Below are 227,253 nucleotides of genomic sequence, written 5' to 3' on the forward strand. Positions count from 1 at the left end.
TTTGACTGCGACGGCGCTCAGGTCCGGGCACATCACCGTCACCTGGCGACCGTGGTGCACATCCGCGGCGTGATCGACGACGCCAACGTGGACCGGATCAGCCACCACATTCGGCGTTTCACCCTCGGCGAAAACCCGGTGGTGCTCGACGTCGCCGATGTCTCCCAATTTGCTGAGGCCGGCATCTCGCTGCTGTACGCCTTCGACGCCGATTGTCGCGCCGCCGAGGTCGAGTGGACGCTGGTCGCCAGCTCGGCGGTCACCGCGGTGCTCGACGACACCGGTCACGACGCCAGCTTCCCGATCATGCGCTCGGTTCACGAGGTGCTGCGGGATCGGGCCGACGCCATCGCGGTCCGCCGCCGGATGGCGTTGCCGCTGGTCAAGAAGACGTCGTAGCGGCCGAACGGGCGCGCCGCAGCCGGGTGATCCCGACCACGGCCAACACCCCGGCACTCGTCAACAACACCAGTGTGAGCAGCAGCAGCTGCGGGTCGTACACCACCGACGTGGTGAACGGCTGCCCGTCGGCGATGGGCGCGACGGCCACGCTGTGATGCGAGCGCACCCAGCTCACCGCCGACCCGGCCAGCGCGGCGACGGCCAGGACGAGTTCGACGACCGCGCGGGAGCCGGCGATCATTGCGCCGTCCCGGCGTCGTCGTCGGGGTCGCGGTCCAGCACGTCCGTGCGGCTCGGTTCCACCCGCTCCTGCACCAGCGGGGTCAGCGCGGCGCGCAGCTGGCGATGACGGCGTGCCCACGCCTGGGCGGTGCGGCCGTTGGTCAGCTTGAGGCCGATGCCGATCCGCCCGCGCGGCACCCCGACCAGCTCGCCCAGCGCCCGCGCCGACTGCCAGCGCGCCAGCTCCTTGCCGGAGGCCTCGTTGTTTTCGGCCTCCGGGTACACCTTGACGATTTCGCGCACCAGGATCGTCTCGGTGCCCTGGCGCAACGCCTCCTCGGTGAGCTCGACCGAGACGTGGATGCGCGCCGCCTTCACCTGCAACCCCACGAACGCCGACACCAGCACCAAAAAGATCGCGGGCACCACCAGCGACACCTTGGCGCCGCTCCAGATTTCGATCAGCACCATGGCCGCCGCGGACGCCGGCCCGCAGGCCACCCACCACCAGCTGGCCCCCGGCTCGCAGAACAACCGCTTCGGCTGGACGTCGTCCCCGGTCGTGTCTGATGTCAACGCAAGCCCCGTCTCACGACAGCCACCCTGCCGCATCCGCGGCCCAATAGCTCAGAACGATATCGGCTCCGGCGCGTCGGATGCTGGTCAGCGACTCCAGCGCCGCGGCGCGCTCGTCGATCCAATTGTTCGCGGCCGCAGCACAAATCATCGCGTACTCCCCCGACACCTGGTAGGCGGCCACCGGGACCGGCGAGACCTCCGCCGCGGCGGCCACCACGTCCAGATAGCTCATCGCCGGCTTGACCATCACGATGTCGGCGCCCTCGTCCAGGTCCAGCCGGATCTCGCGCAGCGCCTCGCGGGAGTTGCCGGTCTCCTGCTGATAGGTGCGCCGATCCCCGGACAGGCTGGAGCTGACCGCCTCCCGGAACGGGCCGTAGAACGCCGAGGCGAACTTGGCGGCGTAGGCCAGGATCACCACGTCGGTGAAGCCGGCGGCGTCCAGTCCGTCGCGAATCGCGCCCACCTGACCGTCCATCATCCCGCTCGGCCCCACCACGTGGGCGCCCGACTCCGCTTGCGCCACAGCGAGATTCACGTAGCGCGCCACGGTGGCGTCGTTGTCCACCCGGCCCCGGTCATCCAGCACACCGCAGTGCCCGTGGTCGGTGAACTCGTCCAGGCAGGTGTCGGCCATCAGCACGGTGGCATCGCCGAGGTCCTTGGCCAGATCGCGCAGCGCGACGTTGAGGATGCCGTCGGGGTCGGTGCCGGCCGAACCGATCGGGTCCTTCTCCTCGTCGCGCGGCACACCGAACAGCATCAGACCGCCCACCCCGGCGGCGACGGCGCTGGCGGCGGCGGCGCGCAGCGAGTCGCGGGTGTGCTGCACCACCTTCGGCATCGAGGCGATCGGACGCGGTTCGTCGATACCGTCTGCGACGAACATCGGCAGCACCAAATGCCTTGGCTCCAAGGAGGTTTGGGCCACCAGGCGGCGCAGCGCCGGGGTCGAGCGAAGCCGGCGCGGACGCTGCCGCGGGTAAGCCATGAGACGCTAGCGCCTGCGGCTCTTCTTGCGCGGCGGTGGCAGCGCCCCCTCGGCGCGCAACCGCGCGGCGTGTTCGGCCAGAGCGTCGACCAGCGGGCCCACCGCCGCGGTCTCGGGCTGGACATCCACCCGCAGGCCGAACTCGGCGGCGGTCTCGGCGGTCTTGGGACCGATGCAGGCGATGATCGTCCGGGCGTGCGGCTTGCCGGCGATGCCGACTAGGTTGCGCACCGTGGAGCTGGACGTGAAGCACACCGCGTCGAAGCCGCCGGTCTTGATCATCTCCCGGGTCTCCGCCGGCGGCGGCGCGGCCCGCACCGTCCGGTAGGCGGTGACATCCTCGATCTCCCAACCCCGTTCGCGCAGCCCCTCGGCCAGCGTCTCGGTGGCGATGTCGGCCCGCGGCAACAGCACTCGGTTCACCGGGTCGAAAACGCTGTCGTAGAGCGGGAAGTCGTCGAGCAGACCCAGCGAGGACTGCTCGCCGGCCGGCACCAGCTCGGGGCTGATCCCGAACGCCCGCACCCGGTCGGCGGTCGACTCGCCCACACAGGCGATCTTCACCCCGGAGAACGCGCGCGCGTCCAGACCGAACTCGCCGAACTTCTCCCACACCGCGCGCACCGCGTTGGTGGAGGTGAACACCACCCACTGGAAGCGGCCGTCGACCAATCCCTTGACGGCACGCTCCATCTGCGCGGGGCTGCGCGGCGGCTCGACGGCGATGGTCGGCACCTCGATCGGCAGCGCGCCGTACGACGTCAGCCGCTCGCTCATCTCGCCGGCCTGGTCCTTGGTGCGGGGCACCAGCACGGTCCAGCCGTACAGGGCGCGGCTCTCCCACCAGTTCAGCTTGGCCCGGGCGCTCACCGTCTTGCCGATGGTCACCACCAGCGGACCGGTCAGCGGGCCGGCGGGGTCGGTGCCGCCCAGCACCGCCGAGTCGGTCAGCCCCTGCAGCGTGGTCTCGATGGAGCGCTGCTGGCAGGTGGTGCCGTGCGCGGTGACCACGCACGGGGTGTTCTCGGCCAGTTCGTGTTCGATCAGGGTACGCGCCGCGTCGGCCAGGTGCGACGCGGTGGCCTGCAGGATCAGCGGGCCGGGCGCGGCGGCCAGCGCCTCCCAGTCCACGTCACCGCGCACGTCGGCCATGGTGTGCGAGGAGCCCAGCGGCAGGCCCGCGTAGGTCGGGACGGCGTTGGTGGGCGCCAGCCCGGGCACGATCTCGATGTGCAGGTGGCTGCGGGCGATGGCGTTGACCTCGGTGATGACGGCGTCGACGGTCAGCGGGTCACCGGCCACCAGCCGCACCACGTCGACACCGGTGCGCGCCTCGGCGGTCAGCGTCTTGGCCACCTCGGCCGGATCACCCAGCGCCGGGCGGATGTCGGGACCACCGGAGATCACCGCCGGCTGCGCCTGCCCCTGCTCGGAGCCAGCGCCCTCGCCGTTGGGCGCCGGCTCGGCCGGCGCCGGACCGGACACCGGCGGCAGGTCCTTGCCGATCAGCGCCAGCACCGGCTCAGGCACGTCGGGGTCGGTGAACACCAGCGCGGCGTTCGCCAGCACCGCCGCGGCCCGGGCCGTCAACAGTCCCGGGTCACCCGGGCCGGAGCCCACGTACGTGATGCGGCCGGGTGTCGGCTTACGCCCTCGCGTCGTCATTGTCGCTCCCAGGTAACTCGCACTTAATTTCCTCGCGCCGGGTCGTGCCGCGCTCCGCTCATCAACTCGCGCGCGCCCAGCTCGAACAGCTCGGCGGCGACCGAAAGCCCCAGCTCTCGGGCCCGACCGGGAGTGCCGATGCCGGACGCGCGGATCACGTCGGACCCGTCCAGCGCCGCCACGCAACCGCGCAGCGACAGCTCTTCGAAGATCCGGCCGTCCTCATCGATGGACTCGACCACTTCGGCGATCGCGCCCACCGGTGCGGAGCAACCGGCCTCCAGTTCGGCCAGCAGGGCTCGCTCCGCGGTGACCGACGCGCGCGTGTCGGCATCGTCCAGCTCCGCCAGCACCGCGGCCAACCGGCTGTCCCCGGCGCGGCATTCGACGGCGAGCGCGCCCTGTGCCGGTGCCGGCAACATCTGCACCGGCTCGAGCGTCTCGGTGACATCCCCGAGGCGACCCAGCCGGGCCAGACCCGCCCGGGCTACCACGATCGCGTCCAGATCACCACTGCTAACCCTGTTCAACCTGGTATCTAGGTTGCCTCGTAGGGGGCGGATTTCCAAACCGAGACCCAATGCTCTAAGCTGCGCGGCCCGCCGCGGCGACGAGGTGCCCACCAGCGAACCGGGTGGCAACTCCCCGAGCACCAGGCCGTCGCGGGCCACCACCGCGTCCCGTGGGTCGTTGCGGGCGGGGATGGCGGCCACAGCAAACCGTGGATCGTCGGCGGTCGGCAGGTCCTTGTGGGAGTGCACGGCGGCGTCCACCCGGCCCTCCTCGATGGCCTCGCGCAGGGCGGTGGTGAACACTCCCACCCCGAGCGACTCGATGGGCCCCGACGACCGGTCCCCCGCGGTGGTGATGGTGACCAGTTCCGCCGGGTGCCCGCGGGCGATCAGGGCGTCCCTGACGCCCCCGGCCTGGGTGGTGGCCAGCAGGCTGCCCCGGGTTCCTATCCGGATCACATTCGCCAATCGGCTACTCGGTGGGTTGTTGCGGCGCGCCCGCGTCGAATCCGGTTGCTATGACCGGCAATTCGCCCGCGGCGACGGCGTCGACGGCGGTCTGGTCGAGTTCGAAGAGCTCACGCAACGCCTCGGCGTAGCTGTCCCCGCCGGGGGCGCTGGCGAGCTGTTTGATCCGCACCGTCGGGGCGTGCAGCAGCTTGTCCACCACCCGACGCACGGTGCGGGCCACCTCTTCACGGTGGGCGCTGTCGAGGCCGGGCAGCCGGTTGTCCAGCCGCAGCAGCTCGGCCTCGACGACGTCGGCCGCGCGCTGGCGCAGCGCCGTCACCGTCGGCGTGACCTCGGCCATCCGCTGCCCGGCCAGGTAGGCGGCGACTTCGGTGGCCACGATGGTGCGGGCGGCGTCGACGTCGGCGGCCGCGGCGTGCGCCGAGGGCTCGTGCTGCACGCGGTCCACGTCGACCACCCAGACGCCGGGCAGCCCGGCCACCGCCGGGTCGACGTCGCGCGGCATGCCCAGATCGCAGATCACCAGGGGGTGGGCGGTCTCGTCGGCGGCCGAGCGGCCGGCGGCGGCCAGCGCGTGGTGCACGTCGGCCAGCGAGACCACCGGGCTGACCGCGCCGGTGCAGCTGACCACGACGTCGGCCCCGGCCAGCGCATCGGCCAGGTGCTCCAGCGGCAGCGCGTCGGCCCGCACCCCGGTTTCGCGGATCTTGCGGACCAGCCGTTGGGCCCGCGACAGCGACCGGTTGAGCACGTGGACCTGCCCGATGCCGGCGCGGGACAGGTGCGCGGCGGCCAGGGCGCCCATCGCTCCGGCGCCGACCAGGACGGCGGTCTTGCCGGCCAGCCCGCCCAGCCGGCGGTCGGCCATGTCCAGGGCGACCGACACCACCGAGGCGCCGGCGGCGTCGATGGCGGTCTCGGAGTGCACCCGCTTGCCCACCGACAGCGCGCGCTGGGCCAGTTCGTGCAGCACCCGGCCCACGGTGCGGTTGGTTTCGGCGGTGGCGTACGCGCGGCGGACCTGGCCGAGCACCTGCTGCTCGCCGATCACCGCCGAGTCCAGGCCGCTGGCCACCGCGAACAGGTGCTCGACGGCGGCCTCGCTGTACCGGACGTAGGCGTATTTGGTGAGGTCGGACATCGACATCCCGGAGTGGTCCGACAGCACCTGCCCGATCACGGCCAACCCGCCGTGGAACGCGTCCACCACCGCGTAGACCTCGACCCGGTTGCATGTCGACAGCACCATCGCCTCGGTCACCAGCGGGGACTGCAACACCCGGTCGACGATCTTGCCGTGATCGGATTCGTCGATACTGAGTTGTTCCAGGACGGAGACCGGCGCACTACGGTGCGAAACCCCGAAGAGCAAGACGCTCACGGCAGCATCACCTGGCCAGCTCCCTTGCTTCCTCCAGTAACTGAACTGCTGTCCACGGTAAACGTTTATCAGCTGGGCTACCAAATAATCGTTTGGCAGCCGGCCCGAGCTCAGCGGGCGAGATCGGCGCGCAGCCGTGGCTCGTCGATGTCCCAGTAGCTGTGTTCGCGACCGTCGAGCAGGATCACCGGCAACCGGTCGCCGAATTCGGCGCGCAGCCCCGGATTGTCCGCCGCCGCGGCGGCGTCGACGTCGGTCGTCGACAGCTCGAAGCCCAATTCCGCGGCGAGTTCGACCAGCCGGGCGTGGATGCGCTCGCAGATGGTGCACCCGTCCCGGGTGAGCAGCTCCACCTGCGGCCGCGGGGTGGCTGACGTCATGGCGACCAGTGTCGCATCGGTGACTTGTGGGGCGGGTTACCAGGGATTATGTTCCGGCTATGAGCGACAACACGGTGCGGGTCGACCCTGTGGTGATGCAGGGCGCCGCCGCGTCGCTCAGCGGTGCGGCCGAGCATCTTTCGGCACAGCTGGGCCAGCTCGACGACCAGGTCGGTCAGATGCTGGGCGGGTGGCAGGGCGCGTCGGGCAGCGCGTACGCCGCGGCGTGGGAGCTGTGGCATCGCGGCGCTCGCGAAGTGCAGCTCGGGTTGGCGATGCTGGCCCGCCTGGTCGGCCAGGCCGGCGAGGCCTATGCGAGCAACGAGGCCGGCGCCGCCCAGGCCGAACGGGCGGTGCGCGGTGGCTGAGGCGTTCCGGGTGGACCCGGCGGCGCTGGCCGACGCGGTGCAACGGATGGCCGAATTCCAGCGCTACGCCGAGGACATGATCGCCGAAATCGATTCTCGCGTAACGCGTTTGCACCAGACGTGGACCGGTGAGGGCGCCGCGGCGCATGCCGAGGCGCATCAGCATTGGGTGCGCGGCGAGGCGATGATGCGCGAGGCGCTGGCGCAGCTCGGCAAGGCGGCCTCGACCGCGCACGGCAACTACACCGGGGCGATGTCGAAGAATCTCGGCATGTGGTCGTGACCCGATGGCGCCGCTGGCGTGTGATCCCACCGCCCTAGACCACGCCGGCGCCACCGTGGTGGCCGCCGGTGAGTCGTTGGGTTCGGTGATCTCGACCTTGACGGCGGCGCTGGCCGGCACCTCCGGGATGGCCGGTGACGATCCGGTGGGCGCCGCGCTGGGCCGCCGCTACGACGGCGCGGCGGCCAAGTTGATCCAGGCGATGGCCGACACGCGGAATGGGTTGTGCAGCATCGGCGATGGGGTGCGGATGTCGGCGCACAACTACGCGGTGGCCGAGGCGATGTCGGACCTGGCGGGCCGGGCCTCCGCCCTGCCGGCACCCCAGGTGACCGGGCCGTTGACGGTCGGGGCGCCGCCGTCGGCGGTGGGTCACGGCAGCGGCGCCCCGGCCGGCTGGGGCTGGGTGGCCCCGTCTATCGGGATGATCTGGCCCACCGGCGATTCGGCGAAATTGCGGGCCGCCGCGGCGGCCTGGGCCACCGCCGGTGCCAACTTCATGGCCGCCGAGACCGCGGCCGGCGGCGGAACGATGGCAGCCATTGGCGCACAACAGATTCCGGAGGGCGCCGCGATCAACAAGGCGCTGGCCGACGCCTCCAGCGCCACGGCCGACGTGGCGCGGCAATGCCAGACGATCGCCGCGCAGCTCAACAGCTATGCGGCCAAGGTCGACCAGGTGCACGCGGCGATCCTGGATCTGTTGTCGCGCATCTGCGATCCGCTGACCGGGATCAAAGAGGTCTGGGATCTGCTGACCGACGAAGACGAAGACGAAGACGAGATCAAGAAGATCGCCGACGACATTCGCACGGTGGTCGACAACTTCGGCCGGGAGGCCGACACGCTGGGCGGCCAGATCGAGGCCACGGTGTCCGCGGTTGCCGCGGCCACAGAGAACATGAGCCATTGGGCCGGTAAGGAGTGGGACCACTTCTTGCACGGGACGCCGGTCGGCAGGGCGCTCAACCAGGTGGGCCAGGCCTTCAAAGGCGTCGGTGAGGAAGGCTGGGGATTTCTCAAAGGGCTGTACGAGGTCAGTCCCAACCGGATGCTGCTGGATCCCGTGGGTTACGGCAAAACCATGGCCGGCATGGTTGAAGGGGCCGGGACGCTCGTCGGCCTGGGGCCCGACGGCGTGCCGGGAGCGTTCGACGCGTGGAAGGCGCTGGGCAAGGACGTCACGCACTGGGACGAGTGGGGCTCGAATCCGGCCGAGGCCCTCGGGAAGTCCACTTTCGACGTGGCGACGTTGGCCTTGCCCGGCGGGCCGCTGTCCAAGCTGGGCAAATTCGGGCACAGCGCCGCCGATGCGCTGAAAGGGCTGAAGAAACCGCCCGGGGTTCCCAAGCCTCCGGAGGTCAAGCCCCCGGCCGCGCCCAAAGCGCCGGACTCGGGCCAGCCGGCGCCTTCGGGGAAGCCGGGGCCGGTCGCGCCCTCGGGGAAGCCGGCGCCCGGGCCGGCCGACGGTCCGCTGCCGCACAGCCCGACCGAGTCCAAGCCGCCGGCTGGCGGGACACCTCCGGCCGCTGAGCCGCCCAAGCCGACCGCCGCACCGCACAGCGGCGAACCGAAACCCATTGCGACGCCGCCGGAATCGGTCGGCAAACCAGTGACGCCCGCGCCGGCCGAGGGCGCGCCAGCTCAACCGCACGAGCCGGTGTCCGCGCGAGTACCGCCCACTGTGCCGGCGGCGGACACGCCCGCTCCTTCGGCACCCGCAGCTTCGATGTCGGCGGCATCGGGTCCTCCGATGCCGCCGACACCATCTTTGCCGGAGCCGGCGTCTCTTCCTTCTGGCCCCTCGGGCGATTTGCCCGCCGAAACCCCGCCCACTGCCGGGATACCCCACAGCGGGGAGCCGAGCGCTCCATCATCGGTACCGCCGCATTTTCCTGACACACCAACGCACGGCCTCGGAGACGGTGGTGCGCATGGTCCGCCCGAAAGTGATCCGAAAAACGCAAACGGCCATGGACCGCACGACGCGAGCCTGGACAGCGGCTCCGACCACCATTTGCCCCTTCACCCGCTTGACTCGGATGATTTAGCTGCACTGGCCCACTACACTGGACCCGGATACCAAGAACTGAATTTCGCCCTAAGGGAAGGCGCGTTGGACGTATCTCAACAGGCACGTGTTGACGCTCTACAGAAAGCGTTGGAGAAACTCCCGGTGTACGAAGGCGCCGTGGTGCGGGGTACGAATCTGCCCGCCGATGTGCTCGAACAGTACCGGCCTGGCGAAGTAATTACCGAAGCCGCTTTTACCAGCACCTCAACCGACCATACCGTAGCTCAATCATCTGCTTTCGCTGGAAACACCGAATTCAGGATCTGGTCGACTACGGGACGAGATGTTTCATCAGTGTCGATGTATCCTGATGAGAAGGAGATATTATTTCCAGCCGGGTCAAAATTCTATGTTGTAAGCAAGACAGTAGACCCGCAGACAGGTAGGACGATTATCGAAATGATCGAACGCTGACTAGCTAGTCCCTCGCACCTGCTAAATCATGATGGGAGTTCTAAATGAGCAGAAAGATTGCGGGTAAGACTTTCTCGACTCCGGAAGAAGCTGGTGTTACCGCGCCAACGGAGGAAGAATTGGCACGCGCAAGGAAGGGATTCGACGAATTTCAGGCTAAAGTCGATGCCGTGGCTCCTGAAGACCGCAAAGCAAAGATCTCGCCTAAATTCTGGGATGACATCTCTGGCACCGAGTACGATCCCAAAAAGAAAGCTTAGTCTGGCTGTCTGCTCGAGCGCGATATGAGGAGTAACGGCGCCATTATCATCGGTTCGGCTATAGGGCCTCTATTATGGCGGTTATCGACTCTGCCAATGCGGTCGATTTAACTCGGGAGAAATCGTTCAGGTCGCGGACTCAGCAGCCAATTAACACATCGCAGACGACCGCGGGTGAGCCTCCTTGTCTCCGTCGGCTGCGACAGAGCTGGGTCGTCCAACACGAACTGGGCAGTCCAATGCCGTCCCTTTGCCGAGCGTGAAGTTAGTTTCACGCTGGGCGCCGAGCGTGAAACTAACTTCACGCTCGCGGGGGCGACGGGCGACGGGCGACGGGCGACGGGCGACGGGCGACGGGGAGAACGGGGAGCCCGCTCGGCCGCCGAACCGTCAACGCCCCCACGCCGTCTGCCCGATAGGGTTGGATATCGGGCACCCGCTGGGTCGCCAGGCAGCACAGCGATCTAGGAGGTTCGGCGATGACTTCCTCTGACCCGGTCAACGCAGACCCCACCGGTCACGTTGACTTGGAGTCGCTGGCCGCTGACGCCAGCGCCGCCCGCGCGATCGAGGGCATGCAGGAAGCCGCTGCCACCCAGGAGGACCGCCCGCAACCCCCGATCGACCTGACCGCCGCCGCCTTCTTCGACGTCGACAACACGCTGGTGCAGGGCTCCTCGGCGGTGCACTTCGGCCGCGGGCTGGCCACCCGCAACTACTTCACCTATCGCGACGTCCTCGGATTCATCTACGCGCAAGCCAAATTCCAGGTGCTCGGCAAGGAGAACAGCAACGACGTCGCAGCGGGCCGGCGCAAGGCGCTCGCCTTCATCGAGGGGCGGTCGGTCGAGCAGCTGGTGGCCCTCGGCGAGGAGATCTACGACGAGATCATCGCCGACAAGATCTGGCCGGGCACCCGCGAGCTCACCCAGATGCACCTCGACGCCGGACAGCAGGTGTGGCTGATCACCGCCACGCCCTACGAACTCGCGGCCACCATCGCGCGACGGCTCGGCCTGACCGGCGCGCTGGGCACGGTGGCCGAATCGGTCGACGGCGTGTTCACGGGGCGGCTGGTCGGCGACATCCTGCACGGCACCGGCAAGGCACACGCGGTGCGCTCGCTGGCGATTCGCGAGGGGCTCAACCTGAAACGCTGCACCGCCTACTCCGACAGCTACAACGATGTGCCGATGCTGTCGCTGGTGGGCACCGCGGTGGCCATCAACCCCGACGCCCGGCTGCGCGCCCTGGCCCGCGAACGCGGATGGGAGATTCGCGATTTCCGCACCGCCCGCAAGGCGGCCCGGATCGGGGTGCCGTCGGCGCTGGCGCTGGGCGCCGCCGGTGGTGCGCTGGCCGCTCTGGCCTCCAGACGGCAATCGCGCTGATAAGCTGCGCCGCGCAGACATTTTTGAGCGGAGAGCACAGCGGCATGACAGTCCCCAAAGAAGCCGAAGGACTTATCGGCAGCCATTACCGGGCACCCGACTACTTCGAGGTCGGTCGCGAGAAGATCCGCGAGTTCGCGCTCGCGGTCAAAGACGACCACCCCGCGCACTTCGACGAGAGTGAATCCGCCGCAGCTGGGTACCCCGACATGGTGGCGCCCCTCACGTTCCTCGCGATCGCAGGTCGCCGCGTGCAGCTGGAGATCTTCACCAAGTTCAGCATCCCCATCAACATCGCCAGGGTCATCCACCGCGACCAGAAGTTCAAGTTCCATCGCCCGATCCTGGCCCACGACAGGCTGTATTTCGACACCTATCTAGACTCGGTGATCGAGTCCCACGGCACCGTGCTCGCGGAGATCCGCAGCGAAGTGACCGATGCCGATGGAAAGCCGATTGTCACCAGCGTCGTCACGATGCTGGGGGAGGCCGCACACCAAGAGGCCGACGCGGCAGCGACCGCCGCGGCAGTTGCATCCATATCAGCAGGAAAGTTAGGGGCGATATAGATGACGTCACAGGGGGAAACACAGCTCAAACCGCCCGTCGAGGCGGTCCGATCCCACTACGACAAGTCGAACGAGTTCTTCAAACTCTGGCTTGACCCGTCGATGACCTACAGCTGCGGCTACTGGGAAGAGGGCGCCAAGACGCTGGAAGAGGCCCAGTACGCCAAGCGCAAGCTCGCGCTGGACAAGCTGAACCTCGAGCCGGGAATGACGCTGCTCGACATCGGCTGCGGCTGGGGTTCCACCATGCGCCACGCCGTGGAAGAGTACGACGTCGACGTCATCGGCCTGACGCTCAGCGAGAACCAGTACGCCCATTGCGTGGCGGAATTCGACAAGATGGACAGCCCCCGCCGCAAAGAGGTGCGGATCCAGGGGTGGGAGGAATTCCCCGACGAGCCGATCGACCGCATCGTGTCGCTGGGCGCGTTCGAGCACTTCGCCGACGGCGCCGGTGACGCCGGGTACGAGCGCTACGCCACCTTCTTCAAGAAGTACTACGACCTGCTGCCCGACGACGGCCGCATGCTGCTGCACTCGATCGTGGTGCCGACCCGCGAAGAGGGCAACGCGATGGGCTTGAAGGTGAACATGACCCTGCTGCGGTTCATCAGCTTCATCCTCAAGGAGATCTACCCGGGCGGGAAGCTGCCGCAGGTCAACCTGGTGGACAAGTACGCGACCGACGCGGGTTTCAAGATCGAGCGGCACCACTTCATCGGAAAGAACTACGTCCCGACGCTGACCGCCTGGGGCGACGCGCTCGAGGCGCACAAGGAAGAGGCGATCGCCCTCAAGGGTCAGGAGACCTACGACATCTACCTCAAGTACTTGCGGGGCTGCGCCGAGCTGTTCCGCGACGGCTACACCAACGTCTGCCAGTTCACCATGGTCAAGTAGGCCGGCCAGCGTCGAGTTGTTGGGCCGAAAAACGGCTTAATCGCCCAACAACTCGACGTTCGGCGGGCAAGCCGACGTTCGGCGGGCAAGCCGAAGAACTCAGCCGAAGAAGATGTTGCGGCGGCCGGCCAGCAGCCGGTACAGCGTCTGCTGGATGGTCTCGCGCACCTGGTCGGTCAGCTCGAAGGTGACCATCGGGTCGTCGGCGTCGGAGGCCGCGTAGTCGCCGGTGTAGATCGGCTCACCGAACGCGATGTGCCACTTCGACGGCAGCGGCACCAACCCCATCGGCCCGGCCAACGGGAAGAGCGGCGTGACCGGGAAGTAGGGCAGCCCGAACAGCCGGGCCAGCAGCTTGACGTCGGTCAGCATCGGGTAGATCTCCTCGGACCCGATGATCGAGCACGGGATGATCGGCGCCTTGGTCCGCAACGCGGCGGTGACGAACCCGCCGCGGCCGAACCGCTGCAGCCGGTAGCGGTCCTCGAACCGCTTGCCCAGCCCCTTGTAGCCCTCCGGGAACACGGCGGTCAGCTCGCCGGCGGCCAGCAGCCGGTGCGCGTCGGTGGTGCAGGCCATGGTGTGCCCGGCCTTACGGGCCGCCTCGCCCACCACCGGCAGGTCGAACACCATGTCGGCGGCCAGCAGCCGCAGGTCCCGGTGCGCGGGGTGCTCGTCGTGCACGGCCACCGACAGCATCAGCCCGTCGAACGGCAACACCCCGGCGTGATTGGCCACCACCAGCGCGGCGCCCTCGGCGGGCAGGTTCTCGATGCCGCTCACCTCGACCCGGAACCAGGACCGGAAGAAGACCCGCAGCAGGGGCCGCACGATCGCGCTGTTGAAATGCGGGTCAAAGCCGAACTCGTCGACGCTGTAGTCACCGGTGAGGCGCTGACGCAGGAACCCGGCGACCGCGGCGACCCGCTGCGCCAGCTCGTTGAGCGGCGCCTCCGGCGACGACGCGCCGGCCGCGCGGCGGTGATCATCGATCTCGCGGACCACCGCGGCGATCTGCTCGGCGGATGCGCGGCCGCTGGGATCGGACAGCAGCGAAGGATGCTGGCGAGCTGACTCGGCCCGTTGATCGGCTCTCCGACGCGCCGCTACCCGACCCCGATTCGTGTGCAGTGGAATGACATTCGCTCTGGTTTCACCCGCCACGATACCTACCTGACCCCACCCCACGGAATTGGATTTCGGCTACCCCAGCGCTGGGCCAGGGCTATGGCGCGACTCTCCAGGGAGCGTACCCGATCTGGATCGATTATGGGAGTCAGGCCGCGGCCGCGAACGTAGTCGTCGAAGGCCTCCGCGGTCGTCCATTTCGGCTGGTAGCCAAGCTCTGAACGCATCCGGCTGGTGTCCATCACGCGGCCGTAGCTCAAATAATCGAACTGATCGCGACTGATCTCGTTGTAGCGGTTGGCGCGCCGCAACGAGTCCAGCGCCCAGACGCCGAAACCCGGTACCGGCAAAGGAATCCGGCCGGCCCGCCGGATCGCCTGCGAGAGCATGATGATGCCGTCGGCGCCGATGTTGAAGGTGCCGGCCTTGCCGGCCATCGCCGCGCGCTCCAGCGCGCCCAGCGCGTCCTGCTCATGCAGCAGCTGCAACCGCGCGTCCCGGCCGAGAATGGTCGGCACCAACGGGCCGGCCAGATAGCGCGACAGGGTGGTGTCCATCGCCGGGCCGATCATGTTGGCCAGCCGCAGGATCGTGACCGCGATGTCGGGCCGGCGCCGCCCCAGACCGCGCGCATAGGCTTCGATGTCGAGGCTGTCCTTGGCGAAGCCGGCCCGGAACGGCCGGCGGCTGGTGCTGTCCTCGGTGAACATCACCGGGTCGTGCGCACTGGAGCCGTACACCTCCGACGTCGACTTGAGCACCACCCGGCGCACCGACGGCGCCTTCTGGCAGGCGGCGAACAGCTGCATCGCGCCCATCACGTTGATCTCTTTGAGCGCCGCGGTGCCGCCGGACCGGGGCGCGTACGACGCGGCCGCCGCGTGCACCACGGTGTCGACGTCGCCGTTGCGAATCACCTTGGCTATGAAGGGATTACGGATGTCGGCGCGGACGAATTCGGCGCGACCCATCCGGCGCAGCATGTCCTTGCTCGGGGCGATCGCGTCCACCGTTATGACCCCTTTGATCATCGGGTTCTGCGCCAGGCGAGCGGTCAGGTAGCCGCCGAGAAACCGGCAGGCGCCGGTGACCAACACGATCTTGGGGTAATGCACCGTGTTGCCGGCGGTGTCGTCCGGTCCGGAATTGTGCCCATTCGACGGATCCACCCGAACAGCCTAACGGCCGGGCGGGGCGGCGGCACCGGGCCGCCGACGGAGTTACTTGCCGAGTTTTCTGCGCTGCACCCGGGTGCGACGCAGCAGCTTGCGGTGCTTCTTCTTCGACATACGCTTGCGCCGCTTCTTGATTACTGAACCCATAACTCCGCTATCTGACCGTGGCCTGCTTCAAAGATTGGACCCGGACACTTTACCCGGCCGGATGCATCGAACACCAAACCGGAGTCGGGTGACCGCGCCCGCGCAGGACCGGTGCCGCCGCGCCGTCGTCGGGCTCAGCCGGCGTCGAAGTAGGACGTCTCCAGCATGTCGTGGACGGCCTTGGCGTGCACCCGGAACGACCGCCCCACCCGCACCGCGGGCAGTTCGCCGTTGTGCACCAACCGGTAGACCGTCATCTTGGAGACCCGCATCAACGCGGCCACCTCGGCGACGGTGAGAAATTGCGTCCTGCCCTGCTGGCCGTCGCCGGAACCGGCGTCCCGTGCCTTACCTGCAGAATCTCGCGCTGATGGCCCGTTCGTAGACGTCATCGCAACCCAATCGTGTCAGGCACGCGCATGCCAGCGGCTTCCCCTCCGCTGGCACCGACACGCGCTTACACAAGGAGAATAGCGGGACTAATGGGGTTACTGGTACTGGTGGGGGACAATCAGTTCAAAATTCTTGGATTACTCCGATGTAATTCTTAGCTGCTCAGAGCGTATTTTGGCGGCCTGGACGGCGGCGTCGACGGCCGCCCGCAGGCCCCCCCGCTCCAGCTCGCGCAGGCCGGCCGCGGTGGTGCCGCCCGGGGAGGTCACCGTGGCCCGCAGCTGGGTGGCGGTGGCGTCCACCCGCATCCCGGGCGTCTCCGCCTCGCCCAGTCGCCGATCGGCGTCCATCCGCTCCAGCAGCATCGCCGCCGAGCCGGCCATGGTCTGGGCGGTCAGGTCGGCCGCCACCTCGCGGCTCAGGCCCGCGGCCACCCCGGCGTCCACCAGGGCCTCCACCAGCAGGAAGAAATACGCCGGCCCGGAGCCGGACAGGGCGGTGACGGCGTCCATCTGGCTCTCCGGCACGCTCAGCACGCCCCCGACCGAGTCGAACAGCGCCGAGACGCCCTCGAGCTGCGGGGCGGTGACGAAGCGGCCCTTGGCCAGTGCGGTGACCCCGGCGCCGACCAGCGCGGCCGCGTTCGGCATGGCCCGCACCACCGGTGTCCCGGCCGGCAGCCGGGATTCGAAGTAGCCGATGGTGACCCCGGCGGCGACCGTGACGAACACCTGCTCGGCGGTGTCGCTCTCGGCCTGGCCGGCGGCGCGGGCGATCTCGGACATCACCGACTCGACGTCGGCCGGTTTCACCGCGACCACGACGAACGACGCGTTTTCCACCGCATCGGCCACCGAGGTCATCAGCACCGAGTAGGTGTCGGCCAGATATTTGGCGCGCTCGGGAACCCGCTCGACCACCACCAGGTCCTTGACCTGCCGGCCCGCCCGCAGCAGACCCGACAGCAGGGCCTCCCCGATGCTGCCGCCACCGATGATCGCGATTCTTGCCATGCCGGACAGCATCGCAGACACCGCCGGCTAAGGAGCGGCAGGGACCAGGGCCAGCTGGCGGGCCTGCACCACCAGGCGGCCCAAGCTGTCGACGACGGTGTGGTCCTCGTCGAACCAGTCGTGCCCGATCTCGGTGCAGGTCGCGATGATGCGCAGCCAGCCGTCGGCCGGCAGGCCCCGCAGAAACGCGGTGAGCTGGATCGTCGGCGCCCAGCCAGTGCGGTCCACGGCGAAGGTGACCGGCGCCGACAGGTCGCCGCACATCAGCGCGAACAGCGCATCCGGCGCCACCCCGCGGGGGCGTGCCCACATCTGGATCACCGGCGGTCGCCCGTCGGCGGAGGGCTGCATCGTCGACAACACCGGCCGCACGTCGCACCCCTCGCCCAGGTGCACCAGGCCGGCCAGCGGATGCCCGGGCCCGATCGGTTCGATGTCGTCGGGCGGTTCGGGCGGCATCAGAGCCGGCACCGGGTTGGCCGACAGCAGCGGCTTGGCGCTTGCCGCCGACCCGTCGGCCGGAAAGTGCTCCGGCTCACCGAGATTGACGACGGCGTGCACGGCGGTCCGCTCACCCTGGGTGAGCTCGACGTCGACCACGCTGATCCGCCGGCCGCGCTTGCGGATCGACGTCACCAATCGCATCGGCCCCGGATCGGGCGCCCACAGGAAGCTGGCCGACACCGCCACGGGCTGCTGCCCCGATTCCGGCCCGCCGGCGCAGGCGGTGCGGGCGGCGTTGGCGCACAGCGCCAGCATCGCGCCGCCGTGCACCTTGGGACCGATGGTCCAGCGCTTGTCGAGCTCGCCGTCGTAGACGCCGGACCCGGCCTCCCGCAACGTCATTGCGGTGGTATATAACGCGTTCATGAGCTCGGGAGGTCTCCTGGGTGGTCAGCGCAGCAGATGGGTGCGGGCAAACTGTAGCGATTCGGCGAGCATGGCCTCTCGCTCGGTGGCGCTGCGCGCGCTGGACGTCGACACCTCGAGGATGACGTGGCCGGCGAAATGGCCGGCGGCCAGCATCTGGCACACCTCGGCGGTGGGCTGGGTGCCGCGGCCGGGCACCAGATGTTCGTCGGCGGGCAGCCCGTTGCCGTCGCACAGGTGCAGGTGCACCAGTCCGTTGCCCATCCGCCGCGCCATGTCCAGCGAATCGGTGCCGGCCGTCGCGGTGTGGGACAGGTCCAGCGTGTAGTGGGCGTGGTGGCCGTCCAGCGGGTCGTAGGACGGCGCGAACGCCGAGATCGCCGGGCCGGGGCCGCCGCCGCGGCGGCGCATGCGTTCCAGCGACTGGCCCGCTCCGAAAAACCGGTCCGCCCGGAACGGGAACATGTTCTCCACCGCGATCATCACGTCGCTGGCCGCCTCCAGCGTCGCGACCTGCTCGGTGAACCCCTCGGCGTACCGCCGCTGCCAGCGGAACGGCGGATGCACGACGACGGTCTGCGCGCCCAGTTGTTCGGCGGCGCGCACGCTGCGGTCCAGCTTGGGGATCGGGTTGGCGCCCCACACCCGCTGCGAGATCAGCAGGCACGGCGCGTGCACGGACAGCACCGGCACCCGATAGCGCCGGGACAGCTTCTTGACGGCCGCGATGTCCTGGCTGACCGACTCGGCCCACACCATCAGCTCCACCCCGTCGTAGCCGAGCCGGGCCGCGTATTCGAACGCGGCCTCGGCCCGCAACGGATACACCGAAGCCGTGGACAGGCCGACTTTGATGGCAGGGCGCACTGTCTGTCGGTGCCGCTAGCCCGACTGCAACGACAGCGCCAAGGGCCCCAGGGTGATCAACGCACCCACCGCGACCGCGATCAACGTGCTGGCGATGTCCTCGGTCTTGCGCACCACCCGCACCCCGACCACCAGGCCGAGGATGACCAGCACCGAGAGCACCAGGGCCACGATGCTGTTCCAGCGCCAAAGCTGGTCGAAGGCCACGAACAGCCCGGCGCCGAACGCGACGGCCAGAATCGATTGCAGCACAACCACACTGCCGCGCCAGATCGCCTCGAGCCTGCCGGGCGCCGGGTGTGCCGCCTCGGCGTCCTCGTCCTCGAGGTGCGCCGCGTCGAGGTCCTCGTCGGTCAGCGTCGCAGCATCCGCGTGGTCGTCGTCGAGACCCTCGTCGAGGTCGTCGTCGAGCGCCGAATCCGATTGCAGATACGAGCGCACGTACGCGGAGTCCTCCAACGCCGGTTCGGCCTCGCGCACCTCGGAGTCCATCACGTCCACCGGAATGTCGGCGTAGTGGTCCATCGGGTCGGGGCTCATGTCCTCGGCGCCCGAGGATCGCCGGCCGGTGCCGTTGGCGGACGGGCCCGGCTCGGGCAGCGGCCGCGGGTAGGCGCTGCGCTCGGGGCCGGGGGCGCGCTTGGGCTGCGGCGGCGACTTGGGCCAGCGCGGCTCGGGCTCGGACCAGTAGGGGGTCTTGGGCTGGTCCTCGGCTACCGGTTCGGCGGGTTCGGCCACGGGTTGGGCGGGTGCGGCCGTGTCGACGGTGTCGGTGGCGCCGGGGTGGTCGTCGGGCTCGTCGTCACGGATGACCGGGATCTCGCCGGTGAGCTCGGCCACGGTCACCGCGTCGCTGTCGCCGCGCCGCCGGCGACGCCGCCGGGTGACCGCCGGGGCGCCGATGGTTCCGTTTCTGGCCAGCAATTCGGCAACCGAGATCGGCCGAGTGCCCGGGCTCTCGGTCTCGGAATGCGGTCCGGTCATGGTTTGTCGCCTCTCGATCGGTTCTGATTCCGATCAACTACCTGACCTCCAGCATTACGCACGGACGGCTCCATGAGGGCCGTTCCGTCGGCTTCGCTGTCGAGTTTGCGCAAGATGAGACCTTCCCGTAACGCCCACGGGCAGATATCCACCGATTCGATCGACAGCGCTCGCATGCTCGCCTCCGCCACCAGAGCGCCCGCCACGATCTGCGGCGCCCGCTCGGCGCTCACTCCTTCCAGTTCGGCCCGGTCAGCGGTCGTCATCCTAGAGATGAAAGATATGAGTTGCCTGAGGCCGTTTGCTGTCAGCGTCCTTTTGACCCGCGGTCCGGCGCCCGACGGCGCCGCCCCGGTGAGCCGCGCCAGCGAGCGAAACGTCTTCGACGTCGCCACCGTGAGGTCCGGGGTTCCGGCCTCCAGGATGTTTTCGCTGGCCTCGGCGAGCTCGGCGTCCAGCCAGTCCCGCAGCATCGCCACCCGGCGCCGGCCGGGCGGATCGTCGGGCAGCCATTCGCGGGTCAGCCGGCCCGCGCCCAGCGGCAGCGACAACGCCACCTCGGGCTCCTCGTCCAGGCCGCTGGACATCTCCAGCGAGCCGCCGCCGATGTCGAGGTTGATGATCCGGCCCGCGCTCCACCCGTACCAGCGGCGCACCGCCAGGAACGTCAGCCGGGACTCGTCGACCCCGGTCAGCACCCGCAGCTCGACGCCGGTCTCCTTGCGGACCCGGTTCAGCACTTCCTCGGAGTTGCCCGCCTCCCGCACCGCCGAGGTGGCGAACGCCATCAGCTCCTCGCAGCCCGAACTGTCGGCGATCTTGGCGAATTCGTCGATGGTCGAGATCAGCTTCTCGGCGCCGCGCTTGGTGATCTTGCCGGCGCTGTCGGTGGCCTCGGCCAGCCGCAGGGTGGCTTTCGTCGAACTCATCGGGGTCGGATGGCCGCCCCGGTGGGCATCGACCACCAGCAGATGCACCGTGTTGCTACCCACGTCGAGCACGCCCAATCGCACGCCAACAACCTAACGGTGCCCCGATCGCCCCGCGTCGCGCGACCCGGTCAATCGCCGTGATCAGAGCCATACCGGGCCCGAGTGTCAGCGGCTCGGCGAGACCGCATCTTCGTCTAACGTGGACGACGTGGCGAATTCGCACCCCCAACCGGGACAACCCGGACAAGAGGTCGAGCTGGATTTCGCCCGCGAATGGGTGGAGTTCTACGACCCCGACAACCCCGAGCACCTGATCGCCGCCGACCTGACCTGGTTGCTGTCGCGGTGGACGTGCGTGTTCGGCACGCCGGCCTGCCAGGGCACCGTGGCGGGCCGCCCCGACGACGGGTGCTGCTCGCACGGGGCGTTCCTGTCCGACGACGACGACCGCGCCCGGCTGGACGACGCGGTCAAACAGCTGACCGACGACGACTGGCAATTCCGGGAAAAAGGCTTGGGCCGCAAGGGTTATCTGGAGCTCGACGAGCACGACGGCCAGCCGCAGTACCGCACCCGCAAGCACAAGGACGCCTGCATCTTCCTGAACCGGCCGGGTTTCGCCGGAGGTGTCGGGTGCGCGCTGCACAGCAAGGCGCTCAAGCTCGGCGTGCCGCCGCTGACCATGAAGCCCGACGTCTGCTGGCAGTTGCCGATCCGGCGCAGCCAGGAGTGGGTGACCCGGCCCGACGGCACCGAGATCCTCAAGACCTGGGTCACCGAATACGACCGCCGCGGTTGGGGTTCCGGCGGCGCGGACCTGCATTGGTACTGCACCGGCGACCCGGCCGCTCACGTCGGCGCCACCCAGGTGTGGGAAAGCCTGGCCGACGAGCTCACCGAGCTGCTGGGCGCCAAGGCGTACGCGGAGTTGGCCGCAATGTGCAAGCGGCGCAGCAAGTTAGGGCTCATCGCGGTGCACCCGGCGACCCGCATCGCCGAGTAGCCGCTCAGGACGCCTTGTCTGTCAGCTGGCCATGCCGGCGAAGAACGCGCCGGTAATGAGGCCGATGATCATTGCCATGAGCACCTGCCCGAGCGCCGCGGCCACAAACGTGGTGCTGACGCCCGCTATGAAGAGCATCAGGAGCAGACTTACCCATAGCCGGTGAGCGGTGATCGACGCCCCCGAGGCTGGAGACGGACCGGCGATCGCTGCCCGGTTCTGCCTTCGGATCATTGACTGCCTCCTCCATCCATGAGTCAGCCACAAACATACACCGGTAGTGAGCTGAATCACAGCGAGGTCTGATGTTGCCACACTGCGCCCGATCACGGCGGTAAGCGCAGGCCATAGTGTTTTCGACGACGTCGAACGGGTGACGTGGAGGTAGAACTTTGGCGTTCTCACCGGGCCACTTCGCCCAGCCGTAGCCGGCGTCGGTGATGCCCGCCGCACCCGTTGGCGGGGTGGCCGCCCGTTATGAGGTAGGTTTTTGACGGTCGCATCGGGGAACTCGGGTTCCGCCGCGGCGAGCGACATGGCAACTCGACTGCCATGGGTCTTGAATGGAAGAAGCGAAAAGGGCAGGGGGCGCGCCGTGGTTTACCGGCTGGTGAAGCGCTTCTGGATCCCACTGGTTCTTGTGGTCGTGGTCGCGCTCGGCGCCTATGCCATCCTGCGTATTCACGGGTCCGGAGGACCGCGAGCGCCGAAGCCGGCGGAGGGGTCTGGGATTACCGCCAACTTCAACCCGAAGCACATCACGTACGAGATCACCGGTTCCGGTGGCACCGCGAACCTCAACTACCTCGACGAGAACGGTCAACCCCATCTCGTCGAAAACACGCCGCTGCCTTGGTCATTCACGATCGTGACGACGCTGCCGTCGATGTCGGCCAACATCATGGCTCAGGGTGACCGAAACGTCAGCGACCTGCGCTGCCGGGTCACGGTCGACGGCAACGTGCGCGACGACCGGAGGAGCACCGACTTGGTCAAACCGTTCATCTACTGCTTGGTGAAATCCGTATGAGCATCCAGCACTCGACTCCCCATCGCCCGTTCTTGGGACGGATGGTCCGGATCTTCTCGCTGCCGATCATCGTGTTCTGGGCACTCGTGGCGGTCGGCCTGGGCATCCTGGTCCCCTCCCTCGACGAGGTCGCGGCAAGCCGGTCGGTACCGATGAGTCCGACCGGTGCGCCGTCCTACCAAGCGATGCTGAACATCGGCAAGGTCTTTCAGCAGTACGACTCGGATTCTTCGGCGATGGTCGTGCTCGAGGGGAAGGACAAGCTCGGCGACTCCGCGCACAAGTTCTACGACGAGATCGTCGCCAAGCTGAAGGCCGATCACCAGCATGTGCAGAACGTTCAGGACTTCTGGAGTGATCCGCTAACCGCGGCGGGCTCGCAGAGTGTGGACGGCAAGTCCGCGTACGTGCAGATCTTCCTCAACGGCTCGCAGGGCACCAGTGAGAGCCACGAGTCGGTGGCCGCTGTTCGTCACATCGTCGCTTCGGTGCCAGCGCCTCCAGGTATCAAGGCCCACGTCGCCGGCAACAGCGTGCTCAACGCCGACACTCAGGTCGCCGGGCATCAAAGCATGGCGACGATGGAGCTCGTGTCGGTAGCCGTCATCATCGTGATGCTGCTCGCCATCTACCGGTCGGTCGTGACGATGCTGGTGTCCATGGTCATCATCGGGCTGGAACTCTTTGCCGCGCAAGGCATTACCGCCGCAGCGGGTTACCTGCACATCATCGGTCTGACCCCGTACGCGGTGAGCATGGTGACCATGCTGGCCCTGGCTGCCGGAACAGATTACGTGATCTTCCTGCTCGGCCGATATCAAGAGGAAAGATCGAAGGGCCTCGATCGCGAAGAAGCGTTCTACGTGGCCTACCACGGTGTCTCGCACGTCATCCTGGGTTCGGGCTTGACGATTGCCGGTGCCACGATGTGCCTGAGCTTCACCACACTGCCGTACTTCAACACCATGGGTTTGCCATGCGCGATTTCGGTCTTGGTGATCATCGCCGCGGCGCTGACGCTGGCACCGGCGATTCTCACCGTGGGGTCCAAATTCGGTTTGCTCGACGCCAAACGCGACCTCTCGGCACGGGGTTGGCGCAAGGTCGGCACCACTGTCGTTCGGTGGCCGATCCCGATCATCTTTGTGACCGCCATGGTCGCCGTCATCGGTTTCATCAGCCTGCTGACCTATGTGCCGCAATACAACGACCAAAAGTTCACCCCCGCCAACATGCCGGCCAACCTCGCGATGGGCGTCGCGGAACGCCACTTTTCCCAGGCTCGGATGAACCCGGAATTGTTGATGCTGGAGGCCGATCACGACCTGCGAAACCCCGCCGACATGCTCGTCATCGACCGGGTCGCCAAAAACGTGGCACACATGCGGGGCATCGACCGGGTCCAGACACTGACCCGCCCACTGGGTTCGCCGATCGAGCACAGTTCGATCCCGTTCATGCTCGGTGCGCAAAACGCCGGCACCCTGCAGAGCGCCAAGTTCAACAACGACAACTCGGCGCAAATGCTCGAGCAGGCGGACGAGATGAGCAGGACGATCGCCAACATGGAACGCATGTACGCCATCACCAAGGAGATGACTGAGACCACACACAGCATGGTCGACCGCACCCACGAGATGGTGGCCACCACCAATGAATTGCGCAACAACATCGCCGATTTCGAGGATTTCTTCCGGCCGATGCGCAGCTACTTCTATTGGGAGAAGCACTGCTATGACATCCCGATCTGCTGGTCACTGCGCTCCATCTTCGACACCATCGACGGGATCGACGCACTCGCCGACCAAATACAAGGCCTCACCACCGATTTGGATCGTTTGGATCATTTGCTGCCGCAGATGTTGCCGGTGCTGCAGAACACCATCAGCTCGATGGCAAAGATGCGCGACTTCATGATCGCCACCCACAGCACCATGGCCGGCACCCAGGCCCAGCAGCAGGAACTGGCCAAAGGCGCAACCGAGATCGGCCTGTACTTCGACCAGGCCAAGAACGACGACTTTTTCTACCTGCCACCGGATGTGTTCCAGAACCCCGATTTCAAACGTGGCCTCAAGATGTTCGTCTCGCCCGACGGCAAAGCGATCCGCTACATCATCACCCACCAGGGCGACCCGGCCTCCACCGAAGGCATCGCACACGTCCGCGACCTGAAAGGTGTCGTCGCGGACGCCGTCAAAAACACGCCACTGTCCAATGCCAAGGTTTCGCTTGCCGGCACCGCATCGATGTACTCCGACATGCAGGACGGCATCAAGACCGACCTGATGATCGCTGTCATCGCTTCGATGATCCTGATCTTCGCGATCATGTTGGTGATCACGCGCAGTCTGGTTGCGGCACTGGTGATCGTTGGCACCGTGGCCGCATCGCTGGGCACCGCGTGCGGGCTGTCCGTGCTGTTGTGGCAGGACATCCTGGGCTTAGGCGTGCAATGGATCGTGATCCCGCTGTCCATAGTGATCCTGCTGGCGGTGGGCTCGGACTACAACCTGCTCGTGGTCTCGCGCCTCAGAGAGGAGATCCACGCGGGACTCCATACCGGCATCATCCGCGGCATGGGAGCAACCGGACGAGTCGTCACCGCGGCCGGGATGGTGTTCGCGTTCACCATGATGTCAATGATCGTCAGCGACCTGCGCGTCATCGGCCAACTGGGCATGACCATCGGCATCGGCCTGATCGTCGACACGCTGATCGTGCGGGCGTTCATGACCCCATCGATCGCTGCGGCACTGGGCCGCTGGTTCTGGTGGCCGATGAACACCTTCAAAATCGTGCAGAGGATCCGCCCCGGGCACGATTCCGACGACAGCACCGCGCCAATCCCACGGCTCTCAACCCCATGAGTGCAACCCGAACGTCTGGCCGGCCGTCGACACCACCGTCAACGGCCGGTCGACCCGGGTGTATGGCCGAATCCCAGTCCAAACTCCGCCAACGCACCAACGGGCGCCTGGACCGCTCACGTGATCCCGCAATCCTCAACGCGGCCTTGGAAATTTTGGCCGAACATGGCTACGACGCCACCAACATGAACGCCATCGCCGCACGGGCCGGTGTCGGTAAAGCCGCCATCTATCGCCGCTGGTCATCCAAGACGGCACTACTCACCGATGCGTTGGTCTATTGGCGGCCGGATCTGTTGGACGACGACCCGCCCAATACCGGCAGCCTATCGGGTGATCTGCAGGCCCTCGTCGCGCGCGTGGCCCACCACGACGACGGCCTCATCTCCAATGAGCTAATCCTGCGCGTCGCGTTGGAGGCCGCTCACGATCCCGATCTGGCTTGCGCGCTCGACGATTTGATTCTCTTCAAGGGCCGCCGCGTGATGCCGGCCATTTTCGCCCAGGCCGCCGACCGCGACGAGATACCCCGCGACCGCGATTGGTTACTGGTCGCCGACGTGATCGTGGCGATGGGCCTGCTGCGGGCCGTGGGCGGACAGACCTTCGACGCCGATTTCGTCCGGCAGGTCATCGATACGCTGGTGCTACCGGCGGTCACCTACCCCTCGGGTGCTGCCAGGCCCGATCGCCGATAACTCGCGCCGGGATGGTTGTCGGGCATCGCGGCCGTCCCGAACCGTGGCCGAAAGGCGTTGGTGGTCAAGCGATTCAGCCATCGCGCGTCAACGACGATGAGCGGACCGTCTTCGACATCGACGGTCCGCCCCCGGCACGCCCGTCGGGCTAGTTAGCCTTCCAGCTTGTAGCCCAGCCCGCGCACGGTCACCAGGTGCACCGGGTTGGCCGGGTCGGCTTCGATCTTGGAGCGCAGCCGCTTGACGTGCACGTCGAGCGTCTTGGTGTCGCCGACGTAGTCGGCGCCCCACACCCGGTCGATCAGCTGGCCGCGGGTCAGCACCCGGCCACTGTTGCGCATCAGATACTCGAGCAGGTCGAATTCCTTGAGCGGCAACGTGATCGTGTCACCGTTGACCGAGACGACGTGGCGTTCGACGTCCATCCGCACCGGGCCGGATTCGAGCACGCCGTCGCTGATCTCGGAGTCGTCGTCACCGCCGCGGCGCAGCACCGCCCGGATCCGCGCGATCAGCTCCCGCGCCGAATACGGCTTGGTCACATAGTCATCGGCGCCGAGCTCGAGGCCGACGACCTTGTCGATCTCGCTGTCCCGGGCGGTCACCATGATCACCGGCACGCTGGACCGCGCGCGCAGCTGCTTGCAGACGTCGGTGCCCGACATTCCGGGCAGCATCAGGTCGAGCAGCACGATGTCGGCGCCGCCCCGGTCGAACTCGGCCAGCGCGGCCGACCCGTCGGTCACCACGGTGGCCTCGAAACCCTCCTTGCGGAGCAAGAAGGCCAGCGGGTCGGCCAGCGACTCCTCGTCCTCGACAATCAGCACACTGGTCATCGGCGCGATTCCTCCTCATCGCTACGCTCTGCATCGTCATACGCGCGGGTCATCGGCGCGATTCCTCCTCATCGCTACGCTCTGCATCGTCATACGCGCGGGTCATCGGCTTAGTTCTTCCTCTCGTTGGGAACGGTTGGGCCGCACCTCACGACCCTGCAGTTGCTCGGATTCGCCGTCGCTCCGATGCGACGGCGCCGCCGGAATGGACAGGGTGAACGTCGATCCGGTGCCCGGCTTGCTCCACACCCCGATGGTGCCGTTGTGATTGGCCGCGACGTGCTTGACGATGGCCAGGCCAAGGCCGCTGCCGCCGGTGGCGCGTGAGCGCGCCTTGTCTCCCCGGAAGAACCGCTCGAAAACCCGCTCCTGGTCTTCCAGCGCGATGCCGATGCCGCGGTCGGTGACGGCGATCTCGATGTTGTCGCCGCGGCGGCGACGGCTGATCGACACCGGCGAGCCCGGCGGCGAATAGGCGATGGCATTGGACACCAGGTTGGCCAACGCGGTGACCAACAGCGTCTCGTCGCCCAGCACCCGCAAACCGCTGGGGGCGTCGGTCCGGACCTCGATGTTGGCGTTGTCGGCCGCCACCTTGTGGCGCGAAATCGCTTCGTTCACAACACTATCCACGTCGACCTCGGTGACGTTGGTCAACCGCTCGGCGCCCTGCAGCCGGGACAGCTCGATCAGCTCGGCAACCATGTCGCCCAGCCGGTTGGCCTCGACCAGCACCTTCTCGGCGAACCGGCGCACGGTCTCGGAGTCGTCGGCCGACGCCAGCAGCGCCTCGGCGAGCAGCGCCATGGCCCCCACCGGCGTCTTGAGCTCGTGGCTGACGTTGGCCACGAAGTCGCGCCGGGTCGCCTCCATCCGGGCATAGTCGGACTGGTCGTGGGCGAACACCACGGCGAACCGGCGGTCTTCCTCGCTGAGCAACCGCGCCTGCCCGTGCACCGACAGGCCGGACCGGCCCCCGGACCGTTTTGCCGGCCGCAGGTCGAATTCCACGTCGACACCGGTCAGCGCCTGCTGCGCGGCCTCCCAGGCCTGGTCATCGAGCTGGCGGTCGCGCACCAGGCCCAGCTCCTTGGCCCGGTCGTTGAGGTAGACGACGTCGCGGTGGGCGTCCACCACCGCCGCGCCCAGCGGCATCAGCGCCACGATGCGTTCCAGCATCTGCGCGACGGTGATCCCGGTCCATTCGGTGCTGATCCGCTGGCGGCGCTGCGCCGCCCGCGGGGACAACCGGGTCCCGACCGCCACACCTGCGGCCAGTGCCAGCACGGACAAGACCCCGGCCAGCAACAGTGCCGAGAACACAGTCACATAGCAAATCCTACAAATCTTCCTGAACGCTGCCCTAGCGGAACGAGGCCAAAATCGGACAAGTCACGCCTTGCGTAACAGGTGTTCTGCTTCCGTTCACGCGCTGTTTGGGAAATGGGGCTTTCGGCTGCACCCCTGGGCAGCCTCCCGGCGGGCTTCGACGCCTCAGCCGCGCCCCTGGCTGGCAACCGCGGCGGCGCCGGCGGCGGCCGCCTCGGGGTCGAGGTAGGTGCCGCCGGGGACCAGCGGCCGCAGCCGGGCGTCCAAGTCGTAGCGCAGCGGGATGCCGGTCGGGATGTTCAGCCCCACGACGTCGTCGTCGGACATCTGATCGAGGTGCTTGACCAGGGCGCGCAGCGAGTTGCCGTGCGCGACGATCAGCACCGTCTTGCCGCTGCGCAGGTCCGGGACGATGACGTCGGTGAAGTACGGCAGGAACCGGACGACCACGTCGGCCAGGCACTCGGTCAGCGGCCCGCCGCCGATGTCGGCGTAGCGCGGATCGGCGTCCTGGCTGTAGGTGCTGCCCCGCTCGATCGGCGGCGGCGGCGTGTCATAGCTGCGTCGCCAGGCCATGAACTGCTCCTCGCCGTAGCGCGCCTTCGTCTCGGCCTTGTCCAGGCCCTGCAGCGCCCCGTAGTGGCGTTCGTTGAGCCGCCAGCTGCGCCGCACCGGGATCCACAGCCGGTCCGCGGCATCGAGGGCCAGATGCGCGGTGGTGATCGCGCGGCGCAGCAGCGACGTGTAGAGCACGTCGGGCAGCAGGCCCTGCTCGGCCAGCAGCTCGCCGCTGCGCACCGCCTCGGCGCGGCCCTTGTCGGTCAGCCCGACGTCCACCCAACCGGTGAACAGGTTCAGCGAGTTCCATTCGCTTTCGCCGTGGCGCAGCAGTACCAGCGTGGCAGTCTCACCCATGCCGGTTAGTCTCTCACGCACCCGAAAAGCGCTGCCGGGCGTGGCCACCCGGGCTAACCCTCGTCGTCGTCGATCAGATGAGCAAAGGCCTGCAGGTTCTTCAGCGACTCGCCGCGCGACACCCGCCACTCCCACTCTTTCTGGATCGACGAGCGAAAACCCAACTCCAGCAACGTGTTGAAGTCCGAGTCCACCGCTTCGAGCACCTGCCCGAGCACCCGGTCGATCTCGTCGCCGCTGACCGACGCCAGCGACATGCGGCCCACCAGGTAGATGTCGCCGACGTTGTCCAGGGTGTAGGCCACGCCGTAGAGGCGGCGGTTGCGTTTGAGCAGGAACCGGTACACGCCCTCGTGGTTCTCGTCCGGTTTGCGGCACACGAACGCCTCGACCCGCACCGAGTGCTCGCCGACGCTCAGGATGGTGTTGGTCTTGAGCTTGCGCTCGCCGGGCAGTTCCACCACCAGGCCCGACGGACCGCCATGCGCCCCAGCGTGTTTCGAGTAGGTCAGGCCGCTGGCCTGCAGCGTGTCCTCGATCACCCGCTCGACGGTGGCGCTCATGCGCCCACCCCCCGGCGCTCGGTCGTGTACTCGCGGATCGCGCGCCGGTAGCTGGCCAGCAGCGCGTCGGTGGTGTGGTCCCAGGAGAAGGTGGCGGCGTGCGCGGCCGCCGCGCGGCTCATCGCCGCGGCCGCCGGGGCGGGCGCGCGCAGCAGCCCGGCCAGCGCGTCGGCCCAGTGGTCGACGTCGTGCCCGGCCACCAGGGTGCCGGTGACGCCGTCGCGCACGGCCACCGGCAGCCCGCCGACCGCGGCCGCCGCCACCGGGGTGCCGCACGCCTGCGCCTCCAGCGCCACCAGGCCGAAGGACTCCGAATAGCTCGGCACCGCAACAAGATTGGCCGCCTGGAACAGAGTGGCCAGGTTCGGGCGGGACTGCGGGGGCAGGAACGTGACCCGCGCGGAGATGCCGAGTTCGTCGGCCAGCAGGGCCAATCCGTCCGGCGAGGCCAGGCCGGTGCCCGACGGCCCGCCGGCCACCACGATGCGCACCCCGGGCAGTTTCGCAGCGGCACGCAACACGATGTCGGGGGCCTTCAGCGGCTGGATGCGGCCGACGAACGCCACGATGTCCTCGTCGAGCGGCAGCCCCAGCGCGGCCCGGGCGGCGCGACGGTCGCCGGGCCGGAACACGTCGAGGTCCACCCCGGGATGCACGACGTCAATCCTGGCCGGGTCGGCGTGGTGGATCGAAATCAGTTGCCGCGCTTCGTCGTCGGTGTTGACGATCAGCCGGTCGGCCTCGTCGACCACCTGCTGCTCGCCCACCGTGCGCAGCGGCGGCTCGGGCGAATCCCCTTGCGCCAGCGCGGCATTCTTCACCGCGGCCAGGGTGTGCGCGGTGTGCACCAGCGGCACCGCCCAGCGGTCGCGCGCCAGCCAGCCGACCTGCCCGGACAGCCAGTAGTGCGAGTGCACGATGTCGTAGTAACCCGGCTCGTGCGACGCTTCGGCGCGCAGCACCCCGGCCGCGAACGCGCACAGCTGGGTGGGCAGATCGTATTTGTCCAGGCCCTCGAACGGCCCGGCCACCACGTTGCGCACCACCACGCCGGGCACCACCCGCTGCACCGGCGGGTCGGCCGAGGCGGTCGCCCGGGTGAAGATCTCCACCTCGATGCCGCGGCGTGCCAGGTGCAGGGCGGTCTGCAGCACGTAGACGTTCATGCCGCCCGCGTCGCCGGTGCCGGGCTGGGCCAGTGGCGAGGTGTGGACCGCCAGCACGGCGACCCGGCGCGGCTCATTCAGCCGGAAGACGTCATCGTGCCGCACTCTGTCATCTTTACAGGATGGTTCGCCGCCGGGCCCAAGTGCGCAGCACACGGCGGCGTCGGGTCAGGCCGACGACTCGTCCCGCGCGACCTCGCGCAGCCGGGCGTCCAGCGCCCCGGCCCGCCGCATCGCGCTCAACGGATCGGCGTACAGCCCGCTCAGCGACACCGTTCCGGCGCCGGCCTCCTGCACCCGGTTGCCGAAGGCGGTGAGCCGGATGTCGCGCGGCCCCAGCACCGAGCGCGCCGCGAACGCCGCCTCCACCTGCTCCATCGCCTCGGGGTACTCGGTGAAGGCCTGCCCGCCGACCACCAGCTCGTCGGGGTTGAGCATGTCGCGCAGCAGCGCCACCGCCTCGCCCAGCACGCGGCCCCGCTCCGCGAGCAGCTCCCTGGCCTGCTCGTTGCCGGCCCGGGCCACCCGCAGCAGGTCGGCGATCCCGGCGGCGGATCCGCTGGCCCGGTTCGCCGGGGCGAACGGCAGGATGCGCAGCTGGCGGGCGACGGCCACCACCGCCTCGTCGCTGACGGTCGATTCCAGCTGCCCGGTGCCGCCGAGCAGCTCGGAGTGCGCCGGCAGGGTCGCAATGGTGCCCGGGCCGCTGGTCGGCACGTGCACCCGCCCGCCGATCACCAGCGCATAGCCGACCGTCTCGCGGGCGTACACGTACAGGCTGGTCGGCGAGCTGGGCAGGAACCGGCGCATGCCCAGCAGCAGCTCGGCCCCGGCCATGGCGTCCACGTGGGAGGCCACCGACACGGGCAAGCCCAGCGCGTCGGCCAGCACCTGGCCGACCGGCGCCTGCCGCCAGCCCAGCCGCGGGTGGTCCACCTGGCCGGTGGCGCTGTCGACGGTGCCGCCGATCGCGACGCCGATCCACAGCGGCCGCCGGCGGTGCCAGCGTCGCAGGTAGCGGCGGGCGCTGTCGGCCAAGGACGCCAGCGCGGGCCCGGCCGGGTTGCGCGGCGTGGGCGTCTCGACCGTGTCCAGGGTGCGGCCGAACAGGTCGGTGGCCACGATGCTGGTGGTCCGCGCGCCGATGTGGATGCCCAGCGTCACGAACGGCTCGTGGTTGACCTCCACCGGCACCCGCGGGCGCCCGATGGCGCCGGAGACCGCCAGGTCGGCGCGCTCGCGCAGCAGGCCGGCCTCCAGCAGCGCGATGACCTGACGGTTGACCGTGGCGATGCTCAGCGAGGTGACGTTGGCAATGACGTCACGGCCGACGGGTCCACGCAGCCGGACGGCCCGGAAGACGGAGGCCGCCGCGGATTCGGGGATGTGCAGTGCCGGCGGCACGATCTGCCGGCGCACCGCGCGGTGGGGCTTGGGGCCGGGCGCGTGGCCCACGGCGCGACCGGGCGAATGATGGGGATGGGTGAGGGTATTCGTGCGCACGAGCGTCCTTTGTCCGAATTTTGCTGGCCGTCTTGGCCACACCTGGCATGGGGTCAGGAGCGGCAAAGTGCGCAGCAACAACACGCACCCGCCGCGCACAGACACGCGGCGGTGGTGATGTTGGACAGAGCGCTGAGGTGCACACGCAAAATTTAGCACGTTCACTAAGGTTGTTTCGATGGTTGGAACTGGCAGGAATGAACGCGTCGCGGTGGTCACCGGGGCCAGCTCGGGAATCGGCGAGGCAACCGCCCGAACCCTGGCTGCACAGGGCTTTCACGTCGTCGCCGTGGCGCGGCGGGCCAAGCGGATCCACGCCCTGGCCAACGAGATCGGCGGTACCGCCATTGTGGCCGATGTCACAGACGACGCCGCGGTGGCGGCGCTGGCGAGCAAATTGAGCCGGGTCGACGTGCTGGTCAACAACGCCGGCGGGGCTCGCGGCCTGGAACCGGTCGCTGAGGCCGACCTCGAGCACTGGCGGTGGATGTGGGAGACCAACGTGATCGGCACGCTGCGGGTCACCCGCGCGCTGCTGCCCAAGCTGGTCGATTCCGGCGACGGACTGATCGTCACCGTGACTTCCGTTGCGGCACTTGAGGTTTACGACGGCGGCGCCGGCTACACGGCTGCCAAGCACGGGCAGGGGGCGTTGCACCGCACGCTGCGCGGCGAGCTGCTGGGCAAGCCGGTGCGGCTGACCGAGATCGCCCCGGGCGCAGTGGAAACCGAGTTCTCGCTGGTGCGCTTCGACGGCGACCAACAACGCGCCGACGCCGTCTACACCGGCATCACCCCGCTGGTGGCGGCCGACGTGGCCGAGGTGATCGGGTTCGTCGCGTCACGACCAGCGCACGTCAACCTGGATCTGATCGTGATGAAGCCGCGCGATCAGGCGTCGGCCAGCCGGTTCAACCGCCGGGGGTAGCCGGGCCGGTGCTGGCCGGCGTGGTCGTCGACGTGGTCGGCGTGCCCGACAGGGTGGGCGCGTTGGACGGCGTGACCGGCGCGGTCACCGGGATCTGGGTCGACGGCGGGTGCGCGGTGGGCGGCGGCAACGCCGACATGGCCACCCAGGTGTCCCAGTCCACCGCCCAGTCCCAGATGTCGCCGTCGGCGTAGGACAGCTGGATGGAGCTGCCGGTCACCTCCACCGGGTCGCCGTAGATCGCCGACTGGTAGTACTGCTCGGCGTCGCTGGTGGACAGGTTGATGCAGCCGTTGGTGACGTTGGTGTTGCCCTGCGCGCCGGCGCTGGCCGGGTTGGCGTGGATGAACTCGCCGTTGTTGGAGATCCGCACCGCCCAGCGTTCGTGCACGTGGCTGTAGCCGGCCGCCGGGTTGGACATGTAGAAGTCGGCGTACTTCTCGCTGACCACGTGGATGCCGTTGCGGGTGACGTTGCGGGCCTTGTCGGCCTCGCCGTAGCTGCACGGGAAGTCCATGATGACGCCCTCGTCGCGGATCACCTGGATGCGGTGCGAGGACACCTCGGCCTTGACGATCTGGCGCCGGCCGATGTTGATGTTCAGCGAGATGTCCTCGGCGCCGTAGGCGCCGTCGCCGAACGGCAGGCCGTACAGCTTGGCCTGCACGTTGACGGTGGTGCCGGCGGGGTAGTACTCGCGGGTGCGCCAGTGCGCCCGGGCGCCCTGCGCCTCGTCCGGCAGCCAGGCCCAGCTGCCCTCCACGGGCGGGTTGGTGGTGACGGTGAGCGCCTTCTCGACCGCGGCCTTGTCGCTGATCGGCGCGTCGAACTGCAGGATGATCGGCGCCGCGATCCCGACGGTCTGGCCGTCGGCCAGCTGGAACGCCCCGCTGATCTTCTTGCTGGGCGACACGGTGCTGAACTTGCCCGCCACGGCGACGGTCTTGCCGTCGTGCCCGACGGCCGAGCCGCTCCACGTGTAGGTCTGGTCGTAGCCGAGCGGCTCCGTGGTGGTGTAGACGGTGCGGTCGGAGTTGAAGGTGCCCGCGACGGCCTTGCCGGACGAGTTCGACAGCGTGACGTGCTGGAACCACCCGTCGCTCACCTCGACGCTGACCGGCGCGGTGGGCACCACGTTCTGGGCCGCGTCGGCGGGCTGGTACTTCAGCCGCAGCGCCGGCTGCTCCTTCTTCTCGGCCTCCTTGGCGGTGCCACCACCGCAGGCGGCCAGCACGCCGGGGGCCAGCGCACCGATCCCGAGGGTCGCCAAAGCCACGCGCCGGTTGAACGGCCGCGGGGCGCTGGACGGGGTCACGAAAATCAAAGATACCGGGGAAAATCGGGCAACCCTGCCGCGACAAATCGGGCGCCGGGCGCGCGTCGGCAAATTTTGCCGCTACAGCCTGCAACCGAGCAGGACGGGCTCGGGCACCAGTGTGATGCCAAACACAGACCGCACCCCGTCCCGGATGGTCCGGGCCAGGGCGATCACGTCGTCGCTGCGGGCCGTGCCGCGGTTGGTCAGCGCCAACGCGTGCTTGGTGGACAGCCGGCAGGGCGCTTCCGGGCCGCCCGGGTCCGGGACCGGATAGCCCTTGCCGAAACCCGCCCGCTCCACCAGCCAGCCGGCGGCCAGCTTGACCCCGCCCGGGGCCGGATAGTGCGGCACCGGCCCGTCAACGGACCCGGCCAGCCGCTCGTAGACGTCGGGGGCCACCACCGGGTTGGTGAAGAACGACCCCACGCTCCAGGTGTCGTGGTCGGCGGCGTCGAGCACCATGCCCTTGCGCGCCCGCAGCGCCAGCACTGCCTCGCGGACCGCGCGCGGGTCGGCGCGCTCGCCGACGGGCACCTTCAACTCGGCGGCCAGCTCGCCGTAGCGCACCGGCGCGCTGCGCCCCGACGCATCGAGCGCGAACTCGACTTCCAGTACCACGGAAGGGATTTCGAGCCCGTCGTCGGCGCGCCGTTTGAACACGCTGGTGCGGTAACCGAATTCCAGCTCGGTGCCGGGCACCCAGCGCACCTGCCCGCTGCCGCGGTCCAGCACCCTGACCCGGGTGAGGGTGTCGGAGACCTCGGCGCCGTACGCCCCGACGTTTTGGATCGGGGTGGCCCCGGCCGAGCCCGGGATGCCGGAAAGGCATTCCAGCCCGCCCAGGCCGTGCTCGATGGCGGTGAGCACGACGTCGTCCCACACCGCCCCCGCCTGGGCGCGCACCAGGTTGCCCTCGACGGTGATTCCGTCGTTGGCCAGCCGCACCGCGGTCAGGTCACTCAGCGCGTCGGAGATCACCAGGTTCGAGCCGCCGGCGAACACCAGCACCGGATCACGTTGTCCGGCAAGCCTTTCGGTGTCCAGCCGGCGCAACGTGGCGATCAACTGTTCGCTGCTGGCACAGGTGATCAGCCGGCGCGCGGTGGGTCCGACCCGCAGCGTGGTCAGCGGCGCCAGCGGCGCCGCGTCGGCCACTGACGCGCCGGCGAACGCCGCACCGGCACCGCTGGATTTCATGGCCCGTAACGGTAGCCTGACCTGCTATGCCGCGCTCATTCGACTTGTCGGCCCACTACGACGGCAGCGTTGACGAGGTGCACCGGGCCTTCACCGATGCCGATTACTGGCGGGCCAGGCTGGCCAGCTCCGGCGTCGACGTGGCGACGCTGGAGTCGATGCGCGTCGGCGGACAGTCCGGTGACGAGGACGTCGTGGAGGTCGTCACGCTGCAGGTGATCCGCAGCGACAAGTTGCCGGGCATGGTCACCCAGCTGCACAGCGGCGATCTGTGTATCCGCCGCGAGGAGACGTGGGGGCCGGTGACGGGCGGCACCGCCACCGGGTCGGTCGTGGGCTCGATCGTGGACGCCCCGGTGAATCTGGCCGGCGACGCCGTGCTGGAGCCCGCCGAGGACACCGGCGGCGCCCGGTTGACCTTCCGGGCCACGGTCCAGGTGCGGGTGCCGATCATCGGCGGCAAGCTGGAGAACTTCATCGGCGCGCGCCTGGCCGAGCTGATTGCCGCCGAGCAGCGCTTCACCACCGAGTGGATCGCCCAAACCGCCTGAGCTCGCGCCTAAGCAGGATCGCCCGACTCCTCCTCGCGCCGCCGCGGCGGCACGCATCGTCGCCGGGCCTAAGCTGGATCGCCCGACTCCTCCTCACGCCGCCGCGGCGGCGCGCATCGTCGCCGGGCCTAAGCTGGCGCTCATGCGAATCGCGCTGGCGCAGATCCTCAGCGGCACCGACCCCGCGGCGAACCTGGCGCTGGTCGGCGAATACACCCGCCGGGCCGCCGGGGCGGGCGCGCGGCTGGTGGTATTCCCCGAGGCCACCATGTGCCGGTTCGGTGTGCCGCTGGCGCCGATCGCCGAGCCGGTCGACGGCCCCTGGGCCGACGGGGTGCGCCGCATCGCGACCGAGGCGAACGTCACCGTCATCGCCGGCATGTTCACCCCGTCCGGCGACGGCCGCGTGAAAAACACACTGCTCGTGGCCAATTCGGACGACCAGGCGGTCACCCACTACGACAAGATCCACCTCTACGACGCATTCGGCTTCACCGAATCGCGCACCGTCGCGCCGGGCCGCGAGCCGGTGGTGGTCGGCGTCGACGGGGTGCGGGTCGGGTTGAGCGTCTGCTACGACATCCGGTTCCCCGAGCTCTACACCGAGCTGGCCCGCCGCGGCGCCCAGCTGATCGCGGTCTGCGCGTCCTGGGGCGCGGGGCCCGGCAAACTCGACCAGTGGACCCTGCTGGCCCGCGCCCGCGCGCTGGACTCGATGAGCTACATCGCCGCGGCCGGTCAGGCCGACCCCGGCGGCAGCCTGTCCGCGTCGGGGGCGCCGACCGGGGTGGGCGGCAGTCTGGTCGCCTCACCGCTGGGTGAGGTGGTCGCGTCGGCCGGCGCGCAGCCGCAGCTGGTGCTGGCCGACATCGACGTCGACCGGGTCGCGCAGGCCCGCAAGACTATCGCGGCGCTCAGCAACCGCTCGGACTTTGCTCAGGTTGGTAGGGCAGAATCGGTCGGGTGACGAACCCACAAGGACCCCCGAAGCAGGACCCGTCGACGTGGGGCCGTCCCGCCAACCAGGGACCCTACGGCCAGCCTCCGACGGAACGGCCGACCGAGCGGATCAACACCGGCGGCCCAGGTCAGGCGCCCGGTCAGGTGCCGCCACCGCCGCCGGCGCCCGCTCCCCCGCCCCCCGGCCAGACCGAGCGATTCGGCACGCCGCGGCCCCAGATGCAGCAGCCCGGCTACCCGCCGCCGCCCACCCCGCCCGCCGGGCCCACCGAGCGGCTGGCCACCGCGCCGAACCCCGACAACGGGCCGGCGAAAAAGAAGCGCCGGTTCCTGCGTGACCCGGTCTCGGTGCTGTTGATCTTCATCATCGTGTTCGCCCTGATCATCGCCGGGTTCATCGGGGCGGAGCTGTACGTGCGGCACGTCGCCGACACCAAGGTCGCCCAGGCGGTGGCCTGCGAGGTCAAGGACCAGGCCACCGCGTCCTTCGGCGTGACACCGCTGATGCTGTGGCAGCAGGCGACCAAGCACTACACCAACATCTCGGTGCAGACCGCCGGCAACAACATCCGCGACGCCAAGGGCATGAAGCTCTCGATCAATATCAATGACGTCCGGCTCAAGGACAACGGCAACTCGAAGGGCACCATCGGCGCATTGGACGCCACTATCGACTGGACCACCGACGGCATCAAGCAGTCGGTGCAGAACGCCATCCCGGTGCTGGGCCCGTTCGTCACCAACACGGTGACCACCCATCCCGCCGACGGCACCATCGAGCTGAAGGGCATGTTGGACAACATCACCGCCAAGCCGGTGATCTCGGGCACCGGGTTGCAACTGCAGATCGTCAGCTTCAACGCGCTGGGCTTCACCATGCCCAAGGAGTCGGTGCAGTCGACGCTGGACGACTTCACCTCGAACCTGACGAAGAACTACCCGCTGGGCATTCACGCGGACAGCGTGCAGGTCACCGACAAGGGTGTGACCAGCCACTTCTCCACCCGCAACGCCGCCATCCCGACCGGCAACAACAACGACCCCTGCTTCGCCAACCTCTGACGCCGTCGGTCCTCAGCCCAGCCCGTCGAGCACGGCCCGGGTGCCCGACAATCCCAGCCGGGTGGCGCCGGCATCCAGCATCGCCAGCGCGTCGGCGGCGGTGCGGATGCCGCCGCTGGCCTTCACCCCCAGCCGGCCCCCGACGGCCTCGGCCATCAGGGCGACCGCCCGCACGGATGCGCCGCCGGTCGGGTGGAATCCGGTCGACGTCTTGACGAAGTCGGCGCCGGCGTCCTCGGCGGCGCGGCACACCCGGACCAGGGTGTGCTCGTCGGCCAGCGCCAGCAGCGCTGACGACTCCACGATCACCTTGAGCACGGCGCCGCCGACGGCGCCGCGCACCGCCGCGATGTCGGCGCGCACCCCGTCGAGGTCACCGGCCAGCGCCGCGCCGACGTCGATGACCATGTCGATCTCGGCGGCACCGGAGGCCACCGCCAGCGCGGCCTCGTGGGCCTTGACGGCCGGCACATGCTTGCCCGACGGGAATCCCGCCACGCTGGCCACCCGCACGCCGGCACCGGCCTGCACGGCGACGGGAACCATCGGCGGCGAGACGCACACCGCGTAGACGCCCAGCTCGGCCGCCTCGGTGACCAGGGCGGCGACGTCGGCGGCGGTGGCTTCGGGCTTGAGCAGGGTGTGGTCGACGAATGCCGCCAGCTGGGCGCGGGTGGGGGTCATCCGAAGGATTCTTCCGGACCGCCGGGATTGCAGCCGGAGGCGACCATCTCCGCGTCGTCGACGACGGGGCGCCACGGCTCCAGGTTCCAGCTGACCTTGCCGGGCCGGCCCAGCTCGGCGAACTGCCAGTGGCACAGGAACTGCGCGCGCATCCCGGCGGTGTCGGCGTCCGGGGCCAGGGCGAGCACCTCGGCCCAGGCCTCGTCGGCCATCGCCATCGACCCGGGCGTCTTGGCGGCGGTGCGCCCGGCGGGCGTCGGGAAGACCCGCAGGCTGCTTCGGCCCTGCCATTGCGCCCACTCGGTGTGGTCGATGAACGGCGGGTCGGCCGTCCCGGCGCCGGGGTCCGGCACGGCGGCGGGCGCTATCGGCCAGCACAGCGCCAGCAGCAGCGCGGCCGGCGCGGCCAGCGGAACCCGCATCCCGCTAGCGCGACTTGCCCTGTATTTCCAGGAGTTTGGGCCGCACATCGACCAGATACACCCCGGCCGCACAGGCGGCGATCGCCATGCCCAGCACGCCGAACACGTAGCCCAGCACCGACGTCAAAGCCACCGCCCCGCCCAGGATCAGCAACCACACCGGCTTGGTCAGCTTGTCGGCGGCGGTATAGGCGTCGGGGCGCTGCAGCGCGGCATGCACGAAGGCGTAGATCGCCGTGACCAGGACGGCGATCTGCAAGACCAGCATGACGGTACCCACGAGGTGGTTCACGCCTCAAGCGTAGGCGGGCGGCGTCCAAAACGTCGACTCCGAGTCACCCGAAGGCAACTCGGAGTCGAGCGTCGTGGGAACTGCGGTGCTACTTCTGGGTGACCTTCTTGGCCGCGGCCTTCTTGGCCGGCGCCTTCTTGGCGGGGGCCTTCTTGGCCGGCGCCTTCTTGGCGGGGGCCTTGGCGATGGCCTTCTGGGCCTTCTTGCCGGCGGCCTCCGCCTTGCCCGGCAGCTCGATGCCCACCAGCTTGGCGGCGCGCTCACCGACCGCGCGGGTCTGCGACGCGACGGTGCCCAGCGCCTCCTGGGTCAGCTCGACGGCCTGGTCCACGTAGCCCTCGGCGCGCGCGGAGGCGTCCTCGAAGGCGGTCTGGCTGCGCAGCCGCTGCAGGGCCGCCTCGCCGCGCTCGACCAGCTCGTTGTACCGGTTGGTCGCCGCCTCCAGGTAGCCCTCGGCCGCCTTGCGCAGCTCCTCGGTGGTGAACTTGTCGCGCAGCTCGGTGAACTGCTCGGGCAGGTCCTCCTGGAACTTGGTCAGCCGGGCGCGGCGCTCCTCGACCCGGGTGCGGGTCTCGGCGCGGGTCTCCTCGGCCCGCTCACGCAGGTTCGCGATCAGGTCGTTGACCGTGGCCAGGGCCAGGTCGGCCGCGCCCAGGGCCGCGAGCAGCGGGGCTCGCAAGTCGTCGATGTTCGGGTTTTCCGCCATGGTTGTTCCTTTCATGGTTTCTGCTCTGTGTGTTTGTCAGGTGTCTGGTCGGGAAATTAGGTGCAAACGTCTCCTTCGCAACTGGGGCCGCGCGGAGCGTCGGTCGTTCGTCATGCAGTTGGGCTGGAACCGCCAGATCCCTACTGTGGGGTAACCCCCGCGGCCGGTCGTCTATACATCACTGACCCGCCGGCGACGGACTGATCACTCGCTGTCGGGCTGGGTCGGACACTCCTCATGGGTGGCTTCGTTTTGCTGGGTGAACGATGCGTAGATGTCGAGCAGGATCTGCTTTTGGCGCTCGGTGATCGCGGTGTCGGTGACGATCGCGTCCCGCACCTGACTTTTGTCGCTGGGCTCGAGGATCCCGGCGCGCACATAGAGAACCTCGGCGGAAACCCGGAGGGCCTTCGCGATCTGGTTCAGGACGTCGGCCGATGGCTTGCGCAGTCCACGCTCCACCTGGCTGAGATAGGGATTGCTGACCCCGGACTTCTCGGCGAGTTGCCGCACCGACACCTGCGCGAGTTCACGCTGGCTGCGGATGAAGCTGCCGATGTCGGAGGCCATGTCGGAGGCAGCGTTGGACACCTTGGCGGAGAGCTTCTCCTCGGGTGCCACGGCGTGCTCCTGGTCGGACGGTCGGTCTGGACGGCCCTCAGACTACTACAAGTGCTTGCTATTGCAAGCACTTGTTAGCACTGCTAGAAAAGCAGCTGCGCGACGGCGTAGATGACCAGACCGGCCAGCGAGCCGACCACCGTTCCGTTGATCCGGATGAACTGCAGGTCACGGCCGACGTGCAGCTCGATGCGCCGGCTGGCCTCTTCGGCGTCCCAGCGCTCGATGGTGTCGGTGATGATCGCTGTGATTTCCACCCCATACTGCGAGACCAGGTGCTGGGCGGCCCGAACCAGCCAGTTGTCGACCTTGTCGCGCAGGTCGGCGTCGTCGCGCAACGACTCCCCGATGCGCACCACGGTGTCGGCGATGCGGCTGCGCAGCGCGCTGGACGGGTCGTCCACGCCCTCGAGCACCAGCCGTTTCAGCGTCTTCCAGGCCGTCGCGGCGGCATTGGCGATCTCGTCGCGCGCCATCAGCTGCTCCTTGATGGCGTCGGCGCGGGCGATGGTGTCCGGGTCGTGCTGCAGGTCGTCGGCGAATTCGAACAGGAAGCGGGTCGCCGACCGGCGCAGTTCGTGGTCGGGGTTGCGGCGCACCTTGTCGGTGAAGTCCATCAGCTCGCGGTGGATGCGATCGCCCACCAGGTGGTCGATGAAGCGCGGCGACCAGGTCGGCGAGTCGCGCTCGACCACCCGCTGGATGACCTCGCCGGCGTTCAGCGACCACTGGAAGGCGCGGTCGGCCAGCAGCTGGATCAGCGCCTCCTGCCGGTTCTCGGCCAGCAGCGTCGCCAGCACCCGGCCCACCGGCGGACCCCACTGCGGTTCGGCGATGCGGCGCACGATCATCCGGTCGATCACCTGCTGGACGTCTTCGTCGCGCAGCAGCTCCACCAGCACCCGCAGCACCGTGGCCGTCTCGCCGGCCACCCGTTCGGCGTGCGCGGCTTCCGACAGCCACTTACCCAGCCGGCCGGACACCTGCGCGTCGCGCAGCTTGGTCTCCACCACCTCCGGCGATAGGAAGTTCTCCCGCACGAAGGTGCCCAGGCCCTCCCCCAGCTGGTCCTTCTTGCGCTTGATGATGGCGGTGTGCGGGATCGGGATGCCCAGCGGATGGCGGAACAGCGCCGTCACCGCGAACCAGTCCGCCAGCGCGCCCACCATCCCGGCCTCCGCGGCCGCGCCGACATAACCGACCCAGGCGCCCACGCCGGGCTGCGCCTGCGCCCATCGGCAGGCCAAAAACAGGCCGGTGGCACCGATCAGGAAACTCAGCGCCACCGCCTTCATCCGGCGCAGCGCCACCCGCCGCTGCGCGTCGGCCTGCGGATCGGCGCCGGCGAAGGATTCGGCGAACGAGGTGCGGCCCGAGGCTCTGTGTGCCACCACTCCATCATCTATCTTTCCCGCCGATTGGTGTGACGACACCGCGCGCGACGGTCGTCCACGCCCGGGCCAAGACCGCGAACCGGCCGGTCCACGCCGTAGTATCGAGGGCGTCTAGGGAATGGGATTTCGGCGATAGTGGCAGAGCAAATCACGGCTGCGAGCGTCAAAATGGACGGGCGCAAGCGGCGCTGGCATCAGCACAAAGTGGACCGTCGCAACGAACTGGTCGACGGCACGATCGACGCGATTCGCCGGCTCGGCGGCGCGCTGAGCATGGACGAGATCGCCGCCGAGATCGGGGTCTCCAAGACGGTGCTCTACCGCTACTTCGTGGACAAGAACGACCTCACGACCGCCGTGATGATGCGGTTCACCCAGACCACGCTGATTCCCAACATGGCCGCCGCGCTCACCTCCGGCCTGGACGGCTTCGACCTGACCCGCGAGGTCATCCGGGTCTACGTAGAGACCGTGGCCAACGAACCCGAGCCGTACCGGTTCGTGATGTCCAACAGCTCGGCCAGCAAGAGCAAGGTCATCGCCGACTCCGAGCGCATCATCGCGCGCATGCTCGCGGTGCTGATGCGCCGGCGCATGCAGCACGCCGGAATGGACACCGGCGGCGTGGAACCGTGGGCGTACCTGATCGTCGGCGGTGTGCAACTGGCCACCCACTCCTGGATGTCGTACCCGCGGATGAGCCGCGACGAGCTGATCGACTACCTGACGATGCTGAGCTGGAACGCGCTCAAGGGGATCGTGGAAGTCGGCGGGTCGCTGGAGAAGTTCCGCGAAGAGCCGCACCCGTCGCCCATCGTGCCGCCGCGGGAAGCGGCGCTCTGACGCCCCGGCACCGGCCCGGGCAGGGCGACTTCACCCGCCCCAGCGACTACCATGCAGGACAGCGTTGGGGGACGAAGCGGGGTGGTTGCGTGGCTGCCCACCCCCGCCATCTCATATAGAAAGGCTCGTGTCGACATGTCCGTGCAGCTCACGCCGCATTTTGGAAACGTGCAGGCCCACTACGACTTGTCCGACGACTTCTTCCGCCTGTTCCTGGACCCCACTCAGACCTACAGCTGCGCGTACTTCGAGCGCGACGACATGACCCTGGAAGAGGCCCAGATCGCCAAGATCGACCTGGCGCTGGGCAAGTTGAAGCTCGAGCCGGGAATGACGTTGCTGGACATCGGGTGTGGCTGGGGCGCCACCATGCGGCGGGCCATCGAGAAGTATGACGTCAACGTGGTGGGCCTGACACTGTCGGAGAACCAGGCCGAGCACGTGCAGAAGACCTTCGACGCGATGGACACCCCGCGCACCCGGCGGGTGCTGCTGGAGGGCTGGGAGAAGTTCCACGAGCCCGTGGACCGCATCGTCTCGATCGGCGCGTTCGAGCACTTCGGCCGGCAACGCTACGGCCGCTTCTTCAGGATGGCCTACGACGTGCTGCCGCCCGGCGGAATCATGTTGCTGCACACCATCGTTCGGCCCTCCTTCAAAGACGCCCGGGCCAAGGGCATGAAGCTGACCCACGAGATCGTCGAGTTCTCCCGGTTCATCCTGGCCGAGATCTTCCCCGGCGGCTGGCTGCCCACACCGCAGACCGTCGGCGAATACGGCGTGACGGCGGGCTTCGACCTGACCCGGGTGCAGTCGCTGCAGCTGCACTACGCCCGGACGCTGGACCTGTGGGCGCAGGCGCTCGAGGCCAATCGCGAGCAGGCCATCGCCATCCAGTCCCAAGAGGTCTACGACCGGTACATGAAGTATTTGACCGGCTGCGCCAAGCTGTTCCGGGAGGGCTACACCGACGTCAACCAGTTCACCATGGAGAAGAAGTAGCCGTCCTGCCCGACCCGCCTACTTGACCAGCGTGAATTGCCCCACGTTGCTGATGCCCTTGCGGAAGAAGTTCTCGCACCCGGTCAGGTAGTGCATGTAGCGGTCGTAGACCGCTTGCGACTGGATGGCGATGGCCTTGTCCTTGTTGGCCTCCAGGTTCGCCGCCCAGATGTTGAGGGTCCGCGCGTAGTGCTCGCGCAGCAGCTGCACCCGCTCCACCGAAAAGCCCGCCGCCTCACCGAATTTGAAAATGTCCTCCTGCGCCGGCAACTGGCCGCCCGGGAAAATTTCCTGGCCGATGAACCGCATGAACCGTAAATCGCTCATCGTGATCGAAACGCCGCGCTCGTGCTGCTGTTTCTGGGTGTAGGTCAAGATGGTGTGCAAAAGCATCCGGCCGTCGTCGGGCAGGATGTCGTAGGCGCGGTCGAAAAATGCGGAATAGCGCTCCATTTTGAACGCCTCGAAGGCGCCGATGGTGACGATCCGGTCGACCTTGTCGTCGAACTCTTCCCAGCCCTGCAGCCGCACCTCGATGTTGCGGTCCGTCGGAAATCCGGCCAGCAGCTTCTTGCTGTATTCGAATTGGTTGCGGCTCAACGTGATTCCGATGACGTTGACGTCATACTTCTCCAGGGCCCGCTTCAGTGCGCCGCCCCAGCCACACCCGATGTCCAGCAGCGTCATCCCGGGCTCGAGGTTCAGCTTGCCCAGCGCCAGGTCGAACTTCGCGGTTTGCGCTTCTTCGAGCGTCATGTCGTCGCGTTCGAAGAAGGCGCACGTGTAGGCCATGGTCGGATCGAGAAATAACGCAAAGAATTCGTCGGAGACGTCGTAGATGGACTGCGATTCCTCGTAATACGGTTCCAAGCCCGTCATGCGCGGCACAAACCTTTCATCTTATTGAACGCGAGCATAGTAACCGACCTGATCACGCGCGGCCGCGCGGGCGCCGGTCAATACCTGTCAATACGTGTAGAAACCCTGGCCCGTCTTCTTGCCGAGCCGGCCGGCCTCCACCATGCGCAGCAACAGCGGCGGGGCGCCGTACTGCGGCTCCTTGAACTCCTCGAACATCTTGTCCGCGATCAGCTTCAGGGTGTCCAGGCCCACCAGGTCGGAAAGCCGCAGCGGGCCCATCGGATGCGACAGCCCGGCCACCACGGCCTTGTCCACGTCCTCGACGGTGGCGAAGCCGGCCTCCACCATCCGGATCGCCGACAGCAGGTAGGGCACCAGCAGCGCGTTGACCACGAAGCCGGACCGGTCGCTGCAGCGCACCACCTGCTTGCCCAGCACCGCGCTGGCGAACTCCTCGGTGCGCGCGGCGGCGGCCTCGTCGGTGACCAGCGTGCTGACCAGCTCGACCAGCGGCAGCACCGGCACGGGATTGAAGAAGTGCAGCCCCAGCACCCGTTGCGGGTTCTTGGTCGCCGCGGCGAGCTTCATGATCGGGATGCTGGAGGTGTTGGAGGCCAACACCGCATCGGGGTCGGTGACCACCCGGTCGAGTTCGGCGAAGACCTGGGCCTTGACGGCGTCGTCCTCGATGATGGCCTCGATGACCAGTTGGCGATCGGCGAGGTCTTTCAGGTCGGTGGTGAAGGTGAGCTTGCTCAGCGCGCGGTCACGCTCCCGCTCGGTGACCTTGCCGGCGCTCACGCCCCGCTCCAGCGACTTCACGATGCGGTTGCGTCCCGCCGTGATGAGGGCCTCGGTGGTCTCGAACACCGTCACGTCGACGTCGGCGCGGACCGAGACCTCGGCGATGCCGGATCCCATCTGGCCGGCCCCGACCACTCCTACTCGCTGAATCGCTGCGTCACTCACTGTTCTCCGCCAATCGTCTTGTCGTGCACCGCACCTTACACGCCGCGAGCAGACGCAAAGGCACCGCTTTTGCTGTGCAAAAGGGTGCCTTTGCGTCTGCTCGGCAGCACTAACTCAGTGGCTCAAGCCGTCGGTTCCACTTCCTCCTCGCGGCTGACGCCGCTCGTCGTCAGTGGCTCGAGCCGTCGGTTCCACTTCCTCCTCGCGGCTGACGCCGCTCGTCGTCAGTGGCTCAAGCCCTCGGTTCCACCTCGTCTTCGCGGGCAAGCCCGCTCAGCCTCAGTGGAACTGGCCCTCTTCGGTGGAGCCGGTCAGCGCGGTGGTCGACGACGTCGGGTCGACCGTGGTGGCGATCCGGTCGAAGTAACCGGCGCCCACCTCGCGCTGGTGCTTGGTGGCGGTGTAACCGCGCTCCTCGGCGGCGAACTCGCGCTCCTGCAGCTCGACGTAGGCGGTCATCTGGTTGCGGGCGTAGCCGTAGGCCAGATCGAACATCGAGTAGTTCAGCGCGTGGAAGCCGGCCAGCGTGATGAACTGGAACTTGAATCCCATTGCGGCAAGCTCCTTTTGGAACTTCGCGATGGTGGCGTCGTCGAGGTGCTTCTTCCAGTTGAACGACGGCGAGCAGTTGTAGGCCAGCATCTGGTCGGGGAACTCGGCCTTGACGCCCTCGGCGAACTTGGCGGCCAGCTCCAGGTCGGGCGTGCCGGTCTCCATCCAGATCAGGTCGGAGTACGGCGCGTAGGCCTTGGCCCGGGCGATGCAGGGCTCGAGGCCGTTGCGGACCCGGTAGAAGCCCTCCTTGGTGCGCTCGCCGGTGATGAACGGCTGGTCGCGCTCGTCGACGTCGGAGGTGATCAGCGTGGCCGCCTCGGCGTCGGTGCGGGCGATGACGACGGTCGGCACGTCGCACACGTCGGCGGCCAGCCGGGCCGAGGTCAGCGTGCGGATGTGCTGCTGGGTCGGGATCAGCACCTTGCCACCCAGGTGGCCGCACTTCTTCTCCGAAGCCAGCTGGTCCTCCCAGTGCGAGCCCGCCACACCGGCGGCGATCATCGCCTTCTGCAGCTCGAAGACGTTGAGCGCACCACCGAAGCCGGCCTCGCCGTCGGCGACGATCGGCGCCAGCCAGTTCTTCACCGAGGTGTCGCCCTCGACCTTGGCGATCTGGTCCGCGCGCAGCAGCGCGTTGTTGATCCGGCGCACCACGGTCGGCACCGAGTTGGCGGGGTACAGGCTCTGGTCGGGGTAGGTGTGACCGGACAGGTTGGCGTCACCGGCGACCTGCCAGCCCGACAGGTAGATGGCCTTCAGGCCGGCGCGCACCTGCTGCACGGCCATGTTGCCGGTCAGGGCGCCCAGCGCGTTGATGTACTCCAGGTCGTGCAGCTGCTCCCACAGCACCTCCGCGCCCCGGCGGGCCAGGGTGTTCTCCTCGACGACGGTGCCCTGCAGGGCGACGACGTCCTCGGCGGTGTAGGTGCGGGTGACATCCTTCCAGCGCGGGTTGGTGTCCCAGTCCTTCTGGATCTCCTCGGCGCTCTTGGGGGTGCCAACGACAGACATGGGCATGCTCCTTCACGATCTTCACTACGGAATTGCTGGATGCCTCACCGGCGGTAGCTAGCGGCTCAACTTCACTGGTGTGCTAACTCGAAGATGGCACAGCCGATAACGCCCGGTCCAGCCGTTTCAGTTGCCAATTTCAGCAACGAGACCGAGCGATTTTGCGAAGTTTGCTAAGTCGGTAACGAACTTAACCGTTTCAGAAGCTACCCGTCAGTAACCCCAAAGCCGCAGGTCACGCCGCAAATTAACCCGGACGCTTGTACTGTTAGCGAGCAAAGATCGCGGCGACGGCTTTGGCCTCGTCGCCGACGGCGTATGTGAGCGTTGTAACAGTGCGATCGGCCAGCTCGGGACCGAATTGATCGGTGGATCCGGCGGGGTGGACGTGGGAGATGATCTCCAATTTGTCGCCCAGGGCCACCGGCGCCTCGTGTTCGATGGTGACGCGCAACGGCGTCCGCATCAGCTCGGTGTGCGACGCCAGGTAGTCCTCGACGACGCTCCAGTACACGGAGTTGTTCATGTGGTCGAACAGGTCGATGTCGGTGACCCGGACCGGGAACTCGTGGATCTCGACCGCGTCGTCGCGGCTGGCAGGCTTCAGGTAGGGCTTCCAGCGCAGCCGGTCCACCGAGGTCGTCTTGTGCAGGCCGGCCAGGAAGTCGTCGGCGATCCGCGACGGCATCTGGGTTTCCCGGTTGATGTTGATCCAGAACGCCTCGGACTCGATAAGGCCGCCCTTGCGGCCGTCGATGCGGACCCGCATCTCGCACCACCGGTTCGAGGTCCCCGAGCACCACCGACGCAGCCGCAGCATGTCGTTGAACTCGATCGGCCGGATCAGGTCCAGCATGGTGCGCCGGACGATCCACAGCGGGTGGGTCTCCTCGAAACCCATCTCCCGCAGCTGGTCCTGGCCGATGTCCTGAATGTGGCGGGCCGCGGCGTCCAGCCGCAGCCGCCCGGTGCGGTCGATGTCGCCGACCCGCAGCGGCCATTCGCGATCGAAAACGTCGGGGTGACCGTCGGGCACCGGCATCATTTGTTTGTCCAGGCTCACGGTGTCGCTCCCCGTTTCCTCCTCGTCGGTGCCCCCAGGCTAAGGCCTGCGGCCCCGCTCGAATCATGCCAACGACGTGCGCCGAACACCAATCGCGACGCGGCCATCGCGGCTGCCAACTCTGCGAACCAGGGCTTCACAGGCCCGGTAACCTGGGTGGAGTGTCCAAGACGTTCGTCGGCTCACGCGTTCGCCAGCTGCGTCACGAACGCGGGTTTTCCCAGGCCGCGCTGGCCCAGATGCTGGAGATCTCGCCGAGCTACCTCAACCAGATCGAGCATGACGTCCGACCGCTGACGGTGGCGGTGCTGCTGCGCATCACCGAGGTGTTCGGGGTGGACGCCACCTTCTTCTCCTCGCAGGACGACACCCGGCTGGTGGCCGAGCTGCGCGAGGTCACCATGGACCGGGACCTGGACATCGACGTCGACCCCACCGAGGTCGCCGAGATGGTCAGCGCCCATCCCGGTCTGGCCCGCGCGGTGGTCAACCTGCACCGGCGGTACCGGATCACCACCGCGCAGCTGGCGGCCGCCACCGAGGAGCGGTTCTTCGACGGCAGCGGCACCGGGTCGATCACCATGCCGCACGAGGAGGTCCGCGACTACTTCTACCAGCGGCAGAACTATCTGCACGAGCTGGACACCGCCGCCGAGGACCTCACCATCAAGATGCGCCTGCACCACGGGGATCTGGCCCGGGAGCTGACCCGCCGGCTCACCGAGGTGCACGGCGTGCACATCAACCGGCGCATCGATCTGGGCGACACCGTGCTGCACCGCTACGACCCCGAGACCAAGACGCTGGAGATCAGCAATCACCTGTCGTGGGGGCAGCAGGTGTTCAAGATGGCCGCCGAACTGGCCTACCTGGAGTTCGGCGACCTGATCGACAGCCTGGTGGCGCAGGGAAAGTTCACCAGCGAGGAGTCGCACAAACTGGCCCGGCTCGGGCTGGCCAACTACTTCGCCGCCGCGGCGGTGCTGCCGTATCGCCAATTCCACGACGTCGCCGAGAATTTCCGCTACGACGTCGAGCGGCTGTCGTCGTTCTACTCGGTCAGCTACGAGACCATCGCGCACCGCCTGTCGACCCTGCAGCGGCCGTCGATGCGCGGGGTGCCGTTCTCCTTCATCCGGGTGGACCGGGCCGGCAACATGTCAAAACGCCAGTCCGCCACGGGTTTTCACTTCTCCTCCAGCGGCGGTACCTGCCCGCTGTGGAACGTCTACGAGACGTTCGCCAACCCGGGCAAGATCCTGGTGCAGATCGCCCAGATGCCCGACGGCCGCAACTACATGTGGGTGGCCCGCACCGTGGAGCGGCGCGCGGCCCGGTATGGTCAGCCCGGTAAGACCTTCGCGATCGGCCTGGGCTGCGAGCTGCGCCATGCGCACCGGCTGGTCTATTCGGAGGGACTCGACGTCTCGGGGGGCCCAGGAACAGTGGCGACACCGATCGGCGCGGGCTGCCGGGTCTGCGAACGCGACAACTGCCCGCAGCGCGCCTTCCCCGCGCTCGGCCGCGCCCTCGACCTCGACGAGCACCGCAGCACGGTGTCTCCCTACCTGGTGAAGCAGCCGTGACCGCGCCCCGCATCCCGGCCGGGCGGTTTCGCCAACTGGGACCGATCAATTGGGTGATCGCGAAGCTGGGCGCGCGCACCGTCGGCGCGCCGGAGATGCACCTGTTCACCACGCTGGGTCAACGCCGGCTGCTGTTTTGGACCTGGCTGGCCTACGGGGGCCGGCTGCTGCGCGGCAAACTGCCCACCGCCGACACCGAGCTGGTGATCCTGCGCGTCGCGCACCTGCGCGGCTGCGAATACGAGCTGCAGCACCATCGCCGGATGGCGCGGACGGCCGGTCTGGACCCGGATCTGCAGGCCGCGATCTTCGCCTGGCCGCAGCGACTCGAACCGGTGCAGGCCCGCCTGACCGTGCGTCAGCAGGCGCTGCTGGCGGCGACCGACGAGTTCGTCAACGACCGGACCGTCAGCGAGGCCACCTGGCGGCAGCTGGCGGAGCACCTGGACCGCCGGCAGCTGATCGAATTCTGCCTGCTGGCAAGCCAATACGACGGGCTGGCGGCCACCATGTCGGCACTGGCGATTCCGCTGGACCACCCCGAGGGGTCATGAGTAGGTGTCATAGGTAGACGTCGGCCAGGACGGCCAGCGTCAGCAGCACGGGAAGCACCGGCAGCGCGAAGGCGAAGGCGGCCCGCGGCTGGCTGCCGCGCCGGCGCTGCCAGGCGCCCCACACCGCCGCGGCGCCGCCCAGCACCACCGACGCCACCAACACGAGCGGCCCCCACTGGCCCACCGTGGCGTTGTCCCCGTTCGAAATGGCAAGCAGCCAAAGGACATAACCGGTCGCCAGGCCACCGAGGGCGGCAGCGATGGTCTGGGGCGTCAGCGTGCGCAGCATCGTCGAGGGCTCAGAAGTTGATCATGTGCCCGGTCAGGCCGTGGAAGCATTCCTGCAGCGCCTCGGACATGGTCGGGTGGGTGTGCACGTTGCGGGCCAGCTCGGTGGCCGTCAGGTCCCACTTCTGCGCCAGGGTGAGCTCCGGCAGCAGCTCGGAGACGTCGTGGCCGACCAGGTGCCCGCCCAGCAGCTCACCGTATTTCGCGTCGGCGATCAGCTTGACGAACCCGCTGGGGTCGCCCACGCCGTGCGCCTTGCCGTTCGCGGTGAACGGGAACTTGGCCACCACCACGTCGTGCCCCTCGTCGCGGGCCTGCTGTTCGGTGAGCCCGAAGCTGGCGACGTTGGGCTGGCAGAAGGTGGCGCGCGGCATCATCCGGTAGTCGCCGAGCGCCAAAGTCTCTGCGCCGGCGATGGTTTCGGCGGCCACCACGCCTTGGGCCTCTGCGACGTGGGCCAGCTGCAGCTTGCCGGTGACGTCGCCGATGGCGTAGATGTGCTCGATGTTGGTGCGCATGTAGTCGGTGATGCCGATGGCCTTGCGGTCGGTCAGCGCGACCCCGGCCGCCTCCAGGCCGTAGCCCTCGACGTTGGGCGCAAAACCGATGGCCTGCAACACCTTTGCGGCCTTGAGTTCCTGGCTGTTGCCGTCCTTGCTGACCACCACCGTCACTTGCGAGCCGTCATCGGAGATGGATTCGACCTTGGTGCCGGTGAGGATCTTGACGCCCAGCTTCTTGAACTGCTTCTCGATCTCCTTGGACACGTCGGCGTCCTCGTTGGGCAGCGCGCGCGGCAGGAACTCGACGATGGTCACCTCGACGCCGTAGTTGTGCAGCACGTAGCCGAACTCCATGCCGATGGCGCCGGCGCCGGCGATGATGATCGACTCGGGCAACTCCCGGGACAGAATCTGTTCCTCGTAGGTGACCACGTTGGCCGACAGCGACGTGCCCGGAACCAGCCGGGTGCTGCTGCCGGTGGCGATGATCGCGTTGTCGAACGTGACCGTCTCGGTCCCGCCGTCGTTGAGCTCGACCGCCAGCGTGTGCGGGTCGGTGAACCGGCCGTAGCCGTGGATCTCGGTGATCTTGTTCTTCTTCATCAGGAAGTGCACGCCGGCGACGCGGCCCTCGGCCACCTTGCGGCTGCGGTCGAAGGCGGCGCCGTAGTCGAAGGTCGCCTCGCCGTTGATGCCGAACGTCTTGGCCTCTTTGGTGAAGATGTGGGCGAGTTCGGCGTTGCGCAGCAGCGCCTTGGACGGAATGCAGCCGACGTTGAGGCAGACGCCGCCCCAGTATTTCGGTTCGACGATGGCGGTGCTCAGCCCCAGCTGCGCGGCGCGGATGGCTGCCACATATCCGCCGGGACCGGCCCCGAGGACGACGACGTCATAGTGAGAAGTCACGTGCCCACCCTAGTGGGCGCCGGCTGGCAGCGGACAACGCCGTGAGTCGCGCCGCTCCCAACGCGCCGAGCGGTGGCCTCGAATCACGTCAGTACGGAACGACGCCCACCAGACAGTGCCCCACCCGCGCGCAGTAGTAATAGCCGTACAGCGGCGCCGCGGCCGCCAGCGCGGCGAACGGCCCGGACAGCACTGCCACCGCAAGCGCCGAAATCAGCGGCCTGGCCTCGACCATCGCCAGCATGACGCCGCCGACGACGCACACCACCACGAACACCAGCACCGCGAACAGCGCCGGGGTTTTGTCGATCGAGTGGTACCACCAGGAGAACAGGCCCAGCCCGACCACCGCCGACGCGGCCCACACCGCGAGCAGCACCAGGACCAACTTCCACCACTTGACGTAGAAGTAGCGGCCGGGCACGGCGACCGGCGGCACCGGGCCGGCGAACCCGGCCGGCTCCGGTTCGGGCTCCGGCTCCGGCCCCCGCTCGGCCGCGGGCTCGGCCGCCTCGGTGTCGTCGTCCTCGGCGTCATCGTCGAAGTCCGGCGCCCACGACTGGGTGCCGGTGTCGGCGGCGTCGTCGTCATCGGAGAAGTCGGGCACGAACGCCTCCGTGCCCGGGCTCGAGGCGTCCTTGTCGTCAGCCACCGGCGGTCACCCGCAATGCGACGAGCACCCCGAACCAGCCGGGCGCCACCGCCAGCACGAACGCACCCAGGGTGGTGACCCAGCGCCGCCCGGAGAACAGGATCAGGGCCAGGCCGATCACGCTGGGGATGCCGACCACCGCCGCGACCGCCAGGTCCGGGCGAACGCGGGCGTGCACGGCGACGGTGAACGCCACGCCGGCCAACAGCCCGACCGCGCTTCCGATCAGCATGGCGCCGGCCAGCACCCAGGGACGCGGAAAAGGAATCACCGTCTCGACTGTACTGCGGTGACCGGCGTCAAGGGCAGGTCCTGCAGGCCGCGTCGGCCACCACCGCGCCGCGCGCCGCGGGCCGTTCACCGTGCTGGTAGTCCGCGCCGGTGATGATCGGCGCGGCGGCCACGGCCGCCTGTTCGGCCGCGCTGAAAACCCTGCCGCGGGACAGGAACCGGACGCCGTCGGGGGCCTCCAGGCTGAACCCGCCGCCGCGGCCCGGCACCACGTCGATGACCAGCTGGGTGTGCTTGTCGCGGTAGTGCGCCGCGTACTGCGGGCCCGAGATCCATACCGGCACCCCATCAGCGCCGACGTCGAGCACACCGAGCAGCACGTCGCGATCGCCGACCAGGAAGTCGCCCACCGGATAGCACATCGGCGACGACCCGTCGCAGCAGCCGCCGGACTGGTGGAACATCACCGGGCCGTGCTGCCGCTGCAGCCGGGCCAGCACCTCGGCGGCCGCGGCGGTGATGACGACTCCGGACGGGGGCCGCGGCTCCATCTAAAAGAAGCCCTGCGCCTTGTTGCTGTAGGACACCAGCATGTTCTTGGTCTGCTGGTAGTGGTCGAGCATCATCTTGTGGTTCTCCCGGCCGATGCCGGACTGCTTGTAGCCGCCGAACGCCGCGTGCGCCGGATAGGCGTGATAGCAGTTCACCCACACCCGGCCGGCCTGGATGTCGCGGCCGGCGCGATAGGCGGTGTTGCCGTCTCGGGACCACACGCCCGCGCCCAGCCCGTACAGGGTGTCGTTGGCGATGGAGATGGCGTCGTCGTAATCGGTGAACGACGTCACCGCCACCACCGGCCCGAAGATCTCCTCCTGGAAGATGCGCATCTTGTTGTTGCCGGCGAAGATGGTGGGCTGCATGTAGAAGCCGCCGGACAGGTCGCCGCCCAGTTCGGCGCGTTCCCCGCCGGTGATGATCGTGGCGCCTTCGTCCTTGCCGATTGCGATGTAGGACAACACCTTTTCCAGCTGATCGTTGGACGCCTGCGAGCCCAGCATGGTCTCGGAATCCAGCGGGTCGCCCTGGCGGACCGCCTTGGTGCGGATCGCGGCCAGCTCCAGGAACTCGTCGTAGATGTCGGCCTGGATCAGGCTGCGCGACGGGCAGGTGCACACCTCGCCCTGGTTGAGGGCGAACATGGTGAAGCCCTCGAGCGCCTTGTCCTGGTAGTCGTCGGCCTTGGCCATCACGTCGGAGAAGAAGATGTTGGGGCTCTTGCCGCCGAGCTCCAGGGTGACCGGGATCAGGTTCTGGCTGGCGTACTGCATGATCAGCCGCCCGGTGGTGGTCTCGCCGGTGAAGGCGATCTTGGCGATTCGGTTGCTCGACGCCAGCGGCTTGCCGGCCTCGGCGCCGAATCCGTTGACCACGTTGACGACTCCGGGCGGCAGCAGGTCGCCGATCAGCGACATCAGGTAGAGCACCGAAACCGGGGTCTGCTCCGCGGGTTTGAGCACGACGGCGTTGCCGGCCGCCAGCGCGGGCGCCAATTTCCAGGCACCCATCAGGATCGGGAAGTTCCACGGGATGATCTGCCCGACCACGCCGAGCGGCTCGTGGAAGTGGTAGGCCACGGTGTCGTCGTCGATCTGGCTCAGCGAGCCCTCCTGCGCGCGCAGCGCCCCGGCGAAGTACCGGAAATGGTCGGCCGCCAACGGGATGTCGGCGGCCAGCGCCTCGCGGATCGGCTTGCCGTTGTCCCACACCTCGGCCACCGCGAGGGATTCCAGGTTCTCCTCGATGCGGTCGGCGATCTTGTTCAGGATCGCGGCCCGCTCCGGCGGCGCGGTCTTGCCCCACGCCGGCGCCGCGGCGTGGGCGGCGTCGAGCGCCTTGTCGACGTCGGCCTCATCCGAGCGGGCCACCTCGCAGAACGTCTGGCCGGTGACCGGTGTCGGGTTCTCGAAGTAGCGCCCGCGCGCCGGTGCAACCCACTGCCCCCCGATGAAGTTGTCGTAGCGGGATTCGTACGACATCAACGCCCCGGCCGAACCCGGACGTGCGAAGACAGTCATCTGCTCTCACTCCTCGTTCACCTGTGTAATACACCTCACACTACCGCCGCGACCACAATGGCTGGCATGACGTCGCACGCCCGCACCGATGCCGCCGCCGAGCACGACCCCTACCTGTGGCTCGAGGACATCACCGGCGAGCAGGCGCTGGATTGGGTGCGCGCCCGCAACGAGCCGACGCTGGCCCGCTTCCGCGACGCCGAGTTCGAGCGGATGCGCGTCGAGGCGCTCGAGGTGCTCGACACCGACGCCCGCATCCCGTACGTGGTCCGCCGCGGCGAGCACCTCTACAACTTCTGGCGCGACGCTGACAACCCGCGCGGGCTGTGGCGGCGCACCACGCTGGACAGTTACCGCACCGACGCGCCCGAGTGGGAGGTGCTGATCGACGTCGACGAGCTGGGCCGCGCCGACGGCGAGAAATGGGTGTGGGCCGGCGCCGCCGTCATCCACCCCGAATACACCCGCGCGCTGATCAGCTTGTCCCGCGGCGGCTCGGACGCCTGCATCGTGCGTGAATTCGACATGCAGACAAAGCAATTCGTCGATGACGGGTTCGCGCTCGCCGAGGCCAAGTCGCAGCTCAGCTGGGAGGACCCCGACACCGTGCTGGTCGGCACGGACTTCGGCCCCGGCACCCTCACCGAGTCCGGCTATCCGCGGGTGGTCAAGCGGTGGCGCCGGGGCACGCCGCTGGACGAGGCGCAGACGGTGTTCGAGGGCGCCCGCTCCGACGTGAACGTGGTGGCCAGCGTCAGCCGCATCCCCGGCTTCGAGCGCACCCTGATCGGCCGGGCGCTGGACTTCTGGAACGAAGAGGTCTACGAGCTGCGGGGCGGCCAGCTCGTCCGCATCGACACCCCGACCGACGCCAGTGTGAGCCTGCACCGCCAGTGGCTGCTGGTCGAGTTGCGCAGCGACTGGACGCTGGGCACCCGCACCTACGCCGCGGGCTCGCTGCTGGCCGCCGACTACGAGGAATTCCTTTCCGGCGCACGGGATTTCCGCGTCGTCTTCGAACCCGACGAGCACACCGCGCTCAACCACTACGCGTGGACCGAAGACCGGCTGCTGATGGTGACCCTGGTCGACGTGGCCAGCCGCGTCGAGATCGTCAGGCCCGGTGACTGGCGGCGCGAGCAGCTGGCCGGGATCCCGGCCGCGACCAACACCGTCGTCGTCTCCGCGGACGACACCGGCGACGAATTCTTCCTGGACTCCAGCGGATTCGACTCACCGTCGCGGCTGATGCGGGGCACCGACGACGGGCGACTCGAGCAGCTCAAGACTGCCCCGGCCTTCTTCGATGCCGAAAACATCAGCGTGGCACAGTATTTCGTCGACTCCACCGACGGCACACCGATCCCCTACTTCGTGGTGCGGCCGACCGGCCCGGCGGCCGACCGGCCCGGGCCCACCCTGCTCTACGGCTACGGCGGCTTCGAGTCCTCGAACACCCCCGGCTACAGCGGGGTGCTGGGCCGGCTGTGGCTGGCCCGCGGCGGCACCTACGTGCTGGCCAACATCCGCGGCGGCGGCGAGTACGGCCCCGGCTGGCACACCCAGGCGATCCGCGAGGGCCGGCACAAGGTGCACGAGGACTTCGCCGCTGTGGCAACCGATTTGGTGGACCGCGGCATCACGACGGTCGCCCAACTCGGGGCCCAGGGCGGCAGCAACGGCGGACTGCTGATGGGCATCATGTTGACCAAGTATCCGGAGAAGTTCGGCGCGCTGGTGTGCAGCGTGCCGCTGCTGGACATGAAGCGCTACCACCTGCTGCTGGCCGGCGCCTCCTGGGTGGCCGAATACGGCGACCCGGACAACCCGGACGACTGGGCGTTCATCTCCGAATACTCGCCGTACCAGAATATTTCGGCGACGCGCCGGTACCCGCCGGTGCTGATCACCACCTCCACCCGCGACGACCGGGTGCACCCGGGGCATGCCCGCAAGATGGCGGCCGCGCTGGAGGCCGCCGGCCACCGGGTGTACTACTACGAGAACATCGAGGGCGGTCATGCCGGGGCGGCGGACAACGAGCAGGTGGCGTTCAAGTCGGCGCTGACCTATTCGTTCCTGTGGCAGACGCTCGGCCGGCCCTAAGATCGTCGACGTGTCGGCGCAACGGATCGAACTCACCCTGCTGGCGACCGGACTGATCTTCATCCTGGTTTCGGCGGCGCAGGCGCGCTACCGGTTCATCAACGACCGGCGGGCCGGCCGGCGCTTCTACTGGGCGACATCGGTGATCGGCATCGTCTGCTTCGCGTTCGGGACCGGCCGGCTGTGGCCCAACGGCGTCCTGGCGGTGGCGATCTTCGCGGCCGTGGTGGCCTTCTCGGCCTACCTCACCACCCCGTACCTGAAGATCAACGGCCGCATCTATGCGTCTTCGCCGGAAAACCGCGAGCCCGATCCCTAAGTTAGGGCCATGCCCTCCGACTTCGAAACGCTGCTGTACACCACGGCCGGTCCGGTCGCCACGATCACGCTGAACCGCCCGGACCAGCTCAACACCATCGTGCCGCCGATGCCCGACGAGATCGAGGCCGCCGTTGGGCGGGCCGAGCGCGACCCGGCCATCAAGGTCATCGTGCTGCGCGGAGCGGGCCGGGCCTTCTCCGGCGGCTACGACTTCGGCGGCGGTTTTCAGCACTGGGGCGAGGCCATGATGACCGACGGCCGCTGGGACCCGGGCAAGGATTTCGCGATGGTCAGCGCCCGCGAGACCGGCCCGACCCAGAAATTCATGGCCATCTGGCGGGCCTCCAAACCGGTGATCGCGCAGGTGCACGGCTGGTGTGTGGGCGGGGCCAGCGACTACGCGCTGTGCGCGGACCTGGTCATCGCCAGCGAGGACGCCGTGATCGGCACGCCCTACAGCAGGATGTGGGGGGCGTATCTGACCGGGATGTGGCTCTACCGGCTGAGCCTGGCCAAGGCGAAGTGGCATGCGCTGACGGGACGGCCGCTGACCGGCGTGCAGGCCGCCGAGATCGAGCTGATCAACGAGGCGGTGCCGTTCGAGCGGCTGGAGGCGCGGGTCGCCGAGGTCGCCGCCGAGCTGGCGCGCATCCCGCTGTCGCAGCTGCAGGCGCAGAAGCTGATCGTCAACCAGGCCTACGAGAACATGGGGCTGGCGTCCACCCAGACGCTGGGCGGCATCCTCGACGGGCTGATGCGCAACACCCCCGACGCGCTGGAGTTCATCAAGATCGCCGAGACGCGGGGGGTGCGGGCCGCCGTCGAGCGCCGCGACGGCCCGTTCGGCGACTACAGCCAGGCCCCGCCGGAGCTGCGGCCCGATCCGAGCCACGTCATCGTCCCTGATCGCGATGGATAGTGAGATGCACTAGCGATCACGCTGGCGGTGACCTGGGAACTGTTCGCGCCGGGCCGAGAAGTGCTACCGTAACGTCTATGTCTCGGCTGAGTAGAGGCCTGCGTGCAGGCGCCGCGTTCGTTGCCCTGGGTGTCACCGCTGCGATCTTCCCGTCGACCGCGGTGGCCGACTCGACGGAGGACTTCCCGATCCCCCGCCGGATGATCAACACCACGTGCGACGCCGAGCAGATCCTGGCGGCCACGCGGGACACCAGCCCGGTGTACTACCAGCGCTACATGATCGACTTCAACAACCACCCCAACGTCCAGCAGGCGACCATCGACAAGGCGCACTGGTTCTACGCGTTGTCGCCGCAGGACCGCCGGAACTACTCCGAGAACTTCTATGCGCCCCAGGCCGATCCGCTGTGGGAGGCCTGGCCCAACCACATGAAGATCTTCTGGAACAACAAGGGCGTGGTGGCCAAGGCCACCGACATCTGCAACCAGTACCCGCCCGGCGACATGTCGGTGTGGAACTGGTCGTAATCGCTTAGCCCGATTCCTTAGCCCCTCAGCGAGGCTGGACCACGCCGCCCGGCGGGTGCTCGTCGACGTCGGCGAGGATCAGCTCGCGCACGGCCCGACGCGGTCCGTAGGGCCGCAGCATGGTGCTGGCCGGGCGTGGACGCACGTGCTGCGGCCACCAGAACCAGCGCCCGAGCAGGGTGGCCAGTGACGGCGTCATGAACGACCGCACGATCAGGGTGTCAAACAGCAGGCCCAGCGCGATCGTCGTACCCACCTGGGCCATCACCAGCAGCGGGCTGAACATGAACGTGGCCATGGTGGCGGCGAACACCAGACCGGCGGAGGTCACCACCGAGCCCGAACCGGCCATCGCGCGGATCGTCCCGGTCTTGAGCCCGGCGTGGATCTCCTCCTTGAACCGCGAGATCAACAGCAGGTTGTAGTCCGAGCCGACCGCCAGCAGCAGGATGACCGCCATCGCCAGCACCATCCAGTGCAACTTCAGGCCCAGGAGGTACTGCCACAGCAGCACCGAGAGGCCGAACGAGGCGCCCAGCGACAGCAACACCGTACCGACGATCACGAAGGCCGCCACGACGCTGCGGGTGATCACCAGCATGATGATGAAAATCAGTGTGGCCGCGGCGATTCCGGCGATCAACAGGTCGATGTTGGAGCCGTCGTGCATGTCCTTGTACGTCGCGGCGGTGCCGCCGAGGTAGACCTTGGCGCCCTCCCAGGGGGTGCCCTTGATCGCCTCGTGCACGGCCTGCTTGATCGGTTCGATGTGCCTGATGCCCTCGGGACTGGCCGGGTCGCCTTCGTGGGAGATGATCAGCCGGACCGCGCGCCCGTCGGGCGAGATGAAATTTTTCAGGCCTCGCGCGAAGTCCGGGCTCTTGAACGCCTCCGGCGGAAGGTAGAACGTGTCGTCGTTCTTCGCCTTGTCGAAGGCATCGCCCTGGGCGGTGGCGTTGTCGGCCTGCGCTTTGGCCTGGTCGTTGAGGCCCTGGGTGATCGCGTAGTTCGACATGATGGTGTCGAGGTTGCGCTGCTGACTCTCGATCTGCGGCGGGATCAGCGCCACCAGCTTCGGCTGAATCCTGTCCAGCTTGTCCAGGTTCGCGCTGAGGTTCACGATGTTCTCGGCCACTTGGTCGATGCCGTCGAGCGCGTTGAAGACCGACCGCAGCGCCCAGCAGACCGGGATGTCGTAACAGTGCTTCTCCCAATAGAAGTAGCTGCGGATCGGCCGGAGGAAGTCGTCGAAGTTGGCGATGTCGTCGCGCAACCTCTCGGTGATCTGCACGGTTTCCTTGGTGAGCCTGGTGGTTTCGTGGGTGGTGTTGCTCAGGTCCTGGGTGACCTGCATCTGCTCATGCAGCGTCGCCATCGTCTTGCGCAGCTCGTCTGCCTGCTTGAGTAGATTGTTCGCCTGCTCCTCCTGGTAGTGCTGGGTCTGCAGCCGCCCCGCGGCCTGCGCACCCATCTGAAAACCCAGCGTGCTGTGGTCGAGCGGCGTGCCCAACGGCCGGGTGATGGTCTGCACCCGGCCGATCCCGGGGATGTGGAAGACCGCCTTGGCGACTTTGTCCAGGACGATGAAGTCGGCCGGGTTGCGCAGGTCGTGATCGGTCTCGATCATCAACAGCTCGGGATTGAGCCGAGCCTGGTCGAAATGCCGGTCCGCGGCGGCATAACCGACATTGGCCGGGGTGTCCGCCGGCAGGAAGTGGCGGTTGTCGTAGTCCGTCTTGTAACCGGGCAGGGCGAGCAGACCGACCAGTGCGACCGCGATCGTCACCGCCAGAACCGGCGCGGGCCAGCGGACGACCGCGGTGCCCATCCGGCGCCAGCCCCGGGTCTGCAGCGTGCGCTTCGGATCCATCAGCTTGAAGAACGAGGCGACCGTCAGCATCGCCGGAGCCAGCGTCAACGCCGCCAACACCGCGACCAGCATGCCGACCGCACACGGCACCCCCAGCGACTGGAAGTACGGCAGTCGGCAGAAGCTCAGGCAATACATCGCGCCGGCGATGGTCAGGCCGGATCCGAGCACCACATGCGCGGTGCTGTGGAACATGGTGTAGAACGCCTGCTCGCGGGTTTCGCCCAGCCCACGCGCCTCGTGATAGCGCCCGACCACGAAGATCGCGTAGTCCGTCCCGGCGGCGATCGCCATCAGCACCAGCATGTTGTTGGCGAAGGTCGACAGCCCCATCACGCCGTAGTTGCCGAGCGTCGCGACGACACCGCGGGCCGCCGCCAGCTCGATGAACACCATGCCCAGCATGACCGCGACGGTGATGATCGACCGGTAGACGACTAGCAGCATCACGATGATCACCACGAAGGTGATGAGGGTGACGACCGCGACGCCCTTCTCACCCGCGTGGGACTGGTCGGCGAACAGCGGACCCGCGCCGGTGACATACGCCTTGATTCCCGGCGGCGCGGGCACCGAGTCCACGATCTTGCGCACCGCCAGGGCAGACTCGTTCGCCAGGCCGCCGCCCATGTTGCCGGCGAGGTACACCTGGACGTAGGCGGCCTTCTGGTCGTGGCTCTGGGAACCCGCCGCCGTCAGCGGATCGCTCCAGAAATCCTGGACGTGCTGCACGTGTTTCTTGTCCTGCTCGACGCGCCTGACGATCTCGTCGTAATAGCGGTGCGCCTCGGCCCCGAGGGGCTTGTCGCCCTCCAGCAGGATCATGGCCGAGTTGTCGGAGTTGAACTCCTTGAACGTCGCTCCGACCTTCATCATCGACTGGAAGGAGGCCGCGTCGGTCGGGCTCATCGACACCGAGTGGGTTTTGGCGACCACCTCCAGCTGCGGGGCCACCGTGTTGGTGATGAACACGATGCCCAACCACACCAGGACGATCGGCAGGGCCAGCCGATGGATCATCCGCGGCAGGAACGGCGGGATCAGCGGCTGATCGACGCGCGGCGCAGCCTCGACCGGCTCGCTCATGCGGACTTGTCCAGGCAGTAGACGAACGCGTTCACGGTCTGGTTGGGATCCGAGCGATTCGGGGTCTTGATGACGTCACCGCTGCCGTCGTGCTTGTTCACCACGAACTGGCAGGCGATCCAGCTGCCGTCTCCTTGCGCCACCAGGTTTGCCGGGATGCCGGGTTTCGTTGAACTCAATACTTTGCTCCAGGGCAAGGGCACGTTGAGTGCCTGCTGCGGATGGGAGTTTTCGTCGAGATAGTTGATGGTTGCCGTGCTGCCCGGCGGGCCCCAGACCTGAAGCGTGATGGTCTTGGCGTTGAACTCGTCGAGCACCTCCCCCGAGGTGCCGCCGCCGAACGACCCGGGGTGCACACCGAAGATGCCGTGCAACCGGTAGACGACGAACCCCGACAGCGCGACGACGGCCGCGATCGTCAGCACCAGCCAGAAACGGCCCAGAAACCCCTTCTTCCTGGCGCGCTGCCGGGCGGTCTCGCCGCCCTCGCGGCCCGCGGAGTCCTGCTTGTTCAACGGCTCGGTCCTTGGCTCGGTCGTCGTCATGGGCGCGCCCCCCTTTCTGCGATCATGCCGATTGCGGGATGAGGCCGATGCACGTGGCGGTCAACAGCCGGGTCAGCGCGGAGGCGAAGTCCAGATTCCATTCCGGCGGAACGACTTCCGGCTCCTCTGCGTAGGCGTCGGTGAGCCGTTCCGGGGGGTTGGCCACCTGCCACAGCGTGGCCGCCAGCGAGTAGGCGGCCAGCAGGATGTCCAGCGACCCCGAGCGCCCGAGTTCGGGCAGCGCCCGCTGGATGGAGTCGGCGAGGGACAGCGTGGCGGCGGTGCTGATCCGCTTGACCTCGACCACGCGTTCGGCGTCCACCTCGTGTTCCAGGTGCAGGTGCAGGTTGGCCAGCAGGTCGCAGAACAGCGGATCGTCGGCCAGGGCGTCGGCCAGCGTCTCGGCGATCCGCGACGGCGTCGCGGCGCCGGGCTGGGCGAGCTTGTCCGACACCGTGTTCGACCACCGCACCCAGCCCTCGGCGGACAGGTGCAGCAGGACCTCCTTGTGCGAGGTGAAGTAGCGGCGCACCGCCGAGTAGTGGATCCCGGCGCGGCGGGCGACGGCGGTCAGCGTGACCGACGCGACGCCCGTCTCCAGCGCCAGCGAACGGGCCGCCTCCACGAGGGCCTCCGCACGTTGGCGCTTCTTCTCCTCGGTGCGGGCGCGCTGGAATGTTAGTTGCGCCACCGGCCGAGCGTAACGCACATTATGTGATTTGTATAACGCACGTGGCGTGATTTGTCGTTGGCCACTGAGCCCCGCCGCGACGCGTCAAGCTGGACGGGTGCAGACCATCGCCCTGATCGGGTTCCTCGGCGGCCTGATCACCGGGATCTCGCCGTGCATCCTGCCGGTGCTGCCGGTGATACTGCTGTCCGGCATGGACGGCGACCGGCGCGGCGTGGGCTCCGCGGCGCGGCCCTACCTGGTGATCGCGGGCCTGGTGTGCAGCTTCAGCGTGGCCACGCTGATCGGCTCGGCGCTGCTGACGGCGCTGCACCTGCCCCAGGATGCGATCCGGTGGACCGCCCTGGTGGTGCTGACCGCCATCGGGCTGGGACTGATCTTCCCGCCGCTGCAGCAACTGATCGAGCGACCGTTCGCCTACCTGCCGCAGCGCCAAAGTCGGCCCGGCGCAGACGGTTTCGGCCTGGGCCTGACGTTGGGCGCGCTGTACGTGCCGTGCGCCGGACCGGTGCTTGCCGCGATCGTGGTGGCCGGCGGCACCTCCTCGATCGGCCCCGGCGCGCTGGTGTTGACCGCGACGTTCGCCGCCGGAAACGCGCTGCCGCTGCTGGCCTTCGCGCTGGCCGGCCGGCGCGTCGCCCAGCGGGTCGCGGCGTTCCGCCGCCGGCAGCGGGCGATACAGGTCGCCGGCGGGATCGCGATGATCGTGCTGGCCGTCGCGCTGGTGTTCAACCTGCCCGCGATGCTGCAGCGCGCCGTCCCGGACTACACCACCGCGATGCAGAACCGGTTGGGCGCCAACGACCTTCAGCGCAGTCTGAGCCCCCCCGGGCCGCCGCCGACCCAGGGCGGCGCGCTGCAGCTGAGCCCGGGCGACGTCACCGGCGGCGGGGCGCTGTCCGACTGTTCCGACGGGTTGGCGGAGCTGCAGCGGTGCGGGCCGGCGCCCGCGCTCACCGGGATCACCGGGTGGCTCAACACCCCGGACGGCAAACCGCTCGACCCGGCGGCGGTGCGCGGCAAGGTGATCCTGATCGACTTCTGGGCCTACTCGTGCATCAACTGCCAGCGCGCCATCCCGCACGTAATCGATTGGTACGACCGGTATCACGACAGCGGATTCCTGGTCATCGGGGTGCACACCCCGGAATACGCCTTCGAACGGGTCCCGGGCAACGTGGCCAGCGGCGCGGCCGACCTGCACATCGGCTATCCGATCGCCCTGGACAACGACTACGCGACGTGGAACAACTACCAGAACCTGTACTGGCCGGCCGAGTACCTGATCGACGCGACCGGGCAGGTGCGGCACACCAAGTTCGGCGAAGGCGACTACGACGGCACCGAACGGCTGATCCGCGAACTGCTCGCCGCCGCCCATCCCGGCGCGCGGCTACCCGCCCCGGCGAACACCGCCGACACCACACCGCAGTCCAGGCTCACCCCGGAGACCTACCTGGGCGTGGGCAAGGCCGGAAACTACGGCGGCACCGGCGATTACCGGTCGGGCACCGCGACGCTGAGCTATCCGGCCACCCTGGGCGAGGACAGGTTCGCGCTGCGCGGGCGCTGGACGCTGGACGACCAGGGCGCCACCGCGGCCGGCGACGACTGCGCGGTCCGGCTGAACTACACCGCCAAAGACGTCTACGCCGTCGTCGGCGGCACCGGCACCCTGACCGTGACCCGGGACGGAACGACCACCACGACGCCGATCGGCGGGGCGCCCACCCTGCACCGGATCGTCGCCGACGACTCCGCGCACCGCGACCAGCTGGACATGCGCGTCAGCCCAGGGCTGCAGGTCTTCTCGTTCACCTTCGGCTAGCCGCACCGGCCAGGCCGCCCAGCACCGCCACCAGCACGCCCAGCCCCGCCAGCGCCGCCCCGGCCAGCAGCGTGGCGTTGAGCCATTGGTGCACACCGGATTCGGCGTGCGCGACCATCACCTCGGCGATGCGGCGGACGTTGCCGGTGGTGTGGTTGAGCGCGTCGTTGACGTAGCGGCCGGCCGCCTCCAGGCCGGCCCATCCGGCCGCGCCGACCAGCAGCGCCGCGACGCCCAGGCTGCTGAGCGCCTTGCCGCGGCGCCGGGCGGCGGCCAGCGTCAGCAGCGCGCCCACCCCGCACAGCGCCGCCGACCCCAGGCTCAGCCACGGCCCCCAGCGCGTCAGCCCGCTGAGCCGGCCCTGCCGAGGCACCGAAACGGTAAGCGGCACAGTCAGTTTCGCCGGGACCGCGACGTTGTGCCGGCGCAGCAGCGGCCGGATCGAGGGGTCGTCGAGCATCGGGGCCACATCGACCGCCCACTGGTCGCCGCCCGCGCCGGACCCGTCGAACAGCCAGGCGTGCGCGGCGCGGTTGGCCTGGGCGAACAACGGCGGAAACGCCGGCCCCGCGGTGAACGCGGCAGCGGCGTCGTGCACCTGCGTACCGTCCACCGGGTAGCGGCCGCCGCCGTGCTCGGCGATCAAAGCCATTGCCCGCGTGGTGAGTTCGGCTGCCATGGCGGATTGCAGGGCCGGGTCGGCGGCGGCCCGGCGGGCCAGCGCGGCATAGCCGTCGGCGTCGACGACGTGCAGCTGCACCCATCCCGCCGGCACCGCCACCGCCAGGGCCAGCGTGGCGATCAGCCACCCCAGCACGACGCCCGCGAATCGCACGGCCGCGAATCTACTGAATTCCCCGCACGTATGCGGCCTGCCCGAGGTGCTGGGCGCAGTCGTCGATGATGCTCACCAGCCGCGCGCTGGCCGTCACCGGCGGGTCCCAGTTGGTGTCCACGACGCGGCTCAGCTCCCCGGCGGTCACCCCGCCGATGTATTCGCAGGTGAGCTCGTGCACCGCGTGGTAGTAGCCGGACAGCAGGTCGGCGGGCGCCCGCACCTTGGCGACGTCCTCGGGCGTATGCCCGTAGCCGGTGTCGTTGCGCGGCAGGTCCAGCCCGAACCGGTCCACCCAGCCGTCGCGGGTCCACACCTGCTCCACCCCGGCGATGTCGGCCAGCTGGATGTCCTGCACCCGGGCGCTGTGCCAGATCAGCCAGGCGATGCTGTTGGCGTCGGGGGTCGGGCGGTAGCCCGACACCTCGTCGGTCAACCCGTCGGTGAGTTCGTCGACGTGTTCGATCAGCCGGGTGAACGCGTCGCGCAGCAGCTCTCGGGTAACGGCGTCGCTGTCAGCTCGCATAAGGCCGACCCTACGCGCCGTGCCAGACCGCCTCGACGTTGTTGCCGTCGGGGTCGCGCACGAACGCACCGAAATAGCCGGGGTGGTATTCGGGCCACAGCCGCGGCGGGTGCAGCACCTCGGCGCCCAGCTCGACGGCCGCCCGGTGGAAGGCACGCACCGCGTCCTCGTCGGCGGCCTCGAAGGCCAGGTGCACCTCCCGGTTGGGGCCCGCGGGCGCGTCCGAGATCCAGAAGGTCGGTTTGCCCGCCCGGCCGTAGCCGATGGCTGGCCCCACATCCAGCTGCCGGGAGAAACCCAGGGTGCCCAGCACGGCGTCGTAAAACCGCTGAGATTCCGCGTAGTTGGCGCAGTTGATTCCCACGTGATCGATCACGGAACAGATCCTGGCACGACCGGCGGGAACGGTCGTAGATTGTTTGAATGACTTACGACCTCATCATCCGTAATGGCAGCATCGTCGACGGGCTGGGGGGTGAGCCGTACGTCGGCGACGTGGCGGTGCGCGACGGCGTGATCGCGGCGGTCGGTGCGGTGAACGGGGCCACCGCGAACCGCGAGATCGACGCCACCGGGCGGCTGGTCACGCCGGGCTTCGTGGACCTGCACACCCACTACGACGGCCAGGCCGTCTGGTCGGAGCGGCTGACCCCGTCCTCGGCGCACGGGGTGACCACGGTGGTGATGGGCAACTGCGGCGTCGGCTTCGCCCCGTGCCGCCAGTCCGACCACGACGTGCTGGTCGACGTGATGGCCGGTGTCGAGGACATCCCCGGCGTCGTGATGACCGACGGCCTGCCGTGGACGTGGGAGACGTTCCCCGAATACCTGGACACCCTCGAGGCCGGCAAGCGTGACATCGACGTGGCCGCCTATCTGCCGCATTCGCCGCTGCGGGTGTACGTGATGGGTCAGCGCGGCGCCGACCGGGAGCCGGCCACCGCGGAGGACCTGGCGAAGATGCGGGCGCTGGCCAAGGAGGCGGTCGAGGTGGGCGCACTGGGTTTCGCCTCGTCGCGGCTGACCATCCACAAGACCGAAAGTGGTTCTCCCATCCCGAGTTACGACGCCGCCCGGGAGGAGATCGAGCAGATCGCCCGGGGTGTGGTGGACGGCGGCGGCGGCCTGCTGCAGTTCGTTCCCGACATCCCGGCCGGCGGCTACCAGCCGGTGCTGCAGACGGTGTTCGACGTCGCCGAGGACGTCGGCCTGCCGCTCACCTTCACCCTCGTCGTCGCCAACTCCGGTGACCCGACGTGGCCGGACGCCATCACGATGATCGAGAAGGCCAACGCGGCGGGCGGCGACATCACCGCGCAGCTGTTGCCGCGCCCGATCGGGTTGATCATCGGATTGCAGTTGAGCGCAAACCCATTCGTGCTCTACCCCAGCTACCGCGAGATCGCGCACCTGCCGCTGGCCGAGCGGGTCGCACAGATGCGCAAGCCCGAGGTGCGGGCCCGCATCCTGGCCGACAAGCCCGGCGAGGGCCACCCGATCCTGTACGTGGCCCAGATGTGGGACTGGATCTACCCGCTCGGCGACAACCCCGATTACGAGCCCGACCCGTCGACGTCCATCGCGGCCCGGGCCCGCGCCCGCGGCGTGGATCCGATGGAGGAGGCCTACGACCGGCTGCTCGACGACGACGGCCGGGCCATGCTGCTGGTGGCGACCAGCAACCTGCAGGGCAACTCGCTGGACACCGTCGGGGAGCTGCTGCACCGCGACGATGTGGTGCTGGGTCTGGGCGACGGCGGCGCGCACTACGGGATGATCTGCGACGCCAGCTACTCGACCTACTTCCTGACGCACTGGGCGCGCGACCGAAAGTCGGGGCGGTTCAGCGTGGCCGACGCGGTGCGCCGGCTCACCTCGGTGCCCGCGCGGGTGGCCGGGCTGGGCGACCGCGGCCGCATCGCGGTGGGCTACAAGGCCGACCTCAACGTCATCGACCACGCCGCGCTGCGGCTGCACAAGCCGGTGATCAGTCACGACCTGCCGGCGGGCGGGCGGCGCCTGGACCAGACCGCCGACGGCTACGTCGCCACCATCGTGTCCGGGGAGATCATCGCCGAGAACGGGGTGCCCACCGCCGCGCGTCCGGGCAAGTTGGTGCGCGGTCGCCGGCCCGGCCCGGCACCCTTGCGATAACGCCCCAAAAGTGGCATATACCAGCTAAGTTGGGTCCGTGACGAACCCGCATTTTGCGTGGTTGCCGCCAGAAGTCAACTCGGCACTAATTTATTCCGGTCCTGGTCCCGGGCCGCTGCTTGCTGCCGCGGCGGCGTGGGACGGCCTGGCCGAGGAGCTGGCGTCGTCGGCACAGTCGTTTTCTTCGGTCACGTCGGATCTGGCCAGCGGGTCGTGGCAGGGCGCGTCGTCGGCGGCCATGATGACCGTCGCCAACCAATACGTGAGCTGGCTGTCCGCGGCCGCCGCGCAGGCCGAGGAGGTGTCGCACCAGGCCTCGGCCATCGCGACGGCGTTCGAGGTGGCCCTGGCGGCCACCGTGCAGCCCGCCGTGGTGGCCGCCAACCGGGCGTTGGTGCAGGCGCTGGCCGCCACCAACTGGCTGGGCCAGAACACGCCGGCCATCGCCGACATCGAGGCCGCCTACGAGCAGATGTGGGCCTCGGACGTGGCGGCGATGTTCGGCTACCACGCCGACGCCTCGGCGGCCGTGGCGAAGTTGCCGCCGTGGAATGAGGTGTTGCAGAACCTCGGGTTCTCCAATGCCAGCACCGCCGTCACCCGCCCGGCCGGCTCGGGCGCCGTGGCCCGCGGCTACACCTCGCGCATCGCGGGGTTTCTCGCGCCGCGCGCGCCGCAGTGACGCCGCGCGCGCCTATCGTGGAACATCATGCGCAGCAAGAAGAAGGTCGATCTGCAGGCGCTGGCCGACGCGCTGGCCGACTACCCGTATGCCTACCTGATCACGGTCGACGACGACTACCGCGCGCACACCGTGACGGTCGAACCGGTGCTGCGTGAGTCGATCCTGGACGTCGGGTTGATCGGTGGCCGCACTCAGCAGAACCTGGCCCGGCGCCGCGACGTCACCGTGCTGTGGCCGCCGACCGAGCCGGGCGGCTACTCGCTGATCGTCGACGGCACGGCGCAGGTGAGCGAGGCCGGCGACGCGGTTCGGCTGGCGGTGGCGCCCACCCGCGCGCTGTTGCACCGCGACGCCGACTCGGCCGACGCCGCCAAGGGCTGTCTGCATGACTGCGTGGTGTTCTCGCTGCCGGCCTAGACGGTATGGGGGTCTGGGGCCTCACTCACATGTGAACGTGGGTTGATCAGCGCAAAAAACGCTCCGTGGTTGCCAACGCCTCGATCGCGCGTGAGCTGGCCGGATAGTGCTGGTCGCTGGCTGTGCTCGACGATTGAACACCCCACAAATGTCTGGATGAGTCAGCAGGTGTCGGCAAGCGTCTTGGAGTGACCCGCGTCGCCGCTATGAGCAATCACGTTGCACCACAACGGGATAACGCTCACCCTACGGGCGCCGAGCGTGGGCCTTACGCACGGGAACTCGCTCGCGGTCGACCGTAGGCCCCACGCTCGGCGAGCTTGGCCGTGACGCGCTCGACGATCACCTGCGGCCGCGACAACATCGCCGCGCTGACTCTGATCACGGCCCAGCCGGCCGCCTCGAGCAACGCGATTCGCTCGATGTCCCAGGCCCGCTGAGAGGGATCGTCCCAGTGCTGGATCCCGTCGTACTCGACGGCGACCTTCCACTCCCGCCACCCCATGTCCACCCGAACGCGCAGCTCTCGCAGCTCGATCTGCGTCTGCGGCTTCGGCAGTCCGGCCCGCACCAGCAGCACCCGCAACCTGGTCTCCTGCGGAGACTCCGCACCGCCGTCGGCCAGCTCCAGCGAGGCGCGCAGCCGCCGAATGCCGCGGGCGCCCCGGTGCCGGTCGGCCACAGCGACGACGTCGGCGGGCTTGATACCCGTCGCGTTGAGTAACGCGTCGAGGATCGGCAGCGCCTTGGCGGCGGGCAGGCCGCAACCGATGTCGAACGCCGTCCGGGCGGCGGTCGTCACCCGCATTCCGGACACGGTGTCCGCCTCGTCATCGGCCAGCGTGTAGCTGCGCACGAGGATGCCGCGCTGACCGTGCCGATCCGCGCGCACGATTTCGGCGGGCGCGGCCGCATCGAGCCACTTGGTGCCATGGATCGCCGCGGCGGACAAACCGGCCAGTGTCGCACCGGTCGACAGCCACGCCGCGCGCGCCTTGCCGGCCGGCGTCAGCTCGGCGTCTTTCGCGATGTAGACGTCGCGGAACACCTTGCGATACCGCGTTCGCAGTTGACTGCGGGTCACCGCGCCGCGGTGCAGGGCGTCGCTGCCCAGAAACGGGGACATGCCGGCATATTCGCCGCCGCACACGCGCGGCGGGTGCGCCGAGCGTGGGGGCTGTGCACGAATTCCGGGGTGTGGACGAACGTAGCCCCCACGCTCGGCGCGGTAAACCAGGCCCGACGCGGGCACGAAAAAGCCCGGCCCACTCGAGATTTCGAGGGACCGGGCTTTTCCGTAACGGACTCAGAAGTCCATGCCGCCCATGCCGCCGGTCGGGTCGCCCGCGGGAGCGGCCGCCTTCTCCGGCTTGTCGGCGACGACCGCCTCGGTGGTTAGGAACAGCCCCGCGATGGACGCCGCGTTCTGCAGCGCCGAGCGGGTCACCTTCACCGGGTCGGCAACGCCGGCCTTGAGCAGGTCCTCGTACTCACCGGTGGCGGCGTTGAGGCCGGTACCGGCGGGCGAGTTGCGGACCTTCTCGGCCACCACGCCGGGCTCCAGGCCACCGTTGAAGGCGATCTGCTTCAGCGGAGCCTCGAGGGCCACCCGGACGATGTTGGCGCCGGTCGCCTCGTCGCCCTCGAGCTTCAGCTCGTCGAGCGCCGGGATCGCGTGCAGCAGGGCCACGCCACCGCCGGCGACGATGCCCTCTTCCACGGCCGCCTTGGCGTTGCGGACCGCGTCCTCGATGCGGTGCTTGCGCTCCTTGAGCTCGACCTCGGTCGCGGCGCCGGCCTTGATGACCGCCACGCCGCCGGCCAGCTTGGCCAGCCGCTCCTGCAGCTTCTCGCGGTCGTAGTCGGAGTCGCTGTTCTCGATCTCGGTGCGGATCTGGGCCACCCGGCCGGCGATGGCGTCGGAGTCACCGGCGCCCTCGACGATGGTGGTCTCGTCCTTGGTGACGACGACCTTGCGGGCCTTACCGAGCAGCGAGATGTCGGCGCTCTCCAGCGACAGGCCGACCTCTTCGCTGATGACCTGGCCGCCGGTGAGGATGGCCATGTCCTGCAGCATCGCCTTGCGGCGGTCGCCGAAGCCGGGCGCCTTGACGGCCACCGACTTGAAGGTGCCGCGGATCTTGTTGACGACCAGGGTGGACAGGGCCTCGCCCTCGACGTCCTCGGCGATGATCAGCAGCGGCTTGCCGGCCTGGATGACCTTCTCCAGCAGCGGCAGCAGGTCCTTGACGGTCGAGACCTTGGAGCTGACCAGCAGGATGAACGGGTCCTCGAGGACGGCTTCCTGACGCTCGGCGTCGGTGACGAAGTAGCCCGAGATGTAACCCTTGTCGAACCGCATACCCTCGGTGAGCTCGAGCTGCAGGCCGAAGGTGTTGGACTCCTCGACGGTGATGACGCCCTCGTTGCCGACCTTGTCCATCGCCTCGGCGATCAGGTCGCCGATCGACTGGTCGCCCGCGGAGATGGCCGCGGTGGCAGCGATCTGGTCCTTGGTCTCGACCTCCTTGGCCGACTTGAGCAGGGTCTCGGTGACCTTCTCGACGGCCTTCTCGATGCCGCGCTTGAGACCCAGCGGGTTGGCGCCGGCCGCGACGTTGCGCAGGCCCTCGCGGACCAACGCCTGGGCGAGCACCGTGGCCGTCGTCGTGCCGTCACCGGCGACGTCGTCGGTCTTCTTGGCGACTTCCTTGACCAGCTCGGCGCCGATCTTCTCGTACGGGTCCTCCAGCTCGATCTCCTTGGCGATGGACACACCATCGTTGGTGATCGTGGGGGCACCCCACTTCTTCTCCAGGACGACGTTGCGACCCTTGGGGCCCAACGTGACCTTTACCGCGTCGGCGAGGGCGTTGAGCCCCCGCTCGAGGCCGCGACGGGCCTCTTCGTCGTACGCAATTGTCTTGGCCATTGCGAAGTGATTCCTCCGGATTGGGGATGACACGTCCTGGCCGGGTGCAGTGCCCGCGACGGACGACCAGGCTGCTGCCGTCGGGCGACGACAGAGCCGAGCCTCACCGTCCCGACCTAGCACTCACTGGTCGCGAGTGCCAAGTCATTCTTAGCACTCGCCCATGCCGAGTGCAAGAACAGGTCGGGGCGCAACTAGGGCAGGTCGAGCAGCTGCTCGTAGAAGCCGCCGAAACCGCGCCGGCGGTCCACCAGATGGATCTCCAGGATCCAGTGGCAGGTGCGGCCGCGGGGATCGGTGCGGCGCATCGGCTTGTCCGATCCGGGCATGATGTACCACTCGATGCCCGGCCCGGCGATCTTCTTGTGCGCGAACTCTCCGATCAGATGCCCGGCGATGTGGCTGCCCCACTCGAAACCCTCGGCCCGCGCCACCGCGACGACGGCGTCGAACAGCTCGGCCCCGGTGACGTCGGGGTGGCCGGCGAAGTGGTCCCGCCCGGCCTGCCACACCCGCGGCAGCGCATCGCGAACGGCCTTCTTGTGCGGGTCGTCGCCGAGCAGGAAGGTACGCCCGAAGTCGGCCTCCCACTCCTCGAAGACCGGCCCCAGGTCGAGGAAGACGATGTCGTCGGCGGCGATCGTGCGGTCCGGCGGGCGTTCCTGGAACGGCTGCAGGGTGTTGGGGCCGGCCCGCACGATCCGCCGGTGCCAGTGCTGGCGCACCCCGAACATCGCCCCGGCCAGGTCGTGGATCTCGTCCGAGAGCTGCCGTTCGGCCACTCCCGGGCGGATCATGCCGCGCCGCTCGATCTCGTCGAACAGCTGCGCCGCCTTGTCCTGGGCGTCCAGCAGCCGTCGCACCCGCACGTCCTCGGAGGCCTCCACCTTGGCGATGCTAACTGGCAGGCTGGACCTCATGTCCCTCGTCGTGCCGCCCTATCCGCCCGCCCGCTACACGAAAGACCAGCCGGAGACCAGCGCCTGGCTCAAGCGGGCCGACGAACCGCCCGACTACCAGACCGCCGGCGTCAAGTACCACTACCTGGCCAACCAGCACGACACCGCCGGCGACTACGGGTTGTACCGGGTCGACATCGCCCCGGCCGGCGGCGGGCCCGGGCCGCATTTCCACCGCGCCATGTCCGAGGCGTTCTTCGTGCTCTCCGGCACGATGAAGCTCTACGACGGCACCGAGTGGACCGACGGGCACCAGGGCGACTTCCTTTACGTCCCGCCCGGCGGGGTGCACGGCTTCCGCAACGAGGCCGACGACCCCGCGTCGATCCTGATGTTGTTCGCGCCCGGCGCGCCGCGCGAGGCCTACTTCGAAGGCTTCGCCGCGCTGGCCGACATGACCGACGAGGAACGCCGGGAATGGTTCGCCCGGCACGACAACTTCTGGGTTCAATAGCGCGTCCCGGTCGGTGAGTATGTTGTGGGCCATGGCTCCCCACGACAAACGGCACCGCGACTGGTCGGAGGCCGACGTCGGTGATCAGAGCGGCCGCGTCGTCGTCATCACCGGCGCCAACACCGGCATCGGCTACGAGACGGCCGCCGTGCTGGCCCACCGCGGCGCCCACGTCGTGCTCGCGGTCCGCGACCTGGAGAAGGGCAACGCGGCGCTGTCGCGGATCGTGGCCGCCAGCCCGAACGCCGACGTCACGCTGCAGCAGCTGGACCTGGCCTCGCTGGCCTCGGTGCGTTCTGCCGCCGAGGCGCTGCGCGCGGCCTACCCGCGCATCGACCTGCTGATCAACAACGCCGGCGTGATGTGGACGCCCAAGCAGGTCACCGAGGACGGTTTCGAATTGCAGTTCGGCACCAACCATCTGGGGCACTTCGCGCTGACCGGGTTGCTGCTCGATCACCTGCTGGGAGTGCGGGATTCGCGGGTGGTGACGGTCAGCAGCCTCGGCCACCGGCTGCGCGCGGCCATCCACTTCGACGACCTGCACTGGGAGCGCCGCTACGACCGGGTCGCCGCCTACGGCCAGTCCAAGCTGGCCAACCTGCTGTTCACCTACGAGCTGCAGCGCCGGCTGGCGGCCGCCCCGGACGCGAAGACCATCGCGGTCGCCGCGCACCCCGGCGGCTCCAACACCGAGCTGGCCCGCCACCTGCCCGGCATCTTCCGGCCGGTGCAGGCGGTGCTGGGGCCGGTGCTGTTCCAGAGCCCGGCGATGGGCGCGCTGCCGACGCTGCGGGCCGCCACCGATCCGGCCGTGCAGGGCGCGCAGTACTACGGTCCGGACGGCTTCCTCGAGCAGCGCGGGCGCCCGAAGCTGGTCGAGTCCAGCGCCCAGTCGCACGACGAGCAGTTGCAGCGCCGGCTGTGGGCCGTGTCCGAAGAACTCACCGGCGTCCACTTCCCGGTCTGACGTCCATAGCCGCGATGCGCTCCGTCGCCGAACACCAGCGGGTGGTGGCCGGGCTGATCCGCGCCCGGCCGCCGGTCGCGGTGCCGCTGGCGCAGGCCCAGGGCCTGGTGCTGGCCGAGGACGTGGTGGCGGGGCTGGCGCTGCCGGTGTTCGACAACTCCGCGATGGACGGCTACGCGGTGCGCGCCGAGGACATCGCGGGCGCCACCCCCGAGCGGCCGGTCGTGCTGCCGGTCGCCGAGGACATTCCGGCCGGGCGCACCGACGAGCTGACGCTGCAGCCGGGCACCGCGCACCGGATCATGACGGGCGCGCCGGTGCCGGCCGGGGCGACGGCCGTCGTGCCGGTGGAGGACACCGACGGCGGCGTGGACGTGGTGTCGATCCGGGCGCCGCGCGAACCCGGCAAGCACATCCGCCGCGCCGGCGAGGACGTCTCCCCCGGCACCACCGTGTTGCGCCGCGGGCAGGTGGTGACGCCGGCGGTGCTCGGGCTGGCCGCGGCGCTGGGCATCGCCGAGCTGTCGGTGATCCCGCGGCAGCGGGTGCTGGTCATCTCGACGGGATCGGAGCTGGTGGCCCCGGGCGCCGCGCTGCGGCCGGGGCAGATCTACGAGTCCAACTCGATCATGCTGGCCGGGGCCGTGCGCGACGCCGGCGCGGAGCTGGTGGCCGTCACGACCGCCGAGGACGAGGTGGCACAGTTCAGTTCGATCATCGACCGGTATGCGGCCGGCACCGACCTGATCATCACCAGCGGCGGCGTCAGCGCCGGCGCCTACGAGGTGGTCAAGGACGCCTTCGGGCGCGAGGGTGATCAGGGCGTGGAGTTCGTCAAGGTGGCCATGCAGCCGGGCATGCCGCAGGGCGTGGGACGGGTGGCCGGGGCGACCATCGTCACGCTGCCCGGCAATCCGGTCAGCGCGCTGGTGTCCTTCGAGGTGTTCATCCGCCCGGCGCTGCGCGCCGCGATGGGCCTGCCCGATCCCGAACGCCCGCACCGGTCGGCGGTGCTCGCCGAGTCGCTCACCTCGCCGCGCGGCAAACGCCAATTCCGCCGCGCGGTGCTCGACGACGACGCCGGCACCGTCGTCAGCTACGGCCCGCCGGCCTCGCATCACCTGCGCTGGCTGGCGTCGGCGAACGGGCTGCTGGACATCCCCGAAGACGTCGTCGAGGTGCCCGAGGGGACCACCCTCGAGGTGTGGGATCTGCGCTAGCCCGATTCAGCCGGCGGGCGCTCGATGGAATTCGTCGGCGGTGTCGAAGGCCGGCGTGTAGCGGATGGCGACGGCGACGATCGTCATCATCACCGGGATGGTGACCAGCGCCCCCGACAGGCCCACCCACTCGGACAGGTGGCCGATCAGCGGCGGGCCCAGCAGATAGCCCAGCCAGCCGGTGGCGGCCACGATCGCGATCGCCGATCCGGCGCCGCGGGCGCCGTAGGCCGCGCTGAACGCGGTGGGCACCAGCAGCGCGACGCCGACGCCCAGCGCGGCGAACCCGAGCACCCCGGCGGCCGCGTCGGCGGTTGCCAGCGTCACGCTCATGCCCGCCACGGCCAGCACCGCCAGCGCCGGCAGCAACCGGCGGCTGGGCAGCCGCGCGTGTAGCCGGCCGGCGGCGAACCGGGTGACGACCATGGTCAGGGTGTAGGCCGCGTAGCTCGCCGCGGCCACGCTCGGGCCGGCGCCGACGACGTCGCGCAGGTAGGTGGCCGACCAGTCGGTGGCCGCTCCCTCGCACAGGAACGACGCGAACGACACGGCCGCCAGGATCGCCACCGCCGGCGTCACCCGCCGGCCCGCGGCCGGTTCCGGCGGCGCGGCCACGGAATCGGCCGCGTCCGGCAGCAGGCGTCGGGTCAGCATTACCACCACGAGGAGCACGACCGCCCCGAGCACCGTCAGCTGAGCGGTCAGGCCGATGCCGGCGCCGACGCAGGCCGCCCCGATCAGCGCCCCGGCCAGGGTGCCCAGGCTCCACATCCCGTGGAAGCGCGCCATCATCGGGGCCCCGGCGCGCCGTTCGACCGTGCCGGCCTGGGTGTTCATCGCGACGTCCAGCGCGCCCTGGAACATCCCCCACAACGCCAGCGCCGCGAACAGCGCCGGCCCGGACCGGGCCAGCCCCACCGTCGTCCCGGCCGCCGCGTAGCCGGCGACGGTGACCGGGATCAGCCGGTGGCTCCCCCAGCGCGGCAGCGCCCAGTGGCCGGCCAGCGTGGCCAGCACCGAGCCCAGCGGAGCGCCGAACAACGCCGTGCCCAGCGCGGCGTCGTCCAGGCCGAGTCCGGCTTTGACCTGCGGAATGTGGGCGGCCCACGACGCGAACAGCAGGCCGTGAGCAACGAACACCGCGGTGACACCGCGTTTGGCCCGACTCAGCATCTCGACGGTGAACGTTCCCTTCGCGGGCGGCGACGAATCCGTCACCGGCTCCGTAAGATGGCCGCGTGGCACGACGCCCCCGCACCATCGGCCCCTCGGCTTCCGACCCCGGTTTCAGCCCCCAGCATGCGCTGGAGTTGGTGCGCTCCGCCATCCCGCCGGTGCATCCGGCCGGCCGGCCGTTCGTCGGCGCCGGGCTGGCGCTGGCGCTGGCCGGGCGCCGGCACCGCTGGCTGCGCCGGGCGGGCCTGCTGGCGGCGGGGGCGTGCGCGGGATTCTTCCGGCACCCGCCCCGGGTGCCGCCCACCCGGCCCGGCGCGATCGTCGCGCCCGCCGACGGCGAGATCTGCGTGATCGACGTCGCCACCCCGCCCGCCGAATTGAGCATGGGCGACGTGGCGCTGCCGCGGGTCAGCATTTTCCTGTCGCTGCTGGACGCCCACGTGCAGCGGGCCCCGGTCAGCGGCGAGGTGATCGACGTGCAGCACCGGCCGGGCCGGTTCGGGTCGGCCGACCTGGCGGCCGCGAGCACCGAGAACGAACGCACCAGCCTGCGCATCCGCACCCCCGGCGGCGCGGAGGTGGTCGCGGTCCAGGTCGCCGGGCTGCTGGCGCGGCGCATCATCTGCGACGCGCACGTCGGCGACAAGCTGTCGATCGGCGACACCTACGGCCTGATCCGCTTCGGCTCCCGGCTGGACACCTACCTGCCGGCGGGCGCACAGCCGCTGGTGACCGTCGGCCAACGCGCCATCGCCGGCGAGACCGTGCTGGCCGAGCTGCCATGATCAGCAAGCCGCGCGGCCGCCGGGCAGTCAATCTGCAGATCCTGCCCAGCGCGATGACGGTGCTCTCGGTGTGCGCGGGGCTGACCTCGATCCGGTTCGCCCTCGAGCACCAGCCCAAGGCCGCGATGGCGCTGATCGCGGCGGCCGCGATCCTGGACGGGCTGGACGGCCGGGTGGCGCGGATCCTGGACGCTCAGTCCCGGATGGGCGAGGAGATCGACTCGCTGGCCGACGCGGTGAACTTCGGGGTGACCCCGGCGATCGTGCTCTACGTGACGCTGCTGACCACGTCGCCGGCCGGGTGGGTGGCGATCCTGCTCTACGCGGTGTGCGTGGTGTTGCGGCTGGCCCGGTTCAACGCGCTGCTGGACGACGGCAGCCAGCCCGCCTACACCCACGAGTTCTTCGTCGGCATGCCGGCGCCGGCCGGCGCGGTGTCGATGATCGGCCTGATCGGACTCAAGCTGCAGTTCGGCGACGGCTGGTGGACGTCCCCGCTGTTTTTGTGCATCTGGATCACCGGGACGTCGATCCTGATGGTCAGCAAGATCCCGATGCGCAAGATGCACGCGGTGGCGGTGCCGCCGAGTTGGGCGGCGCCGCTGCTGGCGGTGCTGGCGATCTGCGCGGCGGCGGCGGTGCTGGCGCCCTACGTGCTGATCTGGGTGATCATCGTCGCCTACCTGTGCCACGTGCCGTTCGCGGTGCGCAACCAGCGCTGGCTGGCCGCGCACCCCGAGGCGTGGGACGAGGCGCCCAAGCAGCGCCGCGCCGCCCGGCGGGCGATCCGCCGGGCACAGCCCAACCGCCGGTCGGTGACGCGGCTGGGCCTGCGCAAGCCGGGCAGGCGCGTGCCGTGACCGGTTCCGGCTCGGCGCGTCAACTCACGCTGACCGCCCGGCTGAACACCTCGGCCGTCGACTCCCGTCGCGGCGTCGTCCGCCTGCACCCGAGTGCCGTTGCGGCCCTTGGCATTCGGGAGTGGGACGCGGTGTCGCTGATCGGTTCGCGCACCACCGCGGCGGTGGCCGGCCTGGCCGGCCCCGAAATACCCTCCGGCACCGTGTTGCTCGACGACGTGACGCTGTCCAACGCCGGCCTGCGCGACGGGACCGCCGTGGTGGTCAGCCCGGTCACCGTGTACGGCGCGCGGTCGGTGACCCTGTCCGGCTCGCCGCTGACCACCCGGTCGGTGTCACCGGTCACGCTGCGTCAGGCGCTGCTGGGCAAGGTGCTCACCGTCGGCGACGCGGTGTCGCTGCTGCCCCGCGACCTCGGGCCCGGCACCTCGACGTCCGAGGCGACCCGCGCGCTGGCCGCCGCGGTAGGCATCAGCTGGACCTCCGAGCTGCTGACCGTCACCGGCGTCGACCCGGACGGGCCGGTCAGCGTGCAACCCAACTCGCTGGTCGGCTGGGGCGCCCGGGCGGCGCCCGCGGCGGCGTCGCGGGTCTCGGTCGAGGTGGCCCGCCCGCAGACGGTGGTCGAGGAGCTCAAGGGCTGCCAGCCGCAGGCCGCCAAGCTGGTCGAATGGCTCAAGCTCGCGCTGGACGAGCCGCACCTGCTCAAGACCCTGGGCGCGGCCACCTTCCTGGGCGTGCTGGTGACCGGCCCGGCCGGGGTGGGCAAGGTGACGCTGGTGCGCGCGGTGTGCGGGGATCGCCGGCTGGTCACGCTGGACGGCCCGGAGGTCGGCGCGCTGGGCGCCGACGACCGGCTCAAGGCGGTGGCCTCGGCCGTGCAAACGGTCCGCGACGGCGGCGGCGTGCTGCTGATCACCGACGTCGACGCCCTGCTACCGGCCACCGCCGAGCCGGTGGCCTCATTGATCCTCGCCGAGCTGCGCGGCGCGGTGGCCAGCGAGGGTGTCGCCCTGATCGCCACCTCGGCGCGCCCCGACCAGCTCGACGCCCGGCTGCGCGCGCCGGACCTGTGCGACCGGGAGCTGAGCCTGCCGCTGCCCGACGCCGCCACCCGCAAGGCCCTGCTGGAGTCGCTGCTGCGCAACGTGCCCACCGATGGCCTCGATTTGGATGAAATTGCTTCTCGCACACCGGGTTTCGTCGTCGCCGACCTGGCCGCGCTGATCCGCGAGGCGGCGCTGCGGGCGGCGTCGCGGGCCAGCTCCGACGGCCGTCCCCCCGCGCTGCACCAGGAGGACCTCACCGGCGCGCTGAGCGTGATCAGGCCGCTGTCCCGCTCGGCCGCCGAAGAGGTCAGCGTCGGGGACATCACCCTCGACGACGTCGGTGACATGGCGCAGGCCCGGCAGGCGCTCACCGAGGCGGTGTTGTGGCCGCTGCAGCATCCGGACACGTTCGCCCGGCTGGGTGTGCAGCCGCCGCGCGGGGTGCTGCTGTACGGGCCGCCCGGCTGCGGCAAGACCTTCGTGGTGCGCGCGCTGGCCAGCACCGGCCAGCTGTCGGTGCACGCCGTCAAGGGCTCCGAGCTGATGGACAAGTGGGTGGGCAGCTCGGAAAAGGCGGTGCGCGAACTGTTTCGGCGAGCCCGCGATTCGGCGCCCGCGCTGATCTTTCTCGACGAGGTGGACGCGCTGGCGCCGCGGCGCGGGCAGAGCTTCGACTCCGGGGTGACCGACCGGGTGGTGGCCGCGCTGCTGACCGAGCTGGACGGCGTCGACCCGCTGCGCGACGTCGTGGTGCTGGGCGCCACCAACCGGCCCGACCTCATCGACCCCGCGCTGCTGCGGCCGGGCCGGCTGGAGCGGCTGGTGTTCGTGGAGCCGCCCGACGCCGCGGCGCGGCGCGAAATCCTGCGCACCGCGGGCAAATCGATTCCGCTGAGCGCTGACGTCGACCTCGACGAGCTGGCCGCCGGCCTGGACGGCTACAGCGCCGCCGACTGCGTGGCGCTGCTGCGCGAGGCCGCGCTGACGGCCATGCGCCGGTCCATCGACGCCACCGACGTGACGGCCGCCGACCTCGCCGCGGCTAGCGAAAACGTCCGTCCCTCTTTGGATCCCGCGCAGGTCGCGTCGCTACGGGCGTTCGCCGAAGCTCCGTAGCACGGCCCGGGCCGACGCGGCCACGTCGGTTTCCAGCCAGGACGGCATCGGGTCGTCGTGCGCGTGACGGCGCACCACGGCGTACGGCAGGTCGGCGACGGCGCGGGCGACGGCGTCGACCGATCGCGGCCGGGCGTTCCCGTACAGGTGCCGGGCCAACTGCGCTAGCCGTTGGGTCAGCGGGGCGTTCATCGCGGCCAGCGTCTGCCGGAACGCCGCGTCGGGCTCGCCGTCGAGCAGGTCGCCCGGGCGGATCGTCAGCAGCAGCCGGGCGTCGTCGGGCAGGGCGCGGGCGAAGCCGACCGCGGCCACGGCCATCGCCACCGCGGTGTCCTCCGGGGTGTCGCCGTCGGCGGCCAGCGCCCGGGCCTGGAAGCGCTCCAGCGCCCGCAGCCACGCCGCGGTCAGGATGCCGTCGCGGTTGCCGAACCGGTGATACAGCGTGCCCGCCGGCGCGCCACTGGCTTTCGCGATCGCGGCCACGCTGGCCGCGCGCGGCCCGCCGTCGAGCACCAGGGCCCGCGCGGCGTCGAGGATCACATCGGTTTCATGCTTCCGCGGAGGCGCCATGATCTAGTACATTCCTTCTATATGGAACGATTACCCTATATCGATGAGCATGCCATAACCATCGAGGCCAACCGCGGCGACACGTGGGCGGCGCTGCTGCGGGTGCTGTGCCGCGACCCGCACGACCCGTCGACCGTGCCGCTGGGCTTCGCCCTGGACGAGGCCCGGCCGCCGGTGCGGTTCGCGCTGAAGGGCCGCCACCCGTTCGCGGTGTACCGGTGGGTGTTCGAGCTGGACGCGCTCGACGGCCCGGCACGCACCCGGCTGCGGGCGGCCACCTGGGCGGCCTTCCCGGGGGTGCACGGCAAGGCCTACCGGGCGCTGGTCATCGGCACCGGCGGGCACCGCATCGTCGTTCGGCGCACGCTGAACCGTGTCGCCCGGGCCGCCGCGCGGGCCGACTACACCGACGTGTTCGAAGTACCTCTGCCCCAAGGGGATTCGCGCAGCGCCGAGGAGACCTTTCGCGACGCGGCGGGGCGGCCGGGCGCGGGCCGCGACGCGGTGCGCTGGGTGCACCGGCACGTGCTGCGGCTGGGCGGGTGGACGATCGTCCGTTCGGCTCGCGACGAAGTCGTGCTCGCCGCGCGCGGGCCGCTGCTGTGCGGCGAGCTGACCCTGCGCCGTCACGACGATCGGCGCGCCGCCCTCACCACCCGGGTACGCTACCGCCGCCCGATCGCCGCCCGGGCGGTGTGGGCGCTGGTCGGTCCGCTGCACCGGATCGTGGCACCGCGGCTGATGGTGCGCAGCGCTCGTCGCGGCCGCATGCGCACGGCGGCCGTCCCTTGAGCCTGGGCCTGACCTGGGGGACGCGGCTCGCCGAAAGAACGGCTCCGCTGCCCTGCGACGCGCTGTGTCCGCGCGCCCGCGTCCAGGCCGACCGCGCGATCAGCATCGCCGCGCCGCCGTCGATCGTGTTCTCCTGGCTCTGCCAGTTGCGCGTCGCGCCCTACAGCTATGACATCCTGGACAACCTCGGCCGCCGCAGTCCTCGAGCGCGCGACCCCGAACTGGTTCACCTCGAAGTGGGACAGCGATTCATGACCGTGTTCGCGTTGCAGTCGTTCGCCGACGGCGAGCAGATCACCTTGCGGTCCAGGGGCGTCGCCGTCACCTACGCCGTCCGGCCGGAGGGGACCGGCTCGCGGCTGCACGCGCGGGTGTGGTTCGCGGGCCCGCGGCTGCTCGCACGTGCGCTGGCCCTGGGCGACCTGCTGATGATGCGCAAACAGCTGCTCACGCTGAAAACGCTGGCCGAGGCCGAGCCCCGATGACCGAGCGCCCGACCGCCCTGCAAGTCGTCGAGGGAATCGACCTGTCCGACAAGGCATGTGTGATCACGGGCGCGTCGTCCGGGCTGGGCCGCGAGTCGGCGCGGGCGCTGGCCGCCGCCGGCGCGCGAATGGTGCTGGCCGCACGCAACCACGACGCGCTGGCCCAGAGCGCCGAATGGATTCGGGCCGAAGTGCCGGGCGCGCGAATGTCGACGGTGCACCTTGACCTCACGGTGCTTTCCAGCGTGCGCGCGGCGGCCGCGGCGATCCGGGAGCTCACGCCGGTGATCCACGTGCTGATGAACAACGCCGGCGTGATGTTCACCCCGTTCGACCGCACGCATGACGGATTCGAAATGCAAATCGGGACAAACTATTTCGGGCATTTCGAGCTCACCCGGCTCCTCGTCCCGCAGCTCGCGGCCGCCGGGAATGCGCGCATCGTCATCCTGTCGTCGCGCGGTCACCGCCTGGGCAATATCGACCTCGACGATCCCAATTGGGAGCGCCGCGACTACGACAAGTTCGCCGCGTACGGGGCGTCCAAGCGGCGAACATCCTGCACGCCGTCGAGGCCGACCGGCGCCTGCGCGAGGTGGGAATCCGCGCCTACGCCGTGCACCCCGGCACCGTCGCCACGTCGCTGGCGCGGCACATGTCCCGCTCGGACTTCTCCCGGCTACGCGAACACGCCGGCGGGCGCCTCGATACCGTCGGGCCCGAATACGGTGCGGCCACGCAGGTTTGGGCGGCGGTAAGGCCCGAGATGGCCGACCGCGGTGGCCTGTACCTTGAAGACTACGGCGTCAGCGACGCCGTAGCGCCCTACGCCCGCGACTCCCAGCGCACGGCACGGCTGTGGACGCTCTCCGAGAAGTTATGCGGCGCACCACCTACCGCGGCGACGCGATAGTGCCGTCTCGCGCAACCGGCATCGACATCACCGACGATGCCGAGCTCTTGTTCGGCGGGATCTACGCCCTCCTGTATCTGCGCCGCAGATACCACAACAGGACCGCGCCCGCCGCGATTAGGGCCAACCCCCCGGAGATGAACGCGATATCGAGGGCTAGGTTGGCCGGTTGGTAAGCTCGTCCGCCCCGCACATGAACATCCACCTGCGATCCGACTGCCAGCGGATTCTTGTGAACCTCTATCCACCCTCCGCGCCACGTCGCCAAGGGGTAGATCGGGCCGGTCCGTGATGCTCCCCCGACGCTCCACGTGGCGTTGCACCGGTATCCGTCGATCCCTCGGTACTGGTGCGGCACGCAGTTAACGACCGTCGCCCTCGCCGGCGTGCCAGAATCGAAAACCTCAGGCAACACACCTTCTTCGGCCACACGCACCCCGGCGAACACAACCATGCCGGCAAAGATGACACCGATCCACGCCAGAGCCCGCGCTAGCGTGCGGCGGCCGGGTCTGATTTCCAACGCGGGATTCGCCGGCACCCGCCCCTGCGATGGCGCGAGATCTGCACCGCCGCCCGCCGCGTCGAGCTGATATTGCAGATCGGAGCTTCGCCTTGCGGACTCATTGCGGGCCATCAGGAGCAAATCGTGCCGTCGCCTGCCGAGGTTCACCACGACGAACCCAGCGATGAAAAAGGCTAAACACCACCAATAGCGCGACAGATCCATCATCGCGGGGAGCCCACCGCAAATCAGCACCAAGCCCCCCACGATCATCAGCCATGCCTTCTTCATGGGGGTGTCCCCGTTCTTGTCAACGAGTGCCTGGACGGATCTAGGCGGTTCTGTCGGTTGCCGCTGCGTCTTCCAGATAGGGGACTACCCGGTGCGCTACCGATCCCAACAACCTCGACCGGCGTTCATGCGAATCAGGCTGCCAGACAATGCAAGTCACTAGCGAAGGGCCGCCAGCCGGTGATCATGGCGTTCCCGAACACATGAACGGAAACCCGCACGGCGGTTTCTGGGTCGCCTCCGGCGGGGGTGGATCGGTTCCCTCCCAAACACTGGCGTCAACGTTTCCATGCCCCCAGAGCACGCCCCACCAAGTGTGGCACTGACTCCTGTCCCAGTTGACGCCAAGCCCGTTCGACCCGGACGGGCATCCGTGAGCTCCGCGAAGTCCCATCGGATCTCCGGGGCAACATTGGTACGGCCCGGATGCGGGCGGCGGCACTGGCCCGTCTTCTGGCAAAACGCCATGGATCGATGGCATGAATCCGCGGTCGGCTTGGGCGGTAGCTGCGGCCAGGCCTAAGGCGGCCGCACCGACGCCGCCTGACAGCAGCGTCCCCGCGATGATCCTCTTCAGGTTGCGCTCGGTGTTCACGTGCCGGCTCCTTGTCTCCGGTGGGGTCTTCGGTTGGCAAAACCGGACACATCCCGGCATCTGGGCCGGGGCGCGTGTGTAGTTAAAAGTGTGCGCCGGCGGGTGGGCGCGGTTGATGGGCAAGTGTGCCCATTTTCAGCGCGAGACGTCGTGTCAGAGCCCTGATGCGGTTTGGCGGTGCAGGGCGTGGGCGGCGGCTTGGATGCGGTTGTCGACGCCAAGTTTGGCCAGGATCGCCGCGACATGGTGTGCAACGGTTCGGCGGCTGATGGTGAGTTCGGTGGCGATATCGGCGTTGCTGTGACCCGCGGCGATCAGGGTGAGTATTTCTCTTTCGCGCCGGGTCAGCCCGTCGGGGTCGGCGAGGATGTCGGCGCGGCGGGTGCGGCGGGTGCGACCCCGCAACTCGGTGAGCCGTTGTTGCGCGCGCCGTGCCGCGGCCCTGGCGCCGAGACTGTCGAAGGTCGCCAGCGCCGATTGCACGGCGGCGATATCGCCGCCGAGTTGGGCGATGGCCGCCTCGTAGGGGCAGCCGCGGCGCAGCCATTCCTCGACGGCGGCCTGCCAGTCGCCCCGGATCTCTAGCTCGAACGGTGTGCGTGGGTCGCCGGTGCCGGCCCCGGGTTGTCCGCCCGCCAGATACAGCCAGCGGTGCAGCGCTCCGACCAGCCAGGGGTCGGCTCGGGGACCCGTGGCCGCCAGCCCTGCGTGGGCTTCGCCGCGGCAGGTTTCGTCGTCACCGGCCAGCCATGCCGCCTCAGCACGCGCTGCCCACACAGAGAAGAACCGAAGGTGGTCCGTTTCGGCGCCGGCTAGGGCGTCGTCAAGCAGCGTGGCCGAGTGCTGGCCGCGCCGCGCGTGGATCCGGGCGAGGATGAGCTGCGGCAGAATCCGATTCACTGCGGCCAAGCCTGGTCGGGTAAGGAGATCTTCGGCAGCTGCGCGCGCGTGGTCCCAGTCGCCGCGATGCAGCCGCACCACCGCATCGCCCCCGACGACCAAGGCCTCGAAGTTGAACACGTTATGGTCGCGGCAGTAGGCGAGCGAGTCGGTGATGTAGCGATCGGCGCGATCGATGTCGTAGTGCAACGCCGCCAGACAGCAAACAAGAGTCGACAGCAGTCCGGCATGTTCGCCGCGCGTTTCGGTGGCCATCGCGTCACGCCACGACGCTTCCAGCTGCTCCCAACCGGTGTCGGTGGCAAGGATCTGAGCCGTTGCGGCAGCCGCGCGGGCCCGGATAACCAGGGCATTATCACCGATGCGCGTTCCTAAGGCGATGGCTGGGGCGGCGTAGTCAGCGGCGGCCGGGTCGAAACCCCAGCTCCCGAACTCGGCCAAGTTGGCCAACGCCCAGCCCAGCTGCGAACTCGGTCCGGCGTCTTGCACCAGCTCCAATGCGGCTCGTGCAGCAGCGAAGGCCTCGCTGACCCGGCCCATGCCCCATAACACATGGGACAGCCAGCGCAGATTCTCGCTTTGGCCGAGCGGATCACCCAGCGCGAGACGCCAGTGGATCGCCTCGCGCCACGATGACACCGCTGCCTCGGCGAGCCCGCACAGAAAGCAGGCCAGGGCGTGCTGCTCGATCCAGCGCACCTTTTGTTCGAGGGGGACGCTATCGGCGTGGCGCAGCGTGAGCTCGTATAGCTCGGCGGCTTCCCGGTTCGCGCCAAGTACTGAGGCCCGTTCGGCGGCCGCGGGCCCGTAACGGATGGCGGCATCAGTATCGCTGGCCTGCTCGGCGTGAAACGCCAACGCCGCCAAGGTATCCGGATCGATTGGTGGTTCGGCAAGCACCGCCAGTGCCCGTTTATGCAACATTCGGCGCTGGTAATTGGCGATCTGGTCGGCGGTGGTGCGGCGGGCCAGTTCGTGGCGGAAGTCGATGATGTCGTGCCCTTCGACCAGCACCCCGGCGTCGAGGCATTCGGCCAGTCCGACGCCGGCCGCGGGGCAGACCTTTTCGACCAGGGCGACAGCGGCGCGTGGGCCGCAGACCGCTACGGCAGCAGCGGTCTCGCGCGCGGCCGGCGACAGGCGGGCCAGCCGGCCGCGCACAGCTTCGGCGATACTGCGCGGCAAGCCCTGTCGGGTGAGCGCCGCCGGGCCGGCGGCCAGCACCTCGGTGACGAAAAACGGGTTACCCCCGGTCAATTCGTGTAACTGCTCGGCGTTGACCCCGCTACCGGTGGCCAGCTGTGCCACCGCATGGCGGCTCAGCGGCTCGAGCGCGATGCGGCGCACCGCCGCGCAGGTGGCCACATCCCCCAGAGCGACCGACAGCGGGTGGTGTCGGTCAAGTTCATCGTCGCGGTAGGACACCACCAGCAGCAACGGCAGCGACTCGGTGCGCCGGGCCAGGAAGCGCATCAGATCCAGGGTGGCGCCGTCAGCCCAATGGGCGTCTTCGATCACCCACACCCAGCTGTGCCCGTCGCGCAACACCGTCAACAGTCGCCGGTAGAGCACGCCGGTATCACCCGATTGAATCGCCGCATCCAGCGCGCCAGCCGCGGCGGGGCCCACTCCGGCCAACGCGTCAATCAGCGGCCCCAACGGGCGCGGCGCGACCAGGGGATCACACCAGCCCCGCAGCACGCGCATCGAGGAATCCAGCGTGGCCCCAAAGCGATCCAGCACCGCGGTCTTTCCGACCCCGGCCTCCCCCCGGACCAAAACCAGCCGGCCGGCACCGCCACGGGCAACCTGCCGCGCCACATTGCCGAGCTCGGCGAGCACCGCCGAGCGCTCCAGCAATCCGTCCACCGATGCCCGCCTCGCTCCGACAAGACCCACGGTGCCGTCTGTGCCGGGTGCCAAAAATGGGCCTACGTGCCCATCAACCGCGGCCGCCCGCCGGCGCACACTAATCACACGCGCCCCGGGCGGACCGCCGCGGCTACAGCAACCGCACATCCGGACATGATGCGGCTATCACTGTAGTGCCGACACCGCCCGGACGCGTGCGGTTCTGCCACCTGTAGACCAACGGGAAGGAGCCGGCACATCGTCGACGAAACTGCCCGGGGACCGAAGGAAGTTGGAGAATTCGGGATGAGCGTCAACGGCAGCTCGGCTGCGACGCGCCGAGTTTGTGGCGTTCCCTCCGACCGTGGCCTCCAAAATGCATGAATTTGCCACCGGCAAGCGGACTCTCAACATCGCGCACGGTCCGGCGATCGACATCCGTCTGGCGGCCGGCGTGGGCGTGGGTGCCCGCGCGGGCATGGGCGGCGGCCGACAATTTCGGGCTGGCCTCGCTTCTGGAAGACCTGCGACGGTCGCTTACAACCAGGAGGAGCACGGTGATGCGGCCCAGCCGAAGTAGCGATCGTCCCCGACTCCTCACGATCCTGGGCTTGTTCGTCGCTTCGCTTTCCCTGCTAGCCATCTCGACGTTCCTGGTATGGAATCAGCACTTCGGTGTTCCCGCTCGAGTGACAGTCGACAACTGTTGGGACAACGGGGCGGATAGTGTCAACGTACCCATCGATAACTGTTCCGCGCACGCGAGCGGTGCGCCGACGGGATCGGTGATCATCAGCGGTGCCTCGTCTCCAGACGTCGGTCACGACGTCGAGGTCCACCGAACCGGTAAATTTGTCGTCAAAGACACTTGGTGGGAACCCCTTGTCATCCTTGGCTTGGGTTGCGCTGCCGGCCTTAGCGCGGTCAGGGCCATCGTGCGCCGCCGACGGCGCGAAACCTGGTCGGGGCACGGGCCTTAGGCCCGCATCGGGCGTATGCTCGGCCTCTTTGGCTAGTCCGGCTCGGGTACAGCCGTCCACTCGGCCGAAACCCGCGCGGTGAAGCGCGGCGCCCGGTGCTCGAGGAACGCGGCGACGCCCTCGGCGGCGTCGCCGCCTCCCATCACCCGTTCGTGCAGCAGGGTTTCCAGCGCGGCGACCTGTCGCGGTGGGTAGCGATTGATCGCGCTGTCCCACAGCAGGCGTTTGCACAGCGCCGCCGACATCGGCGCCACGTTGACGGCGATGTCGCGGGCCAGCGCCATCGCCTCGTCGAGCACCCGATCGGCGGGCAGCGCGCGGTTGGCGACGCCGAGCGCGGCCGCCTCGGCGCCGCCGAACATCCGCCCGGTGAGCAGCAGGTCGGCGGCCACCCCCAGGTTGGTCAACTGGGGCAGCGTCCAGTGCGCCATGCAGTCGGGTAGCACACCCCGGCGCACCTGCACCACACCGTATTTCGCGTCCTCGGCGACGATGCGGATGTCGGCCTGCAACGCGATGGTCAGGCCGATCCCGACGGCGTGGCCGTTGACCGCGGCGATCACCGGTTTGCGCAACTCGAACGCCGCCGGGGTGATCGGTGAGGCGGTGAAGGCGCCGTCGCCGGCCGGGGCGTCGAACGGGCTTGCGCCGCCGGAGAAGTCGGCCCCGGCGCAAAAGGCGCGCCCGGCGCCGGTCAGCACGATGACCCGGACGTCGTCGTCCTCGTCGCACTCGCGGTAGGCGCGGCTCAGCAGCTCGCCCATCACGGCGGTGTAGGCGTTCAGCCGGTCGGGCCGGTTGAGCGTGAGAACCGCGACGCCCGAGTCGATTTCGACGGTCAGGTCGGCGGTCACGGCAGCGCCGGCACCCGGTGCAGGGCGCCGATCAGGTCGGCGACGTCCGCGGGGCAGGGGGTGTAGCCCGGAAAGTAACAGCACACCTCGTCGGCGTGCTCGCCGAACCGGGCGGCGATCTGCTCGGCACACTGCTCGGGTGTTCCCACGATCCCGATCCGGGCCACCATCTCGTCGGTGATCAGCCCGCGCATCTGCGCAAAGCGGCCCTGCTTGGACAGCGCGTTGAGCTCGGGTTGAATGCCGTCCCAACCCTCGACCTGCAGCACCGGCAGGTAGGCCGGCGTGGAGCCGTAAAACGCGATGAGGGAGGCCACCCCGTCGATCGCCGTCGCCAGGTCCGCCTCGTCGCGGCCGACGGCCACCATGGCCTGGGCGATGATCGGGAACTCGGTCAAGGCCCGCCTGGAGCGGCGCAGCCCCTCGCCGATGGCGGGCAGGGTGCGCTCGGCGAAGTGGCGGGCGCTGTTGAACGGCATCACCAGCAGCCCGTCGGCGACCTCGGCGGCGGTGCGGGTCATCACCGGACCCAGCGCGCCCAGCAGCACCGGCGGCGCCCCGTACGGGTTGGGGCCGGGATCGAAGGTGGGCGCCATGATGGTGTGCGTGTAGAACTCACCGCGAAAATCCAGGCGGGCCCGGCCTTCCCACGCGGCGAAGATCGCCTTGATCGCCGAGATGGCCTCGGCCATCCGCGCCGCGGGCGGCTCCCACCTACTGCCATAACGCTTTTCGACGTGCACTCTGATCTGCGAGCCCAGCCCCAGCCGGAACCGGCCGCCGCTGTAGAGCTGCAGGTCGTAGGCCGCGTAGGCCAGGTGCATCGGACTGCGCGGCGGGGCGATCGCCACGTTGGTCATCAGCTCGCACCCGGTGGCCTCGGCGGCGATCAGCAGCGGGAAGAAGACGTCGTGCTGACCCTCGAAGGTGAACAGGCCGTCGGCGCCGGTCGCGGCGATCTCGGCGGCACTTGCCGCCGCCCGCACCGGCGAACCGTCGACCTGCAGCTGAACCTTCATCGTAAGCTCCTGTCGCGCAGCGCTATTCGGATAACTGGAACTCGACCACTTCGGTCACCGCGTCCACGGCCTCGCGCAGCGCGGCCAGGCGCTCGGCAGCCGACGGCGCGCAGAGCACCGTGTAGCGGTCGGCCGTGCCGATCGGGATGCGGGAGGCCAGCTCGTACAGGCGTTGCCCGGCCGGGCGTTCCGGATCGTGGCGGCCCAGCAGCAGGTCGCGCCCGGGCAGGGTGATGCCGCGCACCCGGGCGATCCGCTCGAACAGCGCCACCGCGCGGTCTTCCACGCCGCGCAGCTGCTCCGGCGTCACCGCGGCGCCGGGCTCGTCGGGCCACGGCATCACCGTTGCCCGGGGATAGGGGTCGTCGGGCAGCCACTCGGACACCCGAATGCGTTGCCCGGTGCGGCAATTCAGCAGGTACCGGCCGGCGCCCTGGTCGACGCAGTCGACGATCCGGGACAGCACCCCCACGTTGCAGCGCGCGTCACCGCCGCCCACCTCGCGGCCGCGGGCGATCAGCACCACCCCGAACTGCTCGCCGGTGTCCAGGCAGTGCCGCACCAGCGCGCCGTAGCGGGGCTCGAAGATCCGCAACGGCAGGTCCTGGTCGGGCAGAAGCGCCGACTCCAGCGGAAACATCGGCAGCGCAACGGGTTCGGTCATCAGATCTCCAGCTCGGCCACCAGCGCGTCGACGACCGCGCGCAGGTCGCCGTCGTGTTCCTCGGCCACCCGGCGCTGACGCTGGTATGACGCGCCGTGGCGGGGGATGTCGGCCACCGCGGCCAGCTCGTCGGCGCACTGCAGCTTGCGGGCGACCGGCTCCAGCCGGTTGAGCACGTCGTCGAGGTCCTCGGTGACCAGGCGTTCGTTGCTGTCGGCGTCCAGGATGATCACCGCGTCCAGGCCGTAGCGGGCGGCGCGCCACTTGTTCTCCTGGTGATGCCAGGGCGGCATGGTCGGCAACGACTCGTCGGCCTCCAGCCTGCGGTCCAGGTCGACCACCAGGCAGTGCGTCAGCGCCACCAGCGCGGCCAGCTCATGCAGGTTGGACACGCCGTCGCAGATCCGCATCTCCAGTGTGCCCAGGTGCGGGGAAGGCCTGATGTCCCAACGGACTTCGTCGACGTGGTCGATGATGCCGGTCTTCTTCTGGTCGTAGACGAAGCCCTCGAACTCCGCCCAGGTCTGGAACTGGAACGGCAGCCCGGCGGTGGGCAGCTGCTGGAACATCATCGCCCGGTTGCTGGCGTAGCCCGTGTCCACCCCGGTCCACCACGGCGAGGACGCCGACAGCGCCAGCAGGTGCGGGTAGTAGTTCAGCAGCGACGTCATGATCGGCATCACCTTGTTCGGCGAGGAGATCCCGACGTGCACGTGCACCCCCCAGATCAGCATCTGCCGTCCCCACCACTGGGTGCGCTTGATCAGCTCGGCGTAGCGCGGGGCGTCGGTGAGCTTCTGGGTCGTCCACTGCGCGAACGGATGTGCGCCGGCGCAGAACAGTTCCATGCCGCGGTCCCGCACGATCCGGCGCGCGGGCCCCAGGGTCTGCCGCAGATCCTCCATCGCCTCGGGCACGGTCCGGCAGATGCCGCTGACCACCTCGACGGTGTTGCGCAGCAATTCCTTGTGCACGCGCGGGTTTTCGCCGATCTCGGCGATCACCGCGGTGGCCTCGTTGCTCAGGTCGCGGGTCTGCGCGTCGACGAGCGCGAACTCCCACTCCACCCCGATGGTCGGCCGCGGCGAACGGGCGAAATCGATGTGCGCGTCGCCCCGTCTAGCCGGCACCGATGACACCGCACGCCACCCGCTTGCCGGCGTCACCGGTGCTCATCGTCATCTCGTCGGGGCCCGGTGTTCCGTTGGTCTGGTTGTAGCGCTCCGCCGGGATGTTGGCGAAGTTGTCCGCGCCGGCGTGGATGATGATCGCCGTCTTCTGCCCGCCGAGCAGATCCTCCATGGTGAAGGCGTCGGTGGTGGTCACCAGCGTCCCGGAGCCGTCCTTGCGCACCTGAAGCGAGGTCAGGTCGCCGCTGGCGGGTTCGCCGGTGTGCCCGGGCGCCTGGAAATGCCCTCCGGCGGACAGGAAGTCCCCCGGGGCGCCGCCGGTCGGGGCGACCGAGCTGGGTTCGCACTTGCCGACCTTGTGGATGTGCACCCCGTGGAAGCCCGGCGTGAGCACGCCGTTGGCCGTCGTCTCGATGGTGACGGTGGCGTAGCCGTTGCTGAACTCGAACTTCGCGGTCGCGACCTGGGTGCCGTCCGGCGCCTTGAGGTGGGTGGTGATGCCGGGCGCCGCGGCCGGCGCGGCCTCGGCTGCGCCCGCGCCCGACGGCGACGGCGATCCGGTCCACACCGCGGGGGTGGTACCCGGCAGCGACGACGCGTGCTGGGGCGACGAACAGGCGCCCAGCGCCACGACGCAACCGGCCAGAACCACGGGAGGCAGCAGCTTGGGCATAGCCAGCAGCCTAACGCTTCGCCGGCCCGCTCAGCCCGCGACGAGGACGATGACACCCGGGGGTTGGCCGCTGAGCGCGGGGATGCGCGGTTCGACCGGCGCGCCCAGGTTTTTGCCCACCGCATCGGCGGTGGCGTGCTCGTCGTCGGCGTCGGTGTAGTAGACCGTGGTGGCCGAGACGTCGGGCACGGCCAGGTTGTCGACCTTGGTGACCTTGAACCCGGCGGACGTCAGCTGATCCTTGGTGCGTGCCGCCACGCCCTCTTTCGAGGAGATGTTGTACACCTGCACCTCGGCCTGGTTGGCCGCCGGCTTGTTAGTCGGCGAGGCGGACGCCGAACTGGTGGCCGTCGAGCTGGACACCGGCGACGCCGAATCGTCCTCGGAGTTCCCGGACGAACCCAGCGCCTGCCACCCGAGCAGCAGGAAGATGACGCCGAGGAACAACAGCACCATCACCATGGCCCGCAAAGGCAGTCCAGTGGAGTCGGGAACTCGTTCTTTCATCGAGCCCTACTGTAACGAGTCAGGTCACCTCGAAGCCGAGCCGCCGCGCCGCGCGCGCTTTCTGCCTGCTGGCGCGCAGCCGCCGCAGCCGTTTCACCAGCATCGGGTCGGCGGCCAGCGCCTCGGGCCGGTCGACGAGCGCGTTGAGCACCTGGTAGTACCGCGTCGCCGACATCGAGAACAGCTCTTTGATGGCGTCTTCCTTCACACCGGCGAACTTCCACCACTGGCGTTCGAACGCCAGGATGTCGTGTTCGCGGCGGGTCAGCCCATCTGCGATCTCGGCGTCGTCCCCCGATCGATTTGCCCGCGCCATGGCGCTGTCCATATCGCTTCCCCTGGACCCTTTCGGCGAATTCCGAACTGCTCGAATGACTTGGCTTAGCTAAGCGCGTGGTTTGCGCGAATTATTGAAACACGCCCCAAACCCTCAAGCCGTCATCCAGACCCGCGAGTCGGCCGATTGACCCAGATTGCCCACCCGCGAGCGTGCGGTAGCTTAGCCGACCATGGCAGTCGTTCCGATCCGCATCGTGGGAGATCCCGTCCTGCACACCCCGACACAGCCGGTGCCGGTCGGTGACGACGGGTCCCTGCCGGCGGATCTGGGCAAGCTGATCGCCGACATGTACGAGACCATGGACGCCGCCCACGGGGTCGGCCTGGCCGCCAACCAGATCGGGGTCGGGTTGCGGGTGTTCGTCTACGACTGCGCCGACGACCGGGGGCTGACCGAGCGGCGGCGCGGCGTGGTGGTCAACCCGGTGCTGGAGACCTCCGAGATCCCCGAGACCATGCCCGACCCGGACACCGACGACGAGGGCTGCTTGTCGGTGCCCGGCGAATCGTTCCCCACCGGGCGGGCCAGCTGGGCGCGGGTCACCGGGCTGGACGCCGACGGCAACCCGGTGTCCATCGAGGGCCACGGCCTGTTCGCCCGGATGCTGCAGCACGAGACCGGGCACCTGGACGGCTTCCTGTATCTGGACCGGCTCATCGGCCGGTATGCCCGCAGCGCGAAACGGGCCGTCAAATCCCACAACTGGGGTGTGCCCGGCCTGTCCTGGATGCCCGGCGAGGGACCGGACCCGTTCGGTCACTGATGTTCTCGTGGCCCGACCCGGGGACCCGGGTGACGGTTCGCTACCGGCGCCCGCCCGGATCGGTGCCGCCGCTGACCGACGCGGTGGGCCGGCTGCTGACGGTCGATCCGACGGTGCGGGTGCAGACCAAGACCGGCGCGGTCGTCGAGTTCGCGCCCGCCGACGTGGTCGCGCTGCGGGTGCTCACCGACACCCCGATCCGCACCTCGCAGATCCGCGCGCTCGAACACGCCGCCGCCGCGGCCTGGCCCGCCGCGGAGCAGACCTGGCTGCACGGCTGGCTGCTGCGGGCCGGCCCGCCACCCGGCCGGCCCGCCGGGCCCTCAGCCGATTTCGCTGTGCCGCTGGATCTTTCCGCTCACGCCGAGGCCATCCCGGAGATCGCCGGCTGGTACCAGCGACGCAGCCTGACGCCACGACTGGCCGTCCCGGACCGGATGCTGACGCCGCCGCCCGGGCTGACCTGCGAGCGCACCGAACAGGTTGTGGTGCAAGACCTTTCCCGCCCGTCCGGCGACGAACCCGGGGTTCGGGTCGACGCGTCCGTCGCGCAGGCCGCGCTGAGCGCCGCACCCGACGGCACCCGGTGGGTGGGGCTGTGGGTGCCGCCCGGCGGGCACGACGCCGAGGCCCGCGCCGGGTGCGAGGCGCTGCTGGCGTGGGGCGCCGGGCAGGGCGCCACGCGCGCCTATCTGGCGGTGCCCGACGACGACGCCGCGGCGCTGGAACTGGCCGGGGCGCTGGGTTTCCGGCTGCACCACCGGCGCCGCTACCTGACGGTCCCGGCCGGGCCGGTGGGATAGTTTCTAGTCCGTGCGGCTGGCCACCTGGAATGTGAACTCGATTCGCTCCCGGCTGCCCCGGGTGCTGGACTGGCTGGCCCGCACCGACGTCGACGTGCTGGCCATGCAGGAGACCAAGTGCGCTGACGGCCAGTTCCCGACGCTGCCGTTCTTCGAACTCGGCTACGAGGTCGCCCACGTCGGCTTCAACCAGTGGAACGGTGTGGCGATCGCCTCCCGGGTCGGCCTGGACGACGTGCGGGTCGGCTTCGAGGGCCAGCCGAGCTGGAGCGGCAAGCCGGAGGTCGCCGCCGCCGCGGAGGCCCGCGCCCTGGCCGCCACCTGCGCCGGTGTGCGGATCTGGAGCCTCTACGTTCCCAACGGCCGCGCGGTGGGCGACCCGCACTACGCCTACAAGCTGGATTGGCTTGCCGCCCTGCGTGATTCGGCCGCGGGCTGGCTGCGCGAGGATCCCGCCGCCCAGATCGCGCTGGCCGGGGACTGGAACATCGCCCCACAGGACGACGACGTGTGGAGCATGGAGTTCTTCGCCGGCGCCACCCACGTCTCCGAGCCGGAGCGGCGCGCGTTCAACGCCATCCTCGACGCGCAATTCGCGGACCTGGTACGGCCTTTCGCGCCGGGCCCGGGGGTGTACACGTACTGGGACTACACCGCGCTGCGGTTCCCGAAACGGCAAGGCATGCGCATCGATTTCATCCTCGGCTCCCCCGCGTTGGCGCGCCGCGTGACGCACGCGCAGATCGACCGCGAGGAGCGCAAGGGCAAGGGCGCCAGCGATCACGCGCCGGTGCTGGTCGATGTGAGCCGCGACGAGCCGCCGTCCTAGGGAGAAATCCGGCACCGCTTCTCGTTGTCTGCCGCGCGGCAAGGTGGCAGGCTTTGCAAAATCAGGAGCGGAAACAGCATTGCCTAGTTGTTAAGCCTGCGTTCAGCGGGTACTACTCGCTGCCGACGCCGGCGCGCGGCGCACGCAATCAAAGCCAGGGAGTCATCATGAGTGTCATCGGCGGAGCAGTCCGGGGCGTGAGTCAGGCGGTGAACCGCGCCGCGTCCGCGACGACCGCGGCCGCCGGTGCCGTGGGCGGCGCGGCGGTCAACGGCGTCATCGGCGGCGTCACCGGAGCCGCGGAGGGCGTCAAACGCGGAATGAACAGCGGCAGCCATTCCACGCCCGCGGCCGCGCTGGCCTTCGGCGCGCTCGGCGTCGCGGGACTCGTGGAGTGGCCGGTGCTGCTGGCCGTCGGCGGCGGCGCCTTGCTGCTGCAGCGGTTGAACCGCAAGGAGCAGCAGCCCGAGCCGCGGGCGGTCAAGGCGAACCTCAAGTCGGTGCCGGCGGAATCGGCGCCGGCCCGCAAGGCGCCGGCCAAGACCACCGCCAAGTCGACGGCCAAGAAGGCCCCGGGGCGCCGCGCCGGTGCCGGCGACTTGCGCAGCACCAACTGAGCTAGACGGCCACCCGGTCGGCCCGATGGGCCGACGGATCCGGACAGATCGGGCCCGCCGCCGCGGCGCGCGTCCGATCGTCGTCGCGAATCTCGACCACCCCGACGCGCCACAACAGCGCATACAGTTCAACTAGCGGCACCTTCAGCACCGAAGCAAACGACGAAACTAGCGGATCGCCCCCGGTGTCGGTCATCGTCGACATAGTTCCGACGGTGGACGCGCGACCCAGCGAGTCGGGAAACCCTTCGTTACCGAAAGGCAAATGATGGCGGAAAAGAAGGCGAGGCGCGGCACGTCCCAGCGCGAGGCGGTGGAAAAGATCCGGGAAGGCGAAACCTTCGTGGTGAACCTTCCGGGCCTGGGCCAGGTCGAGATTCCCCGGCCCGAGCAGCTGGCCTACTTCGGCGGGCTGGCCGCCCTGGCGGCGCTGGAGCTCATCGACTGGCCGGTGGCCGTGGTCATCGCCGCGGGGCACCTGCTGGCCAGCAATCACCACAACAAGATCCTCGAGGAGCTCGGGGAGGCGATGGAGGAGGTGTGAGGGTCAGCGCGCGGTGACCGCGCGGCACGAACCGGCGGGAATAGGGCCGTCGGCCATGCCATGCGGTTGCCGGTGGGGGTAACGTCGCGTGCGGACCCATCCATCAGACGCGGGAGCGCACGCCGAGTGTGCTGAGAGGACGGCTCGGGGCCGTCGACCGTACGAACCTGACCGGGTAATGCCGGCGTAGGGAGATGAAAAATGACCGCAATTGTCGAACCGAGCGTGACCACCGGGCCCATCGCGGGCAGCAGCAAGGTCTACCGCGAACTGGACGGGGTGCCCGGTGCCCGGGTTCCGTTCCGCCGCGTCCACCTGTCCACCGGCGACCACTTCGACCTCTACGACACCTCCGGCCCCTACACCGATCCGGACGCGACGATCGACCTGACGGCCGGGCTGCCGGCGCGGCCGGGCCGGGTGCGCGACCGCGGCACCCAGCTGCAGCGGGCCCGGGCCGGCGAGATCACCGCGGAGATGGCGTTCATCGCCGCCCGCGAGGGCATGCCGGCGGAGTTGGTGCGCGACGAGGTCGCCCGCGGCCGCGCCGTGATCCCGGCCAACCACAACCATCCCGAGATCGAGCCGATGATCATCGGCAAGGCGTTCGCCACCAAGGTCAACGCGAACATCGGCAACTCGGCGGTGACCAGCTCGATCGCCGAGGAGGTCGACAAGATGGTGTGGGCCACCCGGTGGGGTGCGGACACCATCATGGACCTGTCCACCGGCAAGAACATCCACGAGACCCGCGAATGGATCCTGCGCAATTCGCCGGTGCCGGTCGGCACCGTGCCGATCTATCAGGCGCTGGAGAAGGTCAAGGGCGATCCGACCCTGCTGACCTGGGAGATCTACCGCGACACCGTGATCGAGCAGTGCGAGCAGGGTGTGGACTACATGACCGTGCACGCCGGTGTGCTGCTGCGCTACGTGCCGCTGACCGCCAAGAGGGTCACCGGCATCGTGTCCCGCGGCGGGTCGATCATGGCCGCCTGGTGCCTGGCGCATCACCGAGAGTCGTTCCTGTACACCAACTTCGACGAGCTGTGCGAGATCTTCGCCCGCTATGACGTCACCTTCTCCCTGGGCGACGGCCTGCGGCCCGGCTCGATCGCCGACGCCAACGACGCCGCGCAGTTCGCCGAGCTGCGCACCCTGGGCGAGCTGACCAAGATCGCGAAATCCCATGGCGTGCAAGTGATGATCGAAGGCCCCGGGCACGTTCCGATGCACAAGATCGTGGAGAACGTGCGGCTGGAGGAGGAGTGGTGCGAGGAGGCCCCGTTCTACACGCTGGGCCCGCTGGCCACCGACATCGCCCCGGCCTACGACCACATCACCTCGGCGATCGGCGCGGCCATCATCGCCCAGGCGGGCACCGCGATGCTGTGCTACGTGACCCCCAAGGAGCACCTGGGTCTGCCGGACCGCAAGGACGTCAAGGACGGCGTGATCGCCTACAAGATCGCCGCACACGCCGGCGACCTGGCCAAGGGGCACCCGCATGCGCAGGAGCGCGATAATGCGTTGAGCCAGGCGCGTTTCGAGTTCCGCTGGAACGACCAGTTCGCGCTGTCGCTGGATCCCGACACGGCGCGGGAGTATCACGACGAGACGCTGCCCGCCGAGCCCGCCAAGACCGCGCACTTCTGCTCGATGTGCGGGCCGAAGTTCTGCTCGATGCGCATCACCCAGGACGTCCGCGACTATGCGGCCAAGCACGGGCTGGACAGCGAGGAAGCGATCGAGGCGGCCATGGCCGACAAGTCTCGCGAGTTCGCCGAGCACGGCAACCGGGTGTATCTACCGCTGGCACAGTGACGGGGCCGCCGCCGACGCTGCCACTGGCGCCGCCGGGCACCACGCCGCGCCGCGTGCTGTCCATCGCCGGATCCGACTCCGGGGGTGGTGCGGGCATCCAGGCCGACCTGCGCACCATGGCGATGCTGGGCGTGCACGCGTGCGTCGCCGTGACCGCGGTGACCGTGCAGAACACGTTGGGGGTCAACAGCTTTCACGAGGTACCCGTCGACGTGGTGGCCGGCCAGATCGAGGCGGTCGCCGGCGACATCGGCATCCAGGCGGCCAAGACCGGCATGCTTGCGTCCTCGCCCATCATCGCCGAGGTGGCCGCGACCTGGCGCCGGCTGGAGTTGTCGGTGCCGCTGGTGGTCGATCCGGTGTGCGCGTCCATGCACGGTGACCCGCTGCTGGCCGCCGACGCGCTGGACACCCTGCGCGGCCAATTGTTCCCGCTGGCCACCCTGGTGACGCCGAACCTCGACGAGGTCCGGCTGCTGGTTGACATCGACGTGACCGATGCGGCGTCGCAGCGGGCTGCGGCCAAGGCGTTGCACGCGCTGGGGCCGCAATGGGTGCTGGTCAAGGGCGGGCATCTGCGGTCGTCGCAACGCAGCTGCGACCTGCTCTACGACGGCGACTCGTGCTACGAGTTCGACGCGCAGCGGCTGGCCACCGGCAACGACCACGGCGGCGGCGACACGCTGGCCAGTGCCGTCGCCTGTGCGCTCGCGCACGGCTTCACCGTGCCGGATGCGGTCGCCTTCGGAAAGCGGTGGGTCACCGCGTGTTTGCGCGCCTCCTACCCGCTGGGCCACGGCCACGGCCCCGTCTCCGCCTTGTTCCGGCTCTCGGGGGACGGATGAACCTCGACCGGATCGCGGGCATCGCCCACCGGCCCGACGGCACCCCCGAAGGCGTGGTGGTGCTCACCCACGGCGCCGGCGGCAACCGGGATTCGCCACTGCTGCAACAGGTTTGCGACGAGTGGGCCCAGCGCGGCTGGCTGGCGGTGCGCTACAACCTGCCGTTCCGCCGGCGCCGGCCCACCGGCCCGCCGTCTGGGTCGGGCGCCGCCGACCGTGCCGGCATCGTCGAGGCGATCACGCTGTGCCGCGGGCTTGCCGACGGCCCGCTGATCGCCGGCGGCCATTCGTACGGGGGCCGGCAGACGTCGATGGTGGTCGCCGCCGGTGACGCCGCGGTGGACGTGCTGACGCTGTTCTCCTACCCGGTCCATCCGCCCGGCAAGCCGGAACGGGCCCGCACCGAGCATCTGCCGGCCATCACGGTGCCGACGGTCTTCACCCACGGGACGTCGGATCCCTTCGGGACGCCCGAGGAGCTCAACGCGGCCGCCGCGTTGGTCGGCGGAACGACGGCGGTGGTCGAGATCGCCAGCGCCCGACACGATCTGCGGTCCAAGACGCTGAACGTGGCGGCGCTGGCCGTCGACGCCGCGCTGCAGCTGCTCGGCCGGAATTAGACAGTTTTAACTGGACAGTTTTGACTGTGCAGTTTAGGCTGGCCGTGTGGATGGCGTCAGCGACTCCGCGGTGGCGGCCGCGCGCGATATCCGGGTGGTGTTCAGCCGGCTGCGGCGCCGGCTGAAGGACATCGCGGTCGACGGGTTGACCCCCTCGCAGACGGCGGTGCTCACCCGGCTGTGGAAAGAGGGACCGTCGTCGGCCAGCGCACTGGCCGCGGCGGAACGGGTGCGCCCCCAGTCGATGGCGACCATCCTGGCTGCGCTGGGCCAACGTCGGCTCATCGAACGCAGACCCGACCCGAATGACAAGCGGCGCCAGGTCGTCTCGTTGACGGCGGCCGGCCGCAAGCGCGCCGAGAGCGACCGCCGTGCGCGGGAGGAGTGGCTGGCCCGCGCCATCCAGGAGCGCTACACGGAGGCGGAGCGGCGCGTCATCGTCGACGCGCTGTCGCTGCTCGAGCGCTTGACCGAGCAATAGCAGAGAGGGACCCACCATGGAATTGGGATTGCATTTCATCGACTTTCTGCCCGGCGACCCGGCACGGCTGGGCCCGACGCTGACCGAGGCGGCCCGCGCCGCCGAGCAGGGCGGTGCCACGCTGTTCACCCTGGCCGACCACTTCTTCCAGATGGAACAGCTTGGGCCCGCGGAGAATCCGTTCCTCGAGGGCTACACGTCGTTGGGTTTTCTGGCCGCGCAGACCTCCACGATCGAGCTGGCGCTGCTGGTCACCGGGGTCACCTATCGCTACCCCGGCGTGTTGGCCAAGACGGTCACCACCCTGGACGTGTTGTCGCAGGGCCGGTCGATGCTGGGACTCGGGGCGGCCTGGTACGAACGCGAGCACACCGCGTTGGGCATTCCGTATCCCGCGCTGAGCACACGGTTCGAGATGCTCGAGGAAACCCTGCAGATCTGCCGGCAGATGTGGAGCGACGACAACGGCGCGTACCAGGGCAAGCACTACCGGCTGGCCGAGACGATCTGTGCGCCGCAGCCGATTCGGCGCCCGCCGATCCTGATCGGTGGGGACGGCGAGAAGAAGACGCTGCGTATGGTCGCGCAGTACGCCGACGTCTGGAACAGCATGTCGAACGACCTCGCCGAGCTCGAGCACAAGATCGAGGTGCTGCACCGGCACTGCGACGCGGTGGGCCGCGACCCGCGGGATATCCGTAAGACGTGCGGTGGCCTGGCGACCCTCGACCCGTTCGAGAACCTCGACGAATACCTCAGGACGGCGGAACGCTTCGGCCGGCTCGGCATCGACATGATCAACGTGGGGCCGCTGCCCGGCAATCCGGATCCCGTCGGCTATATTCGCCGGCTGGGCGATGAGGTGATCCCCCGGCTCGCCGAAATCGGTTGATGGCGCTTGGTTTTCGCTACCCCGGATAGCGCGAGTAGCAGGCGTCCGCGTTGCCGGTCACGCCGCCGCGGAACGCCGCGATGCGGGTGAAACCGGCCGGCACGCTGGTGCCGTCGGCGTCGCTGGCGACCAGATGGTTGGTCAGCAGGCCGGCCACCGCCTCGTCGAGATCGCCTGCGGTGAGCAGCAATTGGTTGTGTGAGGGCAGCTCGATGGGCTCGGCCATCCTGCGGTGCACCACGCCGGTCAGGCAGGCGGTCCGCAGCGCGGTCCACGGGCTCTGCATGGCCAGGCCGCGTTCATGCTGCACCGCCAGCGCGTAGCGCGACATCACCACGGACAGGGCGGTGTCGTCGCCCTGGGGCAGGGTGTGTTCGTTCTCGTCGGCGACCCTGCCCAGCGCGGCCAGCTTGGGCAGGTCGACCGCGATGGTGTTGGTGGCCGGACAGTAGGACGCCGGCGGGCTGGGCTTGGCGTCGGGGCATGTGGCCGGCTGGTAGGACAGCGCGGGCGGATTGGCCGGCGCGAAGATCTTTCCCAGCAGCTCCATCAACGTGGACAGCGTGTCCTGGTTGATCGGGACCTCACCGGTCTCCGGTCTGCCGCTGGTGTCCACCCGCAGGGCGTAGGGCAGGTCGCCGCGGCGCTGCTCGATTTCCTTGCGGTTGATCGACGCACAGGCCGAGGCGCCGTTGAGGAAACCCATTTGGAAGGCGCTGATCCGGTCCAGCGCCGAGCCGTGCGCGTCGTCGTTCGCGGTCTCGCTGTCCATCACCGGGTCGCGCGTGGTGATGATCCCGGCCAGCACATGGTCGAGCCCGTCGGCGGTGCTCAGCGTGAAGCGCGGCGACTTGCCGTCGGCAACCCAGAACAGATAGACCCCGGCGAAGCAGTCGGCCTGCTGTTCGCGCACGATGGTCGCATCGCGTTTGGTCACCAGTGCGGCCATCTGCTGCAGCGCGTGCCCGAACTCGTGCGCCAGCACACCGGTCACCGACATGTCGCCGAAATACTTCTGCGCCACGGGCATGAAAACGCCGCGGTCCCAGGCGATCAGGTTGCACCGCGAGGTGTAGAACGCGTTGACCAGTTGGTAGGTGTCGTTGTGGCACACGATCGGACTGCTCGGATCGGTCGAGTTGTAGGACACGATCTTGCTGATCGGAACGAATTTGCCCTTCAGCGATTGGCCGTACACCGAGCGCCAGTAGTCCTCGATGTCGTTGATCGACAGCAACGACAGCGAGTCGATCGACCCGTTGTCGGTGTTGAGCACCTTGCCGGTGGGGGCGGGGGCGTTGGAGCGGATGCCGCTGGGCCCGTTGGTCGCGGGCAGACCACCAACCAGGAACGGGTCGTTGAGCATCGACAGCGCGCGTCCCTCGACGAACGTCGAGCAACCCGCCACCAGCAGCACCGCCGCGGCCGACACGAATGCCGACCTGAGCGCGTGGCTGTGCATGGCTCAGTGTAGAGCGACCGGCCGTCGCCGGGGGCAAGAAAGGCGCTGGCTCCCTTCAAGGGATCTCGCGATTTCTCACCCTTCGGCGTGCCGGCGTAAATCGTTGTGCCGCGGTCAGGGCACTCGGGTGCGATGCCGCTTGTCGTGCGGCGGCACCCCGTTGACCCCGCCGATCGATTGGGCGTAGCTGCCGACCGCGAACCCGACGCCGGAACCCATCACCGCCAGGGCGTCCCGGTTGATGTTGTCGGCGGTGTCGCGGGGACCTTGGAAGTCCGGATCGAACGGCACGCCGGCCTGGCCGCCCCACAACCGGGACTGCACAGTGGTTTTCGGTTGCGAGGCTCCGGTGGTCATGCCGCCGATCGGCACACCGGCCACCATGAAGGGGTGGTAGTCGGCCCGGGTGTTCAGGGGCATGTCCGCCGCACGCTTGCCGGCCAGGTTCAGATAGCCCGCCAGGGTGCGCTCGATGCCGGCCGACCCTTCGGGGACGTCGGCGGCCGAAATACCGGGGGCCGGCGGCCCGGACTGATCGCCGTCGTCGGTGAAGAACCCGGCGTTGGGCGAGCCGAGCATGGTGAAGTTCAGATACAGCGCGATGTCGTTGAGTTGGTCGCGGTCCAGGCCGAACAGGTAATCCATCACGCCGCCCAGTCCGTCTTCCCCGGCGCCCCAGAACACGAACCGCACCGCGTTGCTCACCGGCGCCAGCGGACCCAGCTGCAGCGCGGTTTCCAGCACCGCGGCCACGCCGGAGCCGTTGTCGTTGATGCCCGGTCCGGCGCGCGAGCCGTCCAGGTGCGCACCGACCATGATGACCTCGTGGGCTGACCCGGTCTTGGTCTGCGCCACCACGTTTCGCGATGTGACCTTGACGTTGACTGCATCCAGGATTAACCGCACCGGCCCGCCGGCACCGGCCAGCGCGGCGGCGCCGGACGGGTTGACGACGGCCACCGGCACACTCAGCTGTTTGTAGTAGCCGGGGGTGAACAAGGTGGGCGGGGCGCCGTGCCCGTCGGGTGCGCTCACCACGATCAGCGCGCTCGCGCCCCGGGCCACCGCGCTGTTCTGTTTGTCGACCACCGAGCAGCGGGTGTCGTCGACGACGGCGATCGCACCCTTGGGCAGGGCGCCGGGGTAGTCGCTGGCCGCGCAACCCGACGGCTGGGCCGGGCGGACGGCGGGTCCGGTCAGCCCGCCGGGCGGGGTCTGGACCAACATCGAGGCCTGGTCGACGGGGTAGCCGCGGCCCGCGACGGTCAGCGTCGGCTTGCCGGGGGACACCGGGTAGAGCCGGTCGAACTGCGGCGTCTGTACGTCGAAACCCTTGTCGCGCAGCGCTTTAGCCACGTAGTCGACGCTGGCCTGAAAGCCCGGGGTGCCGTCCGCGCGGTTGCCGCCGTTGGCGTTGGCGATGTTCTGCAAGGCGCGCAGGTGGGCCATCATGGCGTCGGCGGTCACCTTCTTGGCCAGGCCGTGGCCCAAATCGGGTGCCGCGGTCGGCAGTCCGGGCCCCGCCGACGAGCAACCGGCCAGCAGCACGGCGATCCACAGCAGCGTCGCGCCCAGCCGGACGGTCATGACTTGGCGAGCACGTGCCGGGTGCGGTCGGCCATGGCGGGGACGCCGTTGTGGCCGCCGAGGTCTTGGGCGTAGAGACCGATCGCGTAGGCCACCCCGCCCCCGTTGATCCCCAGCGCGGTGCGGTCGATGTGGTCGAGGGTGTCGGTCTTCTGGTGGTAGTTGGGGTCGAACGGCTGGTCGGCGGTTCCGCCCCATAGCTTGGCCTGATCGGCGGACATCTTCCCCTCGGCGCCGGAGAACAGCCCGCCGGCCGGAATCCCCGCCAGGGTGAACCCGTCGTAATCCGACCGGCCGTCGAACGAGGTGTCCTGTGCGGTCTTGCCGGCCGACTTCAGGTAGGCCACCAGCGTGCGCTCGATGCCCGCCGACCCTTCGGGCACCACCGGTTGACCACGGGCGTCCATCGGCAGCGACTGGTCGCCGTCATAGGTGAAGTAGCCGGGGTTCGGCGAGGCGAGCATGTCGAAGTTCAGGTACAGCGCAATGTTTTTCAGCGCGGTCAAGTCCAGCGACTCGACGTAGTTGCGCGACCCGATCAGCCCGAGCTCCTCGGCGCCCCAGAACCCGAACCGCACCGCGTTGTGCACCGGAGGCGAACTGCCCAGTCGCACAGCGGTTTCCAGCACCGCGGCCACGCCCGACCCGTTGTCGTTGATGCCCGGGCCCTCGGGCACGCTGTCCAGGTGCGCCCCGGCCATCACCACGTCGTGCTCCGATCCGGTCTTGGTCTGCGCGATCACGTTGCGCGCCTTGAAGCTTTGCGCGCTGGCCGTGAGCTTGATGGTGGTGGGCCCGGGCTGCCCGCGCAGCTGCACCCCGACGGACTTGGTCACGCTCAGCACCGGGATCTTCACCTCGGTCGACGGCCCGAGCGTGCCGCCCATCTGTTGTTCGTCGACGTTGTCGGCGATGATCATCGCCACCGCGCCGCGCTGCGCGGCGACATCTTCCTTCTGCGCGAACGGGCACGTGCCGCGGTCGAGCAGGATCACCGCGCCCTGCACCGGCAGGCTGCCGTAGTCGGTGACCGCGCACCCGGGGTTGTTGGGCGGGGCGGCGACCAGCGGGCCGCTCACCCCGTCGGGCCCGGTGCCCAGGCTGAAGTCCAGTGCGTGGGCCTCCACCGGCCTGCCGCCGACGGTGAGATCGGGCTTTTCGGCGTGGAACACCCGGGCCGAGAACTCCGGGGTCTGCACGTCGAACCCGCTGTCGCGCAAGGTTTTCACCACGTAGTCGACGCTCGCCTCGTAGCCGGGTGTGCCGACCGCCCGGGTGCCGTTGTTGGCGTTGGCGATGTCTTGCAGCTTGGTCAGGTGGGTCATCATCGCGTCGGTGGTGACCTTGTTGCGCAACCCGGACGCGAACTCCGCCGCGGCGGGGTCTCCGGTGGTTTGGCCCGCGCCGGAGGAGCGGTGCCCGCAGCCGGTGGCCAACGCGGTCAGGGCGACCACCGCGAGCAGCGCCGGAAATGTCGTGAATTTGTTCACCATCGCGCCCCAGGTTAGACCGCGGCCCGGGTGGGCGGATTCAGGACACGGCGTCCTCAGACATGCAGCGCGGTGAACGGCGCCACCGGGATGTTGCGCACCACGAACCAGGCCAGCACCAACGACAGCGTCACCGCCGCGGCCCAGCGATGGTGTTGCCAACTGCGGATCCGTCGTCCCACCAGGTGCCCGTAGGTCCAGGCGAAGTACGCCCACATCAACAGCACGACGGCGGCCAGGCCTAAGGCGTTGAACCTGGCCGCCCCCAACAGATTGCCGTGCATGAGCGCGTACACCATGCGCAGGCTGCCGCAGCCGGGACAGTCAACGCCCAGCAGCGCTTTGGTGGGGCACACCGGCAGCGGCCCGCCCGGGGTGGTCGGGTCACCCGCCCAGACGGCGGCGCACAGCACCGTCGCGGATGCGGCCACCACCACCGGCGCAGTCAGATTCTGCTGCACCGCCCCCCGGCGGATCACCATGATCGAGGCCCCCGCGGCGTCAGAACATCGCGGCGAGCGCCGCGTTGGTGTTCGTGTTCAGCGCGCCGACCGCCATCAAGATGCCGTAGATGATGCCCACCACGACCCCGATGACCGCCGACCAGATCACCCATTTCTTGGCGCTGTCGGCGGACGCCTGCGCCTCGGCGTAGCGGCCCTGCGCCCATAATCCGTTGACCTGGCTGGATTTGACGATCGCGACGATGCCGAACGGAAGACAGCAGAACAGGGTGACCAGGATCGACCACACCAGATAGTTGTTCGGCGCTTGGGCGGCCGGTTGCTGCGGCGGATACCCGGGCGGCGGCGGGGGAGGCGGCGGCTGTGTCATGGATTCTCCAGTCGAGGGGAGTTAGCTGGCGTAAAGCGGTGCTAGCCATACCCGCTCGCGCTCGGGTCGGCACTAGCAATGACAAAATTTGATTCGGCCGAGTCGGGCCGTGCCGACCCGGCCACATCGGTGCATCCGCGCCACGCCGACACCGATCGTCCCTCAACAGAATTCGAAATATGGCGCGGAAAAATTCACTCTGCCGCCACTGGCTGGTCCTCCACGGGATGCGCGGAAATCGATGCCCAGACAGACAATTGCCGACGGAACGTATTGCATTACCGCGACATAGCCCTACTATCCGTGTTAACAGGTGCGGTTATAGGAGCCATTGATGTCCGAAGTCAGCAATGCGCTGAGGGCGGCGACGGCAGCGGTATTCACTGGCGGATTCGTCTTTGCGGGCAGCGCCGCGGCGGCCGCCGACCCGGCCGGCACACCTAACCCGTCGGACATCAACACCCTGGCCGCGTCGCTGTCGAAGGGCTACGGGCTGAATAACTGCACCGCCGGAAACATCGACCGCGGCAGGCAACTGGCGGTACTGACCTGCGGGCAAAGCCCCGACCCGAAGGGACCGGCGCAGGCCAAGTACGTGTTGTTCACCAACCCCGAGAACCTGGCCACCGCGTTCCGGGCCACCATCAAAGAGGATGTCCTGACCCCGTGCGGCGACGCCCACGAGTCGCCGTCGAGCTGGCACAAGGATGGTTCGTCCGCCAGCGCCGGGCAGGCCGCGTGCGGCACCTTCCGCAACGCCGCCGAGATCATCTGGACCATCGACGCCAAGAACATCCTGAGCTACCTGCGCGCGTCCAACACCGATGTCGCGGCGCTCTACCAATGGTGGCGCGCCAACGGGTGAGCGCCCAGATGCGTTCGCCCGCTTTGTTTCCATCAACCGCAGGGAGTCAGAAAATGTCATATCGGAACACCGCGCTGCGTCTCGTGTCGGCCGCAGCCTTCACCGGCAGTTTGGCTCTCGCGGGTAGCGCCCCCGCACTCGCCGAACCCAACACCGGCAGCGCCTCGGACATGAACACGCTGGCGGCGTCGCTATCGAAAGGCTATGGCCTGAACAACTGCAAGCCGCAGGAGCTGACCGAGTCCGGCGAACTGGCCGAGCTGCTGTGCGGGCAGAGCCCCGACCCCAGCGGACCGGGGTCGGGCGTCTACGCCCTGTTCTCCAACGGCACCAACCTGGCGTCCGCGTTCAGCTCCACCATCAAGGACGTGTCGCTGGCCAACTGCGGAGACGCCGGGCAGTCGCCGGGCACCTGGAAGCAGAACGGCCAGACGGGTGGTCAGATCGCTTGCGGCACTTACAAGAACTACGCGACGCTGACCTGGACCACCGACGCCAAGAACGTGCTGGGCCACCTGACCGCGGCCAACTCCGACGTCAACGCCCTCTACCAGTGGTGGCGCACCAACGGCTGACGCTTACAGTCGCGCCGCAATCAATTCCGCCACCGCACGCATCCCGGCGGCATTGGGGTGCAACGGCGCGGGCCGGCCCGGTAGCGGGAGACCGTACCGCGCCGGCAGCGTCGTCCACGGGTCGGCGGACCAGGCGTGGTGTTCGCGGCTGGCCGCGGCCGCCCGGATGAGATCGCAGCCGGTCGCCGCGGCGGCATCGGCGGTCATCCGTTCCAGCGTGGTGGCCACGTGCCGGCCCAGGTCGGCGTCGGCGGCTGACAGCGGCGCGGCCGGCACGCCCGCCGGCGGCAGCATCGTCAGGTAGTCGACAAAGAAAATCCGTGCCTCCGCGCAGCGTTGACGCACCGCGGTGCCCACGGCGCACAGCGATTCGAACACCGCCTCGAGCGCGCCGTTTCGCGCCTCGGCGTCCAGCAGTTCGGCGATGCGGTCACCCAGCAGCGGCAGCCGCCGCAGCGGGCGCGGCAGCGCGGCGACCGTCAACAGCGGGATGTAGCCGACGTCGTTGCCGCCGATGGTGACGGTGACCAGGCTCTCCGAGCCGTCCAGCGCGGCGATCTGCGGCGCCGCACCGTGTTGGCGCTCGGTGAGCACGTGGGCGGTGGTCGCCCCGGAGAAGGTGACGTCGACCAGGTCGTAGCCGCAACGCGCGGCGACCAGGTGCGCGTAGTTGCGCGCGGATCGACCCGACCAGCGCGGAGCCCCGGCGGCGCGGGGCCGGATCCCGGGGCCGGCGGCCATCGAGCTGCCCAGCGCCACATAGCGTTTCATCGAGGCGGGCTCGACGCTTGGGCCCAGAACCGCTTGGGGATCCGCCCGGCCCGGCGGGCCAGATAGCCGGCGGTGACGGCGGCCGACATCGCGGCGGCCATGGCGGCCGGATCGCCGGCCCGGGTCACCGCGGTGGCCAACAGCACGGCGTCGCAACCCAATTCCATCGCCAGCGCGGCATCGCTGGCGGTGCCGATGCCGGCGTCGAGCACCACTGGGACGCCCGCGCCGGCGACGATCATCTCGATGTTGTGCGGATTGGTGATGCCCAGACCCGTGCCGATCGGCGAGCCCAGCGGCATGACCGCCGCGCAGCCGGCGTCCTCGAGTCGGCGCGCCAACACCGGGTCGTCGTTGGTGTAGGGCAGCACGACGAACCCGTCGTCCACCAATTGTTCTGCGGCCCTGACTAATTCGACCGCATCGGGCAGCAGGGTGCGCTCGTCGGCGATCACCTCGAGCTTGATCCAGTTGGTGTTCAGCGCCTCGCGGGCCAACTGCGCGGTGAGCACCGCCTCGGCCGCGCCCCGGCATCCCGCAGTGTTGGGCAACGGCGTGATGCCCAGCCGGTTGAGCAGGTCGAGCAGGCCGGTGCCGCCCTCGGCGTCCACCCGGCGGATGGCGACGGTGGTCAGTTCGGTGCCCGAGGCGATCAGCGCCTCTTCCAGCACCGCCAGGTTTCCCGCTCCCCCGGTGCCCATGATGAGCCGCGAGCTGAAGCTGCGGTCGGCGATGGTCAGTTTCGAATCAACCACCCTGCACCGCCGTCACCACCTCGAGCCGCGCGCCCTCGGAAAGCTCTGTCGTCCAACGGGATCGGGGCAACACGGCGTCGTCCACGGCCACCGCGACGCCGCGGCCGCCGAAGCCCAGCTCATCGAGCAGCGCCGCGACCGTGGTGTGCGCGTCGACGTCGACCTTTTGCTCGTTGACTACGACGATCATTGGCGCCGCTCCTCCTCATCGCTTCGCTGAAGCATCGTCGCCGGCGGGATCATCGGTGTGCTCCCACCGGGGCCAGTTCGGACACGATCTGTTCTGCCGTCCAGGGCGCCAACAGGAATCCCGACCGGCCGTGACCGGCGGCAACCAGGGTCCGCGCGTCCAGGCGGCCCACCAGCGGCAGATTGTCGGGCGTCATCGGGCGCAGCCCGGCGCCGCACTCGGCCAGCTCGTATTCGCCCAGCGCCGGCAGCACCGCGCAGGCGTCGTCGAGCAGGTCCCGCACGCCGGAGACCACCGGGGCGGTGTCTCGCCCGTGTTCGTACTGGGTGGCGCCGACCACCACCCCGTCCGCGCGTGGCACCAGGTACACCTGCCGGCCGTGCACGCGGGCCCGAATGACCCGCTGCGGCACCGGCATACAACCCTTTCGCCACCGCAGCCGCAGCACTTCGCCCTTCACCGGGCGCACCGGCAGGCCCGGCCACAACGCCGGCGCGTCGATGCCGTTGGCGATCACCACCGCGTCGGCGTCGGCCTCCGCCAGGTCGTGCAGCGGCGGCGCCCAGCGCACCCCGAGCCGCTCGCAGGCCGCGTCCAGCGCCTCGAGCACCGCGCGGTTGTCCACGGCCAGTTCGGTGGGCGCAGTGAAGCCGTGCCGGATGCCCTGCGCCAGCAGGGGCTCGACGTCGCGGGCCGCCGACTCCCAGACCACCGGATGTCCTTGTGCGGACAGCCAATCCGCGACGGTGCGCAGGTCGGCGACGTCGGCGCGGTCGACCGCCACCACCAGCGACTCGCGCGCGGTGACCAGCCGCCCCGGCAGCCCGTCGAGGAAACCGCCCTCCCGCCACAACCGCAGCGATTCCAGGCCCAGCCGCAACAGTCGCTCCTCGCCGGGCCAGCCTTCGCTGTGCGGGGCCAGCATGCCGCCGGCCACCCAGGAGGCGCCCCGCTCGCCGCTGCGGTGTACCCGCACCGACCACCCGGCCTGCGCGGCGCGGCGCGCCACCGCCAGCCCGATGACCCCGCCACCGACGACGGCCAGCGACCCGCAGTCCGAGGGCATTCGCGGCCTCCCTTCGCCGGCATGATCCGGATCAGGTGTGACGGTAAGGGCGGGCGCGCCCACTCTCAGACCCCGGTCCCGGGACTCCCGTGTCTAAAACGAGTTGTTCGGGTTCCACGCTAGCGCGCTAGCGTCGCGGTGTGCATCAACGTCTGGCAACTCTGGCCGCCGCGCGGCTCTACCTGTGCACCGACGCCCGCCGGGAGCGCGGCGATCTGGCCGAGTTCGCCGACGCCGCCCTGGCCGGCGGCGTGGACGTCATCCAACTGCGCGACAAGGGGTCGCCCGGGGAGCAGCGGTTCGGCCCGCTGGAGGCGCGCGACGAGCTGGCCGCCTGCGAGATCCTGGCCGACGCGGCCCGCCGGCACGGCGCCCTGTTCGCCGTCAACGACCGCGCCGACATCGCCCGCGCGGCCGGCGCCGACGTGCTGCACCTCGGGCAGGGTGACCTGCCGCTGGACGTGGCGCGCGCATTCGTCGGGCCCGACGTGCTGCTCGGGCTGTCCAGCCACGACCGCGACCAGATGACCGCGGCGGCGGCGGGACCGGCCGACTACTTCTGCGTCGGGCCCTGCTGGCCCACGCCCACCAAACCGGGCCGCGCGGCGCCGGGCTTGGCGCTGGTGCGGGCGGCCGCCGAGCTGCGCACCGGCAAGCCGTGGTTCGCGATCGGCGGGATCGACGCGCAGCGGCTGCCCGAGGTGCTCGACGCCGGGGCCCGCCGGGTCGTGGTGGTGCGGGCGATCACCGCGGCGGACGACCCCGCCGCGGCGGCCCGGCGGCTCAGCTCGGCGCTGGCAGCAGCGCGCTGATCCGGCGGCACAGCTGCGCGGACGCCTCGTCGGTGTCGGCCGGGTCGCCGGGCATGCACCAGACGAAGACGCCGTCCTCCGGCTCGATGGTGCGGGGCAGGTACTGCCGGCGTTCGTCGCCGTGGCTCAGCGGCAGCCGGGCGGGCTCGGTGCGCAGCCGGTGCCAGCTGGCCGCGAAGCCGGGGTGCAGCGGCAGGTCGGCCACCTCGTCCTCGGCGACCCAGCGCATCTCGGCGCTTTCCCGGTTGGGCACGGTGTGCAGCAGTTCGTCGGCGTCCGCGATCACGGTGGTGTAGCTCCACCGGGTGCCGCCCACCCCGGCGACCTCGGCCGTCACCACGCTGGCGCGCACGGCGAGCCGGTCGACCAGCAGGCCGGCCTCCTCGTTCGCTTCGCGGACCGCGGTCTCCTCGGGTGTCTCGTGGCTGTCCCGGGCGCCGCCGGGCAGTCCCCAGGTGCCGCCCTGATGGCTCCACACCGCGCGGTGCTGCAGCAGCACGGCGGGCGTACCGTCGGGTTGCGGGGCGCGCAGCAGCAAACCGGCGGCGCCGTACCGACCCCAGTAGTGGGCGCCGCGCTCGGAGATCACCCACCCGTCACCGTCGCCGTGCACGAGTTCAGGATAGGCAGACTTAGTTCTTTGTTCCCTGGCACGTCGTCAATTGCTTCGCCTCCACCCATCCACCCGAACATGCTCTTAGACTTCGCTTATACAGGTCCGTGCAGCGAAATCCAGTGGCCGAGAGATGAGGGCTGATCAGACGTGACGGTTGAGCTGGCGCACCCGTCGACCGAGCCGCAGGGCTCGCGGTCACCGGCCGAACCAGCCCATCCCCGCTGGTGGTTCATCTCGACGACGCCCGGCCGCATCCTGACCATCGGCATCGTGCTGGCGGCGCTGGGCGGCCTGAGCGCGTTCGCCACCTCGACCACCATCAACCACCGCCAGCAGGTGCTCACCACGGTGCTCAACCACACCGAGCCGTTGTCGTTCGCGGCCGGGCGGCTGTACACCACGCTGTCGGTGGCCGACGCCGCCGCGGCCACCGCCTTCATCGCCGAGGCCGAGCCGCCGCCGGTGCGGCAGCGCTACGAGCAGGCCATCACCGACGCCGCGGTGGCGGTGACCCGGGCCTCCAGCGGGCTCACCGACGAGCCGATGGTGCAGCTGCTGGGCCGGATCAACGCCGAGCTGGCCGTCTACACCGGGCTGATCGAGACCGCCCGCACCAACAACCGGCAGGGCAACCCCGTCGGCTCGTCGTACCTGTCGGAGGCGTCGGGGCTGATGCAGTCGACGATCCTGCCCGACGCGGCCCGGCTGTACCAGGCCACCTCCAAGCGGGTGGACGAGGAGACCACGGCGTCCACCCAGATCCCGGCGCCGGTCATCATGGTGGTCGGCGCCACCGTGGTCTTCGGGGCGTTCGCCCATCGCTGGCTGGCCCGGCGCACGCGGCGGCGGATCAATCCGGGGCTGGTGGTGGGCGCGCTCGCTATTCTCGTCATGGTGGTGTGGGTCGGGACAGCGTTGACCATTTCTACGACGGCCAGCCGTAGCGCCAAGGACACTGCCGCCGAGTCGCTCAAGACCGTCACCAACGTCGCCATCACCGCGCAGCAGGCCCGCGCCGACGAGACGCTGTCGCTGATCCGCCGCGGCGACGAAGAGAAGCGCAAGCAGTCGTTCTACCAGCGCCTGGACTCGATGCACCGCCAGCTCGACGAGTACATGTCGCGCAGCGATGCGGTGGACAAGCCCGACCTGGAGGGCGCCGACCAGCTGCTGCTGCGCTGGCGCCAAGCCAACGACCGGATCACCTCCTACATCTCGGTGGGCAACTATCGGGCCGCCACCCAGGTCGCGCTGGGCAGCAGCGAGGAGGACTCCACCCCCGCGTTCGACAAGCTGCAGGACGAGCTGATGAAGGCGATGGACCAGGGCCGCATCCACCTGCGCAACGACGTCATCAACGCGCGCAGCGGGCTGTCCGGCGCCCAGGTCGGCGGCGTGGTGCTGTCGCTGGGCGCCGCCATCGCGGTGGCGCTGGGCCTGTGGCCGAGGCTGAAAGAGTACCGATGACGGCCGGGCTGCCCCTGCTGCGACGGGCGTGCACCGCGCTGGCCGCGGTGCTGGTCGCGGCGGGGTGCGGCCACACCGAGTCGCTGCGGGTGGCCAGCGTGCCGACGTTGCCGCCGCCCACCCCGGTCGGCATGGAGCAGCTGCCGCCGCAGCCGCCGCTGCCGCCCGACGGCCCGGACCAGAACTGCGACCTGACGGCCAGCCTGCGACCCTTCCCCACCAAGGCGGAGGCCGACGCCGCGGTGGCCGACATCCGCGCCCGCGGCCGGCTGATCGTCGGCCTCGACATCGGCAGCAACCTGTTCAGCTTCCGCGACCCGATCACCGGCGAGATCACCGGCTTCGACGTCGACATCGCCGGCGAGATCGCCCGCGACATCTTCGGCGCGCCCTCGCACGTCGAGTACCGGATCCTGTCGTCGGACGAGCGGGTCACCGCGCTGCAGCGCGGCGAGGTCGACGTCGTGGTCAAGACCATGACCATCACCTGCGACCGGCGCAAGCAGGTGAACTTCTCCACCGTGTACCTCGATGCCAACCAGCGCATCCTGGCCCCGCGCGACTCGCCGATCACCAAGGTCTCCGACCTGTCCGGCAAACGCGTCTGCGTGGCCAAGGGCACCACGTCGCTGCACCGGATCCGGCAGATCGATCCCCCGCCGATCGTGGTGTCGGTGGTCAACTGGGCCGATTGCCTGGTGGCCATGCAGCAGCGCGAGATCGACGCGGTCAGCACCGACGACTCGATCCTGGCCGGGCTGGTCGAAGAGGACCCGTACCTGCACATCGTCGGGCCGAACATGGCCACCCAGCCCTACGGCATCGGGATCAACCTGAACAACACCGGACTGGTGCGGTTCGTCAACGGAACGCTGGAGCGGATCCGCCGGGACGGCACCTGGAACACGTTGTACCGCAAGTGGTTGACCGTGCTGGGCCCCGCGCCGGCCCCGCCCACGCCGAGGTATCTGGACTGATGGCCGAGCCGGACAACAAGAGCGAGCAGCCGGAACCGGGGACCGAGCAGGTGGGCCCGGGCACCCAGCCGGCCGAGGTGGGCGACGACGCCCAGGGCGGCGCGGCAACGGGGCGGCTGCAGGCCACCCAGGCGCTGTTCCGGCCCGACTTCGACGATGACGACGACGACTTCCCGCACATCTCGCTGGGCGCCCTGGACACCGACAGCGCCGACCGCATGACGGTGGCGACGCGGGCGCTGCCGCCGGTCCGTCAGCTCGGCGGTGGGCTGGTCGAGATTCCGCGCGGCCGCGACATCGACCCGCGCGAGGCGTTGATGACCAACCCGGTGGTGCCGGAGTCCAAGCGCTTCTGCTGGAACTGCGGCAAACCGGTGGGGCGGTCCACCAAGAAGAGCAAGGGCACCTCCGAGGGCTGGTGCCCGCACTGCGGCAGCGCGTATTCGTTTCTGCCGCAACTGAATCCGGGCGACATCGTCGCCAACCAGTACGAGGTCAAGGGCTGCATCGCGCACGGCGGGCTGGGCTGGGTCTACCTGGCGGTGGACCACAACGTCAACGACCGGCCGGTGGTGCTCAAGGGCCTGGTGCACTCCGGTGACGCCGAGGCGCAGGCCATCGCGATGGCCGAACGGCAGTTCCTCGCCGAGGTGGTGCACCCGCAGATCGTGCAGATCTTCAACTTCGTCGAGCATGTGGACCGGCACGGGAATCCGGTCGGCTACATCGTCATGGAGTACGTCGGCGGGCAGCCGCTGCGGCACGGCAAGGGCGAGAAGCTGCCCGTCTCCGAGGCCATCGCCTACGTGCTGGAGATCCTGCCGGCGCTGGGTTATTTGCATTCGATCGGCCTGGTCTACAACGACCTCAAGCCGGAGAACATCATGCTCACCGAGGAGCAGCTCAAGCTGATCGACCTGGGCGCGGTGTCGCGGATCAACTCGTTCGGATACCTTTACGGCACACCGGGTTTCCAGGCGCCGGAGATCGTGCGGACCGGCCCGACGGTGGCCACCGACATCTACACGGTGGGGCGCACGCTGGCCGCGCTGACGCTGAACCTGCCCACCCGCAACGGCCGCTACGTCGACGGCATCCCCGACAACGACCCGGTGCTGGGCGCCTACGACTCCTTCCGCCGGTTGCTTCGCCGCGCCACCGACCCCGACCCGCGGCGCCGGTTCTCCAGCACCGAGGAGATGTCGGCCCAGCTGATGGGGGTGCTGCGCGAGGTGGTCGCGCACGACACCGGGGTGCCGCGGCCCGGCCTGTCGACCATCTTCTCGCCCAGCCGCTCGACGTTCGGGGTGGACCTGCTGGTCGCGCACACCGACGTGTACCTGGACGGCCAGGTGCATTCGGAGAAGCTGACCGCCCGCGAGATCGTGACCGCGCTGCAGGTGCCGCTGGTCGATCCGGCCGACGTCGCCGCCCCGGTGCTGCAGGCGACGGTGTTGTCGCAGCCGGTGCAGACGCTGGACTCGCTGCGCGCGGCCCGGCACGGGACGCTGGACGCCGACGGGGTCGAGTTGTCCGAGTCGATCGAGCTGCCGCTGATGGAGGTGCGCGCGCTGCTGGACCTCGGCGACGTGGCCAAGGCCACCCGCAAGCTCGACGACCTGGCCGAGCGGGTCGGCTGGCAGTGGCGGCTGGTCTGGTACAAGGCGGTGGCCGAGCTGCTGACCGGCGACTACGATTCGGCCACAACGCATTTCACCGAGGTGCTGGACACCTTCCCGGGCGAGCTGGCGCCCAAGTTGGCGTTGGCCGCGACCGCCGAGCTGGCCGGCGATGTCGACGAGCATCGGTTCTACGAGACGGTGTGGAAGACCAACGACGGCGTGATCTCGGCGGCCTTCGGGTTGGCCAGAACCCTGTCCGCCGAGGGTGATCGGGCCGCCGCGGTGCGCACCCTCGACGAGGTGCCGGCCACCTCGCGGCACTTCACCACCGCGCGGCTGACCAGTGCGGTGACGCTGTTGTCCGGGCGGTCCAAGAGCGAGATCACCGAAGAGGAAATCCGGGACGCGGCCCGGCGGGTGGAGGCGCTGCCGCCGACCGAGCCGCGGGTGTTGCAGATCCGCGCCCTGGTGCTCGGCTGCGCGATGGACTGGCTGGAGGACAACAAGGCCAGCACCAACCACATCCTCGGCTTCCCGTTCACCGAGCACGGGCTGCGGCTGGGCGTCGAAGCGGCGCTGCGCAACCTGGCCCGCGTCGCCCCCACCCAGCGGCACCGCTACGCGCTGGTGGACATGGCCAACAAGGTGCGGCCCACCAGCACGTTCTGAGTCGTCCGGGCGCCTCGGCGTCCCGGCGCCTCGGCCCGAGTGTGCACCCTGGGCGTCGAGTGTGTACACAGGGCGGCGACACGCCGACGATCCGCGCCCTGGTGCAACACCGAAAGCCGCAGCGCAACACCGAAAGCCGTACCGCAACACCGAAAGCCGACACCTCACACTGAAAGCCGAGGCGCAACACCAGATTTCGCCAGTGCCGCGCGGACGCGGCGGACGATGTCCGCCGGCCGGTCCTCTGCGACCACCCGGACGATGACCCAGCCCAGCTGCTCGAGCATCTCCAGCCGGCGAATGTCTTTGACGTACTGGCGCCGGTCGGTGCGATGGTGGTCGCCGTCGTATTCGACGGCGACCATCCACTCGGGCCAGCCCATGTCCAGGTACGCGACGGGCAGGCCGTCGGCGCCCGGCACCGGGACCTGGGTCTGCGGCCGAGGCAGACCCGCGTCGATGAGCAGCAGCCGCAGGTAGCTCTCCCGCGGTGACTGCGCACCGGGGTCGACGAGGCCCAGCGCCGCCTCCAGGCGCCGTAGCCCGGGCGAGCGCGGGTGCGCCCCGGCCACCCGCAACACGTCGTCGGCCTTGAAACCCGTTGCGCGCGCCAGCGAGTCGAGCCGGACCACGGCCGAGCGGACGGCACCCCGTCGCCCGATGTCGAAGGCGGTTCGCTCCGGTGTGGTGACGGCGAGCCCGTCGCAGATCTGCGTTTCGCCGGGGCACAGGCCGTCGCGCCGGATCAGCACCCCGTCGGGGGCACGAGTGTTGTGGTGGATCAACTCGATCGGGACAGCATCGGGGATCCACGCGGCGCCGTGCACCGCCGCCGCGGCCGCGCCGGCGATGACCGCCGTCCGCCCCGACCACAGCCACGCCGCGCGGATGCGAAGCGGCAGCGTCGGCTCGACCTGCGCGGGCAGGTAGACATTCGGGAACACCGGACGGTAGGCCACCCGCAGCCGGTGACGGTTCAGCCGCCCGGACGCCAGTTCCTCGCTGCCGACGACCGGCGCCTCCCCCATACGAGAAACCCTGGCACGCCGGCGGCGACCGCGACCGCGGCTGTGCACAGGCCCCGATAGCTATTCGGGTGCCGCCCGCACGGCGGGCAGGATCAGGGTGTCGATGACCCGCCGCACGAACTTGCCGTCGACGCGCTGCCCGCTGATGGCGCGCAACAGGCCCATCGCGGTCAACACGTCGGCGACCAACGACCAGTCGCGGTTCGGGTCGATTTCCCCGCGGTCGGCGGCCTGCGCCAGAACGGCCGACAGCACCCGCCGGCCCTTGAACAGGATCAGGTCGTTCAGCGCGGTGGCGAGCTCGGGATCGTGCGCGGCCTCCAAGGCGACCCGCAGCACGAGGTCGTTGGAGATCAACGCGTTGTCGTTGCGCTTGGCGCGCTTGACGATCGCGTCGAGGTCGCCGGCCAGGCTCCCGGTGTCGGGCGCGTCGTCGTTGAGGAGCTCGGGCCGCCAGTAGATCAGGGCGTCGGTCATCAACGCGGCCTTCGACGACCACCGCCGGTAGATCGCGGCCTTGCCGACGCCGGCCCGCGCGGCGATGTCGTTCATGTTCGTCGCGTCATAGCCGTGTTCGGCCAGCGCCGCCAACGCGGCATCGAGGATCGCGGGGTCGCGCGAGCGATCGAGTCGCCCCTCGGTGCGCTGGCGAAGCTTGGATTCCGGCTCCATCTGCGATTGCGGCTGCCCCACGCAGTTCACCTTAGAGCCGGCTGCCGGATCGGCGCCGTGTGTGCCTCCTCGTCGTGGTGTGTGCGTCGGGTCATGCGGATGGTGTTGATCGGCCACCAGAACCAGTGCCCGAGCGCGGCGGCGATCGACGGCGTCATGAAGGACCGCACGATCAGGGTGTCGACGAGCAGGCCCAGCGCGATGGTGGTGCCGAGCTCGCCGATCACCCGCAGCTGGCTGACGATCATCGACGCCATGGTGAAGGCGAACACCAGCCCGGCGGCGGTGACGACCCGGCCCGAGGCGCCCATGCCGCGGATGATGCCGGTGTTGAGGCCCGCGGGGATCTCCTCCTTGAGTCGCGACACCAGCAGCAGGTTGTAGTCCGATCCCACCGCCAGCAGGATCACGATGGACAGCGGCAGCACGATCCATTGCACGCCGAGCCCGATGAGGTCCTGCCACATCAGCACCGACAGGCCGCAGGCGGTGCCCAGCGAGGCGGCGACGGTGCCGACGATGACCAACGCCGCGACCACACTGCGGGTGATGATCAACATGATCGTGAAAATCAGGATGAGACAGGAGATTCCGGCGACCAGGAGGTCGATGATGACGCCTTCTTGCATGTCGGAGTACATCGACGCGGTCCCGGCCAGGTACACCTTGGAGCTCTCCAGCGGGGTGCCCTTGATGGCGTCGGCGACCGCGTCCTTGACACCGGCGACGTGCTTGATTCCCTCGACCGAGGCCGGATCGCCCTGGTGGGTGATGATGAACCGCACCGCGGTGCCGTCGGGTGAGACGAACATCTTCAGCCCGCGTTTGAAGTCGGGGTTTTTGAAGACTTCCGGCGGCAGGTAGAACGAGTCGTCGTTCTTGGCCTCGTCGAAGTATTGCCCCATCAACGTCGAGCCCTCGGCGGCCTCCTGCTGGTGGGCCTGGATGCCGGCCATCGTGGAATGGGTGGACAGCATGAAGTCGCGCATCGTCTTCATCGAGTCGATGGTTTTCGGGAAATCGGCCAGCAGTTGCGGCATCAACCGATCCATGTGATCGAGATCGATGGTGAGCCCAGATATCTGGTCGGAGAGCTCGTCGATGCCGTCCAGCGCGTCGAACAGCGAGCGCATCGACCAGCAGACCGGGATGTCGAAACAGTGTTTCTCCCAGTAGAAGTAGCTTCTGATGGGCCGGAAGAAGTCGTCGAAATCGGCGATGCGGTCCCGTAATTCATTGGTGGTGTCCACCATCTCGTGGGTGCGGCCGACCATGCTGTGCGTGGTGGCGGTGAGTTCCTTCATGACGCCGTACATGTGCTCCATCACGGCGATCGTCTTGTCCAGCTCGTCGGCCTGCTCGAGCATGTTCGCCATGGTGTCGTTCATGAACTTGGCCGTCTGCAGCGTGCCCGAGTTCTGCATGGCGATCTGGAACGGGATCGAGCTGTGCTCGATCGGCGCCCCCAGCGGCCGGGTGATGGTCTGGACCCGCTCGATGCCGCGAAGATGAAAGACGCTCTTGGCGATTCGGTCGACGACGAGCATATCGGCCGGGTCGCGCAGATCGTGGTCGGCCTCCACCATCAGCAACTCCGGGTTCATCCGGGCCTGGGAGAAGTGCCGTTCGGCGGCCGTCATCGCGGCGTTGGCGGGCATGTCCTTCGGCGTGAATTTCTGGTCGTCGTAGTTCGGCACGTACGTCAGCAGGCTGATGAACCCGATCACCGCGATCGCCGCGGTCACCACGATGATCGGCTTGGGCCAGCGCACCACGGCGGTGCCCACCTTGCGCCAGCCCCGCACGTCGATCGCGCGTTTGGGATCGAACAGGCCGAACCGCGAGCCGACCGCCAGGATCGCCGGCGCCAGGGTCAGCGCCGCCAACACGATGACCACCATCGCTATCGCACAGGGCAACCCCATGGTCTGGAAATACGGCAACCGGGCCGCCGTCAGGCACAGGCAGGCGCCCGCGATGGTCAGGCCCGAGCCCAGGATGACGTGCGAGACACCGTGATAGGCGGTGTAGAAGGCCTCCTCCCTGCCCTGGCCGAAGGAGCGCGCTTCGTGATAGCGGCCGAGCAGGAAGATGACGTAGTCGGTTCCCGCGGCGATGCTGAGCATGGTGATCATGCTGACCGCGTAGGGCGTCAGGCCGATGATGTTGAGATTGCCGGCCGTCGCCGTAATGCCCTGGGCCGCAAAGAGTTCTATGCCAATGATCACCAGGCTCAGCACGGTGGTGACGATCGACCTGTACACCACCAGCAGCATCACGAAGATGACCACGATCGAGACCAGCGCCATCGTCGCCATGCTCTTATGGCCGACGATGCTGGTGTCGGCGTTCAGCACGGTGTTGCCGGCCACGTACGCCTTGACGCCGGGCGGTGCGGGTGTGCTGTCGACGATCTTGCGCACCGCGGCGACCGACTCGTAGCTGGGCGTGGTTCCCTGGGCGCCGTTGAGGAAGACCTGCACGTAGGCGGACTTGCCGTCCGGGCTCTGCGAGCCGGCGGCGGTCAGCGGATCACTCCAGAAGTCCTGGATGTTCTGGACGTGCTGATGGTCGTCCCGCAGCTTGCGCACGATGCGGTCGTAGAACTCGTGCGCGCTGTCGCCGAGTTTGTCCTTCCCCTCCAGGACCACCATCGCCGTGGAATCGGTGTGGAACTCGTTGAACTTGTCGCCGATGTGCATCATCGACTTGAACGCCGGCGCGTCCCGCGGGGTCATCGGCACCGAGTGCTGGGACGCGACGTCGTCGAGCGACGGCGACAGCACCCCCAGGGCGACCGCGACGAACACCCAGCCCAGGGTGATCGGCAGCGACAGCACGCGAATGAGCCTGGGAATGACCGGGAGTCGGGACTGCGCATGCGGGTTACTCATACGGATTTCACCAAGCAGTAGATGAACGGTTGGTAGTCGTTGGTGTTGCGGTCGTCGCGGACCTGGTCGTCGACGATGACCCGGCACCGCAGCGCATGCACCTGCTCGCTGGCCTGGGCGACGATGTTGGCCGACATCGACGGCAACGTGGTCACGATGGTGAACGACCACGGCAACGGCGCCGATTCGACCAGGTGCGGCTGGCCGTTCTCGTCCAGATAGTTCGCGTTCACCGTGCCGGCCGGGGCGCCGGTGATCTCGTACGTGATGTGCTTGGGGTGGAACGGCTTGGTGTTGTCGCCGGCGCCCTCCCCGCTCGTCACACCGCCGTGGGTGCCGAACGTGTCGCGGATACGGACCACCGCGTAGGCGCCCAGCGAAATCACGACCACCAGCAGCAGGGGCATCCACGCCCTACGCAAGATGCGCAAAATCCGCTGCCTCCCTTCATTTTTCGCGCAGCGAGACAAGCGCCGCCGCCGACTAGCGCGCAACGCCCGCGAAGCCCAACCCTAAACGGAACTCCGGTTCCGTGAACCGGCCCTCGGTCACTGTACAGCACGCGAACGGCGGCCGCGCGGCAGCGTCGGATCGCGCCGCCCGTGAGGCCTCAAGAAAATCGCAAGAACCCTCAGCGAATTTTCAGCTGCACACCGCACAGTTATTCCATGGCGGGGCAGTCCACCCTGTGGGTCGGCACGGCGCGCATGCTGCGCCGGGCCGGTTTCGGCGTGACCGGCCCCGAGGTCGACGCCGCCGTCGCCCGCGGCTGGCCCGGCCACCTGGACGCGATGCTGGCCGCCGATCCCGACGCCGACCCCGGCGCGCTGGCCACCCCGATGCCCGCCCTGCCGGCGCCCCAGCCGCCCGGCAAACGCGCCACCCCCGCGGCCCGCAAGCAGTACAACCAGCAGCTCACCGAACAGCAGGGCGTGCTGTCGGATTGGTGGATCCGCCGCATGGTCGTCGTGCGCCAACCGTTCCACGAGAAGCTGACCTTGTTGTGGCACAACCACTTTGCCACCTCGGCGCAGAAGGTGCGGGTGGCGGCGCAGATGGCCGCGCAGAACCAGAAGCTGCGCACGCTGTCGCTGGGCGATTTCGGCACCCTGGCCTACGCCATGCTGACCGACGCCGCCATGCTGCGCTGGCTGGACGGGCAGACCAGCACCGCCAAGGCGCCCAACGAAAACCTGGCCCGCGAATTCATGGAGCTGTTCGCGCTGGGCCACGGCAACGGCTATACCGAGAGCGACGTCCGCAACGGGGCACGCGCCCTGACCGGCTGGGTCATCGGCGCCGGCGGCGCGACGTCGGTGCTGCCCAAACGCCATGACGCGACGGCCAAGACGCTGTTCGGCCGCAGCGCGAACTTCGATGCCGCCGGGTTCTGCGACGCGGTGCTCGCCCAGCCGAAATCGGCCGGGTACGTGGCGGGGCGGCTGTGGCAGCAGTTGGCCGGCGACGACCCGCCGTCGCCGCCCGCGCTCGACCGGCTGGTCGCCGCCTACGGCCCCGGCCGCGACCTGCGCGCCCTGACCCGGGCCATCCTCACCGACCCGGAGTTCACCGGCGCCCGGGCCAGCATGGTCAACACCCCGATCGAATGGCTGATCGGCGTGATCCGCTCGCTGCGGGTGCCCGTCGATGATCCCAAGCGACTCAAGATGATCGACGCGACGTTGCGCACGCTGGGGCAGCGGCCGTTCTATCCGCCCAGCGTCGGCGGCTGGCCCAGCGGGCAGGTCTGGCTGTCCACCGCCAGCGCCGGGGCCCGGCTGCGCGCCGCGACCGAGCTGGCGCACGCCGGCGACCTGTCCGGCATCGAGAACACCCCGCCCACCGACCGCATCGACGCGGTCGGCTACCTGATCGGCGTCGGTGCCTGGTCCGACCGCACCGCCCGCGCGCTGCAACCCCTGGTGGGCCAACCGCCCCGGCTGGTCGCCGCGGCCGTCAACACCCCGGAGTACCTGACGTCATGACCGAGATGAACCGTCGCAGATTCCTGATCGCCAGCGCGGGCGTGTCGGCGGCCGGGCTGCTGTCGTCGGCGGTGGCGGTCGGTTGGCCCGACCTGATGCGCGCGGCCCGGGACCGGCCGCTGGCACCGGGCGCCGGCGTGCTGGTGATCGCCACCCTCTACGGCGGCAACGACGGGATCAACACGCTGATCCCGTACGCGGACAACGCCTATCACGATGCCCGGCCCGAACTCGCCTACGCCCCGCAAGACGTCCTGCACCTGGATCAGCAGCTGGGGCTCAACCCGGCGCTCAAGGGCCTGGCCGGGCTGTGGAACCAGCGGAAACTGGCCGTCGTGCGCGGCGCGGGCTACCCGAAACCCGACCACAGTCACTTCCGCTCCATGGACATCTGGCAGACCGCCTCCCCGGACGAGCCGGTGTCGACGGGCTGGATCGGCCGCTGGCTCGACGCCACCGGCGACGACCCGTTGCGCGCGGTCAACATCGGGGCCGTGCTGCCGCCGCTGGCGGTCGGCGCCAAGTGCACGGCCGCGGCGCTGAGCCCGGGCGGCGGCGCCGGCAAGGCCGGGCAGTTCGACGCCGTGATGACCGCGCTGGGCGACGACGACCCCGACGACACCCCGGCGATGGCCGCGGTGTGCAAGGCCTACCGCGCCGCGCGCACCGCCGAGGCCACCTTCGCCTCGGTGAAACCGCCTGCCAAGCAGAACAATTCGCTGGCAGCCCAGCTGGACGTGGTCGCCCAGGCCGTCAAGGCGCGGGTGCCGGCCCGCGTCTACACCGTGCAACTGGGCGGTTTCGACACCCACGCCGGGGAACGCGGCACCCAGCAGCGGCTGCTGCAGACCTTCGACGAGGCGGTCACCGGATTCGTCGCGCAGATGGCCGGGCGCAACGTGGTGCTGATGGCGTATTCGGAGTTCGGGCGGCGGGTGCGGGCCAACGCCTCACAGGGCACCGACCACGGCACGGCCGGCCCGGTGTTCATCGCGGGCGCACCGGTCAACGGCGGATTCTACGGCGAGCAACCCAGCCTCACCGACCTCGACAACGGAGACCTGAAGTACACCACCGATTTTCGCGACATCTACCACGAGCTGCTGGCACGCACCGTCGGCACCGATCCCGCGCCCTCGGTCCGCGCCGGCCGCCGCGACCTCGGCTTCCTATCCGCCTAGCACCCGCACGCAGTCACGGGCGATGGCCAGCTCTTCGTTGGTGGGGACCACCAGCACCGTGATCGGCGAGTCGTCGGCCGAGATCTGGCGTGCCCCTTTGGCCCCGGGCAGGTTGCGGCGCTCGTCGAGCACAATGCCCAGCTCCTCCATGCCCGACACCGCGTCGCGGCGCACCGCGGCGTCGTTCTCACCGATGCCGGCGGTGAAGCTGATGACGTCGGTGTGGCCCAGCACCGCCAGGTAGGCACCGATGTACTTGCGCAGCCGGTGCGTGAACACGCTGTAGGCCAATTGCGCTGCGCCGTCCCCGGATTCGATGAGTTCGCGCAGCCGGCGGAAGTCCCGCACGCCGGACAGCCCGACCACCCCCGAGCGGTGGTTGAGCATCGACTCGACGTCGTCCACCCCCATCCCGGCCGTGTGGCACAGATAGCTGACGACGCTGGGATCGATGTCACCGCTGCGGGTACCCATCACCAGTCCCTCCAGCGGCGTCAACCCCATCGAGGTGTCGAGGGGCCGGGTGCCGGCGATCGCTGACGCCGAGCAGCCGTTGCCCAGGTGCAGCACGATCTGTTTCAGGCCGCGCAGCGGCCGATCCAGGAAAGCCGCGGCCTGCTCGCTGACGTAGCGGTGCGAGGTGCCGTGGAACCCGTACCGGCGGATCTGCCAGCGGTCGGCCAGTTCGCGGTCGATGGCGTAGGTCGCCGCCGCGGGCGGCAGGTCGTGGAAGAACCCGGTGTCGAAGACGGCCACGTGCGCGATGCCGGGCAGCAGCCTGCGGGCCACTTCGATCCCCAGGAGCGCCGGCGGATTGTGCAGCGGGGCCAACTCCGACAGCTCGTGCAGCCGGGCGATCACCGCGTCGTCCAGCACGGTGGGCCGGTAGAAGGTGTTGCCGCCGTGCACCACCCGATGACCCACCGCGACCAGCCCGGCGGTGTTCAGGTCGACGCCGTCGCCGGCCAGCATGTCGAACGCTCGGCGCAGCGCGGCGTCGTGGTCGGGGACCGGCGAGGATTCCTCGCCGATGCGTTCCACGATGCCCGTCGAGGCGGCCACCCCGGACTCGGGATCGACCAGCTGGAACTTCAGCGACGACGAGCCGGAGTTGATCACCAGCACCCGGCGCGCGCCGTCGCTACCGTCCACCGGGCAGCCCCTGCGCCTGAATCGCGGTGATGGCAATCGTGTTCACGATGTCTTCGACCAGCGCACCCCGCGACAGGTCGTTGACCGGCTTGCGCAGGCCCTGCAGCACGGGCCCGATGGCCAGCGCGCCGGCGCTGCGCTGCACCGCCTTGTAGGTGTTGTTGCCGGTGTTGAGGTCGGGAAAGATCAACACGGTGGCCCGACCGGCCACCGGCGAGTCGCGCAGCTTGGTGGCGGCGACCGACGGTTCGATGGCGGCGTCGTACTGGATGGGGCCCTCGACCGGCAGGTCGGGGTTGCGCTGCCGCACCAATTGCGTTGCCGTTCTCACCTTTTCGACGTCGGCTCCGGTGCCGGAGTCACCCGTCGAGTAGGACAGCATGGCCACCCGCGGTTCGATGCCGAACTGGGCGGCGGTGCGCGCCGAGGAGATCGCGATGTCGGCCAGCTGCTCCGGTGTCGGGTTGGGGATGATCGCGCAGTCGCCGTAGGCCAGCACCCGGTCCGGCAGACACATCAGGAAGATGCTGGACACGGTGGAGACGTCCGGCACCGTCTTGATGATCTCGAAGGCCGGGCGCACGGTATGTGCGGTGGTGTGGGCGGCGCCGGACACCATGCCGTCGACCTGGGAGGTGTACACCAGCATGGTGCCGAAGTACGTTGCGTCGCGCATGATTTCGCGGGCCTGCTCGATGGTGACGCCCTTGGCCTTGCGCAGCTGCGCGTACTGCTGCGCGAACTCGGGGCGCAGCGCGCTGGTGCGCGGGTCGATGACCTTCACGTCGCTCAGGTCCACCCCGAGTTCCCCCGAGCGCTGCCGGATCCGGGCCTCGTCGCCCAGGATGGTCAGGTCGGCGACGCGGCGCTGCAGCACCCTGCCGGCGGCGCGCAGGATGCGGTCGTCGTCGCCCTCGGGCAGCACGATGTGCTTGCGGTCGGCGCGCGCCTGCAGGGTCAGCTGATGGATGAACATCTGCGGCGTGGTCACGGTGGGAATCGGAATGGCAAGCTGTTCAAGCAGATCCGCGATGTCGACGTGCCGGTCCATCAGCTCCAGCGCGGTGTCGATCTTGCGCTGTGAGGTGGCCGTCACCCTGCCGCGGGCCGCGGCCGCCGCGCTGGCGGTGTCGTAGGTGCCCAGCGCGGTGGCGACGATGGGCAGCCGCAGCCGCAGCCCGGCCACCAGCGCCGCGATGGACGGATGCAGCGCGAACCCGCCGTTGAGCACGATGCACGACAGCGACGGAAAGCCTTCGGCGGCATGGGCGCTGGCCACGGCGAGCACCACGTCGGAGCGGTCGCCGGGGGTGATCACGGCCATGCCGTCCGCGAGGCGCTCCAGCACGTGGTCGGCGGTCATCCCGGCGACCAGGATGCCGGTGACCTCGCGCTCGCGCAGCGACTCCTCGCCGCTGACCGGCGAACCGGCGACCGCCTTTTCCAGTTCGGTCACCGTCGGCGCCGACAGCAGCGGCTCGTCGGGCAGCACGTAGCAGCGCTGGGGAAAGCCGCGCAGCGCTTCGGCCACCGCGTCCAGCTCGGCCGGCTCGCACCGGTTGGCCACCACCGCCGCGGTGTGCGCGTGCTGGGCGTCCAGCTCGGCCAGGCAGACCTGCACGACGGTGGCGACCTCGGCGGCGGTGCGCCCCTTGCCGCTGACCGTCAGCAGGATCGGCGCACCGAGGTTGACCGCGATCCGGGCGTTGGTGGACAGCTCCGCGGGCCGGATCGCCTGTCCCAGTTCGGAATAGTCGCTGCCGACGATGACCACCACGTCGCACAGCTCGGCCATCGCGTGGTAGGCGTCGACGATCGTGGCGATCGCCGCGTCGCCGTCGGCGTGCAGCTGCTGGTAGGTGACGCCGACGCACTGCTGGTAGGACAGCCCCGCGGTGGTGCGCGACAGCAGCAGCTCCAAGATGTAGTCGCGGTCCTGCCCGTCACGCGTAATCGGCCTAAACACACCGACTTTGGCGACCGTCGCGGTCAGCCGGTGCAGCAGGCCCAGCGCGACGGTGGACTTGCCGGTCTCCGGTTCGGGAGCGGCAACGTAGATCGCCGAAATGTCAGCCAAGTCGCCGAAGCCTGGGCGCCAGGTCCTTTTCGAACAGCTCCAGGAACCGGCGCTGGTCGTGGCCGGGCGCGTGGAACACCAGGTGGTTGAGGCCCCAGTCGACGTAGTCCTTGACCTTGGCCACCGCCTCGTCGGGGTCCGAGGCCACGATCCAGCGCTTGGCCACCTGCTCGATGGGCAGCGCGTCGGCCGCCTTCTCCATTTCGATCGGGTCGTCGATGCTGTGCTTCTGCTCGGCGGTCAGCGACAGCGGAGCCCAGAACCGGGTGTTCTCCAGCGCCAGTTCCGGGTCGGGGTCGTAGGAGATCTTGATCTCGATCATCTTGTCGATGTCGTCGACATTGCGGTCGTTGATCGCCGCGCCCTCCTTGACCGCGGGGATCAGCTTGTCCTTGTACAGCTCCTCGCCCTTGCCGGAGGTGCAGATGAAGCCGTCGCCGGCGCGGCCGGCGTATTTGGCCACCGCGGGGCCGCCGGCGGCGATGTAGATCGGGACGCCGCCGTCGGGCACGTCGTAGATCGAGGCGCCCTTGAGCCGGTAGTACTCGCCGTCGAAGTCGACGCGGTCGCCGCGCCACAGCTCGCGCATCAGCCGCACCGATTCGCGCAGCCGGGCGAAGCGCTCCTTGAACTCCGGCCACTCGCCCTGGTATCCGGTGGCGATCTCGTTCAGCGCCTCGCCGGTGCCCACCCCGAGGAAGATCCGGCCCGGGTACAGGCAGGCCATGGTGGCGAAGGCCTGCGCGACGACGGCCGGGTTGTAGCGGAAGGTCGGCGTGAGCACCGAGGTGCCCAGTGTGATCCGCGTGGTGCGTTCCCCGACGGCGGTCATCCAGGCCAGCGAGAACGGGGCGTGGCCGCCCTCGTGTCGCCACGGCTGGAAGTGGTCGCTGACGGTGGCGCTGTCCATGCCGTGGGCTTCGGCGGCGACGGCGAGTTCGACCAGCTCGCGGGGTGCAAATTGTTCGGCGGACGCTTTGTATCCGAGTTTGAGTTCAGCCACGGGTCATTTCTACTCCTCCGCTTACACTCGCGGGCATGGCGGAGCTAGTTCAGGTCACCGACGCGGTGCACCTCGCCCGGGGGGACGCGGTCAACTGGACGCTGGTCGCCGACGACACCGGGGTGATGCTGGTCGACGCCGGCTATCCCGGGGACCGCGAGGACGTGCTGGGCTCGCTGGCCGAGCTCGGCTACGGCCCGGGCGACGTGCGCGCCATCGTGTTGACGCACGCGCACATCGACCACCTGGGCACCGCGATCTGGTTGGCGAGCGAGCACGGCATCCCGGTTTACTGCCACGCCGACGAGGTGGGCCACGCCAAACGCGAGTACCTGGAGCAGGTGTCGATTTTCGATGTGGCGCTTCGTATTTGGCGGCCCCGATGGGCGAAGTGGACCGCGCATGTGGTCCGCAGCGGCGGCCTGATCCGCGACGGCATCCCCACCGCCCAACCGTTGACCGCCGAGGTGGCCGCCGGGCTGCCGGGACGGCCGACGCCGGTCTTCAGCCCCGGCCACACCAACGGCCATTGCTCGTACCTGATCGACGGCGTCCTGGTCAGTGGCGACGCGCTGATCACCGGCCATCCCCTGCTGCGCCACCGCGGACCTCAGCTGCTCCCGGCGATTTTCAGTTACAGCCAGCGCGACTGCATCCGCACGCTGTCCGCGCTCGCCCTGCTCGACACCGAGGTGCTGCTGCCCGGCCACGGCGACGTGTGGCGCGGGCCGATCAAGGAGGCCACCGACGCGGCGCTCGCGCTCGCGGCGGGTCGCTAGGCCGGCGCCCGAGCGTGGGCCCCACGTACGCCAACCGCACAGAATTCGTCCATACGGCCCACGCTCGGCGCCAGTGAGCTGTTGCGGCCCAGGGCAATTCACCGTTCGTCGGGAACCAGCCACTTCTCGAACGCGATCGGGCGGAACGGACCCCAATCCGGCAGCGGGTCGGCGGGCACCCGGATGTATCCGGTCGCGTCGTAGAGCGCCTCGGCCTCGGGTTGCCGGTTGCCGGTGATCAGGTAGAGCCGCCGATACCCGCACGCCCGGGTCCGCTCCTCCAGCGCCGCCAGCAGCGCCCGCGCGTAGCCGCGGCGGCGGTGGGCCGCGTCGGTCCAGATCCGCTTGAGCTCGGCGGTCTCGGCGTCGTAGCGGCGAAACGCGCCGCCGGTGACGGGCACGCCGTCGACGACGCCGATCAGCAGCCCGCCGTCCGGCGGTGCCAGTTCGTCGCGCGGCACCGGCAACCAGCTCAGGTGCGCGCTCGGCGTGCCGCCGTAGCGCTGCGCGTACTCGACGGCAAGTTCGGCCAGCAGCGGCCGGGCCAGCGGGTCGTCGTGCGTGGCCGGCACGAACCGCAGTCGGCCGTCGGCCGGCGGGCTGGATTCGGAGGTCATCGACACACTCAAACGCGGGTCGCGGTGACGTATTCCGGGATGAACTGGGCGCCGCCTGATCCGGCGCCCCGCCGCGGCCCCAACCCCAGGGCGCCCAGCAGATCGGCGATGGACCGCGCCGCCGGCTCCCAGCCGTGGGTCGCCAAATACTCAGGGACGTAATGGTATTCGCCCGGGTGGGTGAGGCTGGCCAGGTCGATGTCCAGGCCGCGGCGCCGCCAGCCCTCCACGAAGGCCCGCTCGGCCTCCAGCTGCAGCGGATCCCAGGTGGGCAGGTGGTCGGCGGCCAACCGGCTGCCCGCGGCGCTGGCCGCGGTGAGCCGGCGCAGCAGCCGGTTCTGCTCGGCGGGCTTCAGGTAGCCGACCAGCAGCTGCTCGGCGACCCACGCCGTGGGCTGGGCCGCGTCGAAACCCACCCGCCGCAACGCCGCCGGCCAGTCGTCGCGCAGGTCGATGCCGACCGCGCACCGGTTGGTGGCCAGCCGGGCGTCCAGCCCGCGCAGCACCCCGGCCTTGAAATCGAGCACCCGCGGCCGGTCGATCTCGTAGACCGTGGTCCCGCGCGGCCACCACAGCCGGTACGGCCGGGTGTCCAGGCCCGATGCCAGGATCACCACCTGGCGAATGCCCGCGCGGCCCGCCTCGGCGAGGAATTCGTCCACGAACCGGGTGTGGGCGGCCAACGCATCCAGCAACGACGTCACCGCCGGGTCGTCGCCGACCGGCGATTCATCGGCCGCGAACGTGTGGTCGGCGATCGCGCGGGTGAGGTAGTCGATGCCGACGGCGCCCAGCAGCGGCTCGGCGTACGGGTCGTTGAGCAACCCCTGCCGGGTGGCGACGGCCCGGGCGGCGGCGCCCAAGGTTGCGGTCACCCCCACCTCGGCTGTCGCTGCCATCGTCGTCCCGGGCGTCGTCTCAGGCGTCGGAGCGGCGCCGCAGGGTCAGCCCGGCGGCCACCCGCCAGCCGAGCAACACCAGCGCGGTGACCGTCGAGGCCACCACCACGAAACTGGCCGCCACACCGGCGGAGCTGGCCTTGCGCAGCAGCATGCCGACGATCACGGTGCACAGCCAGACGACGACGCCGGTGGGCAGCACCGCGGTGGGCCGCCGCCATCCCCGGGAGACCAGCCAGCCGAGCGCGGTGCCGGTCAGAAACGGCCACGCCGTCACGGCGACGCCGGTGGCGCTGAGGCCCTCGTCGTGACTGCGCCGCCCCACGGCGCAGAACACCAGCACGCCGAGGACGTCGACCGCGAACCAGGCCAGCCGCCGGAGCCTAAGCATGCAGCGAGACTACCCGCTCGGCCGCGCCGATCCTTGACCCGGCAACCGAGGTGAACCTAGATTCGTCTGCAATGAATGCTCATTCACACCGCCGCCTCGCGGTGGTGACCGGCGCGGGTTCGGGCATCGGCCGGGCGATCGCGCTCGGGCTGGCCACCGGGGGTGACCGCGTCGTCGCCGCCGACCTGGACGAGGCGTCGGCCGCGGCCACCGCCGCCGAGCAACCCGACCTGATCACCGCGGCGCCCGTGGACGTCGCCGACCCGGCACGGGTCGCCGCGCTGCGGGACCGCATCCACGCCGACATCGGGGTGCCCGGCGTCGTCGTCAACGCCGCCGGCTGGGACCGAACCGACCAATTCCTCAACGCCACACCGGAATTCGCACAGAAGGTGGTGGCCATCAACTACCTGGGGCCGGTGCATGTGTGTTCGGCGTTCCTGCCCGGGATGATCGAGACGCACGGCGGCGGACGCGTGGTGAACGTCGCCAGCGACGCCGGGCGGGTCGGCAGCGCCGGTGAGAGCATCTACGCCGGCGCCAAGGGCGGGGTGATCGCGCTGACCAAGTCGCTGGCCCGCGAGATGGCGCGCCACCAGATCACGGTGAACTGCGTGTGCCCGGGCCCGACCGACACCCCGCTGTTTCACGCCCAGCCCGAGAAGCTGAAAGAAGCACTGGTCAAAGCGATTCCGCTGCGCCGGCTGGCCCGGCCCGAGGAGGTCGCCGCGGCGGTGCTGTTCTTCGCCTCGCAGGCAGCCTCGTTCGTCACCGGACAGGTGATCAGTGTCAGCGGCGGCCTGACGATGGCAGGCTGACTGCTATGAGCACCGAGACGAGCACCAAGACCCCACCGGCCTTCGACCGCTACGACCCGCTGGGCCTGGACGCCTTGCTGTCCGACGACGAACGCGCGGTGCGCGACACCGTGCGGGGTTTCTGCGCCGAGCATGTGCTGCCGCATGTGGCGGAGTGGTTCGAGATCGGCGACCTGCCGGTCCGCGAACTGGCCAGGGAGTTCGGCCGGCTCGGCCTGCTGGGCATGCACCTGCACGGCTACGGCTGCGGCGGCGCGTCGGCCGTGCACTACGGGCTGGCCTGCGTGGAGCTGGAGGCCGCCGACTCCGGTCTGCGTTCGATGGTCTCGGTGCAGGGCTCGCTGGCGATGTTCGCGATCTGGAACTTCGGCTCCGAGGAGCAAAAACGCCAATGGCTGCCGGGCATGGCCACCGGCGAAATGCTCGGCTGCTTCGGGCTGACCGAGCCCGACGTCGGCTCCGACCCCGCGGCGATGAAAACCCGTGCGCGACGGGATGGTTCGGACTGGGTGCTCGACGGCCGCAAGCTGTGGATCACCAACGGGTCGGTGGCCGACGTCGCCGTGGTGTGGGCCGGCACCGACGACGGCATCCGCGGCTTCCTGGTGCCCACCGACACGCCGGGTTTCACCGCCAACACGATTCACCACAAGCTGTCGCTGCGTGCCTCGATCACCAGCGAGCTGGTGCTCGACGACGTGCGGCTGCCCGGCGAGGCGATGCTGCCCGGAGCCACCGGGCTGCGCGGCCCGCTGTCGTGTCTGTCCGAGGCCCGCTACGGGATCATCTGGGGCGCAATGGGCGCGGCGCGCTCGGCCTGGCAGGCCGCCCTGGATTACGCCACCCAGCGCACCCAGTTCGGCCGCCCCATCGCCGGATTCCAGCTGACCCAGGCCAAGCTCGTCGACATGGCCGTCGAGCTGCACAAGGGCCAGCTGTTGTCGCTGCATCTGGGCCGCCTCAAGGACAGCACCGGGCTGCGGCCCGAGCAGGTCAGCTTCGGCAAGCTCAACAACACCCGGGAGGCGATCGAGATCTGCCGGACCGCGCGAACCATCCTGGGCGGCAACGGGATATCGCTGGAATACCCCGTCATCCGGCACATGGTGAACCTGGAATCGGTGCTGACCTACGAGGGCACGCCGGAGATGCATCAGCTCGTCCTCGGCCAGGCGTTCACCGGCGCCGACGCCTTCCGCTGACCCGGAGCAGCACCCGATGGCCGCACACCTGCAGTACACCTCCGAGCATCACCAGTTCCGGGAGCTGGTCCGCGATTTCGTGCAACGGACGGTCGTGCCCAATCACGAGAAGTGGGAACGCGACGGCCAGTGGGACCGGTCGCTGTTCGTCGAGGCGGGCAAACTGGGGCTGCTGGGCTTTTCGGTGCCCGAGCGGTTGGGCGGCCCGGGGGTCGACGACTTTCGCTACAACGCGATCGTGGTCGACGAGTTGCAGCGGGCCGGCGCGGCCGCCGAGGCTATCGCCTTCTCGCTGCAGAACGACATCGTGCTGCCCTACCTCGTCGAGCTGACCACACCCGAGCAACAACGGCGCTGGCTGCCCGGCGTGGTGACCGGCGAGACGGTGCTCGGGATCGCCATGACCGAGCCCGGCACCGGCAGCGACCTGGCCGGGATCCGCACCACCGCGGTGCGGGACGGCGATCACTACCTAGTCAACGGCGCCAAGACGTTCATCTCCAACGGGCAGGTGGGCGACCTGTTCGTGGTCGCGGTGCGCACCGCACCGGACCGGCACAAGGGGCTTTCGCTGCTGGTCGTGGATGCGGACACGCCGGGCTTCGGCCGGGGCCGCAACCTGGAGAAGATCGGCCTGCACGCCCAGGACACCAGCGAGCTGAGCTTCACCGACATGCGGGTGCCGGCCGAGAACCTGCTCGAGGCGGAAGGCCGGGGCTTCTACCAGCTGATGAAAAACCTTCCCCAGGAACGGCTTTCGCTGGCCGTGGGCGCGGTCGCCGCCGCCGAGGCGGTATTCGCCGAGACGCTGGACTACGTCAAGCAGCGGCACGCCTTCGGCGCGCCCATCGCCGCCTTCCAGAACAGTCAATTCGTGCTCGCCGAATTGGCCACCGAAATCGACGTTGCCCGCACTTATCTCGACGACTGCCTGGCCGCGCACTTGACCGGCGAGCTGACCGCGGCGCGGGCCGCCCGGCTGAAATGGTGGACCACCGATCTGCAGGTCCGCACCGCCGACCGCTGCCTGCAGTTGCACGGCGGATACGGCTACATGCGCGAGTACGGCGTGGCACGGGCGTTCGTCGACGCCCGCATCCAGACCATCTACGGCGGCACCAACGAGATCATGAAGACCATCATCGCCAAGGACCTGGGCCTCTAGCGGCATGGCCGTCGACTACAGCGAACTGCCCGCCGAGGAGGCCGTGCGCGCCGCACGGGCCGGCGCGCGGCGCCGCCAGGTGCTCGACGCCGCGGTCAAGGTGATGGGCCGCAACGGTTTTCACCGAATGTCCATGCACGACCTGGCCGCCGAGGCCGACGTCAGCGTCGGCCTGCTGTACAAGTACTTCGGCGGCAAACAGGACCTGCTGCTGGCCACCATCGTGCGCATCCTCGACGTGTTCCGCGATCAACTGGCACCGGTCATCGACGCCGCCGGCGACGACGTCGTCGACCAGTTGAGCGCGGGGATCCGCCGCTACATCCAGATCGTCGACGAGAACCTCGACGGGGTGGTGCTGACCTACCGGGAGAGCCGGACCCTCGGGGCGGCGGGCCGCGCCCAGATCAAGGACCTGGAAATCGCCACCGCCGCGCCGCTGCGCGCGGTAATCGAAACCGGCATCGCCCAAGGCGTCTTCCGCAGCGTCGACGTCGACCTCGCCGTGTTCGACATCATGCTGCTCGCCCACGGCTGGGCGCTCAAGCATTGGCACTTCGGGCCGATCTACACCCTCGACGAGTACATCGCGTTGCAGACCCGGCACCTGCTCAACGGGCTGATTTCCGATGAGCGCCGCGCCGACTACGCGGACGTGCTGAAATAGGGGCATGAGTGCCACGGCCCGCCGGATCGGCGCCCTGACCGCGCTGGCGACCCTGTACGCCGGCACGGCGCCGGCGGCCGCCGACCCGCCCCCGGGGCTGCCGCCGATGACTTCCGGCGGCAGCGGCCCGATCATCGGCGGCGGCTCGGCCGCCGCGCAGGGAATCTCCCAGCAGCTGTTCAGCTTTGGCAACCCCGGCGTGGTGCAGGAGGTCGACGGCTCGGACGCGGCGCAGTTCATCACCGCGGCGGCGGGGGCGGCCAACCAGCAGCTGGCGGCGCCCTTTTCACTGTTGCGCCGCGCGTTGACGTGCCAGGACAACAACGCCGGGTTCGGGGCGCGCGCCTACCGGCGCAACGACGGCCAGTGGGGTGGGGCCATGCTCGTCGCGGCCAAGAGCGCCACGCCGAGCCCGGACAACCTGGCCGCGTGCGCGAAGACCAACTGGCGACGGGCCACCGCCGGCGGCGAAACCGCGATGTGCAACAGCGGCTGGACCACCCCCACCTCCTACGAAAGCCGCCGCGGCGAGACCTATTACATCCTGCTCGCCGGCACCGCCGCCGACTTCTGCAGTGACCTCAACGCCAAGTACAAGAGCGACGCCACCGGGTGGCCGTTCTAGCCCCGCCGCCGGTCGGAGCGGAATGCGACCGAAACCGATTGCCGGGTTTTTGAATCCATGTCCGGTTTACGCACCGGCACCAATCGGCGGCCGGTAAATAGCGATCCAATATAGCCGCGGTCGCGGCCGCGCGCAGGATAATTCGAATTCCTCCCGGCAGCGAATTTTGCTGCGATTGCAATGCCCATCCGGGGGCCGGGCCGCGCCGGTGGTCGCCGATCATCCGTTTGGCGAATCGGTCGGCGATCTTCGCGAAATCCCTTATCTGCGAAGTGCTGACGACGTAAACTCGCCCACATCGGGCATCAGAATATCGTCTCCCAGACGAAGGGGGTTCTTATGTCTCGTCGCACCAGCAAAATCGTCGTCGCCGTGGTCCTCGCCTTGGCGGCACCAATGACCTCGGCGTGCACGGTTCCGTTAGTTATCGACTGCGGACCCGGTTTGACCTGCACTCCGTAGTAGTGCATCAACCGAACAAGCCCACAGTGTGATTCGGGCTTTTTCGGTCATTTCACGCTTCGCAAAAGCGAAGATGAGTTAGCTAACCGGCCCGAGCCGCGGCCTGGGGTCGTCGGCTCACCGCGGCTTCGGCCGGGGCCTGCTGCCGCACAAGGGACTTCGCCGTTCGCTTCGGTTCACGGCGTGGGAGCGGCGGCGCCTCGGTGTTCTGGCATTACCGAGAACCGCGCGCTCCCAACCGTTTTCGCCTTGAGGGGTTCCTTCGGCCGGTCGGCGGCTGGGCCGCGCGGCGTATCGGTCTGCCCGGATGCCTCGCCTTTCGCGGGTGTGGCGTCGTACGGTGGAGTTGCGCTGGGCAGACCGGCCGCCCGGCACGGCAGAAGGGACGGGCATGTCGCGCCATCGTGTCGTCATCATCGGAAGCGGCTTCGGCGGACTGACTGCGGCCAAGGCGCTCAAACGCGCGCCCAAGGGAACCCAGGTCGACATCACCCTGATCTCGAAAACCACCACGCATCTGTTCCAGCCGCTGCTCTACCAGGTGGCCACCGGCATCCTGTCCGAGGGCGACATCGCCCCGACCACCCGACTGATCCTGCGCAAGCAGAAGAACGTTCGGGTGCTCTGGGGTGACGTCTCGGCCATCGACCTCACCGCCAAGACGGTGACGTCGCACCTGATGGGCATGGACACCGTCACGCCCTACGACAGCCTGATCGTGGCCGCCGGGGCCCAGCAGTCCTATTTCGGCCACGACGAGTACGCCGCGTTCGCGCCGGGAATGAAGAGCGTCGACGACGCGCTGGAGCTGCGCGGCCGCATCCTGGGCGCCTTCGAGGCCGCCGAGGTGGCCACCGATCCGGCCGAACGCAGACGCCGGCTGACCTTCGTGGTGGTCGGGGCCGGCCCCACCGGCGTCGAGCTGGCCGGCGAGATCGTCCAGCTCGCCGAGCGCACCCTGGCCGGGGCGTTTCGAACCATCACCCCCAGCGAATGCCGGGTCATCCTGCTCGACGCCGCGCCCGCGGTGCTGCCGCCGATGGGCCCCAAGCTGGGCCTCAAGGCGCAGCGGCGGTTGCAGAAGATGGACGTCGAGGTCCAGCTCAACGCGATGGTGACCGCGGTGGACTACATGGGCATCACGGTCAAGGAGAAGGACGGCGCTGAGCGCCGCATCGAATGCGCGTGCAAGGTGTGGGCGGCGGGGGTGCAGGCCAGCGCGCTGGGCGCGATGATCGCCGAGCAGTCCGACGGCACCGAAACCGACCGTGCCGGAAGGGTGATCGTCGAGCCCGACCTCACCGTCAAGGGGCATCCGTACGTCTTCGTCGTCGGCGATCTGATGTCGGTGCCCGGTGTCCCCGGGATGGCCCAAGGCGCGATCCAGGGCGCGAAGTACGCGGCCGGCATCATCAAGCAGGCGGTCAAGGGCCAGGACAACCCGGCCGAGCGCAAGCCGTTCCGGTACGTCAACAAGGGCAGCATGGCGCTGATCTCGCGGTACAGCGCCGTCGCGCAGGTCGGCAGGGTGGAGTTCGCCGGCTTCATCGCCTGGCTGGCGTGGCTGCTGCTGCACCTGTACTACCTGATCGGCCACCGCAACCGGCTGGCCGCCATGTTCGCCTGGGGCATCTCGTTTTTGGGCCGCACCCGCGGCCAGATGGCCATCACCAGCCAGATGATCTACGCGCGCCCGGTGGTGGAGTGGCTGGAGCGCCGGGCCCAGGACGGGACGCTGGCGGCCGCCGAGCACGTCGACTCGGCCGAAAAGCAGGCCGGCTGAACCGGCTAACCCAGCGCCCGGTCGATGTCGGCGATCAAGTCGTCGGTGCCTTCCAGCCCGACCGAGATGCGGACCACGCCGTCGCCCAGCCCGATCGCCGCGCGGCCCTCCGGGCCCATCGCCCGGTGGGTGGTGGTAGCGGGATGTGTGACAAGGGATTTGGCGTCACCGAGGTTGTTGGAGATGTCGATCAGCGTCAGCTTGTCCAGCACCTCGAAGGCCCGCTGCTTGGCCTTGTCGTCGGGGCAGTCCAGCGCGAAGGTGATCACCGTTCCGCCGCCGGACATCTGGCGCTTGGCCAGGTCGTACTGCGGGTGGGACGGCAGATACGGGTAGCGGACCCAGCGCACCGCGGGATGGGTCTCCAGGAATTCGGCGATCCGGTGCGCCGAGGAATTGCTGTGTTCCACCCGGATGGCCATGGTCTCAAGGCCTTTCAGCAGCACCCAGGCGTTGAACGCGCTCATCGCCGGACCGGTGTGCCGCATCAGCTTCTGCACCGGCCCGTCGATGTAGTCCCTGTCCCCGAGGATGGCCCCGCCCAGCACCCGGCCCTGGCCGTCGATGTGTTTGGTGCCCGAGTACACCACCACGTCCACCCCGAGCGGGATGCCCTGCTGCAGCAATGGGGTGGCGAAAACGTTGTCCAGCACCACCTTTGCGCCCGCGGCGTGGGCGAGCTCGGTGACCGCGGCGATGTCCACCAGCGACTGCATCGGGTTCGACGGCGTCTCGAAGAACACCGCCGCCGTCGGCACCGACAACGCCTCCTCCCACTGCGCGAGGTCGTCGCCGTCGACGAACACCGTCTGCACGCCCCAGCGCGGCAGGATCTCGTTGCACACCACGAAGCAGGAGCCGAACAGGCTGCGCGCGGCGACCAGCCGGTCGCCCGCGGCCAGCAGCGCGCCCAGCGAGGTGAACACTGCCGCCATGCCGCTCGCGGTGGCGAACGCCGCCGGCGCGCCTTCGAGCAGGCGCAGCCGCTCCTCGAACATGGTCACGGTGGGGTTGCCGTAGCGGGAGTAGACGAAATGGTCCAGTTCGCCGGTGAACGACTGCTCGGCAACGGCGGCCGACTCGTAGACGTAGCCGGAGGTCAGATACAGCGCCTCGGCGGTCTCGTCGAATCCCGAACGCAGCAGTCCGCCGCGCACGCCGATGGTCGCCTGGCTGACGCCGTCGGGCAGCGCGGGGGGCGTGCGGACCGAATCGTCGCCGGCCTGACTCATCCGGGCTATCCCTGCTTCCAGGGCAAACCGATTGCCCGCCAACCTGTTTCACCGCGGTGGCCGTTGGCGTCGAGATGACCCTCGAAGCCGTCCAGCACGTTGTAGGCCGGCGTGATGCCCAGCTGGGTCGCCACCTCGGCGGCGCCGATGGAGCGGTTACCCGAGCGGCACAAGAACAGCACCGGGCGCTCCTGGCCGGCCGGCGCCGGCTCGATCTGCCGGCGCAGCTGGTCGGCGAAGTCCGGGTTGTGCCTGCCGTCGGAGGTGTTCCACTCCAGGAAGACCACCTCGCGGCCCAGGCTGGACAGATCGGGCACCCCGACGAAGCGCCATTCGGCGTCGGTGCGCACGTCGACCAGCACGGCGTTCGGATTGTCGCTGAGCAGTTTCCATGCTTCCAGCGGCGAAACGTCCCCCGCGTAGGAGTGTGCGCGCTCGGTGCTCATGCTGGTGTCCCCTCGTCTCGGTACGCATTGCCGGCCACCCTGACCTGCGATCGTATCGAGGCCGTCGCGCCGGCGCCGCCGCGGCTCAACCGCCCGCGCCGCCCACGCCGCCCGCGCCCGCGGTCAGCCGGGCGGCGACCTGGCCGGCGCGCTCCCGGGCGGCGACCACCTCCGGTGCGGTCGCCAGGGCCCGGAAACCGCCCCCGCACACCCGCAGGTCGCTCTCCGGCACGCCGAGCGCGCCGGACAGGGCCGCTCGGTCGCCGGGGTCGGCGGAGTCGACCACCCGGGCGGCGGCCGGCGACACCATCATGGTGTCCACCGGCAGGCCCAGGATGGTGCGGGCCTGCAGTTCGAACGCCGAGAGGCGCTGGCTGCGCACCGTCACCCAGGCGCTGTCGCCCGGGTGGGCGGTGACGTCGGCGAAATACACCTCGTCGCCGTTGACCATCAACTCGACGCCGAACACGCCGCGCCCGCCCAGCGCCTTGACGATTCGCGCCGCGATCGACTTCGCGGCGTCCATCGCGGCCGGGCTCATCTTCTGCGGCTGCCAGGATTCCAGCACCCGCCCGCCGGCGCCGCGATGCCCGATCGGTGAGCAGAATTCGATCGCCGGACCCGCGGCGCCCTCGCTGCGCACCGCCAGCAGCGTGACATGGAACTGCACCTCGACCACGGTTTCGGCCAGCACCCGGGCGCCGGGCTGACCGTCCACCGCGCGGTGCCAGGCGGCCGCGATGTCCTCACGGCCCGCCACCACCGACTGCCGCGGCCCGACCGCCCCGACCACCGGCTTGACCAGCAACGGGTATCCGGCGTGCGCGCCCACCGCCTCGAGCTCACCCAGCGATCCGGCGAACCAGAACGGCGCGGTGGGCAGCCCCAGCTCGTCGGCGGCCAGCCGGCGCAGCCCTTCCCGGTCGGCGGCCAGCCGCACGGCGCGGGCGCTGGGCACCGGCTCGGCGCCCGCGCCGTCCAGCGCCTCGAGGGCCGGCACCGCGACGGCGTCGGTGGTGCTCACCACGACGTCGGGTCGCAGCCGGTGAATCGCCGCCGACAGCTCGCCGGCGTCGGTCAACGGCAGCACCAGCGCCTGGTCGGCCACCGCGTGCGCGGGCGCCTGCGGGTGCGCGTCGACGGCGATCACCCGCGCGCCCAGCCGCCCCAAGGCGATCGCCAGCTCGCGGCTGATGTCGCCGGAGCCCAGCAGCATCACCGCCGGCCTGCCGTCGGCGGGAGCCGGGCCGCCGTCGGCGGGAGCCGGGCCGCCGTCGGCGGGAGCCGGGCCGCCCTCGGCGGGAGCGGGCCTGGGCACGGCGAGCGCCGTCGTCTCGTCGTCCCGTCCGTCGGTCACGCCGTCAGTCACGGGTCCAAGGATAGGTGGGTCCGCTGAGTGCCCGCCCCGCCTCGGGGCCGGCTTCAGGGCTGGCCGGGCAGCAGCCGCACCATCAGGCCGTGGCCCTCGGCCAGCACCGTCTGGTCACCGTCGACCAGTTCGGCGGCCACGAACGCCTTGCGGCCCTCGGTCCCGGTGACCCGGCCGCGCACCAGCAGCGGCACGTCGATCGGGGTGATCTTGCGGTAGTCGACGTGCAGGAAGGCCGTCCGGCTGATCGGCCGGCCCGCGGCGTGCGAGATCATGCCGAACATGTGGTCGAAAAGCAGCGGCAGCACCCCGCCGTGCACCGCGTGGTTGCCGCCGACGTGGAACCGGCTGAAGTGCCCGGTCATCTCGACACCGTCGGGGCCGTAGCGGGTCAGCACCCACGGCGGCAGCAGCAGGCTGCCCATGCCGGGCAGGCCGGGGGTGCGGCCCGCGGGCGCCGCGCCCTCGTCGGCCTCGAACGGATCCAGGAGCTCGACCAAGGCGGCCACCCGCTCGGCCGCGTCGTCCCAGACGTCGTCACCGGGGTCGGCGGACACCGCGAGGTCCTGCAGCCGGCGCATGGACTCCACGAACCGGGCGAACCCCGGTCCGGGGCTGGCCGGGCCGTACTCCGGGAAGCCGCCGTGGTGTTCGTATTCGGGATCTAGTTCGGTCGGGTCGGGTTCCGTCACGGGCGCGCCGCCAGGATGTCGCGGCGCACGATGGTCTGTTCCCGACCGGGCCCCACTCCGATGCACGAAACATGCGCTCCGGCAAGCTCTTCCAGCCGCAGCACGTAGTCGCGCGCCTTGGCCGGCAGGTCGTCGAACTCGCGGGCCGCCGAGATGTCCTCCCACCAGCCGGGCAGCTCCTCATAGATCGGCTCGGCGCGGTGCAGATCGCTCTGGGTCATCGGCATCTCGTTGATGCGCGCCCCGTCGATGCGGTAGCCGACGCACACCGGCACCGTCTCCAGGCTGGACAGCACGTCGAGCTTGGTCAGGAAGAAGTCGGTGATGCCGTTGACCCGGGTGGCGTAGCGGGCGACCACGGCGTCGAACCAGCCGCACCGGCGGCGCCGGCCGGTGGTGACCCCGAATTCGCCGCCGGTCTTGGACAGGTATTCGCCGTTCTCGTCGAACAGCTCGGTGGGGAACGGGCCGGACCCCACCCGGGTGGTGTAGGCCTTGAGGATGCCCAGCACCGCGGTGATCCGGGTCGGGCCGATCCCCGAGCCCACGGCGGCCCCGCCGGCCGTCGGATTCGACGACGTCACATAGGGATACGTGCCGTGGTCGACGTCGAGCAGGGTGCCCTGCGAGCCTTCCAACAGCACCGTCTCGCCGGCCTCCAGCGCGGTGTTGAGCAGCAGCCGGGTGTCGGCGATGCGGTGCCGGAAACCCTCGGCCTGCTCCAGCAGGCATTCGACCACCTGATGCGGATCGAGCGCCTTGCGGTTGTAGATCTTGACCAGGATCTGGTTCTTCAGCTCCAGCGCCGCCTCGATCTTGTGGGTCAGCACCTCGCGGTCGAGCACGTCGGCCACCCGGATTCCGATCCGGGCGATCTTGTCCTGGTAGCACGGGCCGATGCCGCGGCCGGTGGTGCCGATCTTCTTGTTGCCCATGTAGCGCTCGGTGACCTTGTCGATGGCCACGTGATACGGCAGCAACAGGTGCGCGTCCGCCGAGATCAGCAACCGCGAGGTGTCCACGCCGCGGTCTTCGAGCCCCTTGAGCTCGTCGAGCAGCACCCCGGGGTCGACCACCACACCGTTGCCGATGACGTTGGTGACGCCGGGCGTGAGCACCCCGGACGGGATCAGGTGCAGGGCGAAGTTCTCCCCGGTCGGCAAGACGACGGTGTGCCCGGCGTTGTTGCCGCCCTGGTAGCGCACCACCCACTGCACGCGCCCACCGAGCAGGTCAGTGGCCTTACCCTTGCCCTCGTCGCCCCACTGGGCGCCGATGAGGACGATTGCCGGCATGACACGCTCCAACCCTGATCTCGCCTGCGTATTGTGGTCCAGCCGGTGACCCACCCTAGCCTGGCGGCGAGGCGGGCCGCCGATGGCCGGCGCAGGAGCCGGGCAAATCAGCTTAAGCCAGGACGCGCCGCGACCGGGGCGCTCGCCGGCCCGGGCGGTTTGGCCGCGCACACGCCGGTCCGGGTGGACGGGTCCAGCATCAGGCACAGGCCATTGGCGCCGCGACCGTTCCGGGTGGCCGACCACCCCGGATGCACGGGTTTGCCGTTCCAGCTGATCAGCGTCCAGCCGTCGCGGGGGCTGCCCTGGATGACCACGATGCCCGTGTTGGGCAGCGGGTCAAAGAGCAGCACCAACGGATCGGGGTTCTTGACGGTCATCATCGTCCCGACGCCGATGGCGAACTCGCTGGAGAACGCCACCCCGGTGATCCGGCCATTGGCGGCGCGGACCGGGTTCGTCACCGCCCCGGCGTACACCGCCTGAAGCACGTCACCGAAGCCGCCGGCGCTGGCCGCGGCGCTGCCGTACACGGTTTGCAGCGCGCCGTCGAAGCGCCGGCGGAACTCGTACCCGTTGGCGTCCGCGGAGCCGGGAGCCAGCATCGGCACGATGCGCAGCCCGAGCATCCACGCGATCGGCGCCAAGAGGTAGGCCAGCCCGCCGAGGCTGAACTGCGGCTGGCCGTTGAAGATGCCGGCGTCGATCTCGTTGAGCCCCGGCAGCACTTGGACGTTCATGCCCAGCGCGCTGGCCAGCGGCGCCGCGGTCTGCTGCGTCCTGATCAGCTGCGAGGCGAAGATCGCGGCGACCGGGCCCCGCGCCGCCAGAACGCCGGCGACGGTCTGCGCCTGTTGCTGACCGAGCTGGGTGAGGGAGGCGCCGGGCACCGCCGTGTCGATCAGTCCCGCCGCGTTGGCCACCGACTGCCCGTGGCGCACCAGGTCGATCACGATCGACTCGTCGGCCGAGGCGGTCGCCGAAGCGCTGCACAGCAGCACGACCGACGCCAGCACGGCGCCGGCGCGGCACAGCGGCGTCCTCAGCAACGGACGCGGATGGGGCCGGCGCCCGACGCGGTCGGCGCGATCGACAAGATGGCGGTTGGTCGAGGAATGGTGGTGCTCCGTTCCGCTAAACCACTCGTGGCGGGATTCCGCGCAACGTCAGCCCTGTGGCAGGAGTAAAGTATCCGGTTGTTTCCCGGAAGCGTGGCAACAACTTTCGCAGTCCGACGCCATGTTGTGACCGTGTCGTTATGGTGCGCCCTTTCGGCGTCGCGGTTCATGTCCGCTCAGAGATGTTGGGAGACAAGGTCATTGGATGTTCGCCGATTGGATGGGCTGTGACGCAACAGGATCGGGCCGCCGCGGTTCTTCAGTTCGGCCGGCGACGCGGCTACCGGCCGTTGCGCGGCATGCCCACCCATCGGGTCGCCGGTGACACCGATGTCGACGCCGCGATCGGCCCGTACCGGCGGCTGATCGTGCTCGGCGGCGACGCCGAGCTGGCATTGGTGCTGACCCGGCTGCTGCGCGCCGAGCGGCTGGACGTCGAGGTGGCCTTCGTGCCGCGCCGGCGCACCCGGGCCACCCGGAACTACCGGCTGCCCACCGGATTCCGGGCGGCGCGGCGGGCCGCGCGGGGTGCGGCGCGGCGGGTGCCGCTGATCCGCGACGAGACGGGCTCGGCGATCGTCGGGCGGGCCTGCTGGGCGGCGCCCGGCGGGCAGGGGTGGCTGCACGGCGAGGCCGTCGTCGACGACACCACGTTGTTCGACGGCGACGTCACCGCCGTGTGGATCGAGCCGACGGCGGCGATGCCGGGCCTGCGGGCGGCGGTCGCGGGCCGGCCGTGGCGGCGCTGGGTCACCGGCCGGGCGGCGCAGCTGGGCAGCACCGGGGCGACCGTGCTGCGCGACGGCGTGCCGGCCGACCGCCCCGCGCGGCGGTCGGCCTTCTACCGCAACATCGAGGGCTGGCTGCTGGTCCGCTAGTTTCGACCGGTGAGCTTCCGCGCCCCCCAACACGAGTCGGTGCGGCCCAGCCCGATCTTTCTGGCCCTGCTGGGGTTGACCGCGCTGGGCGGGGCGCTGGCCTGGCTGGCCGGATCCAGCCCGCGGCCGCTGGCCTACCTCGGCGTGTTCGTCTTCGTCATCGCCGGCTGGCTGGTGTCGCTGTGCCTGCACGAATTCGGGCACGCGGTGACCGCCTGGCGCTTCGGCGACCGGGACGCGGCGGTGCGCGGCTACCTGACGCTGGACCCGCGCCGCTACAGCCATCCCGCGCTGTCGCTGGTGCTGCCGATGGTGATCATCGCGCTGGGCGGCATCGGTCTGCCCGGTGCGGCGGTCTACGTGCAGACCTGGTTCATGACCCCGGCCCGCCGCACCCTGGTCAGCCTGGCCGGCCCGGCGGCCAACCTGGTGCTGGCGGCGGTGCTGCTGGCGCTGACCCGGGCGTTCTTCACCGCCGACCACGCGGTGCTGTGGGCGGGCGTGGCCTTCCTGGGGTTCCTGCAGCTCACCGCGGTGCTGTTGAACCTGCTGCCGATCCCGGGGCTGGACGGCTACGACGCCCTGGAACCGCACCTGAGCCCCGAGACGCAGCGGGCGCTGGCGCCGGCCAAGCAGTGGGGGTTCTTCATCCTGCTGTTCCTGCTGTTGGCGCCGGGGCTCAACCGGTGGTTCTTCGGGATCGTCTACTGGCTGTTCGACTTCTCCGGCGTGCCGCACTGGCTGGCCGGCGCGGGCAACGTGCTGACCCGCTTCTGGAGCCGCTGGGTCTGACCCTTGCCATATATGCGTTGCCATGCATATATTTCCCGGCATGGGCGCCGGCCACAACCACACCCCCGCCGAGACGGGTGACGCCCGGCTGATCCCGCGGATGGTGATGGCCGCGGCGATCCTGGCGGCGTTCTTCGTCGTCGAGCTGGTCACCTCGTTGCTGATCAACTCGATCGCGCTGCTGGCCGACGCGGGCCACATGCTGACCGACGTCGTCGCCGTGTTCATGGGGCTGGCCGCCGTCACGCTGGCCCGCCGGGGCAGCTCGTCGCCGGCGCGCACCTACGGCTGGCACCGCGCCGAGGTGTTCACCGCCGTCGCCAACGCCGGGCTGCTGATCGGCGTCTCGGTGTTCATCCTCTACGAGGCGATCCAGCGGCTGCGCGAGGCTCCCGCCGTGCCGGGCGTGCCGATGATCGTGGTGGCGCTGGCCGGGCTGGCCGCCAACTTCGTCGTCGCGCTGCTGCTGCGCTCGCACTCGTCGGGCAGCCTGGCCGTCAAGGGCGCCTACCTGGAGGTCATCGCCGACACCGTGGGCAGCCTGGGCGTGCTGATCGCCGGGGTGGTCACGGTGACCACGCGCTGGCCCTACGCCGACGTGGTGGTGGCCGTGCTGGTGGCGCTGTGGGTGCTGCCCCGGGCCATCTCGCTGGCCCGCGACGCACTGCGGATCCTGTCCGAATCCTCACCCACCCACATCGACGTCGAGGAGCTGCGCGCCGCGCTGGGCGCCGTTGACGGCGTGACCGGCGTGCACGACCTGCACGTGTGGACGCTGTCGCCGGGCAAGGACATGTGCACCGCGCACCTGATCAGCACCGGCGACTCCGCCCGGGTGCTGCGCGACGCCCGCGCGGTGCTCTCGGCCCGCGGGCTCGCCCACGCCACCGTGCAGATCGACTGCCCGGACGACACCGAGTGCTCCGACAGCTTCTGAAAAGCCTTACAGCCCAAGCTCTTTGCGTGCTGCGGGGTCGCAATCGTCGAGCAGGTCCAGGCAGCGCAGGTACTCGTCGGTCTCGCCGATCGTGTCGGCCGCGCGGGCCAGCGCAGCCACGCAGCGCAGGAAGCCGCGGTTGGGTTCGTGCGAGTACGGCACCGGGCCGAAGCCCTTCCAGCCGTTGCGGCGCAGCTGGTCCAGGCCGCGGTGGTAGCCGGTGCGGGCGTAGGCATAGGCGGTGATGGCCCGGTCGTCGGCAAGCGCCTGCTCGGCGAGCGCCGCCCAGGCCACCGAGGCCGTCGGATGCGCGGCGGCGACGATGCCCGGGTTCTCGCCCGCGGTCAGTTCCGCCTCGGCGTCGGCATCTCCGGGCAGCAGGATCGGGTCGGGCCCCAGCAGATCTCCCATCGGCGTCATGGCTCTATTCTGCAGCTCACTCGTCTCGCCCGCGGGACGCACCTCTACCATCGCCCCGAGCGGGGTACTCGGTCGCTAAGCTCTGCAACTACCCCACTCGACAGCGGGAGGACAGTAGTACTCATGCCCAACCCACCCGAACCCGGCCGCGGCGGCCCGCCGAAACGGCCCGGGTTCGACCCACGCGCGTCTCGCGCGAGCGACGAGTGGACGCCCGAGACCGGCGAGGAGCCCGACGGCGGCTTCGACAGCGAGGACGCCACCGAGAGCGTCCCGATGGTCCCGAGCGACGCCGAAACCGAGACCGTGGTGATCAACAAACCCGATCCGCCCAGCGGCCCGCAGGAGACGCCGGACGGCCCGCAGCGCGAACGCCGGTTCACCGCGCCGGGCTTCGACGCGAAGGAAACCACGATCATCGCCACCACCCCGGAGCCGGCCACCGAGGCGTTCGTGCCGCCCGGGCAGGACAACACCACCCAGTTCGGGGTTCCGCCCAAAGCCGCTGTCCCACAATCGATTCCACCTCGGCTCGGCGGGAAGCTGCGCACCTCCCGGCAAATCAACTGGGGCTGGATACTGGCGCTGGTGGTGATCGTGCTGGCGCTGGCGGCGATCGCGATCCTGGGCACCGTGCTGCTCACCCGCGGCAGGCACACCAACGTCTCGCAGGAGGATCAGGTCCGGCACACCATCGGCAACTTCGACGCCGCCATCCAGCGCGGTGACCTCACCACGCTGCGCAGCATCACCTGCGGCACCACCCGCGACGGCTACGCCGACTACGACGAACACGCCTGGGCGGAGACCTATCGCCGGGTCTCGGCGGCCAAGCAGTACCCGGTGATCGCCAGCATCGACCAGGTGGTGGTCAACGGCCAGCACGCCGAGGCGAACGTCACCACCTTCATGGCCTACGACCCGCAGGTACGCTCCACCCGCAGCCTGGACCTGCAGTACCGCGACGACCAGTGGAAGATCTGCCAGTCCGCCAGCGGATAGCCATGATTGCCGGTGCGACCGGTATGTTTGAGGCATCATGAGCACCGCCGTGACGGCCCTGCCCGACATCCTCGACCCGATGTATTGGTTGGGCGCCGACGGCGTCTTCGGCTCCGCGGTGCTGCCCGGCATCCTGGTCATCGTCTTCATCGAGACCGGGCTGCTGTTCCCGCTGCTGCCCGGAGAGTCGCTGCTGTTCACCGGCGGGCTGCTGGCCGCGCACCCCAACCCGCCGGCCAGCATCTGGGTGCTGGCCCCGGCCGTCGCGATCGTCGCGGTGCTGGGCGATCAGACCGGGTACTTCATCGGGCGCCGGATCGGTCCGGCGCTGTTCAAGAAGGAAGATTCTCGGTTCTTCAAGAAGCACTACGTGACCGAGTCGCACGCCTTCTTCGAGAAGTACGGGTCCTGGGCGGTCATCCTGGCCCGGTTCGCGCCGTTCGTGCGCACCTTCGTCCCGGTCATCGCCGGGGTCTCCTACATGCGCTATCCCTTGTTCCTGGGTTTCGACATCGTCGGCGGCATCGCCTGGGGTGGCGGCGCGACGCTGGCCGGCTACTTCCTGGGCAACGTGCCGTTCGTGCACCACAACCTGGAGAAGATCATCCTGGGCATCCTGGTCGTCTCGCTGATGCCGGCGTTCGTCGCCGCCTGGCGGGGCTATCGGGGGCGGCGACGCCCCACGCGCACGCCCGAGCGGGAATCCGAGCGGCTGCCGGCGTCCGAGTAGCCGGGCTTTAGAGCGCGACGGTGAAGTCGCAGCCGGTCTTGGCGCGCACCTCCTCGACCGTCACCCCCGGATGCAGCTCGGTGAGCAGCAGCCCCCGGCCCGGCTCGACGTCGAAGACGCACAGGTTGGTGATGATCATGTCGACCACGCCCTTGCCGGTCAGCGGCAACGTGCACTGCTCGAGGACCTTCGGGCTGCCGTCCTTGGCGGTGTGGTCCATCAGCACGATCACCCGCTTGACACCGGACACCAAATCCATTGCGCCGCCAGGCCCTTTGACCATCTTGCCAGGCACCATCCAGTTGGCCAGGTCGCCGTTGGAGGCGACCTCCAACGCGCCCAGGATGGACAGGTCGATGTGGCCGCCGCGGATCATCGCGAAGGAATCGGCGCTGGAGAAGAAGCTGGACCCGGGCAGGCTGGTGATGGTCTGCTTGCCCGCGTTGATGAGGTCGGGGTCGACGGTGTCCTCGCTGGGATAGGCGCCGATGCCCAGCAGGCCGTTCTCCGATTGCAGCGTGACCTGGATATCGTCCGGGATGAAGTTGGCCACCAGGGTCGGGATGCCGATGCCCAGGTTGACGTAGTAGCCGTCGCGCAGTTCCTTGGCGGCGCGCTGGGCCATCCGCTCGCGGATCGGGCTGTCGTTCTTCAGCGCGGCGCCGCCGCTGGTGGTGCGGAACTCGATGCGCTTCTCGTAGCCGATGCCCTGGATGATGCGGTCCACGTAGATGCCGGGGGTGTGGATCAGGTCGGGGTCCAGATCGCCGACCTCGACCAGCTCCTCGACCTCGGCCACCGTCACCGCGGCGCAGGTGGCGATCATCGGGTTGAAGTTGCGCGCGGTCTTGCGGTAGACGAGGTTGCCGGCCTTGTCGCCCTTCCACGCCTTGACGATCGCCAGGTCGGCCCGAATGCCTTCTTCCAGTACGTATTCGACGCCGTCGAAGACCCGGGTGTCCTTGCCCTCGGCCAGCGTGGTGCCGTAGCCGGTGCGGGTGTAGAAGCCGGGAATGCCCGCGCCGCCGGCGCGCAGCTTCTCGGCCAGCGTGCCCTGCGGGGTGAGCACCAGGTCCAGCTCGCCGGAGAGCACCTGGCGCTCGAACTCCTTGTTCTCTCCGACGTAGGAGGCGATCACCTTCTTCACCTGCCGGCCCTTGAGCAGCAGCCCCATCCCGAAATCGTCTACGCCGGCGTTGTTTCCGACGATGGTGAGGTCCTTGATGCCGCTGTCCACCAGCGCCTGGATCAGCTTCTCCGGGATGCCGCACAGACCGAAACCGCCGGCGGCGACGGTGATGCCGTCCTTCAGCAGGCCGTGCAGAGCCGATTCCGCGTCGGGGTGGACTTTACTCACAGGGCGCTCCTGTTCTCGTGCGACGATTCGGCGGAGACGTTACAGGCGGCCTCCATGAGCATCCACCCCGACAGCTGCACCGACAGGTCCCGCTCGGCGATCTCGGATGCCGTCACCGCGCCCTCGACGAACTCCGCCTGTTTGCCGCCGGCCGTGGGTAACTGGGCGTCGCGGTCCCAGAACGGGCCGAACACCGGCAGCCCGTCCAAGGTTTGCCGGTAGTCCCAGGCCGACTTCGCGCTGGCCAGCACGATCCGCCGGGCGGTGTCGCGGGCCGCGACGTCCTCGGCGGCAGACCCCGGCAGCGTGGTGGCGACCAGCGCCAGGTAGCGGGCCGTGACACCGGCGAACAGCCCGCCGTCGCCGCCGCCGGCGCCGGCCAGCACGCCCGCCGGCGCCATGTGTTCGGCCACGGCCGCGACCAGCCGGCGCACCCGCGCGGCGTGCCGCTGCCGGGCCGGCCCGTCGGTGCGCGCGGCCAGCTCGGTCTCCAGCCCCAGCACCACGCCCTGGCAGTAGGTGTACTGGGCGCGCACCAGCGAACCGGCCTTGATGCCGTCGAACACCAGGTGCGTCTCGGGGTCGATCAGGGTCTCGTCGATCCAATTCGCCATCTGCTCAGCGCGTTTCAGGTGATCGCCGTAGCGGGCCAGGAAGATCCCCGCGGGGCCGTTGGCGGGCGCGTTGAAGAACTGGTCGGACTTGCGCCACGGGATGCCGCCGCCGTCCTCGGGCACCCAGGCGCGGAGGAACTGGTTCGCGAGCTTGGGCAGGGCCTTTCGCCGGTGCACGCCGGCGATGCGGGCGGCGCGTTCCAGCGCCAGCGCCAGCCAGGCCATGTCGTCGTAGTAGCTGTTGGTCCAGGAGAGGTTGTTGCGCAGCCGGTGCGAGCGGACCTGCCGGTTGATCCGGGCCCGCCGCTGCGGCTGCGGGTCGCGCTGCTGCGCGTCGACGAGGCAGTCCAGCAGATGCGCCTGCCACCAGTAGTGCCAGGTGCCGAACCATCGGTCGCGCCGGGTCGGCGGCCAGGCCACCACGCCGAGCTGGGTGGCGGGCAGTCCCCACAGCCGCCTCAGGTGTCGTTGCGTGACAGCGGCTTCGCAGCTGGCCGCCCGATTGGCCCAGAGCTGATCCATACCTGCCGATCCTGCCTCACGCCCGGCCGCCCAGCGGCGTCGAGTGTGCATCGTTGGCGACGACACGCCGGCCGGGGCCGCCGTGAGTACACACTCGACGGGTGCGCCGGCTTCACCAGGCGCGGGACAGGTCGGCGTGCTGCTGGATCCAGGCGTGCATCGCGATGCCGGCGGCGACGCCGGCGTTGATGCTGCGCGTCGAGCCGAACTGGGCGATCGACACCGTCAGCGTGGCGCCGGTGCGGGTGTCGTCGGTGATGCCCGGGCCCTCCTGACCGAACACCAGCAGGCACTCGCGCGGCAGCGTGGTCTCTTCCAGCCGCGCCGCGCCCGGGACGTTGTCGACGGCGACGACGGTCAACCCCGCGGTGGCCGCGAAGTCGAGCAGCTCGGCGGTGCTGTCGTGGTGGCACAGCCGCTGATAGCGGTCGGTCACCATGGCGCCGCGGCGATTCCACCGCCGCCGCCCCACGATGTGCACGGTGTGCACGGCGAAGGCGTTCGCGGTGCGCACCACCGAGCCGATGTTGGCGTCGTGGCCGAAGTTCTCGATCGCCACGTGCAGCGGATGGCGGCGCCGGTCGATGTCGGCGATGATCGCCTCGCGGGTCCAGTACCGGTAGGCGTCGACGACGTTGCGAGTGTCGCCGTCGCGCAACAGGATCGGGTCATAGCGCGGGTCGTCGGGAAGCTCGCCGCGCCACGGCCCCACCCCGGCGGCCGGCGTTCCCCATTCAGTGGGCCCCGGTTCGCTCATCGCTGCGTCCACACCCCGGCGTGGGTGCCGTCGATGGCCAGCGTCGCATACAGCAGCGCGTCGTTGATCTCGCCCTGCGTGCACAGCGACGCGTTCACGTGCACCGCGTCCAGCGAGGCGTCGGGCAGGATCAGCACCGACGACCCGTAAGCCGCGCAGGCCGGGTTCAGGCCCCGGCCGGGCAGCGTCGGCGAGGCCAGCAGCATCATCGGGCCGCCGCGCTGGACCGACTCGTCGCGATAGCGGGCCGCCACGGCGGTGGCCTCCAACCCCAGCAGCATGTAGCCGTTGCCGGTGAACGCCCCCGGATCGCCGAGCTGCGCCTTGGTCACCGGCGTGCCGTCGGCCCGCCACGCGGACAGGCTGGCCGTCTTGACCGCCAGGCCGCCGCTGTCGTTGGGGTTCGTCGGCAGCAGTCCCACCGGGAAGGCGACCGGGTAGGCCGACGAGCTGTTGGGGATGCGGTCGCGCGGCGAGTAGCCGTAGACGCCGCGGACCTGACTGCGATCCTTCAGCGGCCCAAGGCAAACCGTGCCGGTGAGCCGGTCGGGCGGCGCGGACAGCGGCGCGGGGACGTCACGCAGGCTGGTCGTGGTGCTGTCGCAGCTGCCCAGGCCGGCCGCCTCCATCGGGTGGGCCAGGGCGCCGTACAGCCCGAACCGGATGTCCTCGGGTTTGGCGTGCGGGCCCTTGGCCGAGGCCGGGCTGGCGTCGACGTCGACCAGGACGTAGTCGCCGTCCCAGCGCAGGTTGGACAGCGACATGTTCCAGCCCAGCAGCGCCAGCGCTTCGCCGAGCCGCGCGCCCTGGGCGCCGTACGGGCGCGCCGCGGGGTGGGGGTTCGAGCAGGCCGTCACGCAGGCCAGCAGGCAGGCAACTATCGCGAGAAGCCTTGCACAGCAATGCAATTAGCCCAGCCCCAGATCGGCGAGACCGAGCACGCTGCGGTAGGGCAGCCCCTCGGCCTCGATGGCCTCGGCGGCGCCGGTGGCGCGGTCCACCACGGTGGCCACCCCCAGCACCTGACCGCCGGCCTGCTGGACGGCGCGCACCGCGGTGAGCGCCGAGTTGCCGGTGGTGCTGGTGTCCTCGACCACCAGCACCCGCTTGCCCGCGACCTCCGAGCCTTCGATAAGGCGTTGCAGCCCATGGGTTTTCGCTGACTTGCGGACAACGAAGGCGTCGATCGGGCGGCCCGGCGCGTGCATGATGGCGGTGGCCACCGGGTCGGCGCCCAGGGTCAGGCCGCCGACCACCGCGTAGTCCCAGTCGCTGGTCAGCTCGCGCATGAGCCTGCCGATCAACGCCGAGGCGCGATGATGCAGGGTGGCCCGGCGCAGGTCGACGTAGTAGTCGGCCTCCTTGCCCGACGACAGCGTCACCCGCCCGTGCACCACCGACAGCCGGCGCACCAGCTCGGCCAGCTCCTCGAGCTCAGGTTCGGCCACGGCCACCACCGACTCGTTTGGTGATCGCCCGCATCAGGGTGCGCGGGATCAGCCGCTCGGCGGCGACGATCGCCTTGTACTGCAAGCCCGGAATGCTGATCACCTTGCCGCGGGCGATGTCGGCCAGACTCTGATCGACCACGTCGTCGACCTGCAGCCACAGAAACGACGGCGACTTGGACATGTCGATCCCGGCGCGCGCGTGGAACTCGGTGCGCACGTAGCCCGGGCACACCGCGTGCACGGAGACGCCGGTGCCCTGCAGCCCGACGGACAGGCCCTCACTGAACGAGATCACCCACGCCTTGGACGCCGAGTACGTCGACCCCCGCCCCGGCAGCAACCCGGCGATGCTGGCGATGTTGATGACGGTCCCGGCGCCGGCGTCGAGCATGGCCGGCAGCGCCGCCCGGGTGAGATGCATGACGGCGGTGACGTTGACGTCGAGCTGGGACTGCAGCAGCGCAGGGTCGGTGTGCCAGAAGTCGCCGGAGGTGGCGAAGCCGGCGTTGTTGACGAGCACCCGCACTCCGCCGGCCAGGCGCTCACCGACCCGTTGCCGGTCGACGGCATCGCCCAGGTCGGCGGGCAGGATCTCGATGTTGCCCGCCCGGTCGCGCAGTTCGCCGGCCAGCGCGGTCAGCCGGTCCACGTCGCGGGCGACCAGCACCAGGTCGTAGCCGTCGCTCGCGTAGCGCCGCGCGTATCCGGCGCCGATCCCGGAGGTCGGCCCGGTGATCAGGGCGACGGGGCGAGGCATGAGCGACATCTTAATGACGGCGGGGCGCCCGGCCTCGCGGACGCCCGGGGCCGCCGTCAGCGCTGATAGTTGGTGGCCTGATGGCCGTTACGCCCACCCGGGGGTGGGCGGCGCAGCGTGTCCGGGCGCGCCTCGGGCCGCGGCTGGTCGCGGCGCACCGGCTCGGCGGCGCGGCGGCCGGGCTGGACGTCCGGGCCGAGCAGCCCGGCCACGTCCTGCTGCGCGCGGCGCGGCGGCAGCTCCGCGCGGCCGGCGGGGGCCAGCGGGCGGCTGGGCGAGGAGTTGCGCGGCGCGGCCGGCGCCTCCTGCGGAGTCTCCTCCGGCAGCGGCGGCAGCACCCGCAGCAGGTCGTTGAACTGGCGCACGGTGCGCAGCCCCTCGTCCCACTGGGTGCGGGTGCTGGTGATCGGCATGGCCACCAGCGTCCAGTTCTGCTCGTTCCACATGATCTCGGCGCAGTCGGGCGCGGTGTGGGCGAACGTCACCATGCGCCGGTCGCAGGCCCGCCGCGCCGCGTCCAGGTTGGTCGAGTAGACCATCCGCGGCCCGATCGCGCCCAACAGCCAAATGTCGCTCTCCCGAGGCTCTTTGAGCCCCTTGAGGCGCAGGTCGACGACGACGTTGGTGCCGACCTTGCGGTGCAGCGCGATCACCGTGGCGACTTCTTCGAGGTCGAAGATGTAGACCGCCTCGCCGCGGATCTGACCGAGCACGACGTTCTGGGCGGCCACATCGCCCACCGTCGACATCACCCCGCGCTTCCAGCGTTTGAGGATGTCGGTCGATTCACGCTCGTAGTCGAACCCGTGCGACCGCGCCCACGACTTGCGGCGCCTGCTGCGCCCGCGCCGCCGGTCGATGTCGACGTACAGCAGCACGCCCGCACCGACAAAGCACAGTGCGGACAGCGTGAACCAGAGGGGGACCATCCAAAACAGCGTATCTGCTATTGGGCGGGAACACAGAAGGCGACCAGGTCACAACAAAATCACTAAATGCGCCGAACGTCGACTTGTTGGGCGATTTCGAGGGAAATCCCCGCAACAAGTCGATGTTCGAGCCAGACCGACTAGCCCAGGATCAGCGAGTCGCCGTCCGGGCTGACGTTGACCGGGACGGTGTCGCCGTCGTGCACCTGACCGGCCAGCAACTGCTTGGCCAGCTGGTCGCCGATGGCCTGCTGCACCAGCCGGCGCAGCGGCCGGGCGCCGTAGACCGGGTCGAAGCCGCGGTGGGCCAGCCACTGTTTGGCCGGCAGCGACACCTCCAGCGTGAGCCGGCGCTGCGCCAGCCGCTTCTGCAGCTGGGCCAGCTGGATGTCGACGATCTGCACCAGCTCGCCGGGCTCGAGGCCGTGGAAGATGATGACGTCGTCGAGCCGGTTGATGAACTCGGGCTTGAACGCCGAGCGCACCGCGGCCATCACCTGCTCCTCGCTGCCACCCGACCCCAGGTTGGAGGTCAGGATCAGGATGGTGTTGCGGAAGTCGACGGTGCGGCCCTGCCCGTCGGTGAGCCGGCCCTCGTCGAGCACCTGCAGCAGCACGTCGAACACGTCCGGGTGCGCCTTCTCGATCTCGTCGAACAGGATCACCGTGTAGGGACGCCGGCGCACCGCCTCGGTCAGCTGACCGCCCTGGTCGTAGCCGATGTAGCCCGGCGGCGCGCCGACCAGGCGGGCCACCGAGTGCTTCTCGCCGTATTCGCTCATGTCGATGCGGACCATCGCCCGCTCGTCGTCGAACAGGAAGTCGGCCAGCGCCTTGGCCAGCTCGGTCTTACCGACACCGGTGGGTCCCAGGAACATGAACGACCCGGTCGGCCGGTTCGGGTCGGCCACGCCGGCCCGGGCGCGCCGCACCGCGTCGGACACCGCCTGCACGGCCCGCTTCTGCCCGACGACGCGCTTGCCCAGCTCGTCCTCCATGCGCAGCAGCTTCGCGGTCTCGCCCTCGAGCATCCGCCCGGCCGGGATCCCGGTCCACGCCGACACCACCTCGGCGATGTCGTCGGGCCCGACCTCCTCCTTGAGCATCACGTTCTCGCGGGCCTCGGCCTGGGGCAGCGCGGCCTCGAGCTTCTTCTCCACCTCCGGGATCCGGCCGTAGCGCAGCTCGGCGGCCTTGGCCAGGTCGCCGTCGCGCTCGGCGCGGTCGGACTCGCCGCGCAGCGTTTCCAGCTGCTCCTTGAGCTCGCGGACGACGTCGATGGCGTTCTTCTCGTTCTGCCAGCGGGTGGTCAGTTCGGCCAGCTTTTCCTTCTGGTCGGCCAGCTCGGAGCGCAGTTTCTCCAGCCGCTCCTTGGACGCCTCGTCCTCCTCCTTGGCCAGGGCCATCTCCTCGATCTCGAGGCGGCGCACCAGCCGCTCGACCTCGTCGATCTCGACGGGCCGCGAGTCGATCTCCATCTTCAGCCGGCTGGCGGCCTCGTCGACCAGGTCGATGGCCTTGTCGGGCAGGAAGCGGGCGGTGATGTAGCGGTCCGACAGCGTGGCGGCGGCGACCAGCGCGGAGTCGGTGATGCGCACCCCGTGGTGCACCTCGTAGCGGTCCTTGAGCCCGCGCAGGATGCCGACGGTGTCCTCCACCGACGGCTCGCCGACGAACACCTGCTGGAAGCGGCGCTCCAGCGCGGCGTCCTTCTCGATGTATTTGCGGTACTCGTCGAGCGTGGTGGCGCCGACCAGGCGCAGCTCCCCGCGGGCCAGCATCGGCTTGATCATGTTGCCGGCGTCCATCGCGCCCTCGCCGGTCGCGCCGGCGCCGACGATGGTGTGCAGCTCGTCGATGAACGTGATGATCTGCCCGGCGGAGTTCTTGATGTCGTCGAGGACGGCCTTGAGCCGCTCCTCGAACTCGCCGCGGTATTTGGCGCCGGCCACCATCGAGCCGAGGTCCAGCGCGATGACGGTCTTGTCGCGCAGGCTTTCCGGCACGTCGCCGGCCACGATGCGCTGGGCCAGGCCCTCGACGATCGCGGTCTTGCCGACGCCGGGCTCACCGATGAGCACCGGGTTGTTCTTGGTGCGACGGGACAGCACCTGCACGACGCGGCGGATCTCGTTGTCGCGGCCGATGACCGGGTCGAGCTTGCCCTCGCGGGCCCGCGCGGTGAGGTCGGTGGAGTACTTCTCCAGCGCCTGGTAAGTGGCCTCGGGGTCGGGGCTGGTGACCCGGGCGCTGCCGCGCACTTTGACGAAGGCCTCCCGCAGGGCCTGCGGGGACGCGCCGTGCCCGGTGAGCAGCTTGGCGACGTCGGAGTCGCCGGTGGCCAGGCCCACCATCAGGTGTTCGGTGGAGACGTATTCGTCGTCCAGCTCGGTGGCCAGGTGCTGGGCGGTGGTGATGGCGGCCAGCGACTCGCGGGACAGCTGCGGTTGCGAACTGGCGCCGCTGGCCTGCGGCAGCCGGGCCAGCATGCGCTCGGCCTCGGCGCGAATGGTGGCGGGCTCGACACCCACGGCCTCCAATAACGGCGCGGCGATCCCGTCCGCCTGCGTCAGCAGGGCCATCAGCAGGTGGGCGGGCCGGATCTCGGGGTTGCCGGCGGCCGAGGCCGCCTGCAGCGCCGCGGTCAACGCCGCTTGCGTCTTGGTGGTCGGGTTGAAAGAGTCCACGACGACCTCCGTTCGGGTAGTGGCAAAAATGCTTGTCGGGTTGTTCAACGCCGTCAAGGTTGAGTCTGTTCCGCTCAACTCTATCGAGTTTTGGGCGCCCCGGCGTACGGGGTACCCGGAGAGCGATGACGCAGACGACACAACCCCAGATGCGCACCCAGGTGCGGGCCGATGTCCCAGACTCCGAGCGCGCTCCCGCGCGGGCGCGCCGCGACGGCAAACGGGTGGCCCGGCTGCGGGCGGGGGCGGTGTGCTGGCTGGCGATCGTGGTCTGCTGTCTGGCCGCGGCCGGGCTGGCGGCGACCGGCGCGCGCACCGGCCTCGGCGGCGACAGCCGGGCGCCGGTCGTGCCGGAAGCCGGGACGTTGCAGGTCAGCGGCGCCGGCACCACGAAGTCGCTGCCCTGCCATGCCGGCTACCTCTCGGTGAGCGGAAAAGACAACACGGTCACCCTGACCGGGCACTGCACCAGCGTCAGCGTCTCGGGCAACGGCAACCGCATCGCGGTCGACAGCAGCGACGCCGTGAGCGCCGCGGGCGCCGGCAATGTCGTTGTGTACCACTGGGGTTCACCCAAGGTCGTCAACGCCGGCTCCGGCAACGTCGTTCGACAGGGCTGAGCCGGCGGCCCGCGAGCCTAGAATCGGGCCCCGTGAGCCTCGAGGACGCCGACGCGCTGCGGGTGCTGCGCGACGCCTTCGCGCCCTGCGATGCGGGCCGCCCGGGCGATTCCGGTGATCTGGTGCACCGCTTCTATACGCATTGGTTCGCCCTCGACCCCTCGGTGCGCGATCTGTTCCCGCCCGAAATGGGCGCCCAGCGCGTGGCTTTCGGCCACGCGCTGCACTGGGTGTACGGCGAGCTGGTGGCGCGGCGGGCGCAGGAGCCGGTGGCGTTTCTGGCCCAACTCGGGCGGGATCATCGCAAATACGGTGTGCTGCCCCGGCATTACCAAACGCTCGGTCGCGCGCTGCTGGCCACGCTGCGCTCGCATCTGGACGCGGCCTGGACCGACGCCGTCGAGGACGCGGCCCGCACGTCGCTCAACCTGATCACCGGGGTGATGAGCGGGGCCGCGGACGCCGACGAGGGGCCGGCCTGGTGGGACGGCACCGTCATCGGGCACCTGCGGGTGTCCCGGGATCTGGCGGTGGTCCGGCTGCGGCTCGATCAGCCGATGCCCTATCACCCCGGCCAGTACGTCAACGTCCAGGTGCCGCAATGCCCGCGCCGCTGGCGGTATCTGAGCCCGGCCATTCCGGCCGACCCGGGCTGCGGGATCGAGTTTCACGTCCGCCTGGTCCCCGGCGGCCTGGTCAGCACCGCGATCGTCAACGAATCCCGGCCCGGCGACCGCTGGCGGCTGTCCAGTCCGCACGGCGGCCTGCGGGTCGACCGCGACGGCGGCGACGTGTTGATGGTCGCCGGCAGCACCGGCCTGGCGCCGCTGCGGGCGCTGATCATGGACCTGTCCCGGTTTGCGGTGAACCCGCGGGTGCACCTGTTCTTCGGTGCGCGCTACCGCTGCGAGCTCTACGACCTGCCGACCTTGTGGCAGATCGCATCCCACAATCCGTGGCTGTCGGTGTCGCCGGTGTCGGAGTACCGGGCCGACCCGCCGTGGGCCGCCGACTATCCCGACGTCACACCGCCGCGGGGGCTGCACGTGCACCAGACCGGACGGCTGCCCGAGGTGGTGACCAAGTACGGGGGCTGGGGCGACCGGCAGATCCTGATCTGCGGCGGGCCCAGGATGGTCGCCGCCACCAAGGCCGCGCTGATCGCCAAAGGCGCTGCGGCCCAAAGTATTCAGCACGACCCTTTGTCGAGGTGAGCTAGCCATGGATGTCGTCGCGCTGCGCGATCCCGTGTCGTCGGTCGTCGCCCGCTTCGTTCCGCGGGCGGGCATGATCGGCACGTCGCTGCGCGACGGCGAGGTGGAGCTGCTGGGCCAGCGCCGTGGCCTGGACGCCTACGTCGCCGACGGCAAGACGATGGGCATCCCGATTCTGTATCCGTGGGCGAACCGGTTGGGCGGCAACACTTATGCCGCCGAGGGCGCGACGGTGACCCTGACGCCCGGACGCAACGGCGTGCGCGCCGACCCCAACGGGTTGCCGCTGCACGGCGTGCTGGCCGGCTATCCCGGCTGGCGGGTGACGGCGCAGACGGCGAACGAGCTGACCGCCCAGCTCGATTTCGGCGCCGATCCGGAGTTGTTGGCCGGCTTCCCGTTTCCGCATCTGCTGCAGGTGGCGGTGCGCCTGGCCGGGCGCACGCTGACGCTGACCACCACGGTCACCGCGACCGGTGACACCGCGGTGCCGGTGTGCTTCGGCTTTCACCCCTACCTGCAGCTGCCCGGCGTGCCGCGCGCCGAGTGGGTCATCGAGACCCCGCCGCTGCGGCATCTGGGGTTGGACGACCACGGACTGCCCACCGGGGAGTCCGAACTACAGCCGGAACGGCGAGAACCGCTGCGGGACAAGACGTTCGACGACGCCTACGACCGGGTCGACGAGGGCGCGGTGTTCGCGGTGTCCGGCGGCGGGCGCCGGCTCGAGGTATGTTTCGAGCACGGATATCCCGCCGCGCAGATCTTCGCGCCGCCGGCCAAACCCGGCGAGGAGGCCGTCATCTGCTTCGAGCCGATGACCGCGCCGACCGACGCCCTGCGCCGCGGCGGCTACCGCCGCGCACACCCCGGCCGGCCGGCGGCTACCCGGTTCTCGATCCGGGTGTGATCGCCCCGGCCGATGGGGCGCGCGCGGCGCGACTGGAGAACAGCGAGCGCGGCGTGACCCGTGCCGACACGTCGGGCCCGACCCGGTTCATGGCGCCCAGGAACGACGAACCCGACGCGACCGGGGCCGGCCCGGTCGACGAGATGGCGCGTGCCAGGCCGGGGTTCAGGCTGAAGAGGTCGTGCAGATACCCGTACTCGTCATTGGGCCGCAGCAGCACCTCCCGGCGGTCCTCTACGCGGTTGACCAGATTCGGCGGCAGGAAGCGGCTGACCGGCGGGTCCTGGGTGCCGACGTAGCTGCTGGGTTCCAAACCCAGCAGCGGGGGCGGCCAGGTCAGGGTCGATCCCTTGGCGGTCGCGCTGACCGGCGTGCTGCCGCCCGGCGTGGGGTCGCCCGACGTGCCGGGCTGACCCGGCGGGGCGGCGCCGAAGGCTTGACCGCCGGTCGATGGCATGGAGGGCGGCGGCGCGGTGGGCGGCGTCGGCGGTGGCATTGTCGGTGGCATTGTCGGTGGCGCGGTCGGCTGCTGCGCCGATCCGGAGGATGCGCCCGCCATCTGTTCGAGGTACTGCCGCCAGGCCTGCAGGTAGCCGAACAGCTGCTGGGAATAGTCCGCGGGTGCCGGTGGCATCGGCGCCGGCGCAGCCGCGGGCGGCATGAACGGCGGCGTGAACGGCGCGGCTGGGGACGGCGTGGCGGCGCTCATGGCCGTCCACCGCTCCAGCAGCTCGCGCCACGCCTGCAGGTAGGCGAGCAACTGCTGGTTGTAATCCGTTGTGGGACTGAACATTTCCTGACCTCCCGCGGGTGGTGGGATGAAGGACGTGGGGGCGCCGACGTCCAGCGGGTGCGGCAGCGACCATTCGCAGAATTTGGAGTCGAGGATGCGCAGCGCCCGGGTGTCGGCCGGCTCGCGGTTTTCGATGTCGAACACATAGCAGTAGTCGCCGGCCGGGGTGGGCATCCGGATCGGGCTCGACAGGCCCTGGTCGAGGAAGCCGAAGGGGAACTCCCATGAGAGCGTGGTCTTCTCGCGGCGGTCCAGGCCGCCGGATTGGACCCAGATGTAGTGGTCGAGAATGGCGTTGACGGCGTGGCGCCCCGACTCGCACGCCGCCTCCATCGACGTCAACCGGGTGAACGTCTTGTTCCACGTGCCGGCGAAGACCACCGCATTGTTGTGCACCTGATAGCCGCCGTGGCGAGCCTGCCAGACGTTGCGCCGCCACATATCCTCGAGCCACCAGTCCTCGGGCGGCACGCTGCTCCACGACGTGCCGTGCGGGTTCCACGGGTCGCTGCTCGGCCGGTTGTCCCAATCCCCCACGATGGGAACCAGATACGGTGTCGCGTTGCGCACCGCCCGGCCCCGGCCCTGACCGGGCCCGGATTCCATGATCAGGCCGCGGTCGAGCGCGTACCACACGGGCCGGGGCATGAACTCCTCCCCCGCCGGCCCGGTGCTGCTGGTGAGCGCGGCAACGATCTGGCGCCATACTTCCGTGGCGATCTCGTCGGGCGTGCAGTCGCGGGCCGCCTTGCCGCGGCCGGACTCGTCGACCAGGTGCGAGGACGCGGCGTTGAAATCGCCGATGTCGACCGAGAGCACCGAGACGTGGCCGTCCCGATCGAGAATCGGTGGCCTCTCCCACATTCCGGTCTGGTTGATCGACGACAGCGCCCATTCGGTGCCGGCGTAGAGCAGGTGTCCGCGCAGCAACTGGAACTCGGTGTCGAAGTAGTACTGGATGCCGCACAGCGTTTGGAAACGATCCCAGGGCACCCGCCCCAACTCGTCCATCGCGTAGGGATCGCGGCGTTACCGGGGCCGCGTCGATTGCGGCTGCAGCGGGCCGTCGGGCGGCGGGACGGAGGTGGCGAAGCCGTCCAGCCCGGCCACGGTGCCGCCGGTGCCCGCGGCGCGCATTGGGGCGGTGAGGAATTCGGCGCCCGGGGCGTCGACGGCGACCACGATGTAATCCGGTGTCACCCGCGTTCCGTCGGTCAGCGTGATCTGCACCCGGGGCCGCAGATGCGGTGGCCGGCTCGGGTCGACGGGCACCGGGTCGAGGCGGGTCGCCGCGGCGCGGACGAAGCGGACGCCGAGCGCGACGAGGTGGCGGTACCAGTGGTCGAACCACGACTCGGTGGTGGGACCGTTGAGCACGCCGTCGGCCTTGTCGTCGCGGCGGTCCATGTTCAGGTACAGCTGCAGATAGGTGCTGATGTTGGTGCGCGCGTCACCCCAACGGGAGTCGAAGGCCACCAAAACCTTTGGCATCTGCCGCAACAGCGCGTCGCAACGCGGCGTGTAGGAGTACTGGTTCAACCCGGTGCGGCGGTCGTGGCCGACGAAGAAGTCGTAGGCCGACATGTTCTGCAACTCGCGTGCCCGGCGCAGCGGACTGGTGACCAGGTAGCGCAGCATCCTGCCCTGAAAGGTCGCGACGTCGCCGAAGGTGAGACCCACCGTCGCGAGTTGGCCGAGGATGCCGAGGAATTCGGCGCCGCTGCGCGGCAGTTCGCGCGGGAAGACCAGCGACGGCTTGCCGTCGATGGTGACGCCCTGGGTGATCACCCGCCGGACGTTGTCGTAGACGGTGCGCGCGGTCGGCGCCCAGCCGCCCGGGTTCCTGAGCTCGTAGACCGGGATGCGCTGGAACAGGTCCCAGATGTGCAGGTAGTAGGCCGGGAAGAAGCGGAAGCCGTGTTCGCCGGCGACGGCGCGCCCCGGGTCGGTGGGCCGGCTGGGCCGGCCCGGGAAGGGACGCAGTTCGGCGTGGCTCCCGTCGTGGGTGCCCACGGTCGAATATTGCGACGCGGCAAGGCCTCCCAGCTTGACGGGCGGGTATGTTCCGGTCGGCTCGGATCCCAACCCGTTGCGTTCGTCCTGCTGCGCCTCGTACACCGTCACGGCGAAGCCGCGCTCGGCGAGTTCGTGGGCGGCGGTGAGCCCGGCGATGCCGGCGCCGAGCACCGCGACGGTGGGACGTCGTGCCTGCGACGCCGGGGTCCGGATGTGCTCGCTCATGCGCCCGCCCGCAGTTCGGACAGCAGCGCGGGCTGGGTGGAGGCCCGGACGGCCGCGTGCACGTAGGCCCGCAGCGCGTCGTGCGCGCGCTGGACGTCGTCGAGCGAACCCCGCACACTCACGGCGCCGGCCTGCACCGCCTCGCCGAGCCCGACCTCCGCGTCGAGCAGCGCCAGGATGGTGTTCCGCGAGGTGACGATGCGCACGGCGGCCTCGCGCGGCGCCCCGTCCGACACGTCCAGCCGATCACCGCCGCACAGGGTGAACGCCTCGCCGTCCACGTCGAGCCCGACCACCATCTCGCCGAGCTCGGCGACCAGCACGCGGTAGCTTGCCGGCACCTCGTCGTGCAGGTGCTCGACCGAACGCCGCAGCAGCGACGAAACCCGTTCAGCCATGGAGGAACTCGAATACACCCGTGCCGGCGAAGTCGAATTTCTCGCCCCGCACCGTGCCGCTCGCCGCCACGGTGCCGTCCGTCTCGCACAGCACGGTCGATCGGTCGAGGCGCGTTTCGCTCGGTTGCGCCAGGCGAACATAGGAGCGCGAACGGAATTCGGCGCGCACGGTATCGGCGGCCCGTGTCGCGGTGATCTCGATCCGTTCCGGCACACCGGGCACCTCGCCGTCCAGCAGCAGCCGCATCGGCGGGGGCAGGGTGCAGTCGGCCGGCCGGTCGAGCGGGCCCTCGGTGCGTGCCCGCACCGCCGCGTGCCGGAATATCGCCGCCGGCTCGTCGCGATGCCACACGTACAGCGACCGGGACACACAGCGCAGCCGGCTCCGGTCGGTGATCTGGGCGAACACCATCGACCACGGGTCGTCCGGCCCGGCGGGCAAGATGGTGCCCCACGTCCAGCCGAAGTCGTCGCCCCACCGGAACCGGCCCCAGTTGTGGTCGTGGTAGGCGAGGTCGTCGCGCACCCGGTGGTCGGCGCCGCCGATCCGCAGCCAGCCGTCGGCGCGCAGCCTGGGGACGAAGAGCCAGCTGACCCGTCCCTCGCCCGCCGGCTCGTTGCGCACCACGAACGGCCGGCTGGTCGAGGTGAAGTGCAATTCGCCGTGAATGTCCTTGTCCGGCAAGTCGATTGCCACCCGGTAGCCGTCGGGTACGATGGTCATCCGGTTGCCACCGACGGACAGTTCACCCAGGTCGGCCGAGACGTGCACAGCTCGCTCGTCGAACCGCGCCACCGCCCCGGTCCAGCGCTCGTCGCGCGCGATCACGATCACCCGCGGGGTGAGCCGCGCCCCGTCCGCGCCGAAGGCTTCATTGTTGAAGCTGAAGTTGATCAACAGTCGCACGCCCCGGCCGTGCACCACGAAGTGATGCCACTCCTTGAAACCCGCAGGCCGGGCGGTGGCCAACACCGGGGCGCGCAGGAAGTCGCTGCGGGCCAGGACCGCGCTCATCGCAACCACCGCGCGGTCGATGCCACCCCAGCGACTGGAAAAGACTGTGCCACAGCACAATCGGCCAGCCGCGCGATCCCCGCACCGACGCTCGCCACGCCGAGCAGCAGGTGCACGAAGTCGTCGGGGGCGCGGGGATCCGCGGCTGCGCGGGCGCCGTCGCCGGCCAGGGTGTGCACCACGTCGGCCAGCCCTGCGAGGCCGACCAGATAGCCGATGAAGTCGCTCTGGTCGGCGAGCGCGTCGCGGGGATCGGTGAGCGTCATGCGTACCCCTCGGGCCGCAGCCGAGCCAGCACAGCGTCGTCGAGCCCGTGCCCGATGAACGCGTCCGCCAGCAGGTCCGCCCAGGCGTCCGGGCCGGCGTGCGGCGCGGCGGGACCGCCGAGAACGTTGAGGCTCACCATCTCCCAGACCCGCCGCAGGTTCTCCACCGCTTCGGAGGCGACCAACCCGTCGCGTAGCCGCGCCCCGCGGGGCGTGTTCGCGTACCGGCGGCCCTCGGCGACGAGCAGGTCGTGCACCCGGCGGGCGGCCGCCGGGTTACCCAGGACCGCACGGCGCGCGCCGAGCAGCAGGTCGAACACGGCGCGCTCCGCACCGTCGGCGTCGGCCGGCGGGGCGGGGTTCAACCCGGGGGCCTGCCGCTCGACGAGGTCGAGGGTGAGTTCGCGGATCCGCTCGAGTTCGGCCAGCATGCCGATCAGTGCCTCGGGGTTCATCGCGCCCGCCCGTGCACGTAATCGACCAGGGCGGCCAGCATGTCGCGGTGCCGGCTGCGGGGAAACCAGTCCAGGCCGGCGAGCACGGCGGCGGCCTGGCGGGCCTGCCGGACGGCGACGTCGCGGGCGTGGTTGAGCGAGCCCACCCGGTGCATCAATTCGTAGAGCCAGCGAATGTCGTTGAGGCTCTTGACTTCCGAGTGGTGGTGCCGCCGCAGCCGGGCTTCGATCTCGGTGCGGCCCGAGACGGACAGTTGCCCGCCGGCGGTGAGCCGGTCCAGCAGCTCGGTCAGGTCGAACTCGGCGTCGGGGCTCGGGCGGCGCCGGGACAGGATCTGCACCGCGCGCTGCTGGTCGCCGGGTTCGGCATGCCGCAGGGTGTGCAGCAGCATCAGGGTGCGCTTGCCCTCCCACAGGTCGCCGCCGATCTCCTTGCCGTACTCCTGCGGGTCGGCGCGCAGGTTGAGCAGGTCGTCGGTGATCTGGAAGGCCGCCCCGAGATGCCGCCCGAGCGACTCCAACGGGGCCATCCGGTCGGGTGTTGACCCGGCCGCGACGGCGCCGGCCTGCAACGGTGTGATGAAGGAGTACCAGCTGGTCTTGAGTTCCACCATCTCGAGGTAGTCGGCGTCATCGAGCCGCCAGGTGTTGGAGTGCACCCAGTCCAGCTCGAGCGCCTGGCCGTCGACGGTCTTGCGGGTCATCGTGGCCACGGCACGCAGGATGCGCAGCGCGGGCCCGAGCCCGACCCGCTCGACGTTGTCGAGCAGGGGTTGCAACGAAAGCGAGAGCATGGCGTCGCCGACGTTGACCGCGACCGGCACGCCGTGGTCGATGTGCAGCGTGGGTTTGCCTCGCCGCCACCATGATTCGTCCTCGATGTCGTCGTGGATGAGAAACGCGTTGTGGTAAAGCTCGAGCGTTGCGGCGGTCGGCAGTATCGCCTCGAGGTGGCCGCCGAGCCCGAGGCAGGTGGCGATGCTCAGCGCCGGCCGGAGCGCCTTCCCGCCGCGCAGCGGGTAGTCGAGGATGAGCTGGTACAGCCCGTTCGACCCGCGCTCACCCGAACCGTACAGCCGGACGATCTCCCGGTCGCAGGCTTGTTTGCACGCGGCGAGGTAGTCCTCGAGCGGGTTCAGCGCGGCGACGGCGGGCCGCGCGTCAGGCAGGGTCGACGTCATCACGCGCGGAAGACGACGAGCCCGCCTTCGTCCTTGATCCTGAGGGCGTAGCTGAGGCGGACGTCGAGTTTGATCGTGTTGTTGGTCGTGTCGCCGACGACCTCCAGACCGGGCGGGACGCTGACGGCAAGGTCCACCGCCTCCTCGCCCGGCGAGGCCTCCGCCGCGCCACCCGGTGCGATGCGCTGACGCCGTCCGAGCAACCATCCCCGGACCTGTGGATCGGTGGCCAGCGTGTCGACGCGTTGCAGCGAGTTGATGTTGGCCGGGGGCAACAGCACGTCGGTGCCGGCATACCCGTTGGCGATGGTGCTCGCGGCCAGTGTCTCCACGCCGATGGTGTCGGTGATCAGACATGACGGGGCCCGGTATCCGCCCTTCTCGACCTTCGCCCGGGCCTCGATGAGCGCGGTCAACAGCTGGGCGGGGCTGATCCCGGGCACCAGCTGCGACGGCGTCGTCGCCGTCAGGAGCCCGGGGATCACCGCGGCGTCGAAATCGGCGGCCAGCTTGGCGGTGTAGTAGACGATGGTGGCCAGCAGTTCGTCGGGCGTCGGGGCGATGGCCGCGGCCAGCGTCACCTCGAACGGCTTGGGCAGCGAGGTGAGCGGCAGGAAGTTGTTCGGCGGGTTGACGTTGTCGTTGGGCACCGTCGTCTGGCTGGGGTCGCCGGTGTCCCAGTGCGGGATGGCCTGCCAGGCCACGCTGCACTGCTCGAACGTCTCTTTGACCGTTTGGTTGGCGAGGGCCAACCGCTCAGCGTTCAGGTACATGGGTGCGGCCCTCCTGCCTGTCGCCCAAATCATGGCAGACAGCCCAGCAAACGCGTAGGGCTTTGCCGCACTACCCCGGAAATGGAGTAGCGCGCTACTTGTTCTGCAGCGCGATCTCCTGGCCCGGCAGCATCTCTCCGCGGGCCACCGCATCGCAGTGCGCCAGGTGCAGCGGCGCGATCGGGTCGTCGGGCAGCATGTCGCGGCAGCGCTGGAAGGCGGCACGCGCCGCGTCGACGTCGCCCGCGTCGAAGAGTGCGAACGCTTCGTCGAACGCGGGTTGCGCGGCCCGCTTCGCGGCGCGCAGCGGACCCGAATCCCCGTTGTAGACCTCGTAAATCGTCACCGGCCGGCGCCGGTTGACCACCATCACCCGCTCCATCCTTCGGACGTCGAACTCCTCGGAGCCGGCGATCCGCTGATAGGTGCGATCGGAGATGAGCAAGGCGGAGCGGTAGCGCTTGTTGGTGCTCTCGATGCGCGCGGCGAGATTGACCGCGTCGCCAATGATGGTGAGCACCATGCGGTTCACCCCGCCGACGAGCCCGACCGCCACCGCGCCGGTGTTGATGCCGATGCCCGCCCGCAGCTCCTCGGAGCCCAGCGCCCTGCGCTCCTGGTTGTGCTCGTGCAGGGAGCGCAGCATGCCCAGTCCCGCCCGCACCGCGTCGGCCTCGGACTCGAAGACGGCGACGATCTCGTCGCCGCGCACGTCTTGAATCATGCCGTGGTAGCTGATGATCGGGAGTTCGACCGCCCGCAAAAAGCCCATCGCCAGGTTGCCCGCCTCGGCGACGTTCATGTCCTCGATCATGGCTGTATAGCTGCGAATGTCGCTGATGAGCACGGTCATCTCGCGTTCCACCCGGTGTCCGTTGCGGACGCGGCGAAGGTCGTCGATGTCGAGGATGCGCAGCAATTCGTTGGGCACGAATCTGGATTGCACGTCGATGAGGGACTGCCGGTACTCGTCGGCGGCGCGCAGTCGCGCCTCGAGCTGGAAGCTCCACAGCGGCGCGGCGGCCTGGGCGCACAGGAAGGCAATCGCCTCCTCGTGATCGGCGCCGAAATTCCTGCCCGGTTCGCCCTGCTCGGCATAGACCACGCCAAGTATCCTGTCGTGCAACGTGATTGGAGCGGCAAGGACGGAGTTGGTCGCCGCCGCACGGTCGGCGGCGACGATCACCGGCGCGCCGCCGTCGATCACTCGGCGCACGATGTCGCGGCGGTAGGGAACCTCCGTCCACGGCCCTTCGACGATCAAGACCTCTCCGTGATCGTGGATGGCCCGCACCGACTGGTTGTCCGCCTCGCCGGTGATGAACAGGACGCGGCCCGCGCCGGTGGTGTCGGCGACCGAGCCCAGGATGATGTTGGCCAAGGCGTCCGGGGTGCGCGCCCCCGACAGCGCGTGCACCAGCTGGTGGGCGCCGAGCGGGTCGATGCCGGCCGAGCCCGTCCGAAGATCGCGGCGCAGCAGCCACGGGTGTTCCCGGGCCAGCCAATCGGCGCGCACCGCGAAACCCAGATTCAGCCAGCGCTGGTAGGCCGAGCGCAGCATGTGTTCGCGCAGGGTCTGCCGCCCGGTCTCGGCATAGAGGGCGGCGGCCTCCTCGTGGGCGCGCGCACTGATCGCCGGCAGCCGGTGCTCCTCGGCGAGCTCGATCGCCTGGTGCAGGTGACGTTCGGCCTTGCCGTGCTGCCCGCGCGCCCGCGCCCACGCGCCCTGGATCAGCGCGTAGGGCGCCGCGTAGTTCTCCGGTGCGCCGGCTGCCCATTTGCGGTGCGACGCCAGCGCCTGGCGGACGAACCGGATGGTTGCGGAATCCCTTGGCGCACAATGGATCATGCTGAGCGCGCCGATCAGGTGGACGAGTTGTGAGGCCGCGACGCCGGCCAAACCGCCGAGATGCTCGATCGCCTCCGTGGTGGCCTCGGCCGCGCCGGCGTGGTCGCCGCACCAGAAGTGCAGGCCCTGCTTCATGGCGGCGGCCGCGCCCAGGGCCACCTCGTCGCCCTGCTGCCGGGACGCCGGTAACACCTGCCGCTCGTCGTAGCCGCTCTCGCCGGCCAGCAGGAAGGGGTCGGCGCTGCGCCCCATCAGGTTCAGGCAAAGCTGTTGCACGGCCTGGCACAGCGCGCTGGGCACCGGCTGGGAACGGATGTGCGGGATGAGGGAGCTGGCGAGCGCGTCGATCTCCGGGAGCGGCCGGCCGACCCAGAACGACTGGGAGAGCAGGACCGCGGTCAGGAATCCGGCGTTTTCCTGGTCGCCCCGGTCGAGCGCCTCCTCGACGGCGTCGCGCAGCTCGCCCAGGCCGTCGCGGATCGGGTGGCGCCAGTGGTGGATGTAGTCGAGGTACATGAACACCGTCTGCGGGCGGGCCTCGCGGAGTTCCGGTCGCTGGGCCAGCAGCATGCCGACCTCGCCGAAGCGCTGGCTGCCCGCGTGGTCGCCGAGCAACACCAGGACGATCCCGTAGCCGGTGATGACCAGCGGCGAGGACGACGTGTGGCCGTGGGCCAACGTGAGCTCCAGTTGCTTGCGCACCAGCAGGGGTAACAGGTTGGGCCGCACCAGGACCGCCATGTTGCACAGTTCGGCGAGGATCGGGTGCAGTGCGATGACCCGCTGGTCGGTGCAGTGCGGCAGCTGCAGCAGCCGTTCGGTGCTCCAGCGGGCCATCGTGAGCCGCATCCGCACGATCGCGTTGCCCATGCGTGGCTTGCCCGCCTGGGTCGCCACCCGTTCGCCGAGCTCGTCGAGGGCCGCAAGCCCGATCTCGAGCGCCTCCTGCAGACGGTTTTCGGCCACCCTGCCCTTCATCCGCAGGTAGGCCAGTCGCGCGCGGTCCGGGGGCTCGCGCAGGAACTCCTCGGCCTCGTCGAGCAGGGCGTTGAGCACCGGCACGTCACCGACCCGCAGCGCGGCATCGGCGGCGTCGAGCGCAAGCTCCCGGGTCAGCACGAACTGCCCGGCCCAGCGTTGCTCGCCGAGCAGGTCCAGCGCGTCGCGGCAGTATCCGAGCGCCAGGGGAAAGGAGGCCTGCGCCCGGGCCTGGTGCGCGGCCCGCCGCAGCACCTCGACGAACCGGGTGCGTTCGGCCTCGTCGGCCACGGCGAGGCCGCCGACGCCGACGTGGCGGGCGGCCTCGAACAGGCGATCGTCCCCGAGGGTGATCAGCCGCCGGCCGATGCGCAGGTGCACGGCGCGCATCTCGTCGGGCGACAGTCCCGCGCGCGCCGCCTCGGCCACCCGGTCGTGGCTGAACCGGTAGCGGGCGTCGCGGCTGATGGCGTTGCTGATCCGCTGGCCGGTCATGTCGAGGGCTTCGAGCAGGCGCAGCTCGAGGCAGGCCCACAGCGCGTGGGCCACGACGTCGGGCGTCCGCGCGGCCGCTGCCGCGGCGTCGTCGAGGTCGAATTCGCCGCCGATGCACGACAGCGCGCTCAACACCTCCCGGTCGGCGGGGCGGAGCTGGTCGAGGTAGCGGCCGAGGAACTCGGCGGCGGTGGCCGAAACCTCGATCGAGGTGAGCACCCGCAGGTCCCAGCGCGGGGGCCCGCCGGAGCCGACCGGGAGCAGCGCGCCTTCGCGCTGCGCCCGGTACAGCAGCTGACGGACCTGCAGCGGGTTGCCCCCGGTGCGGTGGTGGAACTCGGCGGCCACCTCGGGCAGCTCCCCGCTTTGGCCGCACACGGTGGCGAGCAGCTCCTCGACGTCGTCGCGGGCCAGCGGTTCGAGCTCGATCGTGGTGAGGTTCTCCGCTGCGATCCCCGCCGCGGCGGGGTCGAACCCGCCCGCGCGGTGCGCGCCGACGACCAGCACGTCGCGCAGCGACACCGTCAACAACTCGGCGAGCAGCAGCAGGGTATCCCGATCGGCCCACTGCAGGTCGTCGATCGCCAGCACCACGGTCCGGTAGGACGCGGTGGCGGACAGCAGCCGGGTGGCGGCGCGGTGCAGCTGCCGGCGGGAATCCGTGGCGTCGAGTTCCGGGTGGGACGCGGTCTCGCCCAGCACCCGCGGCAGGTCGGGGACCAGTTCCCCGAGCACGCCGGCGATCGGCGACACCCCGCCGGCCAGATCCGCGCGCCAGCGGTCACGTTCGGCCGGGGCCGTCGCCGCCATGGTGCGGACCAGCGATCCGAGCGCGTCGCGCACCGCGGCGTACGGCGCCGGCGCGCCGTCCCGGCACCTGCCGTAGGCGAAGACACAGCCACGCCCGGCCACCTCGACGCCGAAGGCCTTCATCAGTGCCGACTTGCCGACGCCCGGCACCCCGCTGATCAGGACGCATTCCCCGCCGCCGCGCGCCGCCGCGTCGACCGCGGCCCGGAGCCGGGCGAGCTCCCGCTGCCGGTCGGTCACCCGGTCGTCAAGGTCGAGCACCGGAGCCGTCACGGCACGGCGCCCGCTGTGGCTAATTTGCTGCCCCGCCCGCTCAGCGGTTCTCCGCTGGTCACCGGCCGACTATAACGCAGGCTCGGCAAATCGGCGGAGTGAATTCAGCCGCGTGGCGATGCGGGTCTGATCAGGTGCGGGTCCCGCCCTTGCGCGGCTGCCACACCACCAGCGCGGTGCTCTTGGGCAGCACCGCCAGGTCGCGCCGCTGGCCGGCGCGCACCTGCGCCAACTCCTCGGTCAGCTCCTTGACCCGCGCCTGCAGCGCCTCGACCTGATTGGTCAGCTCGATGATCCGCTTGATGCCGGCCAGGTTGACGCCCTCGTCCTGGGAGAGCCGCTGCACCTCGCGCAGCAGGTCCACGTCGTGCTCCGAATACCGCCGTCCCCCACCGGACGTGCGCTGCGGGCTGACCAGGCCGAGCCGGTCGTAGGTGCGCAGCGTCTGGGCGTGCATGCCGGCCAGCTCGGCGGCCACCGAGATCAGGAACGTCCGGGACTCGTGTCCTTTCCGGTTCTTGGCCATCAGCGGTTACCTGCCCATCCCGCCCGTGGGTCGAAGCCGCTGGCGCGCTCGGCGGCCGCGTAGGCCTCCAGCGCCTCCTGAGCGGCGCCGTCCAAATTCGGTGGCACCGCGACCTTTACCGTCACCAGCAGGTCGCCGTGGCCGCCGCTGCGCTTGGGCACCCCGCGTCCGCGCACCCGCAGGATGCGGCCGTCGGCGGTGCCCTTGGGCACCCGAACCCCGACCTTGCCGTCCAGTGTGGGCACCGATATGGTTGAGCCCAAAGCCAATTCGGTGAAACTGACGGGAACGGTCACGGTCAGGTCGTCGCCGTCGCGGCCGAACACCTTGTGCGGCCGCACATGTACCGTCACGTACAGGTCGCCCGACGGCGCGCCGCGCAGCCCGGCCTCGCCCTGACCGGGCAACCGGATGCGCTGCCCGTCCTCGACGCCGGGCGGGATCCGCACGTTGATGGTGCGGGTGCGGGTGGTGACCCCGGTGCCCTTGCACTCGTCGCAGGGGTGCTCGATGATCGAGCCGCTGCCCCGGCAATCGGTGCAGGGCTCGGAGAAGCCGAAAGCGCCCTGGTTGCGGCTGATTACGCCGGAGCCGTTACAGGTGGGGCACACCTTGGGGCTGGTGCCCGGGCGTGCGCCACTGCCGTGGCAGTTGGTGCACGGCGCCGGGCTGGTCAGCCGCAGCGGCATCGCCACGCCCTTGGCGGCCTCGACGAAATCCAGCTGGGTCTCGGTCTCGAGGTCGTTGCCGCGGCGCGGCCGGCTGGGCCGGCCGCCCGAAGCGCGCCCGAACAGGCCGCCGAACAGGTCGCCGATGTTGGTGCCGCCGCTGCGGCCGGCGGCGTCGAACAAATCGTTGAGGTTGAACTCCGCCCCGTCCCCGCCGACGTTGAAGCCGCCGAACCCACCGGTGTCGAACCGGCGCCCGCCGAAACCGCCTCCGGCGAAAAGCCTTCGGGTTTCGTCGTATTCCTTGCGCTTGGCCGGGTCCGACAACACGTTGTGCGCCTCGGAGACCGCCTTGAATCGTTCGCCGGCAGCGGGATTGTCGGGATTGGCATCCGGGTGTAGATCGCGCGCCAGCTTGCGGTAGGCGCGTTTGATCTCTTCGGGACTGGCGTCAGAGGAGACGCCCAGCTCCTTGTAGAAGTCTTTTTCGACCCATTCACGCTGGGCCATGCCGCGTCACCCCCTCACCACTTTCTGTTGGTCTGTCTTCCAATGTGCTGATTGTGTGATCTAGTCACCGGATGCGCCGGCGTTATCGTCCGATTCGGGCGGACGGGTTTCGGCGGCCGCGGCGGTGGGCTCGTCGGTGGCCGCGGCTTCCCCGTCGCCTTCCTCGGTGACCGTGTCCACGACGCCGACCAAGGCGTGGCGCAGCACCTGATCGCCGAGCTTGTAGCCCTGCCGCATGACGGTGCCGATGACGGGTTTGGAGCCGTCGCCCTCGTGCTGCACGGCTTCGTGCAGCACCGGGTCGAACTCTTCGCCCTCCTCACCGAATGCGGTCAGGCCCAGGCCGGTCAGCGCGCTTTCCAGCTTGTCGGCCACCGACTTCAGCGGCCCCGACTCCAGGTCGCCGTGCTTGCGTGCCCGCTCCAAATCGTCGAGCACGCCCAGCAATTGGTTCACCACGGCGGCCTTGGCCCGGTCCGCCGCGGCCTGCTGGTCGCGCAGCGCCCGCTTGCGGTAGTTGGCGAAGTCGGCCTGCACGCGTTGCAGGTCGGCGGTGAGCTCGGCGACCTTGTCGGCCGCGGCGCCGCCCGACTCGGCGGTCGCGGCTTGCGGCGCCGTCCCTCCCGGCGTGTCGCCGGGAGGGACGTGCCGGACCTCACCGGTCTCGGGATCGATTCGCCGCTTGTCGGTAACCGTCACCTGTTCCGGCGGGTTGCCTTCCGTCTTTTGATTTCCTTGTGTCACTTGGACTCCCGGTCATCGTCGACCACCTCCGCGTCCACAACGTCGTCGGCGGATCCGGACCCGCCGCCGGCCGCGGCACCGTCCGGCCCGCCGGCCTGGGCGGACTCGGCCTGGGTGGCCTCGTAGATTGCCTGTCCCAGCGCTTGCGACTCCTGGCCGAGCTTCTCCATCGCCGACTTGATCGCGGTGATGTCGGTGCCGCCCAGGGCCGTCTTGGCGTCGGCGATCGCGGCGTCGACCTTGGACAACGTCTCCTCGGGAACCTTCGAGCCACCCTCGGCCTCGCGCTGGTCCTTGACGAACTTCTCCGTCTGGTAGACAAGCGATTCCGCTTGGTTGCGGACGTCGGCTTCCTCGCGCCGCTTGCGGTCCTCCTCGGCGTGCGCCTCGGCGTCCTTGATCATCCGGTCGATCTCCTCCTTGGACAGGCCGGAGCCCTCCTGGATCTTGATCGTGTTCTCCTTACCGGTGCCCTTGTCCTTGGCGGTGACGTGCACGATGCCGTTGGCGTCGATGTCGAAGGTGACCTCGATCTGCGGCACGCCGCGGGGCGCCGGCGGGATTCCGGTCAGCTCGAAGGAGCCGAGCAGCTTGTTGTGCGCGGCGATTTCGCGCTCACCCTGGTACACCTGGATCTGCACCGACGGCTGGTTGTCGTCGGCCGTGGTGAACGTCTCGGACCGCTTGGTCGGGATGGTGGTGTTGCGTTCGATCAGCTTGGTCATCACGCCACCCTTGGTCTCGATACCCAGGCTCAGCGGCGTAACGTCAAGCAGCAGAACGTCTTTCACCTCGCCCTTAAGCACACCGGCCTGCAGGGCGGCACCCACCGCGACAACCTCGTCGGGGTTGACGCCCTTGTTGGGCTCCTTGCCGCCGGTGAGTTCCTTGACCAGGTCGGTCACCGCGGGCATCCGGGTGGAACCACCCACCAGCACCACGTGGTCGATGTCGGACACCGAGATGCCGGCGTCGGCGATCACCGACTTGAACGGCTGACGGGTGCGGTCCAGCAGATCCTGGGTGATGCGCTGGAATTCGGCGCGGGTCAGCTGCTCGTCGAGGAACAGCGGGTTCTTGTCCGCGTCGACGGTGATGTAGGGCAGGTTGATCGAGGTGCTCTGCGAGCTGGACAGCTCGATCTTGGCCTTCTCGGCGGCCTCACGTAGCCGCTGCATGGCCATCTTGTCCTTGGTCAGGTCGATGCCGCTGGTGCCCTTGAACTTGTCGACCAGCCAGTTGACGATCCGGTCGTCCCAGTCGTCGCCACCGAGGTGGTTGTCACCGCTGGTGGCGCGGACCTCGACCACACCCTCGCCGATCTCGAGCAGCGAGACGTCGAACGTGCCGCCGCCGAGGTCGAAGACCAGGATGGTCTGCTCCTTCTCGCCCTTGTCCAGGCCGTAGGCCAGCGCGGCCGCGGTCGGCTCGTTGACGATGCGCAGCACGTTGAGGCCGGCGATCTGGCCGGCTTCCTTGGTCGCCTGACGCTGGGCGTCGTTGAAGTACGCCGGTACGGTGATGACCGCGTCGGTGATGTCCTCACCCAGATAGGCCTCGGCGTCGCGCTTGAGCTTCATCAGCACGCGGGCGCTGATCTCCTGAGCGGTGTATTTCTTGCCGTCGATCTCGATGGACCAGTCGGTGCCCATGTGCCGCTTGACCGAACGGATGGTGCGGTCGACGTTGGTCACCGCCTGGTTCTTGGCGGGCTGGCCGACGAGCACCTCGCCGTTGCGGGCGAACGCGACGATGGACGGGGTGGTCCGCGAGCCTTCGGAGTTGGCGACGACGACGGGGTCACCGCCCTCGAGGACTGCGACGACGGAGTTGGTGGTCCCGAGGTCGATACCGACCGCACGAGCCATAGTGATTCCTCCTGGTTATGTAGAGCCTGCTGTGGTGTCACTATGCTGAGTGAACCCCGCTCAAGCCTGCCCGTGAGAACAGTGGGCTGTCAACCCAGCATTCAGTCCGGTTCGCTCAACTTGTCGAGAATGGTAACGGCGCGCGGCCGCATCTTGTTCCCGGGGGCTATCGTTCGAGCCAGAATCCATCTAACGGTGATAGAATTCTGTTAATTTCCGTTAGCGCGCGCGAAGGCTTGCCGATGTCTACCGATGAACTCGACCAACTCTTGCTCGATCGGTTCAACTTGCGCCGCTCCGACCTGATCGCGGCGCTTAAAACGCTCCCCGCGCACCGGCCGTGGGCGGCCACGCTGACCACCGACGAGGCCCGGCTGCTCGATGACGCCGGTTTCACCGAAGATCCCGGAGCCTACGCGGAGATCGCAGCCGACGTCACCGCCCATATGGCCAGGCTGTACGGCACGGCCTACAGCGCCGCCGACGTCAGCAAAGGGCTCGGCGTCAACGACTCCCGCGTGAGGCAGCGCCGCCTCGCCCACACGCTATGGGCTATCGACGACGGCGGCACCTGGGTGTACCCCGCGATCCAGTTCGAGATCGTCGACCGCGGCCGCGACGAGCCCCTCACGCTCAAACAGGTCCGCGGCCTGGACGCGGTGCTGCCGGCTCTGCTCGCTAGGGACCTGCATCCCACCGCGGTGGCCGGCTTTCTCATGACGACGCAACCCGATTTACGAATCGACGGTCAGCCGAAGTCGGTGCGGGACTGGCTGTTACACGGTGAATCCGTCGGGCCGGTACTCGAACTGATCGAGATCGCCGATTGGACCGCGACTTGACCGTCGACCCCATGCTGCCGGAACCTCCGGCACCGCACATATTGCGCTCGCTCGGCATCGGCGACGACGAGATGCGCGCGATCGGCGTCGATGAGATCTGGTGGCGTGTCCATCGCACGGCGGGCGAGCACGTCTTGGCGTGGAATGCATTGCGCACCTTCGGGCCGGTGCTGCGGTTCGACCCGCACCCTCTCCCCAGGGGGGAGCATGCCCGGCATGGCGTTTGGTACGGAGCGTCAAGTCCGTGCGCCGCACTCGGCGAGGCATACCAAGTCGACCGGACCATTGACCGCGAACGCGGCCGCCCCTATCTGACCGGCTTGTCCTTCACCCGCCCGCTGCGGGTCCTCGACCTCGCCGCTGACAGCCGAGGGGCGTGGGCCACCCGCGTCGGCGGCACGTTCGCCATTTCGACGGCCCGGCACACCGTGACTCAGCAATGGGCGCGGCACATCACAGCCGCATTCCCCCATCTCGACGGCCTGCGCTACAACAGCCGATTCGCCGGCGACCCATGCCTGGCGCTGTTCCCGCCGGCCGCATCCGCGATGCCGGCCAGGCCGAGATTGTCGCTACCCCTCGCCCATCCGGATCTGGCCGGCCGGGTCGCCGGTGCGGCGAAACGTCTCGGCTACGGCGTGGTGTGACGGCGTCGACGCGTCGATCACGCCGCGATAAAACTTCACCATCGGCGCCGCATCGATGCCCGCCGCGCCGCAGCGACCACCGCCGCGGTATGCGTAACCTGAGTCCCGCGATCTGAATTGTCTGGGGAGCGGCAGGTGCGGTTATCGGAGAATGCCCGGCGGAGCCTGGCCGGTGGTGCACTGCTGCTGGTGGTCCTGCCGGGCGGCGGCGGGCTGGTGTCCGGCTGCAGCACGGTGATCGGCGGCCGGCCGGTGGCCTCCCCGGGGGCCGGACCCACCGAACCGTCCTTCCCCACGCCCCGCTCCACCCCGCCGTCGGCCACCGCCGCCCCCGCGCCGACGGCGCTGCCGCCCCCGAGTCCCTCGGCTCCCGCCGGCGCCATCCCGCTGCCGCCGGACCAGAACGGCTACGTCTTCATCGAGACCAAATCCGGGTCGACCCGCTGCCAGATCAACAAGGACACCGTCGGCTGCGAGGCGCCGTTCACCAACTCCCCGCTGCAGGACGGTGAACACGCCAACGGCGTCAGCATCAACGCCGGCGGCAAGGTGCAGTGGGTGCTGGGCAACCTGGGCGCCATCCCGACCGTCAAGCTCGACTACCGCACCTACAGCGCGCAGGGCTGGACGATCGTCGCCAACGCCGACGGCACCCGGTTCACCAACGACCAGACCAAGCACGGCATGTTCGTCAGCATCGAGAAGGTCAACACGTTCTAGGGGCCTGAAAGCCGAGGTAGTGGGCTTACTTCGCAGATGACGTCCGCAGTGCGTCCGCAGCAGATGGCTTGAGCACCGCGCCGCCCACAGTCCGAAAGTGAATTGGTCAACAAGCTCGCGGCGGTAGCCTTTTCCCGTGCGCGGAAGGGATGGCGATGCTGTCGGGAGGGGTTGGCGGCGCTCCGGGGCTTACTGCCCTGACCGATGTGCAACGGGAGTGGTTGACCAGTCACCGCGAACTGGTATGGGGATGCGATGCAGCTAAAGCATCTCACCATCGCCGAGCTGGTTGCCGGGGCTGGCGGTGATCCGTGGGAGGTCAACCGGACCTTGCAGGCCGGCCGCCCGGCCCAGATTGAGCGTTTGGCAGAAGCTTTCCACGGCGCGGGGCGTCACACCGCCGAGTCCGACCATGCATTCGCGCAGGCGCAGCAACGTTTCAATGCCGCCTGGAACCATCAGGACGGCGGCCCCAACCCGATCAATAGCTCAGCGGAAGTGCAGCGGACCGTCAAATCCCTTGGCGCGCAGTCTGAACAGTTGCCCAAGATCGGCGCCGACTTGGAAAACATCGCCGCTGCATTGTCCGAGGCGCAAAAAAGCGGTGCTGCCGAGATCGCCACCTTGGAAGGTCAGCTGGAGCAGCTCGACCACATGATCGACTTGGCCGAGCAGGATCTGCGGGACCACCCCGACGCGGCGAGCCAGCAAGAGCTGCATGCGATTATCAAAGCTCTCCGAACGGCTGCGGTTAATGACACCAAGGATGCGCTCGGCCAGCTGCATGCCACCCGCGACAGCTATTCGAGTTCCCTTCGCAAAGCGCAGACCAACTTGGCCAACGACGGATACGACCCCACATCGACCTTCGGTGCCGACGGCCATGAAGCCGAAACACCCGACCAGGCAAGGCAAGACGTCACCGATGCCCTGGCGGGTGACAAGGGGGCCGCTTCCCGCGTCAACGGCGTCCTGAACTCGATCACCCCCGACCAGCTGGCCGGGAAGGTGCCATTAACCGCCGAGCAGGCTTCGGTGTTGAGCCAACTACAGGCGCAAGAACATGGCATGTCTATGGATGCGCTCAAGACCGCCGAACAGCGTTTGGGCGACGAGAAAGGCGTGATCGGCAATTCGTTGCAGCTGATGAGCAACCCGAATCTCATGTTCCCTCAGACCCCGCTGAGCATTGGCGCGAAGCAGGGAACCGACATGGTCAAAGGTGGGGCCAACCAGTTGCCCACAAGTGTTCAGCAGCTGCTGAATTCACCGCGACCGGACCTTCGCCACCTGAACCAGCTCGCTGACATCGTCAAAGACGGCAACCACACCTTCCAGGCCAACACCGACTTGGACCGTGGGATGGTCAAGCAGGCATCGACGCTCATGAATAGCCCGTTTTGGCGTGCCGGTGAAGGCGGTCCTGGCGACCTCAACCCCGGCATCGACCCCACGGTTTCCAATGTCTTATCGGCGGCATCACCTGATCACCAAGTGGTGCACGACGCCATGACCACCGGCGACCATGACCGCTTCCTGCAGAACCTCACACACCATTCCTGGCAAGACCACGGCCAGGCGGTGAGCTCGCTGTTTTCTTGGACTGGTGATGCGACCCAAGGAGCCGAAGCAAGCATCGCCGCTCAAACCGCACACGCCTACAGCACCTACATCGGGCACCACCAGCAGGACCTATTGAACCTTCCCGGCAATCACACGCTCGGACAGGTCAACCCCAATCTCGTTCAGGGCATGGCCCACGGTTTGGGGCCTTACGTCGACAACATCGCCGGTACGACCGGCGGACTGCCAGGATTCGGCGACTCCCTTGACAACGAGGGCGACACTCGATCTGGCGCGCTGCCGGTCGCCAAAGGCGTCTTCTCAGTCCTCAATAGCGACCAAGCCGCGGGCCAATACTTCAACGGTCAAGCCTATGCACATGCCGTGGCTCACGAAGCCGCCTTCGGCAATGAGCCGACTCATTCCGGTTACGACACCCAGCTTTACGACGCCGCGACTCTGAAGGGCCTGGTCGACGTCGGAACTCACAACGCATATCACGCGAATGAAGTAAACGGATATCACCAACAGTTATCCGAATACGAGTTGAAGAAACAGGCATACGAGGCCGGGCTCACCGGTCTAGGCACCGTGGCCGGGTTACCGCCAGGTGTCGGTACCGTGGCCAACCCCGCACTCAACGTGCTCGGACACGGGCTGGAAAACAGCATCCTCGGGCCGGCTCCCAGCGCACCAGGCGAGAACCCCATACAACCGATGGACATCGGCTTCGCAGACCAAGGAATGGCCAATGCGATGCTCGCGGCCGGGCACAACGTCCCGCTTCCGGACGGGTACGTCGTGTACGACGATCAACACCCTCACGGGCGACTCGCAACACTCGACGAAGCAAGGGCGAAATTCCCCGGGCTTACTGCTAGTCAGTACGACGGCGTGATTGGCCCTGCGCTATCGCACGCAATCGCATTGCCGCCCGAGGAAAAAATGTCTCCCGATGAGTGGATGGCCACCCGCTACGACAATGTCGTCGGCGTCCCGCACGCGGACCAGGGACGCCCGAAGTGACAAATGTGTTACGCAAGTTCGGCGGTGTTGCCGCCTGCGTGGTATTCGTCGTGATCTCGATAGCTGGATGCAGCTCCGGCGCCCACCGTTCTGAGGCGTCTTCGACGCCGGCTACCCCTCCTGCCGGTTGGCCCGCGGCCCTCAACGACTTCACATTCGTTTGGACCGCTGAGCCCGGCATTGACGTCACCGCGGGACCCGCTGTGCCGGTGCGCGCCTACACCGAGTCCTACCTGCTCGCCTCCATCATGGGTGACAACCGGTACTTGTATCCCGGCTTCCAGCAGTCTGTCGATCCCAACCAGTCCATCAACCACCCCATCGGCACCCAATCTCTGTGGCCCAAAACCAACGCCCCCCAACAACAATGGATCGGCACCGTCCAGGTGCACATCCTGTCTGTCACGACGGCCGGCCGCGACGTGACGGTGGTGGCCTGCGAATACACGTTTGGCTCAGCCCAACCAGCCCGCCACGGTTACGAACCCAATATCGGTAAGCCACCGCCATATTCGGGCATCGACCCCCTGCGGATCACGATGGAAACCCCCGCTAAGCCAGGACCACAATCCCCCCAGCGGGGACCGGCCCGCTCACCGTCCGTCGACGTCTTCAACGGCTGGCGGATCACCAGCCATCAAGGCGGCTACTTCGCCCAGTCTGGAGTCGGGGACGAATGGCCAAATGCCATCGAAGACAGAAACACCTGCCTCGCCAAAGCTTCCCAACACCCCGACCTCCAGCGTGGCGGCGAATATCCCCGCACCGACTTTCCCACGCTGCCGCCCTCTCCGGGATGGCCAGCCCCGAGCGCGGCATCGTGATGTCCTGCCTCGGTTTCGAGGTTCCATGCTGCGATCGCCCTGGGTGCTGAGCAGACCCGGCTTCGCTTTCAAGCCACCCAATTCAACGAGATTCCTCGCGAGGGGATCCGCACCTTGGCGGTTCAGTATCAGCAATCGTCCGCAGACCGTCCGCAGCAGAGTTAGCGGCAATTCATCGCAACCATCAGAGCCAACGTTCTCAACACACCTTGGTTCACCAAACGTCCAGATAGGTTCGTCAGCATCGAGAAGGTCAACACGTTCTGAGCCGCGGATCGGGTTGCCGCGCAACGGGATTCGTCAGCGGCCGAAGTCCGACGGCCGGAATTTCCCCTCGGACAGCTGGTATTCGATCTCCTCAAGGGTTTTGCCCGTGAGGTCGGGCATGCGGAAGAACACGAAGATCCAGGCCGCCACGTTGAACAACGCGTAGAGCCACATCGAGGGGCCGACCCCGATCGCCTTGATGAGCGACAGCATCGTCAAGGTGATCACCAGGTTGGTCCCCCACAGGGTGGCCGACTGCAGGGCGGTGGCCGCCGGTCGCACCGCCAGCGGATAGGTCTCCGAGCCGGTCAGCCAGCCCATCAACTGCAGGCCGCCGCCGTTGAACAACATGAAGGCGATCAGGCAGATCATGATGTAGGGGATCACGTCGCGACCGCTGTCGCTGGTGATGAACAGCAGGCCCAGCGCGAACAGGCTGATCGCCGCGCCCGGCACCATGATGAGGGTGAGCCGGCGCCGGCCGACCCGGTCGATGATGGCCAACCCGACCAGCTGGGCGATCAGGTACGCCGCGCCCAGACACACCGACACCTGCAGCGCCACGGACCGGTACACGCCGTCGTCGGTCAGGATGGTCGGCGAGTAGTAGATGATCATCTCGATGCCGCTGAGCTGGGTGAACACCGCGATACCGCAACCGAGGACCAGGGCCGGGCGGACCCAGGCGTCGCGCAGCCCGCGCCACCCGCGGGTGGCGGCCGTGCGTTCGACGCGGGCGAGTTCGGTGGCCTCATCCAGCTCGGCGGCCACGTCGTAGCCCTCGGGCCGGACGTGTTCCAGCACGGCGCGGGCGGCGTCTCGGTTGTCCTTTTTGACCAGCCAGCGCGGACTTTCCGGGAGGCGCAGCAGCAGCCACAGCATGATCGCCGCGGGCACGCAGGCGAGGCCGATCGGCCCCCGCCAGGAGATCGAGCCGCCGGCCCCGACCAGGGTGGCGGTGAGGATGCCCACCCCGATGGCGATCTGGAAGCACAGCACCAACCGTCCCCGGTAGGCCGGCGGCGCCAGCTCGGCGACATACATCGGCGCCGTCTGCGTCGCGCCCCCGACCGCGAACCCCAGCACCAGCCGGCCCAGCGACAGCATCACGGAATCTGCGGCGTCGGCGCACCACAACGCGCCGACGATGAACACCACCGCCAGCATCAACAGCGTGCCACGCCGGCCGCGCAGGTCGGAGAGCCAGCTGCACGTCAGCGCCCCGGCGACGGCGCCGAGCAGGATGCTGGCGGCGATCACCTGCTGCCAGCCCTCGGTGATGTTGAAGTCCTGCGTGAGCTGCAGCAGGGCCCAGGAGATGACGCCGGTGTCGTAGCCGTAGAGCATGCCCGAGATCGCGGCGACCAGCGCGATGATCACCACGGCACCCGTCAGTTGCCGACTCGGCGCGGTCGGAGCCTCGCGGACCCCTGACCACCGGTTTGCCGAGTCGTCGTCGCGCACTAGCAGAGCTGGTGGTCATCGCGGAGCGTAGGCGTTTGCCGGGTCGGCCCGGGCATCGTCATCGTCTCCTTGGGCGTGTGCTCGGATGGTTGCTCGGCGTTGCTTTCCGACGGTCTCGACAGCCCGATGTCATCACCGGTGGCGCTACCGGGAGGCGGTTGTGTAGTGGTCGCGGGCGCGGTCAAGGTGCTCGCATGACCAGCGGTTCCGGTCGGCTCGCTGCGCATTGACGCGGAACGCGTGCCCGTCGCAGACTTGGTGAAGTCATCAGGCGACGAAGCCAGTCATATTGTACCAGAACGAGATTCGACGCACGAACCGCCGGACTGGTGTGTCGGGCGCCACAGTCGCAGGCGTGAGCCGACCCGATAGACGGGTCAGGATCGACGGTGTGCGGTGCGCGTCCCGACGCCCCGGTTACCGATCGGCATCAGCGGATTGGCAGGTGCGGTCAGTACCATCGGTGCCGTGGCATCCAACGGCCCACGCGACGAGTTCCACAACCAGCCCACGCAGCATGCCGACTTCGGCATGAGCCAGCAGCCGCCCACCGGCGAGCTGCCGCCGCCCGGCTTCCCGCCGGACCGGCCCGAGGGGTTCGAGCAACCCGGCAACGTCGACCCGTTCGACCAGGAGGCCGAGCCCACCCCCTGGTATCGCCGGCCCGCGATGCTGATCGCCTGGGTGGTCTCCGTCGTCGTCCTGATCGGCCTGATCGTCTTCGGCGTCATCGAGCTCATCGGCGGCCAACAGGGCGTCAGCCATGTGCCCAAATCGACCACCAGCACGACCACCACGGCCACCACGACCACCACGACCACGACGACGACAACCACCACGCCGAGCTCGACCTCGCCCGGCAGCAGCGCCGAACAGCCGCCGGCGCAGCAGCCCAGCCAGCAGCCCGGCGGGGGCCAGACCCAGCAGCCGTCGCATCACCACCGGCTGCCGCAGCTGCCGCCGGTGATCACCATTCCGCAGGTGCCGACCGTCATCACGGTGCCGCCGGGTCTGCGTTAGGCCGCGGGGCGGCGCCCTACACTCGCTGCAATCCAACCGACGACTGACACAGGGGTGCGGGACATGAGCGAGCCGCTCGGACTGTCGATCGGAGTGGCCAACCTGGTGGCGGCCCGCGCCGGCAGCGTCCCGGTGATCCGCAGCTCGGTGCTGACGCTGTTCGAGCAGCGGCCCACCGAAGTCGGCCTGCCCGACGAGAACCCGAACCTGACCGAACCCGGGCTGGTGTTGCGGGGGTTCGTCGAGCGGGTCGGCGACCGGGCCCCGCTGGTGGCGGCCGACGGCACCAAGTACCTGGGCGCGGCGCTGACGGTCGAGGCGGTCGAGGCGATGGCCCGCGCGGTCGGCTACGGGGCGCCGATCACCATCGCGGTGCCCGCCTACTGGTCCGACGACCAGTTCGCCGCGCTGCGTGAGGAGTTCTTCGCCCAGTCCGACCTCGCGCGGGAGGGGGTGGCGCCGATGCTGGTTTCCGACGCCACGGCCGCGCTCGCGATGCTGCGCGGCACGCCGGGATTCCCGTCCGACGGCGTGATTGCGCTGTGTGACTTCGGCGCCGGCGGCACCACCGTCACCCTGATGGACGGCCGGGCCGGCTTCGCGCCGGTCGGCCCGTCGCTGCGGTACACCGACTTCTCCGGCGACGCGATCGACCAGCTCGTCCTCGACCACCTGCTGGCCTCCGACGTCAGCACCGCCATGCGGGGCGGGTCCGGGCGGATCGGGTCGCAGAGCCGGCTGCTCGGCGCCTGCCGTCGGGCCAAGGAGCAGCTGTCGACGGCCGTGGCGGTCACGGTGGCCGGGGCGCCCGGACAGGGCGCCCAGCTGACCCGCGCCGAGTTTGAGCAACTGATCTCGACACCGCTGGACCGGTTCCTGGATTGGTGCCAGGAAGCGTTGCGGCGCAACGGGATTGGTAACTCCACTCTGCGTGGGGTGGCGATCGTCGGCGGCGGGGCGAGCATCCCGCTGCTCACCGCGCGGTTGTCGGGACGGTTCGGGGTGCCGGTGCACAGCACCGCGCAGCCGGGATTGAGCGCCGCGCTGGGCGCGGCGACGCTGGGTGCGCAATACGCGTCGGGGGCCGCTCCGACGGCCGCGGCCGCCGCCGCGGTGGAGACACCCACCGAGATGGTCGGCGCCGGCGGGCTCGACATGACCCAGGCCGCCTGGGCCGCCCAGGCCACCGACGTGGACGACGCACTGGCGTGGTCGCAGGACGCCGACACCTCCGACGAGCCGGTGCCCTACACCGGCCGCGACGCCACCGGCGAATACGCCAGTGAGGCAAGACGATTCGACGATGTCGCGGCGGGCGGGCTGCCCTGGTACAAGCGCACCGCGCTGGTGTTGAGCGTGGCCGGGGCCGGCGCGGCGGTGCTGATCGCCCTGGTGTTGGCAATCAACCTGCTGCTCACCAAGTCCACCCAGGACCGGCCCACGTCGCCGCCCAGCACGCCCGCCCCGCCGCAAACCGTGACCATCACCGGGCCGAACGACAGCACCACCGTCACCGTCGTGCCGGCCCCGCCACCGCCGTCCAGCGAGGCGCCGCCACCCCCGGCCACCACCACGACAGCGCCGCCGGAGCCGTCGACCACCACGACAACCACGACGCCCCCGCCGAGCAGCACGACCACGACCAGCGCCGCGCCCACCACGACGGCGCAGCCGAGCACCACCAGCGCGGCGCCGACGACCACCCGGGTGCGCCCGATTCCACCGATCTTTCAACCACCTTTCGGCCGTTAACACCGCCCGGTAAAGGTCATTCGGCGAAAAGCCGGTGGCGTCGATCACTCCGACAAACGTCACATGGCCGCGGGCGGGTACCAACGCAGCAGGCCAGGGGCGCCGACCACGGCCAAGTTAGGGCAGCCTTTCTCGCGCCGAAAGCCACGAAGATGTAACTATGAGCGGGGCTTAAGCAGGCAAATAAAGCACAGGCCGAATTTTCTATGCATTGGGGAGACCTTCTGTGACAACGCAGATGCTCATCAGACTGGTCGTGGGCATGGGCATGACGCTGATCGTGGCCGCGCTCGCCGCACGCCGGGTGCTGTGGCTGTTCAAGCTGATCACGTCCGGCAAGCCGGCCCCGGGGCACACCGACGACCCCGGCAAGCGGGTCTGGGCGGAGGTCTCCGAGGTCTTCGGGCAGCGCCGCCTGCTCAAGTGGTCGATCCCCGGCCTGGCCCACTTCTTCACCATGTGGGGCTTTTTCATCCTGTTGACGGTCTACATCGAGGCCTACGGCCTGCTGTTCCAGGACAACTTCCACATCCCGATCATCGGGCGCTGGGACGCGCTGGGCTTTTTGCAGGACTTCTTCGCCACCGCCGTGTTCCTGGGCATCGCCACCTTCGCCGTCATCCGGTCGATGCGCAGCCCGCGTGAGATCGGCCGCTCGTCACGGTTCTACGGCTCGCACACCGGCGGCGCCTGGCTGGTGCTGTTCATGATCTTCAACGTCATCTGGACCTATGTCCTGGTGCGCGGTTCGGCGGTGAACAACGGCACGCTGCCCTACGGCAAGGGCGCGTTCTTGTCCCAGCTGTTCGGCGCCATCCTGCGGCCGCTGGGCCAGCCCGCCAACGAGTACATCGAGACCGCGGCCCTGCTGGCGCACATCGCGGTGATGCTGGCGTTCCTGATCATCGTGCTGCACTCCAAGCACATGCACATCTTCACGGCGCCGATCAACGTCATCTTCAAGCGGCTGCCCAACGGGCTGGGCCCGCTGCTGCCGATCGAATACGACGGCAAGCCCATCGACTTCGAAAACCCGCCGGACGACGCTGTTTTCGGCCGCGGCAAGGTCGAGGACTTCAGCTGGAAGGCGATGCTGGACTTCGCCACGTGTACCGAGTGCGGCCGCTGCCAATCGCAGTGCCCGGCCTGGAACACCGGCAAGCCGCTCTCGCCCAAGCTGGTCATCATGGACCTGCGGGACCACTGGATGGCCAAGGCGCCCTACATCCTGGGCGACAAGCAGTCCCCGCTGGAGAGCACGCCCGAGGGCGGGGTCGGCGAGGAGCTGTCCGGTGAGAAGCACGCCGAGGCGCACCACGTGCCCGAGTCGGGCTTCGGCCGGGTGATGGGCTCGGGCCCGGAGCAGGCCACCCGCCCGCTGGTCGGCACCGAGGAGCAGGGCGGTGTCATCGACCCCGACGTGCTGTGGTCGTGCGTGACCTGCGGCGCCTGCGTCGAGCAGTGCCCGGTGGACATCGAGCACGTCGACCACATCGTCGACATGCGCCGCTACCAGGTGATGATGGAGTCGGAGTTCCCCTCGGAACTGTCGGTGCTGTTCAAGAACCTGGAGACCAAGGCCAACCCGTGGGGCCAGAACGCCAGCGACCGCACCAACTGGATCGACGAGGTCGACTTCGACGTGCCGGTCTACGGCGAGGACGTCGACAGCTTCGACGGCTACGAATACCTGTTCTGGGTGGGCTGCGCCGGCGCCTACGACGACAAGGCCAAGAAGACCACCAAGGCCGTCGCCGAGCTGCTGGCCGTCGCCGGGGTGAAGTACCTGGTGCTCGGCGCCGGCGAAACCTGCAACGGCGACTCGGCCCGCCGCTCGGGCAACGAGTTCCTGTTCCAGCAGTTGGCCGCCCAGGCCGTCGAAACCCTGGACGGGGTGTTCGAGGGTGTGGAGACGGTCGACCGCAAGATCGTGGTGACCTGCCCGCACTGCTTCAACACGCTGGGCCGCGAATACCGCCAGCTGGGCGCCAACTACACGGTGTTGCACCACACCCAGCTGCTGAACCGGCTGATCCGGGACAACAAGCTGGTGCCGGTGACCCCGGTGTCCCAGGACATCACCTACCACGACCCCTGCTACCTGGGCCGGCACAACAAGGTCTACGAGGCGCCGCGTGAGCTGATCGGCGCCGCGGGCGCGAACCTGACCGAGATGCCGCGGCACGCCGAGCGCAGCTTCTGCTGCGGCGCCGGCGGCGCCCGGATGTGGATGGAAGAGCACATCGGCAAGCGGATCAACCACGAGCGCGTCGACGAGGCCCTGGCCACCGGCGCCGCGACCGTGGCGACCGCGTGCCCGTTCTGCCGGGTGATGGTCACCGACGGCGTCAACGACCGGCAGGAGGAGGCCGGCCGCTCCGGCGTCGAGGTGCTCGACGTCGCCCAGATCCTGCTGGGCTCGCTCGAGTACGACAAGGCGACGCTGCCCGAAAAGGGCACGGCCGCCAAGGAAGCCGAGAAGCGGGCGGCCCAGGCGCCCAAGGCCACGGCCACCGTCGAGGCGCCGGCCAAGGAGACGACGAAGGAGCCCGCCGAGGCGGCACCCAAGGCGGAGGCCGCACCGGCCGCGCCGGCCGCGCCGGTCAAGGGGTTGGGCATCGCCGGCGGCGCGAAGCGGCCCGGCGCCAAGAAGTCCGCGCCGGCCGCCGAGGCCAAGACCGAGGCTCCGGCGGAGGCCAAGACGGAGGCCCCGGCGGCGCCCGCCAAGGGGCTGGGCATCGCCGCGGGCGCCAAGCGGCCCGGCGCCAAGAAGTCCGCCCCGGCCGCCCAGGCACCCAAGACCGAAGCGCCCAAGACCGAAGCGCCCAAGACCGAAGCCAAGACCGAGGCAGCCGGTGAGGCCAAGACGGAGGCTCCGGCGGCGCCGGCCGCACCGGTGAAGGGGCTGGGCATCGCCGCGGGCGCCAAGCGGCCCGGTGCGAAGAAGGCGGCACCCAAGGCCGAGGCACCCAAGGCCGAGGCTGAAGCCGCCAAGGCCGAGGCACCCAAGCCTGAAGCTCCCAAGGCTGAAGCCGAGTCCAAGCCCGAGCCGGCAAAGCCGAGCAACGGCGAGGGCGGGTCGTCGAAACCGTCGCAGCCACCGGTCAAGGGACTGGGCATCGCCCGCGGGGCGCGTCCACCGGGCAAGCGCTGAGCTGGCAATTTCAGGCTTGACAGCAAATTTCAGTGGACAGTGATGGCACCATTGGTGGTGTGACAACCCACCAGCTGCCTGTGCACTCGTCCGCGCACCATCGCCAGCAGCGTACTTTCGCCCAGTCGTCCAAGCTCCAGGACGTCCTGTACGAGATCCGCGGCCCGGTACATCAGCACGCGGCGCGGCTGGAGGCCGAGGGACACCGCATCCTCAAGCTCAACATCGGCAACCCGGCGCCGTTCGGCTTCGAGGCGCCCGACGTCATCATGCGCGACATGATCCAGGCCCTGCCGTACGCCCAGGGCTACTCCGACTCGCAGGGCATCCTGCCCGCACGCCGGGCGGTGGTCACCCGCTACGAGTTGGTCGACGGGTTCCCCCGCTTCGACGTCGACGATGTCTACCTGGGCAACGGCGTGTCCGAACTGATCACGATGACGCTGCAGGCACTGCTCGACAACGGCGACGAGGTGCTGATCCCGTCGCCGGACTACCCGCTGTGGACGGCGTCGACCTCGCTGGCCGGCGGCACCCCCGTGCACTACCTGTGCGACGAGACGCAGGGCTGGCAGCCCGACATCGCCGATCTGGAATCCAAGATCACCGAGCGCACCAAGGCGCTGGTGGTGATCAACCCGAACAACCCGACCGGCGCGGTGTACAGCGGCGAAATCCTGAGCCAGATGGTCGATCTGGCGCGCAAGCACGAGCTGCTGCTGCTGGCCGACGAGATCTACGACAAGATCCTCTACGACGCCGCCAAGCACATCAACGTGGCGTCGCTGGCGCCGGACATGCTGTGCCTGACCTTCAACGGCCTGTCGAAGGCGTACCGGGTGGCCGGCTACCGCGCCGGCTGGCTGGCGATCACCGGACCCAAGGACCACGCCGGCAGCTTCATCGAGGGCATCAACCTGCTGGCCAACATGCGGCTGTGCCCGAACGTCCCGGCGCAGCATGCGATCCAGGTGGCCCTGGGCGGCCACCAGAGCATCGAGGACCTGGTGCTGCCGGGCGGGCGGCTGCTCGAGCAGCGCGACGTGGCGTGGAGCAAGCTCAACGAGATCCCCGGGGTGTCCTGCGTCAAACCCGCCGGCGCCCTGTACGCGTTTCCCCGGCTGGACCCCGAGGTCTACGACATCACCGACGACGAGCAGCTGGTGCTCGACCTGCTGCTGCAGGAGAAGATCCTGGTCACCCAGGGCACCGGCTTCAACTGGCCGGCGCCGGATCACCTGCGCATCGTGACGCTGCCGTGGGCGCGGGACCTGGCCGCCGCGATCGAGCGGCTGGGCAACTTCCTGGTCGGCTATCGACAGTAAGCACCCAGCCGGGCGCCTCTACGGTGGAGCGCGTGACGCACTCCCACTCCCACGGCCTGCCGTCGGGCCCGGCTCCCATCGATCGGTTGCCCGCCCGCATCGTCGTCGGGCTGCTGATCGCGATCGGCGTGGCGGTCGCCGTCGGCGCGATCGTGCTGTGGCCCAGCCGGCAGCACGTCGACATCCCGATGCCGCTGCAGAACGCGGCCGGCGGCGCGGTGAGCACGCAGGCCGGGCACGTGCTGTCCAGCGGGTTGGGCGACTGCGGCAGCCCGTCGGTCAGTCAGGTGCTCACCGGCCCGCCGCAGCCGGCGCTGCCGGGTGCCGGGCGCTGCGTGCTGACCCAGGTGGCGATCGATTCCGGGCCCAACGCCGGCGCCGCCACGCTGCTGGAGTCCTCCCCGGGGCCCGGCCAACCGAAATTCGCGGTGGGCGACCGCATCCGGATCGTCAGGCAGGTCGACGACCAGGGCGCTACCAGCTACGCCTTCTACGACTTCGAACGGGGTTGGGCGCTGGTCGGTTTGGCGGTCGCGTTCGCGGTGGTGATCGTCGCGGTGGCGCGCTGGCGCGGACTGCTGGCGCTGGTGGGCATCCTGGTCGCCTTCGTGGTGCTGGTGACGTTCCTGCTGCCGGCGCTGCGCGACGGCGCGCCCGCGGTCCCGGTGGCGCTGGTGGCGGCGGCGGCGATCCTCTACGCGGTCATCTACCTGGCTCACGGCGTCAGCCTGCGCACCAGCGCCGCGCTGCTGGGCACCCTGTCGTCGTTGCTGCTGGCCGCCGGATTATCTTGGGCGGCAATACAATTGGCGCATCTCACCGGGCTCTCGGATGAACAGAACAGCACGGTCAGCGCGTACCTCGGTAGCGTGTCCATCGGCGGGCTGCTGCTGGCCGGTTTCATCATCGGCTCGCTGGGTGTGCTCAACGACGTGACGGTGACCCAGTCGTCGACGGTGTTCGAGCTGGCCCGCCTGGGCGGCTCGCGGCGGGCGATCTTCACCGGCGCCCTGCGGGTGGGCCGCGATCACATCGCCAGCACCGTCTACACGCTGGTGCTGGCCTATGCCGGCAGTTCGCTGCCGCTGCTGCTGCTGTTCAGCGTCGCCAACCGCTCGCTGACCGACGTGCTGACCGGCGAGAGCGTGGCCATCGAGATCGCCCGCTCGGCGGTCGGCGGCATGGCGCTGGCCCTGTCGGTGCCGTTGACCACGGCGATCGCCGCGGTGCTGGCCAGACCCAGCGGCGGTCGCAAGCGCGGCGAAGCCGGGCGCGGCGGGCCGCCGCCATCGGTCTAGCGGCGGTCGCAAGCGCGGCGAAGCCGGGCGCGGCGGGCCGCCGCCATCGGTCTAGTGAAAACGGCTGCGCTCCAACAGGTCCAGCAGATAGCCGCCGTAGCCCGACTTGAGCAGGCTCTGGGCGCGCTCGGACAGCTGCTCATCGGTGATCCAGCCCTGCTGCCACGCCACCTCTTCGGGCACACTGACTTTGAGTCCCTGGCGGCGCTCCAGCGTGCGCACGAAGTCGCTGGCGTCCAGCAGCGAATCGAAAGTGCCGGTGTCCAGCCAGGCCGTGCCGCGGGCCATCACCTCGACCGAGAGCCGGCCGCGGCTGAGATAGATCTGGTTGACCTCGGTGATCTCGTACTCGCCGCGCTCGGATTTCTTCAGACCCTTGGCGATTTCGATCACGTCGTTGTCGTAGAAATACAAACCCGGCACCGCGTAATTGGATTTCGGCGTCTTGGGTTTCTCCTCCAGCGACAGCGCCATGCCGTCGTCGCTGAACTCCACCACCCCGTACGCCGACGGGTTGGCCACCCAGTACGCGAAAACCGCTCCGCCGGTTATGGTTTGGAAGCGCCTCAGGCTGGTGCCCAGCCCGGGGCCGTAGAAGATGTTGTCTCCCAAAACCAATGCCACCGAGTCGTTGCCGATGTGGTCGGCGCCCAGGACGAACGCCTGGGCCAGGCCGTCGGGCCGCTCCTGCGTCACGTAGGTGATGTTGATGCCGAATTGCGAGCCGTCGCCCAGCAGCCGGACGAATCCGGCCGCGTCGTGCGGGGTGGTGATCACCAGGATGTCGCGGATGCCGGCCATCATCAGGGTGGACAGCGGGTAGTAGACCATCGGCTTGTCGTAGACCGGCAGCAACTGCTTGCTGATGCCGGTGGTGATCGGATGCAGGCGGGTGCCCGACCCGCCGGCCAAGATGATTCCGCGCATGGGTGGCTCCTACTGCCTTGATCGGCCCTAGTCGACGGCGTCGTCCTCGGTCAGTTCGGTGGCCGCCAGCGCCGAGGCCAGGCTGTCGTGCCGGAACACCGACGTGACCCGGTCGTGCACGACGCGGAACGCCGAGGCGGCCGTGGTGACGGCGCCCGGGTCGTCGGGGCTGGTGACCTTCTGTTCGACGACCACGACACCATCGTGCACGTACATCCGGCCGAGTTCCGCGGTTCCCCGACGGGCGCCGGCCCAGTTGCGCAGCGCCTCATGGCCTTGTGCAGCCCCGTGCGCGTCGCCGATCTCGATGTCGTCGCTGGACAGGGCGATCAGGGTGTCCAGGTCCGACGCGTTGAGCGCGTCGTGCCAGGCCAGAACGGTGGCGATCTCCGATGTGGTCATGGTGTGCAAGTTACCGTGTGGTCGCGCGGCTAGAGAGGCGTACGGTCCAACCAGCGCTGCCACACGGCGTCGTCGCCGAACAGTTCGGCGCCGGTGTCGGCCAGTGGGCGGCGGCGCAGGATCGCCAGCAGCAGATCGGTTGCGCCACCGCGCAGCGCGACGCTGCCCTTGCCGTGCTCGTGCGACCAGGCGATGCGGCCCTGCTCGACCGCGACGGTCCACTCGCCGGCATCGCCGAGGCCGGGATCGGTGGCGTGCAGATGCAGGGTGTCGGCGTTGTCGAGCGGCAGCGGCGCGCCCTGGCCGCCCGCCTGAACCGCGACCCGCTCCAGCCATTCGGTGATCGCATCGGCCGCCAGCTCGGGCCGCAGCGTGAACTCGCGGCCCAGGGCGATGGCCGCGTCGGCGCGATGTACGGCCGTCTCGTGCAGCCGGCGCCGGATCCACCAATTGGCCGGGCGCGGCCCGAGGAACGTCCAGACCGGCGTTTGGACGCCGGTCAGCTCGACGGCGTCGACCAGCCGCTGCGCCCCGCCGTGCAGCCAGGAGATCGCGTCGGCGGGATCGGGCGGCGGCTTGCCGCCCTCGACCATCCGCGGGTCGAGGTAGCTGTCGAGCCTGTCGCGCACAATCTGCGCCGCCCAGCGGTCGCCCCGGCCGACGTGGCGGAACAGTTGCCGCAGGGTCCAGTCCGGGCAGGTGGGCACCGGCATCGACTCGTCGGCATCCCGGAAAAGCTCCGCGAACGCGCGGTTTTCGTCGAGGAACGCTCCGGCATAGTCCACGCCGGTCAGGCTACGCTCCCGTTCGTCGCCGAGCGTCACGCCAGCGTGGCGCTCGCGGGCCGGCGTCGCGCTGGCGTGACGCTCGGCCGGCGCGCTCAGGGTCGCGGCGCGCCCAGGCGGTAGACCCGCCAGCCGGCCCGCTGCCAACGGGTGACGTCCAGGCAGTTGCGGCCGTCGACGACGACGCGGGCCCGCACCCGGTCGGCCAGGTCGTCGGGGTCCATCTCGACGAACTGGCGCCACTCGGTGAGCACCAGCACCGCGTCCGCGCGCTCGCAGGCCTCCTCGACCGAGACGGCGTAGTTCAGCGTGGGGAACAGCCGCTGCGCGTTGTCCAGGGCCTTCGGGTCGTACACGTTGACCGCGGCGCCGTTGAGCTGCAGCTGGCCGGCGACATTGAGCGCCGGCGAGTCGCGCACGTCGTCGGATTCGGGCTTGAACGCCGCGCCGAGCACCGCGACGTTGGCTCCCAGCAGCGAGCCGCCGCAGGCCGCGCTGGCCAGTTCCACCATCCGGGTGCGGCGGCGCATGTTGATGCTGTCCACCTCGCGCAGGAACGTCAGCGCCTGATCGGCGCCCAGCTCGCCGGCGCGCGCCATGAACGCCCGGATGTCCTTGGGCAGGCAGCCCCCGCCGAAACCCAAACCGGCGTTGAGGAATTGGCGCCCGATCCGCGGGTCGTAGCCCAGCGCATCGGCCAGCAGGCTGACGTCGGCGCCGGCGGCCTCGCACACCTCGGAGATCGCGTTGATGAACGAAATCTTGGTCGCCAGAAAGGCATTGGCGGATACCTTGACCAACTCCGCGGTCTGCAGATCCGTCACCAGGAACGGCACCCCGGCGTCCAACAGCGGCCCGTACAGCTCTCGGACGGCGGCCTCGGCGCGCGGTGAATCCTGTTTGATGCCCAGCACAATCCGGTCCGGCCGCAGGGTGTCCTGCACGGCGTAGCCCTCGCGCAGAAACTCAGGGTTCCAAGCGATTTCGACGTTGACGCCGCGCGGCGCCAGCGCCGCCGCCCGCTGGTTCAGCTCGGCCGCGGTGCCCACCGGGACGGTCGATTTGCCGACCAGCACCGCCGACGTCGTCAACCGGGGCACCAATTCGTCGATGACCGCGTACACGTGGCGCAGATCGGCGCCGTATTCGCCCTTCTTCTGCGGGGTGCCCACACCCAGGAAGTGCACGTCGGCGAAGCCGGCCGCCATGTCGTAGTCGGTGGTGAAGCGCAGCCGGCCCGCGGCGAGGTTCTCGTTCAACAGCTTTCGCAGGCCGGGCTCGTAGAAGGGGATGTCACCCCCGGCGAGCTTGGCCACCTTGCCCGGGTCGATGTCGACCCCGAGCACGTCGTGTCCCAGCTCCGCCATTCCCACCGCGTGGGTGGCGCCCAGGTAACCCGTGCCGAACACGGTGCATCGCATACAACCGGTGTAGGTGGCCCCGATGAGCTGATTGCATCGCTGGGCTAAGCGTCAGGCAAACGGCGGATGACAGCTGGCCGATGGCGCCGACACTGCCCGGTACTAGCGGTGGGCCCGGTACTAGCGGTGGGCCCGGTACTAGTGGTGGCCGAAGCCGCCGTGCCCGCCGCCGAAGCCGGGGAAGCCGCCACCGCCGTGGCCGCCGCCGCCCGGGAAGCCGGGGAAGCCACCGCCGCCGTGCCCGCCGCCGTCACCGCCGCCGTGGCCGGGCGGTCCGCCGAATCCGGGACCACCCAGGCCGGGGATCGGCAACGGGATCGGCACCGGGATGGGGGCGACCGCCGGCGGCGGGGGTGGCGGGGCCGCCGGAGCCGGCGCGGGTGCCTCCGGGACGGGCACGGGCGCCACCTGAACCGGGGCCGGGGCCGGGGCCGCCGGGGCCGGTGCCGGGGCCTCCGGCGCGGGTGCAGGGGCCTGAGGCGCGGCAGCGGGTGCGGGCGCGGGCGCCTCGGGGGCGGGCGCCGGGGCCGGAGCCGCCGGCGCGGGTCGGGTGGGTGCGACGACGACGTTCTGGTTCGGGCTGGGCCGCACGTTGGCCGTCGGCCGGATGGCGATCGCCAGCGAGACCACCAGGGCCACCACACCGATGACGAAGATCGCCGCCACCGCGCTGCCCACCAGCTTGAACGAGCTGCGGTCCGCGTAGTCGGCGTCGACCAGCTCGGTGGCCGCGGCCTGGGTGCCGGTGAAGAACTCGTCCGGGTCGTCGGGGACCGCGCTGTAGGCCAGGCCGTCGGCGCCGGCGTCGGCGGGGGTCTCGAAGTAGCCGGGCGCCACCGCGAGCGGATTGATGGCACCGGTGCCCGGGTCCTGCGCGTAGGCCAGCGCCGCGGTGGACGACGCGAACAGCGGAGCGTGCGCCGAGGCCAGGGCCGCGCCGCGGGCCAGCGCGGTGTCCGGCTCCTCGGGCGCGGTCAGCGGAAGCGTGGTCGCCGCCTCCAGGGCCGGCTTGATCAGCGGGATGTCGATGCCCGAGCCGACGACGAACACGGCGTCGGGGCGGGTCTCCAGGTTCTCGGCGTTGGAGACCATCGAGGCCAGCTCGGCCACCGCCGCCTCGTCGTCTTCGGGGAGGGGCTGGCGCCGCACGTCGGCGATGGAGCCGTCCGCGCTGTCGACGACCGCCAGCGTCGCGGTGTCGGGCTCGATGTACAGAAGCGCGGTGTGCGCGTAGTTGGTCCGGTGGCCGACCGCTTGGGCCAGCGCGGCCGCGGCCAGGAAGGCCGAGACCAGCATCACATTTTCGACCTTGTGGGCGGCCAGCTTGTCGCGCAGCGCGGCGGCCTCGACCGGGTCGGTGAACGTCACGCCGGTCGAGGCGAGCTGGTAGCCGCCCTCGGCCGCCCCCTGCCGAGTTCCCAGTATCGCCGAAAGCACCTGGTCGGAGGCGGTGACAGTTGCTGCATCCTCGCTTGTGGCGACGTCGAAGTTGTCTTCGTCGACGGTGGCGCCATCGCCGTTCTCGCCTTCGACCAGCACCATTCGGACTGCCGTCGGCGCCATCGACACGCCCAGTACGGTGTCCAAAGCTCCTCCAATAGTCGGTTGCTAGTCCTTCGCGGTGAGGGCGTGCTCGTCGCACGACATGATGGCGCAAGACATCGCTGAGTCCCCACCCGATATTCCCCTAATGCCCCGATTTTACGCGCCATCGATGGCCGGGGGGTGGGCCGGAGGGGGCCGGCACCAGTCCGCGGGGCCGGTCTAGGGGACCGGGACTCCCGGGCCCAGGTGGCGATGCAGCCAGTCGTCCCAGTGCTCGTGGTCGCCGGAGTGCGGCGAGGGGGCCGGAGACACCGGAGCCTGGGGCGGGGGCGCCGCCGGTACGGGCGCTGCCGGTGGCGGCGGTGGGGCGGCGCTGGGCGGCGGCGGGTTGTCGGGGGCGACGACCTGGGTGCCCACCTCGGGGCGCTTGTCGGCGTGCGGCCGGATGAACGCCAGCGCCCACGCCAGGGCGACGATGCCGCCGACGAAGATCACCGCCACCGCGGCGATCGTGGCCACCGACTTGGGACTGCGCCCTTCGCGGGTGGGCTCGGACGCCGGATCGTCGTGCGTGTCGGCGCTGTAGGCGAGTTCGGCCGCCGGCGGCGCGGTCGCGGTCGACGAGAGGTGCGTCGACGCCATCTCGACCGTCCGCGGCGCGCCCAACCGCGCGTTGGCCGCGGCCAGCGAGGCACCCCGAGCCAGGGCCATCTCCGGTTCCTCGGGCGTCGTCACCGATAACGACGTCGCGGCCTCGAGGGTGGGCTTGATCGCCGGGATGTCCACATCCGACCCGACCAAAAAGAGCCCATCGGGTCGCGATCGCATCGATTCGGCACCCGACACCATCGCGGTGAGCTTTGCCAGCGCGGCGTCGTCATGGCCCGGCAGCGGGTGGCGGTGCACGTCGGTGACCGTTCCGTTGCGGGTGTCGACGACGGCCAGGGTCGCGCTGGTCGGCTCGACGAGCAGGAGTGCGGTGCGGGCCCAGTTGGTGGCGCTGCCCATGGCCTGGGCCAGGGCCGCGGCGGCCATGACCGCCGAAACCAGCATCACGTTCTCGATCTTGCGGGCCGCCAACGCGTCGCGGAGTGCGGCCGCCTTAACCGGGTCGGTCCAGCTCACCCCGCTCGATTTGAGCCGGTAACCGCCCTGGGTCGCGCTGTCCCGGGTTTCCAGGATCGCCGCGACGACGTGGTGGGCGGCGGCCGCGGGGGTTGCGTCGGCGGTGACGTCGAAGCCGTCCTGATCGACGGTCAGCCCGCCGGCCGATTCTCCTTCGACGAGCACCATGCGGACTGTCTCAGGCGCCATCGACACGCCGAGTACGACGTCCACCGCTCCTCCAAATCGTCCGAAAGTCGGTTGCTGTGCCGGGTGGCTGCGTAGCCGCGTCGGGGCTCGCGATTTGAGGGTCAGCCGGGACTTGCTGAGAGTTCTGGCCGCGGCCATACCCTAGTCCGCCACCCTAGCGCGCCGGGTCAGACACGCAGGCGAGCCGGAATCCGCGCTACCGGTGGCCGTGGCCGCCACCGAACCCGTGGCCGCCACCGAAGGGACCATGCCCGCCGAACGGGCCGTGACCCCCGCCGAAGGGACCATGCCCGCCGAACGGGCCGTGACCCCCGCCGAAGGGACCGTGGCCGCCGAACGGACCGTGCCCGCCGAAGGGACCGTGGCCCCCACCGAACGGGCCGTGGCCGCCGAAGGGGCCGTGACCGGGCGCGGGTGGGCGGGCGAGCGGCACGCGCGGCGGCGGAACGAACACCGGCGGCGGAAGGACGGGAACGGGGACGGCGATGGGCGGCGGGGCCGGGGGCGGTGGTGCGATCGGGTGCGGCGCGGCCAGCGGCCGCGGCGGCGTGATCTTCGGCTGCGCCTGGACCGGCGGCGCGGGCGGGGGCGGCGCCGGAGCGGGGGCGATGATGTTCTCGTTGGGGCTGGGCCGCAACGCGACGGTGGGCCGGATGCTGATCGCCAGGGCGATCTCCAGCGCCACCACGGCGGCGATGAAAATCACCGCCAGGGTGCTGCTGACCAGCAGCAGCGACTTGCGCCGCCGGGCGCGTTCGTCGAGGTCGATCAGTGTCTTGGCCTCGGCATCATCGTCGGGAACCGCGCTGTAGGCGACGTTGGCCTTGCCCTCGCCGGCGTCGGCGGCCTGCGCCGCAATGCGGCTGTGGTACTCGGGCTGATAGCCGGGCAGCAGGCCGGGGGACTGCCCGGCCAGGGCGAGCGGGTCGACCTCTCCGGTGCCGGGATCCAGCGCGTAAGCCAGCGCCGCGGTGGACGACGCGAACAGCGGCGCGTTCGCCGACGCCAGTGCGGCGCCCCTGGCCAGGGCCATCTCCGGCTCGTCCGGCACCGACAGCTCCAGCGACGTCGCAGCCTCCAGCGCCGGCTTGATCAGCGGGACGTCGACGCCGGAGCCGACCAGGACCAGGCCCTCCGGACGGGTTGGCAGGGACTCGGCGCTGGCGGCCATGTCGACGAGTTCGGCCACCGCCTGGTCCTCGTCCTCCGGCAGGGGCCGACGGCGGACCTCCGAGACCGAACCGTCGGCGGTGTCGACCACCGCCATCGTCGCGCTGTAGGGCTCGACGAACAGCATCGCGGTCCGCGCGTAGTTGGTGGCGTCGCCGACGGCCTGGGTCAGTGCTGCGGCGGCCATGAAGGCCGAGACCAGCATGACGTTTTCCACCTTGTACGCGATCAAGGCGTCGCGCAGCATGGCCGCCTCGACGTGATCGGTCCAGGTAACGCCGGTCGACAGCAGCTGGTAGCCGCTGTCGGCGGCACCCTCCCGGGTGCCCAGGATCGCCGAAATGACCTGGTCGGGGGCGGTGCCGGGGAGGGCGGTTCGTCGGGTGTCGACGTCGAAGTCGTCCTCGTCGACAGTGACGCCGTCGGCGCTTTCGCCTTCGACCAGAACCATGCGCACCTTGGTCGGCGTCATCGCGACGCCAAGCACGATGCCCGCCACTGCTTCTAGCCCCCTGCCCCATTTGCTGCGCTGCCCGACACGCCCTCCGGGCAACATCCCTATTGCGCGTGCGCCACGAATTTCCTTGCCGTAGCTGAGCCCGGCTCACAACCCAAGCCGTTTGCTGGGTTGATGAAATTCTGGCGGACGAGGCGGCGTCTTTTCGCCAGCCTCAATACCGCAACCCTACTCGTGTGAGCTCGACCGGCGTCGTGGCGCGGGTCGACGGAGTGGTCGGCGCGGGGCTATTTGTGCCCGCCGCCGAGTCCGCCCAGGCCGCCGCCGCTGTGACCACCGCCGAAGCCACCCAGGCCACCGCCACCGCCCAGGCCGCCGCCGCTGTGACCACCGCCCAAGCCACCCAAACCGCCGCCGGGCGCCGGGGCGTGGCCACCGCCGAAGCCGCCCAAGCCGCCGCCGGGCGCCGGGGCGTGGCCACCGCCGAACCCGCCCAAGCCGCCGCCGGGCGCACCGGCACCTGGAGTGGGAAGGTGACCGCCACCCGAGCCGCCCGGAGTGCTGCCCGCGCCCGGGAGGGGAAGGTGACCGCCACCGGAGCCACCCGGGGTACCGGCCCCGGGCGTCGGAACGTGCCCGCCACCCGATCCACCGGTGCCGCCCGGGCCACCGGCACCGGGCGTGGGAACGTGCCCGCCGCCCGAGCCACCCGAACCACCGGCACCGGGCGTGGGAACGTGACCGCCGCCCGAGCCACCCGAACCGCCGGCGCCGGGGGTGGGCGCGTGACCGCCGCCGTAGTTGCCGGGGCTGTCCGGCTTGGGCGGCGTGCCTTCGCCGGGCGGGGTCTGGTGCTGCGGCGGTGACTGCGGAACAGTGCCGCCGACCTGCGGAGGCGACGGCGGCTGCGGGACGCGCACCGGCGGTTGCACCGGTTGTGGAACCGACAGCCGCGGCGGCGCCAGCAGCTGCGGCGGGCTGACCGGATCGGGCACCGGGATGCGCACCGGCACCGGAACCGGGACCGGCGGGACCACCACTGGGACCGGCACCACCGGCGGGGCCGCGGGGATCGGCGGCGCCTCCGGAAGCGGCGGCGCAGCCGGCGGCGGGGCGGCCGGCAACGGCGCGGCGACCGGCGGGCTCAACGGCTTGGGCGCCGCCACCGGCTCGGGCACGCTGATCTTGGGCTGCGGTGCCGACGCCTGCACCGGCGGCGGTGCCGGCGCCTGCTCGGTGGGAACGATCAGATGTTGATTCGGGGTAGGTTGCAACGCCACGGTTCCGGTGGTGCGGATGCCGATCGCCAGCGCGATCTCCAGCGCCAGCACCGCGCTGATGCCGACCACCGCCAGCCCGCTGCCCACCAGCAGGACCGGCCGTCGACGCGGCTCACTGTCCTCGGGAAGGAACAGCTTCTCGATGACGACGGTCGGCGACTCGGCGTCCTCGTCCCCCACCGCGCTGTAGGCGAGTTCGTCGTCGCCGGGCTCGGGATCGACGGGGACATAGAGGTAGTCGGGCAGCGAGTACTGGTCGACAGCGCCGGTGCCGGGGTCTTGTGCGTAGGCCAGCGCCGCCGTCGACGACGCGAACAGCGGCGCGTTCGCCGCGGCCAGGGCGGCCCCGCGGGCCAGCGCGGTCTCCGGCTCCTCGGCCACACTCACGTCGAGGAACGTCGTGGTCTGCAGCACCTGCTTGAGCGGAGCGACGTCGACGCCCGAGCCGACCAACAACAGACCGCCCGGCAGGGACTCCAGCTTCTCCAGCCCGGCGACCATCGCGCTGAGCTGCCCGGCCGCGTCGCCGTAGGACTCGGCGCGAATCTGCTGCTTGTAGACATCGGGGATGGAGCCGTCGGAGGTCTCGACGACCGCCAAGGTCGCGGTATCGGGTTCCACCAGCAGCACCGCGGTGCGCTCGTAACCCATTGCGCCGCCGACGTTTTGCGCCAGCGCCGCAGCCGCCAGAAACGCCGAGACCAGCATGACATTGTCGATCCGGCGAGCCGCCAACGCGTCGCGCAGGGCCGCGGCTTCGAGTTGATCGGTCCACGTCACCCCGATGGAGGAGAGCTGCAGGCCGGCGTCGGCGGCGCCCTCCCGGGTGCCCAGAATGGCCGAGATCACCCGATCCGGGGCGCTCGCGGTGGCCGCGTCATCGGCGCCGGTGACATCGATCGCGTCCTCTTCCACCGTCGCGCCATCGGCGTATTCGCCTTCCAGAACGACCATTTGGATCGAAGACGGTGCCATCGACACCCCGAGCACGATATTCAAGACAAACCCCTCCAAAGGTGTTGCGCGATCGCCACGGCCAGGCGGAGGAAAAAACCACGGCTAACTAAGTATCGCGCAGAACGGTGGCGTGAGAGCCCCGCAGAACCTATGTAGACGTTATGAAGTTCTGGTACGAGCGCGACGGTGTCGGTCCTCGCTGGCCCTGGTACTTCGAACCTACGCGAGTGCTGCCGTACGGGTGTTCGGCCGGACTGGTCAACCGCAGAATGCACAGCTGGCCGATCTTCATGCCCGGCCACAGCGTGATCGGCAGGTTGGCGACGTTGGACAGCTCGAGCGTGATGTGGCCGCTGAATCCGGGATCGATGAAGCCGGCGGTCGAGTGCGTCAGCAGCCCCAGGCGGCCCAGGGACGATTTGCCCTCCAAACGTCCGGCGAGGTCGTCGGGCAGGGTGATGAGCTCGAGCGTCGAGCCGAGCACGAACTCGCCGGGGTGCAGCACGAACGGCTCACCGTCTTGCGGTTCGACCAGCGAGGTGAGCTCGTCCTGCTGCTTGGCCGGGTCGATGTGGGTGTAGCGAGTGTTGTTGAAAACCCGGAACATGCAGTCAAGGCGGACGTCGATGCTGGACGGCTGCACCAGCGCGTCATCGAACGGCTCGATGCCCAACCGCCCGGCGGTGATTTCGGCCCTGAGGTCGCGATCGGAGAGCAGCACCAAGCGAGCCTAACTGCTGCGCAGCCCGTTCAGCGGAGATAGACCTCGTCGCCGGTGGGGTATCCGCCGCCGATGGTCGTGACGTGGACGTGGTCGTAGTGGCCGAGCCGGCTCGTTTGGGCGCCGTTGGGGGTGTAGTAGACGCCGCGCCAGATCGCGTCCTGGATTCCGAACCGGTCGGCGTTCTGCAGCACGTAGGCCACGATCGCGTTCCCCAGCGCGATGCCCTGGGCGCTTTCCGGGTCGGGAATCATCACGTCGATCGCCATGCCGAGGGGGTGCCAGGGCAGCGGATCCGGTCGCACTCCCCCGATCTCGTGGATCTGGGGGAACTCGGCGCTGATGCTGCGGGCGGTCAGGATGGTGCGCACCTGCAGGCCCCGTTCCGGCGCGACGCCGGCGGGCAGGAAGCGGGAGCGGGTGTGATAGCGCGAGGCAGCGACGGGCTGGCCGTCGCCGAATCCTTTACTGAGCCGCGTCGATGCCAAGGTCACGATTTCCGCGCAACACGGAGCGGGCTCGTTGATAACGGGTTTGGCTGTCTCGCGCTCCGCGAATGGATGAACATCGGCCGAGACCGCGAAGAAGACGGCGGCGGGCGCGAGCACCGCAGCCAGGGTCGCCGACGGTTTGCGTCGGTTGCTGGCTAATGCGTGTCGACCCACGCCCAGCACATTACGGCGCAATCACGAAATAATAAACACGGGCATTTCGCCGACCGGCGGATATTGTGCATGCGTGGTTTAAGGCGTAATGCGACGGGCGATTGGCGGCCGGCCGCGACGGCCCAGGCAGGTGAGCGTCCGCGGCGCCGGATGCTAGCCTTCTGACGCGACCGCGCCGATGTAGTTCAATGGCAGAACATCAGCTTCCCAAGCTGAGAACGCGGGTTCGATTCCCGTCATCGGCTCCACGACCCCATGCTCCGGGCAACGGCCCAAGTTCTCGGCATCGCCAACGGCGACGCCGGCCTGCATCACAACCCGCGCACGGGTTTCCGCGTCACCGGCGCGTCACCAATCAGGGTGAGTTGTACGGCGTCGCAACCTTGGCTTAGGTGTCAAAAAGCGGTGAAAGAAGGCTGCGGTGGCTGGCCATCTGACGATGCAGTTGGAGGCGATGGCGTCGGCCGCACACATCCTGACAAACCAAGCCGACGGCTTCAGCAGCGAACTCGACAGCATCGCCGACGACTGGCGCAATCTGTCATCGACGTGGCAAGGCGCCGCCGCATCTGATTTCCGGCCCGCATGGGATGAGTGGCACCAAGGCGCAAAGGCCGTCGCAACGCTGCTATCGGAACACTCCCAGCTGTTGCTCCGCTCACTGGACCTCATGCTCGACCACGAGACGATTGCCGCGAGAGCCTTCGCCGCCCTGTCCCCAACGGATCCGGAATCATGAGCCGCCGTTACACGGTCGATCTTGAGGCACTGTCGCATTTGCCGACCGACTGGCGAAATTCACTGCCAGCGCGGAACAAATTGCCGCGGCCGTCGACCAATGCATCGCCGAACTCCACGGTTCCTGGCTGGGTCGCGGCGCAGACGCCGAGCGCGAGTACCACCAAAGATGGGTAGCAGCCGACAAACAAATGCGAGAAGCGCTCACCGAATTGCGCACCAATGTGGAGAGGGCGCACCGCAACTATGACGGTGTGGCCCAACACAATACGGCCATGTGGCCCTGAATCGGGCCGCAACTACAGTCGCTACGCATCTGGATCCGGCCGCCAGACGACTTCCAGGTCATCTCCGGAAAGCGTGACCAGCGCCTGGGTTACGCCGTCGGCATCTGAAAACTCCACCTCGTACGCGGACGGGAGAGTGCTATCCGAATCCTTCGTGTAATCCATGACGATAGTCCCGCGTGAACCGGCAGGCAGGTTGTGCTCCGGCAGCGGCAGCAGCAGCCTGATCACGTCATACTCTCGAGGTCTCAACGCTTTACGTTCTCTCATTTGCTCGTAGGGATCGCCGTCACCAAGCGCACCACACCGTCGTTTCCGCGTATCCAGGGGAACGTCACATCTATGACCCTTCCCTTCGCTCCGGCGATCGAGATCACTCGGTTGTATTTTATGCCGTACTGGGTGACACCCGTTTCGTTCGAACCACTTCGCCTTCGGTCCCCCAGTTACGTGGTCGGGATTGAGCAAGTACCTTTCAAGCTTGTCCAGATCGCTTTCCTGTGAAAGCCTGGCCGCCTGCACCACATCAATGCCGGCACCACCACTTGCCGCCTTCTCGGCTGCGAAGATTCTTGCGTTCGCGGCGAGGAGTGGCAGCTGAAAATTCACTCTCCAACCCCTGGCGTTTGACGCGCTAAACCGCTGACACCGAAACGTGACCGATGCGTGGCCAAATATCAACGCGCCCTTGCGCTTCCGCAGGTCATCGCCCATTTACGATCCCTATTGCAACTATGTCAGTTAAAAGGAATTGGGGCCATGCGGACGGGTGTTCGGTGTGTTCTTGCGACGGTCGGCGTCGCTGCGTGTGTGGTGGTGACGCCGGCCGGCGTCAGCCTGGCCGCGGCGAGCCAGTCGCACGCGTTCGCGATCGCGTCGGTGCTGCCCAGCAGCGGCGAGATGGTCGGCGTGGCGCACCCCGTGGTCGTGACGTTCCGCGTGCCCATCACCGATCCGGCCAAGCGACACGCGGCCGAACAGACCATTGACGTCAAATCGACACCCGCGATGAGCGGCAAGTTCGAATGGCTCGACAACCGTGTCGTGCAATGGGTTCCGGACCGGTACTGGCCCGCGCACAGCACGATTGCGCTGACCGTCGGCGGGGTTGCCACCGAGATCAAGACGGGTCCCGCGGTCATCGGGGTGGCCAGCATCTCCGAACACACCTTCACCGTGAGCATCGACGGCGTCGAAGCCGGCCCGCCGACCTCGCTGCCGGCGCCGCACCACCGGCCCCACTTCGGTGAGCAGGGGGTGATGCCGGCCTCGATGGGCAGGCCGGAATTCCCGACGCCGGTGGGCTCGTACACCGTCCTGTCGAAAGAGCGTGCGGTGACGATGGATTCGAGCAGCGTCGGCATTCCCGTCGACGATCCCGACGGATACCTGCTGACCGTCAACTACGCCGTCCGCATCACCAACCGCGGCCTGTTCGTGCATTCCGCGCCGTGGGCGGTCCGCTCACTGGGGCTGGAAAACGTCAGCCACGGGTGCATCAGCCTGAGTCCCGACGACGCCGAGTGGTACTACGACCACGTCAACGTCGGCGACCCGGTGATCGTCCAAAACTAACGACGGCCGGGCGTAACCAACCGCAGCACAAAGTAATTCGCGGGGTACACCGCGTCACCCAGGCGGCGTCCCGGCACCTGGAACAGGAAATAGCCACTCCCACAACGAAAGCGGGCCCACCGGCATGCAAACCGGCGGGCCCGCTATAAGCGAACGAAGCGTCAGCTGGCACCCGAGGGGCCGGGCCGCACCGGCTGACCGGGCACCGGACCGCCGGTGGGCGCCGGGCCGGTCGGCGCGTCCTTCACACCCGACATGTCGATGATGGGAGCGGCCGCCTCCACCGGGGCGCCGGCCGCGGCCGGCCCGCCGAGCGCGATCAGCGGCGCGCCGGCCGGCACCACCGGCACCGGGGGCGCGAGTGGCACGGGGGCACCCAGCGGCAACGGAGCGCCCAGCGGCACCGGCACCGGAGCGCCGAGCGGCACCGGCCCGGGCACGGCCATCGGCACGCCGGACATGTCGGTGAGGGGGGCCGCGCACATGTCCGTCGCACCCGCGGCCACCGCACCACCGGCCGCGGGCGCACCGCCGGCGACCGGCCCACCGGCGGCGGGCGCCACTTCGCCCGACTGCCCCTGAATGCACGCGTGGCCGCCCGTTATCAGCGGGGCGGCCGCCGCATCGGGGCTCAACGCTATGGCCGCTCCGCACAACCCAGCGCTCGCAACCACTTTCATGTTGAACCGATCGACGATCGCCATCAGCGTCAACTTCCCTTCATCCACGCTCTGCTAGTTCGGCAATGTTTTGGTGCAGCAGACCCGCTTCGCCGTACCCGGCCTTTTCACGACCGGGCTAATTGTCGGTAGCCGGCGCGCGACACGAGCCGCGCCGCACCGCGCCGTTTCCAAATGGTGACGTCACAACGGTGTCACGGAGCCACCCGGCGCCGGCGCACCCCGGCCGGGCGACTTCGAATCGCAGGGAATCTATTTTTCCGCAGGCCATTCACAGGAAATTTTTGGTGAACAATGGCCGGTTTCGAGGTTACATAGAAGTGAACACCGTGATCGGAACGGTTGACAGGAAGAGGGGAAGGGATTATGGCACCAGGTCGTCTAGCTGGCGGTTTGATCGGCTCAGCGCTGCTCGGTGGCCCGCTTCTCGCCGCGGTCGTCTGGGCCGGCCCGGCACAGGCCGACGCGGCCGGCTTCCTCAACGACATGCACCGGGACGGCATCCATGCCGTGACCGGCGGCGACGCGGCGCTGCTGCAGGCGGGCCTGAACATCTGCCAGCAAATATCGTGGGGCGCCCCGCCCGCGCAGCTCGAGGGTCTGGCGCTGCAGCGTTCCGACGACCGGCAGGGGCCCGGCGGGCTCACCCCCCAGCAGGCCGACGACCTCGTCGGTTACGCCATGCGCGATCTGTGCCCCAGCTAGCACCGCCCAGCCCCGCTAGGTAGGCCCGAGTGGACGGTCGCCGCGTGCCGCGACCGCCCACTCCTCTTCGCCGACTGTTCATCCTCCGGATGTGTTTGCGCAGCGGTTTTTCGCACTTCTGTGTCAAAGTGCATCATCCGCATCGGGCACAGACGAAGGAGAAGGTTGGATGGCGGCACGCAGGCTGGTTGGCCGGGTAACGGGCGCGGCGCTGACGGCGGGCCCACTGGTGCTGGCGGGGATGCTGACGGCGACCGTGACGGCCGGCCCGGCCCGGGCGGACCAGGCCGCCTTCCTCAACGACCTGCACAACGCCGGGATCCATGCCGTCAACGGCGGCGACGACGCGCTCCTGCAAATGGGCGCGGATTTGTGCCAACAGCTGTCCTGGGGGGCATCTCCCCAGCAGCTGGAGGGGCTCGCGCTGCAGCGCTCCGACGCCGACCAGGGCACCGGCGGCATCAACGGCCGGCAGGCCGCGGACGTGGTGATCTTCGCGTTGCGCGATCTGTGCCCCAACGCCTAGCACCGGCCCGGTCGCTACCCAGGCGTCCGGTCCAGGCTAGGGTGACAGTCGAGTGAAGCTGAACGCACATAACCTGACCGGTCTCAAAATCCCCGTCCCGACCTATGACCGTAGCCAAATCGGCATCGGCATAGCGCATTTCGGCGTCGGGGGTTTTCATCGTGCCCACCAGGCCATGTACCTGGACCGCTTGCTGAACGACGGCCTCGCCCGGGACTGGGGCATCTGCGGTATCGGCGTGCTGCCCGACGACCGGCGCATGCGCGACGCGCTGCGCAGCCAGGACTACCTCTACACGCTGATCCTGGAACATCCCGACGGCACCCAGGAGCCGCGCGTCATCGGATCCATCGTCGACTTCCGTTACGCGCCTGAGGATCCCGGTTCCGTCGTCGATCTGCTGGCCGATCCCGCCACCCGGATCATCTCGCTCACCATCACCGAGGGCGGCTACCAGCCGCCGCTCAGCGCGGCGTTCGAGTTGGTGGCCGAGGCGCTGAATCGGCGACGGGAGCGTGGCCTGCCCTCTCCGACGATCGTCTCCTGCGACAACATCATCAAAAACGGAGACGTGGCCCGGCGCGCCTTCACCGCCCACGCCGAGCAGGTCAATCCCGAACTCGCGCAATGGATGCGGGAGAACACCACCTTCCCCAACTCGATGGTCGACCGGATCACCCCGACGCCCACACCGGACCTCGTCGACCGGTTGGCCGCCGAGTTCGGCGTGCAGGACGCCGAGCCGGTGGTGGCCGAGCCGTTCGCCATGTGGGTGCTCGAGGACGACTTCGCCGACGGGCGGCCCCCGCTGGACAAGGCCGGCGTGCGGCTGGTCGACGACGTGGCACCCTACGAGGCGATCAAGCTGCGGCTGCTCAACGCCGGCCATCAGGGCCTGTGCTATTTCGCCTACCTGGCCGGATACCGCGAGGTGCACGAGGCCGCCCAGGATCCGGTGATCGCGGAATTCCTTGCCCGCTACATGGATTCGGAGGCGATGCCGACGCTGCCGCGGATGCCCGGCCTGGAAGACTTCCGCGACGGCCTCATCCCCCGCTTCGCCAACGCCTATGTGGGCGACCAGGTGGCCCGGCTGTGCGCGGACTCCTCCGACCACATCCCGAAGTGGCTCTTGCCGGTGGTGCACGACAACCTGCGCTCCGGCGGCCCGGTGCAGCTGTCCGCGGCGATCGTCGCGAGCTGGGCTCGCTACGCCGAGGGCGTGGACGAACAGGGCCGCCCGATCGAGGTGGTGGACCGGCTCGCCGACACCCTGGTGCCGCTCGCCCGCTCGCAGCGCGAGAATCCGGACGCGTTTCTGGCCAACCGTGCGGTGTTCGGCGACCTGATCGACGCACCGCGCTTCCGCGAGGCCTACCGGTGGGCCCTGGACTCGCTGCACCGGCGCGGCGCGCGCGCGACGTTGCGGGCGCTGATCGGGGCCGACGGGTCGTGAGCCTGGTCGCGGGCATCGACCCGGGCACGGACCCCCGCGGCCTGACCGAGAGCGCCTAGGCTGGGCGGGAACAGCCAAAGACATGGACGCACAGGGCTATTGCGCGCGGTGGCGGCAGAACGCCGATCGCCGAGGCGTGGCCGCGCGGGTGGTCGACGAGATCGTCCGGCGCCACGGCATCACCCCGGCGCGCTTCGCGGTGCTCGAGACCCTGACCGAGTTCCGGGACCCGCTCGGCAAATCGTATTTCCTGCTGCGCCCGGACACCCCCGGCGAGCACGCCCGGGAGGCGGTGCTGATGACCTACATCCTCAATGCCGGCACCGATTACGGGATTGGCAAGGCGCCCACCGACTTTCCGCCCACCCCCTACAGCGCCGCGGAGGCGGTGCGCATCATCGCCCGCCAGCACGCCAACGACTGGAGCTACCGCCGCGACGTCCGGTTCGTGCACCGCAACGGAGCTCGCCTGGTCACCACCCCCAACGGCATGCTGATGGGATTGGGCGGCAACGGGATTCAACGGCTGTTCAGCGCGCGGGGCGGTACCACCTGGGGCGACATCTTCATGGTCAACCTGGGCCGGCTGGCCGACCCGGTCGACCAGCTGCACCGGATCATCCGCTCCGGACGCGCCTGGGGCCGGGACGCGCACGGCGTCCCGCGCGCCGCCCACCTCGACCTGGACCGCTTGTTGCACCACGAGGAACGGCACGCCGCGCAGTGGGCGGCCCGCGGTTATTTCGGCATGCTCACCGGCTACGGCCGGGAGTTGTTCCGCGAGTTGGTTTTTCGGGTGGTCAACCGATTCGAGGAAGACGCGGGATTGTGCGACGGGGGCTACAGGGCGTCGATCCCGTGGTAAAGCACCATCGCGCCGATCACCACCAGGACCGCCGCGAGCAGGGCGGCGTTGTTGCGGTCCATCCAGTCCCTGAGCCGGGCCAGCGCGTCGTCGAGGCGGCTGCCGGCCGCCAGATAGGCCAGTATCGGGATCGCGACGCTGGACGCCGCGACCGCGACGAAGAACAGCGCGGCCATCCAGTCGCCGATCGGGCCGAGTCCGCTGCTGCCGATGGCCAATCCGGCCGGGACGCAGATGAGCGCCACATCCGGGCGCACCACCGCGAGCACCGCCCCGGTGATGCCGGCGCGGGCCGGGGTGATGCTGGCGAATGACCGCATCCAGGCCGGCGACTCGCTGTGCCGGTGCCGGGTCTGCCACCGGAAAATGCCGTAGCCGATCAGCCCCGCCCCCAACACCACCCGCAGCCACGACGACCACCGCGGCGGCGACCTGTCCAGGCCGCCGAGCAGGTGCGAGGCCGCGACGGCGAGCGCGGTCAGCGCGGCCAGGCTCAGCAGCCAGCCGCCCAGGAACGCCAGGCTGCTCGGCCGCGGCCGCGGTGCCTGCAGCACCAGCACCGCCGGGATGACGGTGAGCGGCGACAAGGAGATGACCAGCCCCAGCGGCACCAGCCCGGTCAGCACGGTGCCCCAGCTTCCTGCCATGAGCGGCAATCCTGCCACCGCGACGCCGATGTGACGCCTAAACGCGCCGGGTCAGCCGGGTCAGGCCAGCGCGCGAATCCCGTTGTAGAGCACGATCAACCCGATCAGCAGCAGGATGACGGCCAGCATCGCGTCGTGGTTGGCTTCCATCCACGCTTTGAGGCGCTCCAGCGCATCGTCGAAGCGGTCCCCGGCGCCGACGTAGGCCAGGATCGGGGCGGCCACCGTCGACGCGGCCAGCACGACGAAGATCGCGGCGGCGACCAGCTGGGCGCCCGCGCTCAGGATGCTGTTGCCGACGGCCAAACCGGCTGCCGCACACAGGATGAGCACCTCGGGCCGCAGCGGCACCAGCACCGCCCCCACCACCCCGGCCCGCACCGGCGACAGCGTGGCGAACGAGCGCATCCAGCGCGGCATGCTGCGCTGCCGGTGCCGGGTGAACCAGTGGTAGGCGGCCAACGCGAGGAGCGCGACCCCGAAGACCAGCCGCACCCACGACGCCCATTTCGGCGGGGTCGCGTGCAAGCCGCTGAGCAGCTCCGAACCACCGACGAACGCGGCGGTGAGCCCGATCAGGCCCAGCACCCAGCCGCCGAGGAAGGCGAGGCTGGCCGGGCGCGGGCGGGGCGCGTGCAACACCAGCACCGCGGGAATGACCGTGATCGGCGAGAGCGCGATGACCGCCGCCAGCGCGACCAGCTTGCTCAGCACCGATGCCCAACTTGGTTCCACGGGCAGCCATCATCGCATCGGCGCGACGCCGGCGCATGGCCGCGCCGGTCAGCACTTGCGGCGCAGCGTCCAGGCCGGTACCCAGTGCGTCACGGTCCGGCATTTGGCGCCGTAGGCCACCGGATAGGTGACCAGGCCCCACCAGTCGCCCTGCTCGCACAGCGCCCAGCAACTCAGGCGCCCCTCCACCACCTTGTGCAGTTGCAGACCGTTGGGCTGATACCGCCCCGAGCGGTGCGGCTGGCGCGGGAACAACACGGTCAGATCGACCAGCACGGCGATCGGCGGGCGCACCACCCGAAACGGGCTGCGCACCGGTTGGCCGTTGTATCCGATCGACGCGAGCGGATCCATCGATCGATCATACGTTCGAATCCTGAGGTGTCCGGGTACGCCGGGTGGCCCGACGGGCGTCTGGCAACATGGCGGTGTGTCCAGCCCGACCCGTCCGGCGGTACCGGCCGCGCTGGACCCGTGGATCGTCGCGGCGCTGGCCGCCGCGGTGAGCCTGGCCGGGGCCGCGCGGCCGTCCTTCTGGTACGACGAGGCCGCGACCATCTCGGCCTCCTACAGCCGGTCGCTGACCCAGATGTGGCACATGCTGGGCAATGTCGACGCCGTGCACGGCCTGTACTACCTGCTCATGCACGGCTGGTTCCGGCTCGTCCCGCCCACCGAGTTCTGGTCGCGCGCCCCCAGTGGGCTGGCGGTGGGGGCCGCCGCGGCCGGCGTCGTCGTGTTGGGCAGGCAGTTCTCGTCGCGCACGGTCGCGGTGACCTCCGGTGTTTTCTGCGCGGTGTTGCCGCGCACCACCTGGGCCGGCGTCGAGGCCCGGCCGTATGCCCTGTCGATGATGGCCGCGGTGTGGCTGAGCGTGCTGCTGGTTTTCGCCGCCCGCCGCCAATCCCGTTGGCCGTGGCTGTGTTTCGGCCTCGCCCTGGTGTGCTCGGTGCTGCTCGACGCGTACATCGCGCTGCTGCTCGCGGCGTACGCCGTCTTCGTCGGCGTCTGCTGTCGCACCCGAACGGTGTTGTGGCGCTTCGGCATCAGCTCGGTGGTGGCGGTGGGGGTGCTGCTGCCGTTCCTGCTGACGGTGGCCGGGCAGGCGCACCAGATCAGCTGGGTGGCGCCGATCGGGCACCGCACCATCGAAGACGTGGTGATGCAGCAGTATTTCGAACGCAGCCCGCCGTTCGCCGTGCTGTCGGCGCTGCTGATCTGCGCGGCAATCGCGTTGTGGCTCAGCCGGTCCGCGCCGCTGGGGCCCTCGGAGCGGCAACTGCTGGTGCTGGCGACGTGCTGGGTCGGGATACCGACCGCGGCGATCGTGGCCTACTCGGCGCTGGTGCATCCGATCTACACGCCCCGCTACCTGTGCTTCACCGCGCCGGCGATGGCGCTGATCCTGAGCGTCTGCAGCGCCGCGATAGCCGCCAAGCCCTGGGTGACCACCGCCGTGGTCGGTGTTTTCGCTATCGCTGCGGTGCCGAATTATGTTCGAGCACAGCGCAATCCGTATGCCAAGTATGGGATGGACTACAGCCAGGTCGCCGATCTGATCACCGCGAAGGCCGCACCCGGCGATTGCCTGCTGGTCAACGACACGGTGACGTTCATGCCCGCCCCGATGCGCCCGCTGTTGGCGGCGCGCCCGGACGCGTATCGCAAGCTGATCGATCTCACGCTGTGGCAGCGGGCCGTCGACCGCAACGACGTCTTCGACACCAACCTGATCCCCGAGGTGGTGGCCGGGCCGTTGAGCCACTGCGCCGTGCTGTGGATCATCACCCAGGCCGACCCCTCCGAGCCGGCGCACCAGCAGGGCCCGGCGCTGCCGCCGGGCCCGGTCTACGGGGCGACGCCCGCCTTCGCGGTGCCGCACGACCTGGGCTTCCGGCTGGTCGAGCGCTGGCAGTTCAACCTGGTTCAGGTGTTTGAGGCCACGAGGTGAGCGCTACCAGATGCGGATGTAGTCGATCAGCATCGACGACGGGAACACGCCCGCCGCGGGGTCACCGGCACCCACCCCGCCGACGGCGAGGGTGAACATCGGCGTCATCCAGTAGCCGGGGTTGTTGAACGGCCAGCGGAAGTCGTCGGGCGCGCCGCCGGCGACGTGGATGGGCTTGTTGGGCACCTTGAAGTACTCGGCCCCGTCCCGGGAGAACTCGAATCCCTCTTCGCCCCAATGCATTCGCCAGGTGTGCCAGTTGCCGTCGACCAGACCGGGAATCGATTTGCCTTCCCACGTCTTGCCGTTGGAGGCGGCGTGCACGGTGGTGCCCGGGGGCCACTGGCCGTTGCCGTACCACTCGAAGATGTCCACCTCGCCGTCGGGCAGCGGGTCCTCGTTGACTCCCCAGAACGACGGCCACAGCCCGGGGAACAGGCAGTCCAGCTTGATCCGCGCCTCCCAGGTCTGGTTGATCATGCTGCGGAAGTTGCCGCGCAGCTTGCCGCTGTAGTAGGTGCCCATCTCCTGGGTGGCGCACAACACCAGGTTGGAATTGCCGTCCTGGAACACGTTTCGGCGGTCGTCGCGGTAGATCCCGGCCACCGGCGGGAACACGTCGTCCTGCCAGGTCTGGATGGTCCACTTGCCCGGGTCGGGCGGCGAGCCGGCGGGACCGTCGAACTCGTCGGCGAAGATGTAGGGCCCGCCCCCGGCGGACGGCGGCGCTTCGGGCGCCGGCGGGGTGGCCCAGGCGCCGGGCAGGCGCATCGCAGCTCCCAGCATGCCGATTCCCGACATCAACATCATGCTGCGACGATCCATCTAGTAACCACCAATCGTTCGATGCCGGCCCGTCATGCGCGGCGCGATCTCCCCAAGCAACTCTCGCAAACGGTGTTATGAAACCACGCGCCGGGGTTGGGCCGCATCCCGCGCCCGGTCAGCCGGCGCCGGGTTCGCTGAGCTTGACCAGCGTCTTGCCGATGTTGACGCCGGTGAACAGCCCGTTGAGGGCGTCGACGCAGGATTCGATGCCCTCAAAGATGGTCTGCCGGTGGTGAAGTCGGCCCTCGGCCTCCCACTTCCGCAGCGCGGCGAACGCCTCGTCGAAGCGGCCCCACTGGTCGAGCGCGTTGAACCCCTGCATCAGCGCGGTCTTGGACAGCAGGTTCACGTAGTTGGCCGGGCCGGGATGGTCCCCGGTCAGGTAGCTGGAGATGACGCCGCACAGCACCACCCGGGCGCGGGGGGCCAGCCGACCCAGCACGGCGTCCAGGATGGGCCCGCCCACGTTGTCGAAGTAGACGTCGACGCGGCGCGGGCAGTGCTGTTTGAGCGCCGCCGCGACGTCGTCGTTCTTGTAGTCGATGCACGCGTCGAACCCGAAGTCCGCCACCACCGCACGGCATTTCTCCGGTCCCCCGGCGATGCCCACCACCCGGGCGCCGGCGATCTTGGCGATCTGCCCGGCGATCGACCCGGTGGCGCCCGCGGCCGCCGACACCACCACCGTCTCGCCGGGCTGCGGGCGGCCGATGTCGGTCATCCCGAAATAGGCGGTGGCGCCGGTCGGTCCGTACACCGACATGATCGCCAGCTGGTCGTCCTCGCCGGGGATCGGCGTGCTGAACAGGTCGTCGCGGATGATCGCGTACTCCTGGAATCCGGTCAGCGTGGTGACCACGTCGCCGACGGCGAACGCGTCACAGCGCGAGGCCACCACCTCGCCGATCCCGGCAGCGCGAATGACCTCACCCAACTGCACCGGCGGCAGGTAGCTGGGCTGGTCGTCGAGCCAGGTGCGCGCCGCGGCGTCGATGCCGACGTAGGTGGTCCGCAGCAGCGCCTCCCCCTCGGCGGGTTCCGGCGCGGGGGTGGTGACCAGTTCGGTGTCGTCCGGCCGGACCAGTCCGGAGGGGCGGCGACGCAGCAGGATCTGGCGGTTCGGCAAATCGGGCACGGTCCTAAAAACTACCGAACGGGCCGAAACCGCAGAAGGGAATGGCATATTCAATCCATGGCAGCAAACGACGACCCGGAGGAGCGGATCCGGGAACTCGAGCGTCCGCTCGCCGACTCGGCGCGGGCCTCCGAGCAGGGCAGCGCGCCGCCCACCGGCCCGGGCTACCCTCCTGCGCCGGCGCCCTGGTCCTACGGCGGGCCCGTCCCCGGCCCGCCCGGGCAACGCCCGTCGGGCAACCGGGTGTGGTGGGTGGTGGGCACCCTCATCGCCGTCGGCGTGCTGGCCCTGGCCGGCGGCATCGCAGCCTTTGCGGCACACCAGCTTTCGGGGGTGAAGTCGATCATCAACTCGCCGCCCACCATCTCCAGGACGTTCGGCCCGCCGCCGGGCATCTCGACGACGCCGGCCCCCTCGACGTCCCGCCGGACGCCGACGTCACCGGCCGCGCCGCCGGGCACCGAGCTCAGCGTCGCCGGGATCAACGAGAACCGCACGCTGGCCTGTGACGACAACCCGGTCAGCGTCAGCGGCGTGTCCAACACCGTGGTGATCACCGGGCATTGCACCAGCCTGTCGGTGTCGGGCGTGCAGAACACGGTCACCGTCGAGGCGGTCGAGCGCATCGGCGCCTCGGGCTTCAACAACAAGGTCACCTACCACTCGGGCACACCGAGCATCAGCAACTCGGGTGGCTCGAACGTGGTCGGCCGGGGCTGACGGTCAGCCGGGCTGTTCGGGATCGTCGTCGAGGACGCTGACCGCGATGCCGTACGGCAGGAAGCGCACCTTGCGTTTGGGGTCGACGTTGTCCTTGTTGGCCCGCAGCGCGTCGAGCTCGGTGGCGAAGACCTGTTCGACGTGCGCGCCGCCGCCGGCGTCCACGGTGTAGATGGCCCACACCCCGTCGCCGGCTTCCCCGGCGGTCTCCGGCGCGGGGCGACCCCGCCGCGACAGGTCCTCGAAAAGGGAGGACCAGCCGGTCCGGGCGCCCGGAGCGGCGACGAACTTGCTGACCCGCTCGAACACCTCGCGCAGCCCTTCGCTGCCCTCACGGATCATCCGATCGAACTCGTCGGGGTCGAATCCGAACCCACCCTGCTCGCCCACGCGACCTCCTTGCCGCTCGTGCCGTACCTGCCAGTGTGCGCCCGGCCGGCCGGGTGTGCCAGGTGCTATGGGCCGGGCGGCGGCGCCGGCGGGGTGATCGGGATCGGCACCGTGACGAACGGGAAGTGCAGGTACATCGTCACCGGTGGCTGGTGGGGCACCGGCGGGGCGGCCGGCGGCGGCGCGGGCGCCGGAGGTGGGGCGGCCGGGGCGGGCGCGGCGGCCGGCGGCGGCGCCGGCTGCTCGACGGGCCGCGGCTGGTACTGCGGTGTGGGCCGGGCCGGGGCGCGGTAGACCGGCGCCGGGGGCGCGGTGGTGACCGGGGTCTGCGGCGCCGCCTGCTGGACGGGCTCCGGCGCCGGGGCGGCCACCTCGGTGGGGGTCGGGGCGGGGGCGGGCGTGCTCGGCGCGGGCGGCTGCGCCGCCGGCGGGTTGCTCGGCGGCGGCGCCGGCAGCTGGATCCCCGGGGTGGCGACGCTGACGCCCTGGTTGTGCCGGGTGTTCGTGCTGTGACCGTCCGAGGTCAGCGTCACCAGCACCACGCCGCCGATCACCGCGGCGATGCCGGCCAGCGCGCCGCCGGCCAGCAGCATCGACCACGGCCGGCGCGGGGCCGGCTCCTCCTCGTCGGGGACGGCGCTGTAGGCGCGCACGCCGGTGCCCGCACCGGTGTCGCCCCACACATCCAGATAGGTGGGGTTGAACGCGGGTGGATCCATCTCCCCGGTGCCCGGGTCCAGCGCGTAGGCCAGCGCCGCCGTCGACGACGCGAACAGCGGCGCGTTCGCCGAGGCCAGGGCCGCGCCGCGGGCCAGCGCCATGTCCGGCTCCTCGGGGCCGGTGACCGGAACGGGGCTGGCCGCCTCCAGCGCCGGTTTCACCGCGACGATGTCGGTTCCGCAGCCGACCACGAACACGCCGTCGGCGCGGGTGTCGCGCGCATCCAGGCCGGCGACCATCGCCGCCAGCTCGGCCGCCACCGGCGCGCCGGGGCCGTGCGGGATCTGGTGGCGGTGCAGATCGACGATCGAACCGTCGCTCACGTCGACGACCGCCAGCGTCGCGCTGCGCGGCTCGACGAACAGCATCCCGATGTGCCCGTAGCCGAGCGCATACCCGACCGTCTGCGCCAGCGCGGCCGCGGCCAGCAGCGGCGAGACCAACATCACGTTGCCCAGCTCGTGGGAGGCGATCGCATCCCGCAACGCCGCGGCCCCGGTGGGGTCGGTCCAGGTAACCCCCGTCGAGGTCAGCCGGTGGCCGCCCTCGAAAACTCCCTCGCGGGTGCCGATGATCGCGTCGATCACCTGGTCGGCCGCCGAATTCGCCGAATTCCCAGCGGCTCCGACCGCGAACTCTTCCTGTTCGACGGTCACGCCGTCGGCATTCTGTCCTTCGATCGCTACCAGGCGGACCGTCCCGGGAGCCATCGACACCCCAAGCACGATGTCCACGTAACGCCTCCAAGGTCTTGCACTGCCCCGCGCGACCCAGACCGGGCCGGGCGAGGGCATGGCGGGTAAACCCCGCATGAACTTGGTGACACCACGCTACCCGCGCGCGACTCGGCGCGCAGATGGACTGCCTGAGCAGGATGGACGCTAATACCCCGGGCCGTAGTAGGGGTTTTGGGAGTTCCCCGGGTATTGCGGATATTCGTTGCCCGGATATTGCGGGTACTGCGGATACTCGTTCGACGGATACTGCGGCGTCGCGGGAGCCTGCTTCTGCGGCACCGGCACCGGGATCGGAACCGGCAGCAGCGGAACGTGGATCCACTCGGTGGTCATCGGCACCGTGGTGGTGGTGCTGGTGGTGGTCGGCTCCTGCGTCGTCGTCGGTGGCGGCGGTGTGGTGGTGGGCGTCGGACTCGGCGTCGGCGCCGTGGTGGTGAGCGCCGGCGGGGCCGTGGTCGTCGGCGGCGCGGTGTGCCGCGGCGTGTAGGTCGGCGCCGGCGGTGCCGTGGTCACCACGACCGGAGGCGGCGGCGCCGGCGGTGGCGACGGTGGCGGCGGGGGCGGCTGCGGCGGTGGCGGCGCCGGGCTGGGGACCGGTTGCGCGCTGGGCGGTGGCGGCGGGGGCACCGCGGTGGGCGGCGCGACGGCCGACGGCGGCACCACCCGGCTGACCGGCGGCAGCGGGGCGACGGACGGCGCCGGCGGGGCCTGGCGGTTTTCGATCCCGGTCAGCGTGTAGGCCACCCCGCCGATCGCGGTCATGGCGACCGCGGCGGACATCCCGATGATCAACTGGGAGAAGCGAAGTCGCCGCCAGGGCCGCCGCGGTTTGGGCGGGTCGATGACGTTGAGCCGCATCGACCAGCCGGCCGGGCCGTCCTCGTCATAAGTTTCGCCGCCGAACCGCATCCGCAGGTCACCGGGGTATTCGGTTTGCGACCAAGCTAATTCGCGGTCGGTCAGCGCCTCGTCGTCGATCACCAGCACATCGCCGGCGCCCAGGTCGACGACGTCGCCGGCGGCGTCGGCCGCCGCCAGCAGGCCGATCGAGGTGCGCGTGCGCATGTCCAGTTCGCCGCCGCGCGAGGCCAGCAGCAGCGCACCGGCCGCGGCCGCGAACGCCGGCTGCGACGGTGTCAGGATCGGTGTCCGGCCGTGCATCGAAAGTCGTTCCGTGACAAGCGGAATGCGTGCACCGCCACCGACGGTCACCACCGCCGCCAGGTCCGACCAGCTCTTGCGGTAGCGCACCAGCAGGTCGTCGAAGGCATAGATGAAGCCGGTCAGCCGGTCCTGCATCAGCTCTTCGAGATCGTCCTGCGTCAACGTCAGGCTGCAACTGCGCCCGCCGAGTTCGGCGGTGATCTCGGTGACGACGTCGGTGGAAAGCCGTTCCTTGGCGGCGCGGCACTGCTCCCGCAGCGCCGCGAGCTGTCCCACCCCGGCGGTGCTGGCCGGGTCGAGGCCGCTGCCGTGCCCGAGCTCCTCGAACGCCCGCAGCTGCAGCTCCTGGTCGATCTCGTCGCCGGACAGCGCGGTGTATCGCATTGTGGCGCTGACGAGTTCGAAGTCGCCGGCGACGTTCACCAGGGTGGCCGAGGTGCCGCTGCCGCCGAAGTCGAGCAGCCCGACCACGCCCTCGTCGGGCAGACCCAGTTCGGACTTCACCGCAGTCAGCGCGGCGATGGCGTCGCTGACCAGCCGCGGCGCCATGCCGCTGCGGACGAAGCCCAGGTGGGTGCGCAGCGCGTCGCGCAGCGCCTGCACGGTACCGGGTTTCCAGTGCGCCGGGACCGCGATGGAAATCTCCGAAGACGCCGCATCCGCACCGGCGGCGAGCACCATCGCGTCCAGCGCCTCCACCGTCAACAGCTCCGGATCGTGCGCGGAACCGTCCGGCGACACCAGCGCGACCGAATCGCCGATGCGCTCCACAAAGCCCTTCATCGGCACGCCAGGCTCGGCCAGAAGCGGATTCTCTTCGGGCGCACCGATTTTCGGTGCGCAGTGCGGGTAAAGGGTCAGCACACAGCGGCGACTAACCGGTGGGCTTCCATTACGCGCAGCGACCAGGTTGGTGGTCCCGATCGACAACCCGAGCGGGTCGTACATAGAGCGAAAACCTTCGTCTATAGGGGTCGGTGGCCAGCGTCAACCATATCCGTGGACACGCCCAAAGCCGATGGGTTGCAACGTCATCGGTATATGGTCGATGCGGTTGTGTCACCGAAGTGGTACCGCGGACCCCTTGACAAACTCCCGTTGGACTCAGACCACGGTGAGCGGCAGCGATCGTCTGGGCTCGAATTGGAAGGTGGAACCGCCGCTGACCTTGGTCACCGAAACCTCCGGCAGCTCGTCGGCGTCGGTGTCGGTTTCGACGAATTCGGCGGTCCAGTCGGTGTCGGTGCCGCTGACCCGCATGCCGATCCGCGGATTCACCGCGGTGGCGATCGCCTGCAGCGGTTGCACCGAACCCGGCGAGCACAGGGATATCCAGGCGGCGTCGTCGTGCGCCGGTGACCGGTGCACGAGCAGCCGGTTGCCGGCGATTTCGGAGACGACGTAGCCGGCGGGGTTGAGCAGCGGATGCAATTCGAGCACTCGCAGCACCGCGTCGATCCCGCCACCGGATCCGACGGCGCGCTGTATTCGCTCGGCGGCCAGCCCGGCGACGCCAGTCAGGCCGCGGGTGCACACGGACACCGCCTCGGCATCGTCGGCAGCGCGCTTTCGCACCGCGATGGAGAAAGACAGGTACAGCAAGTGCATTTGCAAACAGACCTCGTCGGCGATGCGCACCAGCGCCGAGTGCGAGAACGCGCCGAAGTCAAGGTCGGACAGCAGCGGCCCGGAATAGTCGGCCATGCCCTCGTCCGACGCATCGATCGGGTCGAGTTCCCAACCGGCAGCGCGGGTTTGGCGCACGATGTGCAGCGCCGGGATAGGCTGGGCCTCCGGATAGGACTCGTCGATGATCACGGTCCACGCGCAGTGCGGATGCCGGTCCGCGGGTTCGCGGGGCGGGCGGTGGATGGGCCGCACCTGGGCGCGCGGATTGGTGGCCACCGCGGTGGCGTCGAAGGTCGGGTCCTCGATGGTGTGGCACATCCCGAACACGTAGTCCGGGCCCATCGGTTCGACGTCGAGCAGCGCCCCGCAATGGTCGAGCTGAAACTCGCCGTGCCAGCGGTCGTGCACGGTGTAGCGGAAATCCATGAATTGCGGCGGCGCGCCGATGTCGAGCTGCAGCCCCTTGAAGATCGTGATGACGTCGTCGCCCTCGTAGCCCAGCGCCCGCTGCATGCGCCGGGTGTAGATCGGGCTGGCGCCGGCCCACTCCTCGATGGCGATCTGCACCATCTCGTCGCGGCCGAAGGAGCTGATGCACCAGGCCATGCCGGAGCGGTCCATCATCTGGCCGATCAGCAGCAGTTCGGGGACCAGGACGGCCAGCTCGGACCGGGACAGGCGGGCATACGGAGATTGGGCCACGGCCCAAAAATAGACTCGGCTATGTTATAAAGTCAACAATGTCCATTGCCGCAGGCCAGCAGCCCGGTCGCCCCGCGGGGCCCACCAGGCGGACGACCGCGCCGCGCAAGCGCGGCGACGACACGCGGGCCAGGATCATCGACGAGACGGTCCGCTGCATCATCGAGGAGGGGTTCGCCGCCGCCACCGCCAAGCACGTGGCCGAGCGGGCGGGAGTGACCTGGGGCGTCATCCAGTACCACTTCGGCGACCGCAACGGCCTGCTGATGGCCGTGGTGGACGACGGGGTGGCCCGGCTGGTGGAAAGCCTGTCGTCGGCCGACGTCAGCGAGTTGCCGCTGCGGCAGCGCGTCGAGGTCGTCATCGACACCGCGTGGAGCTGCTACAGCAGCCCCACGTCGATGGCGGCGTTCGAGATCCTGCACGCCACCCGGGGCGCGCTGGGAGACTCGTCGCGCCGCCACCTGCTGGACATGAACGCCGCGATCGGCCAGCTCGGCCGGCTGATCACCACGGATCCGGCGAATGCCGGTGTGGCCGAGGTGATTTGGGCGACGCTGCGCGGGGTTGTGCTGGCGCAGATGGTGATCGGGACGACCGTCGATTGGAGCCTGGAACGGCGTGCCCTGATCGACATGGTCACCCGTGTGCTGCAATGATCCGATGACCCTCGACGACCTGGCCGACATCGAAGCCATCAAGCAAGTCAAATACCGCTATCTGCGCGCGCTGGACACCAAGCACTGGGACGATTTCGCCGACACCCTCGCCGAGGACATCACGGCCGACTACGGCCCCTCGATCGGCAACGAACTGCACTTCACCAACCGCGCCGAGCTGGTCGAGTACATGCGAACCTCGCTGCCCGCGAACGTCATCACCGAACACCGGGTCACTCATCCCGACATCGTCGTAGACGGCGACACCGCCACGGGCAGTTGGTATCTGCAGGACCGGGTGATGGTCGCCGAGCTCAATTTCATGCTGATCGGCGCGGCCTTCTACCGCGACACCTACCGGCGCACCGAGCGGGGGTGGAAGATCAGCGGCACCGGCTACGACCGCACCTATGACGCCACCATGTCGTTGGAGGGGCTGAACTTCACGCTCAAGCCGGGCCGGGCCATCGCCGGGGCGGACTGAGCGTCACTTGGTGATCGCGATGACCGCGCCGGGCCGCAACCATTTCATGATCGACACCAGCTGAGCGTCGTCGACCGCCACGCAACCCTCGGTGGGTTTGCCGTCGGTGGTGTGAAAGAAGAACGCGGCGCCGCCGCCGGGGGTCTTGTTCTTGTTGACGCCCATCACCACCGCGTGCTTGTACTGCGGGATCTGCAGGTTCTCGCTCTCGGCGGTGTTGAACGGGCACTGGGCTTTCGGGCACACCTGCATGGAGTTGAAGGTGGGGCTGTGGTCGTCGCCGCTCCACCAGTAGTTGGGCCCGACGATCTGGGTGTAGGGCAGCCCGGTGCCGGGGTTGGGCGCGGTGCCGAAGGCGGAGTCCAGGCTGTAGACCCCCATCGGGGTGGCCGGAACGCCGCTCTTGGCCTGCGGCGCCATCCCGGCCGAGCCGACGTGGGTGGGCACGCCGGAGCGCAGCGACTGCCAGCCGGTGCCGGTGCGCTGGAAGATCTCCATGGTGGCGTTCGAGCCGCCGGTGCTGACCACCGAAACCACTTGTGTCGCATTGCCAACCGCGTTGGCGAACCAGGGAGCGCCGGCCGCGGCACTGATCGGCGAGAGCACCACCGAGGCGACGATCACGCACGCCGCAGCGCACAGTGACGTGAGCAGTCGGTGCATGCACTCCATCGTCGGACCGGCCCGTCCCGAGGGTCAAGTAAAGCTTTAGACCCGGTTAGGTCACCGCGCCGTGACCAAAAGCCCGCCGCCGCACGGCTTTAGCCCGAGCGGTCCGGAGCCGAAGGCCGAAACACCAAGAGACACAACAGGAAATACAGATAGCCCAGCGACCAGCCGGCCAGCACATCGGACGGGTAGTGCACGTTCAGCATCACCCGGGACAGCCCGACCGCCGGCAGCGCCACCGCGACCGCGGCGACGAGGAGGCCGCGCAGCACCCGGTTCAGCATCGGCAGCGCGAACAACGTCATGGCCAACAGACCGGCCGTCGCCTCGAGCGCGTGTCCGGACGGAAACGACGTCGAGGCCGCGCCGACCAGCGCGGTCGGCGGCCGCGGCCGGTCGACCAGCGCCTTGGCCCCGGCGGTGACCAGCTCGTTGCACGGCGCGCAGGCCAGCGCCAGCACCAGCGCGGCCCGCAGCCGGCGCAGCACCACCGCGCACAGCGTTACCGCGATGCCCAGCACCGCCAGCGTGCCCGGGCCCAGCACCACCGACACCACCTCGGCCGCGCGCAGCCAGCCCGGGTGTTTGACCGCGAGGTCACGCGTGCCGTTCAGCAACGACCAGTCCATCCGCGCCAGCCAGCCCCAGCCGTGCCGGTAGCCGATCCACATCACCGCGTACACCGCCGTGGCCAGCAGGGCGATCGCCGCGGCGGGCGCGGGCCTCGGTCGCATCATTGCCCCATCGATACCAGCACGGCCGCGCGACGGCACGCGCGCCGTCATACTGGGCAGCATGGCCGTGTTTGTCCGTAGGTTGTTCGGCATCGGCAAGCTGCCCGACGACCTGCATGCCCAGGTCGAGGCGGAAGGCCTTATCTACCTTGCCGATTACGTCGCGGTGACCCGGCGATTCAGCGGCACCATCCCGGGCGTGCGGCTGCCGCACAGCGTCGCCAGCTACACGGGGTCGCTGGTGTTCACCTCCGAGCGGGTGCTGGCGACGCTGTCCATGCTGCCCCGGCTGGCCGGCCCGACCGTCAACGTCGCCTGGGACGCGCCGCAGACCGGGGCGGCCCAGGTGGAGATTTCCTCGACGGGATTGCAGGTGGACGTCGACGTCTCGCGGGTCGACGA

General features: G+C 69.5%; 224 protein-coding genes, 1 tRNA gene, 2 pseudogenes and 2 riboswitches (2 of these 229 running past the window's edge). Of the genes and pseudogenes, 94 read left to right on the forward strand and 133 right to left on the reverse strand.

Annotated features, from left to right (window positions below; all coding sequences use genetic code 11):
- Positions 1-399, forward strand: the 3' portion of a protein-coding gene (locus H7I87_RS23595) for an STAS domain-containing protein (protein WP_009979287.1). 42 nt of this gene lie to the left of the window's left edge; the window shows 399 of its 441 coding nt (coding positions 43-441); the start codon falls outside the window, past its left edge; it ends in the stop codon at positions 397-399.
- On the opposite strand, the gene H7I87_RS23600 is transcribed toward H7I87_RS23595, so the two are convergent.
- From H7I87_RS23600 to H7I87_RS23630, 7 genes are all read right to left on the reverse strand, one after another.
- Complete coding sequence (locus tag H7I87_RS23600) at positions 383-643, reverse strand: hypothetical protein (RefSeq protein WP_003873689.1); 261 nt, start codon at positions 641-643, stop codon at positions 383-385. The genes H7I87_RS23595 and H7I87_RS23600 overlap by 17 nt on opposite strands.
- The gene (gene mce1N / locus H7I87_RS23605; RefSeq protein ID WP_023862189.1) at positions 640-1,236 is read right to left on the reverse strand and encodes a transport-regulating membrane protein Mce1N; all 597 of its coding nucleotides are present in this window, start codon (positions 1,234-1,236) and stop codon (positions 640-642) included. The genes H7I87_RS23600 and mce1N overlap by 4 nt, the downstream gene beginning before the upstream one ends.
- Positions 1,214-2,194, reverse strand: a complete 981-nt coding sequence (gene hemB, locus H7I87_RS23610) for a porphobilinogen synthase (RefSeq protein ID WP_023864376.1) — start codon at positions 2,192-2,194, stop codon at positions 1,214-1,216. Before hemB ends, mce1N begins: the two co-directional genes overlap by 23 nt.
- 6 nt (positions 2,195-2,200) lie before the next feature.
- Positions 2,201-3,859: a bifunctional uroporphyrinogen-III C-methyltransferase/uroporphyrinogen-III synthase gene (locus tag H7I87_RS23615; RefSeq protein WP_023862186.1), complete on the reverse strand. Its 1,659-nt coding sequence runs from the start codon at positions 3,857-3,859 to the stop codon at positions 2,201-2,203.
- Positions 3,860-3,882: 23 nt separating this feature from the next.
- Positions 3,883-4,830, reverse strand: coding sequence for a hydroxymethylbilane synthase (hemC, locus tag H7I87_RS23620; RefSeq protein WP_011726169.1), 948 nt, complete (start codon positions 4,828-4,830; stop codon positions 3,883-3,885).
- A gap of 13 nt (positions 4,831-4,843) precedes the next feature.
- A complete protein-coding gene (locus tag H7I87_RS23625; protein WP_003879324.1) occupies positions 4,844-6,223 on the reverse strand; it encodes a glutamyl-tRNA reductase in 1,380 nt (459 codons plus the stop codon).
- Positions 6,224-6,333: 110 nt separating this feature from the next.
- Positions 6,334-6,603 carry a glutaredoxin family protein gene (locus H7I87_RS23630; protein ID WP_011726170.1) on the reverse strand — a complete coding sequence of 90 codons (270 nt, stop codon included), beginning with the start codon at positions 6,601-6,603 and terminating at the stop codon, positions 6,334-6,336.
- A 59-nt stretch (positions 6,604-6,662) separates the two neighbouring features.
- On the opposite strand from H7I87_RS23630, the gene H7I87_RS23635 reads away from it, so the two are divergent.
- The 7 genes from H7I87_RS23635 to H7I87_RS23665 all read left to right on the forward strand — a co-directional run bounded on the left by H7I87_RS23635 (position 6,663) and on the right by H7I87_RS23665 (position 12,862).
- A complete protein-coding gene (locus H7I87_RS23635) occupies positions 6,663-6,971 on the forward strand; it encodes a WXG100 family type VII secretion target (protein ID WP_003873697.1) in 309 nt (102 codons plus the stop codon).
- Entirely contained in the window at positions 6,964-7,254 is a 291-nt protein-coding gene (locus H7I87_RS23640; protein WP_003873698.1) for a WXG100 family type VII secretion target, read from the forward strand. The genes H7I87_RS23635 and H7I87_RS23640 overlap by 8 nt, the downstream gene beginning before the upstream one ends.
- A 4-nt stretch (positions 7,255-7,258) precedes the next feature.
- Positions 7,259-9,742, forward strand: coding sequence for an ADP-ribosyltransferase (locus H7I87_RS23645; RefSeq protein WP_033724732.1), 2,484 nt, complete (start codon positions 7,259-7,261; stop codon positions 9,740-9,742).
- A gap of 44 nt (positions 9,743-9,786) precedes the next feature.
- A complete protein-coding gene (locus tag H7I87_RS23650) occupies positions 9,787-10,002 on the forward strand; it encodes a hypothetical protein (RefSeq protein ID WP_076221323.1) in 216 nt (71 codons plus the stop codon).
- 479 nt (positions 10,003-10,481) lie between these two features.
- Positions 10,482-11,393 carry an HAD family hydrolase gene (locus tag H7I87_RS23655; protein ID WP_011726172.1) on the forward strand — a complete coding sequence of 304 codons (912 nt, stop codon included), beginning with the start codon at positions 10,482-10,484 and terminating at the stop codon, positions 11,391-11,393.
- 44 nt (positions 11,394-11,437) lie between these two features.
- The gene (locus H7I87_RS23660) at positions 11,438-11,962 is read left to right on the forward strand and encodes an FAS1-like dehydratase domain-containing protein (protein WP_003873705.1); all 525 of its coding nucleotides are present in this window, start codon (positions 11,438-11,440) and stop codon (positions 11,960-11,962) included.
- Entirely contained in the window at positions 11,963-12,862 is a 900-nt protein-coding gene (locus H7I87_RS23665) for a cyclopropane mycolic acid synthase family methyltransferase (protein ID WP_003873706.1), read from the forward strand.
- Between the two features lie 99 nt (positions 12,863-12,961).
- Here the strand turns inward: H7I87_RS23665 and H7I87_RS23670 are convergent, their stop codons facing one another.
- From H7I87_RS23670 to H7I87_RS23710, 9 genes are all read right to left on the reverse strand, one after another.
- Complete coding sequence (locus H7I87_RS23670) at positions 12,962-14,050, reverse strand: lysophospholipid acyltransferase family protein (protein WP_170924259.1); 1,089 nt, start codon at positions 14,048-14,050, stop codon at positions 12,962-12,964.
- A complete protein-coding gene (locus H7I87_RS23675; protein WP_023862182.1) occupies positions 14,032-15,159 on the reverse strand; it encodes an SDR family oxidoreductase in 1,128 nt (375 codons plus the stop codon). Before H7I87_RS23675 ends, H7I87_RS23670 begins: the two co-directional genes overlap by 19 nt.
- 51 nt (positions 15,160-15,210) lie before the next feature.
- Positions 15,211-15,312: a 30S ribosomal protein bS22 gene (locus tag H7I87_RS23680; RefSeq protein WP_003402602.1), complete on the reverse strand. Its 102-nt coding sequence runs from the start codon at positions 15,310-15,312 to the stop codon at positions 15,211-15,213.
- A 134-nt stretch (positions 15,313-15,446) separates the two neighbouring features.
- The gene (locus H7I87_RS23685) at positions 15,447-15,704 is read right to left on the reverse strand and encodes a cell division/environmental response transcriptional regulator (RefSeq protein WP_010950195.1); all 258 of its coding nucleotides are present in this window, start codon (positions 15,702-15,704) and stop codon (positions 15,447-15,449) included.
- A 138-nt stretch (positions 15,705-15,842) separates the two neighbouring features.
- On the reverse strand, positions 15,843-16,718 hold the full coding sequence (proC, locus tag H7I87_RS23690; RefSeq protein WP_175609960.1) for a pyrroline-5-carboxylate reductase: 876 nt from the start codon (positions 16,716-16,718) through the stop codon (positions 15,843-15,845).
- A 27-nt stretch (positions 16,719-16,745) separates the two neighbouring features.
- Entirely contained in the window at positions 16,746-17,588 is an 843-nt protein-coding gene (locus H7I87_RS23695; protein WP_019732964.1) for a thioesterase family protein, read from the reverse strand.
- 24 nt (positions 17,589-17,612) lie between these two features.
- Positions 17,613-18,455 (reverse strand): sugar phosphate isomerase/epimerase family protein, encoded by an 843-nt coding sequence (locus H7I87_RS23700; protein WP_003873712.1) that lies wholly within the window; start codon positions 18,453-18,455, stop codon positions 17,613-17,615.
- A 15-nt stretch (positions 18,456-18,470) separates the two neighbouring features.
- Positions 18,471-19,439, reverse strand: coding sequence for an Rv0497 family membrane protein (locus H7I87_RS23705; protein ID WP_019732965.1), 969 nt, complete (start codon positions 19,437-19,439; stop codon positions 18,471-18,473).
- The gene (locus tag H7I87_RS23710; RefSeq protein WP_003873714.1) at positions 19,436-20,452 is read right to left on the reverse strand and encodes a Ppx/GppA family phosphatase; all 1,017 of its coding nucleotides are present in this window, start codon (positions 20,450-20,452) and stop codon (positions 19,436-19,438) included. Before H7I87_RS23710 ends, H7I87_RS23705 begins: the two co-directional genes overlap by 4 nt.
- A gap of 118 nt (positions 20,453-20,570) precedes the next feature.
- Here H7I87_RS23710 and H7I87_RS23715 point away from each other — a divergent pair, with 118 nt between their 5' ends.
- Positions 20,571-21,374 (forward strand): DUF3109 family protein, encoded by an 804-nt coding sequence (locus H7I87_RS23715; protein WP_003879313.1) that lies wholly within the window; start codon positions 20,571-20,573, stop codon positions 21,372-21,374.
- A gap of 21 nt (positions 21,375-21,395) precedes the next feature.
- Here H7I87_RS23715 and H7I87_RS23720 read toward each other — a convergent pair whose 3' ends face one another.
- Positions 21,396-21,608: a hypothetical protein gene (locus H7I87_RS23720; RefSeq protein WP_134796631.1), complete on the reverse strand. Its 213-nt coding sequence runs from the start codon at positions 21,606-21,608 to the stop codon at positions 21,396-21,398.
- A gap of 373 nt (positions 21,609-21,981) precedes the next feature.
- On the opposite strand from H7I87_RS23720, the gene H7I87_RS23725 reads away from it, so the two are divergent.
- The 3 genes from H7I87_RS23725 to H7I87_RS23735 all read left to right on the forward strand — a co-directional run bounded on the left by H7I87_RS23725 (position 21,982) and on the right by H7I87_RS23735 (position 25,972).
- Positions 21,982-22,404, forward strand: coding sequence for an MmpS family transport accessory protein (locus H7I87_RS23725; RefSeq protein ID WP_033724818.1), 423 nt, complete (start codon positions 21,982-21,984; stop codon positions 22,402-22,404).
- The gene (locus tag H7I87_RS23730) at positions 22,401-25,274 is read left to right on the forward strand and encodes an MMPL/RND family transporter (RefSeq protein ID WP_033724731.1); all 2,874 of its coding nucleotides are present in this window, start codon (positions 22,401-22,403) and stop codon (positions 25,272-25,274) included. The genes H7I87_RS23725 and H7I87_RS23730 overlap by 4 nt, the downstream gene beginning before the upstream one ends.
- A 62-nt stretch (positions 25,275-25,336) precedes the next feature.
- Positions 25,337-25,972 carry a TetR/AcrR family transcriptional regulator gene (locus H7I87_RS23735; RefSeq protein ID WP_023862177.1) on the forward strand — a complete coding sequence of 212 codons (636 nt, stop codon included), beginning with the start codon at positions 25,337-25,339 and terminating at the stop codon, positions 25,970-25,972.
- 152 nt (positions 25,973-26,124) lie between these two features.
- Here the strand turns inward: H7I87_RS23735 and regX are convergent, their stop codons facing one another.
- From regX to H7I87_RS23765, 6 genes are all read right to left on the reverse strand, one after another.
- On the reverse strand, positions 26,125-26,808 hold the full coding sequence (gene regX / locus H7I87_RS23740; RefSeq protein WP_007768263.1) for a two-component sensory transduction protein RegX: 684 nt from the start codon (positions 26,806-26,808) through the stop codon (positions 26,125-26,127).
- Between the two features lie 102 nt (positions 26,809-26,910).
- On the reverse strand, positions 26,911-28,137 hold the full coding sequence (locus H7I87_RS23745) for a sensor histidine kinase (RefSeq protein ID WP_085989655.1): 1,227 nt from the start codon (positions 28,135-28,137) through the stop codon (positions 26,911-26,913).
- Positions 28,138-28,302: 165 nt separating this feature from the next.
- Positions 28,303-29,052, reverse strand: coding sequence for a phosphoglyceromutase (locus H7I87_RS23750; RefSeq protein ID WP_003873722.1), 750 nt, complete (start codon positions 29,050-29,052; stop codon positions 28,303-28,305).
- A gap of 53 nt (positions 29,053-29,105) precedes the next feature.
- Positions 29,106-29,615 carry a type III secretion system chaperone family protein gene (locus H7I87_RS23755; RefSeq protein WP_003873723.1) on the reverse strand — a complete coding sequence of 170 codons (510 nt, stop codon included), beginning with the start codon at positions 29,613-29,615 and terminating at the stop codon, positions 29,106-29,108.
- Positions 29,612-30,886: a D-inositol-3-phosphate glycosyltransferase gene (mshA, locus tag H7I87_RS23760; RefSeq protein ID WP_011726181.1), complete on the reverse strand. Its 1,275-nt coding sequence runs from the start codon at positions 30,884-30,886 to the stop codon at positions 29,612-29,614. Before mshA ends, H7I87_RS23755 begins: the two co-directional genes overlap by 4 nt.
- Before the next feature lie 63 nt (positions 30,887-30,949).
- Positions 30,950-32,236, reverse strand: a complete 1,287-nt coding sequence (locus H7I87_RS23765) for an ROK family protein (protein ID WP_003879307.1) — start codon at positions 32,234-32,236, stop codon at positions 30,950-30,952.
- 226 nt (positions 32,237-32,462) lie between these two features.
- On the opposite strand from H7I87_RS23765, the gene H7I87_RS23770 reads away from it, so the two are divergent.
- Positions 32,463-33,212, forward strand: coding sequence for an SDR family NAD(P)-dependent oxidoreductase (locus tag H7I87_RS23770; protein ID WP_011726182.1), 750 nt, complete (start codon positions 32,463-32,465; stop codon positions 33,210-33,212).
- Here the strand turns inward: H7I87_RS23770 and H7I87_RS23775 are convergent.
- Positions 33,196-34,575, reverse strand: a complete 1,380-nt coding sequence (locus H7I87_RS23775) for a L,D-transpeptidase (RefSeq protein WP_170924260.1) — start codon at positions 34,573-34,575, stop codon at positions 33,196-33,198. The two genes, H7I87_RS23770 and H7I87_RS23775, sit on opposite strands and share 17 nt — an antisense overlap.
- 33 nt (positions 34,576-34,608) lie before the next feature.
- On the reverse strand, positions 34,609-35,727 hold the full coding sequence (locus H7I87_RS23780) for a UDP-N-acetylmuramate dehydrogenase (protein ID WP_023862175.1): 1,119 nt from the start codon (positions 35,725-35,727) through the stop codon (positions 34,609-34,611).
- Positions 35,728-35,753: 26 nt separating this feature from the next.
- Here H7I87_RS23780 and H7I87_RS23785 point away from each other — a divergent pair, with 26 nt between their 5' ends.
- From H7I87_RS23785 to H7I87_RS23795, 3 genes are all read left to right on the forward strand, one after another.
- Entirely contained in the window at positions 35,754-36,278 is a 525-nt protein-coding gene (locus H7I87_RS23785; RefSeq protein WP_003873729.1) for a DUF2505 domain-containing protein, read from the forward strand.
- Between the two features lie 142 nt (positions 36,279-36,420).
- Positions 36,421-37,245 carry a carbon-nitrogen hydrolase family protein gene (locus tag H7I87_RS23790; protein WP_011726183.1) on the forward strand — a complete coding sequence of 275 codons (825 nt, stop codon included), beginning with the start codon at positions 36,421-36,423 and terminating at the stop codon, positions 37,243-37,245.
- A complete protein-coding gene (locus tag H7I87_RS23795; protein WP_011726184.1) occupies positions 37,242-38,300 on the forward strand; it encodes an LmeA family phospholipid-binding protein in 1,059 nt (352 codons plus the stop codon). The genes H7I87_RS23790 and H7I87_RS23795 overlap by 4 nt, the downstream gene beginning before the upstream one ends.
- Before the next feature lie 12 nt (positions 38,301-38,312).
- On the opposite strand, the gene deoC is transcribed toward H7I87_RS23795, so the two are convergent.
- The 6 genes from deoC to H7I87_RS23825 all read right to left on the reverse strand — a co-directional run bounded on the left by deoC (position 38,313) and on the right by H7I87_RS23825 (position 42,419).
- Positions 38,313-38,984, reverse strand: a complete 672-nt coding sequence (gene deoC / locus H7I87_RS23800) for a deoxyribose-phosphate aldolase (protein ID WP_009979318.1) — start codon at positions 38,982-38,984, stop codon at positions 38,313-38,315.
- The gene (locus tag H7I87_RS23805) at positions 38,981-39,406 is read right to left on the reverse strand and encodes a DUF2599 domain-containing protein (RefSeq protein WP_033727318.1); all 426 of its coding nucleotides are present in this window, start codon (positions 39,404-39,406) and stop codon (positions 38,981-38,983) included. Before H7I87_RS23805 ends, deoC begins: the two co-directional genes overlap by 4 nt.
- 4 nt (positions 39,407-39,410) lie before the next feature.
- Complete coding sequence (locus tag H7I87_RS23810; protein WP_003879303.1) at positions 39,411-39,698, reverse strand: DUF2516 family protein; 288 nt, start codon at positions 39,696-39,698, stop codon at positions 39,411-39,413.
- An 88-nt stretch (positions 39,699-39,786) separates the two neighbouring features.
- Positions 39,787-40,404 (reverse strand): heparin-binding hemagglutinin HbhA, encoded by a 618-nt coding sequence (gene hbhA / locus H7I87_RS23815; protein WP_023866985.1) that lies wholly within the window; start codon positions 40,402-40,404, stop codon positions 39,787-39,789.
- 204 nt (positions 40,405-40,608) lie between these two features.
- Positions 40,609-41,025, reverse strand: a complete 417-nt coding sequence (locus H7I87_RS23820) for a helix-turn-helix domain-containing protein (RefSeq protein WP_003873735.1) — start codon at positions 41,023-41,025, stop codon at positions 40,609-40,611.
- Positions 41,026-41,108: 83 nt separating this feature from the next.
- Positions 41,109-42,419 (reverse strand): DUF445 domain-containing protein, encoded by a 1,311-nt coding sequence (locus tag H7I87_RS23825; protein WP_009979323.1) that lies wholly within the window; start codon positions 42,417-42,419, stop codon positions 41,109-41,111.
- A gap of 135 nt (positions 42,420-42,554) precedes the next feature.
- Here H7I87_RS23825 and H7I87_RS23830 point away from each other — a divergent pair, with 135 nt between their 5' ends.
- Together H7I87_RS23830 and pcaA are read left to right on the forward strand one after the other, a co-directional pair.
- Positions 42,555-43,262 (forward strand): TetR/AcrR family transcriptional regulator, encoded by a 708-nt coding sequence (locus H7I87_RS23830; protein WP_010950184.1) that lies wholly within the window; start codon positions 42,555-42,557, stop codon positions 43,260-43,262.
- A gap of 135 nt (positions 43,263-43,397) precedes the next feature.
- Entirely contained in the window at positions 43,398-44,264 is an 867-nt protein-coding gene (pcaA, locus tag H7I87_RS23835; protein ID WP_009979325.1) for a cyclopropane mycolic acid synthase PcaA, read from the forward strand.
- Between the two features lie 18 nt (positions 44,265-44,282).
- Here the strand turns inward: pcaA and H7I87_RS23840 are convergent, their stop codons facing one another.
- The 4 genes from H7I87_RS23840 to H7I87_RS23855 form a co-directional block, all read right to left on the reverse strand.
- On the reverse strand, positions 44,283-45,143 hold the full coding sequence (locus tag H7I87_RS23840) for a cyclopropane mycolic acid synthase family methyltransferase (protein WP_003873739.1): 861 nt from the start codon (positions 45,141-45,143) through the stop codon (positions 44,283-44,285).
- Positions 45,144-45,230: 87 nt separating this feature from the next.
- Entirely contained in the window at positions 45,231-46,094 is an 864-nt protein-coding gene (locus tag H7I87_RS23845; RefSeq protein WP_010950182.1) for a 3-hydroxybutyryl-CoA dehydrogenase, read from the reverse strand.
- Between the two features lie 279 nt (positions 46,095-46,373).
- A complete protein-coding gene (gene aceA, locus H7I87_RS23850) occupies positions 46,374-47,660 on the reverse strand; it encodes an isocitrate lyase (protein WP_011726191.1) in 1,287 nt (428 codons plus the stop codon).
- A gap of 268 nt (positions 47,661-47,928) precedes the next feature.
- On the reverse strand, positions 47,929-48,723 hold the full coding sequence (locus H7I87_RS23855) for an acyl-[acyl-carrier-protein] thioesterase (RefSeq protein WP_023862169.1): 795 nt from the start codon (positions 48,721-48,723) through the stop codon (positions 47,929-47,931).
- A 161-nt stretch (positions 48,724-48,884) separates the two neighbouring features.
- On the opposite strand from H7I87_RS23855, the gene ramB reads away from it, so the two are divergent.
- Positions 48,885-50,309 carry an acetate metabolism transcriptional regulator RamB gene (gene ramB, locus H7I87_RS23860; RefSeq protein WP_009979329.1) on the forward strand — a complete coding sequence of 475 codons (1,425 nt, stop codon included), beginning with the start codon at positions 48,885-48,887 and terminating at the stop codon, positions 50,307-50,309.
- Complete coding sequence (locus tag H7I87_RS23865) at positions 50,306-50,863, forward strand: carboxymuconolactone decarboxylase family protein (RefSeq protein WP_003879295.1); 558 nt, start codon at positions 50,306-50,308, stop codon at positions 50,861-50,863. Before ramB ends, H7I87_RS23865 begins: the two co-directional genes overlap by 4 nt.
- A 7-nt stretch (positions 50,864-50,870) precedes the next feature.
- On the opposite strand, the gene H7I87_RS23870 is transcribed toward H7I87_RS23865, so the two are convergent.
- The 6 genes from H7I87_RS23870 to adh form a co-directional block, all read right to left on the reverse strand.
- Positions 50,871-51,152, reverse strand: coding sequence for a hypothetical protein (locus H7I87_RS23870; protein ID WP_019734124.1), 282 nt, complete (start codon positions 51,150-51,152; stop codon positions 50,871-50,873).
- 10 nt (positions 51,153-51,162) lie between these two features.
- The gene (gene lpdA / locus H7I87_RS23875; RefSeq protein WP_003873752.1) at positions 51,163-52,560 is read right to left on the reverse strand and encodes a dihydrolipoyl dehydrogenase; all 1,398 of its coding nucleotides are present in this window, start codon (positions 52,558-52,560) and stop codon (positions 51,163-51,165) included.
- A gap of 88 nt (positions 52,561-52,648) precedes the next feature.
- Positions 52,649-53,212, reverse strand: a complete 564-nt coding sequence (locus H7I87_RS23880) for a hypothetical protein (protein WP_009979332.1) — start codon at positions 53,210-53,212, stop codon at positions 52,649-52,651.
- Positions 53,205-53,483 (reverse strand): putative holin, encoded by a 279-nt coding sequence (locus H7I87_RS23885; protein WP_011726193.1) that lies wholly within the window; start codon positions 53,481-53,483, stop codon positions 53,205-53,207. Before H7I87_RS23885 ends, H7I87_RS23880 begins: the two co-directional genes overlap by 8 nt.
- Before the next feature lie 28 nt (positions 53,484-53,511).
- A complete protein-coding gene (locus H7I87_RS23890; RefSeq protein ID WP_009979335.1) occupies positions 53,512-53,994 on the reverse strand; it encodes a DUF779 domain-containing protein in 483 nt (160 codons plus the stop codon).
- Positions 53,995-55,518 carry an aldehyde dehydrogenase gene (gene adh, locus H7I87_RS23895; protein ID WP_009979336.1) on the reverse strand — a complete coding sequence of 508 codons (1,524 nt, stop codon included), beginning with the start codon at positions 55,516-55,518 and terminating at the stop codon, positions 53,995-53,997.
- Positions 55,519-55,584: 66 nt separating this feature from the next.
- Here adh and H7I87_RS23900 point away from each other — a divergent pair, with 66 nt between their 5' ends.
- The 4 genes from H7I87_RS23900 to H7I87_RS23915 all read left to right on the forward strand — a co-directional run bounded on the left by H7I87_RS23900 (position 55,585) and on the right by H7I87_RS23915 (position 59,394).
- Positions 55,585-57,624: a prolyl oligopeptidase family serine peptidase gene (locus tag H7I87_RS23900; protein WP_019731988.1), complete on the forward strand. Its 2,040-nt coding sequence runs from the start codon at positions 55,585-55,587 to the stop codon at positions 57,622-57,624.
- 10 nt (positions 57,625-57,634) lie between these two features.
- Positions 57,635-57,943, forward strand: a complete 309-nt coding sequence (locus H7I87_RS23905) for a hypothetical protein (protein WP_011726194.1) — start codon at positions 57,635-57,637, stop codon at positions 57,941-57,943.
- Positions 57,944-57,952: 9 nt separating this feature from the next.
- A complete protein-coding gene (locus H7I87_RS23910) occupies positions 57,953-58,864 on the forward strand; it encodes a crotonase/enoyl-CoA hydratase family protein (RefSeq protein WP_011726195.1) in 912 nt (303 codons plus the stop codon).
- Between the two features lie 77 nt (positions 58,865-58,941).
- The gene (locus H7I87_RS23915) at positions 58,942-59,394 is read left to right on the forward strand and encodes a DUF5078 domain-containing protein (RefSeq protein WP_003873761.1); all 453 of its coding nucleotides are present in this window, start codon (positions 58,942-58,944) and stop codon (positions 59,392-59,394) included.
- A 25-nt stretch (positions 59,395-59,419) separates the two neighbouring features.
- On the opposite strand, the gene H7I87_RS23920 is transcribed toward H7I87_RS23915, so the two are convergent.
- Genes H7I87_RS23920 through H7I87_RS23930 form a run of 3 tightly spaced genes read right to left on the reverse strand, consistent with a single transcriptional unit; the run spans position 59,420 to position 63,604 of the window.
- Positions 59,420-62,350 (reverse strand): MMPL/RND family transporter, encoded by a 2,931-nt coding sequence (locus tag H7I87_RS23920; protein WP_011726196.1) that lies wholly within the window; start codon positions 62,348-62,350, stop codon positions 59,420-59,422.
- Entirely contained in the window at positions 62,347-62,895 is a 549-nt protein-coding gene (locus H7I87_RS23925) for an MmpS family transport accessory protein (RefSeq protein ID WP_003873763.1), read from the reverse strand. Before H7I87_RS23925 ends, H7I87_RS23920 begins: the two co-directional genes overlap by 4 nt.
- Before the next feature lie 22 nt (positions 62,896-62,917).
- On the reverse strand, positions 62,918-63,604 hold the full coding sequence (locus tag H7I87_RS23930) for a TetR/AcrR family transcriptional regulator (RefSeq protein ID WP_010950176.1): 687 nt from the start codon (positions 63,602-63,604) through the stop codon (positions 62,918-62,920).
- A 79-nt stretch (positions 63,605-63,683) separates the two neighbouring features.
- Between H7I87_RS23930 and H7I87_RS23935 the strand changes: the two genes are divergently transcribed.
- Positions 63,684-65,414, forward strand: a complete 1,731-nt coding sequence (locus H7I87_RS23935) for a cytochrome c biogenesis protein DipZ (RefSeq protein WP_009979345.1) — start codon at positions 63,684-63,686, stop codon at positions 65,412-65,414.
- Here H7I87_RS23935 and H7I87_RS23940 read toward each other — a convergent pair.
- The 3 genes from H7I87_RS23940 to H7I87_RS23950 are packed head-to-tail and all read right to left on the reverse strand — an operon-like array spanning position 65,401 to position 67,151.
- Positions 65,401-66,249, reverse strand: coding sequence for a hypothetical protein (locus H7I87_RS23940; protein ID WP_011726197.1), 849 nt, complete (start codon positions 66,247-66,249; stop codon positions 65,401-65,403). The genes H7I87_RS23935 and H7I87_RS23940 overlap by 14 nt on opposite strands.
- Before the next feature lie 10 nt (positions 66,250-66,259).
- A complete protein-coding gene (locus tag H7I87_RS23945; protein WP_009979349.1) occupies positions 66,260-66,775 on the reverse strand; it encodes a mycothiol transferase in 516 nt (171 codons plus the stop codon).
- 10 nt (positions 66,776-66,785) lie between these two features.
- Complete coding sequence (locus H7I87_RS23950) at positions 66,786-67,151, reverse strand: VOC family protein (RefSeq protein ID WP_009979350.1); 366 nt, start codon at positions 67,149-67,151, stop codon at positions 66,786-66,788.
- 47 nt (positions 67,152-67,198) lie between these two features.
- On the opposite strand from H7I87_RS23950, the gene H7I87_RS23955 reads away from it, so the two are divergent.
- The 3 genes from H7I87_RS23955 to H7I87_RS23965 are packed head-to-tail and all read left to right on the forward strand — an operon-like array spanning position 67,199 to position 70,031.
- Positions 67,199-68,929 (forward strand): N-acyl-D-amino-acid deacylase family protein, encoded by a 1,731-nt coding sequence (locus H7I87_RS23955; RefSeq protein ID WP_009979351.1) that lies wholly within the window; start codon positions 67,199-67,201, stop codon positions 68,927-68,929.
- A 37-nt stretch (positions 68,930-68,966) separates the two neighbouring features.
- Positions 68,967-69,611 (forward strand): PPE family protein, encoded by a 645-nt coding sequence (locus tag H7I87_RS23960; protein WP_003873770.1) that lies wholly within the window; start codon positions 68,967-68,969, stop codon positions 69,609-69,611.
- A gap of 27 nt (positions 69,612-69,638) precedes the next feature.
- Positions 69,639-70,031, forward strand: a complete 393-nt coding sequence (locus tag H7I87_RS23965) for a hypothetical protein (RefSeq protein ID WP_011726198.1) — start codon at positions 69,639-69,641, stop codon at positions 70,029-70,031.
- A 268-nt stretch (positions 70,032-70,299) separates the two neighbouring features.
- Here H7I87_RS23965 and H7I87_RS23970 read toward each other — a convergent pair whose 3' ends face one another.
- From H7I87_RS23970 to H7I87_RS23980, 3 genes are all read right to left on the reverse strand, one after another.
- A complete protein-coding gene (locus tag H7I87_RS23970) occupies positions 70,300-71,157 on the reverse strand; it encodes a type IV toxin-antitoxin system AbiEi family antitoxin (RefSeq protein WP_024637043.1) in 858 nt (285 codons plus the stop codon).
- A gap of 180 nt (positions 71,158-71,337) precedes the next feature.
- The gene (gene groL / locus H7I87_RS23975) at positions 71,338-72,963 is read right to left on the reverse strand and encodes a chaperonin GroEL (RefSeq protein ID WP_009979353.1); all 1,626 of its coding nucleotides are present in this window, start codon (positions 72,961-72,963) and stop codon (positions 71,338-71,340) included.
- A 194-nt stretch (positions 72,964-73,157) separates the two neighbouring features.
- The gene (locus H7I87_RS23980) at positions 73,158-73,850 is read right to left on the reverse strand and encodes a M24 family metallopeptidase (protein ID WP_011726200.1); all 693 of its coding nucleotides are present in this window, start codon (positions 73,848-73,850) and stop codon (positions 73,158-73,160) included.
- A 31-nt stretch (positions 73,851-73,881) separates the two neighbouring features.
- Here H7I87_RS23980 and H7I87_RS23985 point away from each other — a divergent pair, with 31 nt between their 5' ends.
- From H7I87_RS23985 to moeA, 3 genes are read left to right on the forward strand one after another with little or no spacing between them, the layout of a single operon-like run.
- Positions 73,882-74,376 (forward strand): cupin domain-containing protein, encoded by a 495-nt coding sequence (locus tag H7I87_RS23985; protein WP_003873775.1) that lies wholly within the window; start codon positions 73,882-73,884, stop codon positions 74,374-74,376.
- Positions 74,377-74,407: 31 nt separating this feature from the next.
- Positions 74,408-75,346 carry an SDR family NAD(P)-dependent oxidoreductase gene (locus H7I87_RS23990; RefSeq protein ID WP_011726201.1) on the forward strand — a complete coding sequence of 313 codons (939 nt, stop codon included), beginning with the start codon at positions 74,408-74,410 and terminating at the stop codon, positions 75,344-75,346.
- Between the two features lie 14 nt (positions 75,347-75,360).
- Positions 75,361-76,566, forward strand: a complete 1,206-nt coding sequence (moeA, locus tag H7I87_RS23995) for a molybdopterin molybdotransferase MoeA (protein ID WP_031348238.1) — start codon at positions 75,361-75,363, stop codon at positions 76,564-76,566.
- A gap of 6 nt (positions 76,567-76,572) precedes the next feature.
- Here moeA and H7I87_RS24000 read toward each other — a convergent pair whose 3' ends face one another.
- Positions 76,573-77,739 (reverse strand): MFS transporter, encoded by a 1,167-nt coding sequence (locus tag H7I87_RS24000; protein ID WP_088294918.1) that lies wholly within the window; start codon positions 77,737-77,739, stop codon positions 76,573-76,575.
- Positions 77,740-77,804: 65 nt separating this feature from the next.
- Between H7I87_RS24000 and H7I87_RS24005 the strand changes: the two genes are divergently transcribed.
- Genes H7I87_RS24005 through H7I87_RS24015 form a run of 3 tightly spaced genes read left to right on the forward strand, consistent with a single transcriptional unit; the run spans position 77,805 to position 81,552 of the window.
- Positions 77,805-78,527, forward strand: a complete 723-nt coding sequence (locus H7I87_RS24005) for a phosphatidylserine decarboxylase (RefSeq protein ID WP_011726204.1) — start codon at positions 77,805-77,807, stop codon at positions 78,525-78,527.
- A complete protein-coding gene (gene pssA / locus H7I87_RS24010; protein WP_003873780.1) occupies positions 78,524-79,387 on the forward strand; it encodes a CDP-diacylglycerol--serine O-phosphatidyltransferase in 864 nt (287 codons plus the stop codon). The genes H7I87_RS24005 and pssA overlap by 4 nt, the downstream gene beginning before the upstream one ends.
- Positions 79,384-81,552 (forward strand): AAA family ATPase, encoded by a 2,169-nt coding sequence (locus tag H7I87_RS24015; protein ID WP_033727320.1) that lies wholly within the window; start codon positions 79,384-79,386, stop codon positions 81,550-81,552. Before pssA ends, H7I87_RS24015 begins: the two co-directional genes overlap by 4 nt.
- Here H7I87_RS24015 and H7I87_RS24020 read toward each other — a convergent pair.
- On the reverse strand, positions 81,526-82,122 hold the full coding sequence (locus tag H7I87_RS24020) for a TetR/AcrR family transcriptional regulator (RefSeq protein ID WP_003873782.1): 597 nt from the start codon (positions 82,120-82,122) through the stop codon (positions 81,526-81,528). The two genes, H7I87_RS24015 and H7I87_RS24020, sit on opposite strands and share 27 nt — an antisense overlap.
- A 21-nt stretch (positions 82,123-82,143) precedes the next feature.
- Here H7I87_RS24020 and H7I87_RS24025 point away from each other — a divergent pair, with 21 nt between their 5' ends.
- The 3 genes and pseudogenes from H7I87_RS24025 to H7I87_RS24035 all read left to right on the forward strand — a co-directional run bounded on the left by H7I87_RS24025 (position 82,144) and on the right by H7I87_RS24035 (position 84,312).
- A complete protein-coding gene (locus tag H7I87_RS24025) occupies positions 82,144-82,914 on the forward strand; it encodes a DUF2867 domain-containing protein (RefSeq protein WP_033727321.1) in 771 nt (256 codons plus the stop codon).
- Positions 82,911-83,399 (forward strand): hypothetical protein, encoded by a 489-nt coding sequence (locus H7I87_RS24030; RefSeq protein WP_033727322.1) that lies wholly within the window; start codon positions 82,911-82,913, stop codon positions 83,397-83,399. The genes H7I87_RS24025 and H7I87_RS24030 overlap by 4 nt, the downstream gene beginning before the upstream one ends.
- Positions 83,396-84,312, forward strand: a pseudogene (locus H7I87_RS24035) (SDR family NAD(P)-dependent oxidoreductase). Before H7I87_RS24030 ends, H7I87_RS24035 begins: the two are co-directional and overlap by 4 nt.
- 61 nt (positions 84,313-84,373) lie before the next feature.
- Here the strand turns inward: H7I87_RS24035 and H7I87_RS24040 are convergent.
- The gene (locus H7I87_RS24040; RefSeq protein WP_033727323.1) at positions 84,374-85,108 is read right to left on the reverse strand and encodes a hypothetical protein; all 735 of its coding nucleotides are present in this window, start codon (positions 85,106-85,108) and stop codon (positions 84,374-84,376) included.
- Between the two features lie 748 nt (positions 85,109-85,856).
- Positions 85,857-88,472, reverse strand: a complete 2,616-nt coding sequence (locus H7I87_RS24045; protein ID WP_033727324.1) for an ATP-binding protein — start codon at positions 88,470-88,472, stop codon at positions 85,857-85,859.
- A gap of 346 nt (positions 88,473-88,818) precedes the next feature.
- On the opposite strand from H7I87_RS24045, the gene H7I87_RS24050 reads away from it, so the two are divergent.
- Positions 88,819-89,034, forward strand: a complete 216-nt coding sequence (locus tag H7I87_RS24050; protein ID WP_139800062.1) for a hypothetical protein — start codon at positions 88,819-88,821, stop codon at positions 89,032-89,034.
- A 432-nt stretch (positions 89,035-89,466) separates the two neighbouring features.
- Here the strand turns inward: H7I87_RS24050 and H7I87_RS24055 are convergent, their stop codons facing one another.
- From H7I87_RS24055 to napA, 7 genes are read right to left on the reverse strand one after another with little or no spacing between them, the layout of a single operon-like run.
- Complete coding sequence (locus H7I87_RS24055; RefSeq protein WP_033727326.1) at positions 89,467-90,288, reverse strand: enoyl-CoA hydratase-related protein; 822 nt, start codon at positions 90,286-90,288, stop codon at positions 89,467-89,469.
- Entirely contained in the window at positions 90,285-91,307 is a 1,023-nt protein-coding gene (locus H7I87_RS24060; RefSeq protein WP_033727327.1) for an LLM class F420-dependent oxidoreductase, read from the reverse strand. The genes H7I87_RS24055 and H7I87_RS24060 overlap by 4 nt, the downstream gene beginning before the upstream one ends.
- Before the next feature lie 22 nt (positions 91,308-91,329).
- Complete coding sequence (locus tag H7I87_RS24065; RefSeq protein ID WP_033727328.1) at positions 91,330-91,971, reverse strand: LON peptidase substrate-binding domain-containing protein; 642 nt, start codon at positions 91,969-91,971, stop codon at positions 91,330-91,332.
- The gene (locus tag H7I87_RS24070; RefSeq protein ID WP_015632730.1) at positions 91,971-93,101 is read right to left on the reverse strand and encodes a glutamate--cysteine ligase; all 1,131 of its coding nucleotides are present in this window, start codon (positions 93,099-93,101) and stop codon (positions 91,971-91,973) included. The genes H7I87_RS24065 and H7I87_RS24070 overlap by 1 nt, the downstream gene beginning before the upstream one ends.
- Positions 93,091-93,774: a superoxide dismutase[Cu-Zn] gene (sodC, locus tag H7I87_RS24075; protein ID WP_033727329.1), complete on the reverse strand. Its 684-nt coding sequence runs from the start codon at positions 93,772-93,774 to the stop codon at positions 93,091-93,093. Before sodC ends, H7I87_RS24070 begins: the two co-directional genes overlap by 11 nt.
- 30 nt (positions 93,775-93,804) lie before the next feature.
- Positions 93,805-94,281: a LytR C-terminal domain-containing protein gene (locus tag H7I87_RS24080; protein WP_003873789.1), complete on the reverse strand. Its 477-nt coding sequence runs from the start codon at positions 94,279-94,281 to the stop codon at positions 93,805-93,807.
- Between the two features lie 19 nt (positions 94,282-94,300).
- Positions 94,301-94,609 (reverse strand): nucleoid-associated protein NapA, encoded by a 309-nt coding sequence (gene napA, locus H7I87_RS24085; protein WP_003873790.1) that lies wholly within the window; start codon positions 94,607-94,609, stop codon positions 94,301-94,303.
- 181 nt (positions 94,610-94,790) lie between these two features.
- Here napA and H7I87_RS24090 point away from each other — a divergent pair, with 181 nt between their 5' ends.
- The 4 genes from H7I87_RS24090 (at position 94,791) to H7I87_RS24105 (ending at position 97,633) form a co-directional block, all read left to right on the forward strand.
- The gene (locus tag H7I87_RS24090) at positions 94,791-95,384 is read left to right on the forward strand and encodes a peptide deformylase (RefSeq protein ID WP_033727331.1); all 594 of its coding nucleotides are present in this window, start codon (positions 94,791-94,793) and stop codon (positions 95,382-95,384) included.
- Positions 95,384-96,187, forward strand: coding sequence for a GNAT family N-acetyltransferase, cg3035/Rv0428c family (locus H7I87_RS24095; RefSeq protein ID WP_033727333.1), 804 nt, complete (start codon positions 95,384-95,386; stop codon positions 96,185-96,187). The genes H7I87_RS24090 and H7I87_RS24095 overlap by 1 nt, the downstream gene beginning before the upstream one ends.
- Before the next feature lie 10 nt (positions 96,188-96,197).
- Positions 96,198-97,016 carry an exodeoxyribonuclease III gene (locus H7I87_RS24100; protein WP_023870027.1) on the forward strand — a complete coding sequence of 273 codons (819 nt, stop codon included), beginning with the start codon at positions 96,198-96,200 and terminating at the stop codon, positions 97,014-97,016.
- 167 nt (positions 97,017-97,183) lie between these two features.
- On the forward strand, positions 97,184-97,633 hold the full coding sequence (locus H7I87_RS24105) for a hypothetical protein (RefSeq protein ID WP_033727334.1): 450 nt from the start codon (positions 97,184-97,186) through the stop codon (positions 97,631-97,633).
- Between the two features lies 1 nt (position 97,634).
- Here the strand turns inward: H7I87_RS24105 and H7I87_RS24110 are convergent, their stop codons facing one another.
- A complete protein-coding gene (locus H7I87_RS24110) occupies positions 97,635-97,829 on the reverse strand; it encodes an Rv1535 domain-containing protein (protein WP_009979385.1) in 195 nt (64 codons plus the stop codon).
- 72 nt (positions 97,830-97,901) lie between these two features.
- Here H7I87_RS24110 and H7I87_RS24115 point away from each other — a divergent pair, with 72 nt between their 5' ends.
- From H7I87_RS24115 to H7I87_RS24140, 6 genes are all read left to right on the forward strand, one after another.
- A complete protein-coding gene (locus H7I87_RS24115) occupies positions 97,902-98,177 on the forward strand; it encodes a hypothetical protein (RefSeq protein WP_003873796.1) in 276 nt (91 codons plus the stop codon).
- 99 nt (positions 98,178-98,276) lie between these two features.
- A riboswitch (TPP riboswitch) is annotated at positions 98,277-98,387 on the forward strand.
- Complete coding sequence (gene thiC / locus H7I87_RS24120) at positions 98,379-100,001, forward strand: phosphomethylpyrimidine synthase ThiC (RefSeq protein WP_009979387.1); 1,623 nt, start codon at positions 98,379-98,381, stop codon at positions 99,999-100,001. It overlaps the preceding riboswitch by 9 nt.
- Positions 99,998-100,846 (forward strand): bifunctional hydroxymethylpyrimidine kinase/phosphomethylpyrimidine kinase, encoded by an 849-nt coding sequence (thiD, locus tag H7I87_RS24125; protein WP_033727335.1) that lies wholly within the window; start codon positions 99,998-100,000, stop codon positions 100,844-100,846. Before thiC ends, thiD begins: the two co-directional genes overlap by 4 nt.
- Complete coding sequence (locus H7I87_RS24130; RefSeq protein ID WP_003873799.1) at positions 100,843-101,466, forward strand: alpha/beta hydrolase family protein; 624 nt, start codon at positions 100,843-100,845, stop codon at positions 101,464-101,466. The genes thiD and H7I87_RS24130 overlap by 4 nt, the downstream gene beginning before the upstream one ends.
- Before the next feature lie 46 nt (positions 101,467-101,512).
- Positions 101,513-101,947 (forward strand): MarR family winged helix-turn-helix transcriptional regulator, encoded by a 435-nt coding sequence (locus H7I87_RS24135; protein WP_009979391.1) that lies wholly within the window; start codon positions 101,513-101,515, stop codon positions 101,945-101,947.
- A 16-nt stretch (positions 101,948-101,963) separates the two neighbouring features.
- Positions 101,964-102,839: an LLM class F420-dependent oxidoreductase gene (locus H7I87_RS24140; protein ID WP_033727336.1), complete on the forward strand. Its 876-nt coding sequence runs from the start codon at positions 101,964-101,966 to the stop codon at positions 102,837-102,839.
- Between the two features lie 16 nt (positions 102,840-102,855).
- Here H7I87_RS24140 and H7I87_RS24145 read toward each other — a convergent pair whose 3' ends face one another.
- From H7I87_RS24145 to H7I87_RS24165, 5 genes are all read right to left on the reverse strand, one after another.
- Complete coding sequence (locus H7I87_RS24145) at positions 102,856-104,301, reverse strand: neutral zinc metallopeptidase (RefSeq protein ID WP_019733104.1); 1,446 nt, start codon at positions 104,299-104,301, stop codon at positions 102,856-102,858.
- 114 nt (positions 104,302-104,415) lie between these two features.
- Positions 104,416-105,888, reverse strand: a complete 1,473-nt coding sequence (locus H7I87_RS24150; protein ID WP_011726217.1) for a M28 family peptidase — start codon at positions 105,886-105,888, stop codon at positions 104,416-104,418.
- On the reverse strand, positions 105,885-107,381 hold the full coding sequence (locus tag H7I87_RS24155; RefSeq protein ID WP_011726218.1) for a M28 family metallopeptidase: 1,497 nt from the start codon (positions 107,379-107,381) through the stop codon (positions 105,885-105,887). Before H7I87_RS24155 ends, H7I87_RS24150 begins: the two co-directional genes overlap by 4 nt.
- Positions 107,382-107,434: 53 nt before the next feature.
- Positions 107,435-107,860: a DUF2752 domain-containing protein gene (locus tag H7I87_RS24160; RefSeq protein WP_003873805.1), complete on the reverse strand. Its 426-nt coding sequence runs from the start codon at positions 107,858-107,860 to the stop codon at positions 107,435-107,437.
- Between the two features lie 19 nt (positions 107,861-107,879).
- A complete protein-coding gene (locus H7I87_RS24165; RefSeq protein WP_011726219.1) occupies positions 107,880-108,212 on the reverse strand; it encodes a CD225/dispanin family protein in 333 nt (110 codons plus the stop codon).
- A 334-nt stretch (positions 108,213-108,546) separates the two neighbouring features.
- On the opposite strand from H7I87_RS24165, the gene H7I87_RS24170 reads away from it, so the two are divergent.
- Positions 108,547-109,077: a hypothetical protein gene (locus H7I87_RS24170; protein ID WP_009979397.1), complete on the forward strand. Its 531-nt coding sequence runs from the start codon at positions 108,547-108,549 to the stop codon at positions 109,075-109,077.
- 53 nt (positions 109,078-109,130) lie between these two features.
- On the forward strand, positions 109,131-109,652 hold the full coding sequence (locus tag H7I87_RS24175) for a hypothetical protein (RefSeq protein WP_009979398.1): 522 nt from the start codon (positions 109,131-109,133) through the stop codon (positions 109,650-109,652).
- A 3-nt stretch (positions 109,653-109,655) separates the two neighbouring features.
- Here H7I87_RS24175 and H7I87_RS24180 read toward each other — a convergent pair whose 3' ends face one another.
- From H7I87_RS24180 to thiO, 4 genes are all read right to left on the reverse strand, one after another.
- Complete coding sequence (locus H7I87_RS24180) at positions 109,656-110,423, reverse strand: SGNH/GDSL hydrolase family protein (RefSeq protein ID WP_011726220.1); 768 nt, start codon at positions 110,421-110,423, stop codon at positions 109,656-109,658.
- Positions 110,420-111,178, reverse strand: coding sequence for a thiazole synthase (locus tag H7I87_RS24185; RefSeq protein ID WP_009979401.1), 759 nt, complete (start codon positions 111,176-111,178; stop codon positions 110,420-110,422). Before H7I87_RS24185 ends, H7I87_RS24180 begins: the two co-directional genes overlap by 4 nt.
- The gene (gene thiS / locus H7I87_RS24190; RefSeq protein ID WP_003873811.1) at positions 111,171-111,368 is read right to left on the reverse strand and encodes a sulfur carrier protein ThiS; all 198 of its coding nucleotides are present in this window, start codon (positions 111,366-111,368) and stop codon (positions 111,171-111,173) included. The genes H7I87_RS24185 and thiS overlap by 8 nt, the downstream gene beginning before the upstream one ends.
- 49 nt (positions 111,369-111,417) lie before the next feature.
- Positions 111,418-112,434: a glycine oxidase ThiO gene (thiO, locus tag H7I87_RS24195; RefSeq protein WP_009979402.1), complete on the reverse strand. Its 1,017-nt coding sequence runs from the start codon at positions 112,432-112,434 to the stop codon at positions 111,418-111,420.
- Positions 112,426-112,535: riboswitch (TPP riboswitch) on the reverse strand. Its footprint overlaps the gene before it by 9 nt.
- A 39-nt stretch (positions 112,536-112,574) precedes the next feature.
- Between thiO and thiE the strand changes: the two genes are divergently transcribed.
- On the forward strand, positions 112,575-113,246 hold the full coding sequence (thiE, locus tag H7I87_RS24200) for a thiamine phosphate synthase (protein WP_011726221.1): 672 nt from the start codon (positions 112,575-112,577) through the stop codon (positions 113,244-113,246).
- On the opposite strand, the gene H7I87_RS24205 is transcribed toward thiE, so the two are convergent.
- Positions 113,218-113,859 (reverse strand): NUDIX hydrolase, encoded by a 642-nt coding sequence (locus H7I87_RS24205; RefSeq protein ID WP_011726222.1) that lies wholly within the window; start codon positions 113,857-113,859, stop codon positions 113,218-113,220. The two genes, thiE and H7I87_RS24205, sit on opposite strands and share 29 nt — an antisense overlap.
- Before the next feature lie 150 nt (positions 113,860-114,009).
- Between H7I87_RS24205 and glnX the strand changes: the two genes are divergently transcribed.
- The 3 genes from glnX to H7I87_RS24220 are packed head-to-tail and all read left to right on the forward strand — an operon-like array spanning position 114,010 to position 118,597.
- The gene (gene glnX, locus H7I87_RS24210) at positions 114,010-115,329 is read left to right on the forward strand and encodes a protein kinase G-activating protein GlnX (protein ID WP_003879271.1); all 1,320 of its coding nucleotides are present in this window, start codon (positions 114,010-114,012) and stop codon (positions 115,327-115,329) included.
- A complete protein-coding gene (locus H7I87_RS24215; protein WP_003873816.1) occupies positions 115,326-116,306 on the forward strand; it encodes a glutamate ABC transporter substrate-binding protein in 981 nt (326 codons plus the stop codon). The genes glnX and H7I87_RS24215 overlap by 4 nt, the downstream gene beginning before the upstream one ends.
- Entirely contained in the window at positions 116,306-118,597 is a 2,292-nt protein-coding gene (locus H7I87_RS24220) for a serine/threonine-protein kinase PknG (protein WP_023862161.1), read from the forward strand. The genes H7I87_RS24215 and H7I87_RS24220 overlap by 1 nt, the downstream gene beginning before the upstream one ends.
- A 164-nt stretch (positions 118,598-118,761) precedes the next feature.
- On the opposite strand, the gene H7I87_RS24225 is transcribed toward H7I87_RS24220, so the two are convergent.
- Genes H7I87_RS24225 through H7I87_RS24240 form a run of 4 tightly spaced genes read right to left on the reverse strand, consistent with a single transcriptional unit; the run spans position 118,762 to position 123,598 of the window.
- Positions 118,762-119,625 carry an endonuclease domain-containing protein gene (locus tag H7I87_RS24225; protein ID WP_009979405.1) on the reverse strand — a complete coding sequence of 288 codons (864 nt, stop codon included), beginning with the start codon at positions 119,623-119,625 and terminating at the stop codon, positions 118,762-118,764.
- A 60-nt stretch (positions 119,626-119,685) separates the two neighbouring features.
- Positions 119,686-120,327 carry a TetR/AcrR family transcriptional regulator gene (locus tag H7I87_RS24230; protein WP_003879269.1) on the reverse strand — a complete coding sequence of 214 codons (642 nt, stop codon included), beginning with the start codon at positions 120,325-120,327 and terminating at the stop codon, positions 119,686-119,688.
- Positions 120,324-123,191 carry an MMPL/RND family transporter gene (locus tag H7I87_RS24235; protein WP_023862160.1) on the reverse strand — a complete coding sequence of 956 codons (2,868 nt, stop codon included), beginning with the start codon at positions 123,189-123,191 and terminating at the stop codon, positions 120,324-120,326. The genes H7I87_RS24230 and H7I87_RS24235 overlap by 4 nt, the downstream gene beginning before the upstream one ends.
- Entirely contained in the window at positions 123,188-123,598 is a 411-nt protein-coding gene (locus tag H7I87_RS24240) for an MmpS family transport accessory protein (RefSeq protein WP_003873821.1), read from the reverse strand. Before H7I87_RS24240 ends, H7I87_RS24235 begins: the two co-directional genes overlap by 4 nt.
- A 261-nt stretch (positions 123,599-123,859) precedes the next feature.
- On the opposite strand from H7I87_RS24240, the gene H7I87_RS24245 reads away from it, so the two are divergent.
- Entirely contained in the window at positions 123,860-125,176 is a 1,317-nt protein-coding gene (locus tag H7I87_RS24245; RefSeq protein WP_033721191.1) for a DUF1800 domain-containing protein, read from the forward strand.
- Positions 125,173-126,357, forward strand: a complete 1,185-nt coding sequence (locus tag H7I87_RS24250; RefSeq protein ID WP_011726228.1) for a DUF1501 domain-containing protein — start codon at positions 125,173-125,175, stop codon at positions 126,355-126,357. The genes H7I87_RS24245 and H7I87_RS24250 overlap by 4 nt, the downstream gene beginning before the upstream one ends.
- On the opposite strand, the gene H7I87_RS24255 is transcribed toward H7I87_RS24250, so the two are convergent.
- The 3 genes from H7I87_RS24255 to fgd are packed head-to-tail and all read right to left on the reverse strand — an operon-like array spanning position 126,346 to position 130,589.
- Positions 126,346-127,509, reverse strand: coding sequence for an acetate kinase (locus tag H7I87_RS24255; RefSeq protein ID WP_011726229.1), 1,164 nt, complete (start codon positions 127,507-127,509; stop codon positions 126,346-126,348). The genes H7I87_RS24250 and H7I87_RS24255 overlap by 12 nt on opposite strands.
- Positions 127,499-129,586, reverse strand: a complete 2,088-nt coding sequence (gene pta, locus H7I87_RS24260) for a phosphate acetyltransferase (RefSeq protein ID WP_011726230.1) — start codon at positions 129,584-129,586, stop codon at positions 127,499-127,501. Before pta ends, H7I87_RS24255 begins: the two co-directional genes overlap by 11 nt.
- Positions 129,579-130,589: a glucose-6-phosphate dehydrogenase (coenzyme-F420) gene (gene fgd / locus H7I87_RS24265; RefSeq protein ID WP_003873826.1), complete on the reverse strand. Its 1,011-nt coding sequence runs from the start codon at positions 130,587-130,589 to the stop codon at positions 129,579-129,581. Before fgd ends, pta begins: the two co-directional genes overlap by 8 nt.
- 35 nt (positions 130,590-130,624) lie before the next feature.
- On the opposite strand from fgd, the gene H7I87_RS24270 reads away from it, so the two are divergent.
- Positions 130,625-131,368 (forward strand): MBL fold metallo-hydrolase, encoded by a 744-nt coding sequence (locus H7I87_RS24270; protein ID WP_009979417.1) that lies wholly within the window; start codon positions 130,625-130,627, stop codon positions 131,366-131,368.
- Between the two features lie 98 nt (positions 131,369-131,466).
- On the opposite strand, the gene H7I87_RS24275 is transcribed toward H7I87_RS24270, so the two are convergent.
- From H7I87_RS24275 to H7I87_RS24285, 3 genes are read right to left on the reverse strand one after another with little or no spacing between them, the layout of a single operon-like run.
- Positions 131,467-131,985: a GNAT family N-acetyltransferase gene (locus tag H7I87_RS24275; protein ID WP_033727341.1), complete on the reverse strand. Its 519-nt coding sequence runs from the start codon at positions 131,983-131,985 to the stop codon at positions 131,467-131,469.
- 8 nt (positions 131,986-131,993) lie between these two features.
- The gene (locus H7I87_RS24280; RefSeq protein ID WP_033727338.1) at positions 131,994-132,884 is read right to left on the reverse strand and encodes a class I SAM-dependent methyltransferase; all 891 of its coding nucleotides are present in this window, start codon (positions 132,882-132,884) and stop codon (positions 131,994-131,996) included.
- 19 nt (positions 132,885-132,903) lie between these two features.
- Positions 132,904-133,275: a DUF3054 domain-containing protein gene (locus tag H7I87_RS24285; protein ID WP_011726234.1), complete on the reverse strand. Its 372-nt coding sequence runs from the start codon at positions 133,273-133,275 to the stop codon at positions 132,904-132,906.
- A gap of 71 nt (positions 133,276-133,346) precedes the next feature.
- On the opposite strand from H7I87_RS24285, the gene H7I87_RS24290 reads away from it, so the two are divergent.
- The 6 genes from H7I87_RS24290 to H7I87_RS24315 all read left to right on the forward strand — a co-directional run bounded on the left by H7I87_RS24290 (position 133,347) and on the right by H7I87_RS24315 (position 139,997).
- Positions 133,347-134,093, forward strand: coding sequence for an SDR family NAD(P)-dependent oxidoreductase (locus tag H7I87_RS24290; protein WP_011726235.1), 747 nt, complete (start codon positions 133,347-133,349; stop codon positions 134,091-134,093).
- A 5-nt stretch (positions 134,094-134,098) separates the two neighbouring features.
- Positions 134,099-135,295, forward strand: a complete 1,197-nt coding sequence (locus H7I87_RS24295; RefSeq protein WP_011726236.1) for an acyl-CoA dehydrogenase — start codon at positions 134,099-134,101, stop codon at positions 135,293-135,295.
- Between the two features lie 16 nt (positions 135,296-135,311).
- A complete protein-coding gene (locus tag H7I87_RS24300; RefSeq protein WP_011726237.1) occupies positions 135,312-136,460 on the forward strand; it encodes an acyl-CoA dehydrogenase family protein in 1,149 nt (382 codons plus the stop codon).
- Between the two features lie 4 nt (positions 136,461-136,464).
- Entirely contained in the window at positions 136,465-137,127 is a 663-nt protein-coding gene (locus tag H7I87_RS24305) for a TetR/AcrR family transcriptional regulator (protein ID WP_009979428.1), read from the forward strand.
- Positions 137,128-137,131: 4 nt separating this feature from the next.
- A complete protein-coding gene (locus H7I87_RS24310) occupies positions 137,132-137,752 on the forward strand; it encodes a hypothetical protein (RefSeq protein ID WP_023862155.1) in 621 nt (206 codons plus the stop codon).
- 853 nt (positions 137,753-138,605) lie between these two features.
- Complete coding sequence (locus H7I87_RS24315) at positions 138,606-139,997, forward strand: NAD(P)/FAD-dependent oxidoreductase (protein WP_031349804.1); 1,392 nt, start codon at positions 138,606-138,608, stop codon at positions 139,995-139,997.
- A gap of 5 nt (positions 139,998-140,002) precedes the next feature.
- Here H7I87_RS24315 and H7I87_RS24320 read toward each other — a convergent pair whose 3' ends face one another.
- The 6 genes from H7I87_RS24320 to H7I87_RS24345 all read right to left on the reverse strand — a co-directional run bounded on the left by H7I87_RS24320 (position 140,003) and on the right by H7I87_RS24345 (position 146,080).
- Complete coding sequence (locus H7I87_RS24320; RefSeq protein WP_009979432.1) at positions 140,003-141,229, reverse strand: O-succinylhomoserine sulfhydrylase; 1,227 nt, start codon at positions 141,227-141,229, stop codon at positions 140,003-140,005.
- A 5-nt stretch (positions 141,230-141,234) separates the two neighbouring features.
- The gene (locus H7I87_RS24325; protein ID WP_003873839.1) at positions 141,235-141,675 is read right to left on the reverse strand and encodes a rhodanese-like domain-containing protein; all 441 of its coding nucleotides are present in this window, start codon (positions 141,673-141,675) and stop codon (positions 141,235-141,237) included.
- A gap of 85 nt (positions 141,676-141,760) precedes the next feature.
- Positions 141,761-143,044, reverse strand: a complete 1,284-nt coding sequence (purT, locus tag H7I87_RS24330) for a formate-dependent phosphoribosylglycinamide formyltransferase (protein WP_063967167.1) — start codon at positions 143,042-143,044, stop codon at positions 141,761-141,763.
- 53 nt (positions 143,045-143,097) lie between these two features.
- Entirely contained in the window at positions 143,098-143,736 is a 639-nt protein-coding gene (locus tag H7I87_RS24335; RefSeq protein WP_003873841.1) for a PaaI family thioesterase, read from the reverse strand.
- Entirely contained in the window at positions 143,733-145,031 is a 1,299-nt protein-coding gene (locus tag H7I87_RS24340) for an adenylosuccinate synthase (protein ID WP_011726241.1), read from the reverse strand. The genes H7I87_RS24335 and H7I87_RS24340 overlap by 4 nt, the downstream gene beginning before the upstream one ends.
- A 107-nt stretch (positions 145,032-145,138) precedes the next feature.
- Complete coding sequence (locus H7I87_RS24345; protein WP_011726242.1) at positions 145,139-146,080, reverse strand: histidine phosphatase family protein; 942 nt, start codon at positions 146,078-146,080, stop codon at positions 145,139-145,141.
- Positions 146,081-146,376: 296 nt separating this feature from the next.
- Between H7I87_RS24345 and H7I87_RS24350 the strand changes: the two genes are divergently transcribed.
- From H7I87_RS24350 to H7I87_RS24360, 3 genes are read left to right on the forward strand one after another with little or no spacing between them, the layout of a single operon-like run.
- Positions 146,377-147,027, forward strand: coding sequence for a hypothetical protein (locus H7I87_RS24350; RefSeq protein ID WP_011726244.1), 651 nt, complete (start codon positions 146,377-146,379; stop codon positions 147,025-147,027).
- Positions 147,028-147,036: 9 nt separating this feature from the next.
- Positions 147,037-147,819 (forward strand): site-2 protease family protein, encoded by a 783-nt coding sequence (locus tag H7I87_RS24355; protein WP_011726245.1) that lies wholly within the window; start codon positions 147,037-147,039, stop codon positions 147,817-147,819.
- A 40-nt stretch (positions 147,820-147,859) separates the two neighbouring features.
- Positions 147,860-148,756 (forward strand): cation diffusion facilitator family transporter, encoded by an 897-nt coding sequence (locus tag H7I87_RS24360; protein WP_011726246.1) that lies wholly within the window; start codon positions 147,860-147,862, stop codon positions 148,754-148,756.
- A 6-nt stretch (positions 148,757-148,762) separates the two neighbouring features.
- Here H7I87_RS24360 and H7I87_RS24365 read toward each other — a convergent pair whose 3' ends face one another.
- The gene (locus H7I87_RS24365) at positions 148,763-149,176 is read right to left on the reverse strand and encodes a DUF3151 domain-containing protein (protein ID WP_019732918.1); all 414 of its coding nucleotides are present in this window, start codon (positions 149,174-149,176) and stop codon (positions 148,763-148,765) included.
- A gap of 123 nt (positions 149,177-149,299) precedes the next feature.
- Here H7I87_RS24365 and H7I87_RS24370 point away from each other — a divergent pair, with 123 nt between their 5' ends.
- Both H7I87_RS24370 and H7I87_RS24375 read left to right on the forward strand, forming a co-directional pair.
- A complete protein-coding gene (locus H7I87_RS24370; protein WP_011726248.1) occupies positions 149,300-150,178 on the forward strand; it encodes an Rv0361 family membrane protein in 879 nt (292 codons plus the stop codon).
- Between the two features lie 37 nt (positions 150,179-150,215).
- Positions 150,216-150,908, forward strand: a complete 693-nt coding sequence (locus H7I87_RS24375) for a DedA family protein (protein ID WP_011726249.1) — start codon at positions 150,216-150,218, stop codon at positions 150,906-150,908.
- Positions 150,909-150,915: 7 nt separating this feature from the next.
- On the opposite strand, the gene H7I87_RS28880 is transcribed toward H7I87_RS24375, so the two are convergent.
- The 8 genes from H7I87_RS28880 to clpB all read right to left on the reverse strand — a co-directional run bounded on the left by H7I87_RS28880 (position 150,916) and on the right by clpB (position 159,982).
- Positions 150,916-152,265: a 3-oxoacid CoA-transferase gene (locus H7I87_RS28880; protein WP_009979449.1), complete on the reverse strand. Its 1,350-nt coding sequence runs from the start codon at positions 152,263-152,265 to the stop codon at positions 150,916-150,918.
- On the reverse strand, positions 152,262-153,401 hold the full coding sequence (locus H7I87_RS24390; protein WP_011726250.1) for a glycoside hydrolase family 76 protein: 1,140 nt from the start codon (positions 153,399-153,401) through the stop codon (positions 152,262-152,264). The genes H7I87_RS28880 and H7I87_RS24390 overlap by 4 nt, the downstream gene beginning before the upstream one ends.
- 112 nt (positions 153,402-153,513) lie before the next feature.
- Positions 153,514-154,158 (reverse strand): TrmH family RNA methyltransferase, encoded by a 645-nt coding sequence (locus H7I87_RS24395; protein ID WP_011726251.1) that lies wholly within the window; start codon positions 154,156-154,158, stop codon positions 153,514-153,516.
- Positions 154,155-155,039, reverse strand: coding sequence for a hypothetical protein (locus H7I87_RS24400; RefSeq protein ID WP_371304208.1), 885 nt, complete (start codon positions 155,037-155,039; stop codon positions 154,155-154,157). Before H7I87_RS24400 ends, H7I87_RS24395 begins: the two co-directional genes overlap by 4 nt.
- A 27-nt stretch (positions 155,040-155,066) precedes the next feature.
- A complete protein-coding gene (pyrE, locus tag H7I87_RS24405; protein ID WP_011726253.1) occupies positions 155,067-155,606 on the reverse strand; it encodes an orotate phosphoribosyltransferase in 540 nt (179 codons plus the stop codon).
- On the reverse strand, positions 155,593-156,366 hold the full coding sequence (locus tag H7I87_RS24410; RefSeq protein ID WP_011726254.1) for an SDR family NAD(P)-dependent oxidoreductase: 774 nt from the start codon (positions 156,364-156,366) through the stop codon (positions 155,593-155,595). The genes pyrE and H7I87_RS24410 overlap by 14 nt, the downstream gene beginning before the upstream one ends.
- A 56-nt stretch (positions 156,367-156,422) precedes the next feature.
- Positions 156,423-157,295, reverse strand: coding sequence for a trehalose monomycolate transport factor TtfA (gene ttfA, locus H7I87_RS24415; RefSeq protein WP_003873856.1), 873 nt, complete (start codon positions 157,293-157,295; stop codon positions 156,423-156,425).
- A 140-nt stretch (positions 157,296-157,435) separates the two neighbouring features.
- Positions 157,436-159,982: an ATP-dependent chaperone ClpB gene (gene clpB, locus H7I87_RS24420; protein WP_003873857.1), complete on the reverse strand. Its 2,547-nt coding sequence runs from the start codon at positions 159,980-159,982 to the stop codon at positions 157,436-157,438.
- Positions 159,983-160,107: 125 nt separating this feature from the next.
- Here clpB and H7I87_RS24425 point away from each other — a divergent pair, with 125 nt between their 5' ends.
- Genes H7I87_RS24425 through H7I87_RS24435 form a run of 3 tightly spaced genes read left to right on the forward strand, consistent with a single transcriptional unit; the run spans position 160,108 to position 162,726 of the window.
- On the forward strand, positions 160,108-160,602 hold the full coding sequence (locus H7I87_RS24425; RefSeq protein WP_011726255.1) for a DUF3060 domain-containing protein: 495 nt from the start codon (positions 160,108-160,110) through the stop codon (positions 160,600-160,602).
- A 32-nt stretch (positions 160,603-160,634) separates the two neighbouring features.
- Complete coding sequence (locus H7I87_RS24430) at positions 160,635-161,816, forward strand: FAD-binding oxidoreductase (RefSeq protein WP_023862148.1); 1,182 nt, start codon at positions 160,635-160,637, stop codon at positions 161,814-161,816.
- A gap of 7 nt (positions 161,817-161,823) precedes the next feature.
- The gene (locus H7I87_RS24435; RefSeq protein WP_023862147.1) at positions 161,824-162,726 is read left to right on the forward strand and encodes an aldose 1-epimerase; all 903 of its coding nucleotides are present in this window, start codon (positions 161,824-161,826) and stop codon (positions 162,724-162,726) included.
- Here H7I87_RS24435 and H7I87_RS29065 read toward each other — a convergent pair.
- From H7I87_RS29065 to dnaK, 12 genes and pseudogenes are all read right to left on the reverse strand, one after another.
- Positions 162,701-165,760, reverse strand: a pseudogene (locus H7I87_RS29065) (FAD-dependent oxidoreductase). The gene H7I87_RS24435 and the pseudogene H7I87_RS29065 overlap by 26 nt on opposite strands.
- Positions 165,757-166,158: an SCP2 sterol-binding domain-containing protein gene (locus tag H7I87_RS24450; protein ID WP_003873863.1), complete on the reverse strand. Its 402-nt coding sequence runs from the start codon at positions 166,156-166,158 to the stop codon at positions 165,757-165,759. Before H7I87_RS24450 ends, H7I87_RS29065 begins: the two are co-directional and overlap by 4 nt.
- Positions 166,151-167,173 (reverse strand): hypothetical protein, encoded by a 1,023-nt coding sequence (locus H7I87_RS24455; RefSeq protein WP_024636882.1) that lies wholly within the window; start codon positions 167,171-167,173, stop codon positions 166,151-166,153. Before H7I87_RS24455 ends, H7I87_RS24450 begins: the two co-directional genes overlap by 8 nt.
- Positions 167,170-167,439: a hypothetical protein gene (locus H7I87_RS24460; RefSeq protein ID WP_009979474.1), complete on the reverse strand. Its 270-nt coding sequence runs from the start codon at positions 167,437-167,439 to the stop codon at positions 167,170-167,172. Before H7I87_RS24460 ends, H7I87_RS24455 begins: the two co-directional genes overlap by 4 nt.
- On the reverse strand, positions 167,436-167,894 hold the full coding sequence (locus H7I87_RS24465; protein ID WP_011726260.1) for a hypothetical protein: 459 nt from the start codon (positions 167,892-167,894) through the stop codon (positions 167,436-167,438). The genes H7I87_RS24460 and H7I87_RS24465 overlap by 4 nt, the downstream gene beginning before the upstream one ends.
- Positions 167,891-169,078, reverse strand: coding sequence for a polyprenyl synthetase family protein (locus H7I87_RS24470; protein WP_011726261.1), 1,188 nt, complete (start codon positions 169,076-169,078; stop codon positions 167,891-167,893). Before H7I87_RS24470 ends, H7I87_RS24465 begins: the two co-directional genes overlap by 4 nt.
- Complete coding sequence (locus tag H7I87_RS24475) at positions 169,075-169,848, reverse strand: hypothetical protein (protein ID WP_024636881.1); 774 nt, start codon at positions 169,846-169,848, stop codon at positions 169,075-169,077. Before H7I87_RS24475 ends, H7I87_RS24470 begins: the two co-directional genes overlap by 4 nt.
- Positions 169,849-169,942: 94 nt before the next feature.
- Positions 169,943-174,241, reverse strand: coding sequence for an AAA family ATPase (locus H7I87_RS24480; protein ID WP_023862144.1), 4,299 nt, complete (start codon positions 174,239-174,241; stop codon positions 169,943-169,945).
- Positions 174,242-174,383: 142 nt separating this feature from the next.
- The gene (locus H7I87_RS24485) at positions 174,384-174,779 is read right to left on the reverse strand and encodes a heat shock protein transcriptional repressor HspR (RefSeq protein WP_003873870.1); all 396 of its coding nucleotides are present in this window, start codon (positions 174,777-174,779) and stop codon (positions 174,384-174,386) included.
- Positions 174,779-175,957 (reverse strand): molecular chaperone DnaJ, encoded by a 1,179-nt coding sequence (dnaJ, locus tag H7I87_RS24490; protein ID WP_003879233.1) that lies wholly within the window; start codon positions 175,955-175,957, stop codon positions 174,779-174,781. Before dnaJ ends, H7I87_RS24485 begins: the two co-directional genes overlap by 1 nt.
- 60 nt (positions 175,958-176,017) lie before the next feature.
- On the reverse strand, positions 176,018-176,701 hold the full coding sequence (gene grpE / locus H7I87_RS24495) for a nucleotide exchange factor GrpE (protein ID WP_011726264.1): 684 nt from the start codon (positions 176,699-176,701) through the stop codon (positions 176,018-176,020).
- Positions 176,698-178,569, reverse strand: a complete 1,872-nt coding sequence (gene dnaK / locus H7I87_RS24500; RefSeq protein ID WP_009979480.1) for a molecular chaperone DnaK — start codon at positions 178,567-178,569, stop codon at positions 176,698-176,700. Before dnaK ends, grpE begins: the two co-directional genes overlap by 4 nt.
- A gap of 242 nt (positions 178,570-178,811) precedes the next feature.
- Here dnaK and H7I87_RS24505 point away from each other — a divergent pair, with 242 nt between their 5' ends.
- The 5 genes from H7I87_RS24505 to H7I87_RS24525 all read left to right on the forward strand — a co-directional run bounded on the left by H7I87_RS24505 (position 178,812) and on the right by H7I87_RS24525 (position 184,191).
- Positions 178,812-179,411, forward strand: a complete 600-nt coding sequence (locus H7I87_RS24505; protein ID WP_011726265.1) for a hypothetical protein — start codon at positions 178,812-178,814, stop codon at positions 179,409-179,411.
- Complete coding sequence (locus tag H7I87_RS24510) at positions 179,396-180,058, forward strand: RES family NAD+ phosphorylase (RefSeq protein ID WP_011726266.1); 663 nt, start codon at positions 179,396-179,398, stop codon at positions 180,056-180,058. Before H7I87_RS24505 ends, H7I87_RS24510 begins: the two co-directional genes overlap by 16 nt.
- A gap of 135 nt (positions 180,059-180,193) precedes the next feature.
- Positions 180,194-180,778, forward strand: a complete 585-nt coding sequence (locus H7I87_RS24515; RefSeq protein WP_009979484.1) for a hypothetical protein — start codon at positions 180,194-180,196, stop codon at positions 180,776-180,778.
- A 255-nt stretch (positions 180,779-181,033) separates the two neighbouring features.
- A complete protein-coding gene (locus H7I87_RS24520) occupies positions 181,034-183,367 on the forward strand; it encodes a putative alpha/beta hydrolase (RefSeq protein WP_023862142.1) in 2,334 nt (777 codons plus the stop codon).
- A 203-nt stretch (positions 183,368-183,570) separates the two neighbouring features.
- Positions 183,571-184,191: a hypothetical protein gene (locus H7I87_RS24525; protein ID WP_011726267.1), complete on the forward strand. Its 621-nt coding sequence runs from the start codon at positions 183,571-183,573 to the stop codon at positions 184,189-184,191.
- Between the two features lie 300 nt (positions 184,192-184,491).
- Here the strand turns inward: H7I87_RS24525 and H7I87_RS24530 are convergent, their stop codons facing one another.
- Positions 184,492-185,922, reverse strand: a complete 1,431-nt coding sequence (locus H7I87_RS24530; RefSeq protein ID WP_023862140.1) for a sugar porter family MFS transporter — start codon at positions 185,920-185,922, stop codon at positions 184,492-184,494.
- Between the two features lie 396 nt (positions 185,923-186,318).
- Here H7I87_RS24530 and H7I87_RS24535 point away from each other — a divergent pair, with 396 nt between their 5' ends.
- The 5 genes from H7I87_RS24535 to H7I87_RS24555 all read left to right on the forward strand — a co-directional run bounded on the left by H7I87_RS24535 (position 186,319) and on the right by H7I87_RS24555 (position 194,471).
- Entirely contained in the window at positions 186,319-186,942 is a 624-nt protein-coding gene (locus H7I87_RS24535) for a hypothetical protein (protein WP_011726268.1), read from the forward strand.
- 63 nt (positions 186,943-187,005) lie between these two features.
- Complete coding sequence (locus H7I87_RS24540; protein WP_031348231.1) at positions 187,006-188,694, forward strand: Hsp70 family protein; 1,689 nt, start codon at positions 187,006-187,008, stop codon at positions 188,692-188,694.
- Between the two features lie 226 nt (positions 188,695-188,920).
- Complete coding sequence (locus tag H7I87_RS24545; protein WP_011726270.1) at positions 188,921-191,848, forward strand: heterodisulfide reductase-related iron-sulfur binding cluster; 2,928 nt, start codon at positions 188,921-188,923, stop codon at positions 191,846-191,848.
- A 32-nt stretch (positions 191,849-191,880) separates the two neighbouring features.
- Entirely contained in the window at positions 191,881-193,173 is a 1,293-nt protein-coding gene (locus tag H7I87_RS24550; RefSeq protein WP_023862138.1) for a pyridoxal phosphate-dependent aminotransferase, read from the forward strand.
- A gap of 32 nt (positions 193,174-193,205) precedes the next feature.
- On the forward strand, positions 193,206-194,471 hold the full coding sequence (locus tag H7I87_RS24555) for a YibE/F family protein (RefSeq protein ID WP_011726272.1): 1,266 nt from the start codon (positions 193,206-193,208) through the stop codon (positions 194,469-194,471).
- Positions 194,472-194,522: 51 nt separating this feature from the next.
- On the opposite strand, the gene rfbA is transcribed toward H7I87_RS24555, so the two are convergent.
- The 10 genes from rfbA to H7I87_RS24605 all read right to left on the reverse strand — a co-directional run bounded on the left by rfbA (position 194,523) and on the right by H7I87_RS24605 (position 206,115).
- Positions 194,523-195,398: a glucose-1-phosphate thymidylyltransferase RfbA gene (rfbA, locus tag H7I87_RS24560; protein ID WP_003879222.1), complete on the reverse strand. Its 876-nt coding sequence runs from the start codon at positions 195,396-195,398 to the stop codon at positions 194,523-194,525.
- A gap of 27 nt (positions 195,399-195,425) precedes the next feature.
- Positions 195,426-195,800 carry a nuclear transport factor 2 family protein gene (locus H7I87_RS24565; protein ID WP_011726273.1) on the reverse strand — a complete coding sequence of 125 codons (375 nt, stop codon included), beginning with the start codon at positions 195,798-195,800 and terminating at the stop codon, positions 195,426-195,428.
- Positions 195,801-195,829: 29 nt separating this feature from the next.
- Positions 195,830-196,585, reverse strand: a complete 756-nt coding sequence (locus tag H7I87_RS24570; protein WP_023884766.1) for a maleylpyruvate isomerase family mycothiol-dependent enzyme — start codon at positions 196,583-196,585, stop codon at positions 195,830-195,832.
- A 95-nt stretch (positions 196,586-196,680) separates the two neighbouring features.
- Complete coding sequence (locus tag H7I87_RS24575; protein WP_023862135.1) at positions 196,681-198,006, reverse strand: UDP-glucose dehydrogenase family protein; 1,326 nt, start codon at positions 198,004-198,006, stop codon at positions 196,681-196,683.
- Between the two features lie 138 nt (positions 198,007-198,144).
- Positions 198,145-199,593 (reverse strand): DUF7159 family protein, encoded by a 1,449-nt coding sequence (locus H7I87_RS24580; RefSeq protein ID WP_003873889.1) that lies wholly within the window; start codon positions 199,591-199,593, stop codon positions 198,145-198,147.
- Positions 199,594-199,770: 177 nt separating this feature from the next.
- Positions 199,771-200,889, reverse strand: coding sequence for a DUF7159 family protein (locus H7I87_RS24585; RefSeq protein WP_011726275.1), 1,119 nt, complete (start codon positions 200,887-200,889; stop codon positions 199,771-199,773).
- A gap of 172 nt (positions 200,890-201,061) precedes the next feature.
- Positions 201,062-202,534: a DUF7159 family protein gene (locus tag H7I87_RS24590; protein WP_009979505.1), complete on the reverse strand. Its 1,473-nt coding sequence runs from the start codon at positions 202,532-202,534 to the stop codon at positions 201,062-201,064.
- A 245-nt stretch (positions 202,535-202,779) separates the two neighbouring features.
- Positions 202,780-204,747, reverse strand: coding sequence for a DUF7159 family protein (locus tag H7I87_RS24595; protein WP_224110856.1), 1,968 nt, complete (start codon positions 204,745-204,747; stop codon positions 202,780-202,782).
- Between the two features lie 130 nt (positions 204,748-204,877).
- Positions 204,878-205,450 (reverse strand): dCTP deaminase, encoded by a 573-nt coding sequence (dcd, locus tag H7I87_RS24600; RefSeq protein WP_003873894.1) that lies wholly within the window; start codon positions 205,448-205,450, stop codon positions 204,878-204,880.
- A gap of 29 nt (positions 205,451-205,479) precedes the next feature.
- Positions 205,480-206,115 carry a VldE C-terminal domain-containing protein gene (locus H7I87_RS24605; protein WP_050483965.1) on the reverse strand — a complete coding sequence of 212 codons (636 nt, stop codon included), beginning with the start codon at positions 206,113-206,115 and terminating at the stop codon, positions 205,480-205,482.
- Between the two features lie 174 nt (positions 206,116-206,289).
- Between H7I87_RS24605 and H7I87_RS24610 the strand changes: the two genes are divergently transcribed.
- The 3 genes from H7I87_RS24610 to H7I87_RS24620 all read left to right on the forward strand — a co-directional run bounded on the left by H7I87_RS24610 (position 206,290) and on the right by H7I87_RS24620 (position 207,140).
- Positions 206,290-206,363 (forward strand) — tRNA-Gly (locus tag H7I87_RS24610).
- A gap of 173 nt (positions 206,364-206,536) precedes the next feature.
- Entirely contained in the window at positions 206,537-206,854 is a 318-nt protein-coding gene (locus H7I87_RS24615) for a WXG100 family type VII secretion target (RefSeq protein ID WP_009979514.1), read from the forward strand.
- 79 nt (positions 206,855-206,933) lie between these two features.
- A complete protein-coding gene (locus H7I87_RS24620) occupies positions 206,934-207,140 on the forward strand; it encodes a WXG100 family type VII secretion target (protein ID WP_230584106.1) in 207 nt (68 codons plus the stop codon).
- A 21-nt stretch (positions 207,141-207,161) separates the two neighbouring features.
- Here the strand turns inward: H7I87_RS24620 and H7I87_RS29070 are convergent, their stop codons facing one another.
- Entirely contained in the window at positions 207,162-207,749 is a 588-nt protein-coding gene (locus tag H7I87_RS29070; protein ID WP_224110851.1) for a DUF4926 domain-containing protein, read from the reverse strand.
- A gap of 150 nt (positions 207,750-207,899) precedes the next feature.
- On the opposite strand from H7I87_RS29070, the gene H7I87_RS24630 reads away from it, so the two are divergent.
- Complete coding sequence (locus H7I87_RS24630; RefSeq protein WP_023862129.1) at positions 207,900-208,715, forward strand: L,D-transpeptidase; 816 nt, start codon at positions 207,900-207,902, stop codon at positions 208,713-208,715.
- Positions 208,716-208,876: 161 nt separating this feature from the next.
- Here the strand turns inward: H7I87_RS24630 and H7I87_RS24635 are convergent, their stop codons facing one another.
- Positions 208,877-209,428 carry a hypothetical protein gene (locus tag H7I87_RS24635; RefSeq protein WP_038430555.1) on the reverse strand — a complete coding sequence of 184 codons (552 nt, stop codon included), beginning with the start codon at positions 209,426-209,428 and terminating at the stop codon, positions 208,877-208,879.
- A 333-nt stretch (positions 209,429-209,761) separates the two neighbouring features.
- Between H7I87_RS24635 and H7I87_RS24640 the strand changes: the two genes are divergently transcribed.
- The 4 genes from H7I87_RS24640 to H7I87_RS24655 all read left to right on the forward strand — a co-directional run bounded on the left by H7I87_RS24640 (position 209,762) and on the right by H7I87_RS24655 (position 212,947).
- Positions 209,762-210,100, forward strand: a complete 339-nt coding sequence (locus tag H7I87_RS24640) for a DUF732 domain-containing protein (protein ID WP_023862127.1) — start codon at positions 209,762-209,764, stop codon at positions 210,098-210,100.
- Positions 210,101-210,269: 169 nt separating this feature from the next.
- On the forward strand, positions 210,270-210,626 hold the full coding sequence (locus tag H7I87_RS24645) for a DUF732 domain-containing protein (protein WP_003873909.1): 357 nt from the start codon (positions 210,270-210,272) through the stop codon (positions 210,624-210,626).
- 52 nt (positions 210,627-210,678) lie between these two features.
- Positions 210,679-212,082, forward strand: coding sequence for a mannitol dehydrogenase family protein (locus tag H7I87_RS24650; protein WP_011726281.1), 1,404 nt, complete (start codon positions 210,679-210,681; stop codon positions 212,080-212,082).
- Positions 212,083-212,164: 82 nt separating this feature from the next.
- Entirely contained in the window at positions 212,165-212,947 is a 783-nt protein-coding gene (locus tag H7I87_RS24655) for a hypothetical protein (RefSeq protein WP_003873911.1), read from the forward strand.
- Here H7I87_RS24655 and H7I87_RS24660 read toward each other — a convergent pair.
- From H7I87_RS24660 to H7I87_RS24670, 3 genes are all read right to left on the reverse strand, one after another.
- Complete coding sequence (locus H7I87_RS24660) at positions 212,923-213,594, reverse strand: GAP family protein (RefSeq protein ID WP_011726283.1); 672 nt, start codon at positions 213,592-213,594, stop codon at positions 212,923-212,925. The genes H7I87_RS24655 and H7I87_RS24660 overlap by 25 nt on opposite strands.
- A gap of 60 nt (positions 213,595-213,654) precedes the next feature.
- Complete coding sequence (locus H7I87_RS24665; RefSeq protein WP_033725730.1) at positions 213,655-214,308, reverse strand: GAP family protein; 654 nt, start codon at positions 214,306-214,308, stop codon at positions 213,655-213,657.
- A 69-nt stretch (positions 214,309-214,377) separates the two neighbouring features.
- Positions 214,378-214,683, reverse strand: coding sequence for a hypothetical protein (locus H7I87_RS24670; RefSeq protein ID WP_024637340.1), 306 nt, complete (start codon positions 214,681-214,683; stop codon positions 214,378-214,380).
- Positions 214,684-214,759: 76 nt separating this feature from the next.
- Between H7I87_RS24670 and H7I87_RS24675 the strand changes: the two genes are divergently transcribed.
- Complete coding sequence (locus H7I87_RS24675; RefSeq protein ID WP_024637339.1) at positions 214,760-216,280, forward strand: glycosyltransferase family 39 protein; 1,521 nt, start codon at positions 214,760-214,762, stop codon at positions 216,278-216,280.
- A 3-nt stretch (positions 216,281-216,283) separates the two neighbouring features.
- On the opposite strand, the gene H7I87_RS24680 is transcribed toward H7I87_RS24675, so the two are convergent.
- On the reverse strand, positions 216,284-217,105 hold the full coding sequence (locus tag H7I87_RS24680) for a glycoside hydrolase family 16 protein (RefSeq protein ID WP_003879204.1): 822 nt from the start codon (positions 217,103-217,105) through the stop codon (positions 216,284-216,286).
- 118 nt (positions 217,106-217,223) lie between these two features.
- The gene (locus H7I87_RS24685; RefSeq protein ID WP_009979529.1) at positions 217,224-218,243 is read right to left on the reverse strand and encodes an NADP-dependent oxidoreductase; all 1,020 of its coding nucleotides are present in this window, start codon (positions 218,241-218,243) and stop codon (positions 217,224-217,226) included.
- Between the two features lie 57 nt (positions 218,244-218,300).
- Here H7I87_RS24685 and H7I87_RS24690 point away from each other — a divergent pair, with 57 nt between their 5' ends.
- Positions 218,301-218,963 (forward strand): DUF3060 domain-containing protein, encoded by a 663-nt coding sequence (locus H7I87_RS24690; RefSeq protein ID WP_011726285.1) that lies wholly within the window; start codon positions 218,301-218,303, stop codon positions 218,961-218,963.
- Between the two features lie 3 nt (positions 218,964-218,966).
- On the opposite strand, the gene H7I87_RS24695 is transcribed toward H7I87_RS24690, so the two are convergent.
- From H7I87_RS24695 to H7I87_RS24710, 4 genes are all read right to left on the reverse strand, one after another.
- Positions 218,967-219,353: an Rv0313 family protein gene (locus H7I87_RS24695; RefSeq protein ID WP_003873919.1), complete on the reverse strand. Its 387-nt coding sequence runs from the start codon at positions 219,351-219,353 to the stop codon at positions 218,967-218,969.
- Positions 219,354-219,418: 65 nt separating this feature from the next.
- Positions 219,419-220,807 (reverse strand): DUF7159 family protein, encoded by a 1,389-nt coding sequence (locus H7I87_RS24700; protein ID WP_011726286.1) that lies wholly within the window; start codon positions 220,805-220,807, stop codon positions 219,419-219,421.
- Positions 220,808-220,954: 147 nt separating this feature from the next.
- Positions 220,955-222,922: an Hsp70 family protein gene (locus tag H7I87_RS24705; protein ID WP_033711179.1), complete on the reverse strand. Its 1,968-nt coding sequence runs from the start codon at positions 222,920-222,922 to the stop codon at positions 220,955-220,957.
- A 156-nt stretch (positions 222,923-223,078) separates the two neighbouring features.
- Entirely contained in the window at positions 223,079-224,305 is a 1,227-nt protein-coding gene (locus H7I87_RS24710; RefSeq protein WP_011726287.1) for a hypothetical protein, read from the reverse strand.
- A gap of 38 nt (positions 224,306-224,343) precedes the next feature.
- Between H7I87_RS24710 and H7I87_RS24715 the strand changes: the two genes are divergently transcribed.
- Together H7I87_RS24715 and H7I87_RS24720 are read left to right on the forward strand one after the other, a co-directional pair.
- Positions 224,344-224,964, forward strand: coding sequence for a TetR/AcrR family transcriptional regulator (locus H7I87_RS24715; RefSeq protein WP_003873923.1), 621 nt, complete (start codon positions 224,344-224,346; stop codon positions 224,962-224,964).
- 4 nt (positions 224,965-224,968) lie between these two features.
- Complete coding sequence (locus tag H7I87_RS24720; RefSeq protein WP_003873924.1) at positions 224,969-225,448, forward strand: nuclear transport factor 2 family protein; 480 nt, start codon at positions 224,969-224,971, stop codon at positions 225,446-225,448.
- A gap of 3 nt (positions 225,449-225,451) precedes the next feature.
- Here H7I87_RS24720 and H7I87_RS24725 read toward each other — a convergent pair whose 3' ends face one another.
- Positions 225,452-226,111, reverse strand: coding sequence for a L,D-transpeptidase family protein (locus H7I87_RS24725; RefSeq protein WP_003879195.1), 660 nt, complete (start codon positions 226,109-226,111; stop codon positions 225,452-225,454).
- 98 nt (positions 226,112-226,209) lie between these two features.
- Positions 226,210-226,854 (reverse strand): phosphatase PAP2 family protein, encoded by a 645-nt coding sequence (locus tag H7I87_RS24730; RefSeq protein ID WP_011726289.1) that lies wholly within the window; start codon positions 226,852-226,854, stop codon positions 226,210-226,212.
- 58 nt (positions 226,855-226,912) lie between these two features.
- Here H7I87_RS24730 and H7I87_RS24735 point away from each other — a divergent pair, with 58 nt between their 5' ends.
- Positions 226,913-227,253: the 5' portion of a hypothetical protein gene (locus tag H7I87_RS24735; protein ID WP_003873927.1), read on the forward strand. Its footprint extends 142 nt past the window's final position; only the first 341 of its 483 coding nucleotides appear in the window; its start codon is at positions 226,913-226,915; the stop codon falls past the right edge of the window.

Origin of the sequence: Mycobacterium timonense (genome assembly GCF_025821985.1) — a bacterium.
Classification (GTDB): Bacteria; Actinomycetota; Actinomycetes; order Mycobacteriales; family Mycobacteriaceae; genus Mycobacterium; species Mycobacterium avium.

Coding starts and splice junctions, on each gene's coding strand:
- H7I87_RS23600 (WP_003873689.1), bottom strand. CDS start 643: ATGATCGCCGGCTCCCGCGCGGTCGTCGAACTCGTCCTGGCCGTCGCC.
- mce1N (WP_023862189.1), bottom strand. CDS start 1,236: ATGCGGCAGGGTGGCTGTCGTGAGACGGGGCTTGCGTTGACATCAGAC.
- hemB (WP_023864376.1), bottom strand. CDS start 2,194: ATGGCTTACCCGCGGCAGCGTCCGCGCCGGCTTCGCTCGACCCCGGCG.
- H7I87_RS23615 (WP_023862186.1), bottom strand. CDS start 3,859: ATGACGACGCGAGGGCGTAAGCCGACACCCGGCCGCATCACGTACGTG.
- H7I87_RS23630 (WP_011726170.1), bottom strand. CDS start 6,603: ATGACGTCAGCCACCCCGCGGCCGCAGGTGGAGCTGCTCACCCGGGAC.
- H7I87_RS23635 (WP_003873697.1), top strand. CDS start 6,663: ATGAGCGACAACACGGTGCGGGTCGACCCTGTGGTGATGCAGGGCGCC.
- H7I87_RS23645 (WP_033724732.1), top strand. CDS start 7,259: ATGGCGCCGCTGGCGTGTGATCCCACCGCCCTAGACCACGCCGGCGCC.
- H7I87_RS23650 (WP_076221323.1), top strand. CDS start 9,787: ATGAGCAGAAAGATTGCGGGTAAGACTTTCTCGACTCCGGAAGAAGCT.
- H7I87_RS23655 (WP_011726172.1), top strand. CDS start 10,482: ATGACTTCCTCTGACCCGGTCAACGCAGACCCCACCGGTCACGTTGAC.
- H7I87_RS23660 (WP_003873705.1), top strand. CDS start 11,438: ATGACAGTCCCCAAAGAAGCCGAAGGACTTATCGGCAGCCATTACCGG.
- H7I87_RS23665 (WP_003873706.1), top strand. CDS start 11,963: ATGACGTCACAGGGGGAAACACAGCTCAAACCGCCCGTCGAGGCGGTC.
- H7I87_RS23680 (WP_003402602.1), bottom strand. CDS start 15,312: ATGGGTTCAGTAATCAAGAAGCGGCGCAAGCGTATGTCGAAGAAGAAG.
- H7I87_RS23685 (WP_010950195.1), bottom strand. CDS start 15,704: ATGACGTCTACGAACGGGCCATCAGCGCGAGATTCTGCAGGTAAGGCA.
- proC (WP_175609960.1), bottom strand. CDS start 16,718: ATGGCAAGAATCGCGATCATCGGTGGCGGCAGCATCGGGGAGGCCCTG.
- H7I87_RS23695 (WP_019732964.1), bottom strand. CDS start 17,588: ATGAACGCGTTATATACCACCGCAATGACGTTGCGGGAGGCCGGGTCC.
- H7I87_RS23705 (WP_019732965.1), bottom strand. CDS start 19,439: ATGACCGGACCGCATTCCGAGACCGAGAGCCCGGGCACTCGGCCGATC.
- H7I87_RS23720 (WP_134796631.1), bottom strand. CDS start 21,608: ATGATCCGAAGGCAGAACCGGGCAGCGATCGCCGGTCCGTCTCCAGCC.
- H7I87_RS23730 (WP_033724731.1), top strand. CDS start 22,401: ATGAGCATCCAGCACTCGACTCCCCATCGCCCGTTCTTGGGACGGATG.
- H7I87_RS23735 (WP_023862177.1), top strand. CDS start 25,337: ATGGCCGAATCCCAGTCCAAACTCCGCCAACGCACCAACGGGCGCCTG.
- regX (WP_007768263.1), bottom strand. CDS start 26,808: ATGACCAGTGTGCTGATTGTCGAGGACGAGGAGTCGCTGGCCGACCCG.
- H7I87_RS23750 (WP_003873722.1), bottom strand. CDS start 29,052: ATGGGTGAGACTGCCACGCTGGTACTGCTGCGCCACGGCGAAAGCGAA.
- H7I87_RS23755 (WP_003873723.1), bottom strand. CDS start 29,615: ATGAGCGCCACCGTCGAGCGGGTGATCGAGGACACGCTGCAGGCCAGC.
- H7I87_RS23770 (WP_011726182.1), top strand. CDS start 32,463: ATGGTTGGAACTGGCAGGAATGAACGCGTCGCGGTGGTCACCGGGGCC.
- H7I87_RS23780 (WP_023862175.1), bottom strand. CDS start 35,727: ATGAAATCCAGCGGTGCCGGTGCGGCGTTCGCCGGCGCGTCAGTGGCC.
- H7I87_RS23785 (WP_003873729.1), top strand. CDS start 35,754: ATGCCGCGCTCATTCGACTTGTCGGCCCACTACGACGGCAGCGTTGAC.
- H7I87_RS23790 (WP_011726183.1), top strand. CDS start 36,421: ATGCGAATCGCGCTGGCGCAGATCCTCAGCGGCACCGACCCCGCGGCG.
- deoC (WP_009979318.1), bottom strand. CDS start 38,984: ATGACCCCCACCCGCGCCCAGCTGGCGGCATTCGTCGACCACACCCTG.
- H7I87_RS23805 (WP_033727318.1), bottom strand. CDS start 39,406: ATGCGGGTTCCGCTGGCCGCGCCGGCCGCGCTGCTGCTGGCGCTGTGC.
- hbhA (WP_023866985.1), bottom strand. CDS start 40,404: ATGGCGGAAAACCCGAACATCGACGACTTGCGAGCCCCGCTGCTCGCG.
- pcaA (WP_009979325.1), top strand. CDS start 43,398: ATGTCCGTGCAGCTCACGCCGCATTTTGGAAACGTGCAGGCCCACTAC.
- H7I87_RS23840 (WP_003873739.1), bottom strand. CDS start 45,143: ATGACGGGCTTGGAACCGTATTACGAGGAATCGCAGTCCATCTACGAC.
- aceA (WP_011726191.1), bottom strand. CDS start 47,660: ATGTCTGTCGTTGGCACCCCCAAGAGCGCCGAGGAGATCCAGAAGGAC.
- H7I87_RS23870 (WP_019734124.1), bottom strand. CDS start 51,152: ATGCTGCGCACGCTGACGCCCCAGACCATCGCTGCCGCCCTCGGTGGC.
- H7I87_RS23890 (WP_009979335.1), bottom strand. CDS start 53,994: ATGGAGCCGCGGCCCCCGTCCGGAGTCGTCATCACCGCCGCGGCCGCC.
- adh (WP_009979336.1), bottom strand. CDS start 55,518: ATGACTGTCTTCGCACGTCCGGGTTCGGCCGGGGCGTTGATGTCGTAC.
- H7I87_RS23900 (WP_019731988.1), top strand. CDS start 55,585: ATGACGTCGCACGCCCGCACCGATGCCGCCGCCGAGCACGACCCCTAC.
- H7I87_RS23910 (WP_011726195.1), top strand. CDS start 57,953: ATGCCCTCCGACTTCGAAACGCTGCTGTACACCACGGCCGGTCCGGTC.
- H7I87_RS23915 (WP_003873761.1), top strand. CDS start 58,942: ATGTCTCGGCTGAGTAGAGGCCTGCGTGCAGGCGCCGCGTTCGTTGCC.
- H7I87_RS23920 (WP_011726196.1), bottom strand. CDS start 62,350: ATGAGCGAGCCGGTCGAGGCTGCGCCGCGCGTCGATCAGCCGCTGATC.
- H7I87_RS23925 (WP_003873763.1), bottom strand. CDS start 62,895: ATGACGACGACCGAGCCAAGGACCGAGCCGTTGAACAAGCAGGACTCC.
- H7I87_RS23945 (WP_009979349.1), bottom strand. CDS start 66,775: ATGCGAGCTGACAGCGACGCCGTTACCCGAGAGCTGCTGCGCGACGCG.
- H7I87_RS23955 (WP_009979351.1), top strand. CDS start 67,199: ATGACTTACGACCTCATCATCCGTAATGGCAGCATCGTCGACGGGCTG.
- H7I87_RS23965 (WP_011726198.1), top strand. CDS start 69,639: ATGCGCAGCAAGAAGAAGGTCGATCTGCAGGCGCTGGCCGACGCGCTG.
- H7I87_RS23970 (WP_024637043.1), bottom strand. CDS start 71,157: ATGTCCCCGTTTCTGGGCAGCGACGCCCTGCACCGCGGCGCGGTGACC.
- groL (WP_009979353.1), bottom strand. CDS start 72,963: ATGGCCAAGACAATTGCGTACGACGAAGAGGCCCGTCGCGGCCTCGAG.
- H7I87_RS23985 (WP_003873775.1), top strand. CDS start 73,882: ATGTCCCTCGTCGTGCCGCCCTATCCGCCCGCCCGCTACACGAAAGAC.
- H7I87_RS23990 (WP_011726201.1), top strand. CDS start 74,408: ATGGCTCCCCACGACAAACGGCACCGCGACTGGTCGGAGGCCGACGTC.
- moeA (WP_031348238.1), top strand. CDS start 75,361: ATGCGCTCCGTCGCCGAACACCAGCGGGTGGTGGCCGGGCTGATCCGC.
- H7I87_RS24000 (WP_088294918.1), bottom strand. CDS start 77,739: ATGCTGAGTCGGGCCAAACGCGGTGTCACCGCGGTGTTCGTTGCTCAC.
- pssA (WP_003873780.1), top strand. CDS start 78,524: ATGATCAGCAAGCCGCGCGGCCGCCGGGCAGTCAATCTGCAGATCCTG.
- H7I87_RS24020 (WP_003873782.1), bottom strand. CDS start 82,122: ATGGCGCCTCCGCGGAAGCATGAAACCGATGTGATCCTCGACGCCGCG.
- H7I87_RS24025 (WP_033727321.1), top strand. CDS start 82,144: ATGGAACGATTACCCTATATCGATGAGCATGCCATAACCATCGAGGCC.
- H7I87_RS24040 (WP_033727323.1), bottom strand. CDS start 85,108: ATGAAGAAGGCATGGCTGATGATCGTGGGGGGCTTGGTGCTGATTTGC.
- H7I87_RS24060 (WP_033727327.1), bottom strand. CDS start 91,307: ATGAAGGTTCAGCTGCAGGTCGACGGTTCGCCGGTGCGGGCGGCGGCA.
- H7I87_RS24065 (WP_033727328.1), bottom strand. CDS start 91,971: ATGACCGAACCCGTTGCGCTGCCGATGTTTCCGCTGGAGTCGGCGCTT.
- sodC (WP_033727329.1), bottom strand. CDS start 93,774: ATGCCCAAGCTGCTGCCTCCCGTGGTTCTGGCCGGTTGCGTCGTGGCG.
- H7I87_RS24080 (WP_003873789.1), bottom strand. CDS start 94,281: ATGAAAGAACGAGTTCCCGACTCCACTGGACTGCCTTTGCGGGCCATG.
- napA (WP_003873790.1), bottom strand. CDS start 94,609: ATGGACAGCGCCATGGCGCGGGCAAATCGATCGGGGGACGACGCCGAG.
- H7I87_RS24090 (WP_033727331.1), top strand. CDS start 94,791: ATGGCAGTCGTTCCGATCCGCATCGTGGGAGATCCCGTCCTGCACACC.
- H7I87_RS24095 (WP_033727333.1), top strand. CDS start 95,384: ATGTTCTCGTGGCCCGACCCGGGGACCCGGGTGACGGTTCGCTACCGG.
- H7I87_RS24105 (WP_033727334.1), top strand. CDS start 97,184: ATGAGTGTCATCGGCGGAGCAGTCCGGGGCGTGAGTCAGGCGGTGAAC.
- H7I87_RS24110 (WP_009979385.1), bottom strand. CDS start 97,829: ATGACCGACACCGGGGGCGATCCGCTAGTTTCGTCGTTTGCTTCGGTG.
- H7I87_RS24115 (WP_003873796.1), top strand. CDS start 97,902: ATGGCGGAAAAGAAGGCGAGGCGCGGCACGTCCCAGCGCGAGGCGGTG.
- thiC (WP_009979387.1), top strand. CDS start 98,379: ATGACCGCAATTGTCGAACCGAGCGTGACCACCGGGCCCATCGCGGGC.
- H7I87_RS24130 (WP_003873799.1), top strand. CDS start 100,843: ATGAACCTCGACCGGATCGCGGGCATCGCCCACCGGCCCGACGGCACC.
- H7I87_RS24140 (WP_033727336.1), top strand. CDS start 101,964: ATGGAATTGGGATTGCATTTCATCGACTTTCTGCCCGGCGACCCGGCA.
- H7I87_RS24145 (WP_019733104.1), bottom strand. CDS start 104,301: ATGCACAGCCACGCGCTCAGGTCGGCATTCGTGTCGGCCGCGGCGGTG.
- H7I87_RS24150 (WP_011726217.1), bottom strand. CDS start 105,888: ATGACCGTCCGGCTGGGCGCGACGCTGCTGTGGATCGCCGTGCTGCTG.
- H7I87_RS24155 (WP_011726218.1), bottom strand. CDS start 107,381: ATGGTGAACAAATTCACGACATTTCCGGCGCTGCTCGCGGTGGTCGCC.
- H7I87_RS24160 (WP_003873805.1), bottom strand. CDS start 107,860: ATGGTGATCCGCCGGGGGGCGGTGCAGCAGAATCTGACTGCGCCGGTG.
- H7I87_RS24165 (WP_011726219.1), bottom strand. CDS start 108,212: ATGACACAGCCGCCGCCTCCCCCGCCGCCGCCCGGGTATCCGCCGCAG.
- H7I87_RS24170 (WP_009979397.1), top strand. CDS start 108,547: ATGTCCGAAGTCAGCAATGCGCTGAGGGCGGCGACGGCAGCGGTATTC.
- H7I87_RS24175 (WP_009979398.1), top strand. CDS start 109,131: ATGTCATATCGGAACACCGCGCTGCGTCTCGTGTCGGCCGCAGCCTTC.
- H7I87_RS24180 (WP_011726220.1), bottom strand. CDS start 110,423: ATGAAACGCTATGTGGCGCTGGGCAGCTCGATGGCCGCCGGCCCCGGG.
- thiS (WP_003873811.1), bottom strand. CDS start 111,368: ATGATCGTCGTAGTCAACGAGCAAAAGGTCGACGTCGACGCGCACACC.
- thiO (WP_009979402.1), bottom strand. CDS start 112,434: ATGCCCTCGGACTGCGGGTCGCTGGCCGTCGTCGGTGGCGGGGTCATC.
- H7I87_RS24215 (WP_003873816.1), top strand. CDS start 115,326: ATGACGGCCGGGCTGCCCCTGCTGCGACGGGCGTGCACCGCGCTGGCC.
- H7I87_RS24220 (WP_023862161.1), top strand. CDS start 116,306: ATGGCCGAGCCGGACAACAAGAGCGAGCAGCCGGAACCGGGGACCGAG.
- H7I87_RS24225 (WP_009979405.1), bottom strand. CDS start 119,625: ATGGGGGAGGCGCCGGTCGTCGGCAGCGAGGAACTGGCGTCCGGGCGG.
- H7I87_RS24235 (WP_023862160.1), bottom strand. CDS start 123,191: ATGAGTAACCCGCATGCGCAGTCCCGACTCCCGGTCATTCCCAGGCTC.
- H7I87_RS24240 (WP_003873821.1), bottom strand. CDS start 123,598: ATGCCCCTGCTGCTGGTGGTCGTGATTTCGCTGGGCGCCTACGCGGTG.
- H7I87_RS24245 (WP_033721191.1), top strand. CDS start 123,860: ATGGCGGGGCAGTCCACCCTGTGGGTCGGCACGGCGCGCATGCTGCGC.
- H7I87_RS24250 (WP_011726228.1), top strand. CDS start 125,173: ATGACCGAGATGAACCGTCGCAGATTCCTGATCGCCAGCGCGGGCGTG.
- H7I87_RS24270 (WP_009979417.1), top strand. CDS start 130,625: ATGGCGGAGCTAGTTCAGGTCACCGACGCGGTGCACCTCGCCCGGGGG.
- H7I87_RS24275 (WP_033727341.1), bottom strand. CDS start 131,985: ATGACCTCCGAATCCAGCCCGCCGGCCGACGGCCGACTGCGGTTCGTG.
- H7I87_RS24280 (WP_033727338.1), bottom strand. CDS start 132,884: ATGGCAGCGACAGCCGAGGTGGGGGTGACCGCAACCTTGGGCGCCGCC.
- H7I87_RS24285 (WP_011726234.1), bottom strand. CDS start 133,275: ATGCTTAGGCTCCGGCGGCTGGCCTGGTTCGCGGTCGACGTCCTCGGC.
- H7I87_RS24290 (WP_011726235.1), top strand. CDS start 133,347: ATGAATGCTCATTCACACCGCCGCCTCGCGGTGGTGACCGGCGCGGGT.
- H7I87_RS24295 (WP_011726236.1), top strand. CDS start 134,099: ATGAGCACCGAGACGAGCACCAAGACCCCACCGGCCTTCGACCGCTAC.
- H7I87_RS24300 (WP_011726237.1), top strand. CDS start 135,312: ATGGCCGCACACCTGCAGTACACCTCCGAGCATCACCAGTTCCGGGAG.
- H7I87_RS24305 (WP_009979428.1), top strand. CDS start 136,465: ATGGCCGTCGACTACAGCGAACTGCCCGCCGAGGAGGCCGTGCGCGCC.
- H7I87_RS24310 (WP_023862155.1), top strand. CDS start 137,132: ATGAGTGCCACGGCCCGCCGGATCGGCGCCCTGACCGCGCTGGCGACC.
- H7I87_RS24315 (WP_031349804.1), top strand. CDS start 138,606: ATGTCGCGCCATCGTGTCGTCATCATCGGAAGCGGCTTCGGCGGACTG.
- H7I87_RS24320 (WP_009979432.1), bottom strand. CDS start 141,229: ATGAGTCAGGCCGGCGACGATTCGGTCCGCACGCCCCCCGCGCTGCCC.
- H7I87_RS24325 (WP_003873839.1), bottom strand. CDS start 141,675: ATGAGCACCGAGCGCGCACACTCCTACGCGGGGGACGTTTCGCCGCTG.
- H7I87_RS24340 (WP_011726241.1), bottom strand. CDS start 145,031: ATGCCGGCAATCGTCCTCATCGGCGCCCAGTGGGGCGACGAGGGCAAG.
- H7I87_RS24360 (WP_011726246.1), top strand. CDS start 147,860: ATGGGCGCCGGCCACAACCACACCCCCGCCGAGACGGGTGACGCCCGG.
- H7I87_RS24365 (WP_019732918.1), bottom strand. CDS start 149,176: ATGACGCCGATGGGAGATCTGCTGGGGCCCGACCCGATCCTGCTGCCC.
- H7I87_RS24370 (WP_011726248.1), top strand. CDS start 149,300: ATGCCCAACCCACCCGAACCCGGCCGCGGCGGCCCGCCGAAACGGCCC.
- H7I87_RS24375 (WP_011726249.1), top strand. CDS start 150,216: ATGAGCACCGCCGTGACGGCCCTGCCCGACATCCTCGACCCGATGTAT.
- H7I87_RS24390 (WP_011726250.1), bottom strand. CDS start 153,401: ATGGATCAGCTCTGGGCCAATCGGGCGGCCAGCTGCGAAGCCGCTGTC.
- H7I87_RS24395 (WP_011726251.1), bottom strand. CDS start 154,158: ATGAGCGAACCGGGGCCCACTGAATGGGGAACGCCGGCCGCCGGGGTG.
- H7I87_RS24410 (WP_011726254.1), bottom strand. CDS start 156,366: ATGCCTCGCCCCGTCGCCCTGATCACCGGGCCGACCTCCGGGATCGGC.
- ttfA (WP_003873856.1), bottom strand. CDS start 157,295: ATGGTCCCCCTCTGGTTCACGCTGTCCGCACTGTGCTTTGTCGGTGCG.
- H7I87_RS24425 (WP_011726255.1), top strand. CDS start 160,108: ATGACGCAGACGACACAACCCCAGATGCGCACCCAGGTGCGGGCCGAT.
- H7I87_RS24435 (WP_023862147.1), top strand. CDS start 161,824: ATGGATGTCGTCGCGCTGCGCGATCCCGTGTCGTCGGTCGTCGCCCGC.
- H7I87_RS24450 (WP_003873863.1), bottom strand. CDS start 166,158: ATGGCTGAACGGGTTTCGTCGCTGCTGCGGCGTTCGGTCGAGCACCTG.
- H7I87_RS24455 (WP_024636882.1), bottom strand. CDS start 167,173: ATGAGCGCGGTCCTGGCCCGCAGCGACTTCCTGCGCGCCCCGGTGTTG.
- H7I87_RS24460 (WP_009979474.1), bottom strand. CDS start 167,439: ATGACGCTCACCGATCCCCGCGACGCGCTCGCCGACCAGAGCGACTTC.
- H7I87_RS24465 (WP_011726260.1), bottom strand. CDS start 167,894: ATGAACCCCGAGGCACTGATCGGCATGCTGGCCGAACTCGAGCGGATC.
- H7I87_RS24475 (WP_024636881.1), bottom strand. CDS start 169,848: ATGTACCTGAACGCTGAGCGGTTGGCCCTCGCCAACCAAACGGTCAAA.
- H7I87_RS24485 (WP_003873870.1), bottom strand. CDS start 174,779: ATGGCCAAGAACCGGAAAGGACACGAGTCCCGGACGTTCCTGATCTCG.
- dnaJ (WP_003879233.1), bottom strand. CDS start 175,957: ATGGCCCAGCGTGAATGGGTCGAAAAAGACTTCTACAAGGAGCTGGGC.
- dnaK (WP_009979480.1), bottom strand. CDS start 178,569: ATGGCTCGTGCGGTCGGTATCGACCTCGGGACCACCAACTCCGTCGTC.
- H7I87_RS24505 (WP_011726265.1), top strand. CDS start 178,812: ATGTCTACCGATGAACTCGACCAACTCTTGCTCGATCGGTTCAACTTG.
- H7I87_RS24520 (WP_023862142.1), top strand. CDS start 181,034: ATGCAGCTAAAGCATCTCACCATCGCCGAGCTGGTTGCCGGGGCTGGC.
- H7I87_RS24540 (WP_031348231.1), top strand. CDS start 187,006: ATGAGCGAGCCGCTCGGACTGTCGATCGGAGTGGCCAACCTGGTGGCG.
- rfbA (WP_003879222.1), bottom strand. CDS start 195,398: ATGCGCGGAATCATCTTGGCCGGCGGGTCGGGCACCCGCCTGCATCCG.
- H7I87_RS24565 (WP_011726273.1), bottom strand. CDS start 195,800: ATGACCACATCGGAGATCGCCACCGTTCTGGCCTGGCACGACGCGCTC.
- H7I87_RS24575 (WP_023862135.1), bottom strand. CDS start 198,006: ATGCGATGCACCGTGTTCGGCACGGGTTACCTGGGCGCCACCCACGCG.
- H7I87_RS24595 (WP_224110856.1), bottom strand. CDS start 204,747: ATGGCACCGTCTTCGATCCAAATGGTCGTTCTGGAAGGCGAATACGCC.
- H7I87_RS24630 (WP_023862129.1), top strand. CDS start 207,900: ATGCGGACGGGTGTTCGGTGTGTTCTTGCGACGGTCGGCGTCGCTGCG.
- H7I87_RS24640 (WP_023862127.1), top strand. CDS start 209,762: ATGGCACCAGGTCGTCTAGCTGGCGGTTTGATCGGCTCAGCGCTGCTC.
- H7I87_RS24645 (WP_003873909.1), top strand. CDS start 210,270: ATGGCGGCACGCAGGCTGGTTGGCCGGGTAACGGGCGCGGCGCTGACG.
- H7I87_RS24655 (WP_003873911.1), top strand. CDS start 212,165: ATGGACGCACAGGGCTATTGCGCGCGGTGGCGGCAGAACGCCGATCGC.
- H7I87_RS24660 (WP_011726283.1), bottom strand. CDS start 213,594: ATGGCAGGAAGCTGGGGCACCGTGCTGACCGGGCTGGTGCCGCTGGGG.
- H7I87_RS24670 (WP_024637340.1), bottom strand. CDS start 214,683: ATGGATCCGCTCGCGTCGATCGGATACAACGGCCAACCGGTGCGCAGC.
- H7I87_RS24680 (WP_003879204.1), bottom strand. CDS start 217,105: ATGGATCGTCGCAGCATGATGTTGATGTCGGGAATCGGCATGCTGGGA.
- H7I87_RS24690 (WP_011726285.1), top strand. CDS start 218,301: ATGGCAGCAAACGACGACCCGGAGGAGCGGATCCGGGAACTCGAGCGT.
- H7I87_RS24705 (WP_033711179.1), bottom strand. CDS start 222,922: ATGTACGACCCGCTCGGGTTGTCGATCGGGACCACCAACCTGGTCGCT.
- H7I87_RS24715 (WP_003873923.1), top strand. CDS start 224,344: ATGTCCATTGCCGCAGGCCAGCAGCCCGGTCGCCCCGCGGGGCCCACC.
- H7I87_RS24720 (WP_003873924.1), top strand. CDS start 224,969: ATGACCCTCGACGACCTGGCCGACATCGAAGCCATCAAGCAAGTCAAA.
- H7I87_RS24725 (WP_003879195.1), bottom strand. CDS start 226,111: ATGCACCGACTGCTCACGTCACTGTGCGCTGCGGCGTGCGTGATCGTC.
- H7I87_RS24730 (WP_011726289.1), bottom strand. CDS start 226,854: ATGATGCGACCGAGGCCCGCGCCCGCCGCGGCGATCGCCCTGCTGGCC.